This window comes from Pseudomonas mosselii, assembly GCF_005796105.1.
Lineage (GTDB): Bacteria > Pseudomonadota > Gammaproteobacteria > Pseudomonadales > Pseudomonadaceae > Aquipseudomonas > Aquipseudomonas mosselii_C.
Genome location: NZ_VAUO01000006.1, coordinates 57294 through 287979, shown reverse-complemented (window position 1 = coordinate 287979; position 230686 = coordinate 57294). Strand labels below are relative to the sequence as shown.

The 230686-nt window shown below is 62.9% G+C and carries 195 protein-coding genes, 1 tRNA gene, 2 other RNA genes and 3 pseudogenes (2 of these 201 only partly in view); 112 read left to right on the top strand and 89 right to left on the bottom strand.

The window, feature by feature from the left end; all coding sequences use genetic code 11:
* The 4 genes from FEM01_RS15055 to gcl form a co-directional block, all read right to left on the bottom strand.
* Positions 1-1100, bottom strand: partial view of a glycerate kinase type-2 family protein gene (locus FEM01_RS15055; protein ID WP_138220275.1) — the 5' portion only. Its footprint begins 175 nt before the window's first position; the window shows 1100 of its 1275 coding nt (coding positions 1-1100); it begins with the start codon at positions 1098-1100; its stop codon lies beyond the left edge, outside the window.
* A gap of 165 nt (positions 1101-1265) precedes the next feature.
* A complete protein-coding gene (locus FEM01_RS15050) occupies positions 1266-2159 on the bottom strand; it encodes a 2-hydroxy-3-oxopropionate reductase (protein WP_138220274.1) in 894 nt (297 codons plus the stop codon).
* Between the two features lie 184 nt (positions 2160-2343).
* On the bottom strand, positions 2344-3126 hold the full coding sequence (gene hyi / locus FEM01_RS15045) for a hydroxypyruvate isomerase (RefSeq protein WP_138220273.1): 783 nt from the start codon (positions 3124-3126) through the stop codon (positions 2344-2346).
* A 53-nt stretch (positions 3127-3179) separates the two neighbouring features.
* On the bottom strand, positions 3180-4955 hold the full coding sequence (gene gcl, locus FEM01_RS15040; RefSeq protein ID WP_138220272.1) for a glyoxylate carboligase: 1776 nt from the start codon (positions 4953-4955) through the stop codon (positions 3180-3182).
* Positions 4956-5211: 256 nt separating this feature from the next.
* On the opposite strand from gcl, the gene FEM01_RS15035 reads away from it, so the two are divergent.
* A complete protein-coding gene (locus FEM01_RS15035) occupies positions 5212-5652 on the top strand; it encodes a GlcG/HbpS family heme-binding protein (RefSeq protein ID WP_138220271.1) in 441 nt (146 codons plus the stop codon).
* Positions 5653-5739: 87 nt separating this feature from the next.
* Here the strand turns inward: FEM01_RS15035 and FEM01_RS15030 are convergent, their stop codons facing one another.
* Positions 5740-6351, bottom strand: a complete 612-nt coding sequence (locus FEM01_RS15030) for a TetR/AcrR family transcriptional regulator (protein ID WP_138220270.1) — start codon at positions 6349-6351, stop codon at positions 5740-5742.
* A 133-nt stretch (positions 6352-6484) separates the two neighbouring features.
* On the opposite strand from FEM01_RS15030, the gene FEM01_RS15025 reads away from it, so the two are divergent.
* Positions 6485-7399, top strand: coding sequence for a DUF808 domain-containing protein (locus FEM01_RS15025; RefSeq protein ID WP_138220269.1), 915 nt, complete (start codon positions 6485-6487; stop codon positions 7397-7399).
* A gap of 33 nt (positions 7400-7432) precedes the next feature.
* Here the strand turns inward: FEM01_RS15025 and FEM01_RS15020 are convergent, their stop codons facing one another.
* A complete protein-coding gene (locus FEM01_RS15020; RefSeq protein WP_138220268.1) occupies positions 7433-9376 on the bottom strand; it encodes an LTA synthase family protein in 1944 nt (647 codons plus the stop codon).
* 173 nt (positions 9377-9549) lie between these two features.
* Here FEM01_RS15020 and FEM01_RS15015 point away from each other — a divergent pair, with 173 nt between their 5' ends.
* Positions 9550-9840 carry a hypothetical protein gene (locus FEM01_RS15015; RefSeq protein ID WP_240791758.1) on the top strand — a complete coding sequence of 97 codons (291 nt, stop codon included), beginning with the start codon at positions 9550-9552 and terminating at the stop codon, positions 9838-9840.
* Between the two features lie 65 nt (positions 9841-9905).
* Here the strand turns inward: FEM01_RS15015 and FEM01_RS15010 are convergent, their stop codons facing one another.
* The 7 genes from FEM01_RS15010 to puuE all read right to left on the bottom strand — a co-directional run bounded on the left by FEM01_RS15010 (position 9906) and on the right by puuE (position 17035).
* Positions 9906-10688, bottom strand: coding sequence for an outer membrane protein OmpK (locus tag FEM01_RS15010; protein ID WP_138220267.1), 783 nt, complete (start codon positions 10686-10688; stop codon positions 9906-9908).
* 351 nt (positions 10689-11039) lie between these two features.
* Positions 11040-11825 carry an outer membrane protein OmpK gene (locus tag FEM01_RS15005; protein ID WP_138220266.1) on the bottom strand — a complete coding sequence of 262 codons (786 nt, stop codon included), beginning with the start codon at positions 11823-11825 and terminating at the stop codon, positions 11040-11042.
* A gap of 134 nt (positions 11826-11959) precedes the next feature.
* Positions 11960-13315: a nucleobase:cation symporter-2 family protein gene (locus FEM01_RS15000; protein WP_138220265.1), complete on the bottom strand. Its 1356-nt coding sequence runs from the start codon at positions 13313-13315 to the stop codon at positions 11960-11962.
* A gap of 150 nt (positions 13316-13465) precedes the next feature.
* Positions 13466-14794, bottom strand: coding sequence for a urate hydroxylase PuuD (locus tag FEM01_RS14995; RefSeq protein WP_138220264.1), 1329 nt, complete (start codon positions 14792-14794; stop codon positions 13466-13468).
* Positions 14795-14982: 188 nt separating this feature from the next.
* Positions 14983-15486: an ureidoglycolate lyase gene (locus FEM01_RS14990; protein WP_138220263.1), complete on the bottom strand. Its 504-nt coding sequence runs from the start codon at positions 15484-15486 to the stop codon at positions 14983-14985.
* A 107-nt stretch (positions 15487-15593) separates the two neighbouring features.
* A complete protein-coding gene (gene uraD, locus FEM01_RS14985; RefSeq protein ID WP_138220262.1) occupies positions 15594-16109 on the bottom strand; it encodes a 2-oxo-4-hydroxy-4-carboxy-5-ureidoimidazoline decarboxylase in 516 nt (171 codons plus the stop codon).
* On the bottom strand, positions 16109-17035 hold the full coding sequence (puuE, locus tag FEM01_RS14980; protein WP_138220261.1) for an allantoinase PuuE: 927 nt from the start codon (positions 17033-17035) through the stop codon (positions 16109-16111). The genes uraD and puuE overlap by 1 nt, the downstream gene beginning before the upstream one ends.
* Before the next feature lie 386 nt (positions 17036-17421).
* On the opposite strand from puuE, the gene uraH reads away from it, so the two are divergent.
* Complete coding sequence (gene uraH / locus FEM01_RS14975; RefSeq protein WP_138220260.1) at positions 17422-17775, top strand: hydroxyisourate hydrolase; 354 nt, start codon at positions 17422-17424, stop codon at positions 17773-17775.
* A gap of 181 nt (positions 17776-17956) precedes the next feature.
* Positions 17957-18724 (top strand): RHS repeat-associated core domain-containing protein, encoded by a 768-nt coding sequence (locus FEM01_RS14970; RefSeq protein ID WP_138220259.1) that lies wholly within the window; start codon positions 17957-17959, stop codon positions 18722-18724.
* Between the two features lie 112 nt (positions 18725-18836).
* Here the strand turns inward: FEM01_RS14970 and FEM01_RS14965 are convergent, their stop codons facing one another.
* Positions 18837-20186, bottom strand: a complete 1350-nt coding sequence (locus tag FEM01_RS14965; RefSeq protein ID WP_138220258.1) for an NCS2 family permease — start codon at positions 20184-20186, stop codon at positions 18837-18839.
* A gap of 354 nt (positions 20187-20540) precedes the next feature.
* Between FEM01_RS14965 and FEM01_RS14960 the strand changes: the two genes are divergently transcribed.
* The gene (locus FEM01_RS14960) at positions 20541-21296 is read left to right on the top strand and encodes a GntR family transcriptional regulator (RefSeq protein WP_138220257.1); all 756 of its coding nucleotides are present in this window, start codon (positions 20541-20543) and stop codon (positions 21294-21296) included.
* A gap of 51 nt (positions 21297-21347) precedes the next feature.
* Here FEM01_RS14960 and guaD read toward each other — a convergent pair whose 3' ends face one another.
* The 4 genes from guaD to xdhA form a co-directional block, all read right to left on the bottom strand.
* Entirely contained in the window at positions 21348-22652 is a 1305-nt protein-coding gene (gene guaD / locus FEM01_RS14955) for a guanine deaminase (RefSeq protein WP_138220256.1), read from the bottom strand.
* Between the two features lie 10 nt (positions 22653-22662).
* A complete protein-coding gene (gene xdhC, locus FEM01_RS14950) occupies positions 22663-23508 on the bottom strand; it encodes a xanthine dehydrogenase accessory protein XdhC (RefSeq protein ID WP_138220255.1) in 846 nt (281 codons plus the stop codon).
* Positions 23509-23637: 129 nt separating this feature from the next.
* The gene (gene xdhB / locus FEM01_RS14945) at positions 23638-26037 is read right to left on the bottom strand and encodes a xanthine dehydrogenase molybdopterin binding subunit (RefSeq protein ID WP_138220254.1); all 2400 of its coding nucleotides are present in this window, start codon (positions 26035-26037) and stop codon (positions 23638-23640) included.
* On the bottom strand, positions 26030-27484 hold the full coding sequence (gene xdhA / locus FEM01_RS14940) for a xanthine dehydrogenase small subunit (RefSeq protein WP_138220253.1): 1455 nt from the start codon (positions 27482-27484) through the stop codon (positions 26030-26032). The genes xdhB and xdhA overlap by 8 nt, the downstream gene beginning before the upstream one ends.
* 259 nt (positions 27485-27743) lie before the next feature.
* Between xdhA and FEM01_RS14935 the strand changes: the two genes are divergently transcribed.
* From FEM01_RS14935 to FEM01_RS14910, 6 genes are all read left to right on the top strand, one after another.
* On the top strand, positions 27744-28403 hold the full coding sequence (locus FEM01_RS14935) for a GntR family transcriptional regulator (RefSeq protein ID WP_138220252.1): 660 nt from the start codon (positions 27744-27746) through the stop codon (positions 28401-28403).
* Positions 28404-28406: 3 nt separating this feature from the next.
* Complete coding sequence (gene smc, locus FEM01_RS14930) at positions 28407-31895, top strand: chromosome segregation protein SMC (RefSeq protein WP_138220251.1); 3489 nt, start codon at positions 28407-28409, stop codon at positions 31893-31895.
* A 193-nt stretch (positions 31896-32088) separates the two neighbouring features.
* A complete protein-coding gene (zipA, locus tag FEM01_RS14925; protein WP_138220250.1) occupies positions 32089-32970 on the top strand; it encodes a cell division protein ZipA in 882 nt (293 codons plus the stop codon).
* 268 nt (positions 32971-33238) lie between these two features.
* Positions 33239-35593: an NAD-dependent DNA ligase LigA gene (gene ligA, locus FEM01_RS14920; protein WP_138220249.1), complete on the top strand. Its 2355-nt coding sequence runs from the start codon at positions 33239-33241 to the stop codon at positions 35591-35593.
* A gap of 320 nt (positions 35594-35913) precedes the next feature.
* An RNA gene (gene ffs, locus FEM01_RS14915) (signal recognition particle sRNA small type) lies at positions 35914-36010 on the top strand.
* A 589-nt stretch (positions 36011-36599) separates the two neighbouring features.
* Complete coding sequence (locus FEM01_RS14910) at positions 36600-36926, top strand: hypothetical protein (protein WP_138220248.1); 327 nt, start codon at positions 36600-36602, stop codon at positions 36924-36926.
* A gap of 114 nt (positions 36927-37040) precedes the next feature.
* Here FEM01_RS14910 and FEM01_RS14905 read toward each other — a convergent pair whose 3' ends face one another.
* Together FEM01_RS14905 and FEM01_RS24410 are read right to left on the bottom strand one after the other, a co-directional pair.
* A complete protein-coding gene (locus FEM01_RS14905; RefSeq protein ID WP_138220247.1) occupies positions 37041-37991 on the bottom strand; it encodes an IS5 family transposase in 951 nt (316 codons plus the stop codon).
* An 87-nt stretch (positions 37992-38078) separates the two neighbouring features.
* Positions 38079-38243, bottom strand: a pseudogene (locus FEM01_RS24410) (site-specific integrase); the annotation flags it as partial.
* 137 nt (positions 38244-38380) lie between these two features.
* On the opposite strand from FEM01_RS24410, the gene ffs (FEM01_RS14895) reads away from it, so the two are divergent.
* The 5 genes from ffs (FEM01_RS14895) (at position 38381) to FEM01_RS14875 (ending at position 42893) form a co-directional block, all read left to right on the top strand.
* Positions 38381-38475: signal recognition particle sRNA small type (gene ffs, locus FEM01_RS14895), an RNA gene on the top strand.
* 257 nt (positions 38476-38732) lie between these two features.
* The gene (locus FEM01_RS14890) at positions 38733-39779 is read left to right on the top strand and encodes an N-acetylmuramidase family protein (protein ID WP_138220246.1); all 1047 of its coding nucleotides are present in this window, start codon (positions 38733-38735) and stop codon (positions 39777-39779) included.
* A 13-nt stretch (positions 39780-39792) separates the two neighbouring features.
* Complete coding sequence (locus FEM01_RS14885; RefSeq protein ID WP_431188601.1) at positions 39793-40386, top strand: hypothetical protein; 594 nt, start codon at positions 39793-39795, stop codon at positions 40384-40386.
* A 119-nt stretch (positions 40387-40505) separates the two neighbouring features.
* Positions 40506-40928 carry a hypothetical protein gene (locus FEM01_RS14880; RefSeq protein WP_240791757.1) on the top strand — a complete coding sequence of 141 codons (423 nt, stop codon included), beginning with the start codon at positions 40506-40508 and terminating at the stop codon, positions 40926-40928.
* Positions 40929-40949: 21 nt separating this feature from the next.
* Positions 40950-42893: a hypothetical protein gene (locus tag FEM01_RS14875; RefSeq protein WP_138220244.1), complete on the top strand. Its 1944-nt coding sequence runs from the start codon at positions 40950-40952 to the stop codon at positions 42891-42893.
* 267 nt (positions 42894-43160) lie between these two features.
* Here the strand turns inward: FEM01_RS14875 and FEM01_RS14865 are convergent, their stop codons facing one another.
* A complete protein-coding gene (locus FEM01_RS14865) occupies positions 43161-43898 on the bottom strand; it encodes a substrate-binding periplasmic protein (RefSeq protein WP_138220242.1) in 738 nt (245 codons plus the stop codon).
* A 132-nt stretch (positions 43899-44030) separates the two neighbouring features.
* On the opposite strand from FEM01_RS14865, the gene dnaX reads away from it, so the two are divergent.
* The 3 genes from dnaX (at position 44031) to recR (ending at position 47307) form a co-directional block, all read left to right on the top strand.
* A complete protein-coding gene (dnaX, locus tag FEM01_RS14860; RefSeq protein ID WP_138220241.1) occupies positions 44031-46082 on the top strand; it encodes a DNA polymerase III subunit gamma/tau in 2052 nt (683 codons plus the stop codon).
* Between the two features lie 65 nt (positions 46083-46147).
* Entirely contained in the window at positions 46148-46483 is a 336-nt protein-coding gene (locus tag FEM01_RS14855; protein WP_016488349.1) for a YbaB/EbfC family nucleoid-associated protein, read from the top strand.
* 221 nt (positions 46484-46704) lie between these two features.
* Positions 46705-47307, top strand: coding sequence for a recombination mediator RecR (gene recR / locus FEM01_RS14850; RefSeq protein ID WP_138220240.1), 603 nt, complete (start codon positions 46705-46707; stop codon positions 47305-47307).
* A gap of 94 nt (positions 47308-47401) precedes the next feature.
* On the opposite strand, the gene FEM01_RS14845 is transcribed toward recR, so the two are convergent.
* The 16 genes from FEM01_RS14845 to ccoN (FEM01_RS14770) form a co-directional block, all read right to left on the bottom strand.
* Positions 47402-47950, bottom strand: a complete 549-nt coding sequence (locus FEM01_RS14845; RefSeq protein WP_038705708.1) for an adenine phosphoribosyltransferase — start codon at positions 47948-47950, stop codon at positions 47402-47404.
* A 53-nt stretch (positions 47951-48003) separates the two neighbouring features.
* The gene (gene fnrA / locus FEM01_RS14840; RefSeq protein ID WP_138220239.1) at positions 48004-48738 is read right to left on the bottom strand and encodes a Crp/Fnr family transcriptional regulator FnrA; all 735 of its coding nucleotides are present in this window, start codon (positions 48736-48738) and stop codon (positions 48004-48006) included.
* 186 nt (positions 48739-48924) lie between these two features.
* A complete protein-coding gene (hemN, locus tag FEM01_RS14835; RefSeq protein WP_138220238.1) occupies positions 48925-50307 on the bottom strand; it encodes an oxygen-independent coproporphyrinogen III oxidase in 1383 nt (460 codons plus the stop codon).
* Between the two features lie 158 nt (positions 50308-50465).
* Entirely contained in the window at positions 50466-51149 is a 684-nt protein-coding gene (locus tag FEM01_RS14830; RefSeq protein WP_138220237.1) for a sulfite exporter TauE/SafE family protein, read from the bottom strand.
* On the bottom strand, positions 51142-51354 hold the full coding sequence (ccoS, locus tag FEM01_RS14825) for a cbb3-type cytochrome oxidase assembly protein CcoS (protein WP_138220236.1): 213 nt from the start codon (positions 51352-51354) through the stop codon (positions 51142-51144). The genes FEM01_RS14830 and ccoS overlap by 8 nt, the downstream gene beginning before the upstream one ends.
* Positions 51336-53807, bottom strand: a complete 2472-nt coding sequence (locus FEM01_RS14820; protein ID WP_138220235.1) for a heavy metal translocating P-type ATPase — start codon at positions 53805-53807, stop codon at positions 51336-51338. The genes ccoS and FEM01_RS14820 overlap by 19 nt, the downstream gene beginning before the upstream one ends.
* Before the next feature lie 103 nt (positions 53808-53910).
* Positions 53911-54438: a FixH family protein gene (locus FEM01_RS14815; RefSeq protein ID WP_138220234.1), complete on the bottom strand. Its 528-nt coding sequence runs from the start codon at positions 54436-54438 to the stop codon at positions 53911-53913.
* 17 nt (positions 54439-54455) lie between these two features.
* Positions 54456-55871, bottom strand: a complete 1416-nt coding sequence (ccoG, locus tag FEM01_RS14810) for a cytochrome c oxidase accessory protein CcoG (RefSeq protein ID WP_138220233.1) — start codon at positions 55869-55871, stop codon at positions 54456-54458.
* A 319-nt stretch (positions 55872-56190) separates the two neighbouring features.
* Entirely contained in the window at positions 56191-57171 is a 981-nt protein-coding gene (gene ccoP, locus FEM01_RS14805; protein ID WP_138220232.1) for a cytochrome-c oxidase, cbb3-type subunit III, read from the bottom strand.
* Positions 57168-57362, bottom strand: a complete 195-nt coding sequence (locus FEM01_RS14800) for a cbb3-type cytochrome oxidase subunit 3 (RefSeq protein WP_138220231.1) — start codon at positions 57360-57362, stop codon at positions 57168-57170. The genes ccoP (FEM01_RS14805) and FEM01_RS14800 overlap by 4 nt, the downstream gene beginning before the upstream one ends.
* A gap of 5 nt (positions 57363-57367) precedes the next feature.
* On the bottom strand, positions 57368-57976 hold the full coding sequence (ccoO, locus tag FEM01_RS14795) for a cytochrome-c oxidase, cbb3-type subunit II (RefSeq protein WP_138220230.1): 609 nt from the start codon (positions 57974-57976) through the stop codon (positions 57368-57370).
* The gene (gene ccoN / locus FEM01_RS14790; RefSeq protein ID WP_138220229.1) at positions 57976-59418 is read right to left on the bottom strand and encodes a cytochrome-c oxidase, cbb3-type subunit I; all 1443 of its coding nucleotides are present in this window, start codon (positions 59416-59418) and stop codon (positions 57976-57978) included. The genes ccoO (FEM01_RS14795) and ccoN (FEM01_RS14790) overlap by 1 nt, the downstream gene beginning before the upstream one ends.
* A 397-nt stretch (positions 59419-59815) precedes the next feature.
* Positions 59816-60757, bottom strand: a complete 942-nt coding sequence (gene ccoP, locus FEM01_RS14785) for a cytochrome-c oxidase, cbb3-type subunit III (protein WP_138220228.1) — start codon at positions 60755-60757, stop codon at positions 59816-59818.
* Entirely contained in the window at positions 60754-60945 is a 192-nt protein-coding gene (locus FEM01_RS14780; RefSeq protein WP_138220227.1) for a cbb3-type cytochrome oxidase subunit 3, read from the bottom strand. The genes ccoP (FEM01_RS14785) and FEM01_RS14780 overlap by 4 nt, the downstream gene beginning before the upstream one ends.
* Positions 60946-60950: 5 nt before the next feature.
* Positions 60951-61559, bottom strand: a complete 609-nt coding sequence (gene ccoO, locus FEM01_RS14775; protein ID WP_138220226.1) for a cytochrome-c oxidase, cbb3-type subunit II — start codon at positions 61557-61559, stop codon at positions 60951-60953.
* Between the two features lie 12 nt (positions 61560-61571).
* Positions 61572-62996: a cytochrome-c oxidase, cbb3-type subunit I gene (gene ccoN, locus FEM01_RS14770; RefSeq protein ID WP_138220225.1), complete on the bottom strand. Its 1425-nt coding sequence runs from the start codon at positions 62994-62996 to the stop codon at positions 61572-61574.
* A gap of 49 nt (positions 62997-63045) precedes the next feature.
* Here ccoN (FEM01_RS14770) and FEM01_RS14765 point away from each other — a divergent pair, with 49 nt between their 5' ends.
* Positions 63046-63738 carry an alpha/beta family hydrolase gene (locus FEM01_RS14765; RefSeq protein ID WP_138220224.1) on the top strand — a complete coding sequence of 231 codons (693 nt, stop codon included), beginning with the start codon at positions 63046-63048 and terminating at the stop codon, positions 63736-63738.
* Between the two features lie 199 nt (positions 63739-63937).
* Here FEM01_RS14765 and FEM01_RS14760 read toward each other — a convergent pair whose 3' ends face one another.
* On the bottom strand, positions 63938-64222 hold the full coding sequence (locus FEM01_RS14760; RefSeq protein WP_138220223.1) for a pyrimidine/purine nucleoside phosphorylase: 285 nt from the start codon (positions 64220-64222) through the stop codon (positions 63938-63940).
* Between the two features lie 72 nt (positions 64223-64294).
* Complete coding sequence (locus FEM01_RS14755; RefSeq protein ID WP_138220222.1) at positions 64295-64846, bottom strand: exonuclease domain-containing protein; 552 nt, start codon at positions 64844-64846, stop codon at positions 64295-64297.
* A gap of 201 nt (positions 64847-65047) precedes the next feature.
* Here FEM01_RS14755 and FEM01_RS14750 point away from each other — a divergent pair, with 201 nt between their 5' ends.
* Together FEM01_RS14750 and FEM01_RS14745 are read left to right on the top strand one after the other, a co-directional pair.
* Entirely contained in the window at positions 65048-65824 is a 777-nt protein-coding gene (locus FEM01_RS14750; protein WP_138220320.1) for a substrate-binding periplasmic protein, read from the top strand.
* 65 nt (positions 65825-65889) lie between these two features.
* On the top strand, positions 65890-66903 hold the full coding sequence (locus FEM01_RS14745) for a GNAT family N-acetyltransferase (RefSeq protein WP_138220221.1): 1014 nt from the start codon (positions 65890-65892) through the stop codon (positions 66901-66903).
* Between the two features lie 98 nt (positions 66904-67001).
* Here FEM01_RS14745 and FEM01_RS14740 read toward each other — a convergent pair whose 3' ends face one another.
* Positions 67002-67532 (bottom strand): RNA polymerase factor sigma-70, encoded by a 531-nt coding sequence (locus tag FEM01_RS14740; protein ID WP_138220220.1) that lies wholly within the window; start codon positions 67530-67532, stop codon positions 67002-67004.
* 317 nt (positions 67533-67849) lie between these two features.
* Here FEM01_RS14740 and FEM01_RS14735 point away from each other — a divergent pair, with 317 nt between their 5' ends.
* From FEM01_RS14735 to FEM01_RS24180, 5 genes are all read left to right on the top strand, one after another.
* Positions 67850-80797 carry a non-ribosomal peptide synthetase gene (locus FEM01_RS14735; RefSeq protein WP_138220219.1) on the top strand — a complete coding sequence of 4316 codons (12948 nt, stop codon included), beginning with the start codon at positions 67850-67852 and terminating at the stop codon, positions 80795-80797.
* A 334-nt stretch (positions 80798-81131) separates the two neighbouring features.
* On the top strand, positions 81132-85634 hold the full coding sequence (locus tag FEM01_RS14730; RefSeq protein WP_138220218.1) for an RHS repeat-associated core domain-containing protein: 4503 nt from the start codon (positions 81132-81134) through the stop codon (positions 85632-85634).
* Positions 85631-85954 carry a hypothetical protein gene (locus tag FEM01_RS14725; RefSeq protein WP_138220217.1) on the top strand — a complete coding sequence of 108 codons (324 nt, stop codon included), beginning with the start codon at positions 85631-85633 and terminating at the stop codon, positions 85952-85954. The genes FEM01_RS14730 and FEM01_RS14725 overlap by 4 nt, the downstream gene beginning before the upstream one ends.
* A gap of 130 nt (positions 85955-86084) precedes the next feature.
* Complete coding sequence (locus FEM01_RS14720) at positions 86085-86360, top strand: immunity protein TriTu family protein (protein WP_138220216.1); 276 nt, start codon at positions 86085-86087, stop codon at positions 86358-86360.
* 18 nt (positions 86361-86378) lie between these two features.
* Entirely contained in the window at positions 86379-86546 is a 168-nt protein-coding gene (locus FEM01_RS24180) for a hypothetical protein (protein ID WP_171030967.1), read from the top strand.
* Between the two features lie 10 nt (positions 86547-86556).
* Here FEM01_RS24180 and dsbG read toward each other — a convergent pair whose 3' ends face one another.
* The 3 genes from dsbG to dsbD are packed head-to-tail and all read right to left on the bottom strand — an operon-like array spanning position 86557 to position 89889.
* The gene (gene dsbG / locus FEM01_RS14715) at positions 86557-87315 is read right to left on the bottom strand and encodes a thiol:disulfide interchange protein DsbG (RefSeq protein ID WP_138220215.1); all 759 of its coding nucleotides are present in this window, start codon (positions 87313-87315) and stop codon (positions 86557-86559) included.
* Position 87316: 1 nt separating this feature from the next.
* A complete protein-coding gene (locus FEM01_RS14710) occupies positions 87317-88147 on the bottom strand; it encodes a TlpA disulfide reductase family protein (protein ID WP_138220214.1) in 831 nt (276 codons plus the stop codon).
* The gene (gene dsbD, locus FEM01_RS14705) at positions 88147-89889 is read right to left on the bottom strand and encodes a protein-disulfide reductase DsbD (protein WP_138220213.1); all 1743 of its coding nucleotides are present in this window, start codon (positions 89887-89889) and stop codon (positions 88147-88149) included. The genes FEM01_RS14710 and dsbD overlap by 1 nt, the downstream gene beginning before the upstream one ends.
* Positions 89890-90062: 173 nt before the next feature.
* Here dsbD and FEM01_RS14700 point away from each other — a divergent pair, with 173 nt between their 5' ends.
* From FEM01_RS14700 to FEM01_RS14690, 3 genes are all read left to right on the top strand, one after another.
* Positions 90063-90743 carry a response regulator gene (locus tag FEM01_RS14700; protein ID WP_138220212.1) on the top strand — a complete coding sequence of 227 codons (681 nt, stop codon included), beginning with the start codon at positions 90063-90065 and terminating at the stop codon, positions 90741-90743.
* Positions 90740-92062: an ATP-binding protein gene (locus tag FEM01_RS14695; protein ID WP_138220211.1), complete on the top strand. Its 1323-nt coding sequence runs from the start codon at positions 90740-90742 to the stop codon at positions 92060-92062. The genes FEM01_RS14700 and FEM01_RS14695 overlap by 4 nt, the downstream gene beginning before the upstream one ends.
* Before the next feature lie 167 nt (positions 92063-92229).
* Complete coding sequence (locus tag FEM01_RS14690; protein WP_138220210.1) at positions 92230-93633, top strand: aspartate aminotransferase family protein; 1404 nt, start codon at positions 92230-92232, stop codon at positions 93631-93633.
* 43 nt (positions 93634-93676) lie between these two features.
* On the opposite strand, the gene FEM01_RS14685 is transcribed toward FEM01_RS14690, so the two are convergent.
* The gene (locus FEM01_RS14685) at positions 93677-94609 is read right to left on the bottom strand and encodes a siderophore-interacting protein (protein ID WP_138220209.1); all 933 of its coding nucleotides are present in this window, start codon (positions 94607-94609) and stop codon (positions 93677-93679) included.
* A gap of 146 nt (positions 94610-94755) precedes the next feature.
* On the opposite strand from FEM01_RS14685, the gene FEM01_RS14680 reads away from it, so the two are divergent.
* Positions 94756-96378 (top strand): twin-arginine translocation signal domain-containing protein, encoded by a 1623-nt coding sequence (locus tag FEM01_RS14680; protein WP_138220208.1) that lies wholly within the window; start codon positions 94756-94758, stop codon positions 96376-96378.
* A 315-nt stretch (positions 96379-96693) separates the two neighbouring features.
* Here the strand turns inward: FEM01_RS14680 and FEM01_RS14675 are convergent, their stop codons facing one another.
* The 3 genes from FEM01_RS14675 to FEM01_RS14665 are packed head-to-tail and all read right to left on the bottom strand — an operon-like array spanning position 96694 to position 101260.
* Positions 96694-98112 (bottom strand): efflux transporter outer membrane subunit, encoded by a 1419-nt coding sequence (locus FEM01_RS14675; protein ID WP_138220207.1) that lies wholly within the window; start codon positions 98110-98112, stop codon positions 96694-96696.
* Positions 98113-98115: 3 nt separating this feature from the next.
* A complete protein-coding gene (locus FEM01_RS14670) occupies positions 98116-100080 on the bottom strand; it encodes a MacB family efflux pump subunit (protein WP_138220206.1) in 1965 nt (654 codons plus the stop codon).
* A gap of 1 nt (position 100081) precedes the next feature.
* Positions 100082-101260: an efflux RND transporter periplasmic adaptor subunit gene (locus tag FEM01_RS14665; RefSeq protein WP_138220205.1), complete on the bottom strand. Its 1179-nt coding sequence runs from the start codon at positions 101258-101260 to the stop codon at positions 100082-100084.
* A gap of 215 nt (positions 101261-101475) precedes the next feature.
* Between FEM01_RS14665 and FEM01_RS14660 the strand changes: the two genes are divergently transcribed.
* The 3 genes from FEM01_RS14660 (at position 101476) to FEM01_RS14650 (ending at position 103997) form a co-directional block, all read left to right on the top strand.
* Positions 101476-101952: a sigma-70 family RNA polymerase sigma factor gene (locus FEM01_RS14660; RefSeq protein WP_138220204.1), complete on the top strand. Its 477-nt coding sequence runs from the start codon at positions 101476-101478 to the stop codon at positions 101950-101952.
* Between the two features lie 166 nt (positions 101953-102118).
* Positions 102119-102604 (top strand): histidine kinase, encoded by a 486-nt coding sequence (locus tag FEM01_RS14655; RefSeq protein ID WP_138220203.1) that lies wholly within the window; start codon positions 102119-102121, stop codon positions 102602-102604.
* A gap of 67 nt (positions 102605-102671) precedes the next feature.
* A complete protein-coding gene (locus FEM01_RS14650) occupies positions 102672-103997 on the top strand; it encodes an MFS transporter (protein WP_138220202.1) in 1326 nt (441 codons plus the stop codon).
* 134 nt (positions 103998-104131) lie between these two features.
* Here the strand turns inward: FEM01_RS14650 and FEM01_RS14645 are convergent, their stop codons facing one another.
* On the bottom strand, positions 104132-105814 hold the full coding sequence (locus FEM01_RS14645; RefSeq protein WP_138220201.1) for an electron transfer flavoprotein-ubiquinone oxidoreductase: 1683 nt from the start codon (positions 105812-105814) through the stop codon (positions 104132-104134).
* A 529-nt stretch (positions 105815-106343) separates the two neighbouring features.
* Between FEM01_RS14645 and FEM01_RS14640 the strand changes: the two genes are divergently transcribed.
* The 9 genes from FEM01_RS14640 (at position 106344) to FEM01_RS14600 (ending at position 113752) form a co-directional block, all read left to right on the top strand.
* Positions 106344-107093 (top strand): electron transfer flavoprotein subunit beta/FixA family protein, encoded by a 750-nt coding sequence (locus tag FEM01_RS14640; protein WP_138220200.1) that lies wholly within the window; start codon positions 106344-106346, stop codon positions 107091-107093.
* A complete protein-coding gene (locus FEM01_RS14635) occupies positions 107094-108023 on the top strand; it encodes an electron transfer flavoprotein subunit alpha/FixB family protein (protein WP_138220199.1) in 930 nt (309 codons plus the stop codon). It abuts the gene before it with no gap.
* A gap of 88 nt (positions 108024-108111) precedes the next feature.
* Complete coding sequence (locus FEM01_RS14630; protein WP_138220198.1) at positions 108112-108921, top strand: substrate-binding periplasmic protein; 810 nt, start codon at positions 108112-108114, stop codon at positions 108919-108921.
* Positions 108922-109440: 519 nt separating this feature from the next.
* Positions 109441-109761, top strand: coding sequence for a DUF4398 domain-containing protein (locus FEM01_RS14625; RefSeq protein ID WP_138220319.1), 321 nt, complete (start codon positions 109441-109443; stop codon positions 109759-109761).
* A complete protein-coding gene (locus FEM01_RS14620; RefSeq protein ID WP_138220197.1) occupies positions 109758-110567 on the top strand; it encodes an OmpA family protein in 810 nt (269 codons plus the stop codon). Before FEM01_RS14625 ends, FEM01_RS14620 begins: the two co-directional genes overlap by 4 nt.
* Positions 110568-110776: 209 nt before the next feature.
* Entirely contained in the window at positions 110777-112219 is a 1443-nt protein-coding gene (locus FEM01_RS14615; protein ID WP_138220196.1) for a PLP-dependent aminotransferase family protein, read from the top strand.
* Positions 112220-112280: 61 nt separating this feature from the next.
* On the top strand, positions 112281-112754 hold the full coding sequence (locus tag FEM01_RS14610; RefSeq protein ID WP_138220195.1) for a hypothetical protein: 474 nt from the start codon (positions 112281-112283) through the stop codon (positions 112752-112754).
* A 107-nt stretch (positions 112755-112861) separates the two neighbouring features.
* On the top strand, positions 112862-113116 hold the full coding sequence (locus FEM01_RS14605; RefSeq protein ID WP_138220194.1) for a YkgJ family cysteine cluster protein: 255 nt from the start codon (positions 112862-112864) through the stop codon (positions 113114-113116).
* Positions 113117-113149: 33 nt separating this feature from the next.
* Positions 113150-113752: an START domain-containing protein gene (locus FEM01_RS14600; protein WP_138220318.1), complete on the top strand. Its 603-nt coding sequence runs from the start codon at positions 113150-113152 to the stop codon at positions 113750-113752.
* Positions 113753-113845: 93 nt separating this feature from the next.
* On the opposite strand, the gene gltA is transcribed toward FEM01_RS14600, so the two are convergent.
* Positions 113846-115135 carry a citrate synthase gene (gene gltA, locus FEM01_RS14595; protein WP_138220193.1) on the bottom strand — a complete coding sequence of 430 codons (1290 nt, stop codon included), beginning with the start codon at positions 115133-115135 and terminating at the stop codon, positions 113846-113848.
* Between the two features lie 363 nt (positions 115136-115498).
* Here gltA and sdhC point away from each other — a divergent pair, with 363 nt between their 5' ends.
* The 11 genes from sdhC (at position 115499) to FEM01_RS14540 (ending at position 129477) form a co-directional block, all read left to right on the top strand.
* The gene (gene sdhC / locus FEM01_RS14590; protein WP_138220317.1) at positions 115499-115873 is read left to right on the top strand and encodes a succinate dehydrogenase, cytochrome b556 subunit; all 375 of its coding nucleotides are present in this window, start codon (positions 115499-115501) and stop codon (positions 115871-115873) included.
* Positions 115867-116235 carry a succinate dehydrogenase, hydrophobic membrane anchor protein gene (sdhD, locus tag FEM01_RS14585; protein WP_138220192.1) on the top strand — a complete coding sequence of 123 codons (369 nt, stop codon included), beginning with the start codon at positions 115867-115869 and terminating at the stop codon, positions 116233-116235. Before sdhC ends, sdhD begins: the two co-directional genes overlap by 7 nt.
* A 3-nt stretch (positions 116236-116238) precedes the next feature.
* Positions 116239-118011 (top strand): succinate dehydrogenase flavoprotein subunit, encoded by a 1773-nt coding sequence (gene sdhA / locus FEM01_RS14580; protein ID WP_138220191.1) that lies wholly within the window; start codon positions 116239-116241, stop codon positions 118009-118011.
* 11 nt (positions 118012-118022) lie between these two features.
* Positions 118023-118727 (top strand): succinate dehydrogenase iron-sulfur subunit, encoded by a 705-nt coding sequence (locus FEM01_RS14575; protein WP_138220190.1) that lies wholly within the window; start codon positions 118023-118025, stop codon positions 118725-118727.
* A 244-nt stretch (positions 118728-118971) separates the two neighbouring features.
* The gene (locus tag FEM01_RS14570; protein WP_138220189.1) at positions 118972-121803 is read left to right on the top strand and encodes a 2-oxoglutarate dehydrogenase E1 component; all 2832 of its coding nucleotides are present in this window, start codon (positions 118972-118974) and stop codon (positions 121801-121803) included.
* Between the two features lie 42 nt (positions 121804-121845).
* Positions 121846-123066, top strand: coding sequence for a 2-oxoglutarate dehydrogenase complex dihydrolipoyllysine-residue succinyltransferase (gene odhB, locus FEM01_RS14565; RefSeq protein WP_138220188.1), 1221 nt, complete (start codon positions 121846-121848; stop codon positions 123064-123066).
* Between the two features lie 95 nt (positions 123067-123161).
* On the top strand, positions 123162-124598 hold the full coding sequence (gene lpdA, locus FEM01_RS14560; protein ID WP_012273351.1) for a dihydrolipoyl dehydrogenase: 1437 nt from the start codon (positions 123162-123164) through the stop codon (positions 124596-124598).
* A gap of 172 nt (positions 124599-124770) precedes the next feature.
* Positions 124771-125937 (top strand): ADP-forming succinate--CoA ligase subunit beta, encoded by a 1167-nt coding sequence (gene sucC / locus FEM01_RS14555; protein ID WP_011534748.1) that lies wholly within the window; start codon positions 124771-124773, stop codon positions 125935-125937.
* The gene (sucD, locus tag FEM01_RS14550) at positions 125937-126821 is read left to right on the top strand and encodes a succinate--CoA ligase subunit alpha (protein WP_016393102.1); all 885 of its coding nucleotides are present in this window, start codon (positions 125937-125939) and stop codon (positions 126819-126821) included. Before sucC ends, sucD begins: the two co-directional genes overlap by 1 nt.
* A gap of 378 nt (positions 126822-127199) precedes the next feature.
* Complete coding sequence (gene brnQ / locus FEM01_RS14545; RefSeq protein WP_138220187.1) at positions 127200-128513, top strand: branched-chain amino acid transport system II carrier protein; 1314 nt, start codon at positions 127200-127202, stop codon at positions 128511-128513.
* Between the two features lie 214 nt (positions 128514-128727).
* Positions 128728-129477: a DUF599 domain-containing protein gene (locus FEM01_RS14540; RefSeq protein WP_138220186.1), complete on the top strand. Its 750-nt coding sequence runs from the start codon at positions 128728-128730 to the stop codon at positions 129475-129477.
* A 67-nt stretch (positions 129478-129544) separates the two neighbouring features.
* Here FEM01_RS14540 and FEM01_RS14535 read toward each other — a convergent pair whose 3' ends face one another.
* Complete coding sequence (locus tag FEM01_RS14535; protein ID WP_138220185.1) at positions 129545-129829, bottom strand: hypothetical protein; 285 nt, start codon at positions 129827-129829, stop codon at positions 129545-129547.
* A 138-nt stretch (positions 129830-129967) separates the two neighbouring features.
* On the opposite strand from FEM01_RS14535, the gene FEM01_RS14530 reads away from it, so the two are divergent.
* The 4 genes from FEM01_RS14530 to FEM01_RS14515 all read left to right on the top strand — a co-directional run bounded on the left by FEM01_RS14530 (position 129968) and on the right by FEM01_RS14515 (position 133686).
* Positions 129968-130444 carry a PaaI family thioesterase gene (locus tag FEM01_RS14530; protein WP_138220184.1) on the top strand — a complete coding sequence of 159 codons (477 nt, stop codon included), beginning with the start codon at positions 129968-129970 and terminating at the stop codon, positions 130442-130444.
* Positions 130441-130899, top strand: coding sequence for a PaaI family thioesterase (locus tag FEM01_RS14525; protein WP_138220183.1), 459 nt, complete (start codon positions 130441-130443; stop codon positions 130897-130899). Before FEM01_RS14530 ends, FEM01_RS14525 begins: the two co-directional genes overlap by 4 nt.
* A gap of 94 nt (positions 130900-130993) precedes the next feature.
* A complete protein-coding gene (gene htpG / locus FEM01_RS14520) occupies positions 130994-132898 on the top strand; it encodes a molecular chaperone HtpG (protein WP_138220182.1) in 1905 nt (634 codons plus the stop codon).
* 62 nt (positions 132899-132960) lie between these two features.
* Entirely contained in the window at positions 132961-133686 is a 726-nt protein-coding gene (locus tag FEM01_RS14515; RefSeq protein ID WP_138220181.1) for a dienelactone hydrolase family protein, read from the top strand.
* 77 nt (positions 133687-133763) lie between these two features.
* Here FEM01_RS14515 and FEM01_RS14510 read toward each other — a convergent pair whose 3' ends face one another.
* On the bottom strand, positions 133764-134627 hold the full coding sequence (locus FEM01_RS14510) for a pirin family protein (RefSeq protein WP_138220180.1): 864 nt from the start codon (positions 134625-134627) through the stop codon (positions 133764-133766).
* Between the two features lie 114 nt (positions 134628-134741).
* Between FEM01_RS14510 and FEM01_RS14505 the strand changes: the two genes are divergently transcribed.
* The 3 genes and pseudogenes from FEM01_RS14505 (at position 134742) to FEM01_RS24800 (ending at position 137477) form a co-directional block, all read left to right on the top strand.
* Positions 134742-135758: an amidohydrolase family protein gene (locus FEM01_RS14505; protein ID WP_138220316.1), complete on the top strand. Its 1017-nt coding sequence runs from the start codon at positions 134742-134744 to the stop codon at positions 135756-135758.
* 57 nt (positions 135759-135815) lie between these two features.
* A pseudogene (locus FEM01_RS24805) lies at positions 135816-136622 on the top strand (MCP four helix bundle domain-containing protein); the annotation flags it as partial.
* Complete coding sequence (locus FEM01_RS24800; protein WP_416781687.1) at positions 136614-137477, top strand: methyl-accepting chemotaxis protein; 864 nt, start codon at positions 136614-136616, stop codon at positions 137475-137477. The pseudogene FEM01_RS24805 and the gene FEM01_RS24800, both read left to right, overlap by 9 nt.
* An 87-nt stretch (positions 137478-137564) precedes the next feature.
* Here the strand turns inward: FEM01_RS24800 and fabB are convergent, their stop codons facing one another.
* The 5 genes from fabB to FEM01_RS14475 all read right to left on the bottom strand — a co-directional run bounded on the left by fabB (position 137565) and on the right by FEM01_RS14475 (position 144484).
* Positions 137565-138785 (bottom strand): beta-ketoacyl-ACP synthase I, encoded by a 1221-nt coding sequence (fabB, locus tag FEM01_RS14495; RefSeq protein WP_138220178.1) that lies wholly within the window; start codon positions 138783-138785, stop codon positions 137565-137567.
* An 11-nt stretch (positions 138786-138796) separates the two neighbouring features.
* Positions 138797-139312, bottom strand: coding sequence for a 3-hydroxyacyl-[acyl-carrier-protein] dehydratase FabA (gene fabA / locus FEM01_RS14490; protein WP_138220177.1), 516 nt, complete (start codon positions 139310-139312; stop codon positions 138797-138799).
* A 206-nt stretch (positions 139313-139518) separates the two neighbouring features.
* Complete coding sequence (locus FEM01_RS14485) at positions 139519-141444, bottom strand: ATP-binding protein (protein ID WP_138220176.1); 1926 nt, start codon at positions 141442-141444, stop codon at positions 139519-139521.
* Positions 141441-142331, bottom strand: a complete 891-nt coding sequence (locus FEM01_RS14480; protein WP_138220175.1) for an ABC transporter substrate-binding protein — start codon at positions 142329-142331, stop codon at positions 141441-141443. Before FEM01_RS14480 ends, FEM01_RS14485 begins: the two co-directional genes overlap by 4 nt.
* Entirely contained in the window at positions 142331-144484 is a 2154-nt protein-coding gene (locus FEM01_RS14475; protein ID WP_171030966.1) for a TonB-dependent receptor plug domain-containing protein, read from the bottom strand. The genes FEM01_RS14480 and FEM01_RS14475 overlap by 1 nt, the downstream gene beginning before the upstream one ends.
* A 155-nt stretch (positions 144485-144639) precedes the next feature.
* Here FEM01_RS14475 and FEM01_RS14470 point away from each other — a divergent pair, with 155 nt between their 5' ends.
* The 8 genes from FEM01_RS14470 to FEM01_RS14435 all read left to right on the top strand — a co-directional run bounded on the left by FEM01_RS14470 (position 144640) and on the right by FEM01_RS14435 (position 150649).
* On the top strand, positions 144640-145665 hold the full coding sequence (locus tag FEM01_RS14470; RefSeq protein WP_138220174.1) for an NAD(P)H-dependent glycerol-3-phosphate dehydrogenase: 1026 nt from the start codon (positions 144640-144642) through the stop codon (positions 145663-145665).
* Between the two features lie 16 nt (positions 145666-145681).
* Complete coding sequence (locus FEM01_RS14465) at positions 145682-146029, top strand: DUF4389 domain-containing protein (RefSeq protein ID WP_138220173.1); 348 nt, start codon at positions 145682-145684, stop codon at positions 146027-146029.
* Complete coding sequence (gene sixA, locus FEM01_RS14460; RefSeq protein WP_138220172.1) at positions 146026-146484, top strand: phosphohistidine phosphatase SixA; 459 nt, start codon at positions 146026-146028, stop codon at positions 146482-146484. Before FEM01_RS14465 ends, sixA begins: the two co-directional genes overlap by 4 nt.
* A 97-nt stretch (positions 146485-146581) precedes the next feature.
* Positions 146582-146959, top strand: a complete 378-nt coding sequence (locus tag FEM01_RS14455; RefSeq protein ID WP_138220171.1) for a hypothetical protein — start codon at positions 146582-146584, stop codon at positions 146957-146959.
* 93 nt (positions 146960-147052) lie between these two features.
* Positions 147053-147841, top strand: coding sequence for an alpha/beta fold hydrolase (locus tag FEM01_RS14450; RefSeq protein WP_138220170.1), 789 nt, complete (start codon positions 147053-147055; stop codon positions 147839-147841).
* Positions 147838-148692: an alpha/beta hydrolase gene (locus tag FEM01_RS14445; RefSeq protein WP_138220169.1), complete on the top strand. Its 855-nt coding sequence runs from the start codon at positions 147838-147840 to the stop codon at positions 148690-148692. The genes FEM01_RS14450 and FEM01_RS14445 overlap by 4 nt, the downstream gene beginning before the upstream one ends.
* Positions 148693-148793: 101 nt before the next feature.
* On the top strand, positions 148794-149585 hold the full coding sequence (locus FEM01_RS14440; protein ID WP_138220168.1) for a DUF4892 domain-containing protein: 792 nt from the start codon (positions 148794-148796) through the stop codon (positions 149583-149585).
* Between the two features lie 11 nt (positions 149586-149596).
* A complete protein-coding gene (locus FEM01_RS14435) occupies positions 149597-150649 on the top strand; it encodes an AI-2E family transporter (protein WP_138220167.1) in 1053 nt (350 codons plus the stop codon).
* A gap of 236 nt (positions 150650-150885) precedes the next feature.
* Here FEM01_RS14435 and FEM01_RS14430 read toward each other — a convergent pair.
* Both FEM01_RS14430 and FEM01_RS14425 read right to left on the bottom strand, forming a co-directional pair.
* Positions 150886-150962: transfer RNA gene (locus FEM01_RS14430), tRNA-Pro, on the bottom strand.
* Positions 150963-151044: 82 nt separating this feature from the next.
* On the bottom strand, positions 151045-151266 hold the full coding sequence (locus tag FEM01_RS14425) for a YgdI/YgdR family lipoprotein (protein ID WP_138220166.1): 222 nt from the start codon (positions 151264-151266) through the stop codon (positions 151045-151047).
* Between the two features lie 179 nt (positions 151267-151445).
* Here FEM01_RS14425 and moaB point away from each other — a divergent pair, with 179 nt between their 5' ends.
* Both moaB and FEM01_RS14415 read left to right on the top strand, forming a co-directional pair.
* Positions 151446-151985, top strand: coding sequence for a molybdenum cofactor biosynthesis protein B (gene moaB, locus FEM01_RS14420; RefSeq protein ID WP_138220165.1), 540 nt, complete (start codon positions 151446-151448; stop codon positions 151983-151985).
* 22 nt (positions 151986-152007) lie between these two features.
* The gene (locus tag FEM01_RS14415; RefSeq protein ID WP_171030969.1) at positions 152008-153195 is read left to right on the top strand and encodes a molybdopterin molybdotransferase MoeA; all 1188 of its coding nucleotides are present in this window, start codon (positions 152008-152010) and stop codon (positions 153193-153195) included.
* Here FEM01_RS14415 and FEM01_RS14410 read toward each other — a convergent pair.
* Complete coding sequence (locus tag FEM01_RS14410; RefSeq protein ID WP_138220163.1) at positions 153184-154419, bottom strand: glycosyltransferase family 4 protein; 1236 nt, start codon at positions 154417-154419, stop codon at positions 153184-153186. The two genes, FEM01_RS14415 and FEM01_RS14410, sit on opposite strands and share 12 nt — an antisense overlap.
* A gap of 270 nt (positions 154420-154689) precedes the next feature.
* Between FEM01_RS14410 and yegS the strand changes: the two genes are divergently transcribed.
* Positions 154690-155577 (top strand): lipid kinase YegS, encoded by an 888-nt coding sequence (gene yegS / locus FEM01_RS14405; RefSeq protein WP_138220162.1) that lies wholly within the window; start codon positions 154690-154692, stop codon positions 155575-155577.
* Here yegS and FEM01_RS14400 read toward each other — a convergent pair.
* The 3 genes from FEM01_RS14400 to FEM01_RS14390 form a co-directional block, all read right to left on the bottom strand.
* Entirely contained in the window at positions 155561-156220 is a 660-nt protein-coding gene (locus FEM01_RS14400) for a response regulator (protein ID WP_138220161.1), read from the bottom strand. The two genes, yegS and FEM01_RS14400, sit on opposite strands and share 17 nt — an antisense overlap.
* Complete coding sequence (locus tag FEM01_RS14395) at positions 156210-157106, bottom strand: sensor histidine kinase (protein WP_138220160.1); 897 nt, start codon at positions 157104-157106, stop codon at positions 156210-156212. The genes FEM01_RS14400 and FEM01_RS14395 overlap by 11 nt, the downstream gene beginning before the upstream one ends.
* 361 nt (positions 157107-157467) lie before the next feature.
* Positions 157468-157974, bottom strand: coding sequence for a histidine kinase (locus FEM01_RS14390; RefSeq protein ID WP_205884551.1), 507 nt, complete (start codon positions 157972-157974; stop codon positions 157468-157470).
* 350 nt (positions 157975-158324) lie between these two features.
* Here FEM01_RS14390 and FEM01_RS14385 point away from each other — a divergent pair, with 350 nt between their 5' ends.
* Positions 158325-159260 carry a chemotaxis protein CheV gene (locus FEM01_RS14385; protein ID WP_138220159.1) on the top strand — a complete coding sequence of 312 codons (936 nt, stop codon included), beginning with the start codon at positions 158325-158327 and terminating at the stop codon, positions 159258-159260.
* A gap of 57 nt (positions 159261-159317) precedes the next feature.
* Positions 159318-160121 carry an MOSC domain-containing protein gene (locus tag FEM01_RS14380; protein ID WP_138220158.1) on the top strand — a complete coding sequence of 268 codons (804 nt, stop codon included), beginning with the start codon at positions 159318-159320 and terminating at the stop codon, positions 160119-160121.
* 54 nt (positions 160122-160175) lie between these two features.
* Here FEM01_RS14380 and FEM01_RS14375 read toward each other — a convergent pair whose 3' ends face one another.
* On the bottom strand, positions 160176-162104 hold the full coding sequence (locus tag FEM01_RS14375; protein WP_138220157.1) for a transglycosylase SLT domain-containing protein: 1929 nt from the start codon (positions 162102-162104) through the stop codon (positions 160176-160178).
* A 204-nt stretch (positions 162105-162308) separates the two neighbouring features.
* On the opposite strand from FEM01_RS14375, the gene FEM01_RS14370 reads away from it, so the two are divergent.
* A complete protein-coding gene (locus FEM01_RS14370) occupies positions 162309-164240 on the top strand; it encodes an ATP-binding cassette domain-containing protein (RefSeq protein WP_138220156.1) in 1932 nt (643 codons plus the stop codon).
* 119 nt (positions 164241-164359) lie between these two features.
* On the opposite strand, the gene FEM01_RS14365 is transcribed toward FEM01_RS14370, so the two are convergent.
* Positions 164360-164800: a universal stress protein gene (locus tag FEM01_RS14365; RefSeq protein ID WP_138220155.1), complete on the bottom strand. Its 441-nt coding sequence runs from the start codon at positions 164798-164800 to the stop codon at positions 164360-164362.
* A gap of 109 nt (positions 164801-164909) precedes the next feature.
* Here FEM01_RS14365 and FEM01_RS14360 point away from each other — a divergent pair, with 109 nt between their 5' ends.
* The 7 genes from FEM01_RS14360 (at position 164910) to FEM01_RS14330 (ending at position 173241) form a co-directional block, all read left to right on the top strand.
* Entirely contained in the window at positions 164910-165347 is a 438-nt protein-coding gene (locus tag FEM01_RS14360) for a hypothetical protein (protein WP_138220154.1), read from the top strand.
* 564 nt (positions 165348-165911) lie between these two features.
* On the top strand, positions 165912-168059 hold the full coding sequence (gene fadB / locus FEM01_RS14355) for a fatty acid oxidation complex subunit alpha FadB (protein ID WP_138220153.1): 2148 nt from the start codon (positions 165912-165914) through the stop codon (positions 168057-168059).
* Positions 168060-168090: 31 nt separating this feature from the next.
* A complete protein-coding gene (gene fadA, locus FEM01_RS14350) occupies positions 168091-169266 on the top strand; it encodes an acetyl-CoA C-acyltransferase FadA (protein WP_138220152.1) in 1176 nt (391 codons plus the stop codon).
* Between the two features lie 79 nt (positions 169267-169345).
* Positions 169346-169597 (top strand): DUF1653 domain-containing protein, encoded by a 252-nt coding sequence (locus FEM01_RS14345; protein WP_138220151.1) that lies wholly within the window; start codon positions 169346-169348, stop codon positions 169595-169597.
* A 100-nt stretch (positions 169598-169697) separates the two neighbouring features.
* Positions 169698-172307: a type I DNA topoisomerase gene (gene topA / locus FEM01_RS14340; protein ID WP_138220150.1), complete on the top strand. Its 2610-nt coding sequence runs from the start codon at positions 169698-169700 to the stop codon at positions 172305-172307.
* A 127-nt stretch (positions 172308-172434) separates the two neighbouring features.
* Positions 172435-172956, top strand: a complete 522-nt coding sequence (locus FEM01_RS14335; RefSeq protein WP_138220149.1) for a DUF6586 family protein — start codon at positions 172435-172437, stop codon at positions 172954-172956.
* A 51-nt stretch (positions 172957-173007) separates the two neighbouring features.
* Entirely contained in the window at positions 173008-173241 is a 234-nt protein-coding gene (locus tag FEM01_RS14330; protein WP_138220148.1) for a hypothetical protein, read from the top strand.
* A gap of 47 nt (positions 173242-173288) precedes the next feature.
* On the opposite strand, the gene sulA is transcribed toward FEM01_RS14330, so the two are convergent.
* Complete coding sequence (gene sulA / locus FEM01_RS14325) at positions 173289-173765, bottom strand: SOS-induced cell division inhibitor SulA (RefSeq protein WP_138220147.1); 477 nt, start codon at positions 173763-173765, stop codon at positions 173289-173291.
* Between the two features lie 13 nt (positions 173766-173778).
* Positions 173779-174387: a transcriptional repressor LexA gene (lexA, locus tag FEM01_RS14320; protein WP_138220146.1), complete on the bottom strand. Its 609-nt coding sequence runs from the start codon at positions 174385-174387 to the stop codon at positions 173779-173781.
* A 265-nt stretch (positions 174388-174652) separates the two neighbouring features.
* Here lexA and FEM01_RS14315 point away from each other — a divergent pair, with 265 nt between their 5' ends.
* The 3 genes from FEM01_RS14315 (at position 174653) to FEM01_RS14305 (ending at position 178423) form a co-directional block, all read left to right on the top strand.
* Entirely contained in the window at positions 174653-175357 is a 705-nt protein-coding gene (locus tag FEM01_RS14315; protein WP_138220145.1) for a TetR/AcrR family transcriptional regulator, read from the top strand.
* A 260-nt stretch (positions 175358-175617) separates the two neighbouring features.
* Positions 175618-176616 (top strand): beta-N-acetylhexosaminidase, encoded by a 999-nt coding sequence (gene nagZ, locus FEM01_RS14310; protein ID WP_171030968.1) that lies wholly within the window; start codon positions 175618-175620, stop codon positions 176614-176616.
* 166 nt (positions 176617-176782) lie between these two features.
* Positions 176783-178423, top strand: a complete 1641-nt coding sequence (locus tag FEM01_RS14305) for a methyl-accepting chemotaxis protein (RefSeq protein WP_138220143.1) — start codon at positions 176783-176785, stop codon at positions 178421-178423.
* Between the two features lie 33 nt (positions 178424-178456).
* Here FEM01_RS14305 and FEM01_RS14300 read toward each other — a convergent pair whose 3' ends face one another.
* The 3 genes from FEM01_RS14300 to mfd are packed head-to-tail and all read right to left on the bottom strand — an operon-like array spanning position 178457 to position 185798.
* Positions 178457-181765, bottom strand: coding sequence for a DEAD/DEAH box helicase (locus FEM01_RS14300; protein WP_138220142.1), 3309 nt, complete (start codon positions 181763-181765; stop codon positions 178457-178459).
* 1 nt (position 181766) lies between these two features.
* Positions 181767-182339 (bottom strand): CsiV family protein, encoded by a 573-nt coding sequence (locus tag FEM01_RS14295; RefSeq protein WP_138220141.1) that lies wholly within the window; start codon positions 182337-182339, stop codon positions 181767-181769.
* Between the two features lie 9 nt (positions 182340-182348).
* Entirely contained in the window at positions 182349-185798 is a 3450-nt protein-coding gene (mfd, locus tag FEM01_RS14290) for a transcription-repair coupling factor (RefSeq protein ID WP_138220140.1), read from the bottom strand.
* Positions 185799-185965: 167 nt separating this feature from the next.
* Between mfd and FEM01_RS14285 the strand changes: the two genes are divergently transcribed.
* Entirely contained in the window at positions 185966-187429 is a 1464-nt protein-coding gene (locus tag FEM01_RS14285) for a glyceraldehyde-3-phosphate dehydrogenase (protein WP_138220139.1), read from the top strand.
* A 476-nt stretch (positions 187430-187905) separates the two neighbouring features.
* The gene (sthA, locus tag FEM01_RS14280; RefSeq protein ID WP_138220138.1) at positions 187906-189300 is read left to right on the top strand and encodes a Si-specific NAD(P)(+) transhydrogenase; all 1395 of its coding nucleotides are present in this window, start codon (positions 187906-187908) and stop codon (positions 189298-189300) included.
* A 48-nt stretch (positions 189301-189348) separates the two neighbouring features.
* On the opposite strand, the gene FEM01_RS14275 is transcribed toward sthA, so the two are convergent.
* Both FEM01_RS14275 and FEM01_RS14270 read right to left on the bottom strand, forming a co-directional pair.
* Positions 189349-190065, bottom strand: a complete 717-nt coding sequence (locus FEM01_RS14275) for a glycerophosphodiester phosphodiesterase (RefSeq protein ID WP_138220137.1) — start codon at positions 190063-190065, stop codon at positions 189349-189351.
* 30 nt (positions 190066-190095) lie between these two features.
* Entirely contained in the window at positions 190096-190680 is a 585-nt protein-coding gene (locus FEM01_RS14270) for a PilZ domain-containing protein (protein WP_138220136.1), read from the bottom strand.
* Between the two features lie 93 nt (positions 190681-190773).
* Between FEM01_RS14270 and FEM01_RS14265 the strand changes: the two genes are divergently transcribed.
* The 3 genes from FEM01_RS14265 (at position 190774) to FEM01_RS14255 (ending at position 194022) form a co-directional block, all read left to right on the top strand.
* On the top strand, positions 190774-192024 hold the full coding sequence (locus FEM01_RS14265; RefSeq protein ID WP_138220135.1) for a lipoprotein-releasing ABC transporter permease subunit: 1251 nt from the start codon (positions 190774-190776) through the stop codon (positions 192022-192024).
* A gap of 7 nt (positions 192025-192031) precedes the next feature.
* The gene (lolD, locus tag FEM01_RS14260; RefSeq protein ID WP_171030965.1) at positions 192032-192715 is read left to right on the top strand and encodes a lipoprotein-releasing ABC transporter ATP-binding protein LolD; all 684 of its coding nucleotides are present in this window, start codon (positions 192032-192034) and stop codon (positions 192713-192715) included.
* A 62-nt stretch (positions 192716-192777) separates the two neighbouring features.
* On the top strand, positions 192778-194022 hold the full coding sequence (locus FEM01_RS14255; RefSeq protein ID WP_138220133.1) for a lipoprotein-releasing ABC transporter permease subunit: 1245 nt from the start codon (positions 192778-192780) through the stop codon (positions 194020-194022).
* A gap of 73 nt (positions 194023-194095) precedes the next feature.
* Here FEM01_RS14255 and FEM01_RS14250 read toward each other — a convergent pair whose 3' ends face one another.
* Positions 194096-195430: a heavy metal sensor histidine kinase gene (locus tag FEM01_RS14250; RefSeq protein WP_138220314.1), complete on the bottom strand. Its 1335-nt coding sequence runs from the start codon at positions 195428-195430 to the stop codon at positions 194096-194098.
* Positions 195427-196107: a heavy metal response regulator transcription factor gene (locus FEM01_RS14245; protein WP_138220132.1), complete on the bottom strand. Its 681-nt coding sequence runs from the start codon at positions 196105-196107 to the stop codon at positions 195427-195429. The genes FEM01_RS14250 and FEM01_RS14245 overlap by 4 nt, the downstream gene beginning before the upstream one ends.
* 164 nt (positions 196108-196271) lie before the next feature.
* Here FEM01_RS14245 and FEM01_RS14240 point away from each other — a divergent pair, with 164 nt between their 5' ends.
* Positions 196272-196784: a cupredoxin domain-containing protein gene (locus FEM01_RS14240; protein ID WP_138220131.1), complete on the top strand. Its 513-nt coding sequence runs from the start codon at positions 196272-196274 to the stop codon at positions 196782-196784.
* Between the two features lie 68 nt (positions 196785-196852).
* The gene (gene queF, locus FEM01_RS14235) at positions 196853-197683 is read left to right on the top strand and encodes an NADPH-dependent 7-cyano-7-deazaguanine reductase QueF (RefSeq protein WP_138220130.1); all 831 of its coding nucleotides are present in this window, start codon (positions 196853-196855) and stop codon (positions 197681-197683) included.
* 44 nt (positions 197684-197727) lie between these two features.
* Here queF and FEM01_RS14230 read toward each other — a convergent pair whose 3' ends face one another.
* The gene (locus tag FEM01_RS14230; protein ID WP_138220129.1) at positions 197728-197991 is read right to left on the bottom strand and encodes a DUF4404 family protein; all 264 of its coding nucleotides are present in this window, start codon (positions 197989-197991) and stop codon (positions 197728-197730) included.
* Positions 197992-198116: 125 nt separating this feature from the next.
* Positions 198117-198644, bottom strand: a complete 528-nt coding sequence (locus tag FEM01_RS14225; protein ID WP_138220128.1) for a phosphonoacetaldehyde phosphonohydrolase-related protein — start codon at positions 198642-198644, stop codon at positions 198117-198119.
* A gap of 188 nt (positions 198645-198832) precedes the next feature.
* On the opposite strand from FEM01_RS14225, the gene FEM01_RS14220 reads away from it, so the two are divergent.
* The gene (locus FEM01_RS14220) at positions 198833-199540 is read left to right on the top strand and encodes an MlaA family lipoprotein (RefSeq protein WP_138220127.1); all 708 of its coding nucleotides are present in this window, start codon (positions 198833-198835) and stop codon (positions 199538-199540) included.
* 115 nt (positions 199541-199655) lie between these two features.
* Here FEM01_RS14220 and FEM01_RS14215 read toward each other — a convergent pair whose 3' ends face one another.
* Positions 199656-199949, bottom strand: coding sequence for a PilZ domain-containing protein (locus FEM01_RS14215; protein WP_138220126.1), 294 nt, complete (start codon positions 199947-199949; stop codon positions 199656-199658).
* A 270-nt stretch (positions 199950-200219) separates the two neighbouring features.
* On the opposite strand from FEM01_RS14215, the gene rssB reads away from it, so the two are divergent.
* Together rssB and rssC are read left to right on the top strand one after the other, a co-directional pair.
* Entirely contained in the window at positions 200220-201404 is a 1185-nt protein-coding gene (gene rssB, locus FEM01_RS14210; RefSeq protein ID WP_138220313.1) for a two-component system response regulator RssB, read from the top strand.
* A complete protein-coding gene (gene rssC, locus FEM01_RS14205; RefSeq protein ID WP_138220125.1) occupies positions 201401-201883 on the top strand; it encodes an anti-sigma factor antagonist RssC in 483 nt (160 codons plus the stop codon). Before rssB ends, rssC begins: the two co-directional genes overlap by 4 nt.
* A gap of 110 nt (positions 201884-201993) precedes the next feature.
* On the opposite strand, the gene FEM01_RS14200 is transcribed toward rssC, so the two are convergent.
* From FEM01_RS14200 to dusA, 3 genes are all read right to left on the bottom strand, one after another.
* Positions 201994-203856: an alkaline phosphatase D family protein gene (locus FEM01_RS14200; RefSeq protein WP_138220124.1), complete on the bottom strand. Its 1863-nt coding sequence runs from the start codon at positions 203854-203856 to the stop codon at positions 201994-201996.
* 173 nt (positions 203857-204029) lie between these two features.
* Entirely contained in the window at positions 204030-204956 is a 927-nt protein-coding gene (gene tal / locus FEM01_RS14195; RefSeq protein ID WP_138220123.1) for a transaldolase, read from the bottom strand.
* A gap of 149 nt (positions 204957-205105) precedes the next feature.
* Positions 205106-206083: a tRNA dihydrouridine(20/20a) synthase DusA gene (gene dusA, locus FEM01_RS14190; RefSeq protein ID WP_171030964.1), complete on the bottom strand. Its 978-nt coding sequence runs from the start codon at positions 206081-206083 to the stop codon at positions 205106-205108.
* 134 nt (positions 206084-206217) lie between these two features.
* On the opposite strand from dusA, the gene FEM01_RS14185 reads away from it, so the two are divergent.
* The 3 genes from FEM01_RS14185 (at position 206218) to FEM01_RS14175 (ending at position 208820) form a co-directional block, all read left to right on the top strand.
* The gene (locus FEM01_RS14185; RefSeq protein ID WP_138220121.1) at positions 206218-207345 is read left to right on the top strand and encodes a site-specific integrase; all 1128 of its coding nucleotides are present in this window, start codon (positions 206218-206220) and stop codon (positions 207343-207345) included.
* 3 nt (positions 207346-207348) lie between these two features.
* Positions 207349-207783, top strand: a complete 435-nt coding sequence (locus FEM01_RS14180; RefSeq protein WP_138220120.1) for a hypothetical protein — start codon at positions 207349-207351, stop codon at positions 207781-207783.
* A 128-nt stretch (positions 207784-207911) separates the two neighbouring features.
* Positions 207912-208820, top strand: a complete 909-nt coding sequence (locus FEM01_RS14175) for a DUF6414 family protein (protein ID WP_138220119.1) — start codon at positions 207912-207914, stop codon at positions 208818-208820.
* A gap of 101 nt (positions 208821-208921) precedes the next feature.
* On the opposite strand, the gene FEM01_RS14165 is transcribed toward FEM01_RS14175, so the two are convergent.
* From FEM01_RS14165 to FEM01_RS14150, 3 genes are all read right to left on the bottom strand, one after another.
* Positions 208922-209197 (bottom strand): pyocin activator PrtN family protein, encoded by a 276-nt coding sequence (locus tag FEM01_RS14165; RefSeq protein ID WP_138220118.1) that lies wholly within the window; start codon positions 209195-209197, stop codon positions 208922-208924.
* A gap of 303 nt (positions 209198-209500) precedes the next feature.
* Positions 209501-209770, bottom strand: a complete 270-nt coding sequence (locus tag FEM01_RS14155) for a DUF3077 domain-containing protein (protein ID WP_138220116.1) — start codon at positions 209768-209770, stop codon at positions 209501-209503.
* 29 nt (positions 209771-209799) lie between these two features.
* Entirely contained in the window at positions 209800-210042 is a 243-nt protein-coding gene (locus tag FEM01_RS14150) for a hypothetical protein (protein WP_138220115.1), read from the bottom strand.
* Between the two features lie 446 nt (positions 210043-210488).
* Here FEM01_RS14150 and kdpF point away from each other — a divergent pair, with 446 nt between their 5' ends.
* The 6 genes from kdpF to FEM01_RS14120 all read left to right on the top strand — a co-directional run bounded on the left by kdpF (position 210489) and on the right by FEM01_RS14120 (position 218422).
* Positions 210489-210578: a K(+)-transporting ATPase subunit F gene (gene kdpF, locus FEM01_RS14145; RefSeq protein WP_138220114.1), complete on the top strand. Its 90-nt coding sequence runs from the start codon at positions 210489-210491 to the stop codon at positions 210576-210578.
* 9 nt (positions 210579-210587) lie between these two features.
* Entirely contained in the window at positions 210588-212282 is a 1695-nt protein-coding gene (kdpA, locus tag FEM01_RS14140) for a potassium-transporting ATPase subunit KdpA (protein ID WP_138220113.1), read from the top strand.
* 10 nt (positions 212283-212292) lie between these two features.
* On the top strand, positions 212293-214347 hold the full coding sequence (gene kdpB, locus FEM01_RS14135) for a potassium-transporting ATPase subunit KdpB (RefSeq protein WP_138220112.1): 2055 nt from the start codon (positions 212293-212295) through the stop codon (positions 214345-214347).
* Between the two features lie 13 nt (positions 214348-214360).
* Positions 214361-214924, top strand: a complete 564-nt coding sequence (gene kdpC, locus FEM01_RS14130) for a potassium-transporting ATPase subunit KdpC (RefSeq protein ID WP_138220111.1) — start codon at positions 214361-214363, stop codon at positions 214922-214924.
* Positions 214925-215078: 154 nt separating this feature from the next.
* A complete protein-coding gene (locus tag FEM01_RS14125; RefSeq protein WP_138220110.1) occupies positions 215079-217733 on the top strand; it encodes a sensor histidine kinase in 2655 nt (884 codons plus the stop codon).
* Positions 217730-218422: a response regulator gene (locus tag FEM01_RS14120; RefSeq protein WP_138220109.1), complete on the top strand. Its 693-nt coding sequence runs from the start codon at positions 217730-217732 to the stop codon at positions 218420-218422. The genes FEM01_RS14125 and FEM01_RS14120 overlap by 4 nt, the downstream gene beginning before the upstream one ends.
* A 211-nt stretch (positions 218423-218633) precedes the next feature.
* On the opposite strand, the gene lysA is transcribed toward FEM01_RS14120, so the two are convergent.
* Positions 218634-219863 carry a diaminopimelate decarboxylase gene (gene lysA / locus FEM01_RS14115; protein WP_138220108.1) on the bottom strand — a complete coding sequence of 410 codons (1230 nt, stop codon included), beginning with the start codon at positions 219861-219863 and terminating at the stop codon, positions 218634-218636.
* Between the two features lie 135 nt (positions 219864-219998).
* On the opposite strand from lysA, the gene FEM01_RS14110 reads away from it, so the two are divergent.
* The 5 genes and pseudogenes from FEM01_RS14110 to FEM01_RS14095 all read left to right on the top strand — a co-directional run bounded on the left by FEM01_RS14110 (position 219999) and on the right by FEM01_RS14095 (position 224824).
* Positions 219999-220916, top strand: a complete 918-nt coding sequence (locus FEM01_RS14110) for a LysR family transcriptional regulator (protein ID WP_138220107.1) — start codon at positions 219999-220001, stop codon at positions 220914-220916.
* Positions 220917-221251: 335 nt separating this feature from the next.
* The gene (locus tag FEM01_RS14105; RefSeq protein WP_138220106.1) at positions 221252-223033 is read left to right on the top strand and encodes a sensor domain-containing diguanylate cyclase; all 1782 of its coding nucleotides are present in this window, start codon (positions 221252-221254) and stop codon (positions 223031-223033) included.
* A 39-nt stretch (positions 223034-223072) separates the two neighbouring features.
* Positions 223073-223834 (top strand): annotated as a pseudogene (locus FEM01_RS24795) (PAS domain-containing protein); the annotation flags it as partial.
* Positions 223835-223864: 30 nt separating this feature from the next.
* On the top strand, positions 223865-224371 hold the full coding sequence (locus FEM01_RS24790) for a methyl-accepting chemotaxis protein (RefSeq protein WP_240791760.1): 507 nt from the start codon (positions 223865-223867) through the stop codon (positions 224369-224371).
* 114 nt (positions 224372-224485) lie between these two features.
* Positions 224486-224824 carry a hypothetical protein gene (locus FEM01_RS14095; protein ID WP_138220104.1) on the top strand — a complete coding sequence of 113 codons (339 nt, stop codon included), beginning with the start codon at positions 224486-224488 and terminating at the stop codon, positions 224822-224824.
* Between the two features lie 17 nt (positions 224825-224841).
* Here the strand turns inward: FEM01_RS14095 and FEM01_RS14090 are convergent, their stop codons facing one another.
* Positions 224842-225216 (bottom strand): GFA family protein, encoded by a 375-nt coding sequence (locus FEM01_RS14090; protein ID WP_138220103.1) that lies wholly within the window; start codon positions 225214-225216, stop codon positions 224842-224844.
* 33 nt (positions 225217-225249) lie between these two features.
* Positions 225250-226062 (bottom strand): helix-turn-helix domain-containing protein, encoded by an 813-nt coding sequence (locus tag FEM01_RS14085; protein WP_240791755.1) that lies wholly within the window; start codon positions 226060-226062, stop codon positions 225250-225252.
* Between the two features lie 109 nt (positions 226063-226171).
* On the opposite strand from FEM01_RS14085, the gene FEM01_RS14080 reads away from it, so the two are divergent.
* Positions 226172-226489 carry a DUF2834 domain-containing protein gene (locus FEM01_RS14080; protein WP_138220101.1) on the top strand — a complete coding sequence of 106 codons (318 nt, stop codon included), beginning with the start codon at positions 226172-226174 and terminating at the stop codon, positions 226487-226489.
* Positions 226482-226901, top strand: coding sequence for an MAPEG family protein (locus FEM01_RS14075; RefSeq protein ID WP_138220100.1), 420 nt, complete (start codon positions 226482-226484; stop codon positions 226899-226901). The genes FEM01_RS14080 and FEM01_RS14075 overlap by 8 nt, the downstream gene beginning before the upstream one ends.
* A 34-nt stretch (positions 226902-226935) precedes the next feature.
* On the opposite strand, the gene FEM01_RS14070 is transcribed toward FEM01_RS14075, so the two are convergent.
* The 4 genes in view from FEM01_RS14070 to FEM01_RS14055 are tightly spaced (at most 1 nt apart) and all read right to left on the bottom strand, a layout consistent with a single transcriptional unit that may run on beyond the window.
* Positions 226936-228540, bottom strand: coding sequence for an ABC transporter ATP-binding protein (locus FEM01_RS14070; protein WP_138220099.1), 1605 nt, complete (start codon positions 228538-228540; stop codon positions 226936-226938).
* Position 228541: 1 nt separating this feature from the next.
* Positions 228542-229561 carry an ABC transporter permease gene (locus FEM01_RS14065; RefSeq protein WP_138220098.1) on the bottom strand — a complete coding sequence of 340 codons (1020 nt, stop codon included), beginning with the start codon at positions 229559-229561 and terminating at the stop codon, positions 228542-228544.
* 1 nt (position 229562) lies between these two features.
* Positions 229563-230636 (bottom strand): microcin C ABC transporter permease YejB, encoded by a 1074-nt coding sequence (locus FEM01_RS14060; RefSeq protein WP_138220097.1) that lies wholly within the window; start codon positions 230634-230636, stop codon positions 229563-229565.
* A gap of 1 nt (position 230637) precedes the next feature.
* A protein-coding gene (locus FEM01_RS14055) for an extracellular solute-binding protein (protein WP_138220096.1) crosses the window boundary here: on the bottom strand, positions 230638-230686 show its 3' end. Its footprint extends 1778 nt past the window's final position; 49 of the gene's 1827 nt are visible here — the last part of the coding sequence; its start codon lies beyond the right edge, outside the window; the stop codon is at positions 230638-230640.

Here is a 230686-nt window from a genome sequence, read left to right as displayed (position 1 = left end):
GTCATGCAGGCGCCGGCGTTTTCTTCCGAGCCGTCGATGCCGTCGGTGTCACCGGCCAGGGCGTACACGCCCGACAGGCCCTTGAGGCTTTCGGTGAGGCTGAGCAGGAACTCGGCGTTGCGCCCGCCACGGCCATTGCCGCGTACGGTGACCGTGGTCTCGCCGCCGGAGAGGATCACGCAGGGAGCCTTGAGCGGTTGGCCATGCTGGACGATCTGCCGGGTGATACCGGCATGCACCTTGGCCACCTCACGCGACTCGCCTTCCAGGTCGCCAAGGATCAGCGGGCTGAAGCCGGCGTGGCGAGCTTTCACGGCAGCGGCTTCCAGCGACTGCTGGGGCTTGGCGATCAGTTGGAAATGGCTGCGCGCTAGGGCCGGGTCATCGGCCTTGACGGTTTCCGAGGCGGGGTTTTTGAGCCAGTCGATGACCGCTTGCGGGGCGGCGATGTCGTAGCGCTTTAGAATCGCCAGGGCATCGGCCGAGGTGCTCGGATCGGCCACGGTGGGGCCGGAGGCGATGACCGTGGCCAGGTCTCCAGGCACATCGGAAATCGCATAGGTGTACACCGTGGCCGGCCAGCAGGCCTTGGCCAGGCGGCCGCCCTTGATCGCCGAGAGGTGCTTGCGCACGCAGTTCATCTCACCGATTGTGGCGCCGGATTTGAGCAGCGCCTTGTTGATCTGCTGTTTGTCGGCGAGGGTCAGGCCGTCGGCGGGCAGGGCCAGCAGGGCTGAGCCACCGCCGGAGAGCAGGAAGATGACGCGGTCGTCTTCTGTAAGGTTGCTGACCAGTTCCAGCACCCGCTTGGCTACGGCTAGCCCAGCGGCGTCGGGGACCGGGTGTGCGGCTTCGACCACCTCGATCTTTTGGCAGTTGGCGCCGTGGCCATAGCGCGTCACGACCAGGCCCGAGACCTCGCCTTGCCAGCATTTTTCGACCACTTCAGCCATGGCGGCGGCGGCCTTGCCGGCGCCGATGACGATCACCCGGCCGCTGCGGTCGGCGGGCAGGTAGGGTTCGAGGACCTGGCGGGGGTGGGCGGCGGCGATGGCTGTGTCGAACAGGTCGCGGAGAATTTTTTGCGGATCGACCGACATGGCAGGCTCCCTTTATTGTTGTTCTGCGCAATTGAAAACGCCCCTGGAACTGCCTCCGTGCAGGCCGAACCAGGGGCGGTCCCCAGAGCTGCAAGCTTCAAGCTACAAGCCGCAAGCAAAAGCAGATGGGCTTTCACTGGCTGCTTGAGGCTTACAGCTTGAAGCTTATTTCTCGTCGCGAATCGAGAAGTTGGCCATGTGCTCCAGGCCTTTGATCAGCGCCGAGTGGTCCCAGTTGCCGCCGCCCAGCGCTACGCAGGTGCTGAACACTTGCTGGGCGTTGGAGGTGTTGGGCAGGTTGATGCCCAGCTCCTTGGCGCCTTGCAGGGCCAGGTTCAGGTCCTTCTGGTGCAGGTTGATGCGGAAGCCTGGGTCGAAGGTGCCCTTGATCATGCGCTCGGCGTGTACTTCGAGGATCTTCGAGGAGGCGAAGCCGCCCATCAGCGCCTCACGTACCTTGGCCGGGTCGGCGCCGTTCTTGGCAGCGAACAGCAGGGCTTCGCTGACGGCCTGGATGTTCAGCGCGACGATGATCTGGTTGGCTACCTTGGCGGTCTGGCCATCGCCGTTGCCGCCGACGCGGGTGATGTTCTTGCCCATGGCTTCGAACAGCGGCAGCGCGCGCTCGAAGGCTTTCGGGCAGCCGCCGACCATGATGCTCAGGGTGCCGGCCTTGGCGCCGACTTCACCGCCGGATACCGGGGCGTCCAGGTAGGCGGCGCCGGTGGCCTTGATCTTCTCGGCGAAGGCTTTGGTGGCGGTGGGGGAGATCGAACTCATGTCGATCACCACCTTGTTCGGGCCCACGCCTTCGGCAACGCCGTTGTCACCGAACAGGACGCTCTCGACCTGCGGGGTATCGGGGACCATGACGATAATGAATTCAGCTTCCTGGGCCACCTCTTTCGGGTTGGCCAGGGCCACCGCGCCGGCGGCGATCAGGTCAGCTGGCGCTGCGTCGTGGTGGGTGGAGACGAAGAGACTGTGACCTGCTTTTTGCAGGTTCTGAGCCATGGGCTTGCCCATGATGCCGGTGCCGATGAAACCGATTTTAGCCATGAGAGATTACCTCGTTGTATTTGTTGAATCTCGATGGAGCAGGCAACGCAGGCCCTCTGGTTGGACGCGGAACACTGAGGAGCGGGTTTACCCGCGAATGCGATGGTGGCTTCTCTGACGCGTTCGCGGGTGAACCCGCTCCCACAGGGCCTTGTGTTATCCCATAGGGGCCTGTGCTCAGCCCTTAGATTGCGTTGTGCGTCTTCAGCCAGCCCAAACCTGCCTCGGTGGTGGTCTTGGGCTTGTATTCCGCGCCCACCCAGCCCTGGTAGCCGATGCGGTCAAGGTGCTCGAACAGGAAGCGGTAGTTGATCTCGCCGGTGCCCGGTTCGTGGCGACCCGGGTTGTCGGCCAGTTGCACGTGGTTGATCTGCGCCAGGTTGGCTTCCAGGGTGCGCGCCAGGTCACCTTCCATGATCTGCATGTGGTAGATGTCGTACTGCAGGAACAGGTTGTCGCTGCCCACCTCGGCCTGGATGTCCAGTGCTTGTTTTGTGGTGTTCAGGTAGAAGCCTGGAATATCGCGGGTGTTGATCATTTCCATGACCAGGCGAATCCCTGCGCCCTTGAGCTTGTCGGCGGCGTAGCGCAGGTTGTCGACGAAGGTCTTGCGCACGCTCGCGCAGTCCGGGCCTTGCGGGCGGATGCCGGCCAGGGCGTTGACCTGGGTGTTGCCCAGCACCTTGGCGTACTCGATGGCCTTGTCGACCCCGGCGCGGAACTCTTCGACGCGGTCAGGGTGGCAGGTGATACCGCGCTCACCGTTGGCCCAGTCGCCTGCTGGCAGGTTGAACAGCACCTGGGTCAGGCCGTGGGCGTCGAGCTGCTGCTTGATTTCGGTTGCGCTGAAATCGTAGGGAAAGAGGTATTCGACGCCGCTGAAGCCAGCATCGGCGGCCGCTTTGAAGCGGGCCAGGAAATCCTGTTCGGTGAACAGCATGGACAGGTTGGCAGCGAAGCGAGGCATGCTTGTCTCCTTGCGTTGAAGGCCCCCGCGCAAGGTGCGGGGGCGTCGGGCGATCAGTCCAGCAGCGAGATGGCGGTCGGCGCGTCGTTGCCGACCAGGGCGAGGTCTTCGAACTCGTTGACTGCGTTGATCTCGGTGCCCATGGAAATGTTGGTGACGCGCTCGAGAATCACCTCGACCACCACCGGTACGCGGAACTCTTCGGCCATCTTCTGCGCCTTGAGCAGGGCAGGGCCGATCTCGGCGGGTTCGAACACGCGGATGGCCTTGCAGCCCAGACCTTCGACCACGGCGACGTGGTCGACGCCATAGGTGGCCGCGTCGGTGGCGTTGATGTTCTCGAACGCCAGTTGTACACAGTAATCCATGTCGAAGCCACGCTGGGCCTGACGGATAAGCCCCAGGTAGGCGTTGTTCACCAACACGTGGACGTACGGCAGGTTGAACTGCGCACCCACTGCCAGCTCTTCGATCATGAACTGGAAATCGTAGTCACCGGACAGCGCGACCACCTTGCGTTTCGGGTCGGCCTTGACCACGCCCAGCGCTGCCGGGATGGTCCAGCCCAGTGGGCCGGCCTGGCCGCAGTTGATCCAGTGGCGGGGCTTGTACACATGCAGGAATTGCGCACCGGCGATCTGCGAAAGGCCAATGGTGCTGACGTAGCAGGTGTCCTTGCCGAACACCTGGTTCATTTCTTCGTACACGCGCTGCGGCTTGACCGGCACGTTGTCGAAGTGGGTCTTGCGCTGCAGAGTGGCTTTGCGCTGCTGGCAGTCTTCCAGCCAGGCTTTGCGGCACTTGAGCTTGCCTGCGGCCTTCCATTCGCGGGCCACTTCAAGGAACACCTCCAGCGCCTTACCAGCGTCGGAAACGATACCCAGGTCAGGGGTGAACACACGGCCGATCTGGGTTGGCTCGATGTCCACGTGCACGAACTTGCGGCCTTCGGTGTAGACGTCGACGGAGCCGGTATGGCGGTTGGCCCAGCGGTTGCCGATGCCGAACACCAGGTCGGACTTGAGCAGGGTAGCGTTACCGTAGCGGTGCGAGGTCTGCAAGCCGACCATGCCGACCATCTGCGCGTGGTCGTCCGGGATGGTGCCCCAGCCCATCAGGGTCGGGATCACCGGCACGCCGGTCAGCTCGGCGAACTCGACCAGTTGATCGCTGGCGTCGGCGTTGATGATGCCGCCACCGGCCACCAGCAGTGGGCGCTCGGCGTCATTGAGCAGCGCCAGGGCCTTTTCGGCTTGCACGCGGGTGGCGGACGGCTTGTGCACCGGCAGTGGCGCGTAGGCGTCGATGTCGAACTCGATCTCGGCCATCTGCACGTCGAACGGCAGGTCGATCAGCACAGGGCCTGGGCGACCGTTGCGCATTTCATAGAAGGCTTTCTGGAACGCATAAGGCACTTGGCCTGGTTCCAGTACGGTGGTGGCCCACTTGGTCACCGGCTTGACGATGCTGGTGATGTCGACGGCCTGGAAGTCTTCTTTGTGCAGGCGCGCACGGGGTGCCTGGCCGGTGATGCAGAGGATCGGGATCGAGTCGGCCGAGGCGCTGTACAGACCTGTGACCATGTCGGTGCCGGCAGGGCCGGAGGTGCCGATACACACGCCGATATTGCCTGGATTGGCGCGGGTGTACCCCTCGGCCATGTGCGAGGCACCTTCGACGTGGCGAGCGAGGACGTGATCGATGCCACCGACTTTTTTCAGGGCCGAGTACAGCGGGTTGATGGCGGCGCCCGGAATGCCGAACGCAGTCTCTACACCTTCACGGCGCATGACCAGAACGGCTGCATCGATTGCTCTCATTTTGCTCATGATTTGTGCCTCATCGATTTTGTAATTGTATACAACTTTCGTTGCGACAGAGTGTATTCATGCTTTGTGGTAAAGGTCAATCCATTTTCGTCGGCGGGCTGGACTGGGCAGTCGCGCCCCTAAAGGGCGGCATTTCGTCGCAGTTGGTGGGTTTGATTTAAAAAATTGTATACAAGAATGTGTTTTTTTGTGTTCTATTTGTTGATCGGTTTTCAACTGCCCTCAGGGCTTCTCACAACAAGAAGAGGACCTTTTCATGAACGCATTGACCCTTGATGTCGCCGTTGCTGTGGTGAACGCTGCACTGGCTGCCGGTCGCACGATCAACGCTGCCCCGTTGACCGTGGCGGTACTGGATGCTGGTGGGCATTTGCTGGCCTTACAGCGCGAGGATGGCGCCAGCCTGCTGCGTCCGCAGGTGGCCATCGGCAAGGCCTGGGGCGCGGTGGCCCTGGGCAAGGGTTCGCGCCTGCTGGCGCTGGACGCGCAACAGCGCCCGGCGTTCTTCGCCGCGTTGAACGGATTGGGCGAGCGGCCGGTGGTGCCGGCGCCGGGTGGGGTGCTGATTCGCGATCAGGCGGGCAAGGTGCTGGGAGCGGTAGGGATCAGCGGGGATACGTCGGATATCGACGAGCAGTGTGCGATCAGTGCGATCGAGGAGGCAGGGCTGACGGCGGATGCCGGTGCAGCGGCCTAAGCCCTGCGCGCTTCTAAAGGCAATTGCAAACCCCTGTAGGAGCGGCCCCGTGCCGCGATGGGCTGCAACGCAGCCCTATTGGTCCTGTCAGGCCGCCTCAGGTTCGCAGCCCTTCAACACCAGCCGAATGATGGTTTCGGCAGCGGCTTCATAATCGCTGTCGGCCAGTTTGGCCTTGCCGGTGATCACCGAAATCTGCCAGTCGAAATCAGCGTAGGTCTGGGTCGCCGCCCAGATGCTGAACATCAGGTGGTGTGGGTCCACAGGCGCGATTTGCCCGCGTTCGATCCAGCGCTGGATGCAGGCGATGTTGTGGTGTGCCTGTGCGTTGAGCTGCTCCACTTGGCTTGGCGAAAGGTGCGGGGCGCCGTGCATGATTTCGCTGGCGAAGACTTTCGAGGCGTGCGGCAGGTCGCGGGAGATCCGTACCTTGGAGCGGATGTAAGCGCTCAGCACTTCCTTGGGGTCGCCTTCGGCGTTGAACGGCGTGGAGGCCTGCATGATCGGCGCGATGATGCTTTCGAGCACCTCGCGGTACAGGTTGTCCTTGGACTTGAAGTAGTAATACACGTTCGGCTTGGGCAGGCCCGCCTTGGCCGCGATGTCGCTGGTTTTGGTGGCGGCGAAGCCCTTGTCGGCGAATTCTTCACTGGCCGCGCGCAGGATCAGCTCCTTGTTGCGCTCGCGAATGGTGCTCATTGTCAGGGGTCTTCCTCGTGTCTGGCCCCCTGCAAACGGGGTCTGGCATGGTAGCACCGGCCCTGATCGCCGCTCAAGGCAGGGTCTTTGGGCTAGAATCGCGACCATCCGAACACACTGGAAACATTTCGACATGGCAGGCAGCAACTTACTGGTACTGATCGACGATATCGCAACGCTACTCGACGATGTTTCGCTGATGACCAAGGTGGCGGCGAAGAAAACCGCTGGCGTGCTGGGCGACGACCTGGCCCTCAATGCCCAGCAGGTCACCGGTGTACGTGCCGAGCGGGAGATCCCGGTGGTGTGGGCGGTGGCCAAGGGCTCGCTGTTGAACAAGGCGATCCTGGTTCCGGCCGCACTGCTGATCAGTGCGTTCATTCCCTGGGCAGTGACCCCATTGCTGATGGTGGGCGGCGCCTACTTGTGCTTCGAAGGTTTCGAGAAGCTGGCGCACAAGTTCCTGCACAGCAAGGACGACGACGATGCCCAGCACTCGGCGCGCAAGCAAGCCCTGGCCGATGCCAGCGTCGATCTGGTCGCGTTCGAGAAAGACAAGATCAAAGGCGCGGTGCGCACCGACTTCATCCTGTCCGCCGAGATCATCGCGATTACCCTGGGCACCGTGGCCGATGCGCCGCTCACCCAGCAAATCATCGTACTCTCGGGTATCGCCGTGGTCATGACCCTGGGGGTCTACGGCCTGGTGGCGGGCATCGTCAAACTTGACGATCTGGGGTTGTGGATGACGCAGAAGGCGTCGAAGCTCAGCCGTCGTATCGGCAATGGCATCCTGCGCGCGGCGCCGTACATGATGAAGAGCCTGTCGGTGATCGGCACGGCAGCGATGTTCCTGGTCGGCGGCGGCATCCTGGTACATGGCATCGCGCCGTTGCACCACGCCATCGAAGTGTTTGCCGACGGGCGCGGTGGCGCGTTGACGGGGGCGTTGCTCAACGCGGTGGCCGGCGTGGTCGCGGGTGCCGTGGTGCTGGCAGTGGTCAGCGTTGTCGGCAAGCTGTGGAAGGCGATTCGCCCGGCACAGTGACCGGGCGAATCGCGTGGGGCGACTGGCCTGCCTTCAGGGGGTGAGCGCCACCCCTTTATCCTGCGGCTTCCACGCCAGCAGCCCCTGGCTGAAGCCGTGGGCTGCACTCTGGTAATAAGCGATTGCCCGGCGTACTAGCGCATTATCGTTCCCGACACTGCGCTCGTGGCTGTTGCCCAGCGCATCTTCATGCACGCGCAGCTCGCCCCGTGGGCTGAGGATGGCCAGGTCCTTGCCGTCGAACAGCCCCAGATGCTGGTAGTTGCCGATCAGCACCCGTGGCGGCAGGTTATCGCCCTTGAGCAGGTCACGGCCGAAGAAGGTCGAGGTGTAGCTCAGGTTCAGCAGGCCTAGCAGGGTTGGGGCCAGGTCGATCTGGCTGGCCAGGGTCGGGTTCTCGCCCGGCTCGACCAGCTTCGGTGCGTAGATCCACAGCGGAATCTGGTAGTTGCGCACCGGCAGGTCTTCCTTGCCGGCGCTGCCGGCGGTGTGGTCGGCGACGAACACGAACAGGGTGTCGTCGAACCACGGCTTGCCCTTGGCCTCTTGCAGGAACTGGGCGATGGCGTAGTCGGTGTATTTCACCGCGCCCTCGCGACCGTCACCAGAGGGGATGTCGATGCGTCCGTCCGGGTAGGTGTAGGGGCGGTGGTTGGAGGTGGTCATCAACTGCAGGAAGAACGGCTTGCTGGCAGCATGATCGAGGTCGGCCAGCTTGAGCGCCTGGCGGTACAGGTCCTCGTCGGCCATGCCCCAGGCGTTCTTGAAGCTGATCTCGCTTTCGTCGATGCTGCTCTGGTCGACGATGCGGTAGCCATTGCCGCTGAAGAACGCGTTCATGTTGTCGAAGTAGCCACGCCCGCCATACACGAATACCGGGTCGTAACCCACCGCCGCCAGTTGCTGCCCGAGGCTCGCATAGCCGCTTTCACGGCCGATGCGTTTGACGATCGAGCGTCCAGGGGTGGGCGGGATCGACAGGGTGATAGCCTCCAGGCCACGGTCGGTGCGGGTGCCGGTGGCGTAGAAGTTGTTGAAGTACAGGCTTTTCTGGCGCAGCGCGTCGAGGTTGGGGGTGAGGTTGCCTGGCCCGCCGTTGCTGCCCATGTACTTGGCACTGAAGCTCTCGATGGTCACCAGGATGATGTTGGGCGTGCGCTGCGGGCCGTTGGCGCTGATGTGGTGGCGGATGTCCTGGGGCTCGCGGCGGTCGAAGCGGGCGTTGGCGGCGGCGAGTTCGCGCTGCATCTGCGCGCCGACCTCCTCGGCACCGAGCGTGGCGTAGAACTGGCCATAGTCCAGCTCGTTGTTACGGAAGGCGGCGAAGAACTGGTACGGGCCATTGCTGGCCAGTTCGCGCTGATAGGCATTGCCGTCGGTGCTGCGTGGGAACTGTTGGTCGACCAGTACCAGCAGCACGGCGCACAGCGCAGCCAGTGCGCTGGCCCCGGCCAGGCGCTGGCGTGGTGTGGCGAGTGGCGCGGACAGGGCCTTGAGCAGCGGTTTGCGCAGCAACAGGCTAAGCAGTGCGGCGGCCACGGCCAGGCCGCCGAGCAGTGTCGGCAGCGGATAGGACTCGCGAATGTTGTCCAGCACTTCCTTGGAATACACCAGGTAGTCCACGGCGATGAAGTTGAAGCGCACGCCGAACTCGTCCCAGAACAGCCATTCGGCCGCGGCGACGAATAGCATCAGGAACAGACTCGCGGTCAGCACACCTTGCAGCAGCGCACGGTGCACGCGCGAGTGCCACAGCGAGGCTGGACACAAGGCCAAGTACAGTCCAAGTGGCAGGGCGGCATAGGCGAGGAAGGTCAGGTCATATAGGGCGCCGGTAAAGAACACGGCCAAGTAGTTGCCGCTGAATTCTTCGGCGTGGGCAATGAGTAACGCGCCACGGGTAAGTAGGAAAATGCTGAACCAGACAGAGCAAAGTAACAGCAGAAAGCGCCAGGGGGCGTGCAGAGGTGCGCGCATTGAGATTCGCCTATGTCCTTATTGGGGTAAGAAAAGGCAAGCAGAATAACGGCGAGTTCGCAAAAATTTTGTCAAAATTTTGCTGTCGGCAGACAGAAAGTTCCTGTTTATAGTGCCGGATTTTTCGGGTGGCGAAGAGGCGCTGCTCATGTTCGGTGCTTTATTGACTTACGATGTCTATCACCTGGCGTTGTACGTGCTGTCGGCGCTGGGTTGGGGTGCCCTGGGGGCTGCGCCATCTCTTGCACGGCAGTGGGCGCGGGGCGCTGCTGCGTTGCTGTGGCCTGTTCGGGGTGGCCTTGTTGTTCAACGGCGTGATGTTGTTGCTGGATATTCAGCGGGTGTTGGAACACGGCCAAGTCGTGAGCGTGTTGCTGATCGGTGGGGGACTGGTGCTGGGCGTGTTATTGCTGATGGGCAGGGCGGGGGTTCTTGTGGGTAAGAAAAGTCTAAATTCGCTGTAAGTAAATTCTTACGATATTGAAAGAAACAGCGCCTTTCATAAAAAGGCGCTGTTTCGTTAGACCGATCAGAAGTGCACTTTGACCAGGAAACTCATGGTGTTCTGGTCGGTGGTGAAACCGTCACTGTCCTTGATCCCGTACTTGTTTTTCCAGTAGTCGTACTCGACACCCACATACAACTGCTTCTCGCCCAGGTGCAGGGCCTTGCCCAGGTCGTACTTGATCTGCGGGTTGAAGTGCAGGTTGGCCTGGTAGGTGCCGTGGCGGTTTTCGTCGTTGTCCACCACCCAGTCCATGAAGCCGTCGATCAGGATATCGGACGAGCCGACCGGCAGGGTGTAGGACCATACCGGGGTGATCTGCCAGACGTTGTCGCCGGCGCGGCTGCCGTCGGTGGTGCGTTGATAGAAGTTCAGCTGGAAGTAGTCGAAGCCTGGGAGGTCCAGGTCGAAGCCTGGGCCGATCAGGTAGGATTCGGTGTCACCCTCGCCGAACTCGTAGGTCATGGCCAACAGCACGTCCTTGACCGGGCCGAACTCCAGCTTCTGGTCGAAGATCTTGCCGAACGAAAGGCGTGGGCTGATCTCGCCGTAGTAGGTGTTCGGGCCGTTGCCCTCGTCTTTCTTGCCTTGGTAGAAGATCTTGTCGACGAAGAGGAAGTTGTCGCCGTACTTCCACGCATCGGCGTGTTCGAAGGTGACGGTCTGCTGGATCTGCGGGTTGACCTTGAAGCCCTTGCCCCACAGGTAGGTGAGGCTGTTGTTCTGCCACTGCAGCAGGTCGTCGGCTTGGCTGGCGCCGCAGGCCAGCAGGCCGCCGGCGAGGATCAGGCTATTGATGATGCGCATTGCGTGTGTCGCTCCCTTGATGTGGATCTGTTGTCAGCGCTCGGGCGCTGTTTTTGTCTTTTGAGTCAGCTTTTTTCGATTGGCCACAGCTGTTTGGCAAGAGCTGCGCCAACTTTTCCGGGTTGGGCGCAACCATCCTGCTCGACGGCTTTCTGAACGGATGAAATGGGTGTTTCAGGCTGGCAACACGTTGGCCAACCGCCCGAATTCATTGACTGAGCGGTCAGCAAACGCGGGCAGGATCCGTCCTGCCCCGATCGAGGGGGCGCGCAGATTACTGGCTTGCGCGCCGGTCCTCAAGTGCTCCTTCCTGGAGCGTCATGCTACAAACTTGTGCGACTGGTCAGGTTGTTAAAAATGAACCTTGACCAGCGCGCTGGCCACGCTTTGGTTGCTTTGCAGGTTGCCACGGCTGTCGATGCCGTATTTGTCCTTCCAGTAGCTGTATTCGAAGCCGACGTAGAGCTGCTTGGCGCCGATGTTCAGGGCCTTGCCCAGGTCGTACTTGACCTGTGGGTTGAAGTGCAGGTTGGCATGGTAGGTGCCGCGGCTGTTCTGGTCGTTGTCCGGTACCCAGTCCATGTAGCCGTCGATCAGGATGTCGGACTTGCCCACCGGGAGGGTGTAGGACCAGCCGGGGGTGATCTGCCACACGTTGTCGCCGGGGCGTGGCCCTTCGGTGTTGCGCACGTAGAAGTTCAGGGTGAAGTAGTTGAAGCCGGGGATGTCGAGGTCCAGGCCTGGGCCAATCAGGTAGGCTTGGTTGTCGCCCTCGCCACGCTCGTAGGTCATGGCCAGCAGCACGTCCTTGACCGGGCCGAGGGCCAACTTGCGGTCGAGGATCTTGCCGAACGACAGGCGTGGGCTGAACTCGCCGTAGTAGGTGGTGACGCCTTTGCCTGGGTCGGCCTTGCCGTTGTAGAAGATCTTGTCGATGAACAGGAACGTGTCGCCGTACTTCCACTTGTTGGCGTGTTCGAAGGTGATGGTCTGCTGGATATCGGGGTTGACCTTGAAGTCCTTGCCGTACAGGTAGGTCAGGCTTTCGCCGTGCCACTGCAGCCATTCGCCTGCATGCGAGGGGAGAGTGGCCAGCAGGCTGCTGCCCAGCAACAGCGATGTGGTGATGCGCTTCATGTGGTGATTCCCGGACTTATTGTTTTTGTTAGCGGTTTTTTCGGCGCGCAGGCGCCCCGGGCGGCCCATTCCGGCGGGCCGACGGTGTCGTTTGCGTGGCTTGAGCGGGGCGGCAGGTGTCGCCCCTTACAGGCTCAATGCGGGTGGCAGGCGTCGTTGTGCACGGCGCGCTCGGCTCCCCCAAGGATGTTGAACAGCAGGTTCAACACCAAGGCGCTGAGGGTGGCCATGGCGATGCCGCTGTGGGTGATGGGCTCCATCCATTGCGGCATCTGCGCGAAGAACTCAGGGCGCACCACCGGGATCAGCCCGAAACCGACGCTGACCGCGACCAGCAACTGGTTGCGCCGATCGCTGATGTCCGCTTCCTGGAGAATCTTGATCCCGGTGGCGGTGACCATGCCGAACATGGCGATGGACGCACCGCCCAGTACCGCAGGCGGAATCGAGGCGATCAGGAAGGCGGCCTTGGGCAGCAGGCTGAGCAGGATCAGCAGTCCCCCGGCCATTACCGTGACGTAGCGGCAGCGTACCCCGGTCATCTGTACCAGGCCGATGTTCTGCGCGAACGAGGAGTGGGTGAAGGTGTTGAAGAACCCGGCGATGAACGACGCACCGGCATCGCACAGCAGGCCGCGCCGCAGCATCCCCGGGGTCACTTCGCGATGGGTCACCTTGCCCAGGGCCAGGAACATGCCAGTGGACTCGACGAAGATGATCACCACCACCAGGCACATCGACAGAATCGGCGCCAGGCTAAAGGTCGGCATGCCGAAGTGCAGCGGCGTGACCACTTGCAGCCATGGCGTCTGGTCCAGGCCCGAGAGGTCGACCATACCGATGGAGCCGGCCAGCACATAACCCAGGCCCATGCCCACCAGCACCGACACGTTGACCCAGAAGCCGCGCATGAAACGGTTGATCAGCAGGATCACTGCCAGCACCAGGCCTGCGACCATCAGGTAGATTGGCGAGCCGAAGGTCTCGGCCTGTTGACCGCCACCGGCCCAGTTGACTGCCACCGGGAACAGCGACAGGCCAATCGAGGTGATGACCGTGCCGGTCACCAGAGGCGGGAAGAAACGCACGACCTTGGACATGAACGGCGCGATCAGCATGCCGAAGAACCCGGCGGCGATGGTCGCGCCGAAGATCCCCTGCAAGCCGACACCGGGCATGCCGGCCATGGCCACCATGCTACCGACCGCCGCGAAGCTGGCGCCCATCATTACCGGCATGCGGATGCCGACCGGGCCGATACCGAAGGATTGAATGATCGTGGCAACGCCGGCGACCAGCAGGTCGGCGTTGATCAGGAAGGCGATTTCCTCGCGGGACAAGCCCGCTGCTTGGCCGATGATCAGCGGCACGGCGATGGCGCCGCCGTACATCAGCAGAACATGTTGCAGACCTACCAGGATCAGCTGGAACAGGGGCAGGGGCTGTCGCGGCGGCGCAACCGGAATGTACGCCTTGGGTGACTCGGACATGCAGCACCTCGAGTTTTGTTTTTATTCTCGGAGCCAAGCGGCAAGCCCCAAGCGGCAAGCTTCAGGAAAAAGCTTGGATTCCCGCCTTGGAGCCTGACACTCGATGCTTGCTTGTTGCTGACTACTCGCAGCGTGAGACTTGCAGCTCGATCAATTGACCTGGGCGCCCTTGGCGATCCAGTCGCCGACCAGCTTGCGTTCCTCGGCGGTCATCTGGGTGATGTTGCCCAGCGGCATGATCTGGCTGGCAACCGCTTGCGCCTGGATGCGCGCGGCTTGGGCCTGGATCTGCTGCGGGGTGTCGAACATCACGCCGGCAGGCGCTGCGCTGAACAGTGGGCTGGTCGGCTTGGCCGAGTGGCATACGGTGCAACGCTCCTGAATGACGTTGTGGATCTTGTCAAAACCAGCGCCCGACGCCTGGGCGCTGGCCTGGGCAGGTGCCTCGGCGGTAGCGGCAGGGGCCTGGGCGGCCTTGGCAGCTTCCTCGGCGCGCAGTTCGGCGGCGCTCTTGCCACCCACGGCGGTGGCTGGCAGTGGCTGGTACTCGATCTTCGCGGCGGCCTGCTCTGGGGCGGTCGGCAGCGGCTTGGGGCCGGTGACGTAGGCCAGGCAGATCATCGCCAGGGCGCCGACCGGTAGGGTCCAGGCGTACTTGTTGCTGTCGTGGCGGGTGTTGAAGTAGTGGCGGATCAGCACCGCAGCCACTGCGATCCCGGCCAGGATCAGCCAGTTGTACTGGCTGCCGTAGGTGCTCGGGAAGTGGTTGCTGATCATGATGAACAGCACCGGCAAGGTGAAGTAGTTGTTATGGCGCGAACGCAGCAGGCCCTTGGCCGGCAGGACCGGATCGGGGGTGGTGTTGTTCGCGATTGCCGCTACCAACTGGCGCTGGGCCGGCATGATGATGCGGAACACGTTGCCGACCATGATGGTGCCGATGATCGCACCGGTGTGCAGGTAGGCGCCGCGGCCGCTGAACACCAGGCTGAAGCCGAAGCACGCCGCGATGATCAGTACGAACAGTACGCCACCGAGCAGGGCCGGTTGCTTGCCCAGGGGCGAGTCGCACAGGAAGTCGTAGATGAACCAGCCGGCGACCAGCGAGCCAATACCGATGGCCACGCCTTCGGCACCGCTCAGGCTGCTGCCAGGGGCCAGCAGGTAGAGCGTCGGGTTCCAGTAGAACACCACGCACAGCAGGGCGATCCCGGACATCCAGGTGAAGTAGGCTTCCCATTTGAACCAGTGCAGGTTCTCGGGCATCTTCGGCGGCGCCAGCTTGTATTTTTCAAGGTGGTAGATACCACCGCCGTGGATGGCCCAGAGGTCACCCGACAGGCCGTCGCGCGGATTGCTCCGGTTCAGGTTGTTTTCAAGCCAGACGAAGTAGAACGATGCGCCGATCCAGGCGACACCGGTGATCATGTGAACCCAGCGAATGCTCAGGTTCAGCCATTCGTGAAGGTGTGCTTCCACAGTATGTACCTCTCGCCAGTCACCGCGCGGGGATTGCACGGACGACGCCTATGCTGCGATCAAACCAGGTCGAAAACCGGCGTCGAATGCGCATCTGCAACCTGCAAATGGCGCGTTCTCGCGTGTTTTCGCCTTGCCCGATCGCGGCTCGAGGCCTGTCGTACAGCCCCTTGGATGACCGACCTTTCTTATTGGTGGGGATTGAGGATCAACATCTGTTCCTCGGGGAAGTAATGCTCATCGCAGTTGTTACCGGAACCACTGCGATCAACCACCAGGAAGTCATCCCGCTTTTCGATCGTCAGCACCGGATGGTGCCAGACGCCGCGATGGTAATTAACGCCCTGCCTGCCATTACTGCGGAAGGCTCGGACCAAGCCTGATACAGGTGCATCGCCAACCGGCGCGACCACGATCAGAAAGGGGTTGCCGAGCAGCGGGATGAAAGCCTGGCTGCCCAGCGGATGGCGTTCCAGCATGCGCACGGTCAGCGGCATGTCCAGCGCGTCGGCGCGGAAGATGCTGATGATCGCCTTGTCTTCAGGCTCGGCGGTTTCGACCGTGGCGAGCTTGTGAAAGCGCATGGTCGAGCCGTTGTTGATCATGAAGTGGTCGCTGCCATCGGTTTCGATCACGTCACCGAACGGGGCGAAGGCTTCTTTGGTCAGGGGCTCGATCATCAGGGTGCGCATGCGGTTATCTCTTCTGTATGTTCGTTTTTATCGATGTTGGGTGGACCGGCCAGCCAGGCCCTGGGTGCGCTCGCGTCACGCACTCGGGCCAGGCTTGCCTTGAGTCCTCAAAGCTGCAAAAGGCGGAACAGGGCGATCAGGTTGATCTGCGCCAAGGCTTCCTTGAACTCGGCATCCTGGTCGTTGTGGATGCGCTTTTCGAAGGCGGCCAGGATCTGGTGCCGGTTGCTGCCCTTGACAGCCATGATGAACGGGAACTGGAACTTGGCCTTGTAGGCGTCGTTGAGTTCGGTAAAACGGGCAAACTCTTCGGCGGTGCACTGGTGGATGCCGGCACCGGCTTGCTCGTTGGTGCTCGATTCGGTCAACTCGCCCTGGATGGCGGCTTTACCGGCCAGGTCCGGGTGCGCATTGATCAAGGCCAGTTGCTCGGTTTGGCTGGCGCTGAGCAGGATATCGCTCATGCGCTGGTGCAACGCCTCGACCTCGTCCAGCTCGGCCAGCTGGCCCAGGTCATAGGCTTTTTCGGCGACCCACGGCGAATGCTCGTAGATGTCGGCGAACGCCTCGACGAAGGCCGCGCGGCTTAGGGTGGAGGGCTTGAGGGTCTTGAAGGCGGTCATCAGGCGTTCTCTTTCTTGTACGGGTGGGTGGCGTGCCAGTGGCGTGCGATGTCCACGCGACGGGCGAACCAGACCTGTTCATGGCTCTTGGCATAGTCGACGAAGCGCTTGAGCGCGGCCAGGCGCGCGGGGCGGCCGACCAGGCGGCAGTGCAGGCCGATCGAGAGCATTTTCGGCGCCTCGGCACCTTCGGCGTAGAGCACGTCGAAGGCATCCTTGAGGTACTGGAAGAACTGCTCGCCGCAGTTGAAACCCTGTACCTGGGTGAAGCGCATGTCGTTGGTATCCAGGGTGTAGGGGATCACCAGATGCGGCTTGCCGGTGGGGTTGTTCGGCTCCCAGTAGGGCAGGTCGTCGTCGTAGGTGTCGCTGTCGTACAGGAAACCGCCTTCTTCCATCACCAGGCGACGGGTGTTCGGCCCGGTGCGGCCGGTGTACCAGCCCAGCGGGCGTTCGCCGGTGAGGTCGGTGAGGATGCGGATGGCTTCGAGCATGTGCTCGCGCTCTTGCGCCTCGTCCATGTACTGGTAGTCGATCCAGCGGTAACCGTGGCTGCAGATCTCGTGGCCGGCCTGGGCCATGGCGCGGATCACATCAGGATGGCGCTGGGCGGCCATGGCTACGGCGAAGATGGTCAGTGGCACACCGCTGTCCTTGAACAGCTTGAGCAGGCGCCAGACGCCGGCGCGGCTGCCGTATTCGTAGAGCGATTCCATGCTCATGTTACGCACGCCCTGCAAGGGCTGGGCAGCGACCATTTCGGAGAGGAAGGCTTCGGATTCCTTGTCGCCGTGCAGGATGTTGCGTTCGCCACCTTCTTCATAGTTGAGCACGAAGGACAGTGCAATGCGGGCATTCCCCGGCCATTGCGGATGGGGGGGATTGTTGCCGTAACCGATCAGGTCGCGAGGATAGTCAGCGCTCACTGCAGTCTTCCTTCTTGTGCGTTAGTGCGGGGTGGGTGCGCCGCGTCGGGATGTCGCACCACCAGATGGGATGATTGTATACAACTTCTTAAATCTTTTGTAAGCCTGTTTTTCTGCATTTCTTCCCATCCGTCGTGCCGAAAAGCCCTGCAAGAAACCTGCCTGAATGGTCAGTTAATGCTGTTGGCACCGGCATGGGGCCTTGTTCAGCGATGGCTGGCCCCGTTTTGGGGCGGCTGCGCGAAGCGGCGCGGAAGGGTTCAAAAAATTGTGTACAATTTATTGATAAACTGTCTTAATGGCTGCATTCGCGCTCACCGCAGGCTCGGCGCCGGTTGGCTGGCGTGTATTTTCTGCCCACGCATATGACAAGAGGCGACAAGCACATGGGACGTTTGACCACACACGTACTGGATGCCGCGCACGGCTGCCCGGGCAGCTCGATCAAGGTCGAGTTGTACCGTGTCGAAGGCCAGCAGTTGGAACTGGTGCACACCGCCCTGACCAACAGCGACGGCCGCGTCGATGCGCCGCTACTGCAGGGCGACGACTACCGGACGGGCGTCTACCAATTGCAGTTCAGCGCCGGTGACTACTACCGCGCGCGCGGTGTGAAACTGCCGGATACCGCGTTCCTCGACGTGGTGGTACTGCGCTTTGGCATCGATCAGCAACAGGAGCACTACCACGTGCCGCTGCTGATCTCGCCGTACAGTTACTCGACCTACCGTGGAAGCTAGTTGGTCGCTAGAAGAATCTTCGTAGGTCCTTGGCCCGCTCTCACACTGGCGGGCTTTTTTTCGTTTGCTGTTTCTCCGACTTCAAATGGCATCATCGAGGTGACTGACATTTCTGTCAGTAGCCACGTTTGGGTGCATTGGTCATCATCGGGTCTCCTGTGGCAAGTGAAGAGCACGGCCAATGAACACTGCGTATTCACCCTATGGTTACAGGCGCACTCAACCAGCGCCGATCACGGTATTGGGTTTCACAGGCCAGTTTCTTGACGGTGTGCTGCAATGCCACGCACTCGGAAATGGGCGCCGTCTGTACAGCCCTTGTTTAATGCGGTTCATCAGCCCAGACGTTTTGAGTCCGTTTCTCAAGGGGGGGATCAATGCCTACGCTTACTGCCTGAATGACCCTGTCAATGGGCTGGACCCCACTGGCAATTGGCCCATTTTCAGGAACGGTGCCCGACCAGTGGGTCGTTTGGTTCAGCGGGTCGCCAGTCTTTATAAGTCGCTCACCGAGGACAGGGGGCTCACGAATAATCAATACTGGAACATGGCCGAGGAGATGGCTCATGCGAAAGCACAAGTTAAAAAAGCCTCGACCCAGTACAGGGTGGTCACGAGCAAAAGCGGCTTTGAGCAACTGGATCCAGGGCTGAATCACAAGTTTGTATTCACCCAAGAGGAAAAGTTTGTCGTGTTCAGCAGCCGGGATGATCCCACGATGCCTAGCCACGGCAGCCTTGCCGAATTTTCGGGGCTGGGTTATGGCACGAAAGGCCTTGGGGAGAGCGTAATCAGCGCCGGGTATGTCTTTATCGGTGATGGAGGTAAGATATCCCTCAATAATCATTCTGGTCACTTTCAGCCCCCCTTCGAGAATCTATATAAATTAAGCGGTTTCTTGGAGGGCATCGGTGTTGAGGTCAATTACATCCGAGCTTTCGGGTCTTGATATTTAGTGAATTCGCCGGCTGTTTTAATAGCTGGCTCGCGCATTGCCTGTAATGGAGGCACGCGCCAGTTGACAAAGGGGCGCGCAAGCGCCCTTTGCTGAAGCGAGGGCCTCAGAGAAACACGAACTTGGCAATGAAGATCACGCACAGCACCCACAGGCTGGCGGAGATTTCCTTGTACTTGCCCGTGCCCGCCTTCAGCGCCACGTAGCTGATGAAGCCCAGCGCGATACCGTCGGCAACCGAGAATGTCAGCGGCATCATGATCACCGTGACGATTGCCGGAATGCTGTCGGTGGCCTCGTCCCAATGGATGTGCGCCATGCTGCCCATCATCAGCATCGCCACGTAGATCAGCGCACCTGCTGTTGCATAGGCCGGAATCATTCCGGCCAGCGGGGCGAAGAACATTGCCGCGACGAACAGCAGGCCGACCACCACGGCCGTCAGGCCGGTACGCCCACCGGCCGCGACACCGGCAGCGCTTTCCACATAGCTGGTCACCGGCGGTACGCCCACCGCGGCGCCGAACACGCTCGACGCGCTATCGGCCTTGAGCGCCCGTGACAGGTTTTCGATGCGCCCATCCGCGGCCACCAGCCCTGCGCGCTGGGCCACGCCCATCAATGTGCCGGCGGTGTCGAACATGTGCACGAAGAGAAACGCCAGCACCACGCTGATCATGCTCACGTTGAACACCCCGGCCACGTCCATGGCCATCCAGGTCGGCGCCAGGCTTGGCGGCATCGACAGCACCCCTGCGAACTGCACCAGCCCCAGGCCCCAGCCGGCCAGGGTCACGCTGATGATGCTGATCAGAATGGCGCCGAACACCCGCTTGTAGCTGAGGATCGCGATCATCAGGAAGCACAGCGCCGCCAGCAGCGGCGCGGGCTCGTGCAGCGAGCCGAGCTTGATCAGCGTGGCCGGGCTGTCGACGACGATACCGGCGGTCTTCAGGCCGATCAGCCCGAGAAACAGCCCCACGCCTGCGCCCATGGCGTGGCGCAGGCTGACCGGAATGCTGTTGAGCAGCCATTCACGCACCCGCGAAAGGGTCAGGAACATGAACAGCACGCCCGAGATGAACACCGCCCCCAGCGCGGCCTGCCAGGTGTAGCCCATGGTGCCGACCACGGTGTAGGTGAAGAACGCATTGAGCCCCATGCCCGGCGCCAGCCCTACCGGCCAGTTGGCGTACAGGCCCATCAGCAGGCAGCCCAGGGCGGCAGCGATGCAGGTGGCGACGAACGCTGCGCCGTGGTCGATACCAGCGTCGGCCATGATGTTGGGGTTGACGAAGATGATATAGGCCATGGTGATGAAGGTGGTCACCCCGGCGATCAGTTCGGTCTTCACGGTGCTGCCGTGTCGCTTGAGTTTGAAAATCCGTTCCAGCCAGCCCGTTTCGAGCGGTGGGGCGAGATCCAGCGTAGGTGCTTCGGATTTGCGGCTTTCCACAGCGAGTACTCCTCAATCTTTCTTGTTGTTCGAAGCCGGATCCTGAGCGATGCACTTGGGGGCTTCGTGGGAGAGGTGTGGCAGACGTCCGACCATTTTGTTGACTGCCGGGTCAGGAAGTTGCTCGCAGGATTATGCTTTTGTGTACAAAGAATGCAAATAATGTTTTATCTTTCCTGCGCAGAAACTGCCGTACAACGGCTATATAGGTAAAAGGCCACCTGCAGAAACGGGGCAGCCTGTGTACAATGGCGCCATACCTTGGCCTACCAACAACTCCCGGACTTGCCATATACCCGCTGACAGGCGTTACAGTCACGGTTCGACTGGCAGATCCTTCGTGCTCGAGAGCCCATGAACGAACAGCTGCAACCTCTGAAAAAACCTGCGCGCACCGGCAAGGCCGGCCGCAGCGGTACCCAGGACGATATCGTCTACGCGCACATCTTCGAGGCCATTCTCGAACAGCGCCTCGCGCCGGGCACCAAGTTGAGCGAGGAAGCGCTGGGTGAGATCTTCGGTGTCAGCCGCACCATCATCCGTCGCGCACTGTCGCGCCTGGCCCACGAGAGCGTGGTGCTGCTGCGGCCCAACCGCGGCGCGGTGGTGGCCAGCCCAACGGTCGAAGAGGCCCGCCAGGTATTTTTCTCGCGACGTATGGTCGAGCGCGCCATCACCGAGCTTGCGGTGCAGCACGCCACTCACGAGCAACTCAACGAGCTGCGCCAGATGGTGCGCGAGGAGCGCGACAGTTTCTCGCGTGGCGACCGTGGCGCTGGCATTCGCCTGTCCGGCGAGTTCCATCTCAAACTTGCTGAAGCCGCTGGCAATGCACCGCTGGTGAGCTTCCAGCGCAGCCTGGTGTCGCAGACTTCGCTGATCATCGCCCAGTACGAAAGCGGCAACCGCTCGCACTGCTCCTATGACGAGCACATGCAGCTGATCGATGCCATCGAGGCACGCGACGCGCAGCAGGCAGTGAACCTGATGATGCACCACATGGACCACATCGACAGCAAGTTGAACCTGGACGAAGACAGCGCCTCGGACGACCTGCACGCGGTGTTCTCGCACCTGCTGAAGAAGCCCAAGGCTGCCGCCAAGGGTTGATCGTTTGCCTGGTTGACTGAAATGGGGCCGCATAGCGGCCCCTTCGCGTTTTTAGCGCTGGTGCACGCAGCGACCGGCGGCATAGGTTTCGCGCACCGTGCGGTCATCGCCCAGAGTGGTCAGCACGAACAAGGTTTCCTCGATGCTCTTCGATTGCTGAATGCGGTAGTCCAGCAGCGGCGTTGCCTGGTAGTCGAGCACCACGAAGTCGGCGTCGTTGCCGGGACGCAGGCTGCCGATACGCTCGTCCAGGCGCAGTGCCCGGGCCCCCCCCAAGGTGGCCAGGTACAGTGACTTGTACGGGTGCAGGCGCGCGCCTTGCAGCTGCATCACCTTGTAGGCCTCGTTCAGGGTATTGAGCAGCGAGAAGCTGGTGCCTGCGCCAACGTCGGTGCCTAAGCCGACATTGACCTTGAAACGCTCGGCCTGGGGCAGGTTGAACAGCCCACTGCCCAGGAACAGGTTGGAGGTAGGGCAGAACGCCACCGCCGAACCGGTCTCGGCCAGGCGCTGGCACTCCTCGTCGCACAGGTGTACCCCGTGGGCGAACACCGAGCGTTCGCCGAGCAGCTCGAAGTGGTCGTAGACGTCCAGGTAGCCATTCTGCTCGGGGAACAGTGCCTTTACCCAGTCGATCTCCTTGAGGTTCTCCGACAGGTGGGTGTGCAGGTACACGCCAGGGTGCTCCTTGAGCAACTGGCCGGCCGCGCGCAGTTGCTCGGGGGTGCTGGTCGGCGCGAAACGTGGCGTCACGGCGTAGTGCAGGCGGCCCTTGCCGTGCCAGCGCTGGATCAGCGCCTTGCTGTCGCGGTAGCTCGACTCGGGGGTGTCGGTCAGGTAGTCAGGGGCGTTGCGGTCCATCATCACCTTGCCGGCGATCATCCGCAGGTCCAGGCGCTCGGCCTCCTCGAACAAGGCATTGACCGATTCGGGGTGTACGCTACCGAACACCAGCGCGGTGGTGGTGCCGTTGCGCAGCAGCTCCTTGAGGAAGATCTTCGCCACCTGGTCGGCATGCGCCTTGTCGGCAAATTGCTTTTCGCAGGGGAAGGTGTAGGTGTTCAGCCAGTCCAGCAGTTGCTCGCCATACGAGCCGATCATGCCGGTCTGCGGAAAGTGGATGTGGGTGTCGATGAAGCCGGGGGTGATCAGGGCGTGCTGATGGTGCACCACCTCGATGTCGGCATCCAGCGTCGGCAGCAGCTCACTGGCATGGCCGAGTGCGCTGATGCGACCGTCGTCAACCACCAGCAGACCGTCTTCATAGTACTCGCAGGACGCTTCCAGGCCGACCTCGGCAGGGTCGGCAACGCTGTGCAGGATGGCGGCTCGGTAGGCTTTGCGGGTTGCGCTCATAAGGCTCTCGTCAAACGGCTTGGCTGCGCCGCGAGGCGGGCAGCAGTTGGGCAATCGGGCCTGAGTTGGCGCCAGCGTCGTGCTGGCCGAAACAGGCGTTGTAGGTGGCAATGATTTCTGCGGCGATGGACACAGCGATCTCGATCGGCAGCTTGCCCTTGACCTCGGCCAGGCCCATTGGGCAGCGCATGCGCGCCATCAGGGCGTCGTCGAAGCCGCGTTCGCGCAAGCGGTGTTCGAACTTGACGCGTTTGGTCTTCGAACCGATCAGGCCGAACCAGGCAAAATCGTTGCGCCTGAGGATGGCGGCGGTCAGTTCCAGGTCGAGCGCATGGTTGTGGGTCATGACGATGCAGTAGCAGCCCGCAGGCAGCTCGGCCACTTCGTCGACCGGCTCCTCGCTCACCACCTGGGTCACACCGGCGGGGATGTGTTCAGGGAATTCCTGCTCGCGCGAATCGATCCAGCGCACCCGGCAGGGCAGGGCCGCGAGCAAGGGTACCAGAGCACGGCCCACATGGCCTGCGCCGAACACGGCGATCTCAGCCTGCACGCCGGTCATCGGCTCGAACAGCAGCACCGTGGCGCCGCCGCAGCACTGGCCAAGGCTCGCGCCCAGGCTGAAGCGCTCCAGGTGCGGAGTCATGCGGTGTTCTTCGAGCATCTGCCGGGCGATGTGCAGCGCCTTGAACTCCAGGTGGCCGCCGCCGATGGTGTCGTACAGCGCGCTGGCGCTGACCACCATTTTCGAGCCGGCATTGCGCGGGGTCGAGCCGCGCTCCTCGATGATGGTCACCAGTACGCAGGGTTCGCCGCGCGATTGATGGTCGGCGAGGGCGTTGATCCATTGGTGCATGATACTGCCTCTCTCAAATGCGGCGCGGTCCCTTGTAGGAGCGGCCTCGTGCCGCGAAAGGGCTGCACAGCAGCTCTAATCGTCATGACTGCACAGGCCCTGGGGCCGCTCCTACAGTGGCCAGCGGTGTCAGTGGTTAACGGGTTCCAGTTGCTGCTCTGCAGGTTGCGCGGCAGCCACTGCCTTGCGCATCTGCTCGCAGCCCCAGAGCACCCGCTCCGGGGTCGAGGGGGCGTCGATGTTAGGCTGCACGCGATAGTCGGCGATGCTTGCCACGGCATCCTTGATCGCGCACCAGGCGGCGATGCCGAGCATGAACGGCGGCTCGCCCACGGCCTTGGAATGGAACACCGTGTCCTCAGGGTTCTTGCGGTTCTCCACCAGTTTCACGCGCATGTCGATCGGCATGTCGGCCACTGCCGGGATCTTGTAGCTGGCCGGGCCGTTGGTCATCAGCTTGCCCTTGGCGTTCCAGACCAGTTCCTCGGTGGTCAGCCAGCCCATGCCCTGGATGAAGCCGCCCTCCACCTGGCCAATATCGATGGCCGGGTTCAGCGAATCGCCCACATCATGCAGGATGTCGGCACGCAGCATCTTGTACTCGCCGGTCAAAGTATCGACGATCACCTCCACGCAGGCGGCGCCGAAGGCGTAGTAGTAGAACGGCCGGCCACGGGCCTGGGTACGGTCGTAGAAGATTTTCGGCGTGCGATAGAAACCGGTGGTCGACAGCGACACCTGGGCAAAGTACGCCAGCTGCACCAGCTGTTCGAAACTGACGATCTGGTCGCGCACGCGCACATGTCCGTTGCGAAACTCGACGTCTTCCTCGGTCACGTTGTAGTGCCGGGCGGCGAACTCGGTCAGGCGTTTCTTGAGGATTTCGGCGGCGTTCTGCGCGGCCTTGCCGTTCAGGTCGGCGCCACTGGATGCGGCGGTCGGCGAGGTGTTGGGCACCTTGTCGGTGTTGGTGGCGGTGATCTGGATGCGGCTGATATCCACTTGGAACACCTCGGCCACCACCTGCGCGACCTTGGTATTGAGGCCCTGGCCCATCTCGGTACCGCCGTGGTTGAGGTGGATGCTGCCGTCGGTATAGATGTGGATCAAGGCGCCAGCCTGGTTGAGGAAGGTGGCGGTGAACGAGATGCCGAACTTCACCGGGGTCAGCGCTAGGCCTTTTTTCAGCACCGGGCTGTTGGCATTGAAGCGGCGGATCGACTCGCGGCGCTCAGGATAGTCGCTGCTGGCTTCGAGTTCGGCCGTCATCTCTTCGAGCATGTTGTGCTCGACGGTTTGGTAGTAGTGGGTGACGTTGCGCTCGGTCTTGCCGTAGTAGTTGGCCTTGCGCACCGCCAGTGGGTCCAGCGCCAAGTGGCGGGCGATGTGGTCCATCACCTGCTCGATGGCGACCATCCCCTGCGGGCCGCCGAAACCGCGATAGGCGGTGTTGGAGGCGGTGTTGGTCTTGCAGCGGTGGCCGTGCACCGTGGCGTCGCCCAGGTAGTAGGCGTTGTCAGCGTGGAACATGGCGCGGTCGACGATCGAGCCGGACAAGTCTGGCGAGTAGCCGCAGTTGCCGGCCAGGTCGAAGTTGATCCCGTGCAGGCGACCGCTGTCGTCGAAGCCCACGTCGTATTCGACGTAGAACGGGTGACGCTTGCCGGTCATCATCATGTCTTCGACACGCGGCAGGCGCATCTTGGTGGGCTGGCCAGTCAGGTGCGCGATCACTGCGCACAGGCACGCCGGGCTGGCCGCCTGGGTTTCCTTGCCGCCGAAACCGCCGCCCATGCGGCGCATGTCCACCACGACCTTGTGCATCGGCACATCCAGGACCTCGGCTACCAGCTTCTGCACCTCGGTGGGGTTCTGGGTGGAGCAGTACACGATCATGCCGCCGTCTTCGCCAGGCATTACCGAGCTGATCTGGGTTTCCAGGTAAAAGTGCTCCTGGCCGCCGATATGCAGGCTGCCCTGGATACGGTGCGGCGCGCTGGCCAAGGCGGCCGCTGCGTCGCCGCGCTGGTGGGTATGGCTGTCGAGTACGAAGTGCTTGTTACGCAGGGCCTGGACTACATCCAGCACAGGCTCCAGGTCTTCATATTCGATGATTGCCGCCATGGCCGCACGGCGCGCGGTATCCAAGTCACGTGCCGCTACCGCGAGCACCGGCTGGCCGAAGAATTCGACCTTGTCGATGGCCAGCAGCGGGTCGCCTGCCACCACCGGTCCGATGTCTTTGAGGCCCGGGATATCTTCATGGGTGATGGCGATGCGCACCCCCTCGAACTGGTAGCAGGGGCGTGTGTCGATACGCAGGATGCGTGCGTGGGCACGGTCTGCGGTGCGCGCGAACACGTGCAATTGATTGGGGAATTCCAGGCGGTCGTCGATGTACACCGCTTCACCGGCCACGTGCTTGTCGGCGCTTTCGTGCTTGAGGCTGCGGCCGACCCCGGTGGTCAGGTCCTGGCTGAACAATGCGGCCATTTCGGCCTGGCTCTTGACGGCATGATGGTTAGACATAGGCGGTCACCCGGGTTTCGATGTGCGGCGATTGCAGTTCGATGAAGTACTTGCGCAGCAGGTTTTGCGCGGTCAACAGGCGGTATTCGCAGCTGGCGCGGAAATCGCTGAGCGGGGTGAAGTCCTCGGCCAGGGCCTGGCAGGCGCGCTCCAGCGTGGCCGGGTTCCAGGCTTTTCCGCGTAGCGCGGCCTCACAGGCGCGGGCGCGCTTGGGAATCGCGGCCATGCCGCCGAAGGCAATGCGCACACCGCTGACCATGCCATTTTCCAGGCTCAGGTTGAACGCCGCACACACCGCAGAAATATCATCGTCCAGGCGTTTGGACACTTTGTAGGCGCGGAACGTCCAGTCGTTGCTGGCGCGCGGCACGATGATCTTCTCGATGAACTCGCTGTCCTGGCGCGCGGTGATGCGGTAGTCGATGAAGTAGTCTTCCAGCGCCAAGGTGCGCTGGCGTTCGCCCTGGCGCAGGACGATCTGCGCATCCAATGCAATCAGCAGGGGCGGTGAGTCACCAATCGGCGAAGCATTGCCGATGTTGCCGCCCAGGGTACCCTGATTGCGGATTTGCAGTGACGCGAAGCGGTGCAGCAGCTCGCCGAAGTCGGGATATTCCGCGTTGAGTGCCGCGTAGCAGTCGGTCAACGGGGTGGCTGCGCCGATTTCCAGGTGCGTGGCGCTGCGTTCAATGCGCTTGAGTTCGGCGACGTGACCGACGTAGATCATCACCGGCAAGCTGCGATGAAACTGGGTGACTTCCAGCGCAAGATCGGTGCCGCCCGCCAGCAGGCGCGCTTCGGGGTGCGAGCTGTACAGCTCGGCAAGGTCAGCCACGGTCAGCGGCACCAGGCAGCGTTTGTCGCCGCTGTTGAGCTCGCCGGTCTGCTGCGGGGCAATGGCCTTGAGGCGGGCGATGGTCTGGGCCTGCTGGGCGTCGAACGGGTCGCGACAAGGCTGGGCGCAGGCCTGTTCGGCGGCCGCGAGGATCGGCCGGTAGCCGGTGCAGCGGCACAGGTTGCCGGCCAGTGCTTCCTGGGCTTGGTGCAGGTCGTGACCGGTGCTGTTCTTTTGCAGGGCGAACAGCGACATGACGAAGCCTGGGGTACAGAAGCCGCATTGCGAACCATGGCAATCAGCCATGGCTTTCTGCACGCTATGCAGCTCGCCTTGGTGCTTGAGGCCTTCGACACTGATCAACTGCTTGCCATGCAGGGACGAGACGAATGTCAGGCAGGAATTGAGGCTGCGGTAGCGCAGGCTGTCCCGGCCTTGGTCGTCTTCGACCAGCTCGCCGACCACCACGGTGCAGGCACCGCAGTCGCCGCTGGCGCAGCCTTCCTTGGTGCCGGTTTTGCCCAGGTGCTCGCGCAGGTATTGCAGCACCGTCATGTTCGGGTCCAGGGCGTGCTCGCTGTGCAGCGCCTGGTTGACGAGAAACTGGATCACGGGGAAGGCCTCGCAATGGTTTTATTGTTGTTCGGGCGGACTCTAAGCAACCGCTGAGCACAAGGTCAATGATTTTCTGACTCAAAGGTCAAGATTTTGCTCGAGCACTACCCGAATCGCGACAATGCACTGTTTTCCCAAGCATAGTTCGCGCCGCACGGAAGAGTTGACCTGGCGGTCACACAAAGCACATCGCGCAGGATGCAAGTGCGCTACAATCGCGCGCTTGTGCACAGCCTCCCGATTACGAAGGAAAACCATGACGTTCAAGGCGCCGGACAGCCTCTCCGAGCAAATTGCCCACTACCTGGCCGAGCGGATCATCCGCGGCGAACTCGCGCCCGGTGAGCGCATCCAGGAGCAGAAGGTCACCCAGGCCCTCAACGTCAGTCGAGGCTCGGTGCGTGAGGCGTTGCTGATCCTCGAACGGCGCCATTTGGTGGCGATCCTGCCGCGCCGTGGCGCGCATGTGACCGAATTGGACGAACACAACATCCGCAGCCTGTGCACCTTGATGGGCGAGCTGTACATCCTGCTGGGCAATGCGGTTGCACAACATTGGCGCCTGGAGGCTGACCTGCGCCCGTTTCTGGACATCCAGCAGCGTCTGCAAGCGGCCCACGCATGCCAGGACATCGAGGCATTCGTCGCCGACAGTTTCGCAGTGATGCGCGCGGCGTATCCGTTCGCCAACAACCCGTACCTGCAAGAAACCGTCGAGAACCTGCACCCGGCCATGAGCCGCGCCTACTTCCTGGCGCTGGACCAGCGCCAGGCCAACATGGCCGATTACCTCGACCTGTTCGCGCGCCTGTTGCAGGCAGTGGTCGCGCGTGACCTGCCGGCCATCCGCGAAGTGCTGGCAGCCTATTGCCAGCGCAGTTGCGAGTTGGTGCTGGCGGCCATGGCGCGGGTCTGACCGATGCGCCTCAAGTGCATCCGCCTGGCCGGGTTCAAGTCGTTCGTCGACCCCACCACGGTCAACTTCCCCAGCAACATGGCGGCCGTGGTAGGCCCCAACGGCTGCGGCAAGTCCAATATCATCGACGCGGTGCGCTGGGTGATGGGCGAAAGCTCGGCGAAGAACCTGCGCGGCGAATCGATGACCGATGTCATCTTCAACGGCTCCACCAGCCGCAAACCGGTCAGCCAGGCCAGCATCGAACTGGTGTTCGACAACAGCGACAACACCTTGGTCGGTGAATACGCCGCCTACGCCGAGATCTCGATCCGCCGCAAGGTCACCCGCGACGCGCAGAACACTTACTACCTCAACGGGACCAAGTGCCGGCGCCGCGATATCACCGACATTTTCCTCGGCACAGGCCTGGGCCCGCGCAGCTACTCGATCATCGAGCAGGGCATGATCAGCAAGTTGATCGAGGCCAAGCCCGAGGAATTGCGTAACTTCATCGAAGAAGCCGCTGGCATTTCCAAGTACAAGGAGCGCCGCCGCGAAACCGAGAACCGCATCCGTCGTACCCAGGAAAACCTCGCGCGCCTGACTGACCTGCGCGACGAACTCGAACGTCAGCTCGAACGCCTGCATCGTCAGGCCCAGGCCGCTGAAAAATACCGCGAGTACAAGGCCCAGGAGCGCCAGCTCAAGGCGCGCCTGTCGGCATTGCGCTGGCGCGAGCTGGACGAACGCGTGCGCCAGCGCGAGACGGTGATTGGTGACCAGTCGATCGCCTTCGAGGCCCTGGTGGCCGAGCAGCGTAACGCCGACGCCAGCATCGAACGCCTGCGTGATGGCCACCACGAATTGTCCGAGCGTTTCAACCAGGTGCAAGGGCGGTTCTACTCGGTGGCTGGCGACATCGCCCGTGTCGAGCAGAGCATTCAGCACGGCCAGCAGCGCCTGCGCCAGTTGCAGGATGATCTCCAGGAAGCCGAGCGCACGCGTCTTGAAACCGAATCCCACTTGGGCCATGACCGCACCTTGCTGGCCACCCTGGGTGAAGAGCTGGGCATGCTTGAACCCGAGCAGGAATTGATCCTGGCCGCTGCCGAAGAAGCTGCCGCGACCCTGGAAGAAGCCGAGCTGGGCATGCACGGCTGGCAAGAGCAGTGGGACAGCTTCAACACCCGCTCCGCCGAGCCGCGTCGTCAGGCCGAGGTGCAACAGGCGCGGGCGGCGCAGTTGGAGGCCAGCCTTGAACGTCTGGCCGAACGCCAGCGCAAGTTGGGCGAAGAACACGCGCAACTGGGTGCGGATCCACAGGACGCTGAGACTGACGCGTTATCCGAGCAGGTGGCCAGCTGCGAGCTGTTGCTGGAAGACTTGCAGTTGCAGGAGCAGCAGGTCGTCGAACAGCTCGAAGGCGTGCGCGAACAGTTGCAGCAAGCCGCGCAGGCTCAGCAGCAACAGCAGGGTGAGCTGCAACGCCTGGGCGGGCGCCTGGCGTCCCTAGAGGCGCTGCAGCAAGCTGCCCTGGAACCTGGTGCGGGCGCGGCTGACTGGCTGCGCAGCCAGGGCCTCGAGCACCGCCCACGCCTGGCCGAAGGGCTGCGGGTCGAGCCAGGGTGGGAGCTGGCGGTGGAAACCGTACTAGGCGCGGACCTGCAAGCGGTGCTGCTCGACGACTTCGCCGGGCTCGCTTTCAACGACCTGGAGCAGGGCGAGTTGCGCCTGTTGCTGGAGGGCAGTGAAGGCGTGCCAGTGCCTGGCAGCTTGCTGGATAAAGTCCAGGGGCGCACCGACCTGTCGCCCTGGTTGGGCCAGGTGCGGCCGGTGGAAACCCTCGAGCAAGCCCTGGCCCAGCGCGGGTCGCTGGCCCAGGGTCAGAGCCTGGTGAGTCGCGACGGCTACTGGGTCGGCCAGCATTTTCTGCGGGTCAGCCGTGGCGGTGACGCCCAGGGCGGGGTGCTCGCCCGTGGCCAGGAAATCGAACGCCTGGGCCATGCGCAAGCCGAACAGCAGGCACAGCTTGAACAGTGCGATGAGCAGTTGCAGCGCCTGCGTGAACAACAGCTCGACCAGGAACAACAGCGCGAGCAATTGCGCCGCCGCAGCCAGGATGAAAGCCGTCGGCACGCTGAACTCAAGGCGCGCCTGTCGGCCGGCCGCGCCCGTGCCGAACAGTTGGCGCTGCGCCATCGCCGCCTGGAAGAAGAACTGGCCGAGTTGCAGGAACAGCGCGCCGTCGAGCACGAACAGCTGGGTGAAGCCCGCCTGCTGCTGCAAGAGGCCCTGGAGTTGATGGCCCAGCACACCGAGCAGCGCGAGCAGTTGATGGCCCGCCGCGATACCTTGCGCGAAGGCCTCGACCGCGTTCGCCAGGAGGCACGCCAGCACAAGGATCACGCCCATCAACTGGCCGTGCGCCTGGGCTCGCTGCGGGCCCAGCACGACTCGACCCGCCAGGCGCTGGAGCGTCTCGAGCAACAGGCCGCGCGCTTGAGCGAGCGCCAGGAACAACTGAACCTGAACCTCGAAGAAGGCCAGGCGCCGCTCGAAGAACTTCGTCTGAAGCTCGAAGAGCTGCTTGAGCGGCGCATGCGCGTGGATGAAGAAATGCGCGAGGCTCGCCTGCATATGGACGAAGCCGACCGCGCGCTGCGCGAGGCCGAGCGTCGGCGCACCCAGGCTGAGCAGCAAGCTCAGGTGCTGCGCGGTCAACTGGAACAGCAGCGCCTGGAGTCGCAAGGCCTGGACGTACGGCGCAAAACGTTGCAGGAACAACTGCTGGTAGACGGCTACGATCTTCAGGGCGTGTTGGCCACGCTCGAGGCCGATGCCAGTGAACAGGGCACCGAACAGGAGCTGGAACAGGTCGAGTCGCGTATCCAGCGCCTGGGTGCGATCAATCTGGCGGCCATCGAGGAGTACGAGCAGCAGTCCGAGCGCAAGCGTTACCTGGATGCCCAGGACGCCGATCTGGTAGAGGCGCTGGAGACCCTGGAAAACGTCATTCGCAAGATCGACAAGGAAACCCGTAACCGTTTCAAGGATACCTTTGATCAGATAAATGCCGGATTACAGGCACTTTTCCCAAAAGTTTTCGGTGGCGGCAGCGCCTATCTGGAACTGACGGGCGAAGATCTACTCGATACAGGGGTGACAATCATGGCGCGCCCGCCCGGCAAGAAGAACAGCACGATCCATTTGCTGTCTGGCGGCGAGAAAGCACTGACCGCCCTGGCGCTGGTGTTTGCCATCTTCAAGTTGAACCCCGCGCCGTTCTGCATGCTCGACGAAGTCGATGCACCGTTGGACGACGCCAACGTCGGGCGGTATGCCCGCCTGGTCAAGGAAATGAGTGAAACCGTTCAATTCATCTACATCACGCATAACAAGATTGCCATGGAAATGGCCGATCAATTGATGGGCGTGACCATGCACGAGCCTGGTTGTTCACGCCTTGTTGCAGTTGATGTGGAGCAAGCGATGTCCATGGTCGACGCCTAACGGCATGATCATGCGGGTATTTCCCCTGGCAGGAGCGACAGACGGTGTAAAGTTGCCTTTGGTCGTGCTAGCTTTATGGCACTTGTTTCTAGCGTGGGTAAAACGCCTGTCAGAACATAGAGTTGGCGCCACGTGTTAAAGGCCTTTGAAGCCTTTGTTTTCAAGCATATTTTTTATAGAGGCACGGGATTACATGGAAATCGGTCTGCGCGAGTGGCTGATCGTCATCGGCATCATTGTCATCGCCGGTATTCTTTTCGACGGCTGGCGCCGCATGCGCGGCGGCAAGGGCAAGTTGAAGTTCCGTCTGGACCGCAGCTATGCCAACGCCCCTGACGACGAGGGCAGCGCCGAGGTGCTGGGCCCGGCCCGTGTGCTGGAAACCCAAAAAGAGCCCGAACTGGACGAAACCGACCTGCCGTCGGTGAGCGCCCCGGCCCGTGAGCGCGAGCGTGAGCCAAGGCCGAGCAAACCCAAGCGTGGCAAGCGCCAGCACAACGAGGTTCAGCAGGGTGACTTGAGTCTGGCTGCCGAGCCGCGTGAGCCTGACTTGTTCGACGAAGGCGATGAAGAACTGGCCGCCGACAACAGCCGTAACAGCGGCTTTGCCACCTCCAGCAACGCCGCCAAGGAGCTGCCGCCGGTGGAAGAGGTGCTGGTGATCAGCGTCATCTCCCGCGACGAAGCCGGCTTCAAGGGGCCAGCGCTGCTGCAGAACATCCTTGAAAGCGGCCTGCGCTTCGGCGAAATGGACATCTTCCATCGCCACGAAAGCATGGCCGGTCACGGCGAAGTGCTGTTCTCCATGGCCAACGCCGTCAAGCCCGGCGTGTTCGACCTGGACGACATCGACCACTTCAGCACCCGTGCGGTGAGCTTCTTCCTCGGTCTGCCGGGGCCGCGCCATCCCAAGCAGGCCTTCGACGTGATGGTGGCTGCCGCGCGCAAGCTCGCCCACGAACTCAACGGTGAACTCAAGGACGACCAACGCAGCGTGTTGACTGCCCAGACCATCGAGCACTACCGCCAGCGCATCGTCGAGTTCGAGCGCCGCGCACTGACCCAGAAGCGCTGAACACCCGAGCAGGCGAGCCCAGCCTCGGTTCGTACTGCGATGATTCAAGCTAGAGGGCTGTCGGGGCTGGTGCTGGTTACTCATTTGATTGGGGCTGCTTTGCAGCCCTTCGCGGGCAAGCCCGCTCCCACAGGATTTGCGCAGCTGTCATGGCGAGCGCGGTCCCTATGGGGGCGGGCTTGCCTGTGAAGGGGCGCAACGCGGCCCCTCTTGTTTGAGTGTTCAGCCTGAATGCCGCTGGCTGCCTGCCTTGCAAGAGAACACGAAAATGACCGCCGAATCCCGAATCCACGCATTGCGCGCCGAACTCGACCAGCACAACTATCGCTACTACGTGCTCGACGAGCCCAGTGTGCCGGACGCCGAATACGACCGGCTGTTCAATGAGCTCAAGGCCCTGGAGGCCGAGCACCCGCACCTGGTCACGCCTGATTCGCCTACCCAGCGCGTGGGTGGCGCTGCGCTGTCGGCGTTCAGCCAGGTTCGCCACGAGATCCCCATGCTCAGCCTGGGCAACGCTTTTGAGGAAGACGATCTGCGCGACTTCGACCGTCGTGTGGTCGAGGGGCTGGACCTGCCTGCAGGTGACCTGTTCGGTGCGGGCGCGGCGGTGGACTATAGCTGCGAACCGAAGCTCGACGGCCTGGCGGTAAGCCTGCTGTACCGCGACGGCCAGTTGGTGCAGGGCGCCACCCGTGGCGACGGCACCACCGGTGAGGACATCAGCGCCAACGTGCGCACCGTGCGCAACATCCCCCTCAAGCTGCAAGGCGAAGGCTGGCCGGCGGTGCTCGAAGTGCGCGGCGAGGTGTACATGAGCAAGGCCGGGTTCGAGCGCCTCAACGCCGCCCAGGCCGAGGCGGGCGGCAAGACATTCGCCAACCCGCGCAATGCGGCTGCCGGCAGCCTGCGCCAGCTGGACTCAAAGATCACCGCCAGCCGTCCGCTGGAGTTCTGCTGCTACGGTGTGGGCCAGGTGTCCGAAGCATTCGGTGACAGCCATATCGGCATCCTCGAAAAGCTCAAGACCTGGGGCCTGCCGATCAGCCGCGAGCTGCGCCATGCGGCGGGCATCGAGCAGTGCCTTGAGTACTACCGTGACATCGGCGCGCGCCGCAACGACCTGCCTTACGAGATCGACGGCGTGGTGTTCAAGGTCAACAGCCTGGCCTCCCAGCGCGAGCTGGGCTTTCGGGCCCGCGAGCCGCGTTGGGCGATTGCTCACAAGTTCCCGGCCATGGAAGAACTCACCGAAGTGCTCGATGTCGAGTTCCAGGTCGGGCGTACCGGTGCGGTGACCCCGGTGGCGCGGCTCAAGCCGGTCAAGGTCGCTGGCGTGACCGTGTCCAACGCCACCCTGCACAACATGGACGAAATCGCCCGGCTGGGCCTGCGGATCGGCGATACGGTGATCATCCGCCGCGCCGGTGATGTGATTCCGCAGGTGATGCAGGTTGTCCTCGACCGGCGCCCGGACGATGCCCGCCCGGTGCAGGTTCCGACGCACTGCCCGGTGTGCGGCTCGCACGTCGAACGCACCCAACTGGTCAAGCGCAGCAAGGGCAAGGCAACCACCAGCGAAGGCGCGGTGTACCGCTGCGTCGGCCGCCTGAGCTGCGCGGCGCAGCTCAAGCAGGCGATTATCCATTACGTGTCGCGCCGCGCCATGGACATCGACGGCCTGGGCGAGAAGAGCGTCGAGCAGTTGGTGGACGAAGGGCTGATTCGTTCGCCAGCCGATCTGTACAGCTTGCAGTTCGAGCAGATCGTTGGCCTGGAAGGTTTCGCCGAGGTGTCCAGCAACAAGCTGCTGGCTGCCATCGACGCCAGCAAGCGCCCGACCCTAGCCCGCTTCATCTATGCCCTGGGCATCCCCGATGTGGGCGAGGAGACCGCCAAGGTGCTGGCGCGTTCGCTGGGCCGTCTGTCGCGGGTACAGGGGGCCTTGCCGCAAGTGCTCACGTACCTGCCCGACATCGGCCTGGAAGTGGCCTTTGAAATCCACAACTTCTTCGAGGATGCACACAACCGCGCGGTCATCGACGCGCTGCTGGCAGCCGGTATGCAGTTGCAGGACGAAGGCGAGCTGGGCGCGGAGTTCGCCGCCAGCACCACGCTGGCTGGCCTGCTCGCCAAGCTGGACATTCCCTCGGTCGGCCCGACCGGGGCCGAGAAGCTGGTGGACAAGCTTGGCACCCTGGACAAGATCATCGCGGCCGACGGCATCGACCTGCGCCAGGCGCTCAATACCAAGCAGGCCGAAGGCGTGCGCGAGTTCTTCAAGGTCGAGGCCAACCAGCAATTGGCCCGTGCAATCGAGGCGCAGTTGCTGGAGTTTGGCATGCACTGGTCGTGCGAGAAGCAATCCGCCGAAGGCCTGCCCCTGGCCGGGCAAACCTGGGTGCTGACCGGCACGCTCGAGCGCATGAGCCGGGATGTGGCCAAGGAGAAGCTGGAAAGCCTGGGTGCGAAAGTGGCCGGCTCGGTGTCAGGCAAGACCCATTGCGTGGTCGCCGGCCCCGGTGCGGGCTCCAAGCTGACCAAGGCCAACGAGCTGGGGGTGAAGGTGCTGGATGAAGAGCAGTTCGTGGCCTTCATGGCGGGGCAGGGCATCACCCTCTGATCTCGCAAGCACGCCGCGTCCGGTTCAAACCCGCTTGCACAGGATTGTGCAACGCCTGAGTCCAGCGTTGCATCTGTAGGCGCGGCCTTGTGCCGCGATGTGCTGCGCAGCAGCCCCGGCGATCTTGCATGAGGCTCAAATCCTGGGGCCGCTACGCAGCCCATCGCGACACAAGGCCGCTCCTACAGACTCCCTGTAGAGCCAGTGTCTGCACAAGTCCTTGAGAAACGATGCTTTTTTCTCTCGCAACGGTTGTATCTTGGCCACGGAACGGTACAATGGCGCGGCTCGTCGCCTGACGAGCTGCGTGATGGTGACCCCACCGGTCCCCCCGCATCGATTACCCGTCAACCTGGTCAGGCCCGGAAGGGAGCAGCCATAGCGGGAACATCGAGTGCCGGGGTGTGGCTGGTGGGGTTGCCTCCATTATGTAAGTCCTTAATTCTAAAGGACCTTTCTCGCTAAAAATCTCGAAGTGGACCAGTGCCTTAGTACACCTAAGTTGCTCACTGCGCTCTAGTCAACCTTCTCATGGGCTTCCTGCCCAAACTCCAAATCGTAATCGCTCACACCTCGCAATTGACCTGCAAAAATTTATGTGGCAATAAGCTACTATCCGGGTCGCGGCGTCGGTGCTGAAGTCCGATCAGCTGGCTGCGATTGCGTTATCGCTTTGTTGATTTTCCGTTGCTGGCGGCATGCACTTGCTGTCCGGTGGGTCTCAACCCAGCGAGCATAATCCCCGAATGCAAAGGAATGTATGTCGCAGATATCGATCCCTTACCTTGCTTTTCATCCCTCGACCAGCAGCCAGGATCTGTAGATTCTGCGGACCTTAAAGCCTCACCTAAGTCGACGATGCCTTGGAGATGGCAGATCAGACGGAGGTCTGAGCATCTAAAGCGACGGTCGAGGGTAGACCGTCGCTAACCGACCCATTGCTGCCCTTCGCGACAGGCAGCTATCGGTCAAAAGCAGACGACTAAACGATTGCAAAGGATGCTGCATGTTAAATCAGACAGTCTTCTACCTTGTAGACCCTCACGAGCGACCGCCTTACGGTAGGGTTGCCGATAATCTCTGGGGAACTGAAGCAAATATCGACTCAGACGGCGACAGTCGCACGCCTGACGACACACAATGGACGGAGCTTTCCTTGATCCTCAGAGACGGTGTAGACGAGGCGCAGATACACATCGACCCCATTTCAGATCGCCCCCTCATTCTTAAAATCAGATCGTTTGATGCTGACCTGGTGGAGCGAACAGCTCGTTTTCTAAGCGAGTACACAAAGGGAAAGATAGAGCTGATTGAGCCGAACTTGCGGTTCTGAATGTCTGTTTCGGGTCCAGAGTGTGTCAAAACCGCTTGTTAGGGAGATGCCGAAAACCCCGATTTTCAGCCGCTGATTATTGGAAAACCAAGGCATAGCCTTGGTTTTCTGCCCTCACGGGCGCACCTCTCCCGCAGCAGGCAATAATTGCCGGCGTACCATCCACAGATTCGACAGTGCGAACAGGGTGGTCAATTGCGCCGTATTCTTGGCCAGGCCACGGAAGCGGGTCTTCACATAACCGAACTGACGCTTGATCACCCGAAACGAATGCTCGATCTTGCGCCTGGCCTTGTACAGCGCACTGCGTTTGCTCAAATGCTTGTAGGTGCTACGTCGCGCAGCGATCTGCCAGATCACTGGCCGGCCCTCATGCTCTGGCCGTTTCTCTACGCCGGTGTAACCCGCGTCAGCACAGACAACGTTCTCGCCACCGTGCAACAGATGGGCAACTTCCGTCACATCGGCCACGTTGGCGGCGGTGCCATGGACATGATGTACCAGGCCCGATTCTGCGTCGGCTTCGATGTGCGCTTTCATACCGAAGAAGTACTGGTTGCCTTTCTTCGTCTGGTGCATTTCAGGATCGCGTTTGCCTTCCTTGTTCTTGGTCGAACTGGGTGCGTGGATGATAGTGGCGTCGACGATGGTGCCCTGGCGCAACGACAGGCCCTTGCCTCGCAGGTAATTGTTGATGGTTTCCAAAATGCCCGCCGCCAACTGATGCTTCTCCAGTAGGTGCCGGAAGTTCATGATCGTGGTGTCTTCGGGGATCGGAGCGCTGAGCGTCAGTCGAGCGAATTGGCGTATCGAGGTGATTTCGTAGAGCGCCTCTTCCGTGGCTCGATCACTCAACGAGAACCAGTTCTGCAGCAGGTGAATGCGCAGCATGGTTTCCAGTGGGTACGGCTTGCGGCCGCCGCCCGCCTTCGGGTAATGCGGCTCTATCAATGCCACCAAACCGCTCCACGGCACCACCTGTTCCATCTCAGCCAGGAAACGCTCGCGACGGGTTTGCTTGCGCTTACCGGCATACTCGAAATCGGAAAAGCTCATCTGGCTCATGGAATGGCGGGCTTGTAGAAGGCAGTTGGACGGAGGGCTATTTCAGCACAGGTCAGATGGCCTGTGCTGACTTGATCGGAGAATCCCTAGGTGTCGCAGGACTTGCTCTGTCAGCGAAGCTGCCAGAAACATTGCGGTTTGGCGCTCTCGGATGTTCAGGCAAAGACGAAGAGTGGACCGTTTCGGGAATAGGTGCTTGGGTAGCCGCAAGTTCAGGTAATAGGCAGCTTGGCGGCGGATGATGTAGGCCATGAGTGGAACACCAGAGTGGAACAAGCGAGTGGACCAATTCCAGCCACACCTCTGGTGTCACCTTGCCCGAGCCTCGTGTTCACACGGTAGAACTATCGGAACTCCATCAGCCTGAAACCATTGCCCCATAAGGCCTGCAACGATTACCCTGCATCCGTGGATGCCACCTGGTCAGGCCCGGAAGGGAGCAGCCATAGCGGGAACATCGAGTGCCAGGGTGTGGCTGGTGGGGTTGCCTCCATCTCTCCCTCGCTTCACCTCTCCTTAATACCCACTCAAAGCCATTGCCAGCCTCTGTGCCTGTCACCCTGCGCACATCCCGAATTTTCGCCCCACACCCTTGCATCACATCACACTGCTCGACGTCCCCTCTGGACAACTCAAAACCGCCTTGTTAGTTTCCGCCAGCCACATGTTTCAAAGTATGAATGTGGCAATGGAATGATATTAAAGTGATATCAACTTCGCTGACGAACAAGGACGTATACAATGAAAAGCCTGCAAGGTTTGCCCAGTCTCATCACGGCTTCGGTAGGCACGCCGGGTAAAGCGCGCAACTTGCCGGCCGATGTTCAATGTATTCAATACTTGTTCAACTTGGTCAATCCCAGGTTGGGTTTTCCGATGGCTGAAAATGGCCGCTGCGACAGCCAGTTAGTGCAGTGCATCAGCCAATATCAGTTCCGTCAGCTCAAGTATGCCCACCCTGACGGCGTGGTAGACCCGGCCGGGCGGACCTTCAACAGCCTGATCGAGCAGGCCGTGCGGGTGCCGGTCAAGCTCAACCCCAGCTTGCGCCTGCCGACCTTCGCCAATGTGTTCGGCAACAGCACTGGCGACATGGTCCAGGCCACGGTCAACCACTACCTGGCGCGGGCGCGGGCGATGATCGAGGCCGAGCGGCGCAACCGCGATATGATCCTGCAGGCCACCTGCGACGGTGGCACGACCCTGAGCGATACGGATTTCCAGAACGCTGCCGCGCAGCTGGGCAATGGCATTAGCGCCAACCTGGTCAAGGCGTTCGCCACGGTGGAGTCGGGCGGGCGCTCGGGGTTTGGGCCGGCGAAATTGCCGGTGATTGCCTTCGAAGGGCATATCTTCCGGCGCTATACCAAGCACAAGTACGACCAGACCCACCCGCTGCTGTCGTATATCTACAAGAAGAAGGCCGGCCCGCAGTGGCAGACCAACAACAAGGACCAGACCAAGGCCTGGGAAACCATGGCAACGGCATTTGGTCTGGATCAGGAAGCGGCGTTGATGTCGGCCTCCTGGGGCATGTTTCAGATCATGGGTTTCAACTTTGCTTCGTGTGGCTATAAAACCGTATTCGAGTTTGCCGCCGCGATGAAAATCAATGCGGGGCAGCAACTCAAGGCGTTCCTGGGGTTTTGCGCGAAGAACCCGGCCTTTATCAAGGCGGCGAAGAACAAAGACTATGCCGGCATGGCGCGCAGTTATAACGGCGAGGATTTCGGCGATTACGATGTGCGTATCAAGAAAGCCTTTGAAGCACTTGAAGGGAAGAAGTGAAATGAACACAGGGATCACCCGTTTGCTGGCCGCCAGCGTACTGTCGCTGGGCCTTGCCGCTCCGCTAATGGCCGATACGGCCACGCTTGAGCCTGGGCGCTACGAGGCGCTGATGCTCGCAGTCACCCCGGATCATCAGGTCGAGGGTTTCTATGCCGAGGAATTGGGCGAGGGCGTGAGCCGGCGCTGCGCGTTCTACTTCAAGGGGCAGCCTGGTGGTTCGATCACCACCTGGAGCCGCGCGGCGTATCCCGGCCAGGTGGCGGCAACGGCCGATGGCGTGACGCTGACGGTGCAGAAGGGGCGTCAGCACCCCGGCTGCATGAGTGTACTGGCGCCGGAGATTGCCACGGGGCTTGAGCTTGGGCGTATCGACAGCCGAGCATGGATCGGGCTGGTGAGCGTTTCCAGCGACAAGGCCTACCTGCTCAAGGCGCCGGGCAGCAAGGCCACCAAGCGCCCGTACATCGTCAAGAACGATGTGGTCGGGGTGCTTGAGTACAAGGATGGCTGGGCCAAGGTCGAGTACGTCAATGCCAATGACCGCTCCTTCACCGGCTGGATCCGTGCCGATCAGTACAGCCCTTTGGTCGCGCCGAAAAGCTGATCCTGCCAGTTCGCGGGGCCCGAGGCTGGCCCCGTGGGCTGCTTCGAATACCACCTGCCTCTTCCCCTCGTATCCTCCCGGCGTTTTAATTCCAGCACGATGCCGCGTGGCGCCTTATCATGCGCACCCGTCCGTTCGGCCAGGAGACAGCGACCGTGGAACACGTCGACGCGCTAACCCGTCAGAAAATCCGTGAGTGGCAAGTGCGCCGCCTGGAGATCAAGGACCAGATGGCCAACGAGCCTGAGCGGGTGCTTGAGCTGTCCAAGGTCCTCGACCAGATGGAAGAGGAGCACGAGCGTATTCTTGCTGAAGCGACGCCCCCGGCCCCGGCACCTGCGGCGGCCTTTGCGCTACGGCTTGAGGTGTCCGCGTCCAATCGACGCGACCTGCGCAAGTTGCTGGAACTGGCCCTGCACGAACTCGACAGCGTGCTCGATGCGCCTGGGACCAACCCTGGCCATACTGGCAACATGAGCGGGTCGCTGGGCGATTACCAGCTGCAACTGACCCTGGGCGAGCCGTCGGCAACGCCTGAATGAACCCCTGTACCCCGAGCCCCCATGCAGCCTGAACACTTCGATTTTTCCCGCCCGGTCTATCTGCCGATCACTTTCGAGCAATGCCAGGCGCTGTTGCAGGCCGAAGGCGCGCCGGCGCTCGAGGCGCTGAGCGAGCCGGAGCTGGCGGCGTTGCTGGTGATCCAGAACCTGGCGCACAACCCAGGCCAGGTGGATGCGCGCGCGGCGGAAAAAGTGCTCGGCAGGCTGCTGGCCTGGGCCGTCGAGGGCGCTCATTCGCCGGGTGTTGGGCTGCTGTCGGAGGCGCGTCGGCTGTTCGATGCGCGCAAGCTGTACTTTGGCCTGGAGGTGATCAAGGCCTCCAAGCTGCGCCTGATGGACGAAGAAACCGTCCAGGCGCGCGAGTACCTGCTGGCCAACGGCACGTGGGATTTCGAGTTCAGGATCCGCCGTCAGCACGGCGATAACCCGTTCAGCCAACAAGTGGTCACCGGCTTCGACAAGGAGCGCTGGCTCACGGTCGAGCAGGACAAGCTGCTCAAGGTGATCCGCGCCAACCTCGACGAAGACATCCATGTGCAAGGCTACGCCGGCATCGGTAAGAGCTACCTGCTCGGCGCGCTGATGGACTGCCTGCCGGGCGGTCGGGTGCTGGCCCTGGCGCGTACCTCCGGCAAGCTCGGCGCGTTGCGCCAGCGCATGGGGCTGGATCCGCAGGCCAAGGTCGGCGCGACCTTCGCCCAGTTCGCCCGTGCCCTGCTCAAGGATGCCCGTGCGCCCAACAGCCGCCAGGCGCTGCCGGGTAAGCGCCGGGTCGCCGAAGAGCTGGGGATTCTCGGGCTGCGCCAGTACGATGCCGAGCACACCCTGGATATCTGCCTGGAGGTGTTGCAACGCTATTGCGAATCCCGCGACTACAGCCTGTCTAGCCGCCACCTGCCGTTCTTCCGGCAGGCCCTGACTGGGGTCGATGCCCAGGCGCTGCTGGAGTACGCCAGCCGCCTGTGGCGCTACCTGGAGGCCAACCCGGCATGGGGCGCGCAGACCGGTTTCGAGGCGCTGCTGCTGATCAAGCGTGCGGGCCTGGCCGGTTGCAGCGTGCCGGGGCGTTTCAGCCACGTGATCATCGACGAAAGCCAGGACGTACCCGCTGCGCTGTTGCAGATCATCGAGCGTGGCCGCCAGGTGCTGATCACCCTGGGCGATGAGTATCAGAAGGCCAGCGGCGAAGTGGTTCGCCGCGAGCGCCAGGTGCGGCACAAGGACATGACTTTCGCCGTGCGTTCCGGGCCACGGGTCGAGCGCCTGATTAACCCGCTGATCAGCCTGCATTCGCGTAAATCCAAGGTGGCGTTCGAAGCCGCGCGCAGTGTCGATGTGGGCATCGAGCACTATCCCCAGGGTTTCGTGCCGCCCGAGGGCTGCGTGGTGCTCACCGCTTCGCGTTGGGACAGCATGCGCTGGGCCATGGAGCTGGCTGAGTGTAATTGTCTGCTGGCGTTCCCTGATTGGCCTGAGCTGCGCCGTTTCATGGCCACGGCCGTGGGGCTGTTTCGCGCCGCGTTCTATGCCGCAGGGCCGGATGCGGCGGGTGCGCATCCGTATTTCGCGCACCTGCCGGATTGGCGCCAGGTACGCGAGAGCGAGCGCTTCGACGCCTCCTTCCTATGGGTTGAGGCGCGTCTTGAGGCGGGCTACAAGTTTGCCGACCTGACCTCGCTCGATGCCCGGGTCAGCGACCAGCGCGCCAGCCTGACGCTGATGCTGGCGCAGGATGCGGGGGGGCTTGAATTCGACCAGGTGCTGCTGACCCCGGAGCTGATGAGTACCCAGCCGTTTCGCGATGCCTACGCCTTCGACGAGCGTATCTGTGCGGTATACATCGCCCTGTCGCGGGCGCGTCGGCAGTTGTACCTGCCGTATGACGTGCAGGAGTGGATCGACTACCACAAGGGGCAGTCCTTCCGCGAGCTGCACGGTTACTGAGGGCGCAGGCTGTGCATGCGCGCCCTGTACCCTGTGGGAGCGGCTTTAGCCGCGAAGCAGGCGACGCGGAGGATGGCACCGGCTGTGCCGGTGTTCGCGGCTAAAGCCGCTCCCACAGGATGGCGCAACACCCGAATCAAGCGCAGTCCTTTCCGGCACGCTCGGCATTCCAGCAAGCCCATTCCCACAGGGGCGCGTCGGTTTTAGCTATTGAGCAAGACAGTTGCTGCAACGGCCACGACAAGCCAAGCGCTTCGCTCGTATGGACTACGGCGCATCCGTATACCGCCCGATAATCCGCTCGATCTCGCCTGACTGCTTCAACCTGACCAGTGCCCTGAGCACCGCCTGGGTCGGCAGGGCTGGGTCGTTGCGCACCATGCAGCCAAGCGCTTGCTCTTGCAGTACGGCTTGGACCGGCAAGCGCTGCTCGGCGGGCAACTGACGGTTGAACCACTGCAATGACAGCTGGTTGCTGACTGCATGCTGGTAGCGTCCAGCTTGCAGCTTGCGCAAGGCGAGCAACTGGCTGCGGCTGTCTTCGCGGTGCAACTGGCCGCGCTGGAACAGCGGCTCCAGGGTAGGGTAGACGTACCCCAGGACGGTGCCGATCGCTTGCGCTGGCAGCGCTTGCGGCGTGCTGACGGTGGTCTGGCCGGCGCGGCCGACCAGCAGGTCGCGCTGTTCGAACAGTGGGATGCTCCAGATATAGTCGCCTGGACGGTCCGTCAGCCATTGGGTGGACACGTTGCAGCGGACATCTATGTCGCCGCTGGCCATGGCTTCTTCCAGGCGTAGGCGTGCCATGACGTGATAGTGCGGTTGTACGCCGGTTTCCCGGGCGATGGCCTGGATCAGGTCGAACACGATGCCCTCCACGGGCTGTTCGTGCTCGATGCGTACCAACGGCATGCTCCAGCTTTCGGCGATGGAGAAGCGCATTGCCGCAGGCTCGGCCAGGCTGTGGCAGCTCCAGAGTAACAGGATGGCCAGGACTCGCCGCACGTCACCTCCTCCCTGGTTTGGTCTGACGGCTTTGCGCTAGATAGCTTAGACGAGAACGCCGGGGTGCAATTTCCCCCTCGCTCCGCTAGCATTAGCGCTCTTTCCGCCCGCTCCGGTCACGATGGTTTTTTGATGAGTTATCAGGTTCTTGCACGTAAATGGCGTCCGCGCTCGTTCCGCGAAATGGTCGGCCAAACCCATGTGCTCAAGGCTTTGATCAACGCCCTGGACAACCAGCGCCTGCACCACGCCTACCTGTTTACCGGTACTCGGGGGGTAGGTAAGACTACCATTGCGCGGATCATTGCCAAGTGCCTGAACTGCGAGACCGGCATCACCTCCAGCCCGTGTGGGACCTGCTCGGTGTGCCGGGAGATCGACGAGGGGCGTTTCGTCGACCTGATCGAGATCGACGCCGCCAGCCGCACCAAGGTGGAAGATACCCGCGAGCTGCTGGATAACGTGCAATATGCTCCGAGCCGTGGACGCTTCAAGGTCTACCTGATCGACGAAGTGCACATGCTCTCGACGCACTCGTTCAACGCCTTGCTCAAGACCCTCGAAGAGCCGCCGCCCTACGTCAAGTTCATCCTCGCCACCACCGATCCGCAGAAGCTGCCGGCCACGATCCTGTCGCGGTGCTTGCAGTTCTCGCTGAAGAATATGAGCCCGGAGCGGGTGGTCGAGCACCTGAGCCACGTGCTGGGTGCCGAGAAGGTGCCCTTCGAGGACGACGCCCTGTGGCTGCTTGGTCGCGCCGCCGATGGCTCGATGCGCGACGCCATGAGCCTGACCGACCAGGCGATTGCCTTCGGTGAAGGCAAGGTGTTGGCCGCCGATGTAAGGGCAATGCTCGGCACCCTCGATCATGGCCAGGTGTACGGCGTGCTCCAGGCATTGCTGGAGGGGGATGCGCGGGCGTTGCTCGAAGCGGTGCGCGACCTTGCCGAGCAGGGGCCGGACTGGAACGGCGTGCTCTCGGAGATGCTCAACGTGCTGCACCGGGTAGCCATCGCCCAGGCCCTGCCGGAGGCGGTGGACAACGGCCAGGGCGACCGTGATCGGGTGTTGGCGTTGGCCCAGGCCCTCCCGGCCGAAGATGTGCAGTTCTATTACCAGATGGGGCTGATTGGCCGCCGCGACTTGCCGCTGGCGCCGGATCCGCGCGGCGGCTTCGAGATGGTCCTGCTGCGCATGTTGGCGTTTCGCCCGGCCGACAGCGACGACGCCCCTCGGGCAGTGCTAAAGACAACGGGGATCAGCCAGGCCACAGCTGATCCGGCAACACCGGTGGCAGCCGCGGCGCCCATCGCGCCGGTCGTACACGTCGCCCCGGTCGAGCCTGTCAGCGAGCCTGAGGCGGCCGCTGTTGAGGCAGAGCCGGTGGCGGAACCTGAGCCGGTGGCGACCATCGAGCCCGAGCCTGAGGTGCAACCTGAACCTGAGCCTGAGGCTTGTGCGCCAGAGCCAGAACGGGTGGAGGAAGTCGTCGACCTGCCGTGGGACGAGCCTGCTGCCCCCGTGCAGCCGCAGCCGCAGCCACAGCCAGCACCTGCGCCGAGTTACAGTCCGCCAGATGACGACGCTCCGCCATTCGACCCGTCGGCGTACAGTCCGGCCAGCCTGGAGCGTGACGACGAGCCGCCGGCTGACGACGACTATTACATGCCAGAGGGCGATGCCTCGAGCTTCAGTTACCTGGACGAATTGGCCGAGCACGTGCAGGAAGACGTGGTGGCCAAGCCTGTCGAACCGCTGCCTGCGGCCAAACCCGCCACTGGCCTGGCCCTGCAATGGTTGGAATTGTTCCCACAGTTGCCTGTCTCCGGGATGACGGGCAACATCGCCGCGAACTGTACGCTGATCAGCGCCAACGGCGACGATTGGCTGCTGCACCTGGACCCTGGGCAGGGCGCGTTGTTCAACGCCACCCAGCAGCGCCGGCTGAACGAAGCGCTCAACCAGGCCCTGGGGCGCGAAATCCGGCTACAGATCGAGCTGATTCGCCCCGAGCAGGAAACCCCAGCCCAGGCCGCTGCGCGCAAGCGCGCCGAACGTCAGCATGAGGCTGTGGTCTCCATCGAACAGGACCCGCTCATCCAGCAGATGATTCGGCAGTTCGGCGCGACGGTCAGGCACGATACTATTGAGCCTGTAGAGCCCCTGGCCAGCCAGGGGCAATGAACGGATAACCATGTGGCCGGCGTGAGCCTGGCTGCATCACATGACCCAGATCGAGGTACTTTCCCATGATGAAAGGTGGCATGGCCGGCCTGATGAAGCAGGCCCAGCAAATGCAGGAAAAGATGCAGAAGATGCAGGAAGAGCTGGCCAACGCCGAAGTCACCGGCCAGTCCGGTGGCGGCCTGGTGAGCGTGGTGATGACCGGTCGCCATGACGTCAAGCGCGTAAGCATCGACCAGAGCCTGATGTCGACCGACGAGGACGACAAGGAAGTGCTGGAAGACCTGATCGCCGCCGCGCTGAACGACGCCGTGCGCAAGATCGAGCAGAGCAGCCAGGAGAAGATGGGTGGCATGACCGCTGGTATGCAGCTGCCGCCGGGCTTCAAGATGCCGTTCTAAGGCATCCAGCCTGTTCAAGGAAACCGCCGTTGGGTAACCATCGGCGGTTTTTTGTCTTTTAGGCGCGCACATCATTTTGAGTGCGGGCTTCATTCCTTGTGGGGGCGGGTTATTTACCAAGCAGGCGGTGCGCAGGTAATGCGAGCGCTGCGATGGTGGATTTGACGCCACTACCCCACGCCGGTATAAACCGCGTCTTACCGATTTATCAGGCCTTTCCCATGAGCTTCAGTCCCCTCATCCGCCAACTGATCGACGCCCTGCGCATCCTACCTGGCGTTGGCCAGAAAACCGCCCAGCGCATGGCCTTGCAGTTGCTCGAGCGCGACCGTAGTGGCGGCACCCGCCTGGCCCAGGCCCTGAGCCAGGCCATGGAAGGTGTTGGCCACTGCCGCCAGTGCCGCACCCTGACCGAGGAGGTGCTGTGCCCGCAATGCGCCGACACGCGCCGGGACGATACCCAGCTGTGCGTAGTGGAGGGGCCGATGGATGTGTATGCGGTGGAGCAGACCGGCTACCGCGGGCGTTACTTCGTGCTCAAGGGGCATCTGTCGCCGCTCGATGGCCTGGGCCCGGATGCCATTGGCATTCCGCAGTTGATGGCGCGCATTGACGAGCAGGGCACTTTCAATGAGGTGATCCTGGCCACCAACCCGACGGTGGAAGGGGAGGCGACTGCCCATTACATCGCCCAGCTATTGGCCGAGAAGGGCCTGGCCGCCACGCGCATTGCCCATGGCGTGCCATTGGGCGGCGAGCTGGAGTTGGTGGATGGCGGGACGCTGGCGCATGCCTTTGCCGGGCGCAAGCCGATTTCTCTGTGAGCGGCAAGCTGCGAGCTGCAAGTAAAAGCGGTTCTGCGCCAACCTGCTGTTAGCTTGCAGCTTGCAGCTTGCAGCTTGCAGCTTATAGCTGCCTTCAATATTCGCTCAGCGAGAACTCGGTCAGGCAGAACGTCGGTACTCCTGCCGCTTGCAGGCGGCGCGAGCCTTCCAGCTCTGGCAGATCGATGATCGCCGCAGCTTCGAACACCTGGGCGCCGGTGCGACGCACCAGGTTAGCCGCCGCCAGCAGTGTGCCGCCGGTGGCGATCAGATCATCGAAGATCAGTACCGAGTCGCCGTCGCACAGGCTGTCGGCATGCACCTCAAGGAATGCCTCGCCGTACTCGGTCTGGTAGCCCTCCGACAACACATCAGCCGGCAGCTTGCCCTGTTTGCGGAACAGGATCAGCGGCTTGTTCAACTGGTGGGCGATGATCGAGCCGATCAAAAAGCCTCGCGCGTCCATGGCGCCGATGTGGCTAAACTCGGCTTCGACGTACCGTTCGATGAACTGGTCGGCTACGTAGCGCAGCCCGCGCGGCGACTGGAACAGCGGGGTGATATCGCGAAAGATCACGCCCGGCTTGGGGAAATCTACCACCGGGCGGATCAGGGCTTTGAGGTCGAAGGTGTCGCTGTGCATGGGGCGGTATCCTGGAAAAACCAAGACCGCAGTATACCCTGTTAACGCCGCGGTCAGGATTCCATCGCACCACCGGCCAGCGCGCACAGCTGGATCGGATCGAGGATGTGGATCTCTTTGCCTTCGGCCTTGATCAGACCGTTCTGCTGAAAGCGCGTGAACACCCGCGACACGGTTTCCACCGCCAGGCCCAAGTAGTTGCCGATCTCGTTGCGCGACATGCTCAGGCGGAACTGGTTGGCCGAGTAGCCACGGGCGCGGAAGCGCGCCGAGAGGTTGACCAGGAAGGTGGCGATGCGCTCGTCGGCAGTTTTCTTGGACAGCAGCAGCATCATCTGCTGATCGTCGCGGATCTCGCGGCTCATCACCCGCATCAACTGTCGACGCAGCTGCGGCAGTTGCACCGACAGCTCGTCCAGGCGCTCGAAGGGGATTTCGCACACCGAGGTGGTTTCCTGAGCCTGGGCCGACACCGGATAGGCCTCGGTGTCCATGCCTGACAGGCCGACCAGCTCACTGGGCAGATGGAAGCCGGTGATCTGCTCCTCGCCGCCGTCACTCAGGCTGAAGGTCTTGAGTGCGCCGGAACGTACCGCGTAGACCGAGCCGAAATTGTCACCCTGGCGGAACAGGAACTCGCCTTTTTTCAGCGGGCGTCCGCGCTTGACGATTTCATCCAGTGCGTCCATGTCCTCGAGGTTGAGCGACAGGGGCAGGCACAGGGGGGCCAGGCTGCAATCCTTGCAGTGGGCCTGGTTGTGTGGGCGCAGTTTTACTGGCTCGGACATTTCTTCGATCCTTGTGGGAAAGCACACATAAGCCGTAAGGGTAACCCACGGCGAGGGCTGTAGGCCAGCGTGTGCATTCTTGGTGCGTGCTGGCGCTGCCCCGACGCGCCTGCGCCGGGGCTCTCTCACTGTCCATAGTGTGCCTGACAAGGCTGGCCGTCCATGCGCTAAATCGTATTGCGCGCCTCAAATGACCCGCGAGAACCGCTGGCGGTTCTGTTGTGCGAGATAAGCGTCGAAGACCATGCACACCGAACGCACCAACAGGCGCCCGGCGGGCAGTACGCGAATACCCTTGGCGTCGAGACTGATCAGGCCATCGCGCTGCATGGCCAGCAGTTCCGGCCACTGATCGTTGAAATAGCCGCGAAAGTCGATCACGAAGGCCCGCTCGATCGCGTCGAAATCCAGTTCGAAATGGCAGATGAGCTGTTGGATCACTGCCCGGCGCACGCGGTCGTCCGGGTTGCACAACAGGCCACGCTGAGTCGCCAGCTGGGCGTCGGAGAGGGCGTTCTGGTAAGTGTTCAGGTCACTGCTGTTCTGGCAGTACAAGTCGCCGATCTGGCTGATTGCCGATACCCCCAGGCCGATCAGGTCGCAATGGCCGTGGGTGGTGTAGCCCTGGAAGTTGCGCTGTAAGGTGCCTTCTTCCTGGGCAATCGCCAGCTCGTCATCGGGCAGGGCGAAGTGGTCCATGCCGATGTAGCGGTAGCCGGCGGCGGTCAGTTGCTCGATGGTGGCCTGGAGCATGTCGAGCTTGGCCGAAGGGGTAGGTAGCTCGCTGGTATCGATGCGCCGCTGGGGCATGAAGCGCTCAGGCAGGTGGGCGTAGTTGAACACCGACAGGCGGTCGGGTTGCAGGCGGATCACTTCCTCGACGGTACGCGCGAAGCCTTCCGGGGTCTGGCGCGGCAGGCCGTAGATCAGGTCGAGGTTGACCGAGCGAAATTGCAGCGTGCGCGCGGCCTCGATCAGCGTACGGGTCTGCTCCAGGCTTTGCAGGCGATTGACAGCGCGCTGCACGGCTGGGTCCAGGTCCTGCACGCCGAGGCTGACCCGGTTGAAGCCCAGTTCGCGCAGCAGGCCCATGGTCGACCAGTCGGCCTCGCGTGGGTCCAGCTCGATGCCGTAGTCGCCGGAGTCATCGTCCAGCAGGTTGAAATGCTGGCGCAGGCTGGCCATGAGTTGGCGCAGTTCAACGTGGCTGAGGAAGGTCGGCGTACCGCCGCCGAAGTGCAGTTGCTCGACTTTCTGCCTGGGGTCCAGGTGGCAGGCGATCAGTTGGATCTCCTGTTCCAGGCGTTGCAGGTAGGGTGCGGCGCGAGCGCGGTCCTTGGTAATGACCTTGTTGCACGCGCAGTAGTAGCAAATGTTGGCGCAGAACGGCACATGCAGGTATAGCGACAGCGGGCGCACGGCACGGCGGCTCTCGCGCAGGGCGTGGAGCAGGTCGAACGAACCCACTTCGGCATGCAGCTGCATGGCGGTCGGGTAAGAGGTGTAGCGAGGCCCGGCCAGGTCATAGCGACGGATCAGGGCGGCGTCCCAGCGTAGGTCGTCGAGCATGTGGGTAATCCCCGGATAGCACTGCAGTGCCCGGAGTCTAGGGGGGGTTGTAAGTTTGTATGTTGATTTGTATCAAGCTGCAAGCGGCGAGCTTCAAGCTGCAAGAAGAAGCAAGTTCGGTACACCCCTCCCGCTCTCTCTTGCAGCTCGCCGCTGCTTCAATGCCCCATCAACCAATGCTGATGGGGGCCGGGCAGGGTCCACAGCCCGAACAGGATCACCAGCAGCCCGCCAGCCGTGCGTATCCCGCGATTGCGCAGCAGCTTACCTACCTGCTGCGCCGCCAGCCCCGTGGCCAGCAGCACCGGCCAGGTGCCCACGCCGAACGCCAGCATCAGCGCCGCACTGTGCAGTGCATCCCCCTGGCTCGCAGCCCATAGCAGGGTGCTGTATACCAGCCCGCATGGCAGCCAGCCCCACAGTGCGCCGAGCAGCAAGGCGCGCGGCAGGCTGGACACTGGCAACAGGCGCGTGGCCAGAGGTTGTACATGGCGCCACAGGCCACGGCCCAGTGCCTCGACACGCGTCAGCCCGCTCCACCAGCCGGCCAGGTATAGGCCCATGGCAATCAGCAGCAGTGCAGCGATCACCCGTAGCCCGGTCGCCAGCGGGCTACTGGCCAAGGCCACGCCAGCCAGACCCAGCAGCAGGCCGGCAATCGCGTAGCTAAGCACGCGCCCCAGGTTGTAGGCCAGCAGCAGGCGCAGGCGGCGGCCGCGTTGTTCGGGGGGGATGGCCAGGGTCAGGGCGCCCATCAGGCCGCCGCACATTCCCAGGCAATGGCCGCCACCGAGCAGGCCAAGCACCAGCGCCGAGCCGAGCAGGGGAATCAGGTCAGGCACGCGGGCTCGGGTCCTTGTCTTCGGGCGCTTGTGCCTCGGGCCTGGCGGCGGCCTGATGGCGTGGATCCTGGTCGTCGAACAGGATGCTGTGGGCCGGGCCTTCTAGGTCGTCGTACTGGCCGCTGTCCACCGCCCAGAAAAAGATGTACACGGCAACGCCGACCAGCAGCAGGGCGGCGGGAATCATCACGTAGAGGGCGGGCATAGGGTCTTCCTTCCCAGCGCGACGGGCGCGGGGGGCGGTGGGGTCAGCGCGCTGGGTTGGCGGGTCAGGCGCAGCGCATTGAGCACGACGATCAGCGAGCTGAGCGACATGCCGACCGCAGCCCACGCTGGCGTGACCCAGCCCAGTGCGGCGAACGGCAACATGAGGCCATTGTACAGGGTCGCCCAGAGCAGGTTCTCGACGATGTTGCGGCGCGTACGCCGGGCGAGGCTGAAGGCCTGCACCAGCGCGTGCAGGTTGTTCGACAGCAGCACCGCGTCGGCACTGGTCTTGGCAAGGTCCGTGGCGCTGCCCATGGCGATGCTGATGTCGGCAGCCGCCAGCACCGGCACGTCGTTGACCCCGTCGCCGAGCATCAGAACTTTGCGTCCTGCCGCTTGCAACTGCTTCAAGCGCGCCAGCTTGTCGTCCGGGCGCAGCCCGCCGACGGCCTGGTCGATACCCAGTTGCGCGGCCACTTCGCCGACCATTGGCGAGCTGTCGCCGGACAGCAGCAGGGTCTGCCAGCCGCGGGCCTTGCAGGCAGACACCAGGTCGGCGGCGGTGTCGCGCAGGCGGTCGTCCAGGCCGAACCAGGCCAGTGGTCCTTGGCGATCGCCCAGCAGCAGCCATTGGCCGCGGGGTTCGGGCACGCCAGGGACTTCGGCGCCGCTCAGCGCACAGACGAAGGTGGCTTGGCCGATGCGCAGGCGCTGGCCGTCCAGTTCGCCTTCAAGGCCCAGCCCTGGCACGGCGTTGACGGCGTCCGCTGTGCGCGTGGCGCGGCCGAACGCGCGGGCGATGGGGTGCTCGGATTGGTTTTCCAGGGCGGCGGCCAGGGCCAGGCACTGGTCGGCGTCGCGCGGCCCGAGCGGGCGGATGCTGCGCAGCGCCAGGCGGCCCTCGGTGAGTGTGCCGGTCTTGTCGAAAATCACCGTGTCGATTTGGTTCAGGCCTTCCAGTACATGGCCGCGGGTCACCAGCAGGCCGAGCTTGTGCAACGTACCGGTGGCGGCGGTCAGAGCCGTCGGGGTGGCCAGCGACAGCGCGCAAGGGCAGGTGGCCACCAACATCGCCAGGACGATCCAGAACGCCCGCCCGGCATCCAGTTGCCACCAAACCAGGCCGATGGCCACAGCAGCCAGCAGGGTGAACAGCAGGAACCATTGCGAGGCACGGTCGGCGATTTCGGCCAGTCGGGGTTTTTCCGACTGGGCACGCTCCAGCAGCCGCACGATGGCCGACAGGCGCGAGTCCTGGCCTACCGCCTGGACCTCGACGGTGAGGGCGCTTTCGACGTTGAGGGTGCCACCTGTGACAGGGTCGCCCCGGCGCCGGGGTTGCGGCAGGTACTCGCCAGTGAGCAGCGACTCGTCGATGCTGGAGCGCCCGTCGACGATGCGCCCGTCCGCTGGGATCACCGCGCCAGGCAGCACCTGCACATGGTCGCCGGGTTGCAGCTCGCCCAGCAGGATACGTTCGGCCTGGCCGTCGACGCCCAGCCGCAGGCATGAGGCCGGCAGCAGGTTGACCAACTGTGCGGTGGCGGCCGCCGTACGCTCGCGGGCGCGACGTTCGAGGTAGCGGCCGGTGAGCAGGAACAGCGCGAACATGCCCACGGTGTCGAAATACAGCTCGCCGCTACCGCTGATGGCGGTCCAGATGCCCGCGCCGAAAGCCAGGCCGATGGCCAGCGACACTGATACGTCCATGGTCAGGTGGCGGGTGCGCAGGTCGCGGGCAGCGCCCTTGAAGAACGGCGCGCAGCTGTAGAACACGATGGGGATGGTGAGAAACAGTGCGACCCAGCGCAGGATGGCGTGCAGTTCAGGCGACAGGTCGATGTTGAATTCCGGCCAGGTGGCCATGGTTGCCATCATGGCCTGGAACCACAGCAGCCCAGCCACGCCGAGACGGCGCAGTGCGCTACGGTTTTCCTGGGCCAGTCGTTCGGCGGCCTGGTCGGGTTGATAGGGGTGGGCGGCATAGCCGATATGGCGCAATTCGGCGAGTAATGTCGAGAGCGGCAGCGCCGCGTCCGACCAACTGACCAGCAGGCGGTGGTTGGACAGGTTCAGACGTGCTTCGCTGACCCCAGGTAGGCTGCGCAGGTGCTTTTCGATCAGCCAGCCGCAGGCAGCGCAACTGATGCCTTCGACCAACAGGGTGGCTTCGGCCAGTTCGCCTGCGTGGCGCACGAAGTTGCGCTGCACGTCGTCGCGGTCGAACAGCGCCAGTTCGTCTTGCAGTTGCCGAGGCAGGGTTTCGGGGTTGGCGCTGCTGTCGCTGCGGTGCTGGTAGTAGTGCTCAAGGCCGCCTGCGACGATGGATTCTGCCACCGCCTGGCAGCCTGGGCAGCAGAAGGCCCGCGGCTGGCCGAGGACCACGGTGTTGAAGCGGCTGCCGTTGGGTACGGGCAGGGCGCAGTGGTAGCAGGGGGTGGGTTGGGTCATCTTGAGTCTGTCTTTTGGCTTGGGATTGCCGGGGGTGCTTTGCACCCCTTTCGCGGCACAAGGCCGCTCTTACAGGAATGCCCGAGCGGCCATGTGTCGCGAATCATTGCTGGTGCTCGGCACCTTGTAGCGCCTCGTCGCCCAGCTGCAAGGCTACGCCATGCTCGACCTTTTCTTCCTCGAACAACCGCCACACATGTTCATCCTGGCTGCCCAGCAACTCGACGAAACGCCGCCCTTCGACCTTGTCCTCCAACTGACCGACATAGCGGCCCGGTTCGCTGCGTGCCAGTTGCACCTTACGGTCGCGGTCCGGCTGGGTCGGCGAAATCAGGTTCAGTTCGAGGGTTTGCGGGTTGCTGTTGCCGCTCAGGCGCACGTCCACCTCGCCGGTCAGCTCGTCGAGGTGGATGCTGGCCTTGAGGTTGAGGGTCTGGGCCAGTAGCTCGCGGTCCAACGAGCGGTTGATGCCCTTGCCCGCCTCGTAATAGTTATCGTTGACCAGGTTGTCCGGGTTGCGCACGGCAATGCTGACCATGGTCAGGCTCAGGCATACCGAGGTGGTCAGGATGCCGATGATGATCCAGGGCCAGAGGTGCTTGTACCAAGGGCTGGCGGCGGTGGCAGGCATGCGTTCGATTCTCTCTGTCAGCGGATCTGTGGGCCGATGAAGCGGCTCTTGGCTTCGACCTGGCTGGCGCCGTCATCGGCGTCCTTGAGGATGAAGGTGATTTCGTTGGTGGTCGAGGGCAGCTTTTCCGGGGCCACCGACAGCTGCACCGGCAGGCTGACGATGTCGCCGGCGCTCACATGGATTTCGCGTTGGCCTTCAAGCTTGAGGTCGGGCAGGCCAGCGGCGTCGAGCACATAGACGTGGTCACGCTGGTCCTTGTTCATGACTTTCAGGCTGTAGACGTTCTCGATCCGCCCCTGGGCGTTTTCGCGGTACAGCACGCGGTCCTTGGCTACGTCGAAGCCGACCAGCGAGCGGGTCGCGAATGCCGTGGCCAGGGCGCCGATCATCACCAGCAGGACCAGGGCGTAGCCGATCAGGCGCGGGCGCAGCATGTGGGTCTTCTGGCCGGACAGGTTGTGCTCGGTGGTGTAGCTGATCAGGCCTTTTGGGTAATTCATCTTGTCCATGATGCTGTCGCAGGCGTCGATGCACGCGGCGCAGCCGATGCACTCGATCTGTAGGCCGTCGCGGATGTCGATGCCGGTCGGGCAGACCTGCACGCACATCGTACAGTCGATGCAGTCGCCCAGGCCCTTGGCCTTGTAGTCGGTGTCTTTCTTGCGCGGCCCGCGGGTCTCGCCGCGACGCGGGTCGTAGGAGACGATCAGGGTGTCCTTGTCGAACATCACGCTCTGGAAACGTGCGTATGGGCACATGTACACGCACACCTGCTCGCGCAGCCAGCCGGCGTTGCCGTAGGTGGCCAGGGTGAAGAAACCGACCCAGAAGTAGGCCCAGCCGTCGGACTGGCCGGTGAAAAACTCGATGACCAGCTCGCGCACCGGGGTGAAGTAGCCGACGAAGGTCATGCCGGTGACGAAGCCGATCAGCAGCCACAGGCTGTGCTTGGCGAGCTTGCGCAGGAACTTGTTGGCACTCATCGGCGCCTTGTCCAGCTTCATGCGTTGGTTGCGATCACCCTCGGTGACTTTCTCGCACCACATGAACACCCAGGTCCAGACGCTTTGCGGGCAGGTGTAGCCGCACCACACCCGGCCGGCATACACGGTGATGAAGAACAGGCCGAAGGCGGCGACGATCAGGATGCCTGACAGCAGGATGAAGTCCTGCGGCCAGATGGTGGCGCCGAAGATATAGAACTTGCGCTCCGGCAGGTCCCACCAGACGGCCTGGCGGCCGCCCCAGTTCAACCATACGGTGCCGAAGTACAGCAAAAACAGTAGCGCGCCGCCGACCATCCGCAGGCGGCGGAACAGGCCAGTAAAGGCACGGGTATAGATTTTTTCGCGCGAGGCGTAGAGGTCGACGGAATCCTTCCCTTTGCTGGCAGGCGGGGTGACGTCATGTACCGGAATATGCTTGCTCATCATCAAGTCCCACGGCAGTGGAGAAACGCCGCGGCCAGTGCTTGCCGGCCGTGGTCTGGCGCGTGCTGCTGGCGCTCTGTGACCCATGATACGCCGGTGATAGCGTGGCGGGGCCTTGCTGCGACACTTAGTCGCGTTGGGTTGGTGGTATGAATCGTGATATAGCGAGTGTCAATTGATCCAGGTCATCTGACCTCGAGATAGGCGGTGCCTGCGCCGGCCTCTTCGCGGGCAAGCCCGCTCCCACAAGTTTTCCGATTGCCTAGGGATCTGTGCGATCCCTGTGGGAGCGGGCTTGCCCGCGAAAGGCCAGGCCTACTTACTCGGTTTTCTCAGCCGCCTCCGGCTGATGCGACAGGCTGTACACATAGGCTGCCAGCAGGTGCACCTTGTCGTTGCCTTGCAGTTGCTCCTGCGCCGGCATCTGGCCTTGACGGCCATAGCGGATGGTCTGCTGCAACTGGGCGAAGCTGGAACCGTAGATGAACGCTTGCGGGTGCGTCAGGTTCGGCGCGCCCATGGCCGGGGTGCCCTTGCCTTCAGGTCCGTGGCAGGCCACGCAGTTGGTGGCGAAGATCTGCTGGCCTTTGACCGGGTCGGCCTTGGCATTTTCGGGCAGTTTGCGCCCATCCAGGTTGGTCAATACGAAAGCAGCCACATCTGCCACACCCTGCTCGCCGATCACCGTGCCCCACGCCGGCATTACACCGTGACGCCCACCCATGATGGTGGTCTTGATGGTTTCTGGCTCGCCGCCCCAACGCCAGTCGTTGTCGGTGAGATTGGGGAATCCATAGGCGCCCTTGGCGTCGGAGCCGTGGCACACCGAGCAGTTGGAGGCAAACAGCCGTGCGCCCATTTTCAGAGCCTGCGGGTCCTTGGCCACCTCCTCCAGGGGCATGGCCGCGAACTTGGCGAAGATCGGCCCGAAGCGGGCATCGGCCTTGGCCATTTCCTTTTCCCATTCATGCACGCCGGTCCAGCCCGACTGGCCGTTGGAAAACTCGGTCTGCTTGTCGTTGTCCAGGTAGCTATAGCCCGGCAGCACGCCTTTCCAGTTACCCAGGCCGGGGTAAAGCACCAGGTAGCCCAAGGCAAATACGATGGTGCCGACGAACAGCCAGAACCACCACTTGGGCAGTGGGTTGTCGTATTCCTCGATGCCGTCGAAGGCGTGGCCCACGGTCTGCTCGGTGATCTCCTCGCGCTGGCCCCTGCGGGTCGACAGCAGCAGCCAGGTCAGCGAGAAGATCGTGCCCAGGGTGAGTACGGTGACGTACAGACTCCAGAAGGTTGTCATTGTTGTTTGCTCCCAGAAGCGTTTTTCGCGTGCTCGACGTGGCGGATGGCCTCGGGGTCGTCCGCGAACGGCAGTTGCGTCGCCTCATCGAAGTCCTGCTTGCGCCGTGGGCTGAACACCCACAGCGCCAGGCCCACGAAAGCCACCAGCACCACCACGGTGCCCAGGCCGCGAATCATCCCGATATCCATCGACGTCACCGTTTGCTCTTGATGATGGTGCCAAGGCCTTGCAGGTACGCCACCAGGGCGTCCATTTCGGTCTTGCCCTTGACCGCGTCACGCGCTCCGGCGATGTCTTCGTCGGTGTAGGGCGTGCCGAGGGTGCGCAGCACTTCGAGCTTCTTGGCAGTGTCCTTGCCATCGAGGGTGTTCTCGACCAGCCACGGGTAGGCCGGCATCTTCGACTCAGGCACTACGTTGCGCGGGTTGTACAGGTGCGCGCGGTGCCAGTCGTCGGAGTAGCGTCCACCGACCCGGGCCAGGTCAGGGCCGGTACGCTTGGAGCCCCACAGGAACGGATGGTCCCAGACGCTCTCGCCAGCCACCGAGTAGTGGCCGTAGCGCTCGGTTTCGGCACGGAACGGGCGGATCATCTGCGAGTGGCAGCCCACACAACCTTCGCGGATGTAGATGTCGCGGCCTTCCACCTCCAGCGCGGTGCGTGGCTTCATGCCCTCGACCGGTTTGTTGGTGACGTCCTGGAAGAACAGCGGGACGATCTGCGTCAGGCCACCCACGCTCACCGCGATGACCATGAAGAAAGCCAGCAGGCCAATGTTCTTTTCGACGGCTTCATGCTTCATCAGTGCGCTCCCACGACGACGATCTTGGCGGCTTGCTCAGCCTCTGCCGGGTTAGCGGCGCGCACCGTGCGCAGCACGTTGTAGGCCATCAGCAGCATGCCCGAAGCGAAGAACGCGCCGCCCAGGGCGCGAACGATGTAGCCCGGATGGCTGGCTTGCAGCGCTTCGACGAACGAGTAGGTAAGGGTGCCGTCGTCGTTGATGGCGCGCCACATCAGGCCCTGGGTGATGCCATTGACCCACATCGAGGCGATGTACAGCACGGTGCCGATGGTCGCCAGCCAGAAGTGCGCGTTGATCAGGCCGATGCTGTGCATCTGCTCGCGGCCATAGAGTTTCGGGATCATGTGGTACACCGCGCCGATCGAGATCATCGCCACCCAGCCGAGGGCGCCGGCATGCACGTGGCCGATGGTCCAGTCGGTGTAATGCGACAGTGAGTTGACCGTCTTGATGGCCATCATCGGGCCTTCGAAGGTGGACATGCCGTAGAACGCCAGCGACACCACCAAAAAGCGCAGGATCGGGTCGGTGCGCAACTTATGCCAGGCACCCGAGAGGGTCATCATGCCGTTGATCATGCCGCCCCAACTGGGGGCCAGGAGGATGATCGACATCACCATGCCCAGCGACTGGGCCCAGTCGGGCAGGGCGGTGTAGTGCAGGTGGTGGGGGCCTGCCCAGATGTACAGGGTGATCAACGCCCAGAAATGCACGATCGACAGGCGATAGGAGTAGATTGGCCGCTCGGCCTGCTTGGGTACGAAGTAGTACATCATCCCCAGGAAGCCCGTGGTCAGGAAGAAGCCCACGGCGTTGTGGCCGTACCACCACTGGATCATCGCGTCGGTGGCGCCGGAATAGGCTGAATAGGACTTAAACAGGCTGACCGGCAGCGACATGTGATTGACGATGTGCAGCATCGCGGTGACCACGATGAAGGCGCCGTAGAACCAGTTACCGACATAGATGTGCTTGGTCTTGCGCTTGACGATGGTGCCGAAGAACACCAGGCCATAGGTGATCCAGACGATGGCCAGCAGAATCGCCAGCGGCCATTCGAGTTCGGCGTATTCCTTGGTGGTGGTGTAGCCCATCGGCAAGGTGATCAGCGCGCCGAGGATCACCGCCTGCCAGCCCCAGAAGGTGAAGGCGGCCATACCGTCGGAGATCAAGCGTGTCTGGCAGGTGCGCTGCACCACGTAGTAGCTGGTGCCGAACAGGGCGCAGCCACCGAAGGCGAAGATCACCAGGTTGGTGTGCAGCGGGCGCAGGCGACCGAAGCTCGTCCAGGGCAGGTCCAGGTTGAGCTGGGGCCAGACCAGTTGCGAGGCGATGAAGACGCCGAGCCCCATGCCAAGGATCCCCCAGACCACCGTCATGATGGCGAACTGGCGGACGACCTTATAGTTATAAGCAGTCGGGCTGATTGCTGTGCTCATGCTAAGGTTCCACGGTTTGGGTCATTCTTGTTGGTTGAAATCGGCGCAGTATCGATAACCTCTGGGGTTACGACAACGCACGCAATACTGCGCCGACCCGTGTCCAGGCCCTCTACAACCCCGTCTCGGGCGCATTGGGCTGAACGATTGTACACAAATAAATATTTGTTATGTGTACCGTTTTTCGTCTTTTTCTGATCGTTTGGTCAAGCTTTTTTTGTGCATGGCGTCAGGCTGTGCGCCATGTGGCCGCGCGCTCGACATAGCGCAGCCGCTGTGGCAACAAGCTTAGTTGTGTTCGGAGGGGGTGCAAGGGAGGGGGGTAGTGCGCGGGCTGCTTCTGGGCCCAATCGGGGGCGGTTCGGCGTTGGCTGGCGCCACCGCCCCCTGGAGGGTATTACTTGGCTGTCACGGTTTCGGGCGTCTGATCCTGCGACAAGCTGTACACGTACGCTGCCAGCAGGTGCACCTTGTCATTGCCTTGGATCTCGGCCTGGGCCGGCATCTGCCCCTGGCGACCATAGCGGATGGTCTGCTGCAACTGGGCGAAGCTCGAACCGTAGATGAACGCCTGCGGGTGCGTCAGGTTAGGCGCGCCCATCGCTGGGGTGCCCTTGCCTTCGGGGCCGTGGCAGGCCACGCAGTTGCTGGCGAAGATCTCCTTGCCCTTGGCTGGGTCGGCCTTGGCGCCTTCGGGCAGGCTACGGCCATCGAGGCCGGTCAGCACGAACGCGGCCACATCCGCCACGCCCTGTTCACCGATCACCGTGGCCCAACCCGGCATCACGCCATGACGGCCGTTCATGATGCTGGCCTTGATGGTCTCGGGCTCGCCACCCCAGCGCCAGTCCTTGTCGGTCAGGTTCGGGAAGCCGTAGGCGCCCTTGGCATCGGAGCCGTGGCACACCGAACAGTTCGAGGCGAACAGCCGGCTACCCATCTTCAGCGCCTGAGGATCCTTGGCCACTTCTTCGACCGGCATGGCCGCGTACTTGGCGAAGATCGGTCCGAACTTGGCGTCGGCCTTGTCCATTTCGCGCTGCCATTCGTTGACCTGGGTCCAGCCGTTCTCGTAGCCAGGCAGGATGCCTTTCCAGTTGCCCAGGCCCGGATAGAGAATCAGGTAGCCAACGCCGAACGCCAGGGTGCCGACGAACAGCCAGAACCACCATTTAGGCAGTGGGTTGTCGTACTCCTCGATGCCGTCGAAGCTATGGCCCATGGTCTGGTCGGTGGTGTTGCTGCTCTGGCCCTTGCGGGTGCCAAGCAGCAGCCAGGTCAGGCCGATCAGGCTGCCGAGGGTCAGTACGCTGATGTACGTACTCCAGAAGGTGGTCATTGCCCGTTACTCCTAATGGCAGGTTCCTGCCCGCTCGGGGGCAGGCGGTCGTCGTCGAAGGGCAGCAGGCGCGCTTCGGCGAAATCACGGTCGCGGCGACGGTTGAAGACCCAGAGCGAGAGGCCGATGAAGGCGATCATCACCACCAGGGTGCCCAGGCCACGGATCATGCCGATATCCATTTCCATGCCGTTCACCGTTTGTTCTTGATGGCGGTGCCGAGCACCTGCAGGTACGCCACCAAAGCGTCCATCTCGGTCTTGCCCTTGACCGCGTCGCGGGCACCGGCGATGTCGTCGTCGGTGTAAGGCACGCCGAGGGTGCGCAGGGTGCGCATCTTGGTGTCGGTGTGGCTGTTGTCCACTGCCGCTGCGACCAGCCACGGGTAGGCCGGCATCTTCGACTCAGGCACTACGTTGCGCGGGTTGTACAGGTGCGCGCGGTGCCAGTCGTCGGAGTAGCGTCCACCGACCCGGGCCAGGTCCGGGCCGGTACGCTTGGAGCCCCACAGGAACGGATGGTCCCAGACGCTCTCGCCAGCCACCGAGTAGTGGCCGTAGCGCTCGGTTTCGGCACGGAACGGGCGGATCATCTGCGAGTGGCAGCCCACGCAGCCTTCGCGGATGTAGATGTCGCGGCCTTCCAGTTGCAGCGCGGTGTAGGGCTTCATGCCTTCGACCGGCTTGTTGGTGACGTCCTGGAAGAACAGCGGGACGATCTGCGTCAGCCCGCCGATGCTCACGGCGAACACCATCAGCAGGGCCAGCAGGCCGACGTTTTTCTCAATGACTTCATGTTTCATCGGGCAGTCTCCTCAAGCCAGCTGGGCGTTCGCGGGGGTGGCTTCGAGTGCCGGCGAACGCACGGTGCGCCAGGTATTCCAGGCCATCAGGAACATCCCGCTGAGGAAGATCGCACCGCCGACGAAGCGCACCACGAAGCCTGGGTGGCTGGCCACCAGGGTCTCCACGAACGAGTAGGTGAGCGTGCCGTCGCTGTTGACCGCGCGCCACATCAGGCCCTGGGCGATGCCGTTGACCCACATCGAGGCGATGTACAGCACGGTACCGATGGTGGCCAGCCAGAAGTGCGCGTTGATCAGCCCCAGGCTGTACATGCGCTCCTTGCCGAACACTTTCGGAATGGTGTGGTACAGGGCGCCGATGGAGATCATCGCCACCCAGCCGAGGGCGCCGGCATGCACGTGGCCGATGGTCCAGTCGGTGTAGTGGGAGAGGGCGTTGACGGTCTTGATGGCCATCATCGGGCCTTCGAAGGTGGACATGCCGTAGAACGCCAGCGAGACCACCAAGAAACGCAGGATCGGGTCGCTGCGCAGCTTATGCCAGGCGCCCGAGAGGGTCATCATGCCGTTGATCATGCCGCCCCAGCTCGGTGCCAGGAGGATCAGCGACATCACCATGCCCAGCGACTGGGCCCAGTCGGGCAGGGCGGTGTAGTGCAGGTGGTGAGGACCTGCCCAGATGTACAGGGTGATCAGCGCCCAGAAGTGCACGATCGACAGGCGATAGGAGTACACCGGACGCTCGGCCTGCTTGGGCACGTAGTAGTACATCATCCCCAGGAAGCCCGCAGTCAGGAAGAAGCCCACCGCGTTATGCCCGTACCACCACTGCACCATGGCATCGGTGGCGCCGGCGTAGACCGAGTACGACTTGGTCAGGCTGACCGGCAGCTCGAGGTTGTTGACGATGTGCAACAGTGCCACGGTCAGGATGAAGCCGCCGAAGAACCAGTTGCCTACGTAGATATGCTTAGTGGTGCGCTTGATCAGCGTGCCGAAGAACACCACCGCGTAGGCCACCCAGACGATGGTGATCAGGATGTCGATCGGCCATTCGAGTTCGGCGTATTCCTTGGAACTGGTGTAGCCCAGCGGCAGGGTGATGGCTGCGAGCAGGATCACCAGTTGCCAGCCCCAGAACGTGAACGCGGCCAGGCCCGGTGCGAACAGGGTGGTCTGGCAGGTGCGTTGCACCGAATAATAAGAGGTGGCGAACAGGGCACAGCCACCGAAGGCGAAGATCACGGCGTTGGTGTGCAGGGGGCGCAGACGGCCGAAGCTGGTCCACGGCAGGTCGAAGTTCAGTGAGGGCCAGGCGAGCTGGGCGGCGATGAAGACGCCGAGCCCCATCCCGACGATGCCCCACACCACCGTCATGATGGCGAATTGGCGGACCACCTTGTAGTTGTAGGCGGTACTGCTGGTTGTGTTCATGTATGGGTTCCCATCCACGGTTATTGGCAGGCTATACAGCGAGGCAAGCATGATTAATGGGCAATGTGCCGGTATTGACGGGGATCAATGGGCCAAGATCGGAAATATCCCAGGCTTGCGCTGCGATCGGCCTCGAGTCGACGCAGCGCAGGGGGATGGCGCATGCCTGATCCTGGCGCATGGCGCGGGCGCGCCGATGGACAGCGAGTTCATGCAGGACATGGCGCAAAAGCTCGCAGCGCTTGGGGTTGGGGTGGTTCGCTTCGAGTTTCCCTATATGGCCCAGCGCAGGCTTGACGGCGGCAAGCGCCCGCCGAATGTGCAGCAGGTGTTGCTGCATACCTGGCGCGAGGTCTTTGCCCAGGTGCGACCATTGGTCGCGGGCAGGTTGGCGATGGGTGGCAAGTCCATGGGCGGGCGCATGGCCAGTTTGTTGGCGGACGAACTGGGGGCCGATGCACTGGTGTGCCTGGGGTATCCGTTCTATGCCGCAGGTAAGCCGGAGAAGCCCCGGGTCGAGCATCTGGCGGATTTGCGAACGCCGACGTTGATCGTGCAAGGCGAGCGGGATGCCCTGGGCAATCGGCAGGCGGTGGAGGGGTATGCGTTAGCGCCGGCGATAGAGATCAGCTGGCTGGTGGCGGGGGACCATGACTTGAAACCGCTCAAGGCGTCGGGGTTCAGCCATGAGCAGCACTTGCAGGCGGCTGCGCAGAAGGTGGCGGGGTTCTTGTTGAACTGATGTGCGCTTCTTCGCGGGCAAGCCCGCTCCCACAGGAGCACCGCAGGTCATGAAACAGCGGTGCACCTGTAGGGATTACCCAGCCCTTTGGGCTGCGCTGTCGCGCAGAGAGCTGATTTCGCAAGCGTGCCGCGTACCCTGTGGGAGCGGCGGTTCGGCGCCCCGACTTGCCCGCGAAGGGGCCGGTGCAGGGGAACGCTTAGTCGCGGTACTCGCACAGGTAGGCGGTGTCTACGGCGACCTTGAGCTGGAACTTGCTGTCGGCGGCGACGTTGAACTTGCTGCCGGCGTTGAAGGTTTCCCAGTTGTCGCTACCCGGCAGCTTGACGGTCAGGGCACCGGATACCACGTGCATGATCTCGCGCTTGGCGGTGCCGAACTCGTATTCGCCCGGGGCCATGACGCCGACCGTGGCCGGACCTTCCGGGCTGTTGAAAGCGATCGACTTGACCGTGCCATCGAAGTATTCGTTGACCTTGAACATGCGCGACTCCTGAAAAAAGGCTGGAAAAAAGGCTGGCCAGTATGCCCAAGGCCAACCCCTGCGTCATCTGTTTCAGGTGCTCCCCGGCGGCAGGCTGAAAGGCAGCAGGCGCGCGGTGTTGCGCGCATCTTCCAAGGCCCGGTGCTGCTGGCCGCTAAACTGCAGACCGGCCAGGTGCAGGGCGCTGTTTAGGCCGGTGGGGCGTGGCAGGTGACGGGCCTTGGCGAAGCGCTGCTTGAGATTGATGTGGCGCAGTTGTTCCAGCAGGCTGCGCCTATGATGCCGCTGCCACTCCTGCAGCAACTGCTGGCGGTCGTAGTCGCCCCAGCTGACCCAGGCCTGCAATTGCGCCTGGTGGTGCTCCAGCCAGCGCTCGAACTGCGTCCAGACCTCGGTGAACGGCTCTGCGCTGTCGACACAGGCCTGGCTGATGTGCGTCAGCTCCCGGCAGAACGGCGTCAATTGCGGCCGCAAGCGGGGCCGAACGAAGCGCTGGAAATGGTCGACCTCACGGCCTTCGCGGGTGACCAGGCTTGCGCCGATTTCTATGATTTCCATCTCCGCGACTGGCCAGCCGCCGTCATCGGTGGTGGCTTCCAGGTCGATCACCAACCAGTGGCCCATGCCAGGCTCCCTCTCAAAATACCGGGTGTGCGGTTGCTCGACCGCGCAGCCCGTAGAGCGTAGCCAATGTCGCGGCGTGCGGCATCCCATGGCACTTTGGCATATCCGTCGGTTGTGCGACCGTGGGAAAACGCCTAGCTTAAGCGTACCCAGGCTATTACCCGTGATGAGTGTCTTGTCTTGAGCCCACTGTCCAGCGCTATGCTGTCGCCCTCCTTGCTGTTGACCGTCTTGGTGGCCACGATCATGCCAGGGGCGCAGGCCGCGGTCGAAGTGAAGATCGGCGCGGCGCACTTCCCACCCTACACGGTGCGACCCGAGCAGGGCGCCGATACCGGCTTGTTGCCGCAGTTGGCCGAGGCCCTCAACCAGATCCAGTCGCAATACCATTTCACCCTGGTGCCCACCTCCATTCCGCGCCGGTTCGGCGATTTTCAGCAGGGGCGCACCGACATGGCGATCTTCGAGAATCCCCTGTGGGGGTGGCAGCAGATCCCGCACCGGGCGGTGGACATGGGCCTTGAGGATGCCGAGGTGTTCGTCGCACGCCCCCAGCCCGGGCGCGACCAGCACTATTTCGACGACCTGGACGGCAAGCGCCTGGCGTTGTTCAACGGCTACCATTACGCCTTCGCCGAGTTTAATCCCGACCCTGCCTACCTCAGGAAGCGTTACCGGGCGACGCTTACCTATTCCCACGACAGCAACCTGAACATGGTCGAGCGTGGTCGTGCCGATATCGCGCTGGTCACTCGCTCGTACCTGAGCGACTTTCTCAAGCGTAACCCTGGCAGCGCCCCACAGTTGATGGCCTCGGCACGGGTCGACCAGGTCTATCACCATTACGCGTTGCTGCGTCCTGGGGCACCGATCAGCGCCGAGGCTTTTGCCGCACTGATGCGCCAGTTGCGCGAAGGTGGCGAGCTGGTGCGTATCTTCCAGCCCTATCAGATCACGGTCCAGGCACCGCGCGACTAAATTCCGCGGTGCCGGTCACGTATTGCGAAGTGAGCCATTTCTTTTTCATTTCGTGAGCACTGAGCATGCCGTTCGATGTCGCTTCGCCGCCCCATTACACGCCCCGCTGGCGCAGTTTGCAGGCTGATGAGGGCGGTTGCCGCCTGAGCCTGACCCTGGAGGGTCGCCCGTTGATCACGGTCCGCCTGGTAGCGGCCGAGCCATTGGCTGTGCACCTTGAGCAGCTCTGCGCCGAGCAGCCGGAGCAGGCGCTGTGGGCCGCTTGCTACTGGTTGCTGTCGCGTGACGCGGCCTGTCAGCGCCTGGCCTGGCACATGCCGCAACCGGTGCTGGGTGCACTGGCCAGCGGCCTGCTGGTGCCCGCTGACGAGCCCGGACAGTACCTGTGCGAGCGTGCGATGTTCTGGCAGTTGCCCCAGCCGTGGCTGGGCGAGACGCCAAGTGGTGCCTACCCGCAGCATTTGCAGATCCGTGATGGCAAGCGCCATCCGCGCCGAGCGCCCAAGCCGCGTGGTGAGGTGTACCGGCGTTTCGACGCACGTCTGGGGGCCTGGGTGTCGCTGCGTACGCTGGAGATCGAGCAAGACCTGGAGCGTTTCAATCGCTGGCAGAACAATCCGCGGGTGGCGCAGTTCTGGCAGGAGACCGGGAGTCTGGCGCAGCATCGCGAATACCTCGACAAGCTTGAAGCCGACCCGCATACGCTGACCCTGATCGGCTGCTTCGACGACGAGCCGTTCGCCTACTTCGAGGCGTACTGGGCCAAGGAAGATCGCATCGCGCCGTTCTACCCGGCCGACGACTACGACCGTGGCATCCATATGTTGGTGGGTGAGCAGGCGCACCGTGGTCCGCACAAGGTTGCCAGCTGGATGTCGGCGCTGGTGCACTATCTGTTCCTCGACGATCCGCGCACCCAGCGCGTGGTGGCCGAGCCGCGCGCCGACAATGCCAGGATGATCGGCTACATGCAGGACCAGTGCTTCCACTGCGAGAAAGAGTTCGATTTTCCGCACAAGCGTGCGGCGCTGATGATTCTGGGGCGCGAGCGCTTTTTCGATCGTTGCGGGCTGGCCTAGCGGCTTGAGCTGCAAGCCGCCTGCGGCTCAAGCTTCAAGCTGCAAGAAAAGAGCAGGTCGGCGTTCGGCTTCTTCTTGCAGCTTGCAGCTCGCAGCTTTCAGCTGCTTCTGAGGCTGCTCTTGCGGCAGTGAATCAGCGCATCGCGGATCATGAAGTTGACCAGCGTGGGCGAGACCCCCAGTTCCTTGGCGATATCCTTCTGCGGCACGCCATGCAGGCGGTACATCTCGAAGGCGTAGCGGGTGCGCTGGGGCAGTTCGTTGAGGGCCTCGGCAATGCCTTCGAGGGTGGCCAGGTTGATATGCGTGGCTTCCGGCGACGCGTTCTGGATGACCACGTTCAAACCTTCCTCCTCGCTGCCGGAGTACTTCAACTCCATGGCCTGCTTGCGGTAGTGATCGATGGCCAGGTTACGCACGATCTGGAACAGGTAGCTGAGCTGGGCCTTGAACGAGGACGTGATCTGCGGGGCGCCGCTGAGCCGGAAGAACGCATCCTGCACTACGTCCTCGGCGCGGGAGCGGCAGCCCGTGATGCGCGCGGCGATCTTCACCAGAATGCTGCGATTGTCGACGAAGGCCTGGAGCAATGGTGAATCGCACTTACTTGTGGTCAGTTGTTCCGCCATGGAAATTTCACCTGGTCTCGGAGAAGAAAGGGAGCGCGTCCCGGAGGAAGGCTGCCTGCGACGTGCGACAAACTATTCAAGATGATAATGATTGTCAAATGCAGAAGTTAATGATTCTTCATTTGTTTGTTTGCCGCCGAAATGCCGGGACCCTCGCAATTGCGCTGTCCAGGTCCCGCGTTTGACCTGCCCGGCGGGTCTAATTTCTTCCCCGCGCCATCCGTTCCCTTGTGTACATCCGGCTGCCGAACGCTGCCCGCCGCAACGGCGAAGCACAGCCTTGGCACGACTCACCCAGACACTGGCAGGAACATTCCATGACGGACGCCTTCGAACTCCCGCACTCGCTGGTCCAGGCCTTGGCGCAGCGCGCCGCGCGCACCCCGGAGCGCATCGCCTTGCGCTTTCTGGCGGATGCGCCTGGCGAGCAGGCCGTGCTCAGCTACCGGGACCTGGACCTGCGGGCGCGCACCATCGCTGCCGCGTTGCAGGCCCGCGCCGGCTTCGGTGAGCGTGCCGTGCTGCTGTTCCCCAGCGGGCCCGACTACGTCGCAGCGTTCTTCGGTTGCCTGTATGCCGGGGTGATCGCGGTGCCGGCCTATCCACCGGAGTCTGCTCGTCAGCACCATCAGCAGCGTCTGCTGTCGATCATCGATGACGCCGAACCGCGGCTGTTGCTGACGGTGGAGGCGCTGCGCGAAACCTTGCAGGGGCTCGACGCCCTGGCCGGCGACGACGCCCCGGCACTGCTGGCGGTGGACCGCCTGGAGCCAGCGCTGGCCGAGCAGTGGCAGGCACCCACCTTGACTGGCGATGACATCGCCTTCTTGCAGTACACCTCCGGGTCCACGGCGTTGCCCAAGGGCGTGCAGGTCAGTCACGGCAACCTGGTGGCCAACGAGCAACTGATTCGCCACGGCTTCGGCATCGATCTGAACCCGGACGATGTCATCGTCAGCTGGCTGCCGCTGTACCATGACATGGGCCTGATCGGCGGCCTCTTGCAACCCATCTTCAGCGGCGTGCCGTGCGTGCTGATGTCGCCGGGCTACTTCCTCGCCCGCCCGCAGCGTTGGTTGCAGGCCATCAGCGATTACCGCGGCACGATCAGCGGCGGCCCGGACTTCGCCTATCGCCTTTGCAGCGAGCGGGTCAGCGAGGCGGCCATGGCCGGGCTCGACCTCAGCCACTGGCGCGTGGCGTACTCAGGCTCCGAGCCGATTCGCCAGGACAGCCTTGACACCTTCGCCGACAAATTCGCCGCCTGTGGCTTCGATGCCGGCAGCTTCTTCGCCAGCTACGGCTTGGCCGAAGCCACCTTGTTCGTCAGTGGCAGCCGCCGTGGCCAGGGCATTGCTGCGCTTGAACTGGATGCCGCGGCGTTCGCCGCCAACCGCGCAGAACCGGGCCAGGGCAGTGTGCTGATGAGTTGCGGCTATCCGCAGCCGGACCACCCGGTACGTATCGTCGAGCCGCAGCAATTGGTCGTGCTGGGCGACAATCAGGTGGGCGAGATCTGGTCCGCAGGCCCGAGTGTGGCGCGCGGCTACTGGCGCAACCCCGAGGCCAGCGCACGCACGTTCGTCCAGATGGACGGCCAGACTTGGCTGCGCACTGGCGACCTGGGCTTCATGCGCGATGGCGAAGTGTTCGTGACCGGACGCCTGAAGGACATGCTGATCGTGCGTGGCCAGAACCTCTACCCGCAGGACCTGGAAAAGACCTTAGAGCGCGAAGTGGATCTGCTACGCAAGGGCCGGGTGGCGGTGTTCGCGGTCGATGACCAAGGCGAGGAGGGCATTGGTATTGCGGTCGAGATCAGCCGCAACGTGCAGAAGGCGCATGCGCCCAACGCGCTGATCGACACCCTGCGCCGGGTGATCGCCGACGCCTGCCGCCAGGCCCCGGCGGTGGTGCTGTTGCTCAACCCGGGCGCCTTGCCCAAGACCTCCAGCGGCAAGCTGCAACGCTCGGCGTGCCGCCTGCGTATGGATGACGGCAGCCTGGACTGCTATGCGCGCTTCGCGGCCAAGCCGGTCGCGCAAGCCGAGCACACTCAGGGCGATCAGTTGCAGGCGCGGATCGCCGGCCTCTGGTGTGAACTGCTCAAGGTCCAGGCGGTGGCAGCCGATGACCATTTCCTGCTGCTGGGCGGCAACTCGATCGTCGCCACCCAGGTAACGGCGCGCCTGGCCGATGAGCTGGGTATCCCGCTCAGCCTGCGCACCCTGTTCGAAGCCCCGACCTTGGCCGAGTACAGCGCCGCCGTTGCGGCCATTCTTGCCGAGGGCAGCAGCGCTGTAGGTGTCATTGCGCATCAGGCGCGTGACCAGGCCTTGCCACAGTCGCTGGCACAAAACCGCCTGTGGCTGCTGTGGCAACTGGAGCCACAGTCGGCTGCCTACAACATCCCAGCTGGCCTGCACCTGCGCGGCGAGCTGGACGAAGCGGCGCTGCAAGCCTGCTTCCAGGCTCTGGTCGAGCGCCACGAATCGCTGCGCACGCTGTTCGACGAGATCGACGGCCAGGCCGTGCAGCGCATTCTGCCGAATCTGTCGTTCAGCCTGCGTCACCTGGACCTCGAAGGCCACTCGCCCGCCGAGGTCAGTGCACGCCGGGAAGATGAAGCCCAGCAGCCGTTCGACCTGCGTCAAGGCCCTCTGTTGCGGGTGACCCTGGTGCGCCTGGACGATGAAGAACACCAACTGTGGGTGACCCTGCACCACATCATCGCTGACGGTTGGTCGCTGAATATCCTGCTGGACGAGTTCGCCCGCCTGTATGCCGCGCCAGGCCAGGTTGTACAACTGCCGGAACTGCCGTTGGGCTACGCCGACCATGGTCAGTGGCAGCGCCAGTGGCTGGCCGACGGCCAGAGCGCCCGCCAGCTCGCGTACTGGAAAGACAAGCTCGGTGACACGTTGCCGGTGCTCGACCTGTGCACCGATCAGCCGCGTGCCAGCCAGCAGCACACCCGCGCCGCGCGTCACCACGTCAGGGTGCCGAGTGCACTCAGCACGGCGCTCAACGGCCTGGCCCGCGACCAACAGGCCACACTGTTCATGGTGCTGTTGGCCGGCTGGCAGGCGCTGCTGCATCGCTACACCGGGCAGGGCGATATCCGTGTCGGCGTACCCAACGCCAACCGCCCGCGCCTGGAAACTCAGGGCATGGTCGGTTTCTTCATCAACACCCAGGTGCTGCGTGCCGAGCTTGACGGGCGGCTGCCGTTCGAGCAGTTGCTGGCGCAGGTCCGCCAGACCACCCTCGAGGCCCAGGCGCATCAGGACCTGCCATTCGAGCAACTGCTCGAAGCGTTGCCCCAGGCCCGGGAGCAGGGGCTGTTCCAGGTCATGTTCAACCACCAGCAGCGTGACCTCTCGGCCCTGCGCCGCTTGCCCGGCCTGCTCGCCGAAGAGCTGCCGTGGCACAGCCGTGAAGCCAAGTTCGACCTGCAACTGCACAGCGAGGAAGATCACCAAGGCCGTCTGACCCTGGCCTTCGACTACGCTGCCGGCCTGTTCGAAGCCAGCACCGTCAAGCGCCTGGCCGCTCATCTGCTGGCATTGCTCGAGCAGGTCTGCGCCCAGCCGCAATTGCCCCTGGGCCAAGTACGCTTGCTCGAGGCGCAGGAACAGGCGCAACTGTTGGCCTGGGGTCAGGCGCCTGCGCCGGCACCGACGCGTCTGCTGGTGGAGCAACTCAACGAACAAGCGCGCCTGACCCCCGAGCGCATCGCGCTGGTGTGGGAAGGTGGCCAGCTCGACTACGCAAGCCTGCACCAGCAGGCCAACCGCCTGGCTCACTACCTGCGCGACAAGGGCGTTGGCCCGGACACTTGCGTGGCCATCGCCCTGCAACGCTCGCCGCAACTGCTGGTGGGCCTGTTGGCGATCCTCAAGGCCGGCGGCGCCTACGTGCCGCTGGATGTCGACTACCCGACCGAGCGCCTGGCCTACATGCTCAGTGACTGCCGTGCGAGCCTGCTGCTCAGCGACAGCGCGTTGCTCGACGGATTGCCCCAGGTCGAAGGGGTTGGCGCCATCGCCCTCGATCAACTGCACTTGGACAGCTGGCCAAGCCAGGCGCCAGGCCTGCACCTGCACGGCGACAACCTCGCCTATGTGATCTACACCTCAGGGTCCACCGGCCAACCTAAAGGGGTCGGCAACACCCACGCCGCCCTGGCCGAGCGCTTGCAGTGGATGCAGGCGACCTACGCGCTGAACGACAGCGATGTGCTGATGCAGAAGGCCCCGATCAGTTTCGATGTGTCGGTGTGGGAGTGCTTCTGGCCGCTGCTGACCGGCTGCAAGCTGGTGCTGGCCGGCCCCGGCGAGCACCGCGACCCGCAGCGTATCGCTCAGCTGGTGCAACAGCATCAGGTGACCACACTGCACTTCGTACCGCCGCTGTTGCAGGTGTTCGCCCAGGAGCCATTGGCTGCCGCCTGCACCAGCCTGCGCCGGCTGTTCTCCGGGGGCGAGGCGCTGAGCGCCGCGCTGCGTGACCGGGTGCTGCAACTGCTGCCGCAAGTGCAATTGCACAACCGCTATGGCCCGACCGAAACCGCCATCAACGTCACCCACTGGCACTGCCAGGTAAGCGACGGCGCCCGCTCGCCCATTGGCCAGCCGCTGGGCAACGTGCTGTGCCGGGTGCTGGACGATGAATTCGAACTCACCGCGCCAGGCGTACCCGGTGAGCTGTGCCTGGGTGGGGCGGGCCTGGCGCGTGGCTACCTTGGCCGCCCAGGCCTGACCGCCGAGCGTTTCGTGCCCCAGCCTGACGGCGACGGCACGCGCCTGTACCGCAGCGGCGATCGTGCCCGCTGGCATGTGCGCAGCGGGTCGCTGGATTACCTCGGGCGCCTCGACCAGCAGGTCAAGGTGCGCGGTTTCCGCGTCGAGCCAGAAGAGGTACAGGCCGTGCTGCTGGCCCAGGCCAACGTCGAGCAGGCGCTGGTGCTGATCCACGAGAGCGCCGTGGGCGCCCAGCTGGTCGGCTATTACAGCGGTGTCGAACAGACCGCCGCGCTGCTCGCGGCCCTGGCCGAGCGCCTGCCGGCCTACATGGTGCCGGCCCAGCTGATCCATCTCGCACAGATGCCGTTGGGCCCGAGTGGCAAGGTCGAGCGCAGGGCGCTGCCGGCGCCGGTCTGGCAGCAGCGCGAGCACCTCGCCCCGCAAACCGCGCTGCAACAACAGGTCGCGGCGATCTGGTGCGAGGTGCTGAACCTGCCGCAGGTTGGCCTGCACGATGACTTCTTCGCCTTGGGTGGCCACTCGCTGCTGGCCACCCAGATCGTCTCGCGCACCCGGCAGGCGCTGGATGTCGAATTGCCGCTCAAGGCCTTGTTCGATGCCAGCGTGCTGGGCGCCTTCTGCGCTGAAGTCGAACACCTGCAACGCAGCGGCGCGCGCAACCTGCAAGGCCAGATCGCACGCATCGACCGCCGCCAGGCCGTACCGCTGTCGTACTCCCAGCAGCGCATGTGGTTCCTCTGGCAAATGGAACCTGACAGCCCCGCCTACAACGTCGGCGGCATGGCACGGCTGCGCGGCGCGCTACATGTGGATGCGTTCGAGCGCGCCCTGCAAGCGCTGATCGTGCGTCACGAGACCCTGCGCACGACGTTCCCGAGCATCGGCGGCAAGCCTTACCAGTGCGTGGCCGATGACACTCATCTGCAACTGCAATGGCACGATTTCAGCGCCGACCCAGCCGCCGTGCGGCAACAGCGCCTGCAAGCACTTGCCGACGATCAGGCGCACCAGCCGTTCGACCTGGAACACGGGCCGCTGCTCCGTGCGTGCCTGGTCAAGGCCGATGAGCGCGAACACTACTTCGTGCTGACCCTGCACCACATCGTCACCGAAGGCTGGGCCATGGACATCTTCGCCCGCGAGCTGGGCGAACTCTACGAAGCCTTCGTCGATGAGCGCGAGTCGCCCCTGGCGCCGCTGCCGGTGCAGTACCTGGACTACAGCGTGTGGCAACGCCAGTGGCTGGAAGGCGGGGAAGGCGAGCGTCAGTTGGCCTACTGGAAACAGCGCCTGGGCGATGAGCATCCGGTGTTGGCGCTGCCGGCCGACCGTCCGCGTCCGGCAGTGCAGAGCCACCGTGGCGCACTGTATCGCTTCGATCTGGATCCGGCGCTGGTCAAGCGCGTGCACGCCTTCAACAGTCAGCGCGGCCTGACCCTGTTCATGACCATGACCGCCACCCTGGCAGCGCTGTTGCACCGCTACAGCGGCCAGCGCGACCTGCGCATCGGGGCGCCGGTGGCCGGGCGTATCCGCCCGGAAAGCGAAGGGCTGATCGGGGCCTTCCTCAATACCCAGGTGCTGCGTTGCGAGTTGGACGGGCAGATGCGCGTCAGCGCGCTGCTCGAACAGGTACGCCAGACCCTCATCGACGCTCAGTCGCACCAGGACCTGCCGTTCGATCAACTGGTCGAGGCCTTGCAGCCACCACGCTCCAGCGCCTACAACCCGCTGTTCCAGGTGATGTGCAACGTACAGCGCTGGGCCTTCCAGCAGAGCCGCACACTGGCGGGCATGCAGGTGGACTACCTGGTCAACGACGCCAGTGCCACCAAGTTCGACCTGTACCTGGAAGTGACCGACCTCGACGGGCGCCTGGGCTGCTGCTTCACCTACAGCCGCGACCTGTTCGACGAGCCGCGCATCGCGCGCATGGCCGAACACTGGCAACAGTTGCTGGTCGCGCTGCTGGAAGATCCGCAGCAGCGTCTGTGCGAACTGCCGATGCTGGACCCGGCCGAGCAGCAGGTGCTGATCGGCCAGTTGCAGGGCGAGCAGGATTTGGCCCTCGATCAGACGCTGCATGGCCTGTTCGCGGCCCAGGTTGAACGCACCCCGCAGGCCTTGGCGCTGACCTTCGCAGGTCGCCACTTGAGCTACGCCGAGCTGGACCAGCAGGCCAATCGCCTGGCCCGTGCCCTGCGCGAGCGCGGTGTCGGCCCGCAGGTGCGGGTTGGCTTGGCGCTGGAACGTTCGCTGGAGATGGTGGTGGGCCTTCTGGCGATCCTCAAGGCCGGTGGCGCCTACGTGCCGCTCGACCCCGAGTACCCGCTGGACCGCCTGCGCTACATGATCGAGGACAGCCGCCTGGGCCTGCTGATCGGCCAGCGCAGGCTGCTCGATGCCCTTGGCGCATTGCCTGAAGGCACCGCCCGCTGGTGCCTGGAAGACGATGCCGCTGCGCTTGCGGCTTACAGCCATGCGCCGCTGGACAACCTCAACGTACCGCAGCACCAGGCTTATCTGATCTACACCTCCGGTTCCACCGGCAAGCCCAAAGGGGTGGTGGTCAGTCATGGCGAGATCGCCATGCACTGCCAGGCGGTGATCGCCGAGTTCGGCATGCGCAGCGACGATTGTGAGCTGCACTTCTATTCGATCAACTTCGACGCTGCCAGCGAACGCCTGCTCACGCCGCTGCTGTGCGGTGCCCGCGTGGTGCTGCGTGCCCAGGGCCAATGGGGCGCCGAAGAGATCTGCGAGCTGGTGCGCGAGCAGCAGGTGAGCATCTTAGGCTTCACCCCAAGCTACGGCAGCCAGCTGGCCCAGTACCTGGCTGGCCAAGGCGCGCAACTGCCGGTGCGCTTGGTGATCACGGGGGGAGAGGCGCTGACCGGCGAGCACCTGCAACGCATCCGCCAGGCCTTTGCCCCGCAGCAGTTCTTCAATGCCTATGGTCCCACCGAAACCGTGGTGATGCCGCTGGCGTGCCTGGCGCCGGACGAGCTACCTGCCGACGCCGGCAGCGTGCCGATCGGCCGGCTGATCGGTGCGCGTACCGGCTACATCCTCGACGAGGACCTGGCGCTGCTGCCGCAGGGCGGCATTGGCGAGTTGTATGTGGGCGGCGCGGGCCTGGCCCAGGGGTATCACGACCGTCCAGGTCTGAGCGCCGAGCGCTTCGTCGCCGACCCATTCAGCCACGACGGCGGGCGTCTGTACCGCACCGGGGACTTGGTGCGGCTGCGCGCCGATGGTTTGGTGGAATACATCGGCCGTGCTGACCAGCAGGTGAAGATTCGCGGCTTCCGCATCGAGTTGGGCGAGATCGAGAGCCGCCTGCACGCGCATGCCGATGTCGAGGAGGCCGTGGTGCTGGCCCTGGATCTGCCCGGCGGCAAGCAACTGGTGGGTTACCTGGTGTGCCAACAGGCCAGCGCCGACAGCCAGGCCCAGGCCGCACTGCGCGAGGCGGTCAAGGCCGAGGCTCGCCAGCACCTGCCGGACTACATGGTGCCGGCGCACCTGATGCTGCTCGAACGCCTGCCGCTGATGGGCAATGGCAAGCTCGACCGCCGCGCGTTGCCAGCCCCGGACCTCGACCAGGCGCGCCAGCATTACCAGGCACCGGCCAATGTGCTGCAAGAGCAGCTGGCGCAGATCTGGCGCGAGGTGCTCAACCTGCCGCGTATCGGTGTGCAGGACAACTTCTTCGAACTCGGGGGCGACTCGATCCTGTCGATCCAGGTGGTCAGCCGCGCGCGCCAACTGGGGCTGCAATTCACTCCGCGCGATCTGTTCCAGCACCAGACCATTCAGACCCTGGCTGCGGTGGTCACCCACAGCGAGGCGCCGAGCCTGATCGAGCAGGGCGCGCGCCAGGGCCGCACAGGGCTGACACCGATCCAGCATTGGTTCTTCGACAGCGAAGTGCCGCAGCCGCAACACTGGAACCAGGCGGTGCTGTTACAGGTACGTCAGCCACTGAATGCCGACATACTGGAACAGGCGTTGGGCGCGCTGGTGCAACATCACGACAGCCTGCGCCTGCGCTTCAGCCAGACCCAGGGATACTGGCAGGCCGAATATGCCCAGCCATTGCCGCACGCGTTGTTGTGGCGCGCCAACGTCAGCGACTTCGACGACTGCCAGGCGTTATACACCGATGTGCAGCGCAGCCTCGACCTTGCCGAAGGCCCGCTGTTGCGTGCGTTGCTGGTAAGCGACGCACAGGGCGCCCAGCGCCTGTTGCTGGCGATCCACCATTTGGTGGTGGACGGTGTGTCGTGGCGGGTGCTGCTGGAAGACTTGCAGGCCCTGTACCGTGGCCACACGCTCGCCGCCAAGACCCACGCCATGGGCGATTGGGCCGCGCGTCTGGCGACCTATGCTGGCAGCGATTCGCTGCGTGACGAGCTGGGCTGGTGGGAAGGGCAACTGAGCCACGTGCGCCACGAACTGCCGTGCGATCACCCGCAAGGTGGCAACCTGCATCGGCATGCCCACACGCTGGCCATCGGTCTTGATGTGGAGCAGACCCGTCAGTTGCTGCAACAGGCGCCGGCGGCCTACCACACTCAGGTCAACGATTTGCTGCTGACCGCCCTGGCCCGTACCCTGTGCCGCTGGAGTGGGGATCAGCAGGTCCTGGTACAGCTGGAAGGGCATGGTCGCGATGGGCTGTTCGAGGACATGGACCTGACCCGCAGCGTCGGTTGGTTCACCAATGCCTATCCGCTGAGCCTGAGCCCGCAGATGGGCGATGCTGACGCTGACCGCGCAGCATCCATCAAGCGCATCAAGGAGCAGCTGCGCCAGGTGCCGCACAAAGGCCAGGGCTATGGCGTGCTGCGCTACCTGGCCGATGCGGCCGCGCGCGAGCGCATGGCGGCGCTGCCGCAGGCGCGTATCACCTTCAACTACCTGGGGCAGTTCGACCAACAGTTCGACAGCGCAGCGTTGTTCCAGCCGCTGGATGTCGCGTCGGGGCTGGCCCACGACCTGGATGCACCGTTACCCAACTGGCTCAGCGTCGATGGCCAGGTGTACCGCGGCGCCCTGCAACTGCGTTTGAGCTTCAGCCGCGAACGCTATGAAGAAGCGACCATCGCCGCGCTGGCCGAGGCTTATCGCCAAGAGTTGTTGGCCTTGGTCGCGCACTGCTTGGTTGAGGGCAATGGCAGCTTCACCCCATCGGACTTCCCGTTGGCCCAACTGACCCAGGAGCAGATCGACGCGCTGCCAGTACCGGCTGCGCAGATCGAGGATGTCTACCCGCTGACGCCGATGCAGGAGGGCCTGCTGCTGCACACGCTGCTCGAGCCCGGCACCGGCCTGTACTACATGCAGGACCGCTACCGGATCAACAGCGCGCTCGACCCTGAACGCTTCGCCCAGGCCTGGCAGGCCGTGGTGGCGCGGCATGAGGCCTTGCGCGCGTCGTTCAGCTGGAACGCGGGCGAAGCGATGTTGCAGATCATCCACAAGCCGGGCAACTTGCCGCTGGACTACCAGGATTGGCGCGGCGTCGACGAGACAGCCCAGGAAGCGCGCCTGCAAGCGCTGCACAAGCAGGAGCGCGAGGCGGGCTTCGAGCTGCTGCGCGAAGCCCCGTTCCACCTGCGCCTGGTGCGCGTGGATGAGGCGCGCTACTGGTTCATGATGAGCAACCACCACATCCTCATCGATGCCTGGTGCCGTTCGCTGCTGATGAACGACTTCTTCGAGATCTACCAGGCTCTCGGCGAGGGGCGTCAGGCCCAGTTGCCGGTGCCGCCGCGCTACCGCGACTACATTGGCTGGCTGCAACGCCAGGACCTCAACGAGGCGCGCCAGTGGTGGCAGGACAACCTCGCCGGTTTCGAGCGGGCCACGGCGATTCCAAGCGACCGCCCGCTGCGCCATGACCACGCTGGCGACGGGATGCGGGTGGGGGACTGCTACACCCGCCTGGACAGTCGCGACGGTGCCCGTCTGCGCGAGCTGGCCCAGGCCCACCAGTTGACCGTCAACACCTTTGCCCAGGCGGCATGGGCCCTGACCCTGGCGCGCTACAGCGGCGAGCGCGACGTGGTGTTCGGCGTAACCGTGGCCGGGCGCCCGGTCAGCCTGCCGCAGATGCAGCGTACCGTGGGCCTGTTCATCAACAGTATCGCCTTGCGCGTGCAACTGCCGCAGCCGGGCGAGCGCAGCAGCGTGCGCCAATGGCTGCAAGGCTTGCTGGAGCGCAACATGCAGCTGCGCGAGTACGAATACCTGCCGCTGGTGGCGATCCAGGCATGCAGCGAGCTGCCCAAGGGCCAGCCGTTGTTCGACAGCCTGTTCGTGTTCGAGAACGCCCCGGTGGAAACCGCCGTGCTCGACCACGCCCAGCACCTGAATGCCAGCTCCGACTCGGGCCGTACCCACACCAACTTCCCGCTGACCGCCGTCTGCTACCCAGGCGATGACCTGGGCCTGCACCTGTCGTTCGACCAACGCTACTTCGACTACCCGACCGTCGAGCGTCTGCTCGGCGAATTCAAACGCTTGCTGCTGGCGCTGGTGGAAGGCTTCGACGGGCAGCTGGATGCCTTGCCGCTGCTGGGCGCCGACGAGCAGCGCTTTCTGCTCGAAGACTGCAACCGCAGCGAACATGCCTATCCGCTTGAAAGCAGCTACGTCGAGCTGTTCGAGGCGCAGGTGGCCGCGCACCCTGAACGTACCGTCGCGCGCTGCCTGGACGCCTCGTTCGACTACGCCGGGCTGAACCTGGCCGCCAACCGCCTGGGGCATGCCTTGGTGACCGCAGGGGTGGCCATCGACCAGCCAGTAGCGCTACTGGCAGAGCGTGGCCTGGCGCTGCTCGGCATGATCGTCGGCAGCTTCAAGGCCGGCGCCGGCTACCTGCCGCTTGACCCTGGCTTGCCAGCGGCACGCCTGCAACGCATCGTCGAGCTTAGCCGCACGCCGGTGCTGGTGTGCAGCGCGGCCTGCGCCGAACAGGCGCGGCAGTTGCTGGATGAAGTGGCGGGTGCGGTGCGGCCGAAACTGCTGGTTTGGGAGCAGGTGCAGGCCAGCAACGTGGCCAGCACCAATCCAGGCATCTACAGCACGGCGGACAACCTCGCCTACGTGATCTACACCTCCGGCTCCACCGGCCTGCCCAAGGGCGTGATGGTCGAGCAGCGCGGCATGCTCAACAATCAGCTGAGCAAGGTGCCGTACCTGGCCCTGAGCGAGCGCGACGTGATCGCCCAGACCGCGTCGCAGAGCTTCGATATCTCGGTCTGGCAGTTCCTCGCCGCGCCGTTGTTCGGCGCCACCGTTGAGATCGTACCGAACGCCATCGCGCATGATCCGCAAGGCCTGCTGGCGCATGTACAGGCAACCGGCATCAGCGTGCTGGAGAGCGTGCCGTCGTTGATCCAGGGCATGCTGGCGGGCGACCACCAGGCGCTGGACGGCCTGCGCTGGATGCTGCCGACTGGCGAGGCGATGCCGCCTGAGCTGGCGGCGCAGTGGCTGCAACGTTACCCGGCAATCGGCCTGGTCAACGCCTACGGCCCGGCAGAATGCTCCGACGACGTGGCCTTCTTCCGCGTCGATCCAGCCTCGACCCAGGGCAGCTACCTGCCGATCGGCACGCCGACCGACAACAACCGCCTGTACCTGCTGGGTGAAGACCAGGCGCTGGTGCCGCTGGGCGCGGTCGGTGAGTTGTGCGTCGCCGGCACGGGTGTTGGCCGCGGCTATGTGGGCGATCCGCTGCGCACAGCGCAAGCGTTCATCCCACACCCGTTCGGCGCGCCGGGCGAACGTCTGTACCGCACCGGCGACCTGGCACGCCGGCGTACGGACGGGGTGTTGGAGTACGTCGGGCGTATCGACCATCAAGTGAAGATCCGTGGTTATCGCATCGAACTGGGCGAGATCGAGGCCCGCCTGCACGAGCAGCCTGAGTTGCGCGATGCGGCGGTCGGGGTGCAGGAAGGCGCCAACGGCAAGCACTTGGTCGGCTACCTGGTCGCGCATCACGGCGTTGCCGCCGACGCTGCGCTGCTCGATCGGCTCAAGCAGCGTCTGCGCGCCGAGCTACCGGAGTACATGGTGCCGCTGCACTGGGGCTGGTTCGACAGCCTGCCGCACAACGCTAATGGCAAGCTTGACCGCAAGGCCCTGCCAGCCATCGACATCGGTGGTCAGCACAGCCAGGACTACCTAGCGCCGCGTGACGAGCTGGAGCAAACCCTGGCCGGTATCTGGGCCGATGTGCTCAAGCGCGAGCGGGTCGGGGTACGCGACAACTTCTTCGAACTCGGCGGGCATTCGCTGCTGGCCACGCAGATCGCCTCGCGGGTGCAGAAGGCGTTGCAACTGAACGTGCCGCTGCGGGCGATGTTCGAGTGCAGCACGGTGGAGGCGCTGGCGGACTACGTGCGCGGGCTGCAAGACAGTGCGCTGGATGAGGACAAGGTGGATCGGTTGAGTGATCTGATGGCGGAGTTGGAGGCGCTGTAACGATCCTAGGTTGGCTACTTGAGACGGCCTGCTTACGGTGTTATCCGCAAGCAGGCCGTTTCATTTGGTGCAAGACGCTCTCATAAAACTTCACATAACTTGTTGGTTTAGCAGAGATCTGTGGGAGCGGGCTTGCCCGCGAACACCGGCGTAGCCGGTGCCATCCACCGAGTCGCTTGCTTCGCGGGCAAGTCGGGGCGCCGAACCGCCGCTCCCACAGGGCGGTGGTGCGTTTGCCAATCCGAGATTGGCATTTCGCCAGCATGTGACGCTTTCGCCCACAGTGCTACCCTGCGCGCCTTCACAGTCGCCCTGCGCAAGGACTCCCGCTGTCATGGACGATAGCCTGCACGCCGCCCGTGAGGGCGATCTCATTCTGCATCCGCCATTGGCCGCCGAACTGGTCAGTGGCCTGGTGGAGGCAGCGGTGTATGCGGTTGCTGTCGCTGCCGTCGGTGCTGCCATCGGCGGTGCGGTGGTGGCGGTGGTCGGTACCGGCGGCGCGGCTACTGTGCTCACGCCGTTGGTCGCCGGGGCCCTGGTCAGCGCCGCAGCCATGCTGCCGGCAGGCGAAGACAAGCACATTGGCGATCACATCAGCGACTTTAGCAACTGGGTCGGCAATTCGATGTTCCCGCCCGAGCCCTACGGCAAGATCAGCAGCGGCTCACCTGACACCTACATCAATGGCATCGCAGCGGCCCGCGCCGCAGGCATACCAGGGGTGCCCGAAGCTGAACCTGCGCAGGCCGAAGAACCCTCCATCCTGGAAAACATCGGCAGCTATGCCATGCTCGCCGCAGGCATGGTGCTGCCGGTGGTGGGCCTGGCCCAGGAAATCCACGGCATCTTCAACCCGCCAGTGACCACGCCAGCAGCACCGGGCTCGGTGGAGGCGCCTGGGGACACGGCCAAGTGCAGCAAGCACCCGCCCAGCCCCGAACAGTTCGTTGCCCAGGGCTCGGACAAAGTCTTCATCAACGGCCAACCCGCCGCTCGGGTGGGGGACAAGACCACCTGCGATGGCCCCATCGGCATGCAGTTCTCGCCCAACGTGCGTATCGGCGGCGGCACGCTCACGGTGCGTGACATCCATGACGGCAAGAGTGCGGCGGCGAAGATCATTGGCTTGATCGCCGGCATGCTGCTGACTCGCCGTGGCGGTAAGGCTCGGCCCAAGCCACGCAAGGCACCGAAGCCGAAATCGACGATCATCAAGTGCGTGGGGCGACCCGTGGTGGTGTCCAGTGGCGCCAAGCTGCTCGATGGCGCGGTGTTCGGCAAGGGCTGGAGCCTGCCCTATGAGGTGCGCCTGGAGCGTGTCGCCCATCCCGAAGGCGGGGAACTCTGGGTGTACGTCGATGAGGAGGGCATCCGCATCGAGCTGGGCCGGTTGCAGGTCGGCAGCGCCTTCGTCAGCAGCCTCGACGGGCTGGCGTTCTTTCATCAGGACCATGACGTGACCGTGGTCGAGGACATCTACAGCGGCCTGTATCAGGTGTTCCGGCCCGATCCCCACGATGGCCGGCGTTCGCGCCTAGTGCAATTGGGCGACCGCAACCTCAACCGGCTGGAGGTGTTGTACGACGCTGAGGGGCGCTTGCAGCGGCTGGTTGACCACTTCGCCGGCAACGGAGTCGAATTGTGTTACGCGGCGCAGCATCGGCGTCGGGTCAGCGAAGTCCGTCGGCTGTACCTGCGGCCTGGCGATGGCTTGGAGGTACTGCGTCACGAAACACTCGCTCGCTACGCCCACACACCGGCTGGGCAGTTGCGCGAGGTGCGCGGCCCTGGGGGTGAGGTACTGCGCCGCTTCAGCTATACCGACGACGGCCTTATGGCCAGCCAGACGCTTGCCAATGGCGCGGTGTTCCACTACCAGTGGCAGCGTTTCGATACCTGCCCAAGGCCTGTTCCGGGCTTGCCGCCGTTGCTGGAGCCGCAACCCGAGCATGAATGGCGGGTAGTCCGGCACTGGAGTGAAGACGGCGAGGACTACCGCTTCAGCTATGACCTGGCCTTGGGACATACCGATGTGGTCGACAGCCTGGGGCGGCGCAATCATTACCAGTGGGGACCGCTGCATGAGGTGCTGCTGCATGTCGATCCGCTCGGTCAGCACTGGCGCGAGGAAGTGGTCAACGGGCAACTGCTGGCCAGCATTGATCCGCAGGGCGCGCAATGGCGCTATGGCTATGACGCGCTCGGGCGCTTGGTCAGTGTTCAGGATCCGCTAGGGCGCAGCGAACTGATTCGCTATACCGAGCACTGGGCCTTGCCTATCCACATCACCGACTTGGGCGGGCGCACCCGGCGCCTCACCTACGACCGCCAAGGCAACTTGACCCGCGATACCGACCCGCTCGGGCGTAGTACGCACCTGGCTTACGATGAGCGTGGCCGGCTGCAATCGATCATCGACCCGCATGGCAAGGTCAAGCGCCTGCAATGGAACGCGTGCGGCCAGTTGTGCCGCTATCAGGACTGCTCCGAGCGCAGCACCCGTTATCTCTATGATGAGCGCGGGCACCTGAGCGAGCTTCACGATGCCAAGGGCGCGCGCACGCGCTATCGCTTCGATGCCCGTGGGCACCTGCTGGAATGCCTACGCCCGGATGGACGGGTGGACCGCTACGAGGTCGATGCGGGCGGGCAGTTGCTGCGTTATGCCGACCCTGCGCAGCACGTCACCCACTGGCAGTACGACGCCCGTGGACGACTGGTCCAGCGCACCGATGCCATGGGCCTGACGCTGCGCTTCACTTGGGATGCGTACGACCGCTTGTTGCAACTGGAGAACGAGAACGGCGAGCACTACCGCTTCCAGTGGGACGCACTCGACCGGCTGAGCGCCCAGCGCAACCTCGATGGCGGTGGCCAACGCTATCACTACGACGCCAGCGGCAACCAGATCCGCGTAGACCTGTATCCCGCCAGCGAGGCTGAAGCGCCGTTCGCCGGCAGCCCGGCAGAGCCTGAGGCCGACATTCAGACCCGCTGGTTCGAGCATGACCAGGTGGGTCGTGTGTGCCGCAAACGCACCGCTGATGGCGTCACGGCGTATGCCTACGATACGGCCGACAACCTGTTGTCGGTCAGCTTTACCGACGCGCAGGGCGCGCAGCAGCGGCTTGCATTCCGTTACGACCTGCTTGGCCAGAGAATCAGCGAAACCTGTGGGGCGGGGGCGCTTGGCTATGGGCATGACGAGTTGGGCAACCTGCAAACCCTGACCCTGCCCGACCAACGTCGCCTCAATTACCTGCACTACGGCAGTGGGCACTTGCACCAGATCAACCTCGACGGCCGGCTGATCTGCGATTTCGAGCGTGATGAACTGCACGCCGAAGTGCTGCGTACCCAAGGCCGCTTGCACACGCGAACCCGTTATGACAGCAGCGGGCGCCTGGTACAAAAAGCCTTGCAGTACCACGACGCGAGCTTGGCGACCCTGGCGTTGCTACAGAAGGACTACCAGTATGACGCCGCCGACAACTTGATCGGCGAAGTCGTGACCCAGACTCAGCGTGCGGGGCGGGGTGCAAGTCGTGATGCCGAGCAAGTCATCGGCCGGTTGCAGGCTGCCGCGCGAGGCGATGGCAGCTTGCAGGCCAGGATTCGCTATGACCATGGCCCGACCGAGCGCATCCATGGCCTGACCCAACACATGCCGGGCGCGCAGGTGGTCGAGCAGTATGGCTACGACAGGGCAGGCAACCTGCTCGACGGCCACGGGCTGGGTGGTGCGGTCAGGCACAACCGGGTCAAGGTGTACCAGGACAAGCGCTATCGCTACGACCGCTTCGGGCGCTTGAGTGAAAAGCGCAGTGGTAGCCGGCTGATCCAGCGCTTCGAATATGACGCTGAACACCGTCTGGTGCGGGTGCATCAACAACGGGGGCAGATCAGCGAGCGGGTCGAGTTCAGCTATGACCCTCTTGGGCGACGCACGCACAAACGCCTTTACCGCGAGGGCTATGACCAGCCGCTGAGTCAGACCGAATTCTTCTGGCAAGGGTTGCGCTTGCTGCAAGAGGTGCAGGACGGCAAGCAGAGCCTGTATGTGTATGTCGACGCCGATAGCTATGAACCCTTGGCGCGTGTTGATGGAGCGCCGGGGCAGGAAGTTGTGCATTACTTCCACACCAACCTCGCCGGGCTACCCGAACAACTGACCGACGAGCAGGGGCTGAGTGTCTGGCACAGCGACTACCAGGCGTGGGGCAGCAGCCGTGAAGAGTGGCACGCGCCGGGACAGAACCGGCAGCAGAACCTGAGGTTCCAAGGGCAGTACCTGGATCGGGAGACGGGGCTGCATTACAACACGTTCCGGTTTTATGATCCGGATGTGGGGCGGTTTACGCAGGCTGACCCGGTCGGATTGGCCGGGGGTATCAACGCGTATCTCTACGGGCCTAATTCCCTGGCCTGGGTCGATCCGCTTGGGCTTACAGCGGAAGATATCTTCATCCACTACACCAACAAGGCAGGGTTTGAGGGCGTGATGAACAGCGGGGTGCTCAAGGCCAACTCCAGCGGCAAAGTCTACGTCACCGATCTGTTGATGACGCCGGATGATGTCTATCGGGATATCCTCATCAACAATCCAATCCATAAAGGACGGGGCGACTATGCCATTGTTTTTAAAGTTGACTCGGTGCAGAAAACCAATATTAGCCTGTCGAGCAGGCTTGAATATATACATGCCGGAAATTTGCGGTTGAAGGATGTCTTGTTTGCTGGCAAGAATCCCTATTCGACCTTCTCCGGGTTGGATTATGATACACGGCTGAAAATGACTGATGTCCAAGTGGCTTCTAGAGGATGTGACCTATGAGTGAGGGGCGTGTTGAGGTGTTGACGAGGGAAGAGGCTAATGCCTTGATCAAAGCGATCTTGTATTTGAAATTTGACTGTCGTGAGCATGAGTCATTGCTGTATGCCGGCAGCCCGTTGATCAATACTTCTCTGGATAAACTCGTGGCTATGCACGGCTATGAGTCTGATTGGGGTAAGGTGTTCGCGACATTGCCGGCAGCGTATGAACAGTTGGTGGAACGTAAAATTGAAAGTTCTGAGAAAGAGAGCGGTGGCGTCTATGATGATGATGTCAGGCAGTTGGTGAAGGCGTACTGCCTTCACCCTTATCTGTATTGATGCATCATGAGGGAACATGGTCGGAAGTAAGTTGCGTTTGGGTGCGAAGTAGTGTTTCTTTTGGAAGTTGTTCAGAGGAATGTATGCAGCTAGAACGTTCAAGTCAGATTAAAAACATGGCTGGATTGAGATGCCCTTTATGCTTGTGGAGTTCGAGCATTACCTGGATTCTCTAGCCAATCGTCCAGTCCGGCTTTCGAAACAAGGTGCCAACAGCATGGTTGTTGAGGTTGCCGACGAGCGATTCATAGCCAGATTTACCGTATGGGAAGACGGTAGCTTTGTGGCCGAGGTTATAAATTTGGAGACTGAGCGTTTTGTGCTTAATGAACGTGTCGAATGTGATGATATCTCCCAGTTGAAAGCCGGTTTTGGAGGGTTTCTTGAAGCAATGGGTAGGCCTTGATATATGGCAGGGCCGTTAATGAAAAATTGGTTCACGGTGCCGCAAGCGCGGATGGATGTGATTGAAGACTACGATATGGCTGAGCAGGTCGTGTATACCGCATTCATCGACGCCGTGGCATTTCTGCAATCCAGCGGCGCCGATCTTTCAAGGTTCAAGGCGTTCAAAGCCAGTTGCCCGATCTGAGTCTGGAGTGTCAACGCTTACCGAGAATCTTCCCCAGCATTTCCGGCCGTGGTGCACCTTGCTGGCTCTGCAACTGCCCCTGCTCGTCCTGATAGAAGATCGCCGGCGTGGCGGACAGCCCCAGTTCGTCCATCAAGGCCAGGTTGGCGTCGAGTTTGTTCTGCACCGCCTCCGGGATCTTGTCCAGCGCCTTGAGGGTGCTGGCCTTGCCGGCCTTCTCATGCTCCAGCAGGGCCTTGGCTGGGTCCTTGGCCGCCAGTAGCGCGGCGGATTTGCCTGGGCTGTCCTCGCGGATGATGCCGACCATGATATGACGCAACTGCACCTTGCCCGATTCCACCCAAGGCCGCGCCTGCTGCCAGAACATCGAGCAGTACGGGCAATTGGGGTCGCTGAACAAGTACACGATGCGCGGTGCATCGGGCTTGCCGTCGGCAATCCAGTTGGTGTTTTCCATCTTTGCCCAGATGGCCTTGGTCATGGGGGCGTACACCAGCTTCTGCAAAGGCTCGGCGCTCAGGTCCTGGCCCTGCTCGTCGAACAGGCTGCCGACCAGCACATGCTTGCCATCGGGCGTAAGGTACAGGGCGATGCCGTTGTTCTGGTATTCGGCGGCGTAGCCGCGCAAGCCGTTGGGGGCGTCGAAGCTGCCTTTGATCACCGCGCCCTTGGCCTGCAATTGCTGGATCGCCTTGGGCAGATCCTCGGCGTGTAGCGCGGGGCTTGCGAGCAGCGCGAGGGTGAGGGGCAGCAGGGCGTTCAGGCGCATGTCAGTGTCCTTGTGGGGCAGGGGTTTCGAGCGGGTCGAAAGGTTCCAGGGCATGGCGCAGGCTGGCCCGCGACAGCTCGCCCAGGTGGCTGCCGACCAGTCGGCCGTCGGCGTCGTAGAACAGCGTGGTGGGCAGCGCCATGGAGCCGACTTGGCGGGCCAGTTCACCGGCGCTGTCGAACAGCACATGGGAGAGCATCAGGCCGGTGGTGGCCATGAAGGTACTGACGTTCTCTGGGGTTTCCCCCTGGTTGACGAACAGGAAGGTCACACCGGGGTAGTCGTGCTGGGCCTGTTGCAATACTGGCATTTCGCGCCGGCAGGGCGGGCACCAGGTTGCCCACAGGTTGATGACCAGGGGTTTGCCTTTGTAGTCGTGCAGCGCCACGGCCTGGCCGCGATTGTCGCGCAGGCTCAGTTGCGGCAGCTGCGTGCCTTGGCTGTAGAGGTGGCTGGCGAAGCTGCCAAGCACCCAGAACAACGCGCCGCTGCACAGCGCCCAGCCCAGTGGCCGGCGCAGGCCCGGGCGGCGCCAGCCTTGCCAGAGGGTGCCTAGCACTACGCCGAACAGGCCGCCGCTGAGCAGGAAGCCACCGTCGCGAATGTCGATCATTTGCAGCGGCTCGTCGCGGTACATCGGCCAGTAAGCCAGCACGAAGCCCAGGCGGGCGCACAGCAGGCCCAGCAGGAACAGGTTGAACAGCGCCGACTCGGGGTTTTCGCCGCCGCGCCGGGCCACGCGCCAGCCGACCAGGCTGGCGATGCCCAGCGCGGCGAGCAGCAGCAGGTGGTTCAGGGCCATGGTCAGGGGGCCGAGGGTGACGGTCAGCATCAGCCTTGGCTCCTGGTCTGCGCCCAGTGTTGCAGGAAGGCGGCGGCGTCGATTTCGCCGGTGATACGGCGGGCGCGGCGTTCTTCACCCTCTGGGCCGATCCACACCAAGCTGGGCGGGCCTGGGACCTGGTAGCGTTGCAGCAGCTCGCGACTGGCCGGGGTGTCGGCGGTCACATCCAGGCGCAGCAGGTGCACGTCTTGCAGGCTGGCTTGCACGTCGGGACGGGCGAACACCTGTTTTTCCATGACCTTGCAGGCCACGCACCAGTCGGCGTAGTAGTCCACCAGGACCCACTGGCCACGCACCTTGGCCGTGTCCAGCTGGCGTTGCAGCTCGGCGGGGGTGCTGACGGTGGTGAAGGCGTCATGCCCGGTGGCGACGCTGCCGCCCTTGGCGGTGAACGGTTGCAGCGGCTGCCACAGGTCGTTGCCACCCGCCGCGGCGCCCACCAGCAACAGGCCGCCCCACAGCGCGCCGAGCAGCGGCAACGCGCGCAGCGCCGGCAAGCGTTGCAGGGCTGGCCAGGCGGCCCAGCCCAGGGCGATCAGCCAAGCCCCGGCCAGGGCCAGCAGCAGGGGCGCGGGCAGCAGGCTGCGCACGGTGTACAAGGCCATGCTCAGGAACACGAAGCCGAACACCCCCTTGACCCGGTTCATCCAGGCGCCGGGGCGCGGCAGGTAGCGATTGCCCACGGTCACCAGCAACAACAGCGGCATGCCCATGCCCAGCCCGAGGCTGAACAGTACCAGCGCACCTTGCAGCACGTCGCCGCTCTGCGCGATGTACAGCAGGGCACCGGCCAGTGGCGCGGTCATGCACGGCCCGAGCAGCAACCCCGACAGCGCGCCGAGCAACGCCGCGCCATACAGGTTGCCACCACGCGTGCCTTGGCCGGCGCGGTCAAGACGATCGCGCAGCGCGCTGGGCAGTTGCAGCTCGAAGGCGCCGAACATCGGCAGGGCCAGCAGCACGAACAACGCCGCCAGGCTACCCAGTAGCCAGGGCTGTTGCAGCCAGGCCTGAAGGCTTGCGCCCAGCAGCGCGGCGACCACGCCCAGACCGGCATACACCAGGGCCATGCTCAGCACGTAGACCCCGGCCAACAGCCAGCCACGGCGGGCGCTGGCGCCGTTGCCCAGTACCAGGCCGGCGAGGATCGGCAGCATTGGCAGCGAACACGGGGTAAACGCCAGCAGCAGCCCCAGGCCAAAGAATGCCAGCAGGCTCCAGGCCAGGCTGGCCTGTTGCAGGTCGCGGGCCAAGGCCTGGTCGCTGGCCTGTTGCAGGTCGCGGGCCAAGGCCTGGTCGCTGGCCTGCCCGGAGCTTGGCGCCTGGGCGTCGCCAAGGGCGATGCGGGTGGTCTGCGGCGGGTAGCACAGGCCGGCGTCGGCGCAGCCCTGCCAGCCCAGGCGCAACTCGCCGCTGGCGTTGGCCGGGATCAGCAGTTCCAGTTGCTGGCGATACACGGTGCTGTCGCCAAAGAACTCGTCGTGGTGGTTCTCGCCCTGGGGCAGGGTGGGGTGCTGGTCGGTGGGCAGCCCATCGAACTTCAGGCGTTTCTGGTAGAGGTAGTAGCCGTCCTGGATTTGGAAATACAGGCGCAACTGGCCGTCTGGCAGGCGGTCCTGGGTCAGCACGAAGGCCTGCTCCACCGGCAGGAAGTCCGGTTTGACGGCGAAAGGGTTGGCCTGGAGTGGGCCGGCGAGCAGGAATGTCAGCAGAATCAGGAGAACACGCATGTCGACGCCTTGGCAGAGCTTGATAGGGGCCATGCTGGCCGGGGCTTATTAACTCAAGGTTAAACCCTGTTGCTACTGCGCGAGAGCGGTATGCGCAGCGATTGACTGGGCCCATAATCTCCCCTTAATCACTGCCCTGTGCAATCTCACCTCCCAACCCAGAGGAAGCCCCCATGCACGTTCTGCTCTGCGAGGATGACGACCTGATCGCCAGCGGCATCTGCGCCGGACTGTGCGCCCAGGGCCTGACCGTGGACCGGGTGGCCAGTGCTTCGCAGGCCCGGCAAATGCTCCAGGCGGCGCAGTTCGACGTGATGATCCTCGACTTGGGCCTGCCTGACGAAGATGGCTTGAAACTGCTGCGTCGCCTGCGTCAGCAGGGCGAGACCTTGCCGGTGTTGGTGCTCACCGCACGCGATGCGGTCACCGACCGTGTCGATGGCTTGCAGGCTGGCGCCGACGACTACTTGCTCAAGCCGTTCGACCTGCGCGAACTGGCCGCGCGCCTGCACACCTTGTTGAGGCGGATGGCGGGGCGTGCCGTGAATGTCATCGAGCACGGTCCGCTGTGCTACGACCCGAGCAGTTGCGCGGCCACTCTGGCTGGCCAGCCAGTGGACCTTTCGCGGCGCGAGCAGGCCTTGTTGCAAGCGTTGTTGCAGAACCCCGGCCGGGTGCTGTCCAGCGAGCAGCTCAAAGATTGCGTCTACGGCTTCAGCGATGAAGTTGAGAGCAACGCCCTCAACGTGCATATTCACCACCTGCGGCGCAAGCTCGGCAACGGCATCGTCGAGACCGTGCGCGGGCTGGGTTATCGCCTGGGGCCTGCACAGGCCCCGGAGGTTTCGCCATGAGCCTGCGGGTACGCCTGTCGCTGATCCTCGGCAGCGCGTTCATCGTGATCTGGGCCTTGGCTGCGGCCTGGATGCTGCGCGACCTGCGCCAGCAGATGATGTTCTCCCTCGACCAGCGCCTGGTGGCGTCGGCGCGCATGGTTGCAGGGTTGGTCGACCAATTGCCGCAACCGCTGGCAGCCAAGGGCGAGGATGCGCATTTCTCAGCTGATCAACTCAGCGTGCCGGATGGCATGGCGTGCCAGGTCAGTTCGCTGCGTGGCGAGATCCTCGCCAGCAATCACAAGCACGATGGCGCGATGGATGACCAGCGTAGCGGTTTCCGCGACCAGACCATCGACGGCGCCTCTTGGCGTACCTTCACCTACAGCCATGGTGATATCCGTATCACCACCGCCGACCGGCACTTGGAGCGCGAGGCGCTCAACCAGTCGATTCTGCTGGCCGCCTCGGCGCCAGTGCTGATGGCCTTGCTCGGTAGCCTCGGGCTGTTGTGGATCGGCTTGGGCAAGGGCTTGGCGCCGCTCAACCGCATGCGTGATGCCCTGCGAAAGCGGCGTGCCGACAGCGTCGAGCCCTTGCAGGTGGATAATCTGCCCAGCGAGTTACAGCCGCTGCTCGACACGCAGAACCAGTTGTTTCTGCGCATTGCCCAGACCATCGAGCGCGAGCGCCGACTGACCGACGATGCTGCCCACGAACTGCGCAGCCCACTCACGGCGATCAAGACCCACTTGCAGGTAGCGCGCATGACCGAAGGGGCTGTGCGCGAGCAGGCCCTGGAGCACGCCGAACAAGGCACCGACCGCATGCACCGGACCCTGGAGCAATTGCTCATGCTGGCGCGGGTCGAGGGCAGCTTGTCATTCGACGACGGCGTGCAATGCAGCGCCGAGCAGGTGGCATTGCAGGCGGTCCAGGATGCCGGTGGCGGCGATAACCGGCGTATTCTGCTGCGCCTGCCCGAGGAGGCGGCCAAGGTTTACCTGGGCATGCCGGCACCACTGGCGGTAGCGGCCTTGCGCAATCTGCTGGACAACGCCCTGCGCCATGGTGGGGAGGCCGCAGTGGAGCTGGACGTGCTGGCTGTGGAGGGGCAGGTGGACTTCGTGGTGCGCGACCACGGGCCTGGCATTGCGCAGGAAGACTTGGCACACCTGACCGAACGTTTCTGGCGCAACGGTCAGAGCGGTGGTTGTGGCTTGGGCCTGGCCATCGTCCAGGCCATCGTGCAGCGCTGCGCCGGTAGCCTGCGCTTTGACAATCAGGGCGATGGCTTGCGGGTGAGTCTGCAAGTGCCGGCGCGCCCGGCAGGTTGAGCTGATCGCGGGGCAGGCCCCGCGATCAGGCCATTGCGCCCGTAAATCCTGCATCGACCTCTAAATCCTGGGCGCACCCAAGCGTTTTTCAAGCGACAACTACCCGACACACATCCGCTTACAGGAAGCGTGGCGGGCACATCCGCTTGCTTGCGAGGGTTTTTCCGATGTCGACCGCTTCCAGCCTTGTCCGGGCCCTGCCGGCCAATGAGCCCCAGGCCCTGTATGAATTCAAGGACTCGCCGCTGCTGCTGCGCCAGCAGCAACAGGAGTCCAACGCCCGCAGCTACCCACGGCGCATCCCGCTGGCGCTCAAGCGCGCCCGTGGGCTTTACGTGGAAGATGTCGAAGGGCGTCAGTTCATCGACTGCCTGGCCGGCGCTGGCACCCTGGCCTTGGGGCATAACCATCCGGTGGTGGTCGAGGCGATCCAGCGTGTGCTGGCCGATGAGCTGCCGTTGCACACCTTGGACCTGACCACGCCGGTCAAGGACCAGTTCGTCCAGGACCTGTTCGGCCTGCTGCCTGAGGCGCTGCGCCTTGAGGCGAAGATCCAGTTCTGCGGCCCGACCGGCACCGACGCGGTGGAAGCGGCGCTCAAGCTGGTGCGCACGGCCACCGGGCGCAGTACTGTGCTGGCGTTCCAGGGCGGCTACCACGGCATGAGCCAGGGCGCCCTGAGCCTGATGGGCAGCCTGGGGCCGAAAAAGCCCCTCGGGGCCCTGCTGAGCAGTGGCGTACAGTTCCTGCCATACCCCTATGACTACCGCTGCCCATTTGGCCTTGGCGGTGAGGCTGGGGTGCGCGCCAACCTGCACTACCTGGAAAACCTGCTGAACGACCCGGAAGCCGGCGTTGCGCTGCCTGCGGCAGTGATCGTCGAAGTGGTGCAGGGTGAAGGCGGGGTGATTCCGGCTGACATCGAGTGGTTGCGTGGCCTGCGTCGCATCACCGAGCAGGCTGGCGTGGCGCTGATCGTCGACGAGATCCAGAGTGGCTTTGGCCGTACCGGCAAGATGTTCGCCTTTGAGCATGCCGGTATCGTGCCGGATGTGGTGACCCTGTCCAAGGCCATCGGCGGCAGCCTGCCGTTGGCGGTGATGGTCTACCGCGACTGGCTCGACCAGTGGTCGCCCGGCGCACACGCCGGGACCTTCCGGGGTAATCAGATGGCCATGGCGACAGGCTCGGCGGTGATGCGCTACCTGGTCGAGCATCGCCTGTGCGAACACGCCGAGGCCATGGGGCAGCGCTTGCGTGGGCACTTGCAGCGCCTGCAGCAGGATTACCCGCAACTGGGCGATATTCGCGGGCGTGGCCTGATGCTCGGGGTCGAGCTGGTCGACCCTGCGGGGCAGCTCGATGCCCTGGGGCATCCGCCGGCCTGTTCGTGTCTGGCTCCGAAGGTGCAGCGTGAGTGCCTGCGCCGTGGGCTGATCCTCGAACTGGGTGGTCGTCATGGCGCGGTGGTGCGTTTCCTGCCGCCGCTGATCATCAGTGCCGAGCAAATCGATGAGGTGGCCGGGCGTTTTGCCGAGGCGCTGCGCGCCGCTGTCGGGGCGGGCGCCTGAGACGACCGGGGCCGCGTAGCGGCCCTGGTGCAAGGCGCTGAATTCAGTCGAGCGCGCGTCCCGCCCGCCAGTACCCCATCAGGGTCAGGCTGGTGCGGGACAGCCCGCGTTCCTTGATCAGGTAACGGCGAATCTCCATCACCGTGCCGGACTCACCAGCGATCCAGGCGTAGAACTCGCCCTTGGCGTCGCTGGCCAGTTCCCACAGGAGGCTTGCGTCGATGTCGACGTCTTCAAGCTCCACGGACTTGCCAACCTGGAGACCGGGCAAGCGCGCCAGCTCATGCACGGCATGCAGCATGCCTTGGCCGTGATCGCAGCGCAGTACGTCCCGGGGCAGCCAGTGCAGGCGGGTAGCGGGGCTATGCCGAAGTGGCAGGCAGTCGCTTTCGTGGGGGACTTCGATGAACGCTTGCACCGCCTGTTCCGGCGCCTGCTCGGCCAGTTGCTCGAGAATCCCGGCGATGGCCGGTAGAGCCGTTTCGTCACCCACCAGCAGGATATTCCGGGCGCTGCTTGGCGGCTTCCATTCATAGCCGCCTGGGTCGTCACGGTAGGCCAGGTTGGGCGCGACCATCTGCAAGCGATCACCCGCTTGCGCGTGGGTCGCCCAGGCTGAGGCAGGGCCGTTGACGCCGTGCAGCACGAAGTCTACGTCCACTTCCTGCGCCTCGCGGCGCAGGGCGCGGAGGGTGTAAGTGCGCATCGGCGGCGTGTGCTGCGCTGCGAGCCCCCGACGGGCCAGCTGCCACTGGCCATCCTTGGGTAGCGTTGGCGCGGCCCCGGCCGGTGTCGGGAAGCACAGCTTGATGCGCTGGTCGGGCGCCAGGGTGGTCATCTGCGCGACGTCCTCGCCGCCGAAGACGCAGCGGCATAGCGATGGACTGAGGTGCTCGATGGACTTGAGCTGGACGTCGAACAACCGGTAGGCGGTGGGCTTGGAGGTGCGGATCAGGCGCGAAATCAGGGAGGTCATGGGCTACCTCTGGCAATGGGAATACCTGACAGACGAGCACCTTGCCCGGTGAATTAGCCAAGGCGCGCGCCGCGCTAAATTTCCTTCTCCAGCGTACGTCCTAGCTTGGATAGCAGCCGCAGCACGCGGAGACGGATTGAGGCGCAATGACAATTTCTCGACGAGGATTCATCGCAGGCCTGGCAGTGGCCGGCGCTGCGGGCAGCGCGGCTTACTACGCGCACAAGGAGCTGACCCACGACCCCGAGGACGACATCGTCACCCCTGGTGAGGCGAGCGTGGAGTTGGCCGACTATCGCGGGCAAGTGTTGGCAGACCTGCTGCGCGGGGTCTGGGATATCCGTTTCGAAGGTGCTGAAGCTGGCCTGGACGGGCTGGCGCGCGATGGCCTGGAGATGTTCCTGGACGTGGCCACCAAGGGCCGTGGCCTGCGTGGCTTCGTCGACACCGGCGCGGCTTTGCGTGGGGACGCGCAACCGGCCTACCGGGTGTTGGGTGATCTGGTAGGCGCCAGCACCGGTGAGGTGCGCTGGCGCCTGATGGCACGTGATACAGGGCCGAGCTACGAGTGCGTGGCCAGTCTCGATGAAGTCTGGGGCGAGTTTGCCAATGCTGGCAGCGGCACCTTGAGCGTGCGAATCCAGCGCTTGGACCGGCCGTTGATGTTACCCGTGCAGGACAACCGCCTGGTGGCCGTCAAGCGCCGCTTCCCCGAAGCCCGCGAGCGCCTGCCTTACACGGCGCAGATGCAGGCTTGGGTGATCGCCCCTGAACACCGCTTGTTTCACCAGCTCTGGCATGCGACCCGCGATAAATGGCATACCTTGGCGCCGACCAAACAGAACGCATTGCGTGGCCTGGGCTGGCAGCCTGGCCCACGCGAGCGTGAGCGCGATGCACGCGGGCCGCGCAAGCACCGCAACGGCTCGGGGGTGGATTTCCTCTACATGCACCGGCACATGCTGATACAGGCCCGGACCTTGCAGTCGTTACCGTCCTGGCAACGCTTTCCGCTGCCCCAGCCAAGCGTCGAGGCCGACCGCCAAGGCTTTGCCCGTTATCACGACAACCATGACGGCTACCGTGTGCCGCCAGCCTGGCAGGCGCCCGGCGATCAGGCCTACGGGCAGTGGGTGGGGGCGATCAAGGCTGGTGAGACCTTCTGCAGCAACTTCCAGGTGTGGGAGTCGCAGTACCAGGACCCGGTGTACCTGTCGAGGTTGTCGCTGGGGGCGTTCGGTTCGGAGCTGGAGATGAACCTGCACGACTGGTTGCACATGTGCTGGGCAACGGTGCCTCGCGACCCGAGCAATGGCGCGCCGGTACCGTTCGCCCGTGATCCATCTGACTTTGCCGCACGCTGGTTCGCGCGCGAGAACGATTTTCTTGGCGATCCGTTTTCCTCCCACGTCAACCCGGTGTTCTGGGGCTTCCACGGTTGGATCGACGACCGTATCGACGACTGGTTCCGGGCCCACGAGCGGCATCATCCTGGCCAGGTACGGCGCCAGGTGGTCAATGGTGTGCCGTGGTTCGCACCGGGGCGCTGGGTGGAGGTCGATGACCCTTGGTTGGGGCCGGACACCCACGGTTGCAGCACCGAGCCGGGCATGCGGCCGGGCAAGTCGGTAGAGATGGATGTGGAGGTGATGAAGCTGGCGTTGCGCATCACCTTCGGTGAGGACGACAAGATCGACGGCTTCCTGCGCAAGGTGCCACAGCGGCCGTGGTATGCACGCCACCTGTCGATGAAGAACATCGTGTCTTGAGCGGGGCGCCTGGGAGACTTTCTCAGGAAGGCCCGCAGCTATTTGCAACAGATCACAATTGGTTGATGTGGCACCGTCCCTGTGGGAGATCACCCAGCCCTTGGGGCTGCGCTGTCGCGCAGAGAACTGATTTGGCGAGCGCGCCGCGTACCCTGTGGGAGCGGCTTTAGCCGCGAACACCGGCGAAGCCGGTGCCATGCACCGCGTTGTCTGCTTCGCGGCTGAAGCCGCTCCCACAGGGTATGCGGCGTTTGCGAAGTCGTAGTCCTTTGCGTGATAGTGCAGTCCGAAGGGCGCAAAGCCCCCCGACTGCCCTCAGGGCAGGTTCGCCGTTATCTGCTGCACCTGCCACCCCCCACCCAATGCCTTGTACAGCGCCACGCTGGCCTGCAAGCGCGCCAGGCGTAGTTGCGCCTGCTCATCTTCGGCCAGGTACAGGGTGCGCTGGGTTTCCAGCACGTTGAGCAGGGTCTCGGCGCCGGCGGCGTAGCGCTGCTGGGCAAGGTTGAAGGCGATGCGCGCCTGGGCCACTTCCTCGTCCTGCCACTGGCGCTGGCGGTCCACGCCACTGATCGCATTGAGCGCTTTCTCGACATCGGCAAAGCCGTTGACGATGCTGGCGCGGTAGTCGGCCAGCAGCTCTTGCTGTTCGGCACGGGCCAGGTCGCGTTCGGCGCGCAGTCGACCGTTGTTGAAGATCGGCGCGGTCAGGCCGGCGGTGAGGGTGTAATAGGGGCTGTCGAGCACGTTGGCGAAAGTGCGTGCGCCACTGCCCAGATCCGCCCCCAGGATCAGGCGTGGAAGCATCGCGGCGCGTGCGACCTGCACGTTGGCGCTGGCTGCCGCCAGGCGCGCCTCGGCGGCGGCGATATCCGGGCGGCGCCCGAGCAGTTCGCTCGGCAGGCCGCTGCCGATACCGGGCCAGCGCAGGCCATCGAGGGTTTCGGTGCTGCTTGGCAGTTGTTGTACCGGTTCGCCGAGCAAGGTCGCCAGGGTTACGCGGTTGTCTTGGCGGCGTTGCTCCAGCAGCGGCAGTTGGCGCTCTTGAGCGGCCACCACGCGGCGTTGCTGGGCCAGTTCCAGGCGCGTCGCTGAGCCCGAGCGCTCGCGGGCTTCGACCAGGCCGAGTACATCGCGGGCGTTGTTCAGGTTGAGGCGGGCAATACGCAGTTGCTCCTCCAGCGCCAGGCCTTGCAGGTAACTGTCGGCCACGGCGCTGAGCAGGGTCAGCTCCACGGTTTGGCGGTCGAAGCGGCTGGCGTCGAGGCTGCTCAGGGCGCTGTCACGCGTGGCCCGCAGCCCGCCCCAGAAGTCGATTTCGTAGCTGGCGCTCAACTGTGCACCGAATGAAGTGCTGGTGCGCTCGCTGCTGCTGGCGTCGAGCTGGTCGTTGCCCTCGCCACGCAACAGGCGCTGACGGCTGCCGTCGACTCCCAGTTGCAGCTCCGGCAGCAGCGGGGCGCCTGCGATCACCGCGCTGGCCTGGGCCTGGCGTACGCGTGCGGCGGCGGCGGCCAGGTCGTGGCTGTTGCTGCGGGCGCGTTCGATCAGGCGGTCCAGTTCGGCACTGGCGAAGGTCTGCCACCACTGCTGGTCCGGCACGGCGCGCGTGCTGTCGGTGGGGCCTTGCCAGGCTTGCGGTGGCGTGATCGCACTGGCCGGTGGTGGTGGTGTGCTACAGGCGGCCAGGCACAGGCTCAGGGTCAACAGACTGATACGGCTTGGAATTGGCATGGGCTATTCGCTGGTAAGGGCTTTGACCGGGTCGAGTCGGGCGGCCTTGCGGGCCGGCATGAAGCCGAACAGCACGCCGGTGATGGCTGCGCAGGCGAAGGCGCCGATAATCGCAGGCAAGGCGAAGGCCACGGCGATACCGGCCAGTAACAAGCCCCCGCCGATGCCTAGGGCCAGGACGATACCGGTCAGCCCGCCGACCATCGACAACATCACCGCCTCGGTCAGGAATTGGCGCAGGATGTCGCGCTGGCGCGCGCCGGTGGCCATGCGGATGCCGATCTCGCGGGTGCGTTCGCGTACGGTCATGAGCATGATGTTCATCACCCCGATGCCGCCCACCAGCAGCGAGATCGCGGCAATCGCACCGAGCATCAGCGACAGGCTGTTCTGGGTGCGCGCCTCGGCCTGGATCAGTGCAGCGTCGTTGGTCAGTTCGAAGTCGTGGCGACCTTGGTGGCGCTGGCGCAGCAGGCGGTCGATGGCCTGCTCGGTCTCGCCGACGCGGCGCGAGTCCTGCGCGGCGATGGCGATGTACTCGGGATCGCGGCTGCCGAACAAGCGGATGGCGGCGGCAGAGTAGGGCACCGCGATGCGCTCGTCGGCGTTCTCGCTGCCGGAGCTTGCGCCCTTGCCCTGGAGAATGCCGATGACCTGGAACGGCACGTTACCGATCAGCAGGTATTGCCCGAGCGGGTCGCTACCTTCGCCGAACATCTTGTCACGCACCTTTTGCCCGATCACGGCCACTGCTGCGCCGCTGGCCTCGTCGGCTTCGGTGTAGAAGCTGCCTTCTACTACCGGCCAGTTGAAGATCTGCGTAAACCAGGTGTTGTTGCCGCCGACGTAGAACGCCTGGCTGTTGTTGCCCTGGCGCACCATCAGCTTGTCGCCGATCACTGGCATGGCGTGTATCACCTGGGGCAGTTCGGCGATGGCGGCGACATCGTCGAGGGTGATGATGCCGGCCGGCTCACGCTCGGTGGCGTGCTTGCCGTTGAGGTAGAGGATGTTCGAGCCGAACGCGGCCATCTGCGCCATCACCTGGCGCTTGCTGCCTTCGCCCACGGCCAGCATGACCACTACCGAGGCCACGCCGATGACGATACCGAGCAGGGTCAGGGCGGTGCGGAAGCGATTGATCCACATCACCCGCCAGGCGGCTTGCAGGGCTTCGATCAGCTCGCCTTTCCAGGCGCCGGTGAGCGTTGCGCCGCGGTCCAGGCGCTGACGCAGGTCGTCGGCCTGCAGCGGTTTCGAGGGGGTGGGGGCGGGCTGCTCGGCTGCCGAGTCGCTGACCATCTGGCCATCGCGGATTTCGATGACCCGTTGCGCGCGGGCGGCCACCTCTCGGTCGTGGGTGATGAGAATGATCACATGGCCCTGGCTGGCCAGCTCGTCGAGCAGGGCCATGACTTCGGTGCCGCTGTGGCTGTCCAGGGCGCCGGTCGGTTCGTCGGCGAGAATGATGTGGCCGCCGTTCATCAATGCCCGGGCAATCGATACACGCTGCTGCTGGCCCCCGGACAACTGGTGCGGACGGTTGCCGGTACGGTTGCCCAAGCCCAGGCGTTCGAGCAGGGCGCGGGCGCGAGCGTGGCGCTCGGCAGGTGCAATCCCTGCGTAGATGGCTGGCATTTCGACGTTTTCCTGGGCTGAGCCTGAGGGAATCAGGTGGTAGCCCTGGAACACGAAACCGAAGGCCTCGCGGCGCAGCCAGGCCAACTCGTCGCCGTCCAGTTCGGCTACGTCGCGGCCGGCGAAGCGATAGCTGCCCGAGCTGGGGCGGTCGAGGCAGCCGAGGATGTTCATCAACGTCGACTTGCCCGAGCCAGACGCGCCGACGATGGCGACGAATTCGCCCGGGTGGATGCTCAGGCTGATCCCGCGCAGCACCTCGACAGTAGGTGAATCGACGCCGCCATAGACCTTGCGGATGTCACGCAGCTCAATCAGGGGTGTGCTCATGTCAGCTCCCGCTGGCGGCAGGTGCGCCGATCACCAGGCGCTCGCCCTCGCGCAGGCCATCGAGCACCTGTACGCGCAGGCGATCGCTCAGGCCGATGCGGACCTGGCGTGCCTCGATCTTGCCGTCGGCGTTGAGCACGTGCGCCAAGCGCAGGCCGTCCTCTGGGGTTTCGTTCAGTGCGGCCAGCGGCACGCTGAGGACTTGGCTGGCTTGGCCGGCGACGAAGAAGACCTGGGTGGTCATTTCCGCCATCAGGGCGCCGTCAGGGTTATCGACGTCCAGCAGCACGGTGTATTGCACCACCTTGCTGCCGGTGGTGCCGGCGCTGGCGCTGGCTGGGCTGCCGCCGCCCTGGCTGGCTTGTTCCAGCGGCTTGGGCGGGATCGGCAGAATTTGCCGTACGCTGCTGGTCCAGCGGCGCTTGCCGCCGGCCAGTGTGGTGAAGTAGGCGGTCATGCCTGGCTTGACCTTGCCGATGTCGGCTTCGGAGACCTGGGCCCAGACGGTCATTGGCGACAGCTTGGCGATGCGCAGGATCAGCGGCGTCTGCTGCTGGGCGTTGAGGGTCTGGCCTTCGCGTGCGTCCACCGCCACCACGGTGCCGCTCATCGGCGCATAGATGCGGGTATAGCCCAGCTCAGCCTCGGCGCTGCGTAAGCTGGCCTGGGCCTGGCTGATCTGTGCCTGGTACATGGCGATGCGCGCTTGCGTCACCTTGAGCTGGGCTTCGGCGCTTTGCAGATCTTCCTGGCGGGTGGCGCCGCTGCTGGTCAGCTCACGCTGGCGCTGGAACTGCTGGCGGGCCAATTGGTATTGGGCACGTTGCTCGGCCAACTGAGCCTTGAGGTTTTCGATCGAGTAGCGCCCGGCATCGAGGTTGGCCTGTTGTGTGGACGGGTCGATTTCCACCAGCAGTTGGCCCTCGCGCACGGGGTCGCCGGCTTCCACATGCAGCTTGCGGATCTGCCCGGAAGCCTGCGCGCCAACGTCCACGTAGCGGCGCGGTTGCAGGGTGCCGAGGGCGGTGACGCTGCTTTCGATATCGCTGCGCGTCACTGCCACCGTGCTGACTGGCGCGCCGCTCAGTGGCAGGGTTTTCCAGGCCAGCAGGCTGCCCAGGCCAAGCAGGCCCAAGGCTGTGAGCAGCAGTCGACGGCGGGGGGTGGATGTGCGAGTCATGCGGGCTTCCAGCCAGAGAAAGGGGGGGCGTGCGGTCTTCGACGGCGCGCTCGGAGGCCCCAGTTAAACGAAGGCCGCCGTTGCCGATTTAGCTGGCAGGCAGTTTTGCTTCGAGTTGCTGAGAATAATTATAATTTGTAAGATCGCACGTTGATATCATCCAACCCGCTGCCCGTGCCTGTGTGCGTGTGTGCAGGGGGACGCTAGGTGCCGTCGTGGAACACTACTATCGCGAATTGGTGAGTTTTCTTTGCGCCCGGCTGGGTAATCGCCAGGCGGCCGAAGACGTTGCCCATGATGCTTACCTGCGCGTGCTGGAGCGCACCGAGGGCCAGCAGATCGAGCACCCGCGAGCGTTCCTCTACCGTACCGCGCTGAACCTGGTGGTCGACCGCCACCGTCGCCATCAGGTACGCCAGGCCGAGCCGCTGGACGTGCTCGACAGCGACGAGCGCTGGCACAGCCCGGCGCCATCGCAGAGCATGCAGCTGGACCAGCGCCTGGCCTTGATGCGCCAGGCCCTGGACGAGCTGAGCGCCACCTGTCGCGAGTGCTTCTTGCTGCGCAAGCTCGAGGGGCTGTCGCACCAGCAAATCGCCGAGCGCCTGGAAATCTCGCGCGCGCTGGTGGAAAAACACATCGTCAATGCCATGAAGCACTGCCGTCAGCGCATGCGTCAGTGGGAAGGCTGAACGTTGCGTGAAGGGCGTGTGAAAATTTCCTGGGGTGGCGACTTGATTTCCTGCCGTTTCCCGACAACTATCAAATAAGACCCGCCCAGGCTGTTTGCCTGAGGCTTGCCTGTACCGGCGCAGTTATGGTCATGGAGCCCTTACCTCAACTGCCCAGGTCTGGACGATGCCGAACAAATCCCTGCGCATCCTGATCGCCGACGAGCATCCCGAACAGCGCCTGCTGCTGGAAAAGCTGCTCAATGGCCTGGGGTATTTTCGAATCGCTCCGGTGCACAGCTTCGACGAGCTGCAACGCCTGGTCCTGAGTGCCTTGCAGCCGTTCAACCTGCTGTTGGGCAATATCGAGTTGGCCAGCCACGCCGGCGTGGATCTTGCGCGCTTCTGCCAGGGCTGCGGGCAAATCCAACACGCCTTGCTGTACCACGCCAAGCCGTTGCGGGTGCCCACATTGCCGTCCGGTGAGCGCCAGGCGGTCAATCTCAGTCTGCCACGCGCGCCTGATCACCAGGCGTTAGAGTCATTCATGGCGATCATCGACCTGCCAGTGGTGCTGGGACAGCTGGCGGTGCCTGCGGCGTTCTACCCGGCAGCGGGGCACCACCTGCGCCGCGCGAACTTCGGCCACACCGTATTCAGCCGTCGTTCCTGATACACATCCGGCCCTGGCAGCCAGCATTTGCTATCCTCTTGCCCCTTTGCCGATCTGCGGAACTGCCATGACTGCCTCTGAAATCGACCGCACGCCTGGGTTCACCCGTGGCGACCACCGGACCTTGGGCCTGGCCGCGCTGGGCGGCGCTTTGGAAATCTACGATTTCATCATCTTCGTGTTCTTCGCGCTGACCCTGAGCCAGCTGTTCTTCCCGCCTGAGATGCCCGAGTGGCTGCGGTTGCTGCAAAGCTTCGGGATCTTCGTCACCGGTTACCTGGCACGCCCGTTGGGCGGCATCCTGATGGCGCATTTTGCCGATCACCTGGGGCGCAAGCGGGTGTTCAGCCTGAGTATCCTGATGATGGCGCTGCCGTGCCTGTTGATCGGGCTGATGCCTACCTACGCCGATATTGGCTATGCCGCACCGCTGATCTTGCTCGCCCTGCGCATCTTGCAAGGGGCCGCGGTGGGCGGTGAAGTGCCGAGTGCCTGGACCTTCGTCGCCGAGCACGCACCGGCCGGGCGACGGGGCTATGCCCTGGGCTTTTTGCAGGCTGGGCTGACCTTCGGCTACCTGCTGGGTGCACTGACCGCCACGTTGCTCGCGCAGCTGTTCAGCCCCCAGGAGATCCTCGATTACGCCTGGCGTTACCCGTTCCTGTTGGGCGGCGTGTTCGGCGTCATCGGTGTGTGGTTGCGGCGCTGGTTGAGTGAGACCCCGGTGTTCCTCGCCCTGCGTGAGCGCCGTGACCCACCGGTGCGTTTCCCGCTGCGCAGTGTGCTGGGCGAGCATCGTCGGGCGCTGGTCCCGGCGGCGCTGCTGACATGCGTGCTGACATCGGCGGTGGTGGTGCTGGTCGTGATCACCCCGACTGTGATGCAGCAGCGCTTCGGCATGACGGCTGGGCACACGTTCGCCCTGAGCAGTGTGGGCATCGTCTTCCTCAACATTGGCTGTGTGCTGGCGGGGTTGCTGGTGGACCGCATCGGGGCGTGGCGCGCGCTGATGCTCTACAGCCTGCTGCTGCCGCTGGGCATCGGTGCGCTCTACGCGAGCCTGGTGTGGCAGTGGGGCGCAATTTGGCTGGCTTATGCCTTGGCAGGCTTGTGCTGTGGTGTGGTGGGCGTGGTGCCATCGGTGATGGTCGGGTTGTTCCCGGCGCAGATCCGGGTGTCGGGGATCTCCTTCACCTACAACGTGGCTTACGCGTTGTGGGCCAGCACCACGCCGTTGGCATTGATTGCGCTGATGCCGTGGAGCCCGTGGGTGTGTGTCGGCTTTTGTCTGATCATGGGGGTGCTGGGGCTGCTGACGGCGCTGTATTTCGGACGTCGCGAGCCGCTGGCGTTCACTGCCGAGCCCGTGCCGGTGCTGTGTGGAGATAAATGACGCGTGGGTAGCGGGCCGCTGCCAAGGCGGTTGAAGGTCTTGCACCGGCATTCTCGACCAGGCCGCACCAGCGGTCATGAAAAAGCCCCCTGAGCTTGCGCTCAGGGGGCTTTTGGTTACTGCCAGGGCACGCCTTACATGTTCGGGTAGGTCGGTCCACCGGCACCTTCAGGGGTGACCCAGGTGATGTTCTGGGCCGGGTCCTTGATGTCGCAGGTCTTGCAGTGCACGCAGTTTTGCGCGTTGATCTGGAAGCGTTTGCTGCCGTCTTCCTGGGCCACCACTTCGTAAACCCCGGCCGGGCAGTAACGCTGCGCCGGTTCGTCGTACAGCGGCAGGTTGCTGGCGATCGGGATGTTCGGGTCGGCCAGCTTCAGGTGGCAAGGTTGTTCTTCTTCGTGGTTGGTGCTGGAGAGGAATACCGAGCTGAGCTTGTCGAAGCTGAGCTTGCCGTCCGGTTTCGGGTAGTCGATTTTCTTCGAGTCCGCGGCAAGCTTCAGGCAGGCGTAGTCTGGCTTGGTGTCGTGCAGGGTGAACGGCAGTTTGCCGCCGAACCAGTTCTGGTCGATGTAGTTGAATGCAGCGCCGAGCATCGGGCCGAACTTGTGCATGGCCGGGCCGAAGTTGCGGCTGGCGAACAGCTCTTCATGCAGCCAGCTGGCCTTGAACGCGCTGACGTAGCCGTCGAGCAGGTCGCCACCTTCGCTGCCGGCGATCAGCGCGTCGGCCACCGCTTCGGCGGCGAGCATGCCGGACTTCATGGCGGTGTGGCTGCCCTTGATCTTGGCCACGTTCATGGTGCCCAGGTCGCAACCGATCAGGGCGCCACCCTTGAAGACCATCTTCGGCAGCGAGTTGATACCACCCTTGGCCAGGGCGCGTGCGCCGTAGCTGATGCGTTTACCGCCTTCGAGGTACTGGGCCATTACCGGGTGGTGCTTGAGGCGTTGGAATTCGTCGAACGGCGACAGGTACGGGTTGGCGTAGGACAAGTCGACGATCAGGCCGACCACCACCTGGTTGTTTTCCAGGTGGTAGAGGAACGAGCCGCCGGTGTTGTCCTTGGCCATCACATCCAGCGGCCAGCCAGCGGTATGCACCACCAGGCCTTGCTCGTGCTTGGCCGGGTCGATTTCCCAGATTTCCTTGAGGCCGATGCCGTAGTGCTGCACGTCGCAGGCGTTGTCCAGGTCGAAGCGCTTGATCAGTTGCTTGCCAATGTGGCCACGGCAGCCTTCGGCGAACAGGGTGTATTTGGCGCGCAGCTCCATGCCCGGGGTATACAGGCCATCTTTCGGATTGCCTTCACGGTCGACGCCCAGGTCGCCGGTGATGATGCCGCGGACCACGCCGTTTTCGTCGAACAGCGCCTCCTGGGCTGCGAAGCCTGGGTAGATCTCCACGCCCAGGTTCTCGGCCTGCTGGGCCAGCCAGCGGCACAGGTTACCCAGCGAGATGATGTAGTTGCCGTGGTTGTGCATGGTCTTGGGCACGAACAGGTCAGGCACCTTGGTCGAGCTGCCAGCGTCCTTGAGCACGTAGATGTCGTCGCGCTTGACCTCGGTGTTCAGCGGCGCGCCGAGTTCTTTCCAGTCGGGGAACAGTTCGTTCAGGGCGCGCGGCTCGAACACGGCACCGGAGAGGATGTGGGCACCGACTTCGGAGCCTTTCTCGACCACGCAGACGCTGATCTCGCTACCGGCTTCGGCGGCCTTCTGCTTCAGGCGGCAGGCGGCCGACAGGCCCGCCGGGCCTGCGCCGACGATGACCACGTCGAATTCCATGTATTCGCGTTCCACTGGTTCTCTCCTACTCATCAAGGCTCGTGCTGTTGCTTTGTCTTTTTAGGGTGCGGGGACGGTCAGGTGCGGCAGGCTGAGCTGTAGCTGCACGAATGACGGACTACACCGTTTTGTCTTGGCCGCGCATTATATCTACACCACTTGGCGGGTCCAATACAAACGTTTGTTTGAATTTGCCGGAGCCCAGTAAAATCACAGGCGTGCGGCTGGAGGCTGGCCAATTTGCCGTATTGACCGGATTGGGTGTTACGGTCAAGATACGAGCGCTTTTACGCTCGCCGTAGGCTGTCCGTCGGGCGCAGGTGCACCCCTAAAGACCAGGCGTGGAGCAGGGTTTACGGGCCGAATCAGGTTTTGTAGTGGAGTCTACACGCCACGACAGAAAATGACCCGCGTGTTTTGGCCGCATGGGTCGAAACAAGACTGATCGGTCATGTGAAGATTCCCCGCGACGCTACGTTTTCAGAGGTGCCCTTGTACCCACGCGCATTCGCCGGGCAGTCCCCAGGCGATCTTCTTTTCACCGGAGAGTAACGAGGAATCCATGAAGGTTCTTGTAGCTGTCAAACGAGTGGTCGACTACAACGTCAAGGTTCGCGTCAAGGCGGACAACTCCGGCGTCGACCTTGCAAACGTCAAGATGTCCATGAACCCCTTCTGCGAAATCGCCGTGGAAGAAGCCGTCCGCCTGAAGGAAAAGGGCGTGGCGAGCGAAATCGTCGTCGTCAGCATCGGCCCGACCGCTGCCCAGGAGCAACTGCGTACCGCCCTGGCGCTGGGCGCTGACCGCGCCATTCTGGTAGAAGCCGCTGACGAACTGAACTCCCTGGCCGTGGCCAAGGCGCTCAAGGCCGTTGTCGACAAAGAGCAGCCGCAGTTGGTGATCCTTGGCAAGCAAGCCATCGACAGCGACAACAACCAGACCGGCCAGATGCTGGCAGCGTTGACTGGCTACGCCCAGGGCACCTTCGCTTCGAAGGTCGAACTGGCTGGCGACAAGCTCAACGTCACCCGTGAAATCGACGGCGGCCTGCAGACCGTCGCGCTCAACCTGCCGGCGATCGTCACCACCGACCTGCGCCTGAACGAGCCGCGCTACGCGTCGCTGCCGAACATCATGAAGGCCAAGAAGAAGCCGCTGGAGACTGTTACTCCAGATGCGCTGGGCGTATCGCTCGCCTCCACCAACACGACCATCAAGGTTGAAGCCCCTGCTGCGCGCAGCGCGGGTATCAAGGTCAAGTCGGTGGCCGAACTGGTCGAGAAGCTGAAGAACGAAGCGAAGGTAATCTAAATGACTATCCTGGTTGTCGCTGAATACGAGAACGGTGCCGTAGCTCCGGCCACCCTGAACACTGTTGCCGCTGCCGCCAAGATTGGTGGTGATATTCACGTGTTGGTCGCAGGCCAGAACGTGGGCGGTGTCGCTGAATCCGCCGCCAAGATCGCTGGCGTTGCCAAGGTGCTGGTCGCCGATAACGCGGCTTACGCCCACGCGCTGCCGGAAAACCTCGCGCCACTGATCGTCGAGCTGGCCAACGGCTACAGCCACGTGCTGGCCCCGGCCACCACCAACGGCAAGAACATCCTGCCACGCGTCGCGGCGTTGCTGGATGTCGACCAGATTTCCGAGATCATCTCGGTGGAGTCGGCCGACACCTTCAAGCGTCCGATCTACGCCGGTAACGCCATTGCCACCGTGCAATCGAGCGCTGCGGTCAAGGTCATCACCGTGCGTACCACCGGCTTTGATGCCGTGGCCGCCGAAGGCGGCTCGGCTGCCGTCGAGGCTGTCGGCGCTGCACACAATGCCGGTATCTCCGCCTTCGTTGGTGAAGAGCTGGCCAAGTCCGACCGCCCAGAACTGACCGCTGCCAAGATCGTCGTATCCGGCGGCCGTGGCATGGGCAATGGGGATAACTTCAAGCACCTGTACAGCCTGGCCGATAAGCTCGGTGCGGCCGTCGGTGCCTCGCGCGCCGCCGTCGACGCGGGCTTCGTGCCTAACGACATGCAGGTTGGTCAGACCGGCAAGATCGTCGCGCCGCAGCTGTACATCGCCGTCGGTATTTCCGGCGCGATCCAGCATCTGGCGGGCATGAAGGACTCCAAAGTGATCGTTGCGATCAACAAGGATGAAGAGGCGCCGATCTTCCAGGTCGCCGACTACGGCCTGGTCGCCGACCTGTTCGAAGCCGTACCGGAGCTGGAAAAGCTGGTCTGATCCAGCGGCTTCACTTATAAAGAACCCGGCTCGCCCTCGGCGAGCCGGGTTTTTTTATGGTTAGGCTTTTTACGCGGGGAGGGACTGCATGGCATCGGGATGGAGCATCAAGGGGCTGGCTTGCGCGCTGGCGCTGCTGTCGACCCAGGTCGGGGCGGCGGGCAAGTGCGAGCGCCTGGTGGTCACCGGCAGCCCGGATGCGCCGCCGTACTCCTGGCAGGATCCGCAGGATCCCAAGCGCCTGATCGGCGCCAACGTCGACCTGTTTCGCCAGGTGGCAGCGGAACTGGGGGTGAAGGTCGAGGTGCTCTACGCGGGCAAGCGCGAGCAGGCTTTGGAAGAAGTGCGCAGTGGGCGTATGGACCTGCTGCTCGACACGCCCATGCAGGTGGCCCAGCTGACCGCGCTGGACTACATCCACCCGCCGCTGCAACTCAACGAGTACCTGGTGTGGACTCGCCACGATGCGGCGTTGAACGTCGAAGGTCCGGCAGACTTGGCCCACTACCAGGGCAGCCTCTCGGAGAAAGCCCGCCTGACGCCAGCGTTCGAGGCGTTCGCCAAGAGCCAGCTCAAGCTTGTACCCGCGCAGAACCTCACCCAGGCGTTTCAGAAACTGGTGCTTGGGCAGGTGGATTACGTGCTGGCCGGCCGTTACTCCGGCATGGCCCTGACCCAGAGCCTGGGGGTAGGTAATGACCTGATCGCCCGTGGCCTGCCGGTAGACCGGCCGGGGCTGTACCTGGCGGTCTCGCACAACTCGGCGTGCAACGACAGTTGGTTACGCGGGCAGTTGGCCAGGAAGTTGGCCGAGCTGCCGATGTCCGGGGCGCCGGAGGCGATATTGCAGCGCAACGTCGAGCGCTGGAAGGCGCAGATGCAGCCGGTCGCGCGCTAGGTTTCTTCACTCGGCCCCGGCGCGCCATTCGCGCAAGCTCAGGCTGGCCGCCTAGAAACGTCTGCGGTGGCAGTTGCCAGGGCCTCGTGACATTGGCTGCGATGCCTCCACAGGCTATGCAGCGTCAGGTTCTGGCGGGCGAAGAGGGCTGGTTCGGGGGCATCATCTGCTCACGGAGTTGCTGATTCTCTGGATAGAGGCTTCGTATAGCGAGCTGCACCGCTGCTGTTCTGACGGAGTTCGGCACCTTCTGCGCCGACCTCATCGCAGTTAAGCCCATTCCCACAACCGCGCTGCGTGGGAGCGCGCCCTGCGATGGGGTCGGCAAAGAAAACACTTCCCTTGCGCCCAGATACTCAAATCCGACCCAACAAGGTTACTATTGCCGCTTTGCGCGCGAGCCCTCTGTCCTGAGCGTTCGTGGCTCTCACCCAGTCATCAAGCGTAAGAGGCTCAATCGGCTTGAATACATGTTCCCCTACAGCGAACGGCCCGCGCGCTGTGCTGCTGGCCATGGCCATGCTGGGCCTGGCAGGCTGCGCCAGCGATCCGGCACCCCTTGAACAGATGCGTCTGTCCGAACAGGCCCTGGATCAGGCCAAGGCGGTCGGCGCCACCGAGCAAGTGCCGGAATTCAAGTTGTCCGAAGACAAACTTGCCCGGGCCAAGATCAACATGGCCAGTGAAAGCTACCGCGATGCACGCATGCGTGCCGAGCAGGCCGAGCTTGACGCGCGTCTGGCCGAGGCTCGGGTCCTGACGTACAAGAGCGAGGAGCAGTTGCAGGTGTTGCAGTCGCGCATCAAGCGCCTGCGCAAGCAACTGGAGGTGCAGCCATGAAGTGCTTCAAGCCAATGGCCGCGCTGACCTTGCTGGCAGTGGTCGGGTTGCAGGGGTGCGCCAGCCAGCGCAGTGAATCGGCGCTGGAGGATGCGACCCTGGCGTTTCAAAAGGTCAAGGACGATTCCGATGTGCTGCGCAGTGCGCCGCGCGATGTGATTCGTGCTGGCGAATCGCTTGGTCGTGCTGAGCGCCTGGCCGGCTATATCGGCACCGGCAGCGATGTGCGCCACTACGCCTATCTGAGTCAGCGCTACAGCGAGATTGCAGCCGAACACGCCAAGCTTGCCGCCAACCAGGACCGCCTGGCCAAGCTCGACCTGGAGCGCCAGCGCCTGCAATTGGCGCTGCGTGAAGCCAAGCTCGTCAGCGTCCAGCAACAGGGCAAGTTCATCGAGTCGCAGATTGCCGCGCTGGCTTCCGAGCAGAGTGATCGTGGCCTGGTGATGACCTTGGGCGATGTGCTGTTCGACACCGGTCAAGCCGACCTCAAGAACTCAGCCAGTCGCACCGTGCTCAAGTTGGTCCAGTTCCTCCAGCTCAACCCGCGGCGCATCGTGCGTATCGAGGGTTACACCGACAGTACTGGTACGCCGGAAGACAACCTGCGTCTGTCGCGTGATCGCGCCCAGTCGGTGGCTGACATGCTGGTCGACCTAGGCGTCAAGGAGCAGCGCATCGAAGTGCTCGGCTATGGTGACCAGTACCCGGTGGAGGCGAATGCCTCCGAGCGGGGGCGCGCGCAGAATCGCCGGGTCGAGATCGTGTTCTCCGATGACAAGGGCAAGCTCTCTCCGGCGCGCTGAGTTCGCGGGGGCGTGGGGGCGCACGGGGCAACTCGGTGCACTCCCGGCGTTCAAGTGCGTCGGTCAGTTGCTGACCGTTTGACTGTGACGCAACGTTATTGTTGGCTAATCTGCGATCTGTCCCCGTACACTTTGCAACTGTTACGGTATCCTGACGCTGCTGTAGGCCGCACAAGAACAACGATCCGTCCGCGCTTCGAGAACACGCCATGACCAACCTGCTGCTGTACCAGCGCATTGCCCAGCAACTGGCCGATGACATCCGTCGAGGTGTCTACCAGCCAGGCGAGCGCGTGCCCTCGGTACGCAAGATGAGCGCGCAGCTCAATGTCAGCCATGCCACTGTGTTGCAGGCCTACGCCAATCTCGAGGATCAGGGGCTGATTCGTGCGCGCCCGCAGTCGGGTTACTACGTGCACCAGACTCCGGCGCTGACGGCATTGACCCCGGACATCGCCCGTGTCGAGCGTCCAGGGCTGGTCACCCGCGCGAGCATCATCCAGCAGGTGCTCACCGAGGCCAGGCGTGACGGTGTATTTGCCTTTGGTGCGGCAGTGCCGCATGTCGATTACCTGCCGGTGCGCGCCTTGCATCAACAGTTGGCCAAGGTCACCCGCTTCCACAGCCCGCGCGCCTTCAGTTACATGTTCAGCCCTGGGTTCGAGCCGCTTCGCCGGCAGATCGCCATTCGCATGCGCGATGCCGGCGTGTTGGTCGATCCGCGCGAAGTGGTGGTCACCCACGGATGTGTGGATGCACTGCAGATGTCGCTGCGCGTGCTCACCCGCCCAGGCGACCTGATTGCCGCCGAGTCGCCGACCTACTACGGGTTGTTGCAGTTGGCCGATCTGCTGGGGCTCAAGGTCATCGAGATCCCCAGCGACCCGTCCACCGGGATCAGTCTGGAAGCACTGCAACTGGCGGCCAACCAATGGTCGATCAAGGCTTTGGTGCTCACCTCGCGCTTGAGCAATCCGCTCGGTGGCACTATTCCCGAAGACCGTCAGAAGCAGTTGTTGCGCCTGGCCTCCGACTACGATATCCAGATCGTCGAGGACGATATTTACGGCGAACTGATGTTCGAACAGGGGCGTACCAAGGCGCTCAAGGCCTTCGACCGGTTGGACCGGGTGATCTACTGTTCGAGCTTCTCCAAGACTCTGTCGCCGGGTGTGCGGGTCGGCTGGATGATTGCCGGTCGCTACCAGGACGAGATCCAGCGCCTGCAGACGTTTACCACGCATTCTGCGTGCAGCGTCACCCAGATGGGCGTGGCGGCGTATCTGGAGAATGGCGGGTACGACCGCCACCTGCGTTTCATTCGCCAGGAGTACCGCAAGAACCTCAGTGCCTACCAGCTGGCGGTGCAGCAGCATTTCCCAGAAGGAACTCAAATGACCCGCCCGACTGGCGGTTTCATTCTGTGGGTCAGCCTGCCTGGTCGGGTAAACACCCAAGAACTGCATGTGCGTGCGTTGGAGCAGGGCATCAGCATTGCGCCAGGGCTGATATTCAGCAATACCGAGCAGTTCAACCACTGTATCCGCCTGAACTGCGGCATTCCCTGGAACAAGGAGGCCGAGCGCGCCGTGATTACGCTCGGGCTTTTGTCCCATCAATTGTGCAGAGAGTCGACGGGTGCACTTTTATAGGCTTGTCAGAACGCCAGGGAACGGGGAGCATACATCCGTTGAGATTCTGCCTACGGTTACCATGAAAGTGCTTCGTCCTCTTCTCCTTGCCTTGTGCTGCGTGCTGCCCGGACTCCATTTGGGGGTGGCTTGGGCTACAGAGCCTGCGGTAAAGGTCCAGGGCAAGGTGCTTGCCAAGCCTGTCACCAAGCCTGCGGCCAAACCTGTCACCAAGGCGCCGGCCAAGCCCCAGTCCAAGCCCCATGCCAAAGCCAGGGCCAAGGTCAGCAAGGCGGTGGCCAAGCCGCTGCCTGCGGCCAAGTTGGACCTGAGCCTGCCCAAGAGCATGGTCAACACCCTCGAGCCCGAGGTGGGTGATGCGCCAATGGTGCGCAAGCCGCTGTTGCCGTCGATGTTTCCTAGCAAGCCCGAGTCCGACGATAGCCCGTTCCAGCTCAATGGGCGCTTGATCAGCAATGAAATGCAGCTGCAATTGCGCAATGACAGCCGCCGGGAAGTGGATGGGGCGGCTATCGATTTCCAATTCCGAAACTGACTGCTAAGTCATCGGTTATTTCATCTGTCCGGTAATTTCAAACGTCTGTTTGAGCGGTTAGTATCCAGGGACGTTCGTCCCGTCTTGCTTCAGGGAGTCCTGTTTTCATGAATTGCCGCGAGGGCTGTGGTGCCTGCTGCATCGCCCCATCCATCAGTTCGCCGATCCCGGGCATGCCTGACGGCAAGCCGGCGGGCGAGCGCTGCCTGCACCTTGATGCGCGCAACCTGTGTGAACTGTTCGGCAAGCCTGAGCGTCCCAAGGTCTGCGGTGGCTTCAAGGCTGAGGTCGAGGTGTGTGGCAATGACCGGGACGAGGCCATTCGCATCATCGGTTGGCTGGAGCAGATGACGGCGGCGTGACAGGTTGGATCTTCGACAACAAGGAACAAGATGATGAGATCGATCAAGCGTATTGCTCTGCTGTGTGGCCTGAGTGTGGTGCTGGCGCCAAGCGCCTGGGCCGAGAATTGGCAGGTGGCCAAAGACGAGGACGGCATCAAGGTGTCGCTCAGCGAGGTGCCGGGCTCCAAGTACAAGGCCTATCAAGGCGTAACCCTGATCAAGGCGCCGCTGGCCCGGATCCAGGCGTTGCAGGAAGACGTAGTCGGCGCTTGCGCGTGGATTCACGAGTGCAGGTCGCAGAAACTGCTCAAGCAGGAAGGCGACCAGAGCTGGACCTACACACAGTTCAATACGCCGTGGCCGGTGACGCCCCGTGACTCGGTGCTGCGCGTGACCACGCTCAAAGGCGCGGATGGCAGCTTGACGCGAAACCTGGTCGAAGAGCCGAGCTATATCCCAGAAGAAAAGGGCTTTGTGCGGGTGACGAAGGTGGAGGGTTTCTGGAAGCTGGTGCCCAAGGGCGACAGCACCGAGGTGACCTACCAGGTGCATACCGAGCCTGGCGGGAGTGTGCCGGCCATGGTGGCTAACAAGTTCGTGGTGGATGCGCCGTTCAATACCCTGAAGGCGCTGCGCGAGAAGGCCGAGAAATAGTCGACGGCGGGTGTGCTTGACTACGCGGTCGTAGTCAGGCCCATAAACGAAAAGGCTGCCCGAGGGCAGCCTTTTTGCGTTCGGCCCGAAGGCTTACTTGCGGTCTTTCAGCTCGACGATGTCGCGCTGCGGTTCGCCGGTGTACAGCTGGCGCGGACGGCCGATCTTGTACGGGCCGGAGAGCATTTCTTTCCAGTGCGAGATCCAGCCCACGGTACGTGCCAGGGCGAAGATCACGGTGAACATGCTGGTTGGAATGCCGATCGCCTTCAGGATGATGCCCGAGTAGAAGTCGACGTTCGGGTAAAGCGAGCGCTCGATGAAGTACGGGTCGGTCAGGGCGATCTCTTCCAGGCGCATGGCCAGTTCCAGCTGCGGATCGTTCTTGATGCCCAGCTCGCCCAGGACTTCGTCGCAGGTCTGCTTCATCACGGTGGCGCGCGGGTCGCGGTTCTTGTACACGCGGTGACCGAAGCCCATGAGCTTGAACGGATCGTTCTTGTCCTTGGCCTTGGCGATGTACTTGTCGATGTTCGACACGTCGCCAATTTCATCGAGCATGGTCAGCACGGCTTCGTTCGCGCCGCCGTGAGCCGGGCCCCAGAGTGCGGCGATACCCGCTGCGATACAGGCGAACGGGTTGGCGCCCGAGGAGCCCGCCAGGCGCACGGTGGAGGTCGAGGCGTTCTGCTCGTGGTCGGCATGGAGGATGAAAATCCGGTCCATGGCCTTGGCCAGAGTAGGGCTGATCGGTTTGATCTCGCACGGGGTGTTGAACATCATGTGCAGGAAGTTCTCCGCGTACGACAGGTCGTTGCGCGGGTACATCATGGGTTGGCCCATGGAGTACTTGTAGACCATCGCTGCCAGGGTCGGCATTTTCGCGACCAGGCGGACCGCGGAGATTTCGCGGTGCTGCGGGTTATTGATGTCCAGCGAGTCGTGGTAGAACGCCGACAGGGCACCGACCACACCGCACATCACCGCCATCGGGTGAGCGTCGCGGCGGAAACCGTTGAAGAAGGACTTCAGCTGTTCGTGAACCATGGTGTGGTTCTTCACGGTGCTGACGAACTGGGCCTTCTGCTCGGCGTTCGGCAGTTCGCCGTTGAGCAGCAGGTAGCAGGTTTCGAGGTAGTCCGATTGCTCGGCGAGTTGTTCGATTGGGTAGCCGCGGTGCAGCAGCACGCCCTTGTCGCCGTCGATGTAGGTGATCTTCGACTCGCACGAGGCGGTCGCCATGAAGCCGGGGTCGAAGGTGAAGTGACCGGATGCCCCCAACCCGCGGACGTCGATAACATCGGGACCAACGGTGCCGGTTAAAATGGGCAGCTCGACGGGGGCATTGCCCTCGATGACCAACTGCGCTTTTTTGTCAGCCATGTGGCCTCCTATTAATGCTTGAAATCATCAGACAGACCCCCCACGCAGGGCCCGCACCACTATAGAGGGATAAATTCGAATGTCAATTTGCCTAAAGGCTGGTTGAAACGCCCACTCAGGCCTGATTTTCCAAGAAATTCTCGCCCGTTTACGCCTTTTGTGCACTAAAGGCAATGCGCTATTCGGGCGAGTCCGTCGCGTTGTCATAAGCAGCCTAACTGTCTATACTCGGCAGCCGACTCCCAGAGGCTTTCTTGCCTGATCCGCTGGGTGTCGTCGCTCTCCTGGGTGGTGGGTACCTGACCAGTACACTAACCAACAACCTTGCCCTGTTCGCTAGGGCTCTTCAGTGTGAAAAAAGCCGTGAAAAGCCAACGACCTGTAAACCTAGACCTAAGGACCATCAAAGTCCCAATTACCGCTGTTACGTCATTTCTTCACCGCGTCTCCGGCATCATCGTCTTCCTTGGCCTGGGCATCATGCTGTTTGCGCTGAGCAAGTCGCTGGGCTCCGAGGAAGGCTTCGCCGACGTGAAGGATTACCTGACCAGCCCGCTGGCCAAGTTCGTAGCATGGGGCCTCCTGTCTGCCTTGCTGTACCACATGATCGCCGGTGTCCGTCACCTGATCATGGATATGGGTGTCGGTGAAACGCTTGAAGGCGGCCGACTGGGCTCGAAAATCATCGTCGCCCTTTCCCTGGTGGCGTTCGTCTTGGCAGGAGTCTGGATATGGTAACTAACGTCACAAACTTTTCCCGTTCGGGTCTTTATGACTGGATGGCGCAGCGCGTTTCGGCTGTCGTGCTCGCGGCTTATTTTATCTTCCTGATCGGCTACCTTGCGCTGCACCCTGGCATCGATTACGCCCAGTGGCATGCCCTGTTCTCCAACAATGCGATGCGTGTCTTCAGTCTGCTTGCCTTCGTTGCCCTGGGTGCTCACGCCTGGGTCGGCATGTGGACCGTCACCACTGACTACCTGACGCCTATGGCGATCGGCAAGTCGGCGACGGCGATTCGTTTCCTGTTCCAGGCGGTATGCGGTGTCGCGATGTTTGCGTACTTCGTCTGGGGTGTACAGATTCTCTGGGGTATCTGATCCATGGCTAGCATTCCAACCATTTCCTTCGACGCCATCATCATCGGTGGCGGCGGCGCCGGCATGCGTGCTGCCCTGCAACTGGCTCAAGGCGGCCACAAGACTGCCGTAGTCACCAAGGTCTTCCCGACCCGTTCGCACACCGTATCGGCCCAGGGTGGCATCACCTGCGCCATCGCTTCGGCTGACCCGAACGACGACTGGCGCTGGCACATGTACGATACCGTCAAGGGTTCCGACTACATCGGTGACCAGGACGCTATCGAATACATGTGTCAGGAAGGCCCGGCTGCGGTCTTCGAGCTGGATCACATGGGTCTGCCGTTCTCGCGTACCGAAACCGGTCGTATCTACCAGCGTCCGTTCGGCGGTCAGTCCAAAGACTTCGGTAAAGGTGGCCAGGCTGCCCGTACCTGCGCTGCGTCCGACCGTACCGGTCACGCGCTGCTGCACACCCTTTACCAGGGTAACCTGAAGGCTGGCACCACCTTCCTCAACGAGTACTACGCCGTTGACCTGGTGAAGAACCAGGACGGCGCGTTCGTCGGTGTGATCGCGATCTGCATCGAAACTGGCGAAACCCTGTACATCAAGTCCAAGGCCACTGTTCTGGCTACCGGTGGTGCCGGTCGTATCTACGCCTCCACCACCAACGCCCTGATCAACACCGGTGACGGTGTCGGCATGGCCCTGCGTGCCGGCGTGCCGGTGCAGGACATCGAAATGTGGCAGTTCCACCCGACCGGCATCGCCGGCGCCGGTGTACTGGTCACCGAGGGTTGCCGCGGTGAGGGTGGCTACCTGATCAACGCCCACGGCGAGCGCTTCATGGAGCGTTATGCGCCGAACGCCAAGGACCTGGCTGGCCGCGACGTGGTTGCCCGTTCCATGGTCAAAGAGATCATCGCCGGCAATGGCGTGGGCCCGAACAAGGACCACGTGCTGCTGAAGCTGGACCACCTGGGTGAGGAAGTGCTGCACAGCCGCCTGCCAGGCATCTGCGAGCTGTCCAAGACCTTCGCCCACGTCGACCCTGTGGTCGCGCCGGTGCCGGTCATCCCGACCTGCCACTACATGATGGGTGGCGTTGCCACCAACATTCATGGCCAGGCCATCACCATGGACGCCGAAGGCAACGACCACATCATCCCGGGCCTGTTCGCCGTGGGCGAAGTGGCTTGCGTATCGGTCCACGGCGCCAACCGCTTGGGCGGCAACTCGCTGCTCGACCTGGTGGTCTTCGGTCGTGCGGCTGGTCTGCACCTGGAAAAAGCGCTGAGCGAAGGCGTCGAGTACCGCGATGCCAGCGACACCGATGTCGACGTCGCGCTGAACCGCCTGAACAAGCTCAACGAGCGCACCACCGGCGAAGACGTTGCTACCCTCAAGCGCGAACTGCAAAGCTGCATGCAGAACTACTTCGGTGTATTCCGTACTGGCGAATACATGCAGAAGGGTATCGAGCAGCTCGCTGGCCTGCGTGACCGCATTGCCAACGTGAAGATCAACGACAAGTCCCAGGCCTTCAACACCGCGCGTATCGAAGCGCTGGAGCTGCAGAACCTGCTGGAAGTTGCCGAAGCGACCGCCATCGCGGCCGAAGCCCGTAAAGAGTCGCGCGGCGCTCACGCCCGTGAAGACTTCGAAGACCGTGACGACGAGAACTGGCTGTGCCACACCCTGTACTACCCGGGTGAGAAGCGCGTTGCCAAGCGTGGCGTCAACTTTGCGCCGAAGACAGTTCCTGCCTTCGAACCAAAAGTCCGGACTTACTAAGGGTGGCTGCTATGTTGAAAGTCGAAGTTTATCGTTACAACCCGGATACCGATTCGGCGCCCAAGATGGAGTCGTTCGACATCGATACCGGTGGCAAGGACCTGATGGTGCTGGACGTCCTGGCACTGATCAAGGAAAAGGACGAGGGTTTCTCGTACCGTCGCTCCTGCCGTGAAGGTGTCTGCGGTTCCGATGGCATGAACATGAACGGCAAGAACGGCCTGGCCTGCATCACCCCGCTGTCGGGTGTGGTGAAGAACGGCAAGCTGGTTCTGCGTCCGCTGCCAGGTCTGCCGGTCATTCGTGACTTGGTCGTCGACATGAGCATCTTCTACAAGCAGTACGAGAAGGTGAAGCCGTTCCTGCAGAACGACACCCCGGCGCCTGCTATCGAGCGCCTGCAATCGCCGGAAGATCGCGACAAGCTGGACGGTCTGTACGAGTGCATCCTGTGCGCCTGCTGCTCGACCTCCTGCCCATCGTTCTGGTGGAACCCGGACAAGTTCCTGGGCCCAGCCGCGCTGTTGCAAGCCTACCGCTTCCTGGCTGACAGCCGTGACACCAAGACCCAGGAGCGCCTGGCGTCCCTGGATGATCCGTTCAGCGTATTCCGCTGCCGCGGGATCATGAACTGCGTGAACGTTTGTCCGAAGGGTCTGAACCCGACCAAGGCGATTGGCCACGTACGTAACATGCTGCTGCAAAGCGGCACCTGATTCAAAGCGTTGTAACTGCAGCAAGCCGAGGTGCGGGTGGTGAGCCCGCACTGAGGTAAAACTCGGGCAGGGCCCACAAAGCCCGCGCCCATACCTATGAAGATATGAGACCAGCAGGGGCTTTCCGGGCTGGTACCCGGAAAATCAGCAGGATCCAGGTGGCGTGGTTCAGTCGCTGTATTCGGACTTTCCCAGGTTTTCTTTGGCTCTCGCCGATCAGTCCCCTAACCGAGGGTGACCAAGCATGCAAGAAAGCGTGATGCAGCGCATGTGGGAAAGCGCCCACCTTTCAGGTGGTAACGCTGCATATGTGGAAGAGCTCTACGAGCTCTACCTGCACGACCCTAACGCTGTGCCAGAAGAGTGGCGCACTTACTTCCAGAAGTTGCCCGCCGACGGCAGCACCGCTACCGACGTATCGCACTCGACGATCCGCGATCATTTCGTACTGCTGGCAAAGAACCAGCGCCGCGCCCAACCGGTTTCCGCCGGGAGCGTGAGCACAGAACACGAGAAGAAGCAGGTTGAAGTTCTGCGACTGATCCAGGCCTATCGTATGCGCGGCCATCAGGCTGCCAAGCTTGACCCGTTGGGGTTGTGGCAGCGCCCTGCGCCTGTAGACCTGTCGATCAATCACTACGGCTTGACCAATGCCGATCTTGATACGACCTTCCGTGCCGGCGACCTGTTCATCGGCAAAGAGGAGGCGAGCCTACGCGAAATTTTCGAGGCGCTCGAGAAGACATATTGTCGCACCATTGGCGCCGAGTTCACCCACATCGTCGATTCCGAGCAGCGCAGCTGGTTCCAGCAGCGCCTGGAAAGCGTACGTGGCCGCCCTGAGTTCTCCGCCGACGTGCAGTCGCACCTGCTTGAGCGTGTCACCGCCGGTGAGGGCCTGGAGAAGTACTTGGGCACCAAGTACCCAGGTACCAAGCGCTTCGGTCTGGAAGGCGGCGAAAGCCTGATTCCGATGCTGGACGAAATGATCCAGCGTTCCGGCTCCTACGGCACTAAGGAAGTCGTCATCGGCATGGCCCACCGTGGCCGCCTGAACGTGCTCGTCAACACCTTCGGCAAGAACCCGCGCGAGTTGTTCGACGAGTTCGAAGGCAAGAAGATGAACGAGCTGGGTTCCGGTGACGTGAAATATCACCAGGGCTTCTCGTCCAACGTGATGACGCCCGGTGGCGAAGTGCACCTGGCCATGGCATTCAACCCCTCCCACCTGGAAATCGTCTCGCCAGTCGTGGAAGGCTCGGTTCGCGCCCGTCAGGATCGCCGCAACGACACCGTTGGCGACAAGGTTCTGCCGATCTCGATCCACGGCGACGCAGCGTTCGCCGGCCAGGGCGTGGTCATGGAAACCTTCCAGATGTCGCAGACCCGCGGTTTCAAGACCGGCGGCACTGTGCATATCGTGATCAACAACCAGGTCGGCTTCACCATCAGCAACCCATTGGATGCGCGCTCCACCGAGTACGCTACCGACGTTGCCAAGATGATCCAGGCACCGATCCTGCACGTGAACGGCGATGACCCGGAAGCCGTGCTGTTCGTCACTCAGCTGGCCATCGACTATCGCATGCAGTTCAAGCGTGACGTGGTCATCGACCTGGTCTGCTACCGTCGCCGCGGCCACAACGAGGCCGACGAGCCGAACGGCACCCAGCCGCTGATGTACCAGCAGATCAGCAAGCAGCGCACCACCCGTGAGCTGTACGCCGAGGCCCTGATCCAGGCCGGTCGCATCGATGCTGAGCGTGCTCAGGCCAAGATCGACGAATACCGCAACGCGCTGGATAACGGTCTGCACGTGGTCAAGAGCCTGGTCAAGGAGCCGAACCGCGAACTGTTCGTCGACTGGCGTCCGTACCTGGGCCATGCCTGGACCGCGCGTCACGACACCCGCTTCGACCTCAAGACCCTGCAGGAACTGTCGGCCAAGCTGCTGGAACTGCCAGAAGGTTTCGTCGTCCAGCGTCAGGTCGCGAAGATCTACGAAGACCGTCAGAAGATGCAGGCCGGTGGCTTGCCGATCAACTGGGGTTATGCAGAGACCATGGCGTACGCCACCCTGCAGTTCGAAGGTCACCCGATCCGCATGACCGGCCAGGACATTGGCCGTGGCACCTTCTCGCACCGCCACGCGGTGCTGCACAACCAGAAGGACGCCAGCACCTACGTACCGCTGAAGAACCTGTTCCCAGGCCAGCCACGTTTCGAGCTGTATGACTCGTTCCTGTCCGAAGAAGCCGTCCTGGCGTTCGAATACGGTTACTCGACCACCACGCCGAACGCGCTGGTGATCTGGGAAGCCCAGTTCGGCGACTTCGCCAACGGTGCGCAAGTGGTGATCGACCAGTTCATCACCAGTGGCGAGCACAAGTGGGGCCGTCTGTGCGGTCTGACCATGCTGCTGCCGCACGGCTATGAAGGGCAGGGCCCGGAGCACTCCTCCGCGCGTCTGGAGCGTTACCTGCAGCTGTGCGCCGAGCACAACATCCAGGTCTGCGTACCGACCACGCCAGCCCAGATCTACCACCTGCTGCGTCGTCAGGTCATCCGTCCGCTGCGCAAGCCGCTGATCGTGCTGACGCCCAAGTCGCTGCTGCGCCACAAGCTGGCCATCTCGACCCTGGAAGACCTGGCAGAAGGCTCGTTCCAGACCGTCATCCCGGAAATCGACAGCCTGGATCCGGCCAAGGTCGAGCGCCTGGTGCTGTGCGGTGGCAAGGTGTACTACGACCTGCTGGAAAAACGCCGTGCCGAAGGCCGCGAAGACATCGCCATCGTGCGTATCGAGCAGCTGTATCCGTTCCCAGAGGACGACCTGGTCGACATCCTGGCGCCTTACACCAACCTCAAGCATGCAGTGTGGTGTCAGGAAGAGCCGATGAACCAGGGTGCCTGGTACAGCAGCCAGCACCACATGCGCCGTATCCTGGGCCGCCACAACAAAGCGCTGGTCCTGGAATACGCCGGTCGCGACGCTTCTGCCGCGCCAGCCTGTGGTTACGCATCGAAGCACGCCGAGCAGCAGGAAAAACTGCTGCAAGACGCGTTCACTGTCTAATGCCTTCGCGCACCTGAAACCGAATTTAAGGAAACACTGATAATGGCTATCGAGATCAAAGCCCCAACCTTCCCGGAATCGGTCGCCGACGGCACCGTTGCCACCTGGCACAAGCAGCCAGGTGACGCCGTCAAGCGTGACGAACTGATTGTCGACATCGAAACCGACAAAGTCGTCCTGGAAGTCCTGGCAACCGCTGATGGCGTGCTGGGTGCCATCGTCAAGGGCGAGGGCGACACCGTCCTGTCCGACGAAGTCCTGGGCTCGATCGTTGAAGGCGGCGCTGCTGCCGCCCCGGCTGCTGCCGCACCCGCCGCTGCACCAGCCGCCGCCGCTGCTGCCGACGCTGGCGAAGACGACCCGGTCGCCGCTCCAGCTGCGCGCAAGCTGGCTGAAGAGAACGGCCTCGACCTGGCCACCGTTGCCGGTACTGGCAAAGGCGGTCGTATCACCAAGGAAGACGTCGTCGCTGCTGTCGCCAATAAGAAGTCGGCGCCTGCCGCGGCTCCGGCTGCCAAGCCTGCTGCCGCTGCTGCTGCGGTGGTCGTCGCTGCTGGCGATCGCACCGAGAAGCGTGTGCCGATGACCCGTCTGCGTGCCAAGATCGCCGAGCGTCTGGTCGAAGCCCAGTCGAGCATGGCCATGCTGACCACCTTCAACGAAGTCGACATGACTGAAGTCATGGCCCTGCGTTCGAAGTACAAGGACCTGTTCGAGAAGACCCACAACGGCGTACGTCTGGGCTTCATGTCGTTCTTCGTCAAGGCCGCCACCGAAGCCCTGAAGCGCTTCCCGGCTGTCAACGCCTCGATCGACGGCAACGACATCGTCTACCACGGCTATGCTGACGTCGGCGTCGCTGTTTCCAGCGACCGTGGCCTGGTGGTTCCAGTGCTGCGTAACGCCGAATCGATGTCGCTGGCCGAGATCGAGAACGGCATCGCCACCTTCGGCAAGAAGGCGCGTGACGGTAAGCTGTCGATCGAAGAAATGACCGGTGGTACTTTCACCATCACCAACGGTGGCACCTTCGGTTCGATGATGTCGACCCCGATCGTCAACCCGCCGCAGGCCGCTATTCTCGGCATGCACAACATCATCCAGCGCCCGATGGCCGTGAATGGCCAAGTGGTGATTCGCCCGATGATGTATCTGGCGCTGTCGTACGATCACCGCCTGATCGACGGCAAGGAAGCGGTAACCTTCCTGGTGACCATCAAGAACCTGCTGGAAGATCCGTCTCGCCTGCTGCTGGACATCTAATCGAGCAGCTGTAAGCTGCGAGCGGCGAGCTTCTAGTAGAAGCGCTCTGACTTGCGGCTTGCAGCTTGCCGCTTGACGTTAACAAGGAATCTTTTATGACCCAGAAATTCGACGTAGTGGTGATTGGTGCAGGTCCTGGCGGCTATGTGGCTGCCATCAAGGCCGCCCAACTCGGTCTGAAGACTGCCTGTATCGAGAAGTACACCGACGCTGAGGGTAAACTGGCCCTGGGCGGCACCTGCCTGAACGTAGGCTGCATTCCCTCCAAGGCGCTGCTGGACAGCTCCTGGAAGTACAAGGAAGCCAAAGAGAGCTTCAACGTACACGGCATCTCCACCGGTGAGGTGAAGATGGACGTGGCCGCGATGGTTGGCCGCAAGGCTGGCATCGTCAAGAACCTGACCGGTGGCGTTGCCACCCTGTTCAAGGCCAACGGCGTCACTTCGATCCAGGGCCACGGCAAGCTGCTGGCTGGCAAGAAAGTCGAAGTCACCAAGGCTGACGGCACCACCGAAGTCATCGAAGCTGAAAACGTGATCCTGGCTTCCGGCTCGCGTCCGATCGACATTCCGCCGGCCCCGGTCGACCAGAATGTCATCGTCGACTCCACCGGCGCCCTGGAATTCCAGACCGTACCGAAGCGCCTGGGCGTGATCGGTGCCGGCGTGATCGGCCTGGAGCTGGGCTCGGTATGGGCTCGCCTGGGTGCTGAAGTCACCGTGCTCGAAGCCCTGGACACCTTCCTGATGGCTGCCGACACCGCCGTCTCGAAAGAAGCCCAGAAGACCCTGACCAAGCAAGGCCTGGACATCAAGCTGGGCGCTCGCGTCACCGGCTCGAAAGTCAATGGCAACGAAGTCGAAGTCACCTACACCAACGCCGAAGGCGAGCAGAAGATCACCTTCGACAAGCTGATCGTCGCGGTCGGCCGTCGTCCGGTGACCACCGACCTGCTGGCTGCCGACAGCGGTGTGACCATCGATGAGCGCGGCTACATCTTCGTCGACGATCACTGCGCTACCAGCGTTCCGGGCGTGTTCGCCATCGGTGACGTGGTACGTGGCATGATGCTGGCGCACAAGGCCTCGGAAGAGGGCATCATGGTCGTCGAGCGCATCAAGGGTCACAAAGCCCAGATGAACTACGACCTGATCCCATCGGTCATCTACACCCACCCGGAAATCGCATGGGTCGGCAAGACCGAACAGGCGTTGAAAGCCGAAGGCGTTGAGGTTAACGTGGGCACCTTCCCGTTCGCGGCCAGCGGCCGTGCGATGGCTGCCAACGACACCGGCGGCTTCGTCAAGGTCATCGCCGACGCGAAGACCGACCGCGTACTGGGCGTACACGTGATCGGCCCGTCGGCTGCCGAACTGGTACAGCAGGGCGCAATCGCAATGGAATTCGGCACCAGTGCCGAGGACCTGGGCATGATGGTCTTCAGCCATCCGACCCTGTCCGAAGCGCTGCATGAAGCAGCGCTGGCAGTGAATGGCGGTGCCATTCACGTCGCCAACCGTAAGAAGCGTTAATTATAAGAAACCACGGCGGGCTGCCCGTCGTGGGTCTTGCGTGCAAGACTCACCGCGGAACGTCCGCCGGACCGGATCACATGGGATAACCCGGGGTCAACGGTCACAGGTGGTGCGGCGCCAGTGATGGCGCAGCGCCGAAGCGCAGTACCTAACGAAGACGGTAAAAAGCATGAATCTTCACGAGTATCAGGGTAAGCAGCTGTTCGCTGAGTACGGCCTGCCAGTTTCCAAGGGTTTCGCAGTCGATACCCCTGAGCAAGCTGCAGAAGCCTGCGACAAGATCGGCGGTTCCGAGTGGGTTGTTAAGGCCCAGGTCCACGCTGGTGGTCGCGGTAAAGCGGGCGGCGTCAAGCTGGTTCGCAGCAAGGAAGACGCCAAGGCGTTCGCTGCTCAGTGGCTGGGCAAGAACCTGGTCACCTACCAGACCGATGCCAATGGTCAGCCAGTCTCCAAGATCCTGGTCGAGTCCTGCACTGACATCGCCAAAGAGCTGTATCTGGGCGCTGTAGTCGATCGTTCGAGCCGTCGCATCGTGTTCATGGCTTCCACCGAAGGTGGCGTGGACATCGAGAAAGTCGCTCACGAAACTCCTGAGAAGATCCTCAAGGCCACCATCGATCCGCTGGTCGGTGCTCAGCCGTTCCAGGGCCGCGAGCTGGCGTTCCAGCTGGGTCTGGAAGGCAAGCAGGTTCAACAGTTCGCCAAGATCTTCGTGGGTCTGGCCAAGCTGTTCAAGGATCACGATCTGGCCCTGCTGGAAGTGAACCCGCTGGTGATCAAGGCCGACGGCGACCTGCACTGTCTCGATGCCAAGATCAACATCGACGCCAACGCCATGTACCGTCAGCCTAAGCTGAAGACCTTCCACGACCCGTCGCAAGACGACGCTCGTGAAGCCCACGCTGCCAAGTTCGAACTGAACTACGTTGCCCTCGAAGGCAACATCGGCTGCATGGTCAACGGTGCCGGTCTGGCCATGGGTACCATGGACATCGTCAACCTGCACGGCGGCAAGCCGGCCAACTTCCTCGACGTTGGCGGCGGTGCTACCAAAGAGCGCGTTACCGAAGCGTTCAAGATCATTCTGTCCGACAGCAATGTCGCGGCCGTTCTGGTCAACATCTTCGGCGGCATCGTTCGCTGCGACATGATTGCCGAAGGCATCATCGGTGCAGTGAAAGAAGTCGGCGTCAAGGTTCCGGTCGTCGTTCGCCTCGAAGGCAACAACGCCGAACTGGGCGCTAAAGTACTGGCAGAAAGCGGTTTGAACATCATTGCGGCAACCAGCCTGACCGACGCTGCTCAACAAGTTGTCAAAGCTGCGGAGGGCAAGTAATGAGCGTCCTGATCAATAAAGACACCAAAGTCATCTGCCAAGGCTTCACCGGCTCGCAGGGTACTTTCCACTCCGAACAAGCCATCGCCTACGGCACCAAGATGGTCGGCGGCGTGACCCCAGGCAAGGGTGGCACCACCCACCTGGGCCTGCCGGTGTTCAACACCGTGAAAGAAGCTGTAGAAGCTACCGGCGCTGACGCTTCGGTGATCTACGTTCCGGCGCCTTTCTGCAAGGACTCCATCCTGGAAGCTGCCTTCGGTGGCATCAAGCTGATCGTCTGCATCACCGAAGGTATTCCTACCCTCGACATGCTGGACGCCAAGGTCAAGTGCGACGAGCTGGGCGTGACCCTGATCGGCCCTAACTGCCCAGGCGTGATCACTCCGGGCGAGTGCAAGATCGGCATCATGCCAGGTCACATTCACCTGCCAGGCAAGGTCGGCATCGTTTCGCGTTCCGGCACCCTGACCTACGAAGCTGTCAAGCAGACCACCGACGCCGGCTTCGGCCAGTCGACCTGCGTCGGCATCGGCGGTGACCCGATCCCAGGCTCCAACTTCATCGATATCCTGAAGCTGTTCCAGGAAGATCCGAAGACCGAAGCGATCGTCATGATCGGTGAGATCGGCGGTTCGGCTGAAGAAGAAGCTGCGGCCTACATCAAGGCCAACGTGACCAAGCCAGTGGTTTCCTACATCGCTGGTGTGACCGCTCCTGCGGGCAAGCGTATGGGCCACGCTGGCGCCATCATCTCCGGCGGCAAGGGCACTGCGGACGAGAAGTTCGCTGCGCTGCAAGACGCAGGTGTGAAAACCGTGCGTTCCCTGGCAGACATCGGCAAGGCCCTGGCCGAGCTGACTGGCTGGGAAGCCAAGAAGTAAGTAACACGCAGTACCCCCACGCGCACAGAGGCCACCTTCGGGTGGCCTTTGTCGTTGTGGCTGCGACGATTTGTCGGCGTTCGGAAATGTCGATCCGAATGACCAGGGATTTCAACCAGGCAAATCAGAATTTGCGCAATAAATGGTCGCCCGACAGCGTCATCGAGACGACAAATACATACGTACATCGGACAAACTGCACCCTTGCAGTGCGTTTGTTCGGTAAAACGGTTAATCTACGCCCTCACATTTGTGCCCGTACCCCAAAAGGGAACGACACGCTAAACGGGTCTGGCTCATCAAGCCGGGCAACATTTCCCTCATTCATGGGGAAATCTCTTCTCGAATCCCGATTTCAGCAGTGTGGTACTACCCTAAATGAAAGTGTTGAAAGGCCAGGACATCCTGGCGCTTGGCTTCATGACGTTTGCGCTTTTTGTCGGCGCCGGCAACATCATCTTCCCACCGATCGTCGGCTTGCAATCCGGTCCGCACGTGTGGATGGCAGCCCTGGGCTTTCTGGTTACCGCGGTTGGCCTTCCGGTCATCACCGTTGTGGCGCTGGCCAAGGTCGGTGGCGGCATGGACGCGTTGAGCAGCCCTATCGGCAAGTTCTTCGGCGGCCTGTTGGCGGCTGTGTGCTACCTGTCGGTCGGCCCGTTGTTCGCCACTCCGCGTACCGCGACCGTCTCGTTCGAGGTGGGCGTGGCGCCGTTGACCGGTGAGAGCCCGACCGCGTTGTTCATCTACAGCCTGGTGTACTTCGCCGTGGTGCTGGCTGTCTCGATGTATCCGGGCAAGCTGCTCGACACCGTCGGCCGCTTCCTCGCGCCGCTCAAGATCATTGCCCTGGCGGTACTCGGTATCGCGGCGTTCGCGCTGCCGGCCGGAACCATTGGCCAGGCGCAGCCGCAGTACGTGGCCGCGCCGTTCTCGCAGGGCTTCATCAACGGCTACCTGACCATGGACACTCTGGGTGCGCTGGTATTCGGTATCGTCATCGTCAATGCCATCCGTTCTCGCGGTGTGGAGTCGCCGAAGCTGATCACCCGCTACGCCATCATTGCCGGCCTCATCGCCGGGGTCGGGCTGGCCTTGGTGTATGTCAGCCTGTTCCGCCTGGGGGCGGGCAGTCATGATATTGCCGCCGACGCCACTAACGGTGCCGCTGTTCTGCATGCCTATGTGCAGCACACCTTCGGCTCGCTCGGCAGTGGCTTCCTCGCCGTGCTGATCGCCCTGGCATGCCTGGTCACTGCGGTTGGCCTGACCTGCGCTTGCGCCGAATACTTCAGCCAGATCCTGCCGCTGTCGTACCGCGTGCTGGTGGTGCTGCTGGCGGGCTTCTCGCTGCTGGTGTCGAACCTGGGCCTGACCAAGTTGATCGCCTTCTCGATCCCGGTGCTCACGGCGATTTACCCGCCGTGCATCGTGGTGGTGGCACTGAGCTTCGTCAAAGAGCTGTGGCACTCCCCGACGCGTATCCTGGCCCCGGTGATGCTGGTGTCACTGCTGTTCGGTCTGGTCGATGCGATCAAGGGCACCAGCTTTGCCCATCTGCTGCCGGACGCTGCTGCACACCTGCCGCTGAGCGAGCAGGGGCTGGCCTGGTTGGTGCCTTCGGTAATCGCCCTGGCCGTTGCCGTGGCTTGCGATCGCATGCTCGGCAAGCCGCGCGAGGCGCTGGCCTGAGACGTTGAAGCCTGAGGGCAGGCGCTGGCCACAAGCCAAATGGCCCCTGCCGACGGTGAAAACCGGAACCCCGCTTCTACGTGAAGGAGCGGGGTTTTTTTATAGCTGTGCCCGCGAGGAGGCCGGTGCAGGAAAGCAAATGCATCAGCCTACGTGTCTTTTATGGAGTCCAGGCGTCGAAAGCCGGTCTGTCTCTCTTTTGCGAGTTACTTGAATGAGCTTCATCCAAAACAACTTCGCCAACATCCTCGCCGTGTGCTGGTTTGCCATCTGCTGGGGCGGCTATACCCGCTATGCCATCTGGAAGGGGCGTGACACCGCCTGCCTGGCCAGTGTGCTGCACCTGTACCGTGAAGACTGGATGCGCCGCATGCTGCTGCGCGACAACCGTATCGCCGATGCCAGCGTGATCGGTAATCTAGAGCGCAACGCCTCGTTCTTCGCTTCCAGTACCTTGATTATCCTGGCCGGCATTCTGACCGTGCTCGGTGCTTCTGACCGTGCGCTGTCGTTGCTGGCTGATTTGCCGCTGGTACAGCAAGCTTCCCAGGGCATGTCGGAGATCAAGCTGCTGTGCCTGGCGATGGTCTTTGTCTATGCCTTCTTTACCTTCAGTTGGTGCATGCGCCAGTACAACTTCGCGGCTGTGCTGGTGGGCTCTGCGCCGATGATCGGCGAGCGTCAGGTCAACGAGCAGGAACGCAATGGCTTCGCTTCGCGTGCCGCACGGGTGCTGTCGCTGGCGGCTAACCAGTTCAACCTGGGATTGCGTTCGTATTACTTTGGCATGGCCATGTTGACTTGGTTTATCAGCCCCTGGTTGTTCATGGTCACCAGTGTAGCGGTGGTCTTTATCCTGTATCGCCGTGAGTTCCATTCCCATGTATTGGAAGTGATGGTATTCACACCCACGCCACAGGCCACGGGCGAGGTCGGCAAGGAAACTTCGGTCGCTGCTAACTGAAGCGTTTCAGTATTGAATTGCAGGCACAAAAAAACCCGACAATGTCGGGTTTTTTTGTGCCTGAAAATTACTGTTTGGCAGGTTCGCTCGGCGTAGCCGGAGCTGTTTCGGGCGCCGGAGTAGCAGGGGCGGCTTCTTCAGCGGCTTTCTGCTGCGCTTCGGCCTGATCTTTGGCGGCTTCGGCGTTTTCCTTGGCGGCTTCGTTCATCTTATCCTGAGCTTCGCCCATTTTTTCCTGGGCTTGCTCAGCGTGTTGCTGTGCGTCTTGGGCCTTGTCTTCGCTCGCTTTGTCGCAAGCGGCCAGGCCCATGGTAGCGGCCAGCATCAGAGCAAAAGCAAAAGGTTTACGCATGGGGGTGTATCTCCTGGGTGGAATAACTTGACTTGTAACCTTCGAGTTCGCCGGTGCGGGATAAGTTCCACAAACTTTTCAGATATATAAGACTCTGCCCTATATAGACTTTTTTGCGATTTTATGCAGCGAGGGATAATGTCCGAGACGTCATTGATGGCCATGGCCGAGCGTTTTCTCTCTGCCCTGAAACATTGCCAGCTACTGCAGATGCGCGTGGTGCATGCCGATGCCGATGGCATGACCCTGGTGTTGCCCTGGTCGCCAGCCATCGTCGGTAACCCGCAGACTGGCGCAGTGCACGGCGGTGCGTTGACCACCTTGCTGGATACCACCTGTGGCATGGCGACGCTGTGCGCCTTGCCGCGTTTCGAGGTGTGCCCGACCCTGGATCTGCGCATCGACTACATGCACCCGACGCGGGCTGATCTGCCCATCTACGGGCATGCCCAGTGCTACAGGGTCACCCGCGACGTGATCTTCACGCGCGGCTCGGCTTACCAGGACGATCCGGGGCAACCGATTTGCCAAGTCGTGGGCACGTTCATGCGCCTGGGGCAGCAGATCAAGGGTGGCCTGAACTTCGGCAACAGCCTCAAGGCGCCACGCCCATGATCCCCCTCGACGTGCGCCAGCAGTTGAACGAAGCCCATGCCCGCGGTGACTATGCGCCGCTCTTGACGCTGATCCCCTATGCGCAACTGATCGGCATCGAGTGCCAGCGCCACGGCGATGATCTGTTGTTCTGCCTGCCGGCTAACCCGCAGAACATCGGCAACCCCTTGCTGCCGGCCATTCATGGCGGGGTCATCGCCGGCTTCATGGAGCTATCTGCCGCGCTCTATCTGCTGATCTACAGCGACAGCGTGAGCATTCCCAAGATCATCGACTTCTCCATCGACTACCTGCGCGCCGCTCATGACCGCGACACTTACGCCCAGTGTCAACTGTGGCGCCAGGGCCGTCGGGTGACCAACGTGGCCATCACTGCCTGGCAGGGTGATCGGGACGTGCCCATCGCCACCGCACGGGCGCATTTCAAGATAGAACCGCAAATGCCCTTGAAATAGCCTGGCATGCCCCCATCTGCTGGTCATCCGCCGCAATAAGTCGGCCCATTGGGTCGCCAGGCGCCGCCAACCAACAGATCGGAGTTTGAAGACGATGAGTGTGGAGACTCAAAAAGAAACCCTGGGCTTCCAGACCGAGGTCAAGCAACTGCTGCACCTCATGATTCATTCCCTGTATTCCAACAAGGAGATCTTCCTGCGTGAGCTGATCTCCAACGCCTCCGACGCTGCCGATAAGCTGCGTTTCGAGGCCCTGGCCAAGCCCGAGTTGCTCGAAGGCGATGCCGACCTGAAGATCCGTGTCAGCTTCGACAAGGCCGCCAATACCGTAACGTTGGAAGACAACGGTATCGGCATGAGCCGGGAAGACGTCATTGCGCATCTGGGCACCATCGCCAAGTCCGGCACCGCCGACTTCATGAAGAACCTCACCGGCGACCAGAAGAAGGACTCGCACCTGATCGGTCAGTTCGGGGTGGGCTTCTACTCGGCGTTCATCGTCGCCGACAAGGTCGACGTATACAGCCGTCGTGCCGGTTTGCCGGCCGCCGAAGGTGTGCACTGGTCATCCAAGGGCGAAGGCGAATTCGAAGTCGCCACCGTCGACAAGCCACAGCGCGGTACCCGTATCGTCCTGCACCTGAAGGCGGGTGAAGACGAATTCGCCGATGGCTGGCGCCTGCGTAACATCGTCAAGAAGTACTCCGACCATATCGCCCTGCCAATCGAATTGCCCAAGGAGCAGGCCGCCGCCGAAGGCGAGGAGCAGCCTGCGCAGGAATGGGAAACTGTCAACCGCGCCAGCGCCCTGTGGACCCGCTCGCGTACCGAGGTCAAGGACGAGGAGTACCAGGAGTTCTACAAGCACATCGGCCACGATTTTGAGAACCCGCTGGCCTGGAGCCATAACAAGGTCGAAGGTAAGCTCGAGTACAACTCGTTGCTGTACGTGCCGGCTCGTGCACCGTTCGACCTGTACCAGCGTGAAGCACCGCGCGGCCTGAAACTGTACGTGCAGCGCGTGTTCATCATGGACCAGGCCGAGTCGTTCCTGCCGCTGTACCTGCGCTTCATCAAAGGTGTGGTGGACTCCAACGATCTGTCGCTGAACGTCTCGCGCGAGATCCTGCAGAAAGATCCGATCATCGATTCGATGAAGACTGCGCTGACCAAGCGCGTGCTGGACATGCTGGAGAAACTGGCCAAGAACGAACCTGAGCAGTACAAGAGCTTCTGGAAGAACTTTGGCCAGGTCCTCAAGGAAGGTCCGGCCGAGGACTTCGCCAACAAAGAGAAGATCGCCGGTCTGCTGCGCTTCGCCTCGACCCAGGACGACAGCGGCGAGCAGAGCGTTGCGCTGGCTGACTACCTGGCGCGCGCCAAGGAAGGCCAGGACAAGATCTATTACCTCACTGGCGAATCCTACGCCCAGGTCAAGAACAGCCCGCACCTCGAAGTCTTCCGCAAGAAGGGTATCGAAGTGTTGCTGCTGACCGACCGTATCGACGAGTGGCTGATGAGCTACCTCAACGAGTTCGATGGCAAGGCTTTCGTCGACGTCGCCCGTGGCGACCTGGACCTGGGCAAGCTGGATTCCGAGGAAGACAAGAAAGCCCAGGAAGAAGTGGCCAAGGACAAGGAGGGTCTGGTCGAGCGCCTGAAGGCCGCGCTGGGTGATAGCGTTGCCGAAGTGCGCGTTTCGCATCGCCTGACTGACTCTCCGGCAATCCTGGCTATTGGTGAGCAGGACCTGGGCTTGCAGATGCGCCAGATCCTCGAGGCCAGTGGGCAGAAAGTGCCGGACTCCAAGCCGATCTTCGAATTCAACCCGACCCACCCGCTGATCGAGAAGCTGGACAACGAACAGAGTGAGGACCGCTTCGGTGAACTGTCGCACATCCTGTTCGACCAGGCTGCTCTGGCGGCGGGTGACAGCTTGAAAGATCCGGCGGCCTACGTTCGTCGCCTGAACAAGCTGCTGGTCGAACTGTCTGCTTGAGTTGATGCAATGCAAAGCCCGCTTCGGCGGGCTTTTTTCATGGTGAGCCTAAGGAGTGCTTGATGAGCAAGGTAATCGTCGAATCGCTGGTCTACCACCTGTCCGGCAAGACCTACGAAAGCCGGCTGGTGTACGAGCCTGGGGCGTTGGGTCGACCTGGCCTGGTGATGGCTCCGAACTGGATGGGTATCAGTGAAGGCGCCGAGCGCATCGCCAAGGAAGTGGCCGAGCAGGGTTATGTGGTGTTGATCGCTGACCTGTATGGCCAGTCGCTGCGCCCATCCAATGCTGACGAGGCGGGGGCGGCGATGATGCCGTTGAAAAACGATCGTACCGAGCTACGCAAGCGCATGCAGGAAGCGCTGTCGCAACTGCTGGGCCAGTCCAAAGCATTGCTGGAGCCTGGCAAGGTGGCCGCCTTCGGTTTCTGTTTCGGTGGCTGCTGTGCGCTGGAGCTGGCCCGCAGCGGGGCTGACCTGCGGGCGACGGTGTCGTTCCATGGCACCTTGGATACGCCAAACCCCGAAGACGCCAAGCGGATCAAGGGTTCGGTGCTGGTGCTGCATGGTGCTTCGGATCCGTTGGTGCCCAAGGAGCAACTGCCAGCTTTCGAAAACGAGATGAACGCCGCCAAGGTGGATTGGCAGTTGCTCAGCTACGGCGGCGCCGTGCATTCGTTCACCGATCCGAACGCCAACGTACCGGGCAAGATGCAGTACGACCGGCGTACTTCCGAGCGTGCCTTCCGCGCGATGCACAACCTCCTTAAGGACGCGTTCCGAGGCTGACCGCGCAGGCATGAGGCGCGGGCTCAGCGAGCCCCGCCAGGGCAGCCCCTATCGCGTGGGCTGCCCCTGCATCGGCCTCAGCGTGGCAGTTCAATCCTGGAGTGTTCCCCGGGGACCTGCGGCCAGTCGCCTGCGGCCCATCGTTCCCGCGCCCGTTCTATCAGCGCCGGATCACTGGCAACGAAATTCCAATTCATCCGCCTCGGCCCATCCAGCGGGGCACCGCCAATCAGTACCAGCTGGCAGGCATGCTCGGCAAACAACACCACCTCTTCGGCCTCTGGCAGCACCACCAGGCTGCACGGCTCGACCGGCTCGCCATTGAGCAGCAACTCGCCATCGAGCAGGTACAGTGCCCGTTGGGCATGCTCGGTGGGCACCGCCAGTGTGGTTGCGGCCTGCATCTGCACATGGGCATAGAGGGTAGGGGAGAGCACCGGCACGGGTGAGGTCAGGCAGAATCCGCTGCCGGCGATCAGGCAGATGCGCACCCCCAGGCTGTCACTGACCGGCAAGCTGGACGCCGGATGGTGACTGTAGCTGGCAGGGCCTTGTTCGGCGCTTTTGGGGCAGGCCAGCCAGACTTGCAATCCATGCAGCCGCGAGCCCTGGTCGAGTGCTTCAAGCGGGGTGCGCTCGATATGCGCGACCCCCGCCCCTGCGGTCATCCAGCTGACTTCGCCGGGCCCTACACGTTGGTCTGAGCCAAGGCTGTCCTTGTGCTGAATCTGGCCTTCGAACAGGTAGGTAAGGGTCGACAGGCCGATATGCGGGTGCTGGCGGATATCCATGCCTTGGCCGGCCGAATAGTCGGTTTCCAGCAGGTGGTCGAAGAACACGAATGGACCGACGCTTCGGCATTGGGCCGATGGCAGCGGGCGCAGGATCGGCTGACCCTCCACCGATTCGGCGCGCGGGCGGATGACCAGCGGGGTGTTCATGGATGGGCTCCAGGCGGGCGTTGAGTGCCCCAGCATAACGCTTCGCGCGACGAGGCTGAACCGTGGCCAAGCGAGGCGGGTCTATGCTTGCTCTACCTGATCGAGGAGCTGGCGATGATCGCCCGGACGCTGACCGGCCTGCTGCTGTGGAGTTGCTTATATCCGGCGGCGCAGGCCCGCGAGTATCAATACAGTGACGCCCATCTGCATTACGTGGACTTTTTCCAGGAAACCGAAGGCATGCCGGCGTTGCTCAAGGCCATGGATACGGCTGGGGTAGAGCAGTCGATGATCTCGGGTATTCCGGTGGCCAAGAAATGGCACGAAGATGAGCCCAAGCGCCCGCGCTACTACGCTGGCGACGATGCCGATGCCTACTGGTACAGCGCCACTGACGTCTACGTGGCGGCTGCGTTGATGTCATTGCCACTTGAGCAGCGCCGGCGCTTTCATCCTTTTCTGAGCGGCTTCAATCCGGTGGACAAGAATGCCGTGAGCCACATCGAACGGATGCTGGCGCTTTACCCTGGGCTGTGGCAAGGCATTGGCGAGGTATTCACCCGGCATGACGACCTGACGGCCTTGACCAGTGGTGACACGCCGCGGGCCAACAATGAGGCGATGGCGCGCGTTTATCACCTGGCCGCCGAGCATGACCTGCCGGTGCTGTTGCACACCAACATCACGTCCAAGCGCGAACGCAATCCGTTGTATCTGGCGGAGATCGAGGAGCCCCTGCGCAACCATCCGCACACCCGTTTCATCTGGGCGCATGCGGGCAGCAGCGCGGAAATCCACCGGCACCAGACGCACATGGAGTTCCTGCTACCGGTGCTCACGCGGTTGTTGGAGGACTACCCCAACCTGTACGTCGACCTGTCGTGGAGCGTGCTGCACCCCTATCTGTTGGACGCACAAGGCCGTCCGCGCAAGGACTGGCTGGTGCTGGTCGAGCGCTTTCCAACGCGGTTCATGCTGGGTTCGGATGTGGTCGGCCGTTTCGACAGTGTCGCTGAGCAGTTGCAGGGTTTCGTGCCGTTTCTCGATGCACTGCCGGCGCAGGTTGCGCAGCAGGTCGCGCGGGACAATTTCCTTGCGGTGCTGCCCAAGGCCGCAAATGCGGTGAAGTAGCTTTTTGATATCGCGTTTTCGTCTTACGCAAATTTCGAATGTCCCGATACCTTTTTTATGCGATGGACGTATCACTTTTGGGAGGGAACCCGAATGAGCCTCAGACGCTTGAATATCGCCCCTCGGGCAAGCTTGGGCTTCGGCCTGATGGGCTTGCTGGTGGTGGTGCTGGGTAGCATGGCACTGGTACAGATGACCAGCATGCGTCAGCAAGCCGAGCAGGTCGATAACAACTGGTTGCCCAGCGTCATCTCGGTGGGCAGCATGGCTCAGGACATGCTGCGCATCCGCGCGCTGACGCTGCGCTTGCTCGTCAACACCGATGCCGCCGCGCAGCAGCAGAACAGTGCCCGCATTGAGCAGGTCAAAACCGGCCTGGACAAGGCGCGCGAGCAGTACGAAGGGTTGATCGTGCTGCCCGAAGAGCGTCGTCTGTTCGATCAGTATCAGGGGCTTGAGCGCCAGTATATGGGCCTACAGGGGCAGGTGACGCAATTGGCCACCCAAGGGCAGATTCCAGCGGCCGCTGCTGTGGTCAATGGCGAGATGAACCAGATCGCCGACCAGATGACCGCTACGCTCAACCAGCTGATTGAACTGAACAACCACCAGGCCGGGCTGGCCACGCTGCTGGCCGAGGGCGTCTTCAGCAATGCGCGGGTGTGGGTAATAGGGCTGTTGGTGGTGGCGCTGGCGCTCACCGTGGTGCTGGCCCTGGCTCTGACGCGCAGCATCGTGGGGCCGTTGGGGCAATCGTTGCAGGTGGCCGAGACGGTCGCGACCGGCGATCTCACGCCGCAGATCACCGTACAGGGCTGCGACGAACCGGCGCGCTTGCTGGCGGCGCTCAAGCGCATGCAGCAAAGCTTGCGCCAGACCATCGGGCGTATCTCCGACTCGGCCGGTCAGTTGGCATCGGCCTCCGAGCAGCTCAGTGCCGTGACCGAGGACGCTACCCGTGGCTTGCAGCAGCAGAGCCTGGAGATCGAACAGGCGGCCACGGCGGTCAACCAGATGACCGCAGCGGTGGAGGAGGTGGCGCGCAACGCTGCGGCCACCTCCGAGGCCTCGAGCGAGTCTGATCGCATCGCTCGCCAGGGGCGTGAACAGGTGCATGACACGGTGACAGCGATCCAGGCTCTGGCCAGTGGTGTGGCCGGCAACGCCGAGGAAGTGGGGCAGTTGGCGCAGCAGGTGCGCGATATCAGCAAGGTCCTGGATGTGATCGGTGCGATCGCCGAGCAGACCAACTTGCTGGCGCTCAATGCCGCGATCGAGGCGGCGCGTGCCGGTGAGGCCGGACGTGGTTTCGCGGTGGTTGCGGACGAAGTGCGGGCATTGGCCCATCGCACCCAGACCTCCACCCGTGAGATCGAGCAGATGATCGTCGCGATCCAGGGCGGCGCCGAGCGGGCGGTGCAAGGTATGCAACTGAGCGACTCGCGAGCCCGCGCGACCCTTGACGGTGCTCACGCCGCAGGGGCTGCGCTGGAGGCGATAGCCACGGCCATCGGTCAGATCAATGAGCGTAACCTGGTGATCGCCAGCGCGTCGGAGCAGCAGGCGCAGGTGGCGCGGGAGGTCGATCGTAACCTCACCACGATCCGCGATTTGGCGCAGCAGTCGTCGGCGGGCGCCGAGCAAACTTCGGCGGCCAGCCAGGCGCTGTCGCAACTGGCAGTGGACCTCAACGGTTTGGTGCAGCGGTTCTCGGTCTAGCCTGATGCACGGCCTTGTGTCGCGCAAGGGGGCAAACAAAAACGCCCCGACCTAGGCCGGGGCGTTCTGGTTCAGCAGGTCAAGCGATCACTTGCCAGTCCAGCGCTTGAGCACCAGGGTGGCGTTGGTGCCGCCGAAGCCGAAGCTGTTGCTCATGATGGTGTCGAGCTTGGCGTTCTCTTCGGTTTTGCGCACGATCGGCAGGTCGGCCACTTCCGGGTCCAGCTCGTCGATGTTGGCGGAGCCGGCGATGAAGTTGTTTTCCATCATCAGCAGGCAGTAGATCGCCTCGTGCACACCTGCGGCGCCCAGCGAGTGACCCGACAGGCTCTTGGTCGAGCTGATTTTCGGGGCGTTGGCGCCGAACACTTCACGCACGCCCTTCATCTCGGCAACGTCGCCGACTGGGGTGGAGGTACCGTGGGTGTTGAGGTAATCGATCGGGCCTTCGACGGTGGACAGCGCCTGCTGCATGCAGCGGATTGCGCCTTCGCCGCTTGGGGCGACCATGTCGTAGCCGTCGGAGGTCGCGCCGTAGCCGACGATTTCGGCGTAGATCTTGGCGCCACGGGCCAGGGCGTGTTCCAGCTCCTCGACCACGACCATGCCGCCACCACCGGCGATGACGAAGCCGTCACGGTCGGCGTCGTAGGCGCGCGAGGCCAGCTCAGGGGTTTCGTTGCGCTTGGTCGACAGCGCGCCCATGGCGTCGAACAGGAACGATTGGCTCCAGTGCTCTTCTTCACCGCCACCGGCGAAGACGATGTCCTGCTTGCCCCACTGGATCTGCTCCAGGGCAGTACCAATGCAGTGCGCGGAGGTGGCACAGGCCGAGGAGATCGAGTAGTTGATGCCCTTGATCTTGAATGGGGTCGCCAGGCACGCCGACACGGTGCTGCCCATGGTGCGGGTGACGCGGTACGGGCCAACCCGCTTGACGCCTTTTTCGCGCAGGGTATCCAGGGCTTCCATCTGGTTCAGCGTCGAGGCGCCGCCGGAACCTGCCACCAGGCCGGTGCGCGGGTTGGAAACTTGCTCTTCGGTCAGGCCCGAGTCCTTGATCGCATCCTGCATCGCCAGGTAGGCGTAGGCGGCGGCGTGACCCACGAAGCGATAGACCTTGCGGTCGATCAGCTCTTCGAGGTTCAGGTCGATGGAGCCGGAAACCTGGCTACGCAGCCCCATTTCCTTGTATTCCGGGTTGTAACGAATGCCCGGACGGCTGTTGCGCAGGTTTTCGGTGACAGTAGCTTTGTCATTGCCCAGGCACGAAACGATGCCCAGACCAGTGATCACGACGCGGCGCATGCGAATAACCCTTAGAAATTGTCAGTGGAGGTGAACACGCCGACCCGCAGGCCTTCGGCGGTGTAGATCTCGCGGCCGTCGACGCTGACCGAGCCATCGGCGATGGCCATGTTCAGCTTGCCCTTCAGGACGCGCTTGATGTGAATGTTGTAGGTGACTTTCTTGGCGGTCGGCAGGACCTGGCCGAAGAATTTCACTTCGCCCGAACCCAGGGCGCGGCCACGGCCTGGCAGGCCCTGCCAGCCGAGGAAGAAGCCAACCAGCTGCCACATCGCATCCAGGCCCAGGCAGCCTGGCATGACGGGGTCGCCTTCGAAGTGGCAGGCGAAGAACCACAGGTCTGGAGTGATATCCAGCTCAGCGACCAATTCACCCTTGCCGAACTTGCCGCCTTCTTCGCTGATATGCGTGATGCGATCCACCATTAGCATGTTCGGGGCGGGTAGTTGCGCATTACCGGGGCCGAACAGCTCACCGCGACTGCAGCGCAGCAGGTCTTCCCGGGTAAAGGCGTTTTGTTTGGTCATGCGAGCTCCTCAATAACCCCCTGCGGCAGGGGACGAATCTTCCCGGCCGGCCCGATTCGCTTTGCGTACGGGGCGGCAGCCTACAGGTAGACTATTGCGTTGTGGTGAAAGTCACAGCGCACCTGGCAAATGAAGTACAGGTGTGCACTGAAATGTTATTTTCAGGGCCGACGAAGGTCCTGTCCAGTCTTTAAGACTGCCGCACTTTAGCATTTATCGCCAGTCGCAACTGTCCGACCGGGTAACCAGCGGCCCAATGTGCGCTGCAGGTCGATGCGTTTGAACGGTTTGCTCAGGTAATCGTCCATGCCAGCGGCCAGGCAACGTTCGCGGTCGCCCTCCAGCGCGTTGGCGGTCAGGGCGATGATCGGCAACGCTGCGCACTGCGGCAGCAGGCGGATGCGCCGGGTAGCTTCGTAGCCGTCTAGCAGCGGCAGGCGGCAGTCCATCAGTACCGCGGCGAATGACTGTTGGCTGACCAGTTCCACCGCTTTGGCACCATCCATGGCCAAGCCGACTTCGAAGCCCAGGCTGCGTAGCATGGCCTCGATGACGCTTTGGTTGACGGGATTGTCTTCTACCAGCAGGACTCGCTCACCGTTGCTGGCCAGTCCCGTGCTCGGCGTTGCGCCCGGGCGCTGGGCCGGCTGGCTGGACAGCGCCAGGGGCATTTCCAGGGTGAACGTCGAGCCCAGGCCCTCGCGGCTTTCGCCACGCAGTTGGCCGCCCATGCGCTCGGCCAGGGTGCGTGCAATCGACAGGCCAAGGCCGGTACCGCCGTAACGCCGCGAGATCGAGCTGTCGGCCTGCTGGAAGGCCATGAACATCATTTCCAGGCGATTGCTGTCGATGCCGATGCCGGTGTCGCGCACGGCGCAGGTGAACCACAGCACCTGGCGGTCGACCACCTGCCAGCGTGCTTCCACGGCCACCTCGCCGCGCTCGGTGAACTTCAGGGCGTTGCCCACCAGGTTGAGCAGAATCTGGCGGATACGTGTCGGGTCGCCCATCACCTGCGGTGGCGCGAGGTCGGCGGGTAATTGCAGGGTCAGTTGCAGGCCGCGCTGTTGGGCGCTGTGCTGGAATGACTGCACGCTACTGCTGATCAACTCGCCGAGGTTGAAGTCGATGTGCTCCAGTTCAAGCGTGGTGCGCTCGATGCGCGAGAAGTCGAGGATATCGTTGATCACCTTGAGCAGGTGGCCGGTGGACTCGCTGGCCACGGCGGTGTATTCGGCCTGCTCGCGGGTCAGGCGGGTGGTTTCGAGCAGTTGCAGCATGCCCAGCACGCCGTTCATGGGGGTGCGCAGCTCGTGGCTCATCATCGCCAGGAAGTCCGACTTGGCGCGGTTGGCCTGCTCGGCTTCCTCACGGGCCTGGATCAACTGCCCCATGGCCTGTTGCTGTTCATGGGCAGCATGTTCCAGCGCGCTGGCCAGGTTGTTGATATGGCGTGCCAGGTGGCCCAGCTCGCTGTCATCGACCACCGGCAGCGGCGCATGGAATTCGCCCTGCTGGATCGCCTCGACCGCATGGCCCATGTCGCTGATCGGCTTGGACAGGCTCATGGCCAGGCGTCGGGCCAGCAGGAAGGTGAACAGCAAGGCGAACAGGGCCAGGATCGCGGCCTTGATCACGATCTCCTGCTGCCGCTGACTGAAGGCATCGTCGGACATGCCCACGATCACCCGTCCCAGGTAATCGTCACCGATGCTTGGCAATTGCGGCTTGCCTTGCAGGAAATCGGTATCCAGGCGGATCCGTTGCAGGCGGATCGGTGCCTGGAACACCTCGACCCGCTGCGCGCGGCTTTGGCTCTCATCGGGTTGTTCGACGTACACCAGAATGTGGTTACGGCTGTCCTGAACCTCGAGAAAGCGCACGTGTGGGATGCTCAAGGTGGCACGCATCAGGCTGTCGAGCACTTCGTTGTTGCCTGAGATCACGCCGTATTCGGAGGCTGGTGCCAACTGGTTGGCGATCAGTTGTCCGGTGTGATTGAGTTCCTGACGCAAGTCCTGGATGCGCACGAAGGTGAAGAAGCTGATCAGCAACAACGTGAGCAGCAGGGCAGGGCCCAGGCTGATGATCTGCGTGCGGGTATGGATGTCCCAGCTCAGGCGTTTGCTCATGGGGTGGGTTCCTCTGCGGCCAGGGCCGCGGCTGCGGCTTGTGGCTCGATGGCTTCAAGTCCCAGGGCGCGCGCAACCTGCTGGTTGCCGCTGACGCTGAAGCGCGCGGGGTAAAGACTGCGTGGCCAATGTGCGGGTGGTTGGTCGAGCAGCTGGTCGAGTACCGCCAGCCAGTCTTCCTGGTCGCTGTAGGTGCTGGCCAGGGCGCCGGCGCGAACGAAGCCGGCATTCGGTCCGATCAGTGCCATCTGCCGGCCATAGCTGCTCAGCAGCACGTTCTTGGCGGACTTGGAGTTGTACAGGTCGGGGTCATCGAGCCCCAGCAGCACGTCGCTATTGGCCAGCAGGTGCTGCAACGGGCGACTGTCGCGCAGGTCCGGCCAGTCCTGGGCAATGATTTCCAGCCCCAGTGGCTTGGCAGCCTGGCGCAGTTCGTCGAGCAGAAAGCGGCTGTGTTCAGCGTATAGCACGCCGATTCGCCGCGCTTGTGGCAGTAGATAGCGGGTCAGGCGCAGTTGCCGGTCCAGTGGCGGGTCGCTCCACAGCAGGCTGAGAAATGCCGGGCGTTCCTTTCCAAGACGCTGTTGGGCTTGTACCCGGCTAACCCGCAGGGCCAGCGCCGGCGGGCCGGGTGTTTCGCCAAGGCGCCAGTCCAGCGCTGGTGTGTCGAGCAGGATCAGGCGGGTGTCGGCTTTCAACTGTCCAGGCCGGGGCAGTTGGGTGACGTTCTCGAAACGCACCTTGTCGTGCGGTCGGCGTTGTTCGAGCGCGTTGACGAAGCTGCGGATGCCGGGTTGCTCCTCGGCGCCCACCAGCAGGATTTCGCCGGCAGACAGCGATCCCAATGGCAGCAGGCAGAGCAGCAGCAAGCGCAGCAGCGCGCCCATCAGAACTCCAGCTCCGCACTCACGCTCAGGCGGTGACGGCTGTCGTAGCGGTTCTGCACGAGCGTGATGGGCTCGTCATCCAGCCGCTGTTGCCACAGGGCTGCCAGTTCCAGATTGCTGCCATGCAGCTTGAAGCGCTTGGCCAGGCGCAGGTCCATGCGCTCATAGCGATAGGTATTGAGGGCATCGTCGCCGTAATAGAAAAGCGCGCTCGACCAACCGTCACCCCACTCGCGCAGCCAGCCTGCCGAGCCACTGTTACGAGCGGTCAGGCGTCGGTCGGCCGGGTTGCTGGCCCAGGCATCGACATAGGCATAGGTAAAGCGCAGCCGATCACGACGGGTAATGCGCCAGTCGAGTTGTGTCTCGCTGCCGCTGAAGCGCGACCTGTTGGTGTTGCTGGCGATGTACTGGTTGTTCTTCAACGGCTCGCTGATCATGCCGGTGATCTCGTCGTAGAACAGTTTTACGTCCACGCTCAGGTCGAGGTCGCTGAAATAGCCGTTGTAGCCCAGCTCGCGCGAGCGCATGCGCTCCTGGTCAAGGTTGCCGGGGCCACGGGTCTTGACGAAGTATTCGCCGTTTTGCAGGCCGTACAGGTTGGGCGTCAGGTTCTTGACCGTGTAGCTCCAGTTGACGTTGTTCTCGAACATGTCCGGGGAGCGGATCGCTTCGGAATACACCGCGCGCAGGCCATGACGCGGGGTGATCAGGTAGTTCACGGCCACGCGTGGGGTGAGTGAATTGCCAGAGAGCTGCGAGCGCTCGTACATGGCCCCGCCCTGAATGATCCAGTGTTCGTCGGCGCGCCATTCGAGCTGGCCGAACAAGCGCCAGGTCTGGTCGTCCAATCGGCCGTTGAAGTAAGTTTGCGAATCCGCTTGATCGTAGCGATAGTTCATGCCGCTGACCAGGCGCAGGCTGTCGGTCAGGCTCAGGGTGTCCTGGACTTCAAGGTCGTAGCGGGTTTCGCGGGTGCTCTGGTCCACATCGCCACAGACCATCTGCTTGCCGTTGGCGGGGCCGGGCTGGTTCCACTGGCTGGCAATCGCATCGATCAGCGCCTGCTCGGTAGGGTTGCCGCCCACATGGATGCCGCCTGCGTTGCGCGCCACTTGCTCGGCGAGGTTGGGGTTCAACTGCCAGAGCCGGGTGAGTTCGGGGCTGAAGGCCAGCGCGGCATCGCATGCACCCCACACCACCTGGCGGTCGAAGTGCTGCGCCGAACCCTGTACGTACAGGCTGTGATCAGGGTTGAAATCGATGTTCCAGCGCACCGAGCCTGCGTAATCCTTGGCATTGACGTCGGCATCGCTGCCGCCCGGGTACTTGCCGAACACCGGCTGGTAGGTATAGGGGCGCTGGTTGCTGCCTTCCTTGGCCGCCAGTTGCCACTCCAGGGTCTGGTCTGGTGTCAGTGCATGGGTGGCACTGAGGTTGATTCGGTTGAGTCGGCGGCTGTCGCGATAGTCGGCGCCGACCTGGTCGTGGTCGAAACCGTCGTCCTGCTGGCCCGAGACCGACAGGCGCAGGTCGCCGCTGTCCCAGCCCAGCCCCTGGCTGATGTAGTAGTCATTGATGCCATCCTGGCCACGGGTGAGCTTCAGTCGCGTTCCGTGGCTGTCGGCGGGGTTGCGCGTGAGGATGTTGACCACAGCCATCAGTGCGTTGGCGCCATAACTGACGGTGTTGGGGCCGCGGAATACCTCAATGCGCTCGATATCCTCCAGTGCCACCGGGATGTCGCTCCAATCCACCGTGGCCAGGCCTGCGCGGTACACCGAGCGGCCGTCGATCAGGACCTGCATGCGTCGGGCGTCACTGACGTTGCTGCCGTGGTAGTTGACCGTGGCCTGGTTGCCGGCGCTGTAGCCGATCATCATGCCTGGCACTAGGCGCAGCAGTTCGGGGATGTCGCGCGCGCCGCTGGCACGGATCAGCTCGCTGTCGAGCACGGTCATGCTGCCTGGCACGGCCGCTGGGGATTGTTTGAGGCGCGTGGCGGTCAGTACCTGGGGCAAGTCCTGATTGTCGATGAACAGGTCGTCGGCAAGGGCTGGGCCGCCGATCAGGGCGGTGAGCAGCATCAGGCGCGGAAAAGGGGGCGTGCCAGCGAACACGGTACGGCCTTGTTTCAGAAATGAATCAGGCATGTTAACTGACCTTCTTCAAGCTGCAAGCTACAAGCGTCAAGCTGCAAGCAAAAGCTGCGCTCAAGTACGGATTTCTTGTCGCTTGTAGCTTGACGCTCGCGGCTTGCCTTTATAATGCGCCGGTCGCCACTTACTTATTGGTTAACGGATTGGATATGACCGAACAGCAACCTGTTGCAGTTCTTGGAGGCGGAAGCTTCGGCACCGCCGTGGCGAACCTGCTGGCGGAAAACGGCCACGCCGTGCGCCAGTGGATGCGCGACCCGGCTCAGGCCGAGGCGATGCGTAACCACCGCGAGAATCCGCGCTACCTCAAGGGTATTCGCCTGCATGATCGGGTCGAGCCGGTCAACGACTTGCTGGGCACCCTGCAAGGCAGCGAGCTGGTGTTCGTCGCCCTGCCGTCGAGCGCCCTGCGTAGCGTGTTGGCGCCGCATGCCGAGCTGCTGGAGGGCAAGGGGCTGGTGAGCCTCACCAAAGGCATCGAGGCGCACAGCTTCAAACTGATGAGCCAAATCCTCGAAGAAATCGCCCCCAAGGCGCGTATCGGCGTGCTGTCCGGCCCCAACCTGGCCCGCGAGATCGCCGAGCACGCCCTGACCGCCACCGTGGTCGCCAGCGAAGACGAATCCCTGTGCCAACAGGTGCAAGCCGTGCTTCATGGGCGCACCTTCCGCGTCTACGCCAGTGCCGACCGCTTTGGTGTCGAGCTGGGCGGTGCGTTGAAGAACGTCTACGCGATCATTTCGGGCATGGCGGTGGCGCTGGACATGGGGGAAAACACCAAGAGCATGCTGATAACCCGTGCCCTGGCCGAAATGACCCGTTTCGCCGTGAGCCAAGGGGCCAACCCCATGACGTTCCTGGGCCTGGCCGGGGTGGGCGACCTGATCGTGACCTGCTCCTCGCCCAAAAGCCGCAACTATCAAGTCGGGCATGCCCTGGGGCAGGGCCTGTCGCTGGAGGAGGCCGTCAACCGCCTGGGCGAGGTGGCCGAAGGAGTCAACACCCTCAAGGTACTCAAGGCCAAGGCCCAGGAAGTGAACGTCTACATGCCGCTGGTGGCCGGACTGCATGCGATTCTCTTCGAGGGTCGCACCTTGGGCCAGGTGATCGAACACCTCATGCGTGCCGAGCCCAAGACCGACGTCGATTTCATTTCTACCAGCGGTTTCAATTGAACCTAAGGAGTGACACATGAACGATACGCCGCAACGCGCCCAGCGCGAGTCGATCATCCTGCGGGTGCTGTGGATGCTGGTGTTCCTGGTGGTCTGGCAGCTCGCTGAATTGCTGCTGGGGGGGCTGGTGCTGGTGCAGTTGATTTACCGTCTGGTTTATGGGGCGCCCAGCGCCAGCCTGATGAATTTCGGTGACAGCCTCAGCCAGTACCTGTCACAGATCGGTCGTTTCGGCAGCTTCCACAGCGACCAGAAGCCCTGGCCGTTCGCTGACTGGCCGACGCCCCGCGCCGCAGAAGGCGAGGCCCCCCATGTCGTCGCCCCAGCGCCACATCCGGTGCGCGACGAGGAGCCAAAACTGTGAAACTGTGGGTGTTGCGCCACGGTGAGGCGCAGCCGCGCGCCAACACTGACGCCGAGCGCAAGCTGACCGCCCACGGCCGCGAACAAGTTCTGCACAGTGCAGCGCGTCTGCTGGGTCAACCGTTGCAGGCCATCGTCGCCAGCCCATACATACGCGCTCAACAGACTGCCGCATTGGTACACGCCGCGCTCGGGCTTGCCGAGCCGGTATACACGGTGCCGTGGCTCACGCCCGAGAGCGATCCACAGCAGGTGTGCACTGAGCTCGGGCACCTGGGGCTTTCGCACGTACTGCTGGTCAGCCACCAACCCTTGGTCGGTTCCCTGGTTTGCCTGCTGGCGCACGGCCATTCCCAGCATCCGGCGCCGTTGAGTACCGCCAGCCTTGCTGAACTCGAAGGCGATTGGCCGCTAGCGGGTTTGATGACCTTGCGTGCGCTTCATCATCCAGAATGAGCCTGGCAACTGGTATTTTTGTCAGTTGTAGCGCCGTCCGTCAGCTTGATAGCGTTTCACCAGTACAGGTGTGCGTAGCGAGCTGACGGAGACCGGCATGAGTGGCCGATGGGTGGATCTGATGTGTTCGGTTGACTTGCAGCCGACCCTTGTAAAGGTGCAAGGCGCGCAGATGCTCGACTTTGCCGAGTACAGCCTGTTGCGTGAATCCGCCGAGGCCAAGCTGTACCAATTGATGGGAACGGTGCGTCGGCGTGATGGCACCGCCCAAGGTGCGCAGTTCGATGGCGAGCAGGAGCTGCGTCACCTGCAGGAAGCCAGCGTGCGCATGGCGCATCTGTTGCAGAGCAGTTGCCTGGCGCTGCGCCGGCTTAACCTGGAGTACAACGACCAGCGCCTGGCACGTGAGGCGCTGGAGCACCAACTGGCGTATATCCAGGCTTGCCTGCACCGCTCCATGAACAGCTTCTCATGACCTGAACGCCCTTGGCGATGACCTTTCCGGACGTTGCCGCCTCCCTTGCCATTGCCGAAAATGGGTCATCATTTTCGTACATAGCAGGCGGCCATGTCGCAGCAGATCTTCTTCGCCCATGCCAACGGTTTCCCCTCGGCGACCTACGGCAAACTGTTCGATGCCCTGGCGCCGGACTACGCGGTGCGGCACCTGGGGCAGCACGCCCATGACCCACGCTTTCCGGTGAACGACAATTGGCAGAACCTGGTGGATGAACTGCTGCATCACCTGGCCCAGCAGGACGCGCCGGTATGGGGTGTCGGTCACTCGCTGGGGGGTGTGCTGCATCTGCATGCGGCATTGCGCTGCCCGCAGTACTACCGAGGTGTAGTCATGCTCGACTCGCCTGTGCTGACCCGTGTCGACCAATGGCTGATCCAGGCGGCCAAGCGCTGGGGCTTCATCGACCGTATCACACCGGCCGGACGCACCTTGGGTCGGCGCGAGGCATTTCCCGATCGTGACAGCGCGCGGCGTTATTTCGCCGGCAAGACGCTGTTTCGTCACTTCGACCCAGAATGCCTGGAGGCCTACCTGCAACACGGACTGGAGGAGGCCGACGGTGGATTGCGCCTGCGTTTCGATCCGGCCATCGAAATCAGTATCTACCGCAGCATCCCGCATGTCAGTCCCGTGCCGCCGCGTCAGTTGCAGGTGCCTCTTGCCGTGGTACGTGGCGCTCAGAGTCGGGTGATCCGTCGTCACCATGCCCTGAGCGTGCGCGGCATTGACCGTGGCGAATACCACAGTCTGCCGGGCGGGCACATGTTTCCGCTGGAGCGCCCCGTCGATACCGCGAGCCTTATCAAGGGCCTGTTCGACCGCTGGGGGCAGGCATGATCCCGAACGTGGAGGAGGTCCGCCTGTCATTGGGCCACATCGAGCTGGCCGCGCACCTGTTCGGGCCTGCCGATGGCTTGCCAGTGATCGCCCTGCACGGCTGGTTGGACAATGCCAACAGCTTCGCGCGCCTAGCGCCGCAGCTCAAAGGCCTACGCATTGTTGCCCTGGACCTGGCCGGGCATGGCTACTCCGAGCATCGTCCTGCGGGCGCGGGCTACGCCCTGGCCGATTATGCTCACGATGTCCTGCGGGTAGCCGAGCAGATGGGCTGGGCGCGCTTCGGCCTGCTTGGTCACTCGCTGGGTGCGATCATCTCGGTGCAGTTGGCCGGTGCCTTGCCTGATCGGGTAAGCCACCTGGCATTGATCGACGGCGTGGTGCCGCCCACCGGCACCGAGCAGGACGCCGCCGAACGCCTGGGCATGGCCTTGCAGGCGCAGATGCGCCTTGAGGGTAAGCGCAAGACGGTATACGCCTCGTTGCAGGATGGCGTGCAGGCGCGCATGAAGGGCATGGTGGCGGTCAGTCGCGAGGCGGCCGAGTTGTTGGCTCAGCGCGGTCTCATGCCGGTGCCCGGAGGCTACAGCTGGCGCAGCGACAGCCGCCTGACCTTGCCATCGCCGCAGCGTCTGAGTCAGGCCCAGGCCATGGCCTTCGTGCGCCGCGTGAGCTGCCCGAGCTGCCTGGTGGTGGCGGCCGATGGCATGCTGGCGCGCCACGCGCAGTTGCTGGAGCAGCTACCCTTCGAGCAGGTGCTGCTTCCAGGGGGCCATCACCTGCACCTGAACGACCTTCAGGGGGCGTCCCTTGTTGCAGACTGTTTCAATCGCTTCTTTGGCTTTCCTTGACTTGCTCCGGGCAAGTGTCGAGGCTTGGCGGCTTGAAAGGAGACAGCCATGTACATGCCAGACCGCCACCACACCCCGTCCCGCAGCCATGAGGGCTGCCGATGAGCACATTGTTTTTCATCCGTAGCGCCGCCGTCTGCCTGGCCTTGGCCAGCCCACTGCTGTCGGCCTCAGCGTTACCCGTTCCGCAAGATGCCAAGGTCGTCGATCAACGTCCGGCCGTGGCGCAGGAGCGGGTCTACCCCCTTGGCCCACTGCGCAAGATCAGTGGCCGCCTGCGTGTCGAGGATAAGGTCGAGAGCCGAGGCCAAGTCAGTTCGATCACCTATGAGTTACCGGTAGAGCGCAGCGCCCGCGAAGCCTTTACCAGCGCCCGTGAAGCGTTGCAGAAGGACGGCGGCTACCCGCTGTTCTGGTGCCAGGGCCGCGACTGCGGCGAAGCCAGCCTGTGGGCCAACGATGTATTTGCCAATGCCCGCCTCAATGGCGGCGATGAGCAGCAGGCGTTCATCCTGCTACGCCGCTCCGCCGACGAGGCTGACACCCTCGTGGCGTTATACAGCGTGACGCGCGGCAACCGCCGCGCCTACCTGCATGTGGAAGAGTTCGTTGCCGAACGCCCACTGGGCGACATACTGCCCACCGCGGCAACTGTGCTGCGCGAATTGCGCGACACCGGCAAGCTGGATTACCCGGACCTCGCCGAGCCGCAGGACAGCTGGGCGGCGTTGCTGGCTCGCAGCCTGAACCTCGACAGTACCTTGCGCGCTAGCCTCAGCGGCGAGCGTGCCGAGGCCTGGCGCGAGCAACTGGTCAAGGCCGGGGTACGTAACGCCCGGCTCGAGGTGGGTACCGCGCCTACCGATGGGCTGCACGTTGAGTTGATCCGTTGAACGAGGGCCCTATGCTCAACAACGATCGTCTGCTGGTTCAGATTCTGCTGTTGACGCTGTTGGGGGCTGCCCTGTGGGTGATGGCACCGTTCATTTCGGCCTTGCTGTGGGGGGCTATCCTGGCGTTTGCCAGTTGGCCGCTGATGCGTTTGCTCACGCGTTGGCTGGGAGGGCGCGAGACCCTCGCGGCCAGCCTGCTGACCATGGCCTGGATCCTGATCGTGGCTCTGCCGCTGGTGTGGCTGGGGTTCAACCTGGCTGACCATATTCGCGATGCCACCGTTTTCGTGCGTGACATACAAGTCGACGGCCTGCCAGATGCACCGGCCTGGGTCGCCGGCATTCCCTTTGTCGGTGACCGCGTGGTGGGCTGGTGGCAGTCCCTTGACCAGCAGGGCGCGGCGATACTGGCGTCGGCCAAGCCTTATTTTGGGCAGGTCGGCAACTGGTTACTGGCGCGTAGCGCACAGATCGGCAGCGGCGTGCTGGAGCTGACCCTGAGTCTGGTGTTCGTGTTCTTCTTCTACCGCGACGGCCCGCGTCTGGCCGCGTTCGTGCAACGCCTGCTGCAACGGCTGGTGGGCGAGCGCGCGGAGTACTACGTGGAATTGGTGGCCGGCACCGTACAGCGTGTGGTCAACGGTGTGATCGGCACCGCCGCTGCCCAGGGACTGTTGGCGCTGATCGGCTTTCTGATCGCTGGAGTGCCTGGCGCCATCGTGCTGGGCCTGGTGACTTTCATGCTCAGCCTGATTCCGATGGGCCCGCCGCTGGCCTGGATACCTGCCACCGGCTGGCTGGTGTGGAAGGGCGACTACGGCATGGCGGTGTTCCTGGGGATCTGGGGCACGTTCATCATCAGCGGGGTAGACAACGTGCTCAAACCCTACCTGATCAGCCGTGGCGGCAACCTGCCGCTGGTGATCGTATTGCTGGGAGTGTTCGGCGGTCTGCTCGCCTTCGGCTTCATCGGGTTGTTCATCGGGCCGACGCTGCTGGCGGTGGGCTACAGCCTGCTGCTGGACTGGAGCCGGCATTCCGGGCAGGACGTGGCGCAGCGCTGACCCGCAGGGTCCTGTCGTGACCTGATTTGCCGGAGGCACTGGCAAGAATCATCTCAGCACGTAGGCATGCTTCCTGAGCGCCTCTGCCGAGCTTGGCCCGAGGCAGTGGCCAAGCATGTGCAGTTTGAGAAAGGGTAATCTGGGTACTGGCGCTGTCGGTATGTCGACTTAACTGGCGCAAGAGGTTTTCGTTCAGACACAAAAAAGCCCGCGCAAGGCGGGCTTTTTTGAATGTTTGGTCGGAGAGACAGGATTCGAACCTGCGGCCTTCTCGTCCCGAACGAGACGCGCTACCTGGCTGCGCTACACTCCGATGTGCAAAATGCTACTGCATCGTTTTTTTCAACGCAACCCCTTGTTGCAAAAAGGAGTTGCGCTCAAATGCAGGGTCTGGATTACAGCTCTTTGACGGTACGAATCTGGTCCTTGTTGATGCGCGTACGCTTGCCGTCGAGCTGTTCGAATTCGTAGAAGCCGGAGTCTTCGTCGTAGCTTGGGGTATCCACCGCCTGGATCTCGCGGCCATCGTTCAGGGTGATGACGGCAGGCGAGGCGCAGCCGGCGAGCGTGCCAAGGCCCAGGGCGAGCAGGAAGGCGCAAAGGGGACGTGGGATCATCGTGATTCTCCATTACGGGGGTGCTGTATGACTGGTAAGACGCAGTGCGTCCACGCAAGTTCCTTGCCCAGTGCAGCATAGACCTTCAGTTGCGACATTGACCCGCAACAACGGCCGGGTCGGGGCAGGTGGCCTGTGATATAAAAGCCGTCACTTCAAGACATCCTGCGACGGACCCCATGAAAGCCAAGGCAGACACTCCCTTCGTAGCGCTGAACATCGCCGTGCTTACGGTCAGCGACACCCGTACTTTCGACACCGACACCTCTGGCCAGTTGTTCGTCGACCGCCTCACCGCCGCCGGCCATCAGCTTGCAGCTCGGGTGCTGCTCAAGGACGACCTGTACAAGATCCGCGCACAGGTTGCCAACTGGATCGCCGACGAGCAGGTACAAGTTGTGTTGATCACCGGTGGTACCGGCTTTACTGGCCGTGACAGCACCCCAGAAGCGGTGACCTGCCTGCTGGACAAGCAAGTCGAGGGTTTCGGCGAGCTGTTCCGACAGATCTCGGTGGCCGACATCGGCACCTCCACCGTGCAATCCCGTGCCTTGGCTGGCTTGGCCAACGGAACGTTGGTGTGCTGCCTGCCGGGGTCGACCAATGCGGTACGTACGGGTTGGGACGGGATCCTTGCCGAGCAGTTGGACAGCCGTCATCGTCCGTGCAATTTCGTGCCGCACCTGAAGCAGGCAGCGGCCTGTGAAAGCCGTGGCTGAGGCCGTGCCGGGCCGGTCGTTGATGCCGGTGGAAGAAGCTCTGGAGCGCCTGCTGGCGCTGGCCGAGGCGACGCCGATCAGAGGCACCGAAAGCATCGCGCTGGCCGATGCCGAAGGTCGGGTGCTGGCCCGTGAGCTGGTGGCCGCACTCGATCTGCCGCCTTGGCCCAACAGTGCCATGGATGGCTATGCCTTGCGCCTGGCTGATTGTCACGGCGAGCCGTTGCCGGTCAGCCAGCGCATCTTCGCAGGGCATGCGCCGCAGCCTCTGCAAGCTGGCACCTGCGCCCGGATCTTCACCGGTGCTCCGTTGCCCGAAGGCGCCGACTGCGTCGAGATGCAGGAAAACACCGAGGTGCTCGAAGATGGCCGGGTGCGCTTGCTCGAACCGTTGGCTTTGGGCGCCAACGTGCGCCCCAAGGGCCAGGAAACCCGTACTGGCGAGGTGGTGATGCACGCCGGCACGCGGTTAGGGCCTATCGAGTTGGGGCTGGCAGCCACGCTGGGCGTCGCCGAGCTGGAGGTGGTGCGTCGGCCACGCGTAGCGGTGCTGTCGACCGGCGACGAGCTGGTCGAGCCTGGGCGGGCGCTTGGGCCTGGGCAGATCTACAACAGCAACCGACGTCTGTTGGTCAGTTGGTTGCAGCGCTTGGGTTGCGAGGTGATCGATGCCGGTATCCTCGCCGATGATCTTGCGCTGACCCGCCAATGCCTGGCAGGGCTGGGCGATGTCGACCTGATTCTGTCCACTGGCGGCGTTTCGGTCGGTGAGGCCGACTACCTGGGACTGGCCTTGCGCGAGGCGGGCGAGCTGGCCCTGTGGAAGCTGGCGATCAAACCGGGCAAGCCACTGACATTCGGGCACTACCAAGGGGTGCCGGTCATTGGCTTGCCGGGTAATCCAGCCTCGACCCTGGTCACCTTCGGACTGCTTGCCCGGCCTTACCTGCTGCGTCGCCACGGCGTGACCGACGTCACACCGCTGCGTTTCCAGGTGCCTGCCGGGTTCGACTGGCCCAAGGCGGGCAATCGACGTGAATACCTGCGCGCGCGGATCGAAGACGGTCGGGTGCGCATCTACAAGAACCAAAGCTCGGGCGTACTGCGCAGTGCAGCCTGGGCCGAGGGCCTGGTGGAAGTGCGCGAGGGCAGCATGCCAGGCCAGGGTGAGCTGGTGCCGTTCATTCCGTTCAGCGAGCTACTTGGCTAGCACGCTACGCAGCGGTACGGCGCTGGCCGGTGCCAGTTGCGACAAGCGCATGTGCACGTTTTCCAACTGCTGGGCGGCCACGCTCCAGTCGTGACGTTGACGGGCGAACTGGCGTCCGGCCTCGCCCAGTTGCGCCATGCGCAGCGGTTGATTGAGCAGTTGGGTGATCATCAGGGCCAACTGGTCGCTGTCGTCGCAGCTCATATAGTGTTCACCCGGATTGCCCGCAAGGCCGGAAACGCCCTTGCCGGTGGTAATAACCGGCAGGCCGGCAGCCATGGCTTCGAGGATTTTCACTTTGGAGCCTCCGGCGTAGCGCAGCGGTGCGAAGAACAGCGCCGAGCGCCGTTGCAGCTCGCGCAGGTCGGGTCGATAGCCCACCCACTCGATACGCGGATCATTCCAGTGCAGCTTCCAGCTGGCGGGCAGGGCGTGTCCGGCAATCGCCAGGCGCACCGCCGGATTGCTCATCCACACCTGAGGCAGGATCTCTTCGAGCGCCCACTCGATGGCCTCCAGGTTGGCACCGTACTCGAAGTTGCCAACGAACAGCAGCCGCTGGCTGTGCAGGGCGGGGCGCACGTCCTGGTAGTGCTGGGAGTCGACGCCATTGACCACCACACTCACCAAGCGCCCGCTGATCTGCCCGATCAGATCGGCGTCGTGGCCGCTCACGGCCACCACTTCGCTGGGTTGGCGCAGCACGCGTTGTTCCCAGCGCCGATAGCGCCAGCGGTCGAAGGCGTTGAGTGGGCGCAGCCACAGTGGCAGGCGGTCGTGTACAGCGCTGCCCATCACCGATTCGAGGGTATGTTCGCTGAGCATGTACGGTAGGCCACGCGCCTGCAGGGCTTTCTCGAAGGGCTGAAAGCTGTAGCTGTGTTCGATCTGGATCACATCCCATGGCTCATCCAGCAATTGCTCGAAGCGATGCCGCAGGCACGGCGCCAAGCCATTGATGATCGCGCGCATGGGATAGTCGATGATCGGAGAGGCCAGCAGGTTCAGAGGACTGTGGACGGCCCTGCGAGGCAGCACGATCAAGCGTTCGAGTAGCGGTTGCAGTGCTTGCTGCGCAGTCTCCGACAACGGCACCTTGGACTGCACCAGCAGTGTGATGCGATGGCCACGTGCGGCCAGTGCGCGTAGCAGGTGGTATTGCCGGGTCTTGCAGCCACTGGTGGTGGGCCAAGGCAGATAAGGCAGGGTCCAGAGGATGCGCATGAATCCGAAGCCTCGTCGTCGGCTGGGTAGCAGGTTAGGTATCAATACAGCGTAGGTGGTCTTGATTGCGGGTTGGGCACAGAGGCGGTTTGCGCGACAGGTGGTCAACAAAATGACTTCTACCGTCAGGGGAGCGCACGTTGGCCAAATAGTTGTCACTGCTCGGGCGTCTGGTGTCTGGGGCGTCGCTAGCGATTTATCGCGAGGGCGGGAGCATTTCTTTCATCGAGATGGTCGAGATTGCAATAGGTTCATTCAGGGAGAACGACGATGGCTGAACGCACTGCGCTGCTGATCCTGCATGGCAAGCAGGCCGCTAACGATGAGGTGCGCGCCGCCGTGGGCGAACTGCGCGAGCGTGGCTGGCAACTGGATGTGCGCGTGACCTGGGAGGGCGGTGACGCGAAACGGATGGTGGGCGAGGCGCTGGCAGCCGGTTATCGCCATATCGTGGCTGGGGGTGGGGATGGCACCTTGCGTGATGTGGCTGAGGCGATGGGGCTGGCACGTACCGACACCGGTCTGGCCTTGCTGCCGTTGGGTACTGCCAACGACTTCGCCCGTGCTGCCGGCGTACCACTGGAGCCCGCGGCGGCCCTGGCGCTGCTGGAACAGCCCGCGCGGCTGATCGACCTGGGGCGGGTGGGGGATCAGTTGTTCCTCAACATGGCCACGGGCGGCTTTGGCAGCCAAGTCACCGCCAATACCTCCGAAGACCTCAAGAAGGTCTTGGGCGCGGCGGCCTATCTGTTTACCGGGCTATCGCGCTTCAGCGAACTGCAAAGCGCTTCGGTGACGCTACAGGGGCCAGATTTTCACTGGCAGGGCGACTTGCTGGCACTGGGCATCGGCAATGGCCGGCAGGCCGGAGGGGGGCATGTCCTGTGTCCCGATGCCAAGGCGGACGACGGCCTGTTGGACATCGGCATCCTGCCCGCGCCGCAGGAGGTGGTGGGGGCGCTGCGCGACCTATTGGCCGGTGACGAGCTGTTCGTGCGGGCGCGTCTGCCGTGGGTGGAGATCAAGGGTTCGCAAGGGCTCGACATCAACCTCGATGGCGAGCCGCTGCGAGCCGAAAGCTTGCGCTTCGAGGCCGTGCCTCAGGCACTGCGTGTACATCTGCCTGTCGACTCGGCGTTGCTCAGTCGTCCAGACTGATGATTTTTTCGCGGACTGCGAACAGCACCAAGCCGGCCACATCGTAGATTTGCAGGCGTTTCATGATCTGCGAACGATGGGTTTCGATGGTCTTGACCGACAGGCCCAGCCCATTGGCGATTTCGCGGGTGGACTTGCCGCGTACGATCAAGCGCAAGATTTCCAGCTGGCGAGCGGTCAGGTTATGTCGTTCGTCGGGTTGCGCCTTGGTGCGCTGTGCGCGCTGCAAGGCCTGATTGATCACGGTATGGGCGATTGCCGGGCTCAGGTAGCGCTCGTCATTGCGCAGGGCGCTCAGGGCCTGTTCCAGCTCGGTGGCGGTGGTGTCCTTGAGCAGGTAACCATGAGCGCCGCCTTCCAGGGCGCGCATGATCAGCTCTGGGTCGGAGTGCATGGACAGCATCAGAACTTTGCAGGTAAAGCCGTTCGCCCGTAGTTGCGTCAGTGCGTCCAGGCCGCTGGTCGAGCGCATGGAGATATCCAGCAGGACAATGTCCGGGGCCAGGCGTGTGACCTGCTCAAGCAGTTGGGCGCCGTCTTCTGCTTCGCCAACCACGGTGTATCCGGGGATGTCCGATACCAATGCCTTGACGCCTGCGCGTATCAGGGAGTGGTCGTCAACCAGCAACAATCTACATGTCATAGGGTGAGAGGGTCCTGGCGCGTTCCTGGCTGCGAGGCGGCCATGGGAATAGGGCGTCGATCTGGGTGCCTTGCCCAGGCTGGCTGACCACGGTCAGCCAGCCTTGCAGTGCAGTGGCGCGTTCGTGCATGCCTGCCATGCCTCTCTGGCCGGCCTCGGCCGGGGAGTGGGCGGGGGTGAAGCCACGGCCGTCGTCGTGGATCGTCAGTGCAAGGCCAGCCGAGGTGCGTTGCAGGCGGACCAGTACGTTGCTGGCTTGAGCATGGCGCAGCACGTTGGTGACGGCTTCCTGAGTGATACGAAAGGCTGCCATGGCGACTTCTTCGCTGATGCCCCCCAGGCGTTGCTTGCATTCCAGGCTCCACAGAATATCGCTGTTCTCGAACGTGCGCAGCAGGTGCGCGCGCAAGCTCGCCTCGAGCCCCAAACTGGCCAGCTGTCGTGGGTTAAGCAGGGCCGACACGTCACGTACGCTGCCCAGCGTATGCTCCAAGGTACTGCGCAGGTTGCTGCACTGGGCCTGTAGCTCTGGGGGGACGCGGCGTTGCAGCCAGTCGAGTTGGAGTTTGGCGGCGGTCAAGAGCTGCCCGATGTCGTCGTGCAGCTCACGGCTCAGATGCTGGCGCTCGCTCTCTTGCACCTTGAGCATGCGATGGGCCAGTTCGGCTGGGTGCAGGTTGATCGAACGCGCCCGGTGGCGCAGGTGCCAGACCACGCAGAGCAGGGCTGCCAGTTGCAAGAGCAACAGGCTGGTCGACAGCGGCTGGGTGTTCAGGTAGAGCATCAGGTTGGCTGCCATTGAAGCCATGCTCAACAGCAAGGCTGCCCAACGGAGCAGCGCTGCTCTGGAGAGGCAACGCTGGAGAATCTTCAAGCGTGCGAGCATAGATAGTGGAGCCACTGAAGGGTTGCTATTGAAGGCAAGGCACACGATTAGAGGGGCCTTTTCGCGCCGTATGAACTCCAACGGACGGATAGCCAATCACCTGCATCATTTACGGTGCGTAAGTTCGAATGGGGCGCATCTTAACACTTCGCACTGGTTTGGTCGCGGCAGTATAACTGCTTGAAACATCGGATTTTCCTAGGTTTCGCGGAGCCAGCGGGTGACGGTGATAAATAGCACTGTGCCATTAGCTTGGGTGACTAATTTCAGGTCGTTGCAACTTGAGAAACAGGTATGTAAAAAGTTGTCCAACTTTACAAGTTCTAACAAGACTTAGTTTGAAGTAACCCAGCCTTGAGCGTTAGTTTCCGTTGCCGGGCGATGGTGCAGGCCTTTGCGCGTCGGCCCTTATCGCCTGATGGCCATCGGTGTCGAGTTGCACGCCTTGCGCACACGTTTGCGCACTCGGTTGATCCAACAGGCTGGCAAGCTCATCCAGTAACTGCTGTTGTTCGTCGGTGTCCATGCCCAGACGCCCGGTATATGGGTCGAGCAATTCCAGTTGCCAGGCCAGCAAGGTCAGGCAGGCCCCCAGTGCCGGCAGCGCGACGCCGTCCAGATGCTGGCGGTTGCACGCCGGTGCTAACAACTGCTGCAAGGTGCGGCTGAAGTGCGCAACCTCGTTCAGGCCAAGTGTGTTGGAACGCTGGGCCAGCGTGTCGAGGGTTTCGTCAAGGCACAGGTACGCATCGGGATCGTTACCGATCAGCTCCAAGTGCTGCAAGCATTCGTGGGCCCCGCTGAGCAGGACCTGTGCATCCAGCAGGAAATCCTGAAGGTGGCCGTTGGGCACGGGCGTGCTGTCCATCATGTCGCTCCAACGTGCAGAGCCGGAGCAGGGGTGCGGCGCACCGAGGCGATCACTGACAAAAGCCTGACTCCATTCATGCATTGAGAATGGCGTCACATTAATGGCTAATGGATATTGCGAACATCAGGTTGCGCCTGATTGCCTCTAGGGGTTTCCCTGATGGCATTCGGGGTCGCGTTGGTTCCTGGAGCAGGGCGAGCGGGGGATGTGGCAGCAGTAAAGCATGATGGTAAAGTGATATCAATCGCTGCGGAAAGCTTTTTCCATCAGGGGTCAAGCTGCACAAGTATCCGCCGATACAAGGGGGATGCAATCCATTTTCCGACTAAAGCCTGGGGGTTGACCTAATGGCCGGTATTCTCGATACGGTAGACCAACGCACGCAACTGGTGGGTGAGAACCGCCTGGAAATCCTCATGTTCCGCCTGGCAGGTCGACAGCTGTTCGCGATCAACGTGTTCAAGGTCCAAGAGGTGCTGCAACTGCCCAAGCTGACCTTGATGCCGCAGCGTCACTCCTACGTATGCGGTGTGGTCAACCTGCGCGGTCAGACCTTGCCCGTGATTGACCTGTCCCAGGCGATCGGCATGCGTGCGCTGCAACCGGGACCGGACAGCACGATCATCGTCACCGAGTACAACCGATCCGTGCAGGCCTTCCTGGTCGGCGGCGTGGACCGTATCGTCAACATGAATTGGGAAGCCATCATGCCGCCGCCGACCAGCGCGGGTCGCCAGCATTACCTCACGGCGATTACCAAGGTCGACGAGAAGTTGGTCGAGATCATCGACGTCGAGAAGGTGCTGGCCGAAATCGTGCCTTACAACGCCAAGGTTTCTCGCGACAAGCTCGAAGATCCGGTGCTGGCGCGCGCTCGCGGACGCGAGGTGCTGCTGGTGGACGACTCCACCGTGGCGCTGGCTCAGCTGCGTGACACCCTCTCGCAATTGGGCGTGAAGCTGCACGTGGCCAGCGATGGCCTCAAGGCGCTGCGCATGCTCAAGGGCTGGGCCGATGCCGGTGAAGATGTCTGCGAGAAGCTGTTGATGGTCTTCACTGACGCCGAAATGCCTGAGATGGACGGTTACCGGCTGACCACCGAGATTCGCAATGACCCGCGCCTGCGGGGGCTGTACGTGGTGTTGCACACATCGCTTTCGGGCAGTTTCAACGAATCGATGGTCAAGAAGGTCGGTTGCGACAACTTCCTCTCCAAGTTCCAGCCTGACCGGCTGGTGGATGTGGTGCGCCAGCGCCTGAGTCTTGATCTCGCGTCAGCCTGATTCCTGACAGCCTGATCCCGGTATAAGCTTGGGCTTTAACGGGGTAGGGTGACAGAGATGATCCTGAGTGCGTTGTATCGTTACCCGGTGAAGTCCGGCCAGGCGCAAAGCCTGGAGGCTTCGGCGGTAGGCAATCTTGGGTTGGCGGGTGATCGGCGCTGGATGGTGGTGGAGCAAGATACTGGCCGCTTTCTCACCCAGCGTGCCTGGCCCCAACTGGGGTTGATCCACGCGCACCACCAGCCGGATGGTTCGCTGATACTGGAAGCGGCCGGGTTCGAGGCTTTGCCAGTGGCTGTTCCAGGTGACGATGACGCCCTGCGTGGCGTGACGATCTGGCGTGACAGCTTGCGTGCACCCGATGCCGGCGAGCGCGCAGCCGACTGGCTCAGTGCGTTGCTGGGCAAGCCGGTGCGGCTGGTGTACTGCCCGGAACCCCGGGCGCGTTTTTTGCCCAGTGGCTATGGGCTCGCCAGCGACCGCGCAGCGTTCTCGGACGGTTTCCCGTTGCTGCTGATCGGACAGGCGTCGCTGGATGAGCTGAGCCGCCGCGTTGGGCGCTCGATGGAGATGTTGCGCTTTCGCCCCAACTTGGTGGTCGAAGGCGCCCCTGCGTTCGCCGAGGATAGCTGGAGACGTATCCGCATCGGCGATACCACGTTGCGTGTACTCAAACCTAGCGTGCGCTGCATTCTCACTACCTTGGATCCTGTCACGGGTGAGCGCAGCCTGGACCGTGAGCCGCTGACGACCCTCAAGACCTTCCGTGAGCGCGAGGGAGACGTGCTGTTCGGTCAGAACCTGGCGGTGGACGGTGAAGGGGAGTTGCGCGTGGGAATGGATGTACAAGTGCTTGAATGAAGCGCCAGCGCGGGGCGGGTTCAGTCCTCCTGGCCTGCCCCGTGCTGGTGTAGCTTACATGTCGTCGAAATAGCGTTCGTGCCAGTCCACCAGCGGCTGCGGCGCATTGAGTTTTTGCCCGTAGATCACCGAGTACGACAGCACGTTCTGCACATACTGGCGCGTTTCATCGAACGGGATCGACTCGACCCAGACATCGAAGCTCAGGTGCTTGGCGCCCTTGAGCCATTGGCGCACGCGGCCGGGGCCGGCGTTATACGCCGCTGAGGCCAGGACCCGGTTGCCGTTGAACTGACTGTGCACCTGGCTCAGGTAGGCGGCGCCGAGCTGGATGTTCTTGTCCGGGTTGAGCACCTGCGCGGGCGAGGCCAGTGGGATGCTGAACTTGCGCGCGGTCTCCTTGGCGGTGGCCGGCATCAGCTGCATCAGGCCGCTGGCACCGACGCTGGAGCGGGCGTCTTCCATGAAGGCGCTTTCCTGGCGGGTGATGGCGAACACCCAGCTTGAGTGCAGGCCGCGAACCTTGGCTTCGCGCACCAGGGTGTCGCGGTGGGCCATGGGGAAACGGATATCCAGATCGTCCCAGTACTGGGCCTGGCTGATGGTGCGGATGGCAGGGAAGTACCAGCGCATTTCGTAGGCCAGGCGTGCCTGGGCGACCATCTCGTCGCGGGTGAAATGGCGGCTGACGTGGTACCACTCGCGGCGGCCCTCGACGATCTGGCCGCGGGCATGGAATTCCAGGGCCCGGCGTACGCCTGGGGTGTTGCGCACCTTGTTGATCAGTGCCTGGCTCAACGGCAGCGGCTTGTTGTTGAGCTGGTAAGGCGTCTGCGCCCGGTCGGCGGCGAGGAAGCCATAGAAGTCGCGCTCGCGGGCGACATTCTTGTACAGCAGCGGAATTTGCGGGTTGCTCGGCTGGGCCAGCTCCAGGGAGCGGGCCTGCCAGTACTTCCAGCGGCTGCTACCGGCCAGGTCCTGAGGCAAGCGCTTGCTCAGGTCGTAGGCCTCTTGCCAGCGGCCCAGGCGCAGTAGCAGGCGCATGCGCCACTCGCTGACGGTGTTGTCGCGCAGCTCAGGGTCGTAGCGGGTCATCAGGTCGAGGGCGCGAGGATCGTAGCGGCGTGCCAGGGTCAGGCCAATTTCACGGGCGATGGCGACCTTCTCGTCCCGCGAGAAGTGCATGCGCTGGGCGTAGTCGTCGAGCAGCGCCATGGCTTGGTCCGGGTCCTGACGCGCCAGGCGGCGCAAGCCGAGGCTGACCACATCGGACATCGCCTCGCTGGCCGGGGTGAAGCGCGACGGCTGGTTGAGCAGTTCGGGCTTTTGCGCCACATCCAGCAGCAGCTTGCCCTGCGGGGCAAGCGTAGTGAGGGTGTTAACCAGATTGCCGGCCAGGCCGTAGTTGCGTGCCTGGGCCGCCAGCTTGGCACGCTCCCAGCGCTTGGCCTCGGTGAGCTGGCCTTCAGCGGCCCACAGGGCGAACAGCGTATCGCATGCCGTTGGTTGCGATTTACCGACATTCCACAGCTTCTGCGCGGTGGCGAAGCCTTCGGCGCGCAGGCCGTGGGTCAGTTGGTATTGACCGTTGAGGCAGTCCAGTTCGGTAAAGTTGAGCTTGGGGTCGTAGTACTTGACGAAGGTGTTCCATTCGCCGCGCTCGGCCAGCCAGCGCAGCCAGCGCAGTTTCATCCAGTTGGCCTGGGGCAGGTCGCCGTGGGCGGCGAGAAAACCTTCGATTTCTTCGTTGCTGGCGCTTTTCAGTCGCGCGGTCAGCTCGTCGTAGGTGAGGTAGGGCGTCAGCGGATAGTCGCGCAGCGCCTGGGCATAGCGCAGGTATGGGCCCTTGTCGCCCTTGGCCAGGGCGCGCTTGGCCTCATCGTAATATTGGCGTTGCTGGTTGATGTCGACGGCCTGTGCCGCACTCGCGGCAGTGGCGGTGAGTAGCAGGCAGGAAGCAAGTTGTAACAGGCGGCTGCGCATGATACGTCCGGGCAGTTGAACCATTGAGAGTGACGGCGAAGCCAGCACTGTTGGGTGTTACTGCCTAGCTTAGCCGTTTGCCGGGGACCGTTGAAAGCACTGTGCTTGTATCGAGGTGTGAGTCGTCGCCTGCGCCCGGGCGCTCTGCGGATGCCGTGGGCGTACAAGTCAGGTAGAATGCGCGCCCAGTTTTTGGAGACGATCATGACCCTGCTCAAATTCAGCGATGTGTCCCTCGCATTCGGCGCCATGCCGCTGCTGGACAAGGTTTCCTGGCAGATCGCCCGTGGCGAGCGGGTGTGCATCATCGGCCGCAATGGCACCGGTAAGTCGAGCATGCTACGTCTGGTCAAGGGCGAGCAAAAGGCCGACGACGGCGATATCTGGCGCGCCCCGGGCCTCAAGATCGGTGAACTGCCGCAGGAGTTGCCGGTCGCTGACGAGCGCAGCGTGTTCGACGTGGTGGCCGCTGGTCTGGATGGCGTCGGTGAACTGCTGGCGCAGTTCCACCATCTGAGCCAGAACATCCAGGGTGACGAAGACCTGGAAAAGCTCATGCACGTGCAGCACGAGCTGGAAGCCCGCGACGGCTGGCGCCTGCAGCAGGTGGTCGAGAGTACCCTGAGTCGCCTGCAACTGCCGGCCGACAAGACCCTGGCCGAGCTGTCCGGTGGCTGGCGCCGTCGCGTGCTGCTGGCCCAGGCATTGGTGTCCGAGCCTGATCTGCTGCTGCTGGATGAGCCGACCAACCACCTGGACATCGGTGCCATCGCCTGGCTGGAAGAGGCGCTCAAGGGCTTTGGTGGCGCAGTGCTGTTCATCACCCACGACCGCTCCTTCTTGCAGAACCTGGCGACCCGCATCCTTGAACTGGACCGCGGCGGGCTGATCGACTGGAACGGCGACTACGCCAGTTTCCTGGTGCACAAGGAAGCCGAACTGGCTGCCGAGGCCACCGCCAACGCGCTGTTCGACAAACGTCTGGCGCAAGAGGAGGTATGGATTCGTCAGGGCATCAAGGCCCGGCGTACCCGCAACGAAGGGCGCGTGCGTGCACTCAAGGCGCTGCGGGTTGAGCGCGGTGAGCGTCGCGAGCGCCAAGGCAAGGCCAACATCCAGATCGAAGTGGCTGACAAGTCCGGCAAGCAAGTGATGGTGCTCGAAGACGTAAGCTTTGCGCATGCCGGTGGCCCCAAGCTGGTCAAGGACTTCTCGATGGTGCTGCAGCGTCAGGATCGCATTGGCCTGCTGGGGGCCAACGGCACCGGCAAGACCACGCTGCTCAAGCTGATGCTCGGCGACCTGGAGCCAACCAGTGGCAAGGTCGAGCGCGGCACCAAGCTGGAAGTCGCATACTTCGACCAGATGCGCCACCAGCTCGACCTCGAAAAAACGGTGATCGATAACCTCGCCGAAGGCCGCGACTTCATCGAGATCGACGGGCAGAACCGACACGTACTCAGCTACCTGGGTGATTTCCTGTTCAGCCCGCAGCGTGCGCGTACGCCGGTCAAGGCGTTGTCCGGGGGCGAGCGTGCGCGCCTGCTGCTGGCCAAGCTGTTCAGCAAGCCGGCCAACCTGCTGGTGCTGGACGAACCGACCAACGACCTAGACGTCGAAACCCTCGAACTGCTCGAAGAAGTGCTGTCGAACTACAAGGGCACGGTGCTAATGGTCAGCCACGACCGGGCCTTCCTCGACAACGTGGTGACCAGCACCCTGGTGTTCGAGGGCGAGGGGCGCGTGCGCGAGTACGTCGGTGGCTATGAGGACTGGATTCGCCAGGGCGGCTCGCCGAAGCTGCTCGGCGTGACCGAGAGCAAGGGGGGCAAGTCCGAGCTCAACAGCGCCGTGGTAGAAAAAGTGGTCGAAGAGGCCGCACCGGTTGCCGCTGCTGCACCGCAGGCTGACGCGAGCAAGAAGAAACTCAGCTACAAGCTACAACGCGAGCTGGAGATGCTTCCTGGGCAGATCGACGCGCTGGAGCAGCGTATGGCCGAGGCGCAGGAAGAAGTCAATGCTGCGGGCTTCTACCAGCGGCCGATTGCCGAGACCTCGGCCGTCTTGGCCAAGATCGAGAAGCTGCAAGGCGAGCTGGATGCGCTGGTGGAGCGCTGGGCTGAGCTCGAAGGCTGATAAGGTCTCGCCGGCCTCTTCGCGGGCAAGCCCGCTCCCACAGGTAACTCACTGGTCTCAAGAACGGTGGGAGTCCTGTGGGAGTGGGCTTGCCCGCGAACCGGGCCTGGCAGGTTAAATCATTCTTTCTTTTGCAGTCGCACTGCCAGTACATCGCACGGTGCGCCGTGCAGCACGTCATTGGCAGTGGAACCCAGCAGCAGTGCAAGGCCGTGACGACCGTGGCTGCCGACCACGATCAGGTCGCACTGCTGATCCTTGGCCAGTTGGTGGATTTCCTGGCGCGGCTGGCCGTAGACCAGGTGTGAGTCGCCTTTGTTGATGTCCGGGTATTTGTCGAACAACCGCTGCATGCGTTCTCTGGCTTGGTCGAACTGTTGCTGTTGCAGTTGCGACAGGTCCATCGGCACGTCGCCGCCAAAGGCCATGGCCATGGGCTCGACGATATGCACCAGGGAGACTTTGGCGCCGGTGCCCAAGGCGATTGCCTTGGCCCGCTTGATCACCGGGTCGCATTCTTCGGTCAGGTCGACGGCGACCAGAAGATGTTCATAAGACATGTGCAGTACTCCTGACAATCGCGATGGTAGCAGTATGGTCGCTTTCGCTCGGGCTTGGCGTGAAACCGAGTAACCCGCTCATGTGCAACGCTTTATAAGGTCTACAGATATGACGGTATGGCTGGTGGTGTCAATCCTTGCGCTGATTCTCAGCCCGTTGGCCTGGTTGCGCCCCTCGCGCAAGCAGAGCCAGCAGATGAACCTACGCCTGGAAGGGCGGCGCAGGGGCCTGGCCATGCAGCTGGCGCCACAGCAGTGGCCGCACTGGCTGGAAAAAGAGCCGCCCAGCCCTTGCCCGCAGTACCATCGCGCCCGCCGCAAGGGGCATGAGGATAGCTGGTGCTATTGGCAGGTAAGTCCGGGTGTGTGGTGCAACCAATGGCGTGAGCCGTGCACCGAGCAACGCTTGAGCGAGGTATTCGCGCGCCTGCCCGAGAGTGTCCACAAGGTCGAGGCCGACACCCGTATGATCGCCCTGTACTGGAGCGAACGGGGTGAAGTGGCCGTGTTGCAGGATATTGCCTACGCCTTGGAGGCCCTTGCCTGAGTGTTGAGTCCGGCGTCGTCCTTCGCGGGTAACTCCCCGCGGGTGCGGCGCTCACGCCGAGCCTTGCGCAACTGAAGCGCAATACCAACCCCACAACGACACAGCGGCGCGCAAGAGCCCTAAAGCTCCTGCGCGCCGCTGTGTCGTTCTGCGGCGCAGAAAAGGCCAGGCAGGCCGGAAATCGCATTCAATGAATGTCAGTGTAGTCGGTGCTGGCGATCGTGTTTGAAAACATGCAGCGCCCTGTGCAAAGGGCGTGGCCAATCGCTCACATGAATGATCGGCAATCACTGTCATCGGTTTTCATACTCAAGGCGTACAACATGACTGGAAAGTCGCGTTTTCAGGGTATTCGCGAGCATTTGACAACGCCGTTCTTTTCGGAGAATGTGTGCACACCCAAATCAAACGGGCGTATGAATTGAGCGTTTGTATGTCAGACCGCTCTTACAGAATCCCGACTAGCCCGCCGACGGGTGTGCCTGCGGCAAGCGACCGGCAGTCCGGTGCTTGCGCCAGCGATCGGCGTGTACAGTTCAGCTTCCATATCGTGGAGATCAGTTGATGATTTACGAAGGTAAAGCCATCACGGTTAAGGCTCTTGAAAGCGGCATCGTCGAACTGAAGTTCGACCTCAAGGGTGAGTCCGTCAACAAGTTCAACCGCCTCACGCTCAACGAACTGCGTGAAGCCGTCGCTGCCATCCAGGCCGACGCTTCGGTCAAGGGCGTGATCGTCAGCAGCGGCAAGGACGTGTTCATCGTCGGCGCCGACATCACCGAGTTCGTCGACAACTTCAAGCTGCCCGAAGCCGAACTGGTTGCCGGCAACCTGGAAGCCAACCGTATCTTCAGCGCCTTCGAAGACCTTGAAGTGCCGACTGTCGCGGCCATCAACGGAATTGCCCTGGGCGGTGGCCTGGAGATGTGCCTGGCCGCTGACTACCGCATCATGTCCAGCAATGCCAAGATTGGCCTGCCTGAGGTCAAGCTGGGTATCTACCCAGGTTTCGGCGGGACCGTGCGCCTGCCACGCCTGATCGGCTCGGACAACGCCATCGAGTGGATTGCCTCGGGCAAGGAAAACCGTGCCGAAGACGCGCTGAAAGTCGGCGCTGTCGATGCCGTGGTGGCCCCTGAGTTGCTCCAGGCCGGTGCCCTGGACCTGATCAAGCGCGCCATCAGCGGCGAGCTGGACTTCAAGGCCAAGCGCCAGCCCAAGCTTGAAAAACTCAAGCTCAACGCCATCGAGCAGATGATGGCCTTCGAGACTGCCAAGGGCTTCGTCGCAGGCCAGGCCGGGCCGAACTACCCAGCGCCGGTCGAAGCCATCAAGACCATCCAGAAAGCGGCCAACTTCGGTCGCGACAAAGCCCTGGAAGTCGAGGCCGCAGGCTTCGCCAAGCTTGCACGTACCTCTGTGGCCGAAAGCCTGGTGGGGCTGTTCCTGAACGATCAGGAGCTCAAGCGCAAAGCCAAGGCCCACGACGAGATCGCCCACGACGTCAAGCAGGCAGCCGTGCTCGGCGCCGGCATCATGGGCGGTGGCATCGCCTACCAGTCGGCCGTCAAGGGCACTCCGATCCTGATGAAGGACATCCGCGAGGAAGCCATCCAGCTGGGCCTGAACGAGGCCTCCAAGCTGCTGGGCAATCGTGTCGAGAAAGGCCGCCTGACCCCGGCGAAAATGGCCGAGGCGCTCAACGCGATTCGCCCGACCCTGTCCTATGGCGATTTCGCCAACGTCGACATCGTCGTCGAGGCCGTGGTCGAAAACCCGAAGGTCAAGCAAGCGGTGCTGGCGGAGGTGGAAGGCCAGGTCAAGGAAGATGCGATCCTCGCTTCCAACACTTCGACCATCTCCATCAACCTGTTGGCCAAGGCCCTAAAGCGCCCCGAGAACTTCGTCGGCATGCACTTCTTCAACCCCGTGCACATGATGCCGCTGGTGGAAGTGATCCGTGGCGAGAAGTCCAGCGATGTGGCCGTCGCCACCACCGTGGCCTACGCCAAGAAGATGGGCAAGAACCCGATCGTGGTCAACGACTGCCCGGGCTTCCTGGTCAACCGCGTGCTGTTCCCGTACTTCGGCGGCTTCGCCAAGCTGGTTAGCGCCGGTGTGGACTTCGTGCGTATCGACAAGGTCATGGAGAAATTCGGCTGGCCGATGGGCCCGGCGTACCTGATGGACGTGGTCGGCATCGACACCGGTCACCATGGGCGCGACGTCATGGCCGAGGGCTTCCCGGACCGTATGAAAGACGAACGCCGCTCCGCCGTCGACGCCCTCTACGAGGCCAACCGCCTGGGCCAGAAGAACGGCAAGGGCTTCTACGCCTATGAAACCGACAAGCGCGGCAAGCCGAAGAAAGTCGCCGACGCCAGCGTGCTCGACGTGCTCAAGCCGATTGTGTTCGAGCAGCGTGAAGTGAGCGATGAAGACATCATCAACTGGATGATGGTCCCACTGTGCCTGGAGACCGTGCGCTGCCTGGAGGACGGCATCGTCGAAACCGCCGCCGAAGCGGACATGGGCCTGGTCTATGGCATTGGTTTCCCTCCCTTCCGCGGTGGCGCGCTGCGCTACATCGATTCGATCGGGGTCGCTGAATTCGTCGCACTGGCCGACCAGTACGCCGACCTGGGGCCGCTGTACCACCCCACTGCGAAGCTGCGCGAGATGGCCAAGAACGGCCAGCGCTTCTTCAACTGAGCGCCCAACGAGCTAGAGCGAGAATATTGATATGAGCCTGAATCCAAGAGACGTGGTGATTGTCGACTTCGGTCGCACGCCGATGGGCCGCTCCAAGGGTGGCATGCACCGCAACACCCGCGCTGAAGACATGTCGGCGCACCTGATCAGCAAACTGCTGGAGCGCAACGACAAGGTCGACCCGAAAGAAGTCGAAGACGTGATCTGGGGCTGCGTCAACCAGACCCTGGAGCAGGGCTGGAACATCGCCCGTATGGCGTCGCTGATGACCCAGATCCCGCACACTTCGGCCGCCCAGACCGTCAGCCGCCTGTGCGGTTCGTCGATGAGCGCGCTGCACACTGCTGCCCAGGCGATCATGACTGGTAATGGTGACGTGTTCGTGGTCGGTGGTGTCGAGCACATGGGGCACGTCAGCATGATGCACGGCGTCGACCCCAACCCACACCTGTCGCTGCATGCGGCCAAGGCCTCGGGCATGATGGGCCTGACTGCCGAAATGCTTGGCAAGATGCACGGCATCACCCGTGAGCAGCAGGATCTGTTCGGCCTGCGTTCGCACCAGCTCGCCCACAAGGCGACGGTCGAAGGCAAGTTCAAGGACGAGATCATCCCGATGCAGGGTTATGACGAGAACGGCTTCCTCAAGGTCTTCGACTACGACGAAACCATTCGCCCGGAAACCACCCTGGAAGGCCTGGCCTCGCTCAAGCCTGCGTTCAACCCCAAAGGTGGCACCGTGACTGCCGGTACTTCGTCGCAGATCACCGACGGCGCCTCGTGCATGATTGTCATGTCCGGCCAGCGCGCCATGGACCTGGGCATCCAGCCCTTGGCGGTGATCCGTTCCATGGCCGTGGCGGGGGTGGATCCGGCGATCATGGGCTACGGCCCGGTGCCATCGACCCAGAAAGCCCTCAAGCGCGCGGGTCTGAGCATTGCCGATATCGACTTCTTCGAGCTTAACGAAGCCTTCGCTGCGCAGGCCCTGCCGGTGCTCAAAGATCTGAAAGTGCTCGACAAGATGGATGAGAAGGTTAACCTGCACGGCGGTGCTATCGCTTTGGGCCACCCGTTCGGTTGCTCCGGTGCACGGATTTCCGGCACTCTGCTCAACGTCATGAAGCAAAATGGCGGCACGCTGGGCGTGGCGACCATGTGCGTCGGCCTGGGCCAAGGCATCACCACGGTCTTCGAACGCGTCTGATCGCGTTGCTAGGCAGTAGCCGGGGCCCAGTGCCCCGGTTTTTGTTTTTTACAGGTTTTGTTTCAAGAGGGTCAGCGACATGCAGATACAGCCAGGCGTATACCGGCACTACAAAGGGCCTGAGTACCGTGTCTTCAGTGCCGCGCGGCATTCCGAGAGCGAAGAGTGGATGGTCTTCTACCAATGCCTGTATGGTGATTACAGCTTTTGGGTGAGGCCGTTGTCGATGTTCCAGGAGTCTGTCGAGGTTGACGGCGAGCAGGTGCCACGCTTTGCTTTGGTCAAGGCCGAGGAAGGCTTGTCTGAGCGGCATGACAAGGCGCACGACTGAGCGACCGCGCTTGACCTCACCCTGTTGCCACTATATATAGCGGTGCCGCGTCCGGCACCTGACGCGTTTTTCATCTTCAGATTCAGGAATACTCCGATCCATGGGCAAATCGCTGGTCATTGTGGAATCCCCGGCCAAGGCCAAGACCATCAACAAGTACTTGGGCAGCCAGTACGTGGTGAAGTCGAGTATCGGCCATATCCGAGACCTTCCCACCAGCGGTTCGGCCAGCGCGGGCAAGGAACCGGCGGCCAAGCGCGGCAAGACCGCGGCCGAGGCTCCGGCCCTGACGCCCAAGGAAAAGGCCCGTCGCACCCTGGTGGCGCGTATGGGTGTCGACCCTGAGGCAGGCTGGAAAGCCAAGTACGAGATCCTTCCCGGCAAGGAGAAGGTGATCGACGAGCTGCGCCGCCTGGCCAAGGATGCCGACACCATCTATCTCGCAACCGACTTGGACCGCGAAGGGGAAGCCATTGCCTGGCACCTGCGCGAAGCCATCGGCGGTGACGACAGCCGCTACAAACGCGTTGTGTTCAACGAAATCACCAAAAAAGCCATCCAGGAAGCGTTTTCCCAGCCTGGTGAGCTGGATATCGACCGAGTCAACGCCCAGCAGGCGCGTCGCTTCCTCGACCGGGTGGTTGGCTACATGGTTTCGCCGCTGCTGTGGGCCAAGATCGCCCGTGGCCTGTCGGCGGGCCGTGTGCAATCGGTGGCGGTGAAGCTGGTGGTCGAGCGTGAGCGCGAGATCCGTGCGTTCAACCCCGAAGAATACTGGGAAGTCCACGCCGATCTGGGCACCGCCAAGAACGCCAAGGTGCGTTTCGAAGTGGCGCGCGAGAATGGCGAGGCATTCAAGCCGCTCAATCAGGCCCAGGCCATGGCGGCCCTGGAGCAGCTCAAGTCGTCCAGCTACAGCGTGAGCAAGCGTGAGGACCGGCCGACCAGCAGCAAGCCGTCGGCGCCGTTCATCACCTCGACGCTGCAGCAGGCTGCGAGCAACCGCCTGGGCTTCGGTGTGAAGAAGACCATGATGATGGCCCAGCGCTTGTACGAAGCGGGCTACATCACCTACATGCGTACCGACTCGACCAACCTGTCGCAAGATGCCGTGGAAATGGCGCGCAGCTACATCGAGAAGGAGTTCGGCAAGCAGTACTTGCCTGCGGCGCCCATCGTGTACGGCAGCAAAGAGGGGGCCCAGGAGGCGCACGAGGCGATTCGTCCCTCCGACGTCAACACGCACCCGACCAAGCTCAGCGGCATGGAACGTGATGCCGAGCGCCTGTACGAGCTGATCTGGCGCCAGTTCCTGGCCTGCCAGATGCCGCCAGCACAGTACCTGTCCACCAGCGTTACCGTGGTGGCCGGTAACTACGAGCTGCGCGCCAAGGGCCGCATCCTCAAGTTCGACGGTTACACCCGCGTCCTGGCGCAGCAGAGCAAGCCGGGCGAGGACGACGTGCTCCCGGACATGGCCCAGGGCGAGGTGCTCAAGCTGATCCAGCTCGATCCGAGCCAGCACTTCACCAAGCCGCCGGCACGTTTCACCGAGGCGAGCCTGGTCAAGGAGATGGAAAAGCGTGGCATTGGCCGTCCGTCCACCTATGCGGCGATTATTTCCACTATCCAGGATCGCGGCTACGTCACCCTGCACAACCGCAGATTCTACTCCGAGAAAATGGGCGACATCGTCACCGAGCGCCTGTCGGAGAGCTTCGCCAACCTCATGGACTATGGCTTCACCGCCGGCATGGAGGAGAACCTCGACGACGTTGCCCAGGGCGAGCGTGACTGGAAGAACGTGCTCGACGAGTTCTACGGCGACTTCAGCAAAAAACTGCTGACGGCCGAATCCGCCGAAAACGGCATGCGCGCCAACCAGCCGACCCTGACCAACATCGCGTGCAAGGAGTGTGGTCGTCCGATGATGATACGCACCGCCTCCACCGGTGTGTTCCTGGGTTGCTCGGGCTACAGCCTGCCACCGAAAGAGCGCTGCAAAGCGACCGTGAACCTGGTGCCGGGCGATGAGATCGCTGCGGACGACGAGGGCGAATCCGAGTCGCTGGTGCTGCGCGGCAAACACCGTTGCCCGATCTGCGCAACTGCGATGGACGCTTACCTGCTGGACGAGAAGCACAAGCTGCACATCTGTGGTAACAACCCAGATTGCGCCGGCTACGAGATCGAAGAGGGCAGCTACCGCATCAAAGGCTACGAAGGGCCGAGCCTTGAGTGCGACAAGTGCGGTAGCGAGATGCAGCTCAAGACAGGGCGTTTCGGTAAGTTCTTCGGGTGCACCAACCCTGCGTGCAAGAACACCCGCAAGCTGCTCAAGAGTGGTGAAGCTGCTCCTCCGAAAATGGACAAGGTGGACATGCCCGAGCTTAAGTGCGAAAAGGTCGATGACACCTACGTGCTGCGTGACGGTGCCTCGGGGCTGTTCCTGGCTGCCAGCCAGTTCCCGAAAAACCGTGAGACCCGTGCACCGCTGGTGCTGGAAATTCTGCCGCACAAGCACGAGATCGATCCGAAGTACCACTTCCTGTGCGATGCGCCGCCGAAGGACCCGGAGGGCCGTCCAGCGGTGATCCGCTATAGCCGCAAAACCAAGGAGCAGTACGTGCAGTCTGAGGTCGATGGTAAGCCGACGGGCTGGAAGGCGTTCTACGACGGTGGTAAGTGGAAGGTTGAAGACAAGCGCTGATTGATTGGCGCTATCGTGCGGGGCCGCTGCGCGCCCGTTCGCTGACGTGTTCGCGAACGGGTGCAAAGCGGCCCCAATCATTTATGATGCAGCCATCCGCTTCGTAGCCTAATGGAGGGCATTCGACATGGCCCAGGAACTGTATACCCGCACCAACCAGAAACTGTTCTTCGCAGGCCTTGCGTTGGAGTCCATGGCCAAGGCAGGCACCAGTGGCGCCATGAATGCACAGGGCCTGATCCAGGCTGAGCGCGAGTCGGCGTTGTTCCACTTGTACGGTGCACTGCTGGGGCTGTGCCACGAGATCGGGGGCTTCTATCGCCTGCCGCAAGCCTCGGCGCCACGCGCGGAACTGCTGCTCAACGATGAGGTGCTCAAAAGCGTTGCCATCCCGGAAATGGCCGAGATGCTCGAGCTTGCGCGTCAGCCGGAAACCTGGCTTGCGCAGTTGCTCAAGGCTTATAACGATTTATTCCTGCCACCGGTCGCCCGCAAAGTGGCCAAGACCGATGTCACCCAGCCACTGATTCAGGCGGTCAATCTTGATGAAGTCGAGCCGCTAGAGCTGTCACGCGAATCGCTCGAGCAATGGCGGAACAATCTGAAAGGTTTGGTGAGACGATTCCGTGACGCGTTGAGTGAGTGCTGACAGCATTCATGGCTGGTACACTAGTGGCCTTTCGTGAAAAGCAGGCCCTATATGTCAACGTCCTTTCTAGAAATTGTCGAGTTGCCGGATGGCCGAATAGAGCTGCGCCGTGCCGAGGATGAAGGGTCACTGGTGACCCTGGATTTCTCCGAGGACGCCAAGGCGTTCCTGCAAGGGCAGCACGTTGAAGTGGCCAAGGCAATGCTCAGCGTGGGCGTGCAGATGGCAGGTAAGCTGGTCGAGGGTGATTTCGAGCGTGAAGAAGGGCCGCGAGTCCTTCACTAAGCGCCGGCCCAGGGGCATCAGGCGGTTTGACAGGCAAAGCCTGAACATCAGCCGAGGCGGATGTTCAGGCTTTGTGCGTTTCCGGTGGCAGCCGCACGTTGTAGTTGCTGGCGTGTACTTTGATTGACGCTGCCCAGCCAACTGACCACGGTATGGCTGCGGCCCAGGCGAAGTGCCTCACAGGCCAGTTGCAGTGCACTCTGGTTGACTCCAGGGTGCAGCAGCAGGATACGCTCACGGTTCAGGCCGGCCTCACGCAGCCAGGCTTGCGTAAGGCTGCCCGGTGGGGCAATGAGCGTCAGCCAACGGTTGTCGTCTTCCTCGCTCAGTTCGCGCAGAATCGGCGCCAGCAAGCTCTGGCAATGCCCTGGGGCACCCCGTAGGGAAAGCTCGCTGAACAGTTCGGGCTGGGTGTTCTTGCGGGTAGCTTCCTTGGCCTTGAGGCCAGGCAGCACCGGCTGGGCGAGGAAGGCCTCGAACAGCGGAAGCTGGGTTTGCTGGGGAGCATGGATGAACGGCTGCATGGCGCCTCCTGATTCAGCGGCGAAGAACGCCGACGCTCAAGCCCTCGATCACCAGTTCCTGTTCCTTCAGGTCGACTTCGATGGGGGCGAATTCTGGGTTTTCGGCGATCAGCCAGACCTTGTTGCCTTCGCGCTTGAAGCGCTTGACGGTCACTTCATCGCCGATGCGGGCAACCACCACTTGGCCATTGCGGGCTTCGCGGGTGGTGTGCACGGCGAGCAGGTCGCCGTCGAAGATGCCGATGTCCTTCATGCTCATGCCGTGCACGCGCAGCAAGTAGTCGGCGCGCGGATGGAAGAAGGCGGGGTTGATGTTGCAGGATTCCTCAATGTGCTGTTCGGCGAGGATTGGTGCACCGGCTGCGACCCGGCCGATGATCGGCAGGCCGCTGTCGTCGGCCTTGGCTTCAAGGCCCGGGATACGGATGCCGCGCGAGGCGCCGGGGGTCATCTCGATAGCGCCCTTGCGAGCCAGGGCCTTGAGATGTTCTTCAGCTGCGTTGGGCGACTTGAAGCCCAGTTCCTGTGCGATTTCGGCGCGGGTCGGCGGGAAACCGTTCTCTTCGAGGCAGCGTTTGATGAAAGCCAGAATCTCGGCTTGGCGTGGCGTCAGTTTCAGCATGGGCGAGGGCTCTGTCTTTTTATACAGTGACTGGGATTATATACAGTGGCTGACAAGCTGCAAGCGACATGCGTCAAGAAAAGCGTCCGGCCCCCCGAAATCGGGAGGGCAAACGCAGCGCGGTGGAGGTTCGCAGTGACGCACATCTTGCCGCTTGCAGCTTGTCGCGTGCGGCTTTTAAATGTCGACCGCCCGGTCATGGAGCCTTGACAGACGCAGGGCTGAAACGTATGTTTCAAACAACTGTTTGTCAGGCGGAGTAGTCATGGCCCAATCGGAAACCGTTGAACGCATCCTCGATGCGGCGGAGCAGCTGTTCGCGGAACGCGGATTCGCGGAAACCTCGTTGCGGCTGATCACCAGCAAGGCCGGGGTCAACCTGGCGGCGGTGAACTATCACTTCGGTTCGAAAAAGGCCCTGATCCAGGCGGTGTTCTCACGCTTCCTGGGCCCATTCTGCGCCAGCCTCGAACGCGAGTTGGAGCGCCGCCAGGGGCGCCCCGAGCAGAAAGCTTCACTTGAAGAACTGCTGGAAATGCTGGTCGAACAGGCGCTGGCGGTGCAGCCGCGCAGCAACAACGACCTGTCGATCTTCATGCGCCTGTTGGGCCTGGCCTTCAGCCAGAGCCAAGGCCACCTGCGCCGCTACCTCGAAGATATGTACGGCAAGGTGTTCCGCCGCTACATGATGCTGGTCAACGAGGCCGCTCCACGCATTCCGCCGCTGGAGCTGTTCTGGCGCGTGCACTTCATGCTGGGTGCCGCCGCCTTTAGCATGTCGGGCATCAAGGCCCTGCGCGCCATCGCTGAAACCGACTTTGGCATCAACACGTCCATCGAGCAGGTGATGCGTCTTATGGTGCCGTTCCTGGCCGCTGGCATGCGCGCCGACAGTGGCGTCACCGACGTCGCCATGGCTGCCGCGCAGTTGCGTCCGCGCAGCAAGAGCAGCGCGACCGCCAAGGCCTGAGCACTGTCCGGGGTGGGGCGCATCCGCTAAAGTAGCGCTCATGCCCGACCTCGATTGCCTGCACGCCCCCTTCGTCGCTCAATGCCTCTCTGGGCTTAACCCAGGGATGAGGTGCGTGCCGGCGTCCGCCGTACGCAACGACGACCTGCGGTGGCTGCTTGGTCGCGTACCTGCGCATTGCCCGGTACGGGGTGACTACGCTGCCTGCCCGCGCTGGGCTTTCTCGCACATTCAATGAAGGATTCACTATGACCGCCAGCCTGCAAGGCTCCCTGATGGTGGATATCGCCGGCCAATGGCTGACTGCCGAGGACCGCCATCTGCTGCGCCAGCCCGAAGTGGCTGGCCTGATCATCTTCGCCCGTAACATCGACAGCCCGCGCCAGGTACGCGAGCTGTGCACCGCGATCCGTGCCATTCGCCCGGACCTGATCCTGGCCGTGGACCAGGAAGGGGGGCGCGTCCAGCGCTTGCGCCAGGGTTTTGTGCGCCTGCCGGCCATGCGCGCGATTGCCGACAATCCGAATGCCGAATACCTGGCCGAGCAGTGCGGTTGGCTGATGGCTACCGAAGTGCTCGCGGTTGGCCTGGACTTGAGTTTCGCGCCCGTACTCGACCTGGATCATCAGCGCAGTGCCGTGGTCGGCAGCCGCGCCTTCGAAGGCCATCCTGAGCGCGCCACGCAACTGGCCGGTGCGTTCATCTGCGGCATGAATGCGGCCGGCATGGCGGCTTGCGGCAAGCACTTCCCAGGGCACGGCTGGGCCGAAGCCGACTCGCATGTCGCCATACCGGTGGACGAGCGCAGCCTGGAGCAACTGCGCGCGGCGGACCTTGTGCCGTTCACCCGCTTGAGCGGTCAACTGGCGGCAGTAATGCCGGCGCATGTCATCTATCCGCAGATCGACAACCAGCCTGCCGGCTTCTCGCGTCGCTGGTTGCAGGAGATCCTGCGTGGCGAGCTGGGCTTTGATGGCGTGATCTTCAGTGACGACCTGTCGATGGCCGGGGCGCACGTGGTCGGCGATGCCGCCAGCCGCATCGAAGCGGCGCTTAGCGCCGGTTGTGACATGGGCCTGGTGTGCAACGACCGGGCTGCGGCGGAACTGGCCCTGAGCGCAGCGCAGCGCATGCGGGTCAAGCCTTCGCCGCGCATCGCACGGATGCGCGGGCAAGGCTTCGCGCGCACAGACTACCGCCAGCAGCCGCGTTGGCTGGCCGCGCTGGGTGCGCTAAAGGACGCGCAGTTGGTCGATTGAGGGCTTGCGGCAATTTGAGGCGGCCAGCCGGTCGCGCAGTTGCCGGCGTGTGAGCAGTGGGGTAATCGCAGTTGCTACTAAAAGGCCATTAACGTTTTTGCTGACGCGTTCGATAACTTAGGAACCCCTCAGCTTGGACCGCCAGGCACTAATGGACTGCTGCCCCATGTTCTTCTCCAGTTTTCGTTTGCAAAGCAAGTTGCTGCTCGCCCTGACCGTGGTCAACCTGATCAGCATCGGGTCGTTCATCGCGTACGCTCAGTACGCCAAGGCACAGGATATCCGCCAGCAGATCGACAATCGCCTGAGCACTGCCGCTTATGCGATACCGCGTTTGCTCGGGGAGGATTACCTGGCGCGCGCGCCCCGCGCCGACGGCCTGAAGGACGGCGAGTACCAGGCGCAGTTGCGTAACTTGGGCGAATACGCGCGGGACGTTCAGCTCAAGTACGCGTATGTCATGCAGGTCGATGGTAATGGGCAGGTCAGCTACCTGGCTGATGGTGCCAGTGCCCAGGACATCGCCTCAGGCAACTACTCCAAGCACCTGGAGCATTATGCCGACGCAAGCCCTGCCGTGCTCGAAGCCGCCCGCAGCGCGCAGGTGCAGTTCGACGAATACACCGACAGTTATGGCACCTTTCGCTCGATCTTCGTGCCGCTGCGCGGTGCCGATGGTCAGCGTTACGTCGTGGGTGTGGATGTCACCCTCGAATCACTGGAGCAGGCCATCAGCGCCAGCCTGAAAAGCTTGCTGCTGATCGGGGCGGCTACATTCGCCGTGGGCTTGCTGTTGTCGTGGCTGGCTGCCCGCATGTTGGTGTTCGGCATTCATCACCTCACCGGGCAGCTGAGCCGTATTTCCGAGCAGCGCGACCTGTCCACCACCGTGACTGTGGTCACCGAGGATGAGATGGGGCAAATGGGGCGACACCTTGCCAGCCTGCTTCAGGACCTGCGCCAGACCCTTGGCAACGCCTCCGGCATGGCCGACAGCAACCAGCAGTTGGCCGACACGTTCCTGCAACTGGCCGACGACACTACCCAGCGCATTGAGCGGGCAGGCGGGCAGTTGGCGGATATCAATCAACATGGCCAGACCATCCGCTTGTCTGCGGAACAAGCCTCCGGGTTGGCGGGCGAGGTACGTGGTGACTTGCAGTGCGCCGTTGGCGCGCTCAGCCGGACCCACGATCAGTTGCGCAGCCTGATCAGCGATGTGCATGCCAGCACTTCGGTGAGTATCGAGCTGGCACGTGATCTGGGGCGATTGAGTGGCGAGGCAGAGCAGATTGGCCAGGTCATGAAGATGGTCGCGGGGATTTCCGACCAGACCAACCTGCTGGCACTCAACGCGGCCATCGAGGCGGCGCGCGCCGGTGAGGCAGGGCGCGGCTTTGCGGTCGTGGCTGATGAAGTGCGCCAGTTGGCGGCGCAGACCCAGGGGGTGTTGGCCGAGGCCAATCAGGTGCTGCATGGCGTGACCGAAGGCATCGGTCAGATTGCCCAGCGCATGGGGGGCAGCGCTGAGCAGTCACGCAAGCTTGCGCAAGACTCCGATGGTACCTTGGGCGTGATCAATACCTTGGTCGTGCAGATGGGGCAGCTCAGCGCGACCATGGACCGTGCGTTGGCCAGCAGTGAAGAGATCCAGCATGCGGTGACGGATATTTCCGGACGCCTTGGGGGTATGCACGAAACCTTCGAGCACACCCACCAAGGCATTGCGCAGATCCACACCTCGGCCACGGCACTGGGGACCACGGCCCGCGCGTTGAAAGGCAGGCTGAGCGTGTTCCGTACCTGAAGTCGGCATGGCGCGCTTGGGCGTACGTCGACCTCAGCGCGCCCGCTTGCCCGGCAGCGGGGCGAACAATGCCTCGATTTCCTCATCGCCCAAGCGCCATTGCCCGGCCTGGCCGCCATCGAGCAGGCCGGCCGCCAGGGCTGCCTTTTCCTGTTGTAGCTGCTGGATTTTCTCTTCTACCGTGCCCCGGGTAATCAGTTTGAAGACGAATACCGGCTTGTTCTGGCCGATGCGATAGGCGCGGTCGGTCGCCTGGTTTTCGCTGGCCGGGTTCCACCACGGATCATAGTGGATCACGGTGTCGGCGGCGGTGAGGTTCAGGCCGGTGCCGCCAGCCTTGAGGCTGATCAGAAATACCTGGCTGTCACCGTGCTGGAAATGCTGCACGGGCGCGCGGCGGTCGCGGGTGTCGCCGGTCAGCAGGCTGTAGCGAATGCCGCGCTTGATCAGCTCTGCCTCGATCAACGCCAGCATCGACGTGAACTGCGAGAACAGCAGCACCTTGCGTCGTTCGCTGAGCAGTTCGTCGAGCATCTCCAACAGGCTGGCGAGTTTGCCCTTGTCAGCGAAATTGCCCTTGGTCTCTTCGCCTTTGACCAGACGTAGATCGCAGCACACCTGGCGCAGCTTGAGCAGTGCGTCGAGGATCACGATCTGGCTGCGCGAGGCGCCATTGCGAGCGATCTCGTCGCGGACTTTCTTGTCCATCGCCACCCTTACCGCTTCGTAGGTGTCACGCTGGGCATCACTGAGTTCGACCCAGTGAATCATCTCGGTCTTGGCCGGTAGCTCGGTGGCGACTTGCTCTTTGGTGCGGCGCAGCAGGAAGGGGCGGATGCGGCTGGCCAGGTGCTGAAGACGCTCGCTGTCGCCGTGGCGTTCGATCGGGGTGCGGTAGTCCTGGCTGAACCGCTTGCTGTCGCCCAGCCAGCCGGGCATGAGGAAGTGGAAGATCGACCACAGCTCGCCCAGGTTGTTCTCCATGGGGGTGCCGGTCAGACACAGCCGTTGGTGCGCTTCAAGCGCGCGCAGGGCCGTGGCCGCCTTGCTGGTAGCGCTCTTGATGTTCTGCGCCTCGTCCAGCACCAGCAGGTGCCAGGGCTGGGCCTTGAGGTGATCCAGATCGCGTGGGGCCAGTGCGTAGGTGGTCAGCACCAGATCGTATTCGGCGAGCCTTGCGAAATGCTTGCTGCGGCCTGGGCCGTGCAGGGCCAGCACGCGCAGGTCAGGGGCGAAGCGCTGGGCCTCGTCGAGCCAGTTGGGCACCAGGCTCGTGGGCATCACCGCCAGTGCCGGATGGGTGAGACGGCCGGCTTCTTTTTCCAGCAGCAGGTGGGCGAGGGTTTGCAGTGTCTTGCCCAGGCCCATGTCGTCGCCGAGGATGCCGCCAGTGCCCATTTCGCGCAGGGCCTGCAACCAGTTCAGGCCCTGCTGCTGGTAGGGGCGCAGGGTGGCATTCAGGCCTTTGGGCGGCGTCACCTGTATATCGCGGGCATCGCGCAGGCGTCGGCCCAGGTCGCGCACGTGGGCGCCGCCTTCCCAGAGCAGCGGCAGGCCGTCGATTTCGTTCAGGCGTGCCGCGTCGGCGCGTTCCAGGCGCAGGCTCGGGCCCACGGCGTCTTCGTGCAGGTACAGCTCGCCAAGGGTGCCCATCACCGCCTTGATGCGGCCATAGGGCAGGGCGACGCGTAGCGCCGGGGCCTCGTGGCGGGTGCGGTTCAGATCCAGCAGCAGGTGTTCGTCGTCACTGCGCCGGGCCAGCTCGCTGGGTCGCAGCAGCTCGGGGCTGGTACGCAGCAGTTGCAGCACGATGGGCAACAGGCTGTGGCGCTGGCCTTCAACCACGATGCCCAGTTCCAGGTCGAACCATTCGTGGCTGGGAGCCTCGGTGATGTTGGCGTACCAGTCGTCTACCTCGTGCAGGTTGAACGCGAAGTCGCGGTGCACCTCCACCACCCAGCCGGCCTCGCGCAGGGCAGGCAGACCTTCACGGGCAAAGCGCAGCCAGGCCTCGTCATCGGGCAACTGGTGCATCTCGCCGGCGCTGTCGGGCAATGCCTTGCTCTGGCGAGTGGCAGGCTTGAAGCCGTGTTCGCGCAGTACCTTGCGCAGCGCCTGTTCGGCCTGGGGCTGGCGGCGGATGCGCTGGCTGGTACTGCCTGCCAAACGGGTCAAGGGCTTGTCGTCGTTGCTGCTGGCGCGCAGGCCGTCGTAATCGAACGCCAGCGCGGCGCGGTGCTGCATCTGCCGTTGCATGCGCCCGGTCTTGGGCATGTAGGCGCTGAATTCGACGCTACCCAGGGTGAGGTGGGCAACGGGCAGGACGCCGTCGATGAACTGCTCGTCCAGGGTGGTCGGGGTCGGGAGGTGGTGATTCAAAGCATTGAGCTTGTGGCTGAGGGGCACGATCAGGTGTTCGGGAACAACCGGCGCCAAGGTCAGTTGCTGGGCGATGTGCGGGTCGAGGTCGTGGCCGACCTTGCCCACTTCGTTGGTGAGCACGTCGAAGTAGTACAGCGGCAGCAACGCCAGTACGCAGGGCAACGGCTCTTTTGCGCTGTACCAGAGGCCCCGGTAGCTGCCGTTATCCAGACGCACCCAGCGAAAGTCGGCCGCGCGTAGCGCACCCTGGCGTATCAGTGGCAGGTCTTCGTCGAAGAACAGGCGTCCGGTATCCAGTGCGCGTTGCAGCAGCTCACCGCCTTCCTGGCCCTTGAGCGGGTAGCCGCGCTCGGCGCCGCTGGGCAGGTTGAGCGCCGATAGCAGGCGCAAGATGCGGGTGTCTTCTTCCTGTACGAAACGTGGCGGTTCGTAGAGCAGTTCGTAGAGCGACTGCACGCGACTGTAGCGTATGCGGTCTTCTTGCTGGGTGCCCTTGCGCACACGCAGGGCGTAGCCGTCGTCGGTGAAGCACAGCTGGTAGCAGACCATCCGTCCGCGTTTTTCTTCGCGCCCGCTCGGCGGCGCTGCCGGTTGTTCGAGGCCGTTGAGCCAGCGCTGCAGGTCAGCCGGAAGGGCGTCGCCTTGGCTGGCCTCGGGCGTCGCGCCTGCGCTCAGGCAATAGAGCACCGCCGCACAATGCTTGCAGTTGTAGCCAACCGGACAACTGCAACGCCCGTTGACCTGGCAGTGGCGCCCCTGAATGCGTAACTCGATGTGCTGCTGGTAGTGCTGGCCTTCGCTGCCACGGCAGTGCGCTTCGATATGGGTGACACCGCAGGCGTTCAGTTCGACGCGGTCCTGCTGCGCGTAACGCTCGCCGCGTTGCAGGGCGGGCCCGGCGAACGAACGGGTCCAGCCAGGATGCTCGCCCAGCAGCTTATGCACCTCGGCCTGACTCACTTCACTGCTCCATCATCTCCGGATCCATTACCGGCACCTTGCGCATGCCGGCAGGGGTTACCTTGAGCAACACGGCCAAGTGGCCACCGTCGAGGAAGGTCAGTTGCCCGGCCTTCATGTTGCTGTTGCTCTGCCTGAACTGCTCGCTTTGCAGCACGCTGCCGTTGCCGTCGAGCTGGTTGACCCAGAAATTGGCTTCGACGCTGATGAAGCGGCCTTCGGTAATGCTCAGGTTACCTTCGATCGGGAAGTGGCCGAACTGTTCCTCGCCGCTGCCTAGGGCGATGCGGCTTGGCTCGCTGCCGACCTGCTGCTGCCAGGCCTTGTGCAGCAGTACGGTGTAGCTGGGCGTGGCCTGCAGGCGGGTGATTTCATCGTCCAGCATCGGCGGGCGCTCGGCGGCCTTTTCCAGGCGCGGCGCGCCTGCGCTCCAGTTTTCCGGTGCGAACGGGCTGGTGACGGCCTGCACGGCGTTCTGCCGGACCAGGATCATTTCCACCTGATACGGGCCCTCGGCGAAGGCGGCTGGCGCGAAAAGCGCCAGCAACAGGGTCAGATTACGGATGGCACGCATGCAGCTTCCTTAGTTCGTTTGGGGGGTCAGGCGCTCGAACAGCGCCTCCAGAGTATTGAAGCGTTCTTCGGGGCGTTCCATCGGCACCAGGAAACGGAACTGGGTCGCGCCTTCGAACTTGTAGCGTTTGGGTTGGCCCTGGATCAGCTTGATCAGGGTCAGTGGATCGACCGGGGTCTCGGCTTCGAACTCCAGCTTGCCGCCGTTGGGGCCGGCATCGACCTTCTTGATGCCGAGCTTTTCTGCTTGCAGCTTGAGCTGCGTCAGGCGCATCAGGTTCTTGGACGGCTCAGGCAGCAGGCCGAAGCGGTCGATCATCTCCACTTGCAGGTCCTTGAGGCCTTCTTCGTCGGTGGCTGAGGCGATGCGCTTGTACAGGATCAGTCGCGCATGCACATCGGGCAGGTAGTCTTCGGGGATCAACGCCGGCAGGCGCAGGTTGATCTCCGGGCCGCCACCCAGCGGCTGCTCCAGGTTGGGCTGAGTGCCTTTGCGGATTGCCTTGACCGCGCGTTCGAGCATTTCCATGTAGAGGGTGAAACCCACGGCCTGGATCTGCCCGCTCTGGCCTTCGCCGAGCAACTCGCCGGCGCCCCGGATCTCCAGGTCGTTGGTCGCTAGCACGAAGCCTGCGCCGAGGTCCTGGGTGTTGGCGATGGCTTCCAGGCGTTTCTCGGCGTCGCTGCTGATCTGTTGGCGCGGTGGCGTCAGCAGGTAGGCATAGGCCTGGTGATGGCTGCGCCCGACCCGGCCGCGCAGCTGGTGCAACTGGGCCAGGCCGAACTTGTCGGCGCGCTCGATGACGATGGTATTGGCGCTGGGTACATCGATGCCGGTCTCGATGATGGTCGAGGCGATCAGCACGTTGAAGCGCTTGTGGTAGAAGTCGCTCATGACCTGTTCGAGTTCACGCTCGCGCATCTGCCCGTGGCCGATGCCGATGCGCGCTTCGGGGACCAGTTCGGCCAGGTCGGCGGCGCATTTCTCGATGGTCTTGACGTCGTTGTGCAGGTAGTACACCTGGCCGCCGCGCAGCAGTTCGCGCAGCAGCGCTTCCTTGATGGTGCTCTTGTTCTGCTCCATGACGAAGGTGCGCACCGACAGGCGGCGAGCCGGTGGGGTGGCGATGATCGACAGGTCGCGCATGCCTGCGACGGCCATATTCAGTGTGCGCGGGATCGGCGTTGCGGTCAGGGTGAGGATGTCCACCTCGCTGCGCAGGGCCTTGAGCTGCTCTTTCTGACGCACACCAAAACGGTGCTCTTCGTCGATGATCGCCAGGCCCAGGTCCTTGAAGCGCACATCGTCCTGCAGCAGCTTGTGGGTGCCGATGAGGATATCGATCTTGCCTTCGGCCAGCTCGGCGGCGGCATTGGCGACCTCCTTGGCGGACTTGAAGCGGCTCATCACCTCGACCTTGACCGGCCACTCGGCGAAGCGGTCGCGGAAGCTGTTGTAGTGCTGCTGCGCGAGCAGCGTGGTGGGCACCAGTACCGCCACCTGGCGGCCGCTGTGTACGGCAATGAAGGCTGCGCGCATGGCCACTTCGGTCTTGCCGAAGCCGACATCGCCGCACACCAGGCGATCCATTGGCTTGGCCGCCAGCATGTCGAGCCGGACCGCCTCGATGGCGGCCTGCTGGTCGGGGGTTTCTTCGAACGGGAAGCCGGCGCTGAAGGTGGCGTAGTCGGCGGCCGGATCGGCGAACGCATAGCCTTTGCGTGCGGCGCGCCGGGCATAGATGTCGAGCAGTTCGGCAGCGACGTCGCGCACCTGTTCGGCGGCTTTGCGTTTAGCCTTCTGCCAGGTTTCAGAGCCCAGTCGGTGCAGCGGTGCCAGGGCATCGTCGCTGCCGGTGTAACGCGCGATCAGGTGCAGGTTGGCCACCGGCACGTAGAGCTTGGCGCCCTCGGCGTATTCCAGGGTGAGGAACTCGGCGACCTGGCTGTCGATTTCCAGCGTGGCCAGGCCCAGGTAGCGGCCCACGCCGTGGTCGATGTGCACCACCGGCGCGCCTTCGCGCAGTTCGGTGAGGTTCTTGATGACCGCATCGTTGGCCGCCTCGCCGCGCTTCTCGCGGCGTCGGCGCTGCATCACACGTTGGCCGAACAGCGGGCTTTCGGCGATCAGTGCGAGGGCCGGATCGTCCAGCAGCAGGCCGTCGTCCAATGGCGCGATGGTGATCGCCAGGCGCTCCTTGCCGGTGATGAAGTCGGCCCAGCTGTCGACGCTTTTCGGGCGCAGCTTGAGGCGTTCGAGCAACTCCAGCAGCACCTCGCGACGGCCAGCGGATTCGGCGGTGAACAGCACTCGGCCGCCGAACTGATCGAGGAAACTCGACAGCTCTGCCAGCGGTTGGTTGGCCTTGGCCTCGATCGCCAGGTTCGGCAAGGCGCGCGCCGGAAAACGCTCGCGCCCCGCGCCAGGCTCGAGGTCTTCGGCACTGACCACCACACGCGGCCACTGCTTGAGGCGGGCAAAACAGTCCTCGACCGGCATGAACAACTCTGCCGGTGGTAGCAGGGGGCGGCTGAGGTCGCCACGGCGCTCCTCGTAGCGCCCGCGCACGTCGTTCCAGAAGTGCTCGGCGGCTTGCTCGACGCCTGGCAGCGAAAACACCTGGGTGTCGGCGGGCAGGTAGTCGAACAAGGTGGCGGTTTCTTCGAAGAACAGCGGCAGGTAGTACTCGATGCCGGCAGGGATGATGCCGCTGGTCAGGTCCTGGAAGATCGCGCTGCGGCGGAAGTCGACGTCGAAGCGTTCGCGAAAACGCGCCTTGAAGCGCGTCACTTCGTCCTTGTGCATCGGGAACTCGCGCGCCGGCAGCAGGCGTACCGAGTCGACTTTGTCGATCGAACGTTGAGTTTCCGGGTCGAAGGTGCGCAGGGTCTCGATCTCGTCGTCGAACAGATCGATGCGGTAGGGGGCCTTGCTGCCCATCGGGAACAGGTCGATCAGCGCCCCGCGCACGGCGAACTCGCCATGCTCGTAGACCGTATCGACGCAGCGATAGCCGCTGGCTTCCAGGCGCGTGCGCATCTGTTCGACGTCGATTTTCTGGCCAACGTCCAGTACCAGGCTACTGCCCAGCAGGAAGCGCGTCGGGGCCAGGCGGTGCAGGGCGGTGGTCACCGGCACCACGAGAATGCCGTGGTCCAGTTCCGGCAGCCGGTAAAGGCTGGCGATGCGCTGCGAGATGATGTCCTGGTGCGGCGAGAACAAGTCGTAGGGCAGGGTTTCCCAGTCGGGGAAGGGCAGCACCGGAAGCTCGGGTGCGAAGAAGCGCAGCTCCTGTTCCAGGCGATCGGCGGACTGACTGTCGGCCGTCAGCAGCAGGGTGAAACGCCCGGCGCTGTTGGCGGCCTCGGCGATGGCCAGGCTCAAGGCGGCCCCAGGCAGGTTGCCCCAGGTTTGTTTGCCGGCCGTGGCCGACATTTGCGGTAGGCGCAGAACTGACACGGGAGATTGGACTCCAAGCGTTGCGGCAAAGAGACCGATTGTACCGGTGACGGCGCGCGCTGTCAGGCTAGAAAGGGCCTGATGGCGGGGGTTGTGGCCGACGACAGGCGCTCATTGCCCGATACGCCGCGGGGCGTCATAATGTAGCCCCTTTTTTGTTCCCCTACATGTGGAAGGTTACCGTGACTCAGAAGCCCGACCAGTGTCTTGGTGAGTGGATCGATCGTGAAGCCCTGGCTGAAGCGATGATCCCGCTTATCGGTCAGCTCTACCGCAACAATAACGTGGTGAGCTCGATCTATGGCCGCAGCCTGATCAACCGTTCGGTTATCTCGATCCTCAAAGCGCACCGCTTTGCCCGTCACCGTCAGGCTGACGAAACCGAACTGTCCGTCCACGAGACATTCCCGCTGCTCAAGGCCATGAGCGAGCTGAAACTGGGCGCCGCTTCGGTCGACCTGGGCAAGTTGGCCAACAAGTTCAAGGCCGAAGGCAATGGCCGCAGCGCCGAGCAGTTCGTGCGTGACGAACTGGTCGATGTCGTGGGTCAGCAAAACGTTTCCGCACGCAAGGGCACCGACGTCGTGCTGTACGGCTTCGGCCGCATCGGCCGCCTGCTGGCGCGCATCCTGATCGAAAAAACCGGTGGTGGCGACGGCCTGCGCCTGCGCGCCATCGTCGTGCGCAAGGGCGCCGAGAACGACCTGACCAAGCGCGCCAGCCTGCTGCGCCGCGACTCGGTACACGGTCCGTTCGATGGCACCATCGTCATCGACGAAGCCAACAACACCATCACCGCCAACGGCAACCTGATCCAGGTCATCTACGCCAAGAGCCCGAGCGAAGTCGACTACACCCAGTACGGTATCAACGATGCCCTGATCGTCGACAACACCGGTGTATGGCGTGACGCCGACGGCCTGGGCCAGCACCTGGCCTGCCCGGGCGCTGCCCGCGTGATCCTCACCGCACCTGGCAAGGGCGCGCTGAAGAACATCGTGCACGGCATCAACCACGGCGACATCACTGCCGATGACAAGATCATCTCGGCGGCGTCCTGCACCACCAACGCCATCGTGCCGGTGCTCAAGGCGATCAACGACCAGTACGGCATCATCAACGGCCACGTCGAAACCGTTCACTCGTTCACCAACGACCAGAACCTGATCGACAACTTCCACAAGGGCAGCCGTCGTGGCCGCGCCGCGCCGCTGAACATGGTCATCACCGAGACCGGTGCTGCCACCGCCGCTGCCAAGGCGCTGCCAGTGCTCAAGGGCAAGCTGACCGGTAACGCGATCCGTGTTCCAACGCCGAACGTGTCGATGGCCATCCTGAACCTGAACCTGGAAAAGGCCACCAACCGCGAAGAGCTGAACGAGTACCTGCGCCAGACCGCCATGCACTCGGACCTGCACAAGCAGATCGACTACGTAAGCTCCCAGGAAGTCGTCTCCACCGACTTCGTCGGCTCGCGCCACGCCGGTGTGGTGGACGCCGAGGCGACCATCTGCAACGACAACCGTGTTGTGCTCTATGTCTGGTACGACAACGAGTTCGGCTACAGCTGCCAGGTCGTGCGCGTGATGGAAGACATGGCGGGTGTGAACCCACCAGCGTTTCCACGCTGATCCGCTGCTGATACGTTGAGCAAACGGGAACCTTCGGGTTCCCGTTTTTTTTGCGCGCACCGCTGTGACGTCGGTGCCTGCCGTTATTGATTGCAGCCGCTGGCGGGTGTCGACCTCGGATGACTATCGGCAGTATTTCAAGGACAATGGCCGGCGCTTTTCTTGCGCCGTCGGAGCCTGACGGATTGTTGTGGCAGGGGTGACCCGCAGCGGGGGTGGCTTCGTCTCCCGTAGCACGCCTGCATTCGAACGGGCGGTGAAAGGCGAGTGAAAGGCAACCCACGGATGATCGCCGCCAGGGAATCGGTGGAACCATATGTAGTGCAGGCAACATTGGCCTACGACGCGACCAAGGGTTAATGTGCGCGGCGTTCACGCTTGATTAGACTGCACCCGAATTTTTTCATGGCGCCCCGGCGGCATGATCGCGCACCGCGAGCCACCGTGACTCGCGGGCCAGTTCTGAAGGAGTACGCATGGCTGTCTATAACTACGACGTAGTGGTGCTGGGTTCCGGCCCGGCCGGAGAAGGCGCGGCAATGAACGCCGCCAAAGCAGGGCGCAAGGTGGCGATGGTCGACAGCCGTCGCCAGGTCGGCGGCAACTGCACCCACCTTGGCACCATTCCGTCCAAGGCGCTGCGTCACTCCGTGCGGCAGATCATGCAGTTCAACACCAATCCGATGTTCCGAGCCATCGGCGAGCCGCGCTGGTTCTCCTTCCCGGACGTGCTCAAGAGCGCCGAGAAGGTGATCAGCAAGCAGGTTGCCTCGCGGACCGGTTACTACGCCCGCAACCGCGTCGATGTGTTCGTTGGCACCGGCAGCTTCGCCGACGAGCAGACCGTCGAAGTGGTCTGCTCCAACGGGGTGGTGGAAAAGCTCAATGCCAAGCACATCATCATCGCGACCGGTTCGCGCCCTTACCGTCCGGCCGACATCGACTTCAACCACCCGCGTGTCTATGACAGCGACACCATCCTCAGCCTGAGCCACACCCCGCGCAAGCTGATTGTCTACGGCGCTGGAGTGATCGGTTGCGAATACGCCTCGATCTTCAGTGGCCTGGGCGTGTTGGTGGAACTGGTGGACAACCGTGGCCAGTTGCTGAGCTTCTTGGACTCGGAAATTTCCCAGGCCCTGAGCTATCACTTCAGCAACAACAACATCACCGTTCGCCACAACGAAGATTACGAGCGGGTCGAAGGCCTGGACAATGGCGTGATCCTGCACCTGAAATCGGGCAAGAAGATCAAGGCCGACGCCTTGCTGTGGTGCAACGGCCGTACCGGAAATACCGACAAGCTGGGTCTGGAGAACATCGGCATCAAGGTCAACAGCCGTGGCCAGATCGAAGTGGACGAGGCCTACCGTACCAGCGTGCCGAACATCTACGGTGCTGGCGATGTGATCGGCTGGCCGAGCCTGGCCAGTGCTGCCCACGACCAGGGCCGTTCGGCGGCCGGCAGCATCGTCGACAACGGCAGCTGGCGCTTCGTCGATGACGTGCCGACGGGGATCTACACCATCCCGGAAATCAGCTCGATCGGCAAGAACGAGCAGGAGCTGACCCAGGCCAAAGTGCCGTACGAAGTCGGCAAGGCGTTCTTCAAGAGCATGGCCCGGGCGCAGATCGCCGGCGAGCCGCAAGGCATGCTGAAGATTCTGTTCCACCGCGAGACCTTGCAGATCCTCGGCGTGCACTGCTTCGGCTACCAGGCATCGGAGATCGTGCACATTGGTCAGGCGATCATGAATCAGCCGGGCGAGCTGAATAACCTGAAGTACTTCGTCAACACCACCTTCAACTACCCGACCATGGCCGAAGCCTATCGGGTAGCTGCCTATGACGGTCTGAACCGGCTTTTTTGAGCGGCTCCGGCCGGTGGCCTGAGCCGGTCGGGGAGACCGATTTCAGCCCTACCCGAGGGTGGTCTTGGCCAAACCGGGAAAGTCTGTAATCAGGCTGTCCACGCCAAAATCAGCGAGCCGGCGCATCAGTGCCGGTTCGTTGACCGTCCACACCGACACGTGCAACCCCTGTTTCTGTGCCTTGATCAGGCGTTCGGGGGTACACAGCGTCCAGTTCAGTGCCAGCATTTCGCACTGATAGTTCTGCGCGACCTTCAGTGGGTCGAGCCAGGCGTATTCAGCCACCAGTCCACGTTTCACATCCGGCACCAGTTCGAGCGCGGCACCCAGCACCTCGCGGGAGCTGGAGGTGATGGTGATCTTGTCGAGCAGGCCATGCTGCTGGGCCAGTTCACGAATCGCCAGCACTGTGCTGGCCGCGCGTGTGCGTGAGGCGCTCTTGACTTCCAGTTGCCAGTGCTCGAAGGGGCATTTTTCGAACAGTTCTTCCAGCCGTGGAATCGGGCAGGGTTGGACATGCCCCGGCCCGCCTTTGCGCGCGTCATAGCTGGCCAGGTCGGCGGCGGTGTGCTCGACCACCTTGCCGCGTCGTCCGGTGGTGCGCTTGAGGGTCGGGTCGTGGATCACCATCAGCTCGTTGTCGGCTGACAGGTGCAGGTCCAGTTCGCAGCGGGTCACGCCATGGGCGAGGCACTGGCGGAAGCTGGTCAGGGTGTTCTCGGGGGCTTCGCCCTTGGCGCCGCGGTGGCCGTAGATCAGGGTCACGTTCGTTCCTTCAAGTTCAGGTAATGAGGCTCAGGGGGCCGGGTCGTTCTGTTCCAGGGCCTGGCGTCGCTGTTGCTGCTGGCGCTGGAGGATGTAGCGGGCCAGCAACTGGCGCTGGGCGTCGGTCATGTCGATGAATTCGGTGCCCACCTCGAAACGTCCGTCGGCGCGCGCGTCGCAGTGCGTGACCTTGCCGCGCAGCAACAGGCCGTGTGCCCGAGGCATCAGTACCATCTTCACTTTGACTCGGGTGCCGGGGGCGATCGAGCGCGCCTGGGCGAATTCAATGCCACCTTCGGAGATGATCACCGGCACCGGTGCGCCGATCTCGCCGATCAGCGTGTGGGCCACTACCGAGCTGAGCAGGTCGAGGCGTTTGTTCTGAGCGCGCAGGAAGGCGGCCAGGGTGCGGTCTTTTTCGCTCAGCTGGCGCAACAGGTGCTGCGATTCGAAGTCCGACAGGTGCAGCTCGCTGAGCAGGTTGAACAGCGGGGAATCATCCTGCAACAGTTCTGTTTCAAGGGCTTCGGCCGCGCTCAGAGGGCTGATTTGAAGTGCGATCCGATCTTCGATGCGGTAGTATTCGCGGCGATCTTCTTCGTCTAATGTCGTCATGGCGAACCCTAGGTTACGGCGGTGGTCCGAGTGTAAAGCCGCCGTAAGCGCCTCGCCACAAGGACGTTCCCTTTCATCCGAACAAGCCCCGACATGTTCAGACCTCTTTTCGTATTCATTGGTACGCGTTACACCCGTGCCAAGCGTCGCAACCATTTCGTATCGTTCATTTCGCTCACCTCGATGATCGGCCTCGCCTTGGGCGTGGTGGTGATGATCGTGGTGCTGTCGGTGATGAACGGCTTCGACCACGAACTGCGTACCCGCGTGCTGGGCATGGTCCCTCACGCCACGTTGGAGACCGGCCAGCCGATCGACGACTGGCAATCCCTTGCCTCTCAAGTAAAGCAGAATCAGCAGGTGCTGGCGGTGGCGCCGTTCACCCAGATGCAGGGCCTGCTCACGCACGATGGCAAGGTGCAGAAGGTGCTGCTCAATGGTGTCGATCCTGTACGTGAGCGCGATGTGTCGATCATCGACAACTTCGTGCTCAAGGGCGGGCTCGAGGCGCTGGCGCCGGGCGAGTGGGGCATCATGATTGGCGACAAGGCGGCGCAGAAGCTGGGCGTGACCGTGGGCGACAAACTGACCTTCATCGCCCCCGAGGTGAGCGTCACTCCGGCCGGGATCTTCCCGCGCATGAAGCGCTTTACCGTGGTCGGTCTGTTCCATGTCGGGGCCGGTGAAATCGACGGCTTCCTGGGCTTGACCAATATCTCCGACCTGTCCCGCCTGCACCGCTGGAAGCCCGACCAGGTGCAGGGCCTGCGCCTGAAGTTCGAGGACCTGTTCGAAGCCCCGCGTGTGGCCTATGCGATCGCCCAGCGGTTGGGCGAGCAGCAGTTCTACCCACGTGACTGGACCCGCACCCAAGGCAACTTGTACCAGGCCATTCGCATGGAAAAATCCATGATCGCCCTGTTGCTGCTGATGATCGTGGCCGTTGCCGCGTTCAACATCATTTCCACCCTGGTCATGGTGGTCAACGACAAGCGTGGCGACATCGCCATCCTGCGCACCCTGGGTGCGACTCCGCGGCAGATCATGGCCATCTTCATGGTTCAGGGCACGGTGATCGGCGTGGTCGGCACGGCCATCGGCGCGGTGCTGGGCATTCTCGGCGCGCTGAACGTCAGCGCCGCGATTGCCGGTATCGAGACCCTGATCGGGCACAAGTTCCTCAATGCCGATGTGTACTTCATCGATTACCTGCCGTCGCAGCTTCAGGCCCAGGACGTGTACATGATCTGTGGGGCGGCATTTGCCCTGAGTTTCTTCGCAACCCTCTATCCGGCCTGGCGCGCTTCGCGCACCCAGCCTGCGGAGGCGCTACGTTATGAGTGAGTCGCGCATGAGTGATAAAGCCGTGTTGAGCTGCCGCAACCTGGGCAAGAGCTACGACGAAGGCCCGGAGTCGGTGCAGGTGCTGTCTGGCCTGAACCTTGAGCTGCATCCCGGTGAGCGGGTCGCTATCGTCGGCAGTTCGGGGTCGGGCAAAAGCACCTTGCTCAACCTGCTGGGCGGGCTGGACACCCCGAGTACCGGCAGTGTCTGGCTGGCCGGTGAAGAGCTGTCGGCGCTGGGCGAACGTGCCCGTGGCCTGCTGCGCAACCGAGCGTTGGGCTTCGTCTACCAGTTCCACCACTTGTTGCCTGAGTTCACCGCCCTGGAGAACGCCTGCATGCCGCTGCTGATCGGCAAGACGTCGATCAGCGAGGCGCGCGAACGTGCCGAGGGACTGCTCAAGCGCGTGGGGCTCGGGCACCGCTTGCACCATAAACCAGCCGAGCTGTCGGGCGGTGAGCGCCAGCGCGTGGCCATCGCCCGTGCCCTGGTCAATCGTCCGGGCCTGGTGATGCTCGACGAACCCACCGGCAACCTTGACCATCACACCGCCCAGGGCATCCAGGAACTGATGCAGGAGCTGTCGAATCGTTCGCAGACCGCTTTCCTGGTGGTGACCCACGACCTCAACCTGGCGCGCCAGATGGACCGCGTGCTGCGCCTGGAAGACGGTCGCCTGATCGCGATCTGAGCCGCTTGCGCGGGGTGCGCTGAGCGCGCCCCGTTTCACTATTTCATTGGGTGTTCCTGTTCATGTTCAGACCCTTGCCCTTGTTCATCGGTGCTCGCTACACCCGTGCCAGGCGCCGCAACCACTTCATCTCGTTCATCTCCTTGACCTCGATGATCGGCCTGTCGCTCGGCGTCGTGGCGATGATCACGGTGCTGTCGGTGATGAACGGCTTCCAGCGCGAGATGAGTTCACGGGTGCTGGGGTTGGTGCCGCACGCTGCGATCCTCGGCGTGCAGCCGCTGGATGACTGGCGCAAGGTGGCTGCCGCCGCCGAGGCCAATCCGGCGGTGATCGCCACCGCGCCCATCACCGAAATGGAAGGCATGCTTTCCTACAGGGGGGCGATGCAGCCGATCCAGGTGGCTGGCATCGATCCCAGCGAAGAGCCCAAGGTGTCCATCGTCGCTCAGCACATCGTCCAGGGCAGCCTGCAGAACCTGGTGGCAGGCGAGTACGGGGTGGTGATCGGCGAGTTGACTGCACGGCGCTTTCGCTTGAATACCGGCGACAAGCTGACCCTGATCGTACCCGAACTCAGCAGCGAGCCGGGCGGCATCACCCCGCGCATGCAGCGCCTTACGGTGGCGGGCATCTTCAAGGTCGGTGCGGAACTCGATGGCTCGCAAGCCTACATCCATATCGCCGATGCCGCGGCGATGCAGCGCTGGGCAGCGGGCCAGGTGCAAGGTGTGCGCCTGAAGCTGCAGGACCTGTACGCCGCGCCACAGGTGTCCAAGGCGATTGCCGCTGGGTTGGGCGAGGGCTACCGCGCCGATGACTGGTCGCATACCCAAGGCAGCCTGTTCAGCGCGATGAAAATGGAAAAAACCATGATCGGCCTGTTGCTGCTGATGATCATCGCGGTCGCCGCGTTCAACATCATCGCCACCTTGGTGATGGTAGTGAACGACAAGGGCGCGGACATTGCGATCCTGCGTACCCTCGGTGCCACGCCGGCGCAGATCATGGGCACGTTCATGGTACAAGGCAGTCTGATCGGCATTGTCGGTACGTTGATCGGTGGAGTGCTGGGGGTGCTGTTGGCAATCAATGTGAGCGAGGTGGTCGGCTGGCTGGAGCGGGTCAGTGGCCGGCACATCTTTACCTCCGACCTCTACTTCATCAGCAGCTTGCCGTCGGACCTGCAAGTGGGCGATGTACTGCTGATTTGCACGGCTGGTCTGATCATGAGCTTCCTGGCGACGATTTACCCCGCCTACCGTGCTTCGCAGATCGAGCCGGCGATGGCGTTGCGTTACGAGTAACCCGCTCACGTCCCTGTTGGCGCGGGCTTGCCGGAATATTGGAGCACGGCGAAGGGCTGCAAAGCAGCCCTGGTCATACGGCTCCAGGTAGTTCGATCACGAACCGCGTCCACCCCTGTGCACACGTCGCGCGAATGCTCCCTCCGTGCGCCTGCACGATCGAGCGGGTGATCGCCAGCCCCAATCCTGCATGCTCGCTGTTGCTCACCTGGCGCGACGGGTCTACCCGGTAGAAACGGTCGAACAGGCGCTCCAGCAGCGCAGGCTCGATGGCCGGCCCGGTGTTGGCTACGCAGATGCGCACCCCATCGTCCAGTGTCACGCGGATCTCGCCACCCTCGGGGGTGAAACGCAGGGCATTGTCCAGCAGGTTGGACAGCGCGCGGCGCAGCATATGACGGTCGCCCTGCACGTGCGCCGTACCTTCGCGGCGCAGCCGCACCGCGGCCTCCTCTGCCAGCGGCGCGTAGAACTCCAACAGCGCATCGGCCTCGCTCGCCAGGTCCAGCGGCTGGCGGGTAGGGGTGATCAGTCCGTGGTCGGCCTTGGCCAGGTAGAGCATGTCGTTGACCAGTTGCGCCATCCATTGCAGCTCTTCGAGGTTACTGTGCAGGGCTTCGCGGTAATCTTCCAGGCTGCGCGGGCGGGTGAGGGTGACCTGGGTGTGGGTGAGCAGGTTGGACAACGGTGTACGCAGCTCATGGGCGATATCGGCGCTGAACGCCGATAGGCGCTGGAAGGCGTCGTCCAGGCGTTGCAGCATGGCATTCACCGTGCCTGCCAATGCCGCGAGTTCTTCGGGCATTTGTGCCTGCGGCAGGCGTGTGGTCAGCGAGCGGGCGTTGACGCTGGCCGCTACCTTGCCCATCTGGCGCAGCGGCTTGAGTCCGCGACGTGCGGCCCAGGCCCCGAGCAAGGCGGTGGCCAGGGCAGACAGCCCGACGGTCAGCCAGATCAGGCGCTGCATGCCCTGTAAGAAATGCTGGTGATGGGTGATGTCGAGCAACAAGGTCAACTGCGGTGTGCCGGGTTGGCTCAGGCTGCGGTAGTCGGTGTCGAGCGCATGCAGCGTGGCAAGGCCTGTGGGGCTGGGCGCGTCGGGCAGGCCGGGGCGGCTGGCGAACCATAGCGTGCCATCGCTGCCGCGCACTTGCAGCGCCAGGTCGGACTGATGGCTCAGCTCGCCCAGCACTGCTGGCAGGCGGGCGGACAACTGCGATGGGGTGTGGACACCGTCGAGCAGGCTGCGCATCACTGACAGGCGTGCACTGAGCAACTGTTGATCGAGTTCGATGAAGTGTTGGGCGCTGGCATGGCTGAACAGCAAGCCGGCACCCAGCGACACCGTGGCGGTGCAGGCTGCGAACAACAGGGCCAGGCGGCTGGCGAGCGACAGGCGCGGCATCAGTCCTGGCGCTCTTCGAGGACATAGCCCATGCCGCGTACGGTGTGGATGAGCTTGAGCGGGTGCGGATCGTCGATCTTCAGGCGTAGGCGGCGGATAGCCACTTCGATCACATTGGTGTCGCTGTCGAAGTTCATGTCCCACACCTGCGAGGCAATCAGCGACTTGGGCAGCACCTCGCCCTGACGGCGCAGCAGCAGTTCGAGCAAGGCGAATTCCTTGGCGGTCAGGTCGATGCGCGTGCCGTTGCGTTCGGCACGGCGGCGGATCAGGTCCAGGCGCAGGTCTGCCAGGCTCAGGCAACTGTCCTGGGTGTTGCTGGCGCCGCGCCGTAGCAAGGTGCGTACCCGGGCCAGCAACTCGGCGAAGGCAAAGGGTTTGACCAGGTAGTCGTCGGCGCCCAGCTCCAGGCCGTGGACGCGGTCTTCGATGGCGTCGCGGGCAGTGAGAAATAGCACCGGGGTGCCTCGTCCGGCCTGGCGCACGGCTTGCAGGATCTGCCAGCCGTCGCGCCCTGGCAGCATCACATCGAGTATCAGCAAGTCATGGTCGCCGGTCAGCGCCAGGTGCTGGCCGGTGTCGCCGTCGGCGGCAAGTTCGATGGCAAAACCTGCTTCGCTCAGGCCTTGGGCAAGGTACTGGCCGGTCTTGGCCTGGTCTTCGACGATCAGTAGTTTCATCAGGGCTCCAACGGTGCCAGCCTGCGCGAGCGCATCGTGCCAGGGATGATACGCGACGATCTGCCTGCTCAGCCAAGCTGACAACGTTGTAATCTGCCTGTCAGCCAGTTGCCAGCCAGCCCCCGTGAAAATGGCGGTATTCCCTGCATGATTCGGAGCCTGCGATGAAACACCTGTTCTTCACTACCGCCCTCGCGCTGGTCAGCCTGCCGAGCCTGGCCGACACCTTCGCCTTCGGCGAGCCTGCGCCTGCGGCCAAGGCTACCCGCACCGTCGAGGTGGTGCTCAAGGATATCGCCTTCGAGCCCAAGGCGCTGACGGTGAAGGCGGGTGAAACCGTACGCTTCGTGCTGATCAACCAAGGCCAGTTGCCGCATGAGTTCAACCTGGGTGACAAGGCCATGCATGCCGAACATCAGAAAGAGATGCTGGCCATGCAGGGCAAAGTGTTCAGTGCTGGTATGAACCATGAGGGCATGGACCACGGCACTATGGACCATGGCCAGATGAAAGCGGGCGATGGGCATGCTCATGGTGCTGGCAATACCGTGCTGGTGCAGCCCGGCCAGCGTGCAGAGCTGACCTGGACCTTCCGCAAGTCCGCGCCCATCGAGTTCGCCTGCAATGTGCCCGGACATTACCAAGCCGGCATGGTCGGGCCACTGAGCATCGAGTGAGCAGCGCTCCAAGGCGGGGCGCAAAACCGGTAGACTAGGGGTTATTTCGAACCTTCAGGTCAGTTTCCATGCATCCCGCCGCCGAACATTCCCCGCTGGGCAAGTCCAGCGAGTACATCGCCACCTACTCCCCCGAACTGCTGTTCCCCATCCCGCGCCTGGCCAAGTGGGCGGAATTGGGTGTCAGCGGTGATGCGCTGCCGTGGCAGGGTGTGGATTTCTGGAACTGCTTCGAGCTGTCTTGGCTGTTGCCCTCGGGTAAGCCCGTGGTGGCCATCGGTGAGTTCGCCATTCCCTGCGATTCGCCGAATATCATCGAGTCGAAGTCGTTCAAGCTCTACCTCAATTCGCTGAACCAGACGGTGTTCGCCACCGTCGACGCGCTCCAGGCATGCCTTGTCGAAGATCTGTCCAAGGCGGCGGGCAAGGCGGTGGCGGTCAAGCTCAGCAGCCTGGCCGAGGTCCAGGCCCAGGGTGTAACGGCCTTGCCCGGCCTGTGCATCGATGCGTTGGATGTGAGCATCAGCAACTATACCCACCCGCAACCGGAGCTACTGCGCTGTGCTCCCGATCGGCTGGTGGAGGAAACCGTTCACAGCCACCTGCTCAAGTCCAACTGCCCGGTCACCGGCCAACCGGACTGGGGCAGCGTGGTGGTCGAGTACAAGGGGCGGGCACTTGAGCATGCTAGCTTGCTGACCTACCTGATCAGCTTCCGCCAGCATGCCGATTTTCACGAGCAGTGCGTCGAGCGCATCTACCTGGACTTGAAGAACCTGCTGCAACCGGAGCACCTGACGGTGTATGCGCGGTATGTGCGCCGCGGTGGCTTGGACATCAACCCGTACCGCAGCACCGCGCCGATCAGTCCGCAGAACCTGCGTCTGGTGCGTCAGTAAATAGAAGGGTGGGGGCGCGTGCGGCCCCCTGTGAGGTCGGTAGGTCAGATCCCCATGCTGTGCAGCGAGTTGGCGATGCTGCGCAAGGTGGCGGTGAGGTCGGGGTGATCGGCCTCGAAGCGTTCGATGGCCAGGTTGACGCCATCCACCAGGTTGTTATCTGGCGTGGCTTCTTCGAGCTTGAGCTGGGCCTCTATCTGCCGGGCTTCTTCGTGCAGGCTGGCCAGCTCCGCGTCCGTCAGCGGCACGTTGCGGTCCAGTTGCTCGCGCAGGCTGTTGAGGCGTTCTTGCAGTTCGCGGGCAGGCATTTGTTCTTACTCCATCAATGGCTTGGCAAGGCATGGACCTCAGCGAAGCGGTAAAGGTTCTTGCCTGTCTTGTAGCGTAATCCACCTGCCGCGGCTTTGCATGACCGGTATCAATGCCCCCTGTATCAGGGTTTTTCGCCTTTGTGCCAACGTAGGGCGATGTCCGCCAGGCAACTGTCGAGTGCCTCCAGATGGTCGATAACCGAATGCACACCGAGGCTGTACAGCGCCAGGGTGGCTTTGCCGCGCGCAAGCTCCTGTGCCTGTGCCGTCATGGCTTGCGCTGGGGTGCAGGCCGCCAGGCCCACCGTCCACAGCCCGGCATTCAGGGCTGATTGCAACATCAAAGGATCGCCACTGACCAGTACACTGCCTGCCACGCGTGGGCTGTCCAGGGTCATCAGCGCGTGCCAGCAGGCATTCGGGGCGGGCCCGGCAGGGGCGCTTTGGCCGGGCAACCAGTCGGGCAGTACTCGGGCCAGGCGTTTGCCTTGGGCCGGGCTGAGGTCGTCGAGCCATATGCAGGGCACCTGGCGCGCGCGCAGGCTGGCCAGCGATGCCAAGGCGCCGGGCAGCGGGTTGCCATGCGTGGCGTGGACCAAGCAGCCGCGCAGGCTGAATAACACAGCGGTGAAGGCGGGTGCGTCGTGCATGGTCACTTCCCTGAAATACATCCCAGGCTAGCCAGGGATTGTGACTGGGCGATGACGCAACGGTCGTTCACAAAATGTTGAGCAACGCTGTGGGAAGCTATCAAACGGCGAGCAAGCCATTATACTGGCGGCTTGACCTGCAGTAGCGAAAGGCCGCTGCACACGTGAATCCCGATGGAGAGACATCTATGCGTAGGATCGGCGCCGGCGTGATCGATCGAATCACCCAGGCCTGTGTCTGCGCCAGCCTGCTGCTGGCCCCGATGACCGCGACCCAGGCGGCCACTGAAGACGACCCTTGGGAGGCGGTGAACCGTCCGATCTTCAGGTTCAACGATACCGTGGACACCTATGCCCTCAAGCCGTTGGCCCAAGGCTACCAGGCTGTCACACCGCAGTTTCTCGAAGATGGCATCCACAACATCTTCCGCAACCTCGGCGATGTCACCAACCTCGCCAACGACGTGTTGCAACTCAAGCCACGCGCGGCAGGTATCGACACCGCGCGGCTGATCGTCAACACCACGTTCGGCCTGGGCGGTTTCTTCGATGTGGGCACCAAGATGGGCCTGCAGCGCAATGACGAGGACTTCGGCCAGACCCTCGGTTACTGGGGCGTGCCCAGTGGCCCTTACGTGGTCATTCCGCTGCTCGGGCCAAGCACCGTGCGTGACGGCCTGGCCAAGTACCCAGACAGCTACACCGAACCCTACCGCTACATCGATCACGTGCCTACGCGCAACTCGATCTTCGCCCTGGACGTGATCGACACGCGTGCCAGCCTGCTCTCGGCCGAGAAGCTGATGCAGGGTGACAAGTACATCTTCATCCGCAACGCCTACTTGCAGAACCGCGAGTTCAAGGTCAAGGATGGCGAGGTCGAAGACGACTTCTAAGCGTTGCGCTCATGCACAGGGGCCTGTCGGTTAAGTCTTTGTTGCTGTAGTTGGGGTCGCGCAGCGGCCCCATTGGCTTAACAGACTGGCACTAACCCTTTCGTCTGCGTGGCGCTCAGTGCATCGCCAGGATGCGCAGGCCGAACTTCTGCGCACCGTCCGGCTGATCGGCGATCCACACCACCTCGGTGCTGGCGTGCAGGCCGCTCAAGGCCTGGATGTCGGAACTGATGTGCACATCGAGCTGATCACCCACCTGAAAACGCTGTGGTGCACTGACCTGCATGCCGCTGCTTGAGAGGTCGATGCAGGTGGCGCTGATCACCTGGCCGGCATGCACCAGGTTGATCTCGGTATCGATGCGCATGCGGATAAAATCGCGCTTTTCGCTGTAGTCACGTTGGGACATGCCGGTATCCTTTCCTCAGGTCGCGCTGGTCGGCTTTGTTATAACGCTGTGTGATTTGCCCTGTAAAGTGCAGGGAAGTCTACCTTCTCGCGCTTGAAACGCCAGGCGGATGGGAGTACCGTCAGCGCCTTACAGGGCACCTCCCTATTTGCCGGACCCGTCTTCATGTCCTACAACTCAAATAGAGAGTGGCTAGAGAGCATTTCCAGTAGCCGTCTGTCGGCCCGCCCACAGTCGCTACGCCAACCAAATCTGGCGCCGTTCGCCCACATGCAGAAAACCAGTGCAACGCTGCTGATTATCGATGACGACGACGTGGTACGTGCCAGCCTCGCCGCCTATCTGGAAGACAGCGGCTTCAGCGTCCTCCAGGCCGGCAATGGCCAGCAGGGGCTCCAGGTCTTCGAAGAACACCAGCCCGACCTCGTGATCTGCGATCTGCGCATGCCGCAGATGGGTGGCCTCGAATTGATTCGTCGCATCAGCGAACGCGCGCCGCAGTTGCCGGTGATCGTGGTGTCGGGTGCCGGGGTCATGAGCGATGCAGTCGAGGCCTTGCGCCTGGGCGCTGCCGATTACCTGATCAAACCCCTGGAAGACCTGGCGGTGCTCGAGCATTCGGTGCGGCGTGCCTTGGATCGCTCGCACCTGGTCCTGGAAAACCAGCGCTACCGCGACAAGCTCGAGGCGGCCAACCGCGAACTCGAAGCCAGCCTGCACCTGCTACAGGAAGACCAGAACGCCGGGCGCCAGGTGCAAATGAACATGCTCCCGGAGAGCCCGTGGGTGGCCGGGGAGTTCGCCTTCGAGCACCAGATCATCCCGTCGTTGTATCTGTCGGGTGATTTTGCCGATTACTTCCGGGTCGATGAGCGGCGCATCGCCTTTTACCTGGCGGACGTATCCGGGCATGGCGCGTCGTCGGCATTCGTCACCGTGCTGCTCAAGTTCATGACCACGCGGCTGTTGTTCGAATTCAAGCGCAGCGGCAAGATGCGCGACTTCAAGCCCTCGGAAGTGCTCGGGCACATCAACCGTGGGCTGATCAACTGCAAGCTGGGCAAGCATGTGACCATGGTCGGCGGCGTCATCGACGAAGACACCGGCCTGCTCACCTACAGTGTCGGTGGCCACTTGCCATTGCCGGTGCTGTATACCCCGAACGGCGTGCGCTACCTTGAAGGTCGTGGCCTGCCGGTGGGGTTGTTCGATGAGGCCAGTTATCAGGATCAGGTGCTGGAGCTGCCGCCGCAGTTCAGCCTTACCCTGATGTCTGATGGCATCTTGGACCTTTTGCCGGGGCCCACACTCAAAGATAAGGAAGCTGCCTTGCCGGAGATCGTCAAGGCGGCGGGGGGTAGCCTGGAGGGGCTGCGCCAACGATTCGAATTGGCTACGCTTGGGGAGATGCCGGATGATATCGCCCTATTGGTGTTGAGCAGGAACCTTGAATGACTACCGGTAGAATCCAGTTCGCCGAACAGAGCGGCACCTTCGTTCTGAAATTTGTCGGTGAAGTGCGCCTGACCCTGTGCTCGGCGCTGGATGCGACGATCGAGAAGATCTTCACAGCGCTGAACTTCTCGGCCATCGTCATCGATCTGACCGAGACCGAAAGCATCGACAGCACTACCTTGGGCCTGCTGGCGAAGCTGTCGATCCTGTCGCGGCAGAAAGTCGGCTTGTTGCCAACCGTGGTGACCACCAACCCGGACATCTCGCGCCTGCTGCAATCGATGGGCTTCGATCAGGTGTTCAACATCGTCGATCGCCCAGTGCCTTGCCCCGAGTGCCTGACCGACTTGCCGTCGCAGGACCAGGACGAGAGCGTGGTGCGCTCCAAGGTGCTGGAGGCGCACAAGATCCTCATGGGCTTGAACGACTCCAACCGCGAAGCCTTCCATGACCTGGTCAGCGCGCTAGAACGCTCCTGATTCAATCCCTGTGCTGGTTGCCTGCTCCCAGGCACCGCATAGCCTGTGGGAGCGGCGGTTCGGCGCCCCGATTTACCCGCGAAGCAGCCAGCACGCTATCAAGCGTCTACTCACGCCCGTCTGACGAATTCCGTCGCCGGTTCTCCATCGGCATTGAGCTGCAACACCCGCTCCGGTCGTCCCTGCGCATCGAAGAACACTTGCCCCAACCCTGCGCTGTTCCATAACCGCTCGCCCGCCTTGCTGTGGCTGGGGACGCGCGGGACCACCTCCATTTGCCGGCGCTGGGTGAACCAGTTGAGCGGCGAGCGCGGCGAGTAGAGCCAGCGGTTGAGGCGGTCCAGCACATCCAGCAGGCGCCGTGGAAATTCGTTCTTGATGCCGCTGCTGGTCACCTGCCACAGGTGCGGGCTGTGCTGGCGGTGGCGGATCAGCACTTCGTAGACGAACGAATAGTGCACATCGCCCGACAGCACAACATAGTGCCCCGGTGTGCGCGAGTGGCGGAATATGTTCAGCACCACCTGGGCGGCGCCGCGGTGGGCCATCCAGTTCTCGGCGTCCACCAGCAGCGGGTAGCCCAGCGCACTGAACACCCGCTGCACCGCCTCAATCAACTTGACCCCGAAAATCGGCGCCGGTGACACGATGATCGCCGAAGGGTGGTCGAGCAGAGCCTGTTGCAGCTCGCACAGCGCCTCCCAATCCAGCAGCCCGGAGGGCTTGTCCAGGCTGCGCTCGCTACGCCAGCGGCGAGTGCGGGTGTCCAGCACCAATAGCGGCGGATTGCTTGGCAGTTGGTACTGCCAGCCCTGAAAGCGCAGCAGTTCGCCGATCAGGGCATCCTGGGCGTTGCCCTGTTGCAGGTCGTGGCACTGCCCGATCAGTGGGGCGCAGGCGTCAGGATCGTTGCCCCACCCTTGGCACAGCAGATACCCCAACAGCGCATTGCCGATGATCCGCCGTGAGAACGGATGGCCGTAGGCGGTCTGCTCCCACTGTGCCGACAGGTTCCAGTCGTCGGTGATGTCGTGGTCGTCGAAAATCATCAGGCAGGGCAGGTGGGCCATCGCTCGGGCCACCTGGCCGAGGCCGTCGCGAAACGCCTCGATCAGCGGCAGCTCGCGTAGGTAGCGGGCTTGGTGCTCGGCTGCGAGCCCAGCAGGCATGTCCATGTCCACCAATGTCCACGGCAGCGGCGACCATGCCAGCAGGTACATGGCCATGACCTCGGCGAACGTCACCAAATGATTGTCGGCGTTGCTGGACGAGAAGATCGGCTTGCGCTTGCCACCGAAGAAGCGCTCGCGCAGCGACGCGTTGGCCTCTTGTGCCGGCAGCAGGTCGGGGCGGCGGTAATAGCAGGCCGGGTGGCGGTACAGCGCCTTGGCACTGTCCACCAGGGCGCCGTCCAACGCCTCGTCGAACAAGCCCAGGCGCGCGATCAGGGTGTGGATGGCCCGCAGCATGGGGCCGGCGACATCGTCGGCGTAGACCTGATCGCCGGTCATCAGCAACACCGCAGGCCGCTCTGCTGGCAATGGATTGGCCGCCAGCAGGCGGTCGGCGCAGAGCAGCCCGTCCGCTACCGGGTGGTGTGGCTTGCGGCAGGAGCCGTGGAGCAACTGGTCCATCTGTGTGCGCAGCACCAGGTTGGGCCGGCTGGCGCCTGGGTAAAGCAGGTGCGGCGCCCAGTCGGCGATACTCTGGCCATTGCCCAGGAGCACGTCGTAGCTCAGCGCCACATCGCAGGGCAGTGGGTGGTCGAAGCGGATGTCCAGCAAGTGCACGAAGGCTTGCTCGCCCACGGCGATGGTGTCGCAAGAAAGGCGCGGCGTGATGCCGGGGAAGTCGAGCAAAAACGCGGGCTGCAAGGGCTGCGAGCCAACCAGCCAGATCGCCAGGCGCTGGGGTTCGAGGCGGCGCAGGACCGGGCCTGCGAGGACGAGGGGGAGTGGGGCGGCAGGGGACATCTGAGGCTCGGCTTGGTGGGCGGTCGAAAGCGTTATCGCGGGGCAGACCCGCATTCACAGCGGTTGAGCCGTAGGGCCGGGCGTGCCCCGCGATCCGCGTTACTCGCCACCCCAACGAAAAACGGGCGAAGAATGCTCGGCATTCCCCACCCGTCGATCAACCGGAATATGTTTCAGGCCTTGTCAGCCATCAGATTCTCCAGTTTTTCCTGGTCGCGCGCGAATTGGCGGATACCTTCGGCCAGTTTCTCGGTGCCCATGGCATCCTCGTTCATCGCCCAGCGGAACTGGCTCTCGCTCAGGTGCTGCTTGGCTTCGCCAGTATTGCCTGGCTTGAGGATACGCGGCAGCTCGCCCTGATCGTCGGACAGTTGTTGCAGCAGCTCAGGGCTGATGGTCAGGCGGTCGCAGCCGGCCAGTTGCTCGATCTGGCCGATGTTGCGGAAACTCGCGCCCATGACCACGGTGTCGTAACCGTTGGTCTTGTAGTAGTCGTAGATGCGGGTCACCGACTGCACGCCCGGATCCTCGGCGCCGACATACTCTTTGCCGGTGCTTTTCTTGTACCAGTCGTAGATGCGCCCTACGAACGGCGAGATCAGGAACACCCCGGCATCGGCGCAGGCCTGGGCCTGGGCGAAGGAGAACAGCAGGGTCAGGTTGGTCTGGATGCCTTGCTTTTCGAGTTTCTCGGCGGCGCGGATGCCTTCCCAGGTGGAGGCCAGCTTGATCAGTACGCGATCGCGCTGTATGCCCGCCGCTTCGTACAGCGCAATCAGCTGTTGGGCCTTTTTCAGCAGCGCCGGCTCATCGAACGACAACCGGGCATCCACTTCGGTGGAGATCCGCCCTGGAATCACCTTGAGAATGCCCGCCCCCACGGCCACCGCGAACTTGTCGCAGGCCAGGTCGATATTGCCCTTGGCATCGCTTTTGACCTGCTTGAGCAAATCGGCGTAACCGGGGATGGCGGCAGCCTTGAGCAGCAGCGACGGGTTGGTGGTGGCGTCCACCGGCTTGAGCCGGGTGATGGCGTCCAGGTCCCCGGTGTCGGCGACCACGGTGGTGAACTGTTTGAGTTGTTCCAGCTTGGAGGTCATGGGCGTGCTCTGTCCTGTGCAATGGCTCGACATTACCCGAGCCCCGGCGGCCACTCAAGGGCCGGCCTGGTGCCGGGTTGCGCAGCCGCCCCGGACGCCGGGGCCACTGCACGACAAGCCTTCGAGTCGCAACCCTGGCGCAGGTTCCCTCAGCGCCCTTGCAGCAGCTCGGCGGCCTGGTCCAGCACCGCCAGCGGCGCGTCGGTCTTGTGAATGTCGGCCGAGAGCAACTGGCGGAATTTGCGCGCGCCCGGGAAGCCTTGGCCAAGGCCCAGGATATGCCGGGTGATGTGATGGATCGCGCCCCCGCTCTGCATGTGCGCAACGATATACGGACGCAGTTTTTCCATCGCCTCGCTGCGGCTCACCACCGGCGCCTGGCTGCCGAACAGCTGCTGGTCCACCTGCGCCAGCAGGTACGGGTTGTGGTACGCCTCGCGCCCCAGCATCACCCCGTCGAAGGTTTGCAGGTGGGTGTGGCATTCTTCGAGGGTCTTGATCCCGCCGTTGAGCACCAGTTCCAGCGCCGGGAAATCGGCCTTGAGCTGCGCGGCTATGTCGTAGCGCAGCGGCGGAATCTCGCGGTTTTCCTTGGGCGACAACCCTTCGAGGATGGCGATGCGCGCATGCACGGTGAAGCTGCGGCACCCCGCGTCGCGCACCTGACCGACGAAATCGCACAGCTCGGCATAGCTGTCGCGGCCATTGATGCCGATGCGGTGCTTGACCGTCACCGGAATGCTCACCGCATCCTGCATGGCCTTGACGCAATCGGCCACCAGCGCCGGATGGCCCATCAGGCAGGCGCCGATCATGTTGTTCTGCACCCGGTCGCTGGGGCAGCCGACGTTGAGGTTGACCTCGTCATAGCCCGCCTGCTCGGCCAGTTTGGCGCAGGCCGCCAGGTCCGCCGGCACACTGCCGCCCAGTTGCAGGGCCAGCGGGTGCTCGGATATGTCGTGGCGCAGGAAACGGTTGGCGTCGTTGTGCAGCAGGGCACCGGTGGTGACCATTTCGGTGTAGAGCAGGGCGTTTTTGGATAGCAGGCGTAGGAAGAAGCGGCAATGACGATCGGTCCAGTCCATCATCGGTGCAACACTGAACCGGCGGGAGGGCTCAGGGCGCATGTTTTCTGGCTTAGAGCCTGATTTGGCAGTCATTTCGTTCAACGTGTTCTGTACCGATTTTCGGGGGTTATGGGGCGTTTTTACCAAGCGCTTGGTACAATGTACCAACCGAATCAGGACGTGTACCAATTCTCATGGCAACGATCAGACCCCGTAAGAAGGCAGACGGCACCATCAGCTACACAGCTCAGATCCGCATCAACCGCGATAAGGTGACAGTCTACCAAGAGAGCCAGACGTTCGCCCGTAAACAGGCCGCCGTGGCCTGGGCGAAGCGACGGGAGACGGAGCTGGCTGAACCTGGTGCGATCGAGCGGGCCAGTCGAGTAGGGCAGACGGTCAAGCAGATGATCGAGCGCTATCTGGTCGAGGCTGAGAAAGCCCGGCCGCTGGGCGAGACGAAGCGACGCACGTTGAACGCCATCAAGAAAAGCTACTTGGGCGAGAAGGTTGACTCCGACATTACCCAGCAGGTGCTGGTGGACTTTGCGCTATGGCGCATGAGCCCAGAAGGGGGAGAAGTCAAGCCGCAAACGGCCGGCAATGATCTGGCACACCTGGGCTCGGTGTTGTCACTGGCGAGGGCAGCGTGGGGGTATGAGATTGATCCGCAGGCAATGCCAGATGCCCGCTTGGTGCTGAAGAAGTTCGGCTACAACATGAGAAGCCGTGAGCGCGATCGGCGTCCGACACTGGATGAAATCGACAAAGTGCTGGAGCACTTCTTCGAGATGCTGCGGCGGCGCCCAAGCGTCATCCACATGCCCAAGGTAATGGCGTTCGCAATCTTCTCGACACGTCGAATGGACGAGATTAGTCGCATCCTTTGGGAAGACCTGGATGAGCACCGGCAGGCTGTGAAGGTGCGGGATATGAAGAACCCTGGCCAGAAGATTGGCAACGATGTCTGGTGTTACTTGCCAGATGAGGCCTGGATAATCGTGCAGAGCATGCCCCGAGAGTGTCGCGAGATATTCCCGTACAACACCGATTCAATCGGTACGGCATGGTCTAAAGCATGCAAGATGAAGGGTATCGAGGATCTGCACTTTCATGACTTGCGTCACGAAGGGGTGAGCCGGCTGTTCGAAATGGACTGGGATATACCGAGGGTTTCGAGTGTGTCCGGTCATCGTGATTGGAATTCCTTGCGTCGATATGCTCATTTGCGAGGCAGGGGAGATAAGTATAACGACTGGAAATGGATGGGCAGAATTTTAGGCTCTGAAGTGAAGTTAGGTTCTCGAGTTAAAGGAAAATAAGAGATGGGTATGCGGGAAATTAAGATTAGTGGGCTTAAGATGCGATGGTTTATTTACGCGGTGTTGTTTGGGATGGCTCCGATTTTCTTGCGTCTCCTTGTAGGTTCATTGACGCAGGGTGAGAAGGCGATTTCCTTGCTCGCGCCTTCTGATTTTATTGCATTTGGCATAGTGCTGCAGGTTTCGATATTCAATGAAATTAAATATCATGACCTCGATGATGCAGAGTGGAAGCATAGTATGATGGGTTTTTCTGCTCTGCTAATGTTGATCTATTCTGGACTTTATGTTCTGCTGTTGATGTCGGAAATAGTTGATAGTGTAAATGTTAAGGCTATTTTGAATTCTTCACTCATATTCTCGCTGATCTCTCTTTTGCTTTGCTGGGTATCTTATGATAGAATGTCAAAATCGTCCGAATTCGGGTCGAGGGAGTAACGACATGACAGTCACAATATATATTTTCACAGCTGTGTTTGCAGTTGCTGGAATAGCTTTTGCGGCTTGGACATTCATTGATACTCGCAAAAGATATTATCACGACTTTATGAAAAGGAAGTCCGAGCGTGAAAAACTTCATTTACCTTGATCGCTTCAAGGTGTACTCCCTCTCTTCGCAGTTGATGTCAGGCGTTACGGAGTACATCCTGGAAGAAAAGCAGCAAAGCCTACAGGAAAATGAAGAGCAAAAAGGACCTGTTGGGAGTGGGCGGATTATTGCCGAGATTATTGAAAAAACGGCATCTAGTGTTGAAAAGAAATTCCTGCATGATTATGCCTATTCGCTTTTTGAGAGTCGACTCAAAGAGGATAATAAACTTTTAGATTTGACTGGGCTTACTTATAGTGATGTGCTTGGGAGTGTGTCTCATGGTCAGCTCGTTAAAGTAAAAGGTAAAGCAAAAATCGTCGACTACCTGGAGGTCGTAAGGTCTTTAAAAGCGATGGAGTCAATCATGCCATCCCTCGGGGTAGTGACGTCTAATGACGAGCGAACATTGTTGGCTGAAAACCTAGACTCGCTTTCAGGTGCTGCTAAATCCGAAGCTATTGGCCGTTTAAAAAAACTTAACGATATAAAAAATTTCCGTCAGTCAGAGCATACCAACTTCTTTCAGAAGCATCTCTCGGAAGTCATGGAGTATGCCTTTGATGGGGCTCTTGAGTTGGAGGTTGGATTTGATGGCTACAAGGTTTCCGCGGATCTCAATCGTGATCATTTGAGAGAACCAATTAATACGGTCGTTAAGAAGTATTCGAGATTTACGGAAGTTGAATTCTGTATGGTCGGTGTGGTGACACAGGTTGGTGCTGTTGAGCCGGTTCCAGAAGCTGATGAAGTTACAGAGGAACACAACATGCGTGAGGCCATATCCATTACCACCGCTGCAATTGCGGGGTTGGAACGATCATTTCGCTGCCGTCCTGACAATGAAATCATAGTGGATCCTATCGCGATTTTTACTGAGTTGTAATGCTGGGAAAGGGGCTGACGGCGCTTTTCCAGTATTATGTTTGGTTGCGTTATGGATTAGATTAGCAAGGCGCCGATAAAACTCGGCGCCGCGGTTTATAGTTAACTGGCGCGGTAGGCTCTGTTTAATTGCGCGCATTCTTTGCGCGCAGCATCCCGTTGATGATCCAAGTATAGGGCCAGATCAGAAATATGGATCCCCCGGGCACTCTTTTGGCTCGGTTCGAGTCGGGTAATGGGGATCTTGATCTGGCCGGCGAGCACCTTGCGCTGGAACATCTCGGGCGTGAGGTGTGTGAAGTAGTCGGTGCAGAGCTGCTCCAGCGAGATAATTGCCTTCCCGTTGTACTGCGCCATGAGTACGAAAGCTGTATTCATGCTCGTCCCCTTAATGCTCGTTTTGCAGCAACATTCGCCATATAGGTTGCCCATTTGCTGCTCTGGCGCTGCTGGCGGATCCGGCTGCGGCTGGAGTGTCGTCGGGTTGACCTGCCTTTGCCGCAGACATCGCAGATAGCGTGCAGGTCGAGGCTGTGGGAGGCCATAGGTGGGCGTATGCGTTCGCTCATGGCAGCACCTCCAGGACATGTCTATCGCGGGCAAGCCCGCTCCCACGGTCCGTTGTGAATCAGTTGGCTGCTGACCAAGCCAGCAAAGCGCCAAACACCGCCAGCCAACCCCTCAACGCCGCATCCCCAGCTCCGCATCATCCATCAGCGCCTTAGCCATCGCTGTCAGATAATGCGCAGCCCAAACCAGTTGCTCGTTCTTATCCAGCACCCCGGCCAACGTCATCTCGCGCACGCACCCCATCAGTTCCGAAGCTTGCTCGCGCGCATGCTGGCAAGGAATGCCCGGCTCAATGCAGAACAGTGGTTCGCTATGGCCTTCTCCCTGATAGAACTTGGTCTTGCCAACCGTGGTTTTCGGCATGGTGTCATCGGTGGTCATTGTTCAATCTCCCTGAACGGCTGGATGCCTCAATGCTGCGTCTGTGGCGCCTTGAAGAACTGCAACTGAATCAGCGCCGACTCAAGCAATGAGCGCAGCGCACCTAGCTCATGGGCCGAGGTCAGCATCAGTGCCGTAGCGGGAGACTTGGGAGCTATCTGGACAGCCTGATGTACCACGGCTTGTGCGCACATGGCGTACTCGGTGGCCTGGATGAGAGTGTCTTCCAGGGAGTGGCAGTTATGCGGTGGGTCGGGGACGATCTTCAACATCACGATTTTCCTCCTTGGCGCCGCCACCTGCCTGCTGTCAAACAGAAGGGTGGCAGCTGTACGTGGGTTGACAGACCGGCGAAAATCGTAAAATTCCGGCGCACGCAAGCGTGCCCGCACGTACAGCCGCCATAGAGGTGAGCCGTATACGATTTTTTCGTCGCAGCCTGTCAAAGCTGTGTCGTTGATATGCAACGACACGCCGAGACTAGATACCGACCCAGGCGGCTGCAACGGAAAAACGGCGGTAGGAGGATATTTGGGAAACGGACTACAAGAAAGGGCTTAAATCTGATTGTTGCCGCACCTCACTACCCAAACACCCCCGCCTGAATCTTTACGCTTTCTTTATCCCCCACCCACCGCCCTGATCTCGCCCCTTTACGCCCACCCCTCGGACAATCCTCCCAAAGCGGCCAGCAAGCCGCATTACGGGAGACTTCCTCATGTACATGCTCGACGAACTGTCACTGCTGTTGGCAGTGGCATTGGCGATTTACCTGCTGGTCGCGCTGCTGCGCGCCGATCGCAGCTAAGGGGCCGCCATGCACAGTTACGACTACCTGTTGCTGCTGGCGTTCTTCGCACTCGTGCTGTTGCCAGCGCCGTGGCTTGGGCGCTTCTACTACAAGGTGATGGAGGGCCAGCGCACCTGGCTGTCGCCGGTCCTTGGCCCGGTCGAGCGCACCTGCTACCGCGTGGCGGGTGTGCGCGCTGACCGGCAACACAACTGGAAGCAATACGCCCTGGCGCTGCTGGCCTTCAACTTGGCCGGTTTCGGGCTGCTGTTCGCCGTGCTGTTGCTGCAAGGCAGCCTGCCGCTCAACCCGCAACACCTGCCGGGCCAGGAATGGTCGCTGGCGCTCAACACCGCTGTCAGCTTCGTGACCAACACCAACTGGCAGGCCTACAGCGGCGAAGCCTCGCTCAGCTACCTGAGCCAGATGCTCGGGCTGACCGTGCAGAACTTCGTCAGCGCCGCCACTGGCTTGGCGGTGCTGGTGGCGCTGTGCCGGGGCATCACCCGGCGCTCGACCGGCAACCTTGGCAACTTCTGGGTCGACCTGACGCGCGCCACCCTCTATGGCCTGCTGCCGCTGTGCCTGCTGCTGGCGCTGCTGCTGGTGTGGCAGGGCGTGCCGCAGACCTTCAGCGACTACGCCCACGCGGTCACCCTGCAAGGCACTGAGCAGACCATCCCCCTGGGCCCAGCCGCCAGCCAGATCGCCATCAAGCAGCTCGGCACCAATGGCGGTGGCTTCTTCGGCGTCAACTCGGCGCACCCGTTCGAGAACCCTACGGCCTGGAGCAACCTGTTCGAAGTGGTCTCGATCATCCTGATCCCGGTGGCCCTGGTGTTCACCTTCGGCCACTACGTCAAGGACTTGCGCCAGAGCCGCGCGATCATCGCCTGCATGCTGGCGCTGTTCCTGATCGGCGCCAGCGTCGCGCTGTGGTCGGAATACCAGCCCAACCCGGCGCTTGAAAGCGCCCAGGTGCAGCAGGACGCACCGCTCGAAGGCAAGGAAAGCCGCTTCGGCACTACCGCCTCGGTGCTGTGGGCGGTGACCACCACGGCGGCCTCCAACGGCTCGGTCAATGCCATGCACGACAGCCTCAACCCCCTGACCGGCATGGTGGCGATGGTCAACATGATGGTTGGCGAGGTGATTTTTGGCGGCGTCGGTGCCGGGCTCTACGGCATGTTGCTGTTCGTGCTGATCGCGGTGTTCCTGGCCGGGCTGATGATTGGCCGCACCCCCGAATACCTGGGCAAGAAACTCCAGGCCCGCGAGGTGCAGTTGCTGGTGGCGACGCTGCTGGTGATGCCGGTGGGCGTGCTGGTGCTCGGCGCGATTGCCGCCAGCCTGCCGGGCCCGGCGGGGGCGGTCAGCAATCCGGGGGCGCATGGCTTCAGCCAGTTGCTGTACGCCTACACCTCGGGCGCTGCCAACAACGGCTCGGCCTTCGCGGGCTTCGGCGCCAACACGGTGTTCCATAACCTGATGATCGCCCTGGCCATGCTCATCGGCCGCTTCGGCTACATCCTGCCGGTGCTGGCCCTGGCCGGCAGTCTCGCGGCGAAGAACAGCGCGCCGCAGGGCTCGAACAGCTTCCCCACCCACGGCCCGCTGTTCACCACCTTGCTGCTGGTGACCATCGTGCTGGTGGGCGGCCTGACCTTCCTGCCGAGCCTGGCCCTTGGGCCGATTGCCGAACACCTGAGCCTGGGTTTCTGAGGAATACACCATGAACATGCCGATTCCCGATGTGAAAGCGCCCCACGGTGCCAAGGACCAAACCCGTTTCAGCGCGCTGTGGCGCCCGGCGCTATGGCAGGCGGTGGTCAAGCTCGACCCGCGCCAGCTCAAGCGCTCGCCGGTAATGCTGGTGGTGGCCCTGACTGCCATGCTCACCACTGCGCTGTGTTTTGCCCCCGGTAACGGTGTAAGCACCGGCGTTGCCATGCAAATCGCCGTGTGGCTGTGGTTCACCGTCCTGTTCGCCAACTTTGCCGAAGCCTTGGCCGAAGGGCGCGGCAAGGCCCGTGCCGACAGCCTCAAGGCGGGCAGCCAGGGCTTGATGGCCCAGCGCCGTAAGGGTGATGGCAGCTTCGAGGCGGTCGCCGCCGCCCAACTGCGCAAGGGCGACGTAGTGCGGGTCGTGGCCGGTGAGATGATCCCTGGCGATGGCGAGGTGCTCGAAGGTATCGCTGCGGTCAACGAAGCTGCCATTACCGGCGAATCTGCGCCAGTGATCCGTGAGTCTGGCGGTGATCGTTCGGCGGTCACCGGCAATACCCGGCTGGTGTCTGACTGGCTGCTGATCCGCATCACCAGCAACCCCGGCGAATCCACCCTGGACCGCATGATCGCCCTGGTGGAAGGCGCCAAGCGCCAGAAGACGCCCAACGAGATCGCCCTGGATATCCTGCTGATCGGGCTGACCCTGATCTTTCTGATCGTGGTGGTCACGCTACAGCCATTCGCCCACTTCGCCGGAGGCAGCCTGCCGCTGATCTTCCTCGCCGCGCTACTGGTGACGTTGATCCCCACCACCATCGGTGGGCTGCTCTCGGCCATCGGCATTGCCGGCATGGACCGCCTGGTGCGACTCAACGTGATCGCCCGTTCGGGCCGCGCGGTGGAGGCCGCAGGCGATGTGCACACGCTGATGCTCGACAAGACCGGCACCATCACTTTTGGCAACCGCCGTTGCAGTGCCTTGCACGCCGCCTCCGGCGTGACCGCCAAGGAGTTGGGGGAGGGCGCCTTGCTCGCCTCGCTGGCCGATGACACCGCCGAGGGCAAGTCGATCGTCGAGTACCTGCGCCAACTGCATGATTTCGCCGAGCCTTCGGCCAGCCAGTACGAGGCGATTGCCTTCAGTGCCGAGACGCGGCTGTCGGGTATCGACTTCCAGCAGCGCCGCTACCGCAAGGGCGCGGTCGATGCGGTGCTGGCCTTCGTCGGCATGCCGCGCCTGGAAATGCCAGCGCCCTTGGCGCGCGAAGTGGAGCGCATCGCGCAGAGCGGCGGCACGCCGCTGCTGGTGTGTGTCGACAAGCGCCTGCTTGGGGTAATCCACCTCAAGGACGTGGTCAAGCCCGGCATCCGCGAGCGCTTTGCCGAACTGCGCAAGCTGGGCATCCGCACCGTGATGGTCACTGGCGACAACCCGTTGACCGCTGCTGCCATCGCAGCCGAGGCTGGGGTCGACGACGTGCTGGCCGAAGCCACGCCTGAGAAGAAACTGGCGCGCATCCGCCAGGAGCAAAACGACGGCCGCCTGGTGGCCATGTGCGGTGACGGCGCCAACGACGCCCCGGCCCTGGCCCAGGCCGATGTGGGCATGGCCATGAACGACGGCACCCAGGCCGCCCGCGAGGCCGCCAACATGGTCGATCTGGACAGTGACCCGACCAAGCTGCTGGATGTGGTGCAGGTGGGCAAGGAGCTGCTGGTGACGCGTGGCGCCCTGACCACCTTTTCCATCGCTAACGACGTGGCCAAGTACTTCGCCATCCTGCCGGCGCTGTTCGCGGCCATCTACCCGCAACTGGGCGTGCTCAACCTGATGGGGCTGGCCAGCCCGCAGAGTGCGATCTTGTCGGCCATCGTGTTCAACGCGCTGATCATCATCGTGCTGATCCCGCTGGCCTTGCGTGGGGTGCGCGTGCAGGCCGCCAGCGCCGCGCAACTACTGCGGCGCAACCTGCTGATCTACGGGGTTGGCGGTCTCATCGTGCCGTTTGCCGGGATCAAGCTGATCGACGTTGTGCTCAATGCCCTGCACCTGGTTTGAAGGAGAGACTGACATGACCGCTTATGTACGCCCGGCCCTGAGCCTGGTGCTGCTGATGACCTTGGTCACCGGCGTGCTGTATCCCCTGGCCGTCACCGGCATCGCCCAGGTGGCCTTCCCCGAGCAGGCCAACGGCAGTCTGGTGCGTGATGCGCGAGGCGTGGTGCGCGGCTCGGCGTTGATTGCCCAGGCATTCGAAGGCGACGCGTGGTTCCAGCCGCGCCCCTCTGCTGGCGCCTACGCCACCGTGGCTAGCGGTGCGAGCAACCTGGCGCCGAGCAATCCGGTGCTGGCCGAGCGGGTGCAAAGCGCGGCCAGCACGCAGTATCAGGCTGCGCAGGGGCCGGTGCCCCAGGCCCTGCTGACCACCTCGGCCAGCGGCCTGGATCCGCACTTGCCGCCCGAGGCCATCGCCTACCAACTGCCGCGCGTGGCGGCGGCGCGGCAGGTGGCGCCAGAGCGCTTGCAAGTGCTGGTCGATGACGCCACGCTGCGCCCATTGATCGGGCCGCCGGTGGTGAATGTGCTGGCGCTGAACCAAGCACTGGAGCGCCTGGCGCCGCTCACCGAACGTTAACGCCACACCCATGTAGGAGCGGCCTTGTGTCGCGATGGGGCGCGCAGCGGCCCCGGCGATTTTGCGTGATGCCGAGATCCTGGGGCCGCTGCGCGCCCCATCGCGACACAAGGCCGCTCCTACACCAAGCCATTGCATCATTACAGGACCTGACATGAGCAACCCCACCCGCGCCGATGCCTTGCTCGCCGGCCTGCCCCGCGAAGGTCGCGGCAGGCTAAAGGTATTTCTTGGCGCCGCCCCGGGGGTCGGCAAGACCTTCGCCATGCTTCAGGCCGCCCACGCTCAGTTGCGCCAGGGTGTGGCGCTGGTGGCGGGGGTGGTCGAAACCCATGGCCGCAGTGAAACCGAGGCGCTGCTCGCCGGGCTCCCCCAGCAACCGTTGCTGCGCAGCGAGTACCGTGGCGTCACCCTCGAGGAAATGGACCTCGACGGCCTGCTCAAGGCCGCACCGCCCCTGGTGCTGGTGGATGAGCTGGCGCACAGCAATGCCCCCGGCAGCCGCCACGCCAAGCGCTGGCAAGATGTGCAGGAACTGTTGGCCGCTGGCATCGACGTGTACACCACGGTCAACGTCCAGCACCTGGAAAGCCTCAACGACAAGGTCCGCGACATCACCGGGGTGCAGGTGCGCGAAACCCTGCCCGACTGGGTGCTGCACGAGGCCTTCGAACTGGTGCTGATCGACCTGCCGCCGCGTGAGCTGCTCGAACGCCTGCGCGAGGGCAAGGTGTATGTCCCCGAGCAGGCTCGCGCCGCCATCGATGCGTTTTTCTCGCAGACCAACCTGACCGCCCTGCGCGAGCTGGCCATGCAGACCGCCGCCGCTCAGGTCGACGCCGACCTGGCCAGCGGCTACCGCCAGCGTGGCCAAGAGGCCCCGGCCTTGCGCGGGCGTTTGCTGGTTGGCATCGATGGCGACGAGCAGGCCGAGCGCCTAGTGCGCCATGCCAGCCGCGTCGCCCAGCGCCGGCATCTGCCCTGGAGCGTGGTGTACGTGGACAACGGCCGGCTGCGCGACGAATCGGCCCGCCATCGCTTGCAGGCTGCCCAGCAGTTGGCCGAGCGATTGGGCGGCGAGGTGGTGCTGCTGCGCGCAGGCGAGGTGGCGCGCACGCTGATCCAGCATGCCGCCGAGCGCCGCGCCAGCCTGGTACTGGTGGGTCAGTCCCGCGACCGCCTGCGCCGGCGGCTGTTCGGCGCAGGCGTGGCGGCGCGCCTGCTGCGCGAAAGCCATGGCCTGGAAATCAACGTGCTCGACCGCGACGCCCAGCCGCCCCCGGCACGCGCGGCGGTACGGCAGGTGTGGGTGTGGCGTCACTACCTGCTGGCGCTGTTGGCCACGGCACTGGCCGCTGGGCTGGCGTGGGGCGTGTCGCGCGTCCTGGCGCTGCCTAACATTTCCCTGGTGTTTCTCGCCGCAGTGTTGCTGGTAGCGGTACGCAGCAGCCTCGGCCCGGCGCTGGCCTGTGCGGTGTTGTCGTTCCTGGCCTATGACTTTTTGTTCATTCCGCCGAATTTCTCGTTCAGCATCCAGCGCGAAGAAGACGTACTCACCCTGGTGTTCTTCCTGCTGATGGCGGCGCTGACCGGCAACCTGGCCGCCCGCCAGCGCCGCCAGTTACAGGCGCTGCGCGAAACCCAGGCGCAGACCAGTCAACTGCTCGACCTGTCGCGCCGACTCACCGTGGCCACCGATCGTCAGGCGGTGTTCAATGCCGCTGGCCAGCATCTGGATGGCTGGCATGATGTGCAGGTGTGCTTGCTCGAACGTGACGCAGAAGGGCTTTTGCACGTGGTCGGCGGTACTGCTGCGGCGTTCACCGACATCGAACGCGCGGCGGCCGAGTGGGCCTGGCAACAGGGCCAGGCGGCCGGCTTTGGCAGCGATACCTTGCCGCACGGCCGCTGGTGGTGGTGGCCGCTGGCGGTAGAAGAGCAGCCCCTGGCGCTGCTCGGCGTGCGCCCGCGCAACGCTGAGCCGCTCGCTGCGCAGCGGCGGCGCTTGCTGATGGCGCTGGCTCAGCCCCTGGCTCAGGCACTGGCGCGCGCGCGCCTGGGCGAGCAACTGGAGGCGGCGCGCCTGCACGGGGAGACTGAGCAACTGCGCAGTGCCTTGCTCGCCTCGGTGTCGCACGACCTGCGTAGTCCGTTGACCGCCATGCGCGGCAGCATCGACAGCCTGCTGGCGCTGGGCGAGGCGATCCCGATCCAAGATCGGCGCGAGCTGCTCGAAGGCACTCGCGATGAAGCCGAGCGCCTGGACCGTTACATTCAGAACCTGCTGGACATGACCCGGCTGGGCCACGGCGCTTTGAAGCTGGCACGTGACTGGGTGGCCCCGGCCGATATCGTCGGCAGCGCCCTCAACCGCTTGCGGGTGGTGCTGGCACCGCTGCGGGTGCATACCGAGGTGCCGGCTGAATTGCCCTTGCTGTTCGTGCATGCGGCGCTGATCGAGCAGGCGCTGGTTAACGTGCTGGAGAACGCTGCGCGTTTCTCGCCGCCGCAGGGCCGCTTGCTGTTGCAGGTGACGGTGCAGGGCGCGCAACTGTGCCTGGCCGTCAGCGACCAGGGCCCCGGTATTGCAGCAGAGGAGCGCGAGAAGATTTTCGACATGTTCTATACCGCTGCGCGCGGTGACCGGGGCGGGCAGGGTACGGGTCTGGGGCTGGCCATCTGCCAAGGCATGATCGGCGCCCACGGCGGGCATATCCTGGTGGGCGACGGCATCGATGGCCAGGGCACGTGCATCACACTATGCTTGCCGCTGCCCAACCAACCCGAGCCTGAAAGTGAAGCCCCATGAGCCAAGCCGCCACCCTGTTGGTGATTGACGACGAGCCGCAGATTCGCAAGTTCCTGCGCATTAGCCTGGCGTCTCAGGGCTACAAAGTGCTCGAAGCCGGCAGCGGCGCCGAGGGGCTGGCCCAGGCGGCATTGGGCAAGCCGGACTTGGTGGTGCTCGACCTGGGCCTGCCGGACATGGACGGCCAACAGGTGCTGCGCGAGTTGCGTGAATGGAGCACGGTGCCGGTGATGGTGCTGTCGGTGCGTGCCAGCGAGGTGCAGAAAGTCGATGCGCTCGATGGCGGGGCCAACGACTATGTGACCAAGCCATTCGGTATTCAGGAATTTCTCGCCCGCGTACGTGCCTTGTTGCGCCAGGCGCCACAGCTGGGCGCGGGTGTGGCGACGGCGAATTTTGGTCCTTTGCAGGTGGATTTCGCCTTTCGCCGGGTGACTCTCGACGGCGTCGAAGTGGCGCTGACGCGCAAGGAGTACGCGTTGTTGGCGCAACTGGCCGGGCACCCAGGGCGGGTGATCACCCAGCAGCAGTTGCTCAAGGATATCTGGGGGCCGACCCATGTGGACGACACCCACTACCTGCGCATTGTGGTGGGGCATCTGCGGCAGAAGCTGGGGGATGACCCGACTGCGCCGAGGTTCATCATTACCGAGGCGGGGGTGGGTTACCGGTTGGTGGCGCCGGTGTGAAGCCGCTTATGTGCGGCGTCTCCCCCGCGATCTTGCCTTGGGCTCAGATCCTGGGGTCGCTGCGCGCCCTGTTCGCGGCACAAGGCCGCTCTTAATAGATCTGATCTGCACACAACGTGTTGACTTAGCAGGGATCTGGAGGGAGCGGCGTGCTTGCGAAATCAGTTCTCTGCGCGACAGCGCAGTCCAAAGGGCTGGGTGATCTCCGCCGTTAGATATCCAGCTCCAACGCTAGCAATTCCTGCACGGTCTGGCGTCGGCGAATCAGGCGCAGGCTGTCGTTTTCGATCAGTAACTCCGGCAGCAGCGGGCGGCTGTTGTAGTTCGACGACATCGACGCGCCGTACGCGCCGGCATCGTGGATCACCAACAGGTCGCCTACCTTGGCAGGTGGCAGCAACTGCGGGGTCAGCTCTTCGTCGTTCTGGGTGAATACATCGCCGGATTCGCACAGCGGTCCTGCCACCACGGTCGCTTGCAGCACGCCGTCCAGCGGCTGGCCATCGGCGCTGTACAGGCTCATGCGGTGGTAGGCGCCGTACATGGCCGGGCGCATCAGGTCGTTGAAACCGGCGTCTACCAGGATGTAGTGCTTGGCGCCCATCTGCTTGACCGCACGCACTTCGGCCACCAAGTAGCCCGACTCCGCCACTAGGTAACGGCCTGGTTCGATTTCCATGCGTACCGGGTGGCCGAGCATGGCTTCGACTTCGGCGCGAGCCACGGCCCAGGTCCTGGCGTAGCGTTGCAGGTCTACTGGCTGGTCGCCCTCGCGGTAGGGCGTGGACAGCCCGCCGCCGATGGAGAATGCCTCGATGTCCATGCCCGGGCGGCCGATCAGCTCGACCATCGAGCCTGCGACTTGCTCCAGGTGCTGGTAATCCACCCCAGAGCCAATGTGCATGTGCACACCGACCAGGTGCAGGCCATGCTGTTTCACGCACGCCAGGGCCTCGGGCAGTTGCGCGTGCCAGATGCCGTGCTTGCTGTTTTCGCCACCTGTGTTTGTCTTGCGGCTATGGCCATGGCCGAAGCCTGGATTGATGCGCAACCATACTCGATGCCCGGGCGAGCGTTCGCCCAGTTGGCGCAGCATGTCGATGGAGCCGGCGTTCACTTCGATACCGGTTTGCACCACACGCTCCAGTGTGGGCTGGTCGAGCACGTCGCAGGTCAGCACCACGCCGGCCGGCTCGCCGCCGACTTGCGCACCGGCGGCGAAGGCACGCTCCATTTCGCCCAGTGACACGGCATCAAGTACCAGACCGCGTTCGCGGATCAGACGCAGCACGTGCAGGTTGGGGTTGGCCTTCTGGGCGAAACGCACGGTGTCGAAGTGCTGCAGCAACTGTTCGATGCGCTGGTGGATGGTGTGGCTGTCGTAGGCCCAAAGGGGCGAGCCGTGTTGGCGGATGGCGCTGGCCAGCAGGGGGAAGGTCATGGGGCGTTCCTTGGAGTGGATGTACGCATGGTGACTGAGTTGTTCGATTCAGAAAAATAGCTATTTTTCTCTGATTGATTCATATCTGATATGGGTTGAGTCGAACCGCCGCTCCCTCATTTAGCGTGACCACCCATGAATCTCACCATCCGCCACATCGAAGTATTCCGCGCCATCATGGTCGCCGGCAGTGTCACGGGCGCTGCCCGCCTGCTATTCACCTCGCAGCCCACCGTCAGCCGCGAGCTGGCGCGCATGGAGCAGGTTAGCGGCCTGAACCTGTTTGAGCGCGAGGCCGGACGTCTGCTGCCCACAGCCCAAGCCTTGCTGCTGATTGATGAAGTCGAGCGTGCATTCGTCGGCCTTGAGCGTATCGAGCGCTTTGCCCAGGCCATCCGCAATTTCGAACAGGGTCGCCTGGCCATCACCTGCCTGCCGCTGTTTTCCCAAACCCTGCTGCCTGGAGCCTGCAAGCGCTTGCATCGCGCCCATCCAGGGGTGAGCGTGAGCATCACCGCGCAGGAGTCGCCGCTGCTGGAGGAGTCATTGGTCGCCCAGCAGCATGACCTGGGCCTGACTGAGGTGGAGCAGGTGCCGCGTGGCGCGGTGGGCGAGCTGCTGTTCAGTGCCGACATGGTCTGCGTGCTGCCGCCCGGCCACCCGTTACAGGCCAAGCCGGTGTTGGCACTGGAGGACTTCCACGATATCGACTTCATCAACTTGGCCAGCCTGGACACCTACCGGCAGCAGCTCGACCAGCACTTTCGCGCCGCAGGGGTGAACCGCCGTACGGTGATCGAGACCACCAGCGCCGCCTCGGTATGCGCGATGGTTCGCCAGGGGCTGGGTGTCGCGATCATCAACCCGTTGAGCGGGCTGGAGGCGGGGCAGGGCGGTTTGATCATGCGCAGGCTGAGCGTGTCGGTGCCGTATCGGGTGATGCTGATCCTGCCAGAGCACCGACCCGCGTCGGCGGTGGTCGGGCCATTGTGCGATGCGCTGCGTGAACAAGCGCGAGCGATGGCGGCTCAGTTGGCAGGCAATGGGGTTTGACTGCGGCAACTTTTGTACAAGTTTATGAAGCGGCGGCAGGCGAGGAAGTGTTTTATCCCGCCTGATTTTGGCGCGTATGCCGTTTATTTTTTGACTTTTGATGGAATTTTCTCTGCGGGCCAGCATCGTACAGCGCACACCCTGAGCTTGGTTCCATGTGGATTGAGGTGAATTTTCACAATACCTGTACAAAAATGTGGAGTTGTACAAGTATTCGCGCTACCGTGCACTTAAATCGCTGCCGTGTGTGAACCGTTCATCTGCGCGCCAGTCTCATAGATATCAAAGTGCTATATCTTCGTGCTTAACACCTCTTTCTGGGCAGGGAACATCATATGCAAACCGCTCCCATGCCACTCAAGGAAAAGGAACGCCTGGCCAAGGTCGTCGAATGGTGCGTTGCGCAGCAGGACCAGAACGGCGAATTGCGCGCGTTGGTGCAGTTGGCCGCGAGCTACTTTGCAGTGCCTATCTGCCTGGTCTCGATCGTCAGCGAGTGCCAGCAGTGGTTCATGGCCAGGACGGGCCTGGACAGCGCCAGCACCCCGCGCGACGTTTCGTTCTGCGCCCATACCATTCTGCAGGCTGAACCGTTGGAGGTGCCCGACGCCCTCCTTGATCCGCGTTTCGCCGACAATCCGCTGGTCACTGGAGCACCTGCGATCCGCTACTACTGCGGTGCACCCCTGATGGTCGAGCAAGGCATCGCCATCGGTAGCCTGTGCATCATCGACACCGTGCCGCGCCCACCCATGGCGGCTGAGCAGCGGGCGATGCTGGTAGCGTTCGCCAACATGGCCATGAGCATTCTGGCCAGCATCCGACGCAGCAATTTTTTCGACCAGCCCACGGGGTTGTTCAACCGCCTCAAGCTCGAGTGCGACGTGCAGGCTCACTTTGACCGTGGCCAGGACATGACCTTGCTGGCGATCGATATTCTGCCGGCCGCCGTGCTGAACGACATCACCCAGGCGTTGGGTTACAACTTTGCTCACGACCTGACCTTGCAGGTCAAGGCGCGCATCGCCGCTCAACTGCACCCCGGTGTGCCGCTGTACAAGATCAGCCCGACCCGCTTCGCCACCATTGTCGACGAGCCCGAGCAGGTGCGCCCGTTGTGCATCGGCATCGTCGAGGCGTTGCAGGCGCCGGTGCAGTGCCATCAGATTCCGGTGTTGCTGGATGCGGGTATCGGTGTCGCCCCCTTGAGCGCCGCCAGCGACGAGCGCGAGGGCTTGGAGTGGCTGCGCCGGTTGGTCAGTGCCGCCGATGCCGCGCGGCGCAGTGTGGGGCGCTGCGCGTTGTTCCAAGCCGACGTCGATGCCGCCCAGCGCCGCGCGTTCACTTTGCTCGCCGCGCTGGTCGAGGCGTTGCAGCGCGATGACCAACTCAGCCTGCACCTGCAGCCGCGCGTGCACCTGCCGCAGGGCGAGTGCCGTTCGGCCGAGGCGCTGCTGCGCTGGCGACACCCGCAACTGGGCGAGATTTCCCCGGCCGAGTTCATCCCCCTGGCGGAGAAGACCGCACTGATGGGGACGCTCAGTCTTTGGGTGCAGCGTGCGGTGCTGCGCCTGCTGCAACAGACCCGCGCGTTGGGTCTGCAAATCAGCATGAACGTTACCGCGCGCGACCTGGAAAGCCCGTTGTTCATGGATACGTTGCTCATCGAGATGCGTAGCCTGGGCATCGAGCCGTCAAAGTTACAACTGGAGTTCACCGAAAGCGCGTTGATCGAGCAACTGGAAGAAGTGCAGCAGCAGTTGCAGCGGGCTCGCCTGGCCGGTATCGAAATCGCTATCGATGACTTTGGTACTGGCTACAGCAATTGGGATTACCTCAGCCGAATCCCCGCCAGCCTGGTCAAGCTCGACCGTTCGCTGGTGCACAGAGGCTGTATGGATGCCAGGGATGGTCAGTTGGTGCGTTCGTTGGTGGCACTGGCTACGCAGTTGGGCTACCGAGTAGGCGCCGAAGGCATTGAGACCGCAGCGCAGCTGGAGCAGGCCAGCGCCTGGGGCTGCGCCGAGGTTCAGGGCTACTACTTGGGTCGGCCCATGCCGCTAGAAGCCTTCCAGCAGTGGTTCGGCGTCACGCAGCTTGCAGGCTGGGTGGCTTGACCGGCGTTTCCTGATCTTTCCCTTTCCCACAGGTGAGTCATGTTCAATCGGCAATTGAAAGCCACGCTCGCGGCTCGCGAAGCGGAGCTGGTGGTATTGCGTCAGCGTTTGGCCCAGCAGGAGCAGGCCGGTATTTTTCTGCGGCTCGATGAGGCACTGCGATTGCTTGAAGGCAATGCGTCGGCTGCCGAGCTGTTGGGTACGCCTGGTCAGGCACTGGCCGGCAAGGCCTTGGGACAATGGCTGGCGCAGCCGCGCCTGGAAGCATTGGTCAAGGCCCTGGGCAGGGGCGAGGTGCAGCAGGGTGAGTACCCGCTGCGGCATGCCGACGGCCGTGAAGTGTGGGCGTGCATGAGCTGGTATCCGCAGCTCGATGCCCAGGGACGTCTGTACCAGGTGATCGGCCAGGGCCGCGAGGTGACCAAGGCGCTGGACACTGCCCAGCAGAACCAGTTCGTGCTCGCTGCACTAATGCGTTCCACGGCGGTGATCCAGTTCGACCTGAGCGGCAAGGTGCTGGAGGCCAACGACACGTTCCTGAGGGCCATGGGCTATCGCCTGGATCAAGTCCTGGGCCAGCACCATCGGCTGTTCTGCACCGCCGAGTTCTGTGCCAGCCCTGACTACGACGAGCTGTGGCGCGCCCTCAACGCCGGCCAGTACGTGACCGGACGCTTTTTGCGCCTCGACAGCCAGGGCCGCGAAGTCTGGCTGGAGGCCAGCTACAACCCGGTCATCGATACACAAGGCCGGCTGCTGCGGGTGGTGAAGTTCGCCTCGGTGGTGACCGATCAGGTGCAGCGTGAAGAGGCGGTCAAGCAAGCCGCGCAGATGGCCCTGGAGGTCTCGCAAGGGACTGACAGCGGCGCGACCGAAGGGGTGGCGGTGGTCAGGCAGGTGGAGCAGACCATGCAGGAGGTCAGTGCCCAGCTGCATTCGGCCGGGGCCACCATCGATGCGTTGGGGAAGCAGTCGCTGGTCATCAGTTCGATCGTGCAGACGATTGGCGGGATTGCCGCACAGACCAACCTGCTGGCGCTCAATGCCGCCATCGAGGCGGCCCGTGCCGGTGAGCAGGGGCGTGGCTTCGCAGTGGTCGCCGATGAGGTGCGGCAACTGGCGGCGCGCACCAGCAGCGCCACCGAAGAGATCGTAGCCGTGGTCGCACGCAACCAGACCTTGGCCAGCCAGGCGGTGATCGAGATCGAAACCAGCCGTGGGCAGGCTGACCAGGGCTTGCACCTGGCGACCCAGGCCGGCAGTACCATCGGCGCGATCCAGGCCGGTGCGCGGCGCGTGGTGGAGGCGGTCGGGCGGGTGAGCCAGGACTTAGGCTAAGTGTTTGCCGGGTGCATAGGCCAAAGGTGCGAAAGCGACTGGAACGATCGGAAAAAAAACCGGGTCAACACCTCAACGGACGCTTGAAGCGTCTTACTTCCCAGAGGATTGGCCATGAGTACCCTGACGATCGAAGGTTGGTGCAAAGGCAACGGTGAGCAGCGTTCCACCCCGGTGGGCGAGATTCATTTCGATATCCAAGGTGCGACCCACACGCTGCTGGAGCAGGCCGAAGAGCGCTTGCAACAGAGCCATGAGCGCGAGGCGATGGTGGACGTCGACATGCAGACCCTCAACCTGGTGCTGCCCGAGGGCTATGGGCCGCTATCCGACTGCCGCTTGCGGGTCTACTTGAGCGAGGATGAGCGCGGGCAGTTCCACTTGGTTGGCCACCGCGCCAGTGACGGCAGCCTGATCTACACCAACGCGGTGCTGATTGCCCAACTGAGCTGAGCGCGTTGGCGGGTGGGTCAGGTGTACCCGTGCATTCCGTCAGCGACATGCACATGTTGCTGTTTTTCCGGAGTGAATGGGGTGTCCAGCGTAGCCAGCGCAATGCAGATCCAATCCCTGAATTGGCCCTGGGACCTTGACCAGAACAACGACGAGCCGCAGCGCGAGCAGAACGAACGCAGTACCGATTCGGAGGAGGGGTATGCCGTCAGCGCATCCTCACCCTGGACGATCCGCAGCGCCCGGCGCGGCACGCTGCCAAAGGAGGCGAATAGCGCGCCGTGTGCCTTGCGGCATTGGCTGCAATGACAATGGCTGACGGCCTTGGGCGTGGCCAGCAACTCGTACCTGATGGACGCGCACAGGCAACTGCCTTGGTAGAGGTTGCTCACTCGCTGTCATTCCTTCCCTGAAAAACGCGCAGCTTAATCGCCTGCGTGCAGACCGTCGACCGTTGCATGGGCGGCTGTCATCACCTGCCAGGTTCGCGCATCGGCAGGTATCAGATGCTCGATGCGCAACGACGCGACGGTAATGTCCAGCGGCATGCCGAAGGTGGTGAAGGTGGACAGGAACGTCAGTTCGCCGTCCTGGGTCCGAATACGGGTGAGGATCACCGGTGAGGGCCGGTGCTCTGTCGGCACGCTGGGCGGCGTTTGCAACTGTTGCAGGCGCCGCCCCAGCTCAGGATTGCCCAGCGCCTCCCTGGCTGCGCGTTGCCAGGTGATCGCGCGAATCTCGTCGGCATTGACCAGATGATCCCCCAGCCCGCCTGGGCGCAACAAGGTATCGAGCAGATTGAGGCCCGCGGTTTCGCGCACCTGCACGCCTGCCAGGGCGAACAGCACTCCAACACTGGTGTTGGCCGCCGTGACGTTCCAGTTGCCATCGATGACGATGGCAGGCGCGGGGTTGTTGGCCTGGAGCAGATGCGCCAGGGCCTCGTGCACCATGCCCAGGGTCGGAGCGTCCGGTGGCGAGGCGGTGTAGCGCGGTGCGAAGCCTGCGGCGAGGAACACCTCGTTGCACTGATCGAGCGGCACCTCCAGTGCGCTGAGCAAGGCATGCAGGGTGGCCGGGCTGGCCTTGGCGCGGCCAGTCTCCACACAGCTCAGATGGCGTTGCGAGACGCCGGCCAGTAGCGCCAGATCGAGCTGGCTGAGCCCTGCCTGACGCCGCAGACGGCGCAACTGTGCACCGGCGCCGGGGTGGGCGGGATGAAATGGAAGAGGGCTCATGCTTCGACTCTGCCTGTCCTTGGTTGAAGCGTCCATGACCTGAGAGGTCATTGAGGCGCGGGTGACTCTATCACTAGTGTGCTCAGACCGATCACTCAGGGAGATGACGATGAAGGCGCAGTGGATGGCGTTGCCTGTATTACTGGCGTTTGCGTTGTATACCGGCTGGACAATGTATGGCGCGCAGCAGTCGCTGTTGGCGTTCGGCCTGGAGTTGCTGTCACGGCCAGGTACAGCGCAAGTGGTCATCGACCTGTATCTGATGGCGGGACTTGCCTGCATCTGGATGGTGAGCGACCACCAGGGGCGCGGAGGGCGTTGGCCGGGTGTACTGCCCTACCTGCTGTTGACGGTGGTGTTCATCTCGATGGGGCCGCTGCTGTACATCGTGCTCCGGGGCATTGTCGGGAGACGCAAGCATGAGTAGCGCGTTGTCGGTGTATGCGATTTGCGTGGTGCTGCTGTTCTTCAAGATGCTGGCGCTCTCTTGCTACCAGGGATATTTCCGCTTGCGCTACCTGGCGTTCACCCATGCGGAGGACGCCGCTGTGTTCAAGCGCCCGGCACAGCCAGCCGAGCGGCCTGAAGTGGTGCGGGCCATGCACGCTTGGCGCAATGATCTGGAGAACATACCGATGTTCGTCGCCTTGGGTGGGTTGGCGATCGCGCTTGAAGCTTCGGCGGTCAGCACCGCCTGGCTGTGTGCAGTGTTCACCGCGGCGCGCGTGTTGCACACGATGCTGTATCTGGCCTGCGCTCAGCCATGGAGAACCATCAGTTATGGCGTGGCAGTGTTGTGCTTGATTGGTCTGGCCGTTGAGGTGTTGGTCTACCTGTAAACTCGCTCCTACAGGGGGCGTGTGAGCGGGGCCTTCAGTGCTCGATTTCCAGGAACGCCGCTTCCAGCAACTGTCGGGTGTACCCATGCTGCGGCGCATGGAAGATCGCCTGCGCATCCCCCTGCTCGACCACCTGCCCATGCTTGATCACCATCAACTGATGACTCAAGGCTTTTACCACTGCCAGGTCATGGCTGATGAACAGGTAGGTCAGGTTGTACTTCACCTGCAAGTTGCGCAAAAGCTCTACCACTTGGCGCTGCACCGTCCGATCCAGTGCCGAGGTCGGTTCATCCAGCAGAATCAGCGCAGGTTTGAGGACCAACGCTCGGGCAATCGCGATCCGCTGGCGCTGTCCGCCAGAAAACTCATGTGGATAGCGATGTCGGGTACGTGGGTCCAAGCCGACTTCTTCCAAGGCCGCGATAATCGCCGCTTCCTGCTCGGCCGGTGTGCCAATGTGATGAATCCGTAGCCCTTCACCCACGATATCCGCTACGCACATGCGCGGGCTCAAGCTACCGAAGGGGTCCTGGAATACCACCTGCATCTGCCGCCGCAAAGGCCTCACTTGCTTTTGGGTCAGACCTTCCAGTGCCTGTCCATGGAAGCGAATACCACCCTGGCTTGCGATCAGGCGCAAGATCGCCAGGCCCAAGGTGGACTTGCCCGAGCCGCTCTCGCCGACGATGCCCAGCGTCTGCCCCTGGGGCAAGCTGAAGTTCACACCGTCCACCGCCTTGACATGGTCCACGGTGCGGCGCAGCAAGCCTTTCTTGATCGGGAACCACACTTTCAGGTCCTGCACCTCCAGTAGTGGCGGACCCTCGGCGTTGGCTGCCGGAGCGCCGCTTGGCTCGGCGTTGATGAGCATCTGGGTGTAGGGGTGCTGCGGCGCACTGAACAGCGTGGCGCAGTCGGCCTGCTCGACGATCTTGCCGCACTGCATCACGCATACCCGGTGGGCGATGCGGCGGACCAGGTTGAGGTCGTGGCTGATCAGCAGCAACGCCATGCCCAAGCGGGCTTGCAGCGACTTGAGCAGGTCGAGGATCTTCAACTGCACGGTCACATCGAGCGCGGTGGTGGGCTCGTCGGCAATCAGCAGCTCGGGCTCGTTGGCCAGGGCCATGGCGATCATCACGCGTTGGCGCTGGCCGCCGGACAGTTCGTGGGGCAGGGCTTTCAAGCGTTTGTGCGGCTCGGGGATGCCGACCAGTTCCAGCAGCTCCAAGGTCCGCGCAGTGGCGGCCTTGCCGGTCAGGCCCTTGTGCAACAGGAGGATTTCGTTGATCTGCTTCTCGATGCTGTGCAGCGGGTTGAGCGAGGTCATCGGTTCTTGGAAGATCATCGCGATGCGGTTGCCGCGAATCCGCTGCATGGGCTTTTCTCCCAGTTGCAGCAGGTCCTTGCCCTCGTAGTGAATGCTCCCGGATGGGTGGCGGGCCAGCGGGTAGGGTAGCAGGCGCAGGATCGAGTGTGCGGTCACCGACTTGCCCGAGCCGCTTTCGCCCACCAAGGCCAGTGTCTCGCCCTTGCGGATGTCGAAGCTGATGCCGTCGACCACGCGGTTGACCTGCTCGCCAGTGACGAACTCCACCGCCAGGTCGCGGACTTCGATCAGGGTGTCTTGGCTCATGTCATTTCCTCGGGTCGAATGCATCGCGGGCGGACTCGCCGATGAACACCAGCAGGCTCAGCATCACCGCCAGCACGGCGAAGGCGCTGATGCCCAGCCACGGGGCCTGCAGGTTGGATTTGCCCTGGGCGACCAACTCGCCCAGCGATGGTGAACCGGCGGGCAGGCCGAAGCCCAGGAAGTCCAATGCGGTCAGTGTGCCGATTGCGCCGGTGAGGATGAACGGCATGAACGTCATGGTCGAAATCATCGCGTTGGGCAGGATGTGGCGGAACATGATCGGGCCGTTGCGCATGCCCAGGGCGCGGGCTGCGCGCACATACTCAAGGTTCCGCCCGCGCAGGAACTCGGCGCGTACCACATCCACCAGGCTCATCCACGAGAACAGCAGCATGATGCCCAGCAGCCACCAGAAGTTGGGCTGCACGAAGCTGGCGAGGATGATCAGCAGGTACAGCACCGGCAGGCCCGACCAGATTTCCAGGAAGCGCTGGCCGGCCAGGTCCACCCAGCCGCCGTAGAAGCCCTGCAAGGCGCCGGCGATCACCCCGATGACCGAGCTTGCGAGGGTCAGCGTGAGGGCGAACAACACCGAAATACGGAAGCCGTAGATCACCCGGGCCAGCACGTCGCGGCCCTGGTCATCGGTGCCTAGCAGGTTGTCCAGCGACGGCGGTGCGGGGGCGGGAACCTTGAGGTCGTAGTTGATGCTCTGGTAGCTGAACGGGATCGGCGCCCACAGCACGAAGGCGTCTTTGTTCTGTAGCAACTCGCGGATGTAAGGGCTCTTGTAGTTCGCCTCCAGCGGGAACTCGCCACCGAAGGTGGTTTCGGGGTAGCGCTTGAAGGCGGGGAAGTACCATTGGCCTTCGTAGCGCACGGCAATCGGCTTGTCGTTGGCAAGGAACTCGGCGCCCAGGCTCAGCCCGAATAGCACCAGGAAGATCCACAGCGACCACCAGCCACGGCGGTTGGCCTTGAAACGCTCGAAGCGCCGGCGGTTGAGGGGAGAGAGGGCCATATCAGTGCTCCCGGCTGGCGAAGTCGATGCGCGGATCGACCAAGGTGTAGGTGAGGTCGCCGATCAGTTTCACCACCAACCCCAGCAGGGTGAAGATGAACAGGGTGCCGAACACCACTGGGTAGTCGCGGTTGATCGCCGCTTCGAAACTCATCAGCCCCAGCCCGTCGAGGGAGAAGATCACCTCGATCAACAGCGAGCCTGTGAAGAAGATGCCGATGAACGCCGACGGAAAGCCCGCGATCACCAGGAGCATCGCGTTGCGGAACACGTGGCCGTAGAGCACACGGCTGCGGCTCAGGCCCTTGGCCTTTGCGGTGATCACGTACTGCTTGTTGATCTCGTCGAGGAAGCTGTTCTTGGTCAGCAGGGTCATGGTGGCGAAGTTGCCGATCACCAGTGCGGTGATCGGCAGTACCAGGTGCCAGAAGTAGTCGAGTACCTTGCCGGTACTGGACAACTCGTCGAAGTTGTTGGAGGTCAGCCCGCGCAATGGGAACCAGTCGAAATAGCTGCCCCCGGCAAACAGCACGATGAGCAGGATCGCGAACAGGAATGCGGGGATGGCGTAGCCGACGATGATTGCCGAACTGGTCCACACATCGAAGTGGCTGCCGTGGCGTACGGCCTTGGCGATACCCAGCGGGATCGACACCAGGTACATGATCAGCGTACTCCACAACCCCAGGGAAATGGACACGGGCATCTTCTCGGCGATCAGGTCGACCACTTTGGCGTCGCGAAAGAAACTGTCGCCAAAGTCGAAGGTGGCGTAGTTCTTGATCATGATCCACAGCCGTTCGGGCGCCGACTTGTCGAAACCGTACATGCGCTCGATCTCGGCGATCAGCGCCGGATCCAGCCCTTGCGCGCCGCGGTAGTTGGCGCCGGCTACCGACACTTCGGCGCCGCCGCCTGCGATGCGGCTGGTGGCGCCCTCGAAGCCTTCGAGCTTGGCGATCATCTGCTCCACGGGCCCGCCGGGGGCGGCTTGGACGATGATGAAGTTGATGATCAGGATGCCGAACAGCGTCGGGATGATCAGCAGCAGACGACGCAGAATGTAAGCCAGCATGTCAGTGGCCCTCGCCAGCCGTTTCGGTCACCGCCGGGGTGACGTTGGGC

Coding starts and splice junctions, on each gene's coding strand:
- FEM01_RS15015 (WP_240791758.1), top strand. CDS start 9,550: ATGTCTATCACCTGGCGTTGTACGTGCTGTCGGCGCTGGGTTGGGGTG.
- ccoO (WP_138220230.1), bottom strand. CDS start 57,976: ATGAAGCATGAAGCCGTCGAAAAGAACATTGGCCTGCTGGCTTTCTTC.
- FEM01_RS15035 (WP_138220271.1), top strand. CDS start 5,212: ATGAACGCATTGACCCTTGATGTCGCCGTTGCTGTGGTGAACGCTGCA.
- FEM01_RS14655 (WP_138220203.1), top strand. CDS start 102,119: ATGCCGAACAAATCCCTGCGCATCCTGATCGCCGACGAGCATCCCGAA.
- FEM01_RS14530 (WP_138220184.1), top strand. CDS start 129,968: ATGTCCGAGACGTCATTGATGGCCATGGCCGAGCGTTTTCTCTCTGCC.
- hemN (WP_138220238.1), bottom strand. CDS start 50,307: ATGCTCGACGACCTACGCTGGGACGCCGCCCTGATCCGTCGCTATGAC.
- FEM01_RS14465 (WP_138220173.1), top strand. CDS start 145,682: ATGAACGATACGCCGCAACGCGCCCAGCGCGAGTCGATCATCCTGCGG.
- FEM01_RS14610 (WP_138220195.1), top strand. CDS start 112,281: ATGAAAGTGCTTCGTCCTCTTCTCCTTGCCTTGTGCTGCGTGCTGCCC.
- lysA (WP_138220108.1), bottom strand. CDS start 219,863: ATGACCTTCCCCCTGCTGGCCAGCGCCATCCGCCAACACGGCTCGCCC.
- FEM01_RS24800 (WP_416781687.1), top strand. CDS start 136,614: ATGCAGCAAAGCTTGCGCCAGACCATCGGGCGTATCTCCGACTCGGCC.
- FEM01_RS14855 (WP_016488349.1), top strand. CDS start 46,148: ATGATGAAAGGTGGCATGGCCGGCCTGATGAAGCAGGCCCAGCAAATG.
- FEM01_RS15020 (WP_138220268.1), bottom strand. CDS start 9,376: ATGCGCGCACCTCTGCACGCCCCCTGGCGCTTTCTGCTGTTACTTTGC.
- FEM01_RS14630 (WP_138220198.1), top strand. CDS start 108,112: ATGGCATCGGGATGGAGCATCAAGGGGCTGGCTTGCGCGCTGGCGCTG.
- FEM01_RS14415 (WP_171030969.1), top strand. CDS start 152,008: ATGCCGGTGGAAGAAGCTCTGGAGCGCCTGCTGGCGCTGGCCGAGGCG.
- FEM01_RS14755 (WP_138220222.1), bottom strand. CDS start 64,846: ATGGGCCACTGGTTGGTGATCGACCTGGAAGCCACCACCGATGACGGC.
- FEM01_RS14065 (WP_138220098.1), bottom strand. CDS start 229,561: ATGGCCCTCTCTCCCCTCAACCGCCGGCGCTTCGAGCGTTTCAAGGCC.
- kdpA (WP_138220113.1), top strand. CDS start 210,588: ATGCACAGTTACGACTACCTGTTGCTGCTGGCGTTCTTCGCACTCGTG.
- ccoP (WP_138220232.1), bottom strand. CDS start 57,171: ATGACAACCTTCTGGAGTCTGTACGTCACCGTACTCACCCTGGGCACG.
- FEM01_RS14935 (WP_138220252.1), top strand. CDS start 27,744: ATGACGTTCAAGGCGCCGGACAGCCTCTCCGAGCAAATTGCCCACTAC.
- queF (WP_138220130.1), top strand. CDS start 196,853: ATGCATCCCGCCGCCGAACATTCCCCGCTGGGCAAGTCCAGCGAGTAC.
- FEM01_RS15025 (WP_138220269.1), top strand. CDS start 6,485: ATGGCAGGCAGCAACTTACTGGTACTGATCGACGATATCGCAACGCTA.
- FEM01_RS14510 (WP_138220180.1), bottom strand. CDS start 134,627: ATGAACACCCCGCTGGTCATCCGCCCGCGCGCCGAATCGGTGGAGGGT.
- FEM01_RS14745 (WP_138220221.1), top strand. CDS start 65,890: ATGCCGTTCGATGTCGCTTCGCCGCCCCATTACACGCCCCGCTGGCGC.
- sdhA (WP_138220191.1), top strand. CDS start 116,239: ATGGCTAGCATTCCAACCATTTCCTTCGACGCCATCATCATCGGTGGC.
- ccoP (WP_138220228.1), bottom strand. CDS start 60,757: ATGACCACCTTCTGGAGTACGTACATCAGCGTACTGACCCTCGGCAGC.
- FEM01_RS14440 (WP_138220168.1), top strand. CDS start 148,794: ATGAGCACATTGTTTTTCATCCGTAGCGCCGCCGTCTGCCTGGCCTTG.
- FEM01_RS24790 (WP_240791760.1), top strand. CDS start 223,865: ATGGCCCTGGAGGTCTCGCAAGGGACTGACAGCGGCGCGACCGAAGGG.
- FEM01_RS14680 (WP_138220208.1), top strand. CDS start 94,756: ATGACAATTTCTCGACGAGGATTCATCGCAGGCCTGGCAGTGGCCGGC.
- FEM01_RS14410 (WP_138220163.1), bottom strand. CDS start 154,419: ATGCGCATCCTCTGGACCCTGCCTTATCTGCCTTGGCCCACCACCAGT.
- FEM01_RS14670 (WP_138220206.1), bottom strand. CDS start 100,080: ATGAGCACACCCCTGATTGAGCTGCGTGACATCCGCAAGGTCTATGGC.
- rssB (WP_138220313.1), top strand. CDS start 200,220: ATGCAGAAAACCAGTGCAACGCTGCTGATTATCGATGACGACGACGTG.
- FEM01_RS14475 (WP_171030966.1), bottom strand. CDS start 144,484: ATGCCTGATTCATTTCTGAAACAAGGCCGTACCGTGTTCGCTGGCACG.
- FEM01_RS14200 (WP_138220124.1), bottom strand. CDS start 203,856: ATGTCCCCTGCCGCCCCACTCCCCCTCGTCCTCGCAGGCCCGGTCCTG.
- FEM01_RS14700 (WP_138220212.1), top strand. CDS start 90,063: ATGCACGTTCTGCTCTGCGAGGATGACGACCTGATCGCCAGCGGCATC.
- rssC (WP_138220125.1), top strand. CDS start 201,401: ATGACTACCGGTAGAATCCAGTTCGCCGAACAGAGCGGCACCTTCGTT.
- ccoN (WP_138220225.1), bottom strand. CDS start 62,996: ATGAACACAACCAGCAGTACCGCCTACAACTACAAGGTGGTCCGCCAA.
- FEM01_RS14505 (WP_138220316.1), top strand. CDS start 134,742: ATGATCGCCCGGACGCTGACCGGCCTGCTGCTGTGGAGTTGCTTATAT.
- FEM01_RS14665 (WP_138220205.1), bottom strand. CDS start 101,260: ATGACTCGCACATCCACCCCCCGCCGTCGACTGCTGCTCACAGCCTTG.
- FEM01_RS14605 (WP_138220194.1), top strand. CDS start 112,862: ATGAATTGCCGCGAGGGCTGTGGTGCCTGCTGCATCGCCCCATCCATC.
- FEM01_RS14080 (WP_138220101.1), top strand. CDS start 226,172: ATGAAGGCGCAGTGGATGGCGTTGCCTGTATTACTGGCGTTTGCGTTG.
- FEM01_RS14455 (WP_138220171.1), top strand. CDS start 146,582: ATGAGTGGCCGATGGGTGGATCTGATGTGTTCGGTTGACTTGCAGCCG.
- fabA (WP_138220177.1), bottom strand. CDS start 139,312: ATGACCAAACAAAACGCCTTTACCCGGGAAGACCTGCTGCGCTGCAGT.
- FEM01_RS14180 (WP_138220120.1), top strand. CDS start 207,349: ATGGGTATGCGGGAAATTAAGATTAGTGGGCTTAAGATGCGATGGTTT.
- FEM01_RS24180 (WP_171030967.1), top strand. CDS start 86,379: ATGAAAAATTGGTTCACGGTGCCGCAAGCGCGGATGGATGTGATTGAA.
- lpdA (WP_012273351.1), top strand. CDS start 123,162: ATGACCCAGAAATTCGACGTAGTGGTGATTGGTGCAGGTCCTGGCGGC.
- FEM01_RS14515 (WP_138220181.1), top strand. CDS start 132,961: ATGAGCAAGGTAATCGTCGAATCGCTGGTCTACCACCTGTCCGGCAAG.
- FEM01_RS14120 (WP_138220109.1), top strand. CDS start 217,730: ATGAGCCAAGCCGCCACCCTGTTGGTGATTGACGACGAGCCGCAGATT.
- smc (WP_138220251.1), top strand. CDS start 28,407: ATGCGCCTCAAGTGCATCCGCCTGGCCGGGTTCAAGTCGTTCGTCGAC.
- fadB (WP_138220153.1), top strand. CDS start 165,912: ATGATTTACGAAGGTAAAGCCATCACGGTTAAGGCTCTTGAAAGCGGC.
- sulA (WP_138220147.1), bottom strand. CDS start 173,765: ATGCAGCCGTTCATCCATGCTCCCCAGCAAACCCAGCTTCCGCTGTTC.
- xdhB (WP_138220254.1), bottom strand. CDS start 26,037: ATGTCTAACCATCATGCCGTCAAGAGCCAGGCCGAAATGGCCGCATTG.
- sdhD (WP_138220192.1), top strand. CDS start 115,867: ATGGTAACTAACGTCACAAACTTTTCCCGTTCGGGTCTTTATGACTGG.
- FEM01_RS14435 (WP_138220167.1), top strand. CDS start 149,597: ATGCTCAACAACGATCGTCTGCTGGTTCAGATTCTGCTGTTGACGCTG.
- FEM01_RS14675 (WP_138220207.1), bottom strand. CDS start 98,112: ATGCCAATTCCAAGCCGTATCAGTCTGTTGACCCTGAGCCTGTGCCTG.
- FEM01_RS14270 (WP_138220136.1), bottom strand. CDS start 190,680: ATGACGACATTAGACGAAGAAGATCGCCGCGAATACTACCGCATCGAA.
- FEM01_RS14315 (WP_138220145.1), top strand. CDS start 174,653: ATGGCCCAATCGGAAACCGTTGAACGCATCCTCGATGCGGCGGAGCAG.
- FEM01_RS14485 (WP_138220176.1), bottom strand. CDS start 141,444: ATGAGCAAACGCCTGAGCTGGGACATCCATACCCGCACGCAGATCATC.
- FEM01_RS14820 (WP_138220235.1), bottom strand. CDS start 53,807: ATGACCCAACCCACCCCCTGCTACCACTGCGCCCTGCCCGTACCCAAC.
- FEM01_RS14600 (WP_138220318.1), top strand. CDS start 113,150: ATGAGATCGATCAAGCGTATTGCTCTGCTGTGTGGCCTGAGTGTGGTG.
- dsbD (WP_138220213.1), bottom strand. CDS start 89,889: ATGCGTGTTCTCCTGATTCTGCTGACATTCCTGCTCGCCGGCCCACTC.
- FEM01_RS14645 (WP_138220201.1), bottom strand. CDS start 105,814: ATGAGTAGGAGAGAACCAGTGGAACGCGAATACATGGAATTCGACGTG.
- FEM01_RS14970 (WP_138220259.1), top strand. CDS start 17,957: ATGAACACTGCGTATTCACCCTATGGTTACAGGCGCACTCAACCAGCG.
- FEM01_RS14400 (WP_138220161.1), bottom strand. CDS start 156,220: ATGACATGTAGATTGTTGCTGGTTGACGACCACTCCCTGATACGCGCA.
- dnaX (WP_138220241.1), top strand. CDS start 44,031: ATGAGTTATCAGGTTCTTGCACGTAAATGGCGTCCGCGCTCGTTCCGC.
- FEM01_RS15050 (WP_138220274.1), bottom strand. CDS start 2,159: ATGGCTAAAATCGGTTTCATCGGCACCGGCATCATGGGCAAGCCCATG.
- FEM01_RS14305 (WP_138220143.1), top strand. CDS start 176,783: ATGTTCTTCTCCAGTTTTCGTTTGCAAAGCAAGTTGCTGCTCGCCCTG.
- FEM01_RS14450 (WP_138220170.1), top strand. CDS start 147,053: ATGTCGCAGCAGATCTTCTTCGCCCATGCCAACGGTTTCCCCTCGGCG.
- FEM01_RS14570 (WP_138220189.1), top strand. CDS start 118,972: ATGCAAGAAAGCGTGATGCAGCGCATGTGGGAAAGCGCCCACCTTTCA.
- yegS (WP_138220162.1), top strand. CDS start 154,690: ATGGCTGAACGCACTGCGCTGCTGATCCTGCATGGCAAGCAGGCCGCT.
- FEM01_RS14230 (WP_138220129.1), bottom strand. CDS start 197,991: ATGCCTGCCCGCGAACTGCAAGAACGCCTCAACAGCCTGCGCGAGCAA.
- lexA (WP_138220146.1), bottom strand. CDS start 174,387: ATGCTGAAACTGACGCCACGCCAAGCCGAGATTCTGGCTTTCATCAAA.
- FEM01_RS14815 (WP_138220234.1), bottom strand. CDS start 54,438: ATGCCTGCCACCGCCGCCAGCCCTTGGTACAAGCACCTCTGGCCCTGG.
- uraH (WP_138220260.1), top strand. CDS start 17,422: ATGGGACGTTTGACCACACACGTACTGGATGCCGCGCACGGCTGCCCG.
- FEM01_RS14255 (WP_138220133.1), top strand. CDS start 192,778: ATGTTCAGACCCTTGCCCTTGTTCATCGGTGCTCGCTACACCCGTGCC.
- ccoN (WP_138220229.1), bottom strand. CDS start 59,418: ATGAGCACAGCAATCAGCCCGACTGCTTATAACTATAAGGTCGTCCGC.
- FEM01_RS14285 (WP_138220139.1), top strand. CDS start 185,966: ATGTGGAAGGTTACCGTGACTCAGAAGCCCGACCAGTGTCTTGGTGAG.
- FEM01_RS14265 (WP_138220135.1), top strand. CDS start 190,774: ATGTTCAGACCTCTTTTCGTATTCATTGGTACGCGTTACACCCGTGCC.
- FEM01_RS14390 (WP_205884551.1), bottom strand. CDS start 157,974: ATGGACAGCACGCCCGTGCCCAACGGCCACCTTCAGGATTTCCTGCTG.
- FEM01_RS14395 (WP_138220160.1), bottom strand. CDS start 157,106: ATGCTCGCACGCTTGAAGATTCTCCAGCGTTGCCTCTCCAGAGCAGCG.
- FEM01_RS14890 (WP_138220246.1), top strand. CDS start 38,733: ATGAAAAGCCTGCAAGGTTTGCCCAGTCTCATCACGGCTTCGGTAGGC.
- FEM01_RS14650 (WP_138220202.1), top strand. CDS start 102,672: ATGACTGCCTCTGAAATCGACCGCACGCCTGGGTTCACCCGTGGCGAC.
- fnrA (WP_138220239.1), bottom strand. CDS start 48,738: ATGTCCGAGCCAGTAAAACTGCGCCCACACAACCAGGCCCACTGCAAG.
- FEM01_RS14760 (WP_138220223.1), bottom strand. CDS start 64,222: ATGTTCAAGGTCAACGAATACTTCGATGGCACGGTCAAGTCGATCGCT.
- FEM01_RS14765 (WP_138220224.1), top strand. CDS start 63,046: ATGATTAATGGGCAATGTGCCGGTATTGACGGGGATCAATGGGCCAAG.
- FEM01_RS14875 (WP_138220244.1), top strand. CDS start 40,950: ATGCAGCCTGAACACTTCGATTTTTCCCGCCCGGTCTATCTGCCGATC.
- FEM01_RS14780 (WP_138220227.1), bottom strand. CDS start 60,945: ATGGAAATGGATATCGGCATGATCCGTGGCCTGGGCACCCTGGTGGTG.
- FEM01_RS14070 (WP_138220099.1), bottom strand. CDS start 228,540: ATGAGCCAAGACACCCTGATCGAAGTCCGCGACCTGGCGGTGGAGTTC.
- gcl (WP_138220272.1), bottom strand. CDS start 4,955: ATGAGCAAAATGAGAGCAATCGATGCAGCCGTTCTGGTCATGCGCCGT.
- FEM01_RS14245 (WP_138220132.1), bottom strand. CDS start 196,107: ATGAAACTACTGATCGTCGAAGACCAGGCCAAGACCGGCCAGTACCTT.
- hyi (WP_138220273.1), bottom strand. CDS start 3,126: ATGCCTCGCTTCGCTGCCAACCTGTCCATGCTGTTCACCGAACAGGAT.
- FEM01_RS14060 (WP_138220097.1), bottom strand. CDS start 230,636: ATGCTGGCTTACATTCTGCGTCGTCTGCTGCTGATCATCCCGACGCTG.
- fadA (WP_138220152.1), top strand. CDS start 168,091: ATGAGCCTGAATCCAAGAGACGTGGTGATTGTCGACTTCGGTCGCACG.
- FEM01_RS14470 (WP_138220174.1), top strand. CDS start 144,640: ATGACCGAACAGCAACCTGTTGCAGTTCTTGGAGGCGGAAGCTTCGGC.
- ccoG (WP_138220233.1), bottom strand. CDS start 55,871: ATGAGCAAGCATATTCCGGTACATGACGTCACCCCGCCTGCCAGCAAA.
- dusA (WP_171030964.1), bottom strand. CDS start 206,083: ATGCGCCCTGAGCCCTCCCGCCGGTTCAGTGTTGCACCGATGATGGAC.
- FEM01_RS14880 (WP_240791757.1), top strand. CDS start 40,506: ATGCGCACCCGTCCGTTCGGCCAGGAGACAGCGACCGTGGAACACGTC.
- FEM01_RS14365 (WP_138220155.1), bottom strand. CDS start 164,800: ATGTCTTATGAACATCTTCTGGTCGCCGTCGACCTGACCGAAGAATGC.
- fabB (WP_138220178.1), bottom strand. CDS start 138,785: ATGCGCCGCGTCGTGATCACTGGTCTGGGCATCGTTTCGTGCCTGGGC.
- htpG (WP_138220182.1), top strand. CDS start 130,994: ATGAGTGTGGAGACTCAAAAAGAAACCCTGGGCTTCCAGACCGAGGTC.
- FEM01_RS14385 (WP_138220159.1), top strand. CDS start 158,325: ATGGCCGGTATTCTCGATACGGTAGACCAACGCACGCAACTGGTGGGT.
- FEM01_RS14540 (WP_138220186.1), top strand. CDS start 128,728: ATGAGCTTCATCCAAAACAACTTCGCCAACATCCTCGCCGTGTGCTGG.
- FEM01_RS14110 (WP_138220107.1), top strand. CDS start 219,999: ATGAATCTCACCATCCGCCACATCGAAGTATTCCGCGCCATCATGGTC.
- FEM01_RS14105 (WP_138220106.1), top strand. CDS start 221,252: ATGCAAACCGCTCCCATGCCACTCAAGGAAAAGGAACGCCTGGCCAAG.
- FEM01_RS14370 (WP_138220156.1), top strand. CDS start 162,309: ATGACCCTGCTCAAATTCAGCGATGTGTCCCTCGCATTCGGCGCCATG.
- FEM01_RS14165 (WP_138220118.1), bottom strand. CDS start 209,197: ATGAATACAGCTTTCGTACTCATGGCGCAGTACAACGGGAAGGCAATT.
- FEM01_RS14905 (WP_138220247.1), bottom strand. CDS start 37,991: ATGAGCCAGATGAGCTTTTCCGATTTCGAGTATGCCGGTAAGCGCAAG.
- guaD (WP_138220256.1), bottom strand. CDS start 22,652: ATGAGCGCAACCCGCAAAGCCTACCGAGCCGCCATCCTGCACAGCGTT.
- ccoS (WP_138220236.1), bottom strand. CDS start 51,354: ATGCCCGCCCTCTACGTGATGATTCCCGCCGCCCTGCTGCTGGTCGGC.
- FEM01_RS14740 (WP_138220220.1), bottom strand. CDS start 67,532: ATGGCGGAACAACTGACCACAAGTAAGTGCGATTCACCATTGCTCCAG.
- FEM01_RS14155 (WP_138220116.1), bottom strand. CDS start 209,770: ATGACCACCGATGACACCATGCCGAAAACCACGGTTGGCAAGACCAAG.
- FEM01_RS14695 (WP_138220211.1), top strand. CDS start 90,740: ATGAGCCTGCGGGTACGCCTGTCGCTGATCCTCGGCAGCGCGTTCATC.
- sucC (WP_011534748.1), top strand. CDS start 124,771: ATGAATCTTCACGAGTATCAGGGTAAGCAGCTGTTCGCTGAGTACGGC.
- FEM01_RS14425 (WP_138220166.1), bottom strand. CDS start 151,266: ATGATCCCACGTCCCCTTTGCGCCTTCCTGCTCGCCCTGGGCCTTGGC.
- ligA (WP_138220249.1), top strand. CDS start 33,239: ATGACCGCCGAATCCCGAATCCACGCATTGCGCGCCGAACTCGACCAG.
- FEM01_RS14525 (WP_138220183.1), top strand. CDS start 130,441: ATGATCCCCCTCGACGTGCGCCAGCAGTTGAACGAAGCCCATGCCCGC.
- FEM01_RS14240 (WP_138220131.1), top strand. CDS start 196,272: ATGAAACACCTGTTCTTCACTACCGCCCTCGCGCTGGTCAGCCTGCCG.
- FEM01_RS14575 (WP_138220190.1), top strand. CDS start 118,023: ATGTTGAAAGTCGAAGTTTATCGTTACAACCCGGATACCGATTCGGCG.
- FEM01_RS14620 (WP_138220197.1), top strand. CDS start 109,758: ATGAAGTGCTTCAAGCCAATGGCCGCGCTGACCTTGCTGGCAGTGGTC.
- FEM01_RS14735 (WP_138220219.1), top strand. CDS start 67,850: ATGACGGACGCCTTCGAACTCCCGCACTCGCTGGTCCAGGCCTTGGCG.
- FEM01_RS14635 (WP_138220199.1), top strand. CDS start 107,094: ATGACTATCCTGGTTGTCGCTGAATACGAGAACGGTGCCGTAGCTCCG.
- FEM01_RS14750 (WP_138220320.1), top strand. CDS start 65,048: ATGCTGTCGCCCTCCTTGCTGTTGACCGTCTTGGTGGCCACGATCATG.
- recR (WP_138220240.1), top strand. CDS start 46,705: ATGAGCTTCAGTCCCCTCATCCGCCAACTGATCGACGCCCTGCGCATC.
- FEM01_RS14375 (WP_138220157.1), bottom strand. CDS start 162,104: ATGCGCAGCCGCCTGTTACAACTTGCTTCCTGCCTGCTACTCACCGCC.
- kdpF (WP_138220114.1), top strand. CDS start 210,489: ATGTACATGCTCGACGAACTGTCACTGCTGTTGGCAGTGGCATTGGCG.
- FEM01_RS14330 (WP_138220148.1), top strand. CDS start 173,008: ATGTCAACGTCCTTTCTAGAAATTGTCGAGTTGCCGGATGGCCGAATA.
- tal (WP_138220123.1), bottom strand. CDS start 204,956: ATGACCTCCAAGCTGGAACAACTCAAACAGTTCACCACCGTGGTCGCC.
- FEM01_RS14845 (WP_038705708.1), bottom strand. CDS start 47,950: ATGCACAGCGACACCTTCGACCTCAAAGCCCTGATCCGCCCGGTGGTA.
- FEM01_RS14730 (WP_138220218.1), top strand. CDS start 81,132: ATGGACGATAGCCTGCACGCCGCCCGTGAGGGCGATCTCATTCTGCAT.
- dsbG (WP_138220215.1), bottom strand. CDS start 87,315: ATGCGCCTGAACGCCCTGCTGCCCCTCACCCTCGCGCTGCTCGCAAGC.
- FEM01_RS14445 (WP_138220169.1), top strand. CDS start 147,838: ATGATCCCGAACGTGGAGGAGGTCCGCCTGTCATTGGGCCACATCGAG.
- FEM01_RS14800 (WP_138220231.1), bottom strand. CDS start 57,362: ATGGATATCGGGATGATTCGCGGCCTGGGCACCGTGGTGGTGCTGGTG.
- FEM01_RS14960 (WP_138220257.1), top strand. CDS start 20,541: ATGAACGAACAGCTGCAACCTCTGAAAAAACCTGCGCGCACCGGCAAG.
- FEM01_RS14085 (WP_240791755.1), bottom strand. CDS start 226,062: ATGAGCCCTCTTCCATTTCATCCCGCCCACCCCGGCGCCGGTGCACAG.
- topA (WP_138220150.1), top strand. CDS start 169,698: ATGGGCAAATCGCTGGTCATTGTGGAATCCCCGGCCAAGGCCAAGACC.
- FEM01_RS14225 (WP_138220128.1), bottom strand. CDS start 198,644: ATGCACGACGCACCCGCCTTCACCGCTGTGTTATTCAGCCTGCGCGGC.
- uraD (WP_138220262.1), bottom strand. CDS start 16,109: ATGACCGCCTTCAAGACCCTCAAGCCCTCCACCCTAAGCCGCGCGGCC.
- FEM01_RS14360 (WP_138220154.1), top strand. CDS start 164,910: ATGACGGTATGGCTGGTGGTGTCAATCCTTGCGCTGATTCTCAGCCCG.
- FEM01_RS14640 (WP_138220200.1), top strand. CDS start 106,344: ATGAAGGTTCTTGTAGCTGTCAAACGAGTGGTCGACTACAACGTCAAG.
- FEM01_RS14215 (WP_138220126.1), bottom strand. CDS start 199,949: ATGTCCCAACGTGACTACAGCGAAAAGCGCGATTTTATCCGCATGCGC.
- FEM01_RS14720 (WP_138220216.1), top strand. CDS start 86,085: ATGCCCTTTATGCTTGTGGAGTTCGAGCATTACCTGGATTCTCTAGCC.
- odhB (WP_138220188.1), top strand. CDS start 121,846: ATGGCTATCGAGATCAAAGCCCCAACCTTCCCGGAATCGGTCGCCGAC.
- FEM01_RS14725 (WP_138220217.1), top strand. CDS start 85,631: ATGAGTGAGGGGCGTGTTGAGGTGTTGACGAGGGAAGAGGCTAATGCC.
- FEM01_RS14220 (WP_138220127.1), top strand. CDS start 198,833: ATGCGTAGGATCGGCGCCGGCGTGATCGATCGAATCACCCAGGCCTGT.
- FEM01_RS14345 (WP_138220151.1), top strand. CDS start 169,346: ATGCAGATACAGCCAGGCGTATACCGGCACTACAAAGGGCCTGAGTAC.
- FEM01_RS15005 (WP_138220266.1), bottom strand. CDS start 11,825: ATGAAGCGCATCACCACATCGCTGTTGCTGGGCAGCAGCCTGCTGGCC.
- FEM01_RS14335 (WP_138220149.1), top strand. CDS start 172,435: ATGGCCCAGGAACTGTATACCCGCACCAACCAGAAACTGTTCTTCGCA.
- FEM01_RS14625 (WP_138220319.1), top strand. CDS start 109,441: ATGCTGGGCCTGGCAGGCTGCGCCAGCGATCCGGCACCCCTTGAACAG.
- FEM01_RS14710 (WP_138220214.1), bottom strand. CDS start 88,147: ATGCTGACCGTCACCCTCGGCCCCCTGACCATGGCCCTGAACCACCTG.
- FEM01_RS15000 (WP_138220265.1), bottom strand. CDS start 13,315: ATGTCCGAGTCACCCAAGGCGTACATTCCGGTTGCGCCGCCGCGACAG.
- FEM01_RS14150 (WP_138220115.1), bottom strand. CDS start 210,042: ATGTTGAAGATCGTCCCCGACCCACCGCATAACTGCCACTCCCTGGAA.
- gltA (WP_138220193.1), bottom strand. CDS start 115,135: ATGGCTGACAAAAAAGCGCAGTTGGTCATCGAGGGCAATGCCCCCGTC.
- lolD (WP_171030965.1), top strand. CDS start 192,032: ATGAGTGATAAAGCCGTGTTGAGCTGCCGCAACCTGGGCAAGAGCTAC.
- zipA (WP_138220250.1), top strand. CDS start 32,089: ATGGAAATCGGTCTGCGCGAGTGGCTGATCGTCATCGGCATCATTGTC.
- FEM01_RS14690 (WP_138220210.1), top strand. CDS start 92,230: ATGTCGACCGCTTCCAGCCTTGTCCGGGCCCTGCCGGCCAATGAGCCC.
- FEM01_RS14535 (WP_138220185.1), bottom strand. CDS start 129,829: ATGCGTAAACCTTTTGCTTTTGCTCTGATGCTGGCCGCTACCATGGGC.
- FEM01_RS14075 (WP_138220100.1), top strand. CDS start 226,482: ATGAGTAGCGCGTTGTCGGTGTATGCGATTTGCGTGGTGCTGCTGTTC.
- sucD (WP_016393102.1), top strand. CDS start 125,937: ATGAGCGTCCTGATCAATAAAGACACCAAAGTCATCTGCCAAGGCTTC.
- sthA (WP_138220138.1), top strand. CDS start 187,906: ATGGCTGTCTATAACTACGACGTAGTGGTGCTGGGTTCCGGCCCGGCC.
- ccoO (WP_138220226.1), bottom strand. CDS start 61,559: ATGAAACATGAAGTCATTGAGAAAAACGTCGGCCTGCTGGCCCTGCTG.
- FEM01_RS15030 (WP_138220270.1), bottom strand. CDS start 6,351: ATGAGCACCATTCGCGAGCGCAACAAGGAGCTGATCCTGCGCGCGGCC.
- moaB (WP_138220165.1), top strand. CDS start 151,446: ATGAAAGCCAAGGCAGACACTCCCTTCGTAGCGCTGAACATCGCCGTG.
- FEM01_RS14685 (WP_138220209.1), bottom strand. CDS start 94,609: ATGACCTCCCTGATTTCGCGCCTGATCCGCACCTCCAAGCCCACCGCC.
- FEM01_RS14910 (WP_138220248.1), top strand. CDS start 36,600: ATGTTAAATCAGACAGTCTTCTACCTTGTAGACCCTCACGAGCGACCG.
- FEM01_RS14095 (WP_138220104.1), top strand. CDS start 224,486: ATGAGTACCCTGACGATCGAAGGTTGGTGCAAAGGCAACGGTGAGCAG.
- FEM01_RS14615 (WP_138220196.1), top strand. CDS start 110,777: ATGACCAACCTGCTGCTGTACCAGCGCATTGCCCAGCAACTGGCCGAT.
- FEM01_RS14185 (WP_138220121.1), top strand. CDS start 206,218: ATGGCAACGATCAGACCCCGTAAGAAGGCAGACGGCACCATCAGCTAC.
- FEM01_RS14990 (WP_138220263.1), bottom strand. CDS start 15,486: ATGCGCACCCTGATGATCGAGCCCCTGACCAAAGAAGCCTTCGCCCCG.
- FEM01_RS14295 (WP_138220141.1), bottom strand. CDS start 182,339: ATGCGTGCCATCCGTAATCTGACCCTGTTGCTGGCGCTTTTCGCGCCA.
- brnQ (WP_138220187.1), top strand. CDS start 127,200: ATGAAAGTGTTGAAAGGCCAGGACATCCTGGCGCTTGGCTTCATGACG.
- FEM01_RS15010 (WP_138220267.1), bottom strand. CDS start 10,688: ATGCGCATCATCAATAGCCTGATCCTCGCCGGCGGCCTGCTGGCCTGC.
- xdhC (WP_138220255.1), bottom strand. CDS start 23,508: ATGCACCAATGGATCAACGCCCTCGCCGACCATCAATCGCGCGGCGAA.
- FEM01_RS14480 (WP_138220175.1), bottom strand. CDS start 142,331: ATGGGCGCGCTGCTGCGCTTGCTGCTGCTCTGCCTGCTGCCATTGGGA.
- kdpB (WP_138220112.1), top strand. CDS start 212,293: ATGAACATGCCGATTCCCGATGTGAAAGCGCCCCACGGTGCCAAGGAC.
- FEM01_RS14380 (WP_138220158.1), top strand. CDS start 159,318: ATGATCCTGAGTGCGTTGTATCGTTACCCGGTGAAGTCCGGCCAGGCG.
- FEM01_RS14125 (WP_138220110.1), top strand. CDS start 215,079: ATGAGCAACCCCACCCGCGCCGATGCCTTGCTCGCCGGCCTGCCCCGC.
- kdpC (WP_138220111.1), top strand. CDS start 214,361: ATGACCGCTTATGTACGCCCGGCCCTGAGCCTGGTGCTGCTGATGACC.